Consider the following 177913-nt stretch of genomic DNA (forward strand, 5'->3'; position numbering starts at 1 on the left):
TCCGGCCCCTGGAAGGACAGGATAAACACGGCCGATAGGGGTCCGTAGAGAAACAGCACAAAGAGCGTGAAGAACGCGGCGAGCACGTAGAATTCGAAGGTGCGTCTCTCGTGGCTCATCTCAAAGCTCCTTGCGGATATCGACGACGCGCAGGATGGCAGCGACCATAGACAGCACGACGATCAGAAGCACGACCGCATTGGCGGCTGCGGCAGGATATTGCAGCAGCGACATCTGGTTCTTCATCATCAGCGCTACCGAGGCGCTCTGCCCACCGGACATGACCTGAACGGTGGAAAAATCCGCCATGACCAGCGTGACAACGAAGATGGAGCCGATAGCTATGCCCGGTTTTGCCAGCGGAATGATGACGTTCCAGAGGATCTGCCAGCCATTGGCACCGGCATCGCGGGCCGCTTCGATCAGCGAGCGGTCAATGCGCATCAATGTGTTGAAGATCGGCGTCACCATGAACAGAGTGTTCAAATGGACCATGGCCAGCACAACAGCGAAATCGGAATAGAGCAGCCATTCGATCGGCTTGGGAATGACGCCCATTTCGATCAGCGTCGTGTTGACGAGGCCATTGCGCCCGAGCACCGGGATCCACGAGATCATCCGGATGATGTTGGAGGTCAGGAAGGGCACAGTGCAGACGAGAAACAGCACCATCTGCATGGTAGTCGTGCGGATATGGAAGGCGAGGAAATAGGCGACCCAGAAGCCGATCAGCAAGGTCAGGGCCCAGACCATCGCCGTGTATTTCAGCGTGTTCAGATAGGTTTTCCAGGTCACCCACGAGCCAAGCGTGTCGGTGTAATTCATGGCCAAGAAGTCAGGATAGAGACCGGCGAAATCATAATCCCAGAAACTGACGACGGCGATCATCAGGATCGGCAGCAGGAAGAAAAACCCAAGGATCAGCGCCAGCGGCACCGCCTGCAGATAGGAGGCGAGATGAGCTGAGGTCCTGCCGATGCGCGCAGCCAGCCCAGTCTTTCCCGCCGTTTCAATTTGCGTCTCGTCTTGCGTGATGACTGCTGTCACGTCCTGGGTCTCCGGTTTGTCTTCTGTACCTCCCCCTCGAGGGGGGGAGGTCGCAGAGAAGCTGCGGGTGGGGGTTAACCATCGGATGTCAAGACAGTCACCCCGCCCCGGCACTGCGTGCCAACCCTCTCCCTCAAGGGGAGGGTGGAGATCATCAAGCAGCGATGAACTCGTTCCAGCGCTTGACCATGTAGCGGTCCTCGTCCATCACCGAGTTCCAGCAGGCGACCTTACCCATGCGTTCCTCGAAGGAGCCGCCGTCGCGCACGGCGCCGGCCTTCTCCATGACTTTGCCTTCAGGGGACATGATGTCGCCTGTCGCAGCCTTGCCTTCGATCCAGTAACCCCATTCGTCGGCGGTCATGAATTCCTTGGCGGTGTCCATGGCGGCGGAATAGTAGCCCTGGCGGTTGAGGTAGCCGCCGACCCAGCCGGATGTATACCAGTTGATATATTCATAGGCCGCGTCGAGCTGAGCGCCTTCCAGATGCGAGGCAAGGCCGAGACCGCCGCCCCATGAGCGGTAGCCTTCCTTGAGCGGCTGATACTTGCAGGCAATGCCTTTCGAGCGGACGGCGGCAACGGCCGGCGACCACATGGACTGGATGACGACTTCGCCCGAAGCCATCAGGTTGACCGATTCATCGAAGGACTTCCAGAAGGCGCGGAACTGGCCGTCCTGCTTGGCCTTGATCAGGAAGTCGATCGTTGCGTCGATTTCTTCCTTGGTCATGTTGCCTTTGTCGGCATATTTGATATTGCCGAGCGCCTCCATGATCATAGCCGCGTCCATGATGCCGATCGACGGTATGTTCAGGATGGACGTCTTACCCTTGAAGGCCGGGTCCATGATATCGGCCCAGGACGTGATGTCGCGGCCGACGAGGTCCGGGCGGATGCCGAGCGTATCGGCGTTGTAGATGGTCGGGACCATGGTGAAGAACTGGGTTTCGCCCTTGGCAAACGTCTTGTCGCCGATGGCTTCCACATAACCAACGGTATGCGGTGCGGTGCCCTGCGCAATAACGCTGTCCGGCTTCAGCTTTCCGGTTTTGAACAGCGGCACGATCTTGTCGTAGTATTTCAGCTTCTTGATATCCATCGGCTGGATGACGCCGGCCGGAAAGACCTTCTTCAGGATCCAGTATTCGATATCGGCGATGTCGTAGCTATCCGGCTGGGTTACGGCGCGCTGGGCAGCGGCATCACTGTCGGTTGCCGTCATCTCGAGTGTGATGCCGAGATCGGCCTTGCACTTCTCGGCGATGGCATTGATGTTCGACACGCCGGTGCCAAACTGGCGAAGCGTGATCGGGTTCTGTGCCCAGATGGTCGGGAAGCCGGTAATAAGGCCGGAACCGATCACCGCGCCGGTTGCCGCAGCACCGGTCTTCAGCAGGCCACGCCTTGAAATGCCCTTGGGAGTCTTTGTTTCAGTGGTCATATCATTTCCCTCTTTTTTGATTGTGAGTTGGACTAGGCGGCAATGCGGCCCAATAGGACGGCATCCTCAAGGCCCCAGCTGAGCGGTACGGCATCGCCAACCGACACGGGTTTCTCGAAATAATCGGCATCGGTGGCGATGACGGTGAAATCGTCGCTGCCGGCACCGATGACGGTGATCTTCACGGAGGCGCCGCGGTATTCGACATTGGATACGATGCCATGAAATCCGAGCGTCTTTTCCGAAGGCGTCGCAAGCCGCACACGGTCGGTGCGCACGCCGATATCGATGGGTGCGCCCGGCTCTTGTGCCGGTCCCGCGACAGTGAATGTCTGGCCTTCGGAGACTTCCAGCGTCACCTTCCCCTCGCCGCTATCGACGACACGGCCGGTCAGAACATTGTGATCGCCCATGAACCGTGCGACAAAGGCCGTGGCCGGACGCTCGAAGACTTCGCGCGGGTGCGCCGCCTGCTCGATGCGGCCATCGTTCATGATGACGATGATATCGGCAAGCGCCATCGCCTCTTCCTGGCTATGGGTCACATGCACGAAGGTGATGCCGAGGCTCTTCTGCAGTTTCTTCAACTCAGCCCGCATACGGATTTTCAGGAATGGATCGAGCGCCGACAGCGGCTCGTCGAGCAGCAGCGCTTCCGGATCGGTGATCAGCGCCCGTGCCAGCGCCACGCGCTGCTGCTGGCCGCCGGAAAGCTGGGCCGGGCGCCGGTTGGCATAGGGCTCCATCTGCATGAGCCTGAGCATGTCCAGAGCTTTTGCCCGGCGCTCCTGCCTCTCGACGCCCTTCATCTTCAGGCTGAAGGCAACGTTGTCCACAAGGTCAAGATGGGGAAACAGCGCATAGGACTGGAACATCATCGCCGTGCCGCGTTTGGCAGGGGGGAAATCGGTGACGACAATATTGCCGAGCCGGATATCGCCCGACGAAATGCTCTCGTGCCCGGCAATCATCCTGAGCGTCGAGGTCTTGCCGCAGCCGGACGGGCCAAGGAAGCAGCAATAGCTGCCGGAGGGTATTTTCAAGCTGATGGAATGGACGGCAGTGGTGCTGCCATAAATCTTGGAAACGGATATGATATCGATTTCAGCCGCTTTGGACATCATGCTTCCCCTGTGACGGGAAGAGCAATGCATCAAGCGTGCCAGACTCGGTGTCCGGGGACAACCAACTGAAAAGCCAGCGTTAATCGTGGTCCTTGGTTCTTGCTGCAAATTTAATCAACATAAGGAACGCCTAAAATTTAGACGTTCGTTGGCAATATCAGCAAGAGATCGTATACAATTTCACCAGTCACATGCAGACAGATTCCGGTTAACTTTGCTCAGAAAGAACGCTAGGATCAGCGCCTCAACCCGGAAACCACATTTCATGAAGATCGTAGCAGCGCCTGCCGAAGAGCAGATCGATATCAGCACACATCATATCCGCGATACCATCCGCGATGCGATCGTTGACCGCAGGCTTGCGCCCGGCACGAAGCTTTCGGAAGCTGATGTCGGCGCCCTGTTCAATGTCAGCCGCACGCTGGTACGTGGCGCTCTTCAGGCCCTTTCCTACGAAGGGCTCGTCAATGTCGAAAAAAACCGCGGCGCCTTCGTCGCCTACCCATCGCCCGAGGAAGCCCGCCAGATATTTGCTACCCGCCGGATGATTGAACCGGGTATTCTGCGGGAAGCCGCAAAACATATGGGGCCCACGCATTTCCAGCACCTTCGCCAATTGCTGATGGAAGAAGGCCGCTTGATGAACGAGCGCGGCCAGACGGCGCGTCGCGCCGAGATCAAGGCGTCAGGCGATTTCCACCTGTTGCTCGCCTCGATGACCGGCAACGCCGTCATGCAACGCTTCATGGATGAACTTGTCGCCCGCTCTTCGCTGGTCATCGCGCTCTATGGTCAATCGGCCATTTCAAGTTGTGGCCACCAGGAACACCAGGACATTGTCACTGCCATCGAACGCGGCGATCTCGACCGTGGCTGCCACTTGATGGTCCATCACATCGATCACATCGAAGCCGACCTCGACATGCGTGCGACCAGGGGGAGCGACCTGCACGAGGCGTTCCGGGTATAGCGCTGGGAAACGCCTCCTGTTGTGAACGTGTTTGTTTTTCGACCGACGAAAAGTGTGCGACGGTTTTTCGAGAGGCGAAGAAATTAGCCGTGATCCGTATAATTCTACAAACGATTTGACCGGCGGATAAAATCGTTCGGCAGAGGCCAGGGACGCAGGAAACCAGTTCCCGCGTCCCAATGGTGCTTTCGGATCGCAACAATCAGATGTTGGCAAGCAGATCGTTGATGCGGCTCTCAGCACTGCCAAGGGCTTCATCGATGGTCTTGTCGCCGTTAACGGCAGCGCCGACTTCTTCGCCGATAATATCCTGGATGGCGAACTGGCGCTGCACGGCGCCCGGCAAGGAACGGCCGGTCTCGGCGATCTTGGCAATGTTTTCACGATGCGGCAGCGACTTGAAGTCCTGCATGTCGAAGACTGCCTTGACCGCCGGTAGGTGACCCGTGCGGGCCCACTGGAAGTCGTTCTCGGCCAAAAACTTGAAGAGTTTGCCGATCGCTTCAGTCTGTTCTGGCGTGCGATCCTTGTGCGGCAGGACCCAGCTGTGGCCGTCAGCATAGGTGCTGTCACGACCCGGGTAGAGTTGAGGAACCGGATAAACGGTGTAGCCACCTTCAAGCGCCGTTCCTTCCTTTTCCGACTGGGCGACGAAATCGCCGATCAGCCAGGTGCCGTTGACCGCGATGCCCCCGTCGCCATTGGTAAAAGAGGTGACTGCAGCCGCATAGTCGAGGCCTGTTGTCGTCAGTCCCTCGTCCTTGATCTTCTTCATCAGCTCGACGACGGACTTTGCTTCCGGCGTGTTCAGCGTGATCTTTGTCGGGTCGGCGAAGAAGTCGGCGTTCTGCTGTTGCAGCAACGTGTAGAGAACACGGGCGTAAGCTGCCGTCTCATTGGCGAGGATCTGCACAAGATAGGGCTTGCCGGTCTTTTCCTTGAACTGCTTGCCTTGTGCGATCAGTTCGTCAACGGAGGTCGGCAGGATCGGCGTTCCGTCCGCGTTGACGAGGCCAGCCTGTTTCATCAGGTTCAGGTTGACGTGGAACAGCATCGTCCAGTTATCGAAGGGGAGGCCGAACATCTGGCCTTCCTTGGTGACGCCGCCGCGCGCCGCATCGGTAAAGCTGTCGGGCGAGATCCCCTGCGCCGACAGGACTTCATCGACCGGGTCGATCAAGCCACGCGACTGGTAGTCGGAGATTGCCGAGTAGTGCATCGACACAACATCAGGAGCAGCACCTGACGCGAGCTGTGCATTGAGCTGATCGTAGCCGGGCCATTCGACGGTAGTGACGTTGACATCGACATCCGGGTTATCTGCTTCGAATTTGTTGATCAACGATGTGATGATGCCGCATTCGCCGACCGCCTTCGACACCTCGGTGACCTTGCCATAGTCGGCGTCGCAGGCACCGAAGAACCGTTGGAGCTCGATTTTTGTCTGGGCCTGTGCAGACGTGCCGCATGTCAGCGCGATCACTGCAGCGGTGCTCAATAGAAAACGTCTCATGGTCTATCTCTCCCTTTGTGAGGGGCTCCCTGCCCCGTTGAAACCACTGCGGCCATTCCCTCCCGGCCGCAGCAACAGTCACTTCACAGCGCCGCCCGAAACCGCGGTGACGATATGGCGCTGGAAAATCACGTAGACGATCAGCACTGGCAGGCTGGCAAAGACCGCCTGGGCGCTGAGGAAACCAAGCCCTTCACTCTGGGCGAAATTGGTCTGGGACGAAGCGATGCCGATGGTAAGCGTGAACATCTCTTTGCGCGTCGCAGAGATCAGCGGCCACCAGTAGTCGTTCCAGGCATGCAGGAAGGTGAAGATGCCGAGTGTCGCCTGGGCCGGCAGTGTCAGCGGCAAGAGCACTTTCCAGAAGATCCGCAAGGGGGAGGCATTGTCGAGAAGGGCCGCCTCGTCGATCTCCTTGGGGATCGCCTTGAAGAACTGGGTCATCAAAAACACCCCGAAGGCCGACGACATCCCCGGCAGCATCAGCCCGATATAGGAGTTATGCAGGCCAAACCAGTTGAACATCTGGTGGCGGGCGATGATGACGGCCTGCTCCGGCACGGCAAGGCCAAAGAGCACGATGACGAAGATCGTCCGCCGGAACGGAAATTCGAGGCGGGCAAAGGCGTATCCGGCAAGCGATGCCAGGACGAGTACGCCAGCCGTTTGTCCGATCGCCACCACGAGGCTGTTGAAGAACCACCCGAAAGCTTGCGATGAGTGGATGATATTGATGTAGTTGACGACCGTGTAGGGCAACTCGAAAACGGATTCCGTTCCGAGCATCAGTTCCTTATTGTCCTTGATCGAGAGACCGACGAGCCAGGCAACGGGCGCCATCATGGCAACGGAGAGTGCAATAGCGATTGCCAGCAGGGTTCGATTGCCGGTCAAGGCTTCGGGACGATAGGTTGATGGATCCGCGCTCATTCGGAGGCCTCCGACTTGCGGGTGGAGACGACGTACTGCGCCATCGCTGCCACGAGGATGATCAGGAACAGAAATTCGGAAGCCGCTGCCGCCTTGCCGACATCCCAGCGCACGAAGCCGACCTCATAGATGTACATGACAAGCGGGCGGGATGTCCCGTTCGGGCCGCCATTGGTCATGATTTGCGCCTGTCCGAACAGCTGGAACTGCATGACGATCTGGATGATCGTCACCAGCATGATGGTGCGGGCGATCGACGGCAAGGTGACGCGAATGAGCACTCGCCAGGGGCTGGCATTGTCGAGAGCTGCTGCTTCATAGAGGTCGTTGGGAATCTGCTGCAGGGCAGCGAGAAACAGCATCATCGGAAGACCGAGGCACCACCAGACGGTGGCGACGCCGACGGAAAATAGCGACCAGCCGCTCGTCGACAGAAAATTGACCGGCTCGATCCCGAATTGCTCGGAGACGACCGCCAGAAGACCGTCGCCCGGAATGAAAACGAAACGCCAGATCAACGTTACAATCGTCACCGACAGTACGGACGAGGAGAAGAACAGGCCGCGCAGGAACGAGGTTGTCCGCGTTGTCTTGTTGAGCGCAAGGGCCAGAAACAGGCCGAGCGCCACCAGCGTGGGAACGCTCACCAGCACGAAGATGATGCTATTGCGCAGGGCCTGCATGAAGACGGGGTCGGCCAGCACGCGCGCATAGTTTCCAAAACCGACGAAACGGCCCGGGCCGAAGAGATCAACTTTGTGCAGGCTCAGCCACGCGCCCCAGAAGAGCGGAAAGATCAGCAGAACCGCAAAGACGGACAGATAGGGAAGGATGAAGAGACCATTGCTCCACTGGCTGCGGCGATAACTCTCGGCCATTCATTCGCCCCCCGAGTGATGAGCGATGCCAGCCGCGTCGAAAAGATGAATGGCCGTTGTATCAAGCGCTATCTGCAGCGTATCGCCACCGCGCGCTTCGCTGCGGCCATCTGCTTCTGCGGTCAGTTTTGTGCCATCGGCCAAATGGCCATAGATGAGCGTGCGATCACCCAGCCGTTCGATGACCTCGGCTGTGAGCGCGATGCCGGTCTGCCCTGCAGTCAGAACAGTAACGTCCTCGGCGCGAATGCCGAGGCTTGCACCATCCGGCGAAAAACCTGCGGGCAACCGGAAGGCTGCATTGACATTGCCAAGGCCGCTGGTGGCGATCGTCAAGCTAACGCCATTGTCGATCACGCTTTTCAAAGGCACGAAATTCATCGCCGGCGAGCCGACGAACCCTGCGACGAAGCGGCTTGCCGGATGGCGATAGATTTCCATCGGCGTGCCGATCTGCTCGATCTTGCGGTTGTGCATGATGACGATGCGATCAGCCAAGGTCATGGCTTCCACCTGGTCATGCGTGACGAAGATCATCGTGCTTCCAAGCCGGGCGTGGAGCTGGGCGAGTTCCAGCCGGGTGCGGCCACGCAGGGCCGCATCGAGGTTCGACAGAGGTTCGTCGAACAGGAAGGCTTTCGGTTCCTTGACGATGGCGCGGCCGATCGCCACCCGCTGGCGCTGGCCGCCCGACAGCTTTGCCGGCCTGCGCTCGAGAAGGTGCGCGATTTCGAGCGTCGCTGCGGCCTGCTGGACGCGCCGCTCGATCTCGTCCTTTGGCAGGCCGATGTTTTCGAGGCCAAAGGACATGTTCTGCGCAACCGTCATATGCGGATAGAGCGCGTAGGACTGGAAGACCATGGCGACGCCGCGCTTGCCCGGCGGCAACGTATCGACCCGTTGGTCGCCGACCGAAATCGTCCCATCCGTTACATCCTCAAGCCCTGCGATCATCCGCAGAAGCGTGGATTTTCCGCAGCCCGAGGGACCGAGGAAGACGACGAATTCGCCCGCCTCGATGGAAAGCGAAATGTCGTCGAGCACGCTTAGCGCGCCGTAGCGTTTGGAAACGTTGGTAATTTCGATCGATGCCGACATGGTTCCTCCTCCCGTCGTGATGCCGTCTTACGCGCCGAGCCGGATCATCCGGTAGCTCAACGGCGCGATGGCGGCGACGAGACGGCGGCCGGTGGCGGATGTGCCCGAGCCCTCGCGTGGCTCGATAGCTTCATCTCCCGGACCGTTGACGGCGCGAAGGTCGTGCCCCTCCATGACTTTGTCCATGATTACCTTGCGGTCGCCAAAGCCCTCCAGCGAAAGATCAAGTTCGATCATTTCCGTCTGATGGCGGTTTACGATGAAAAAGGTGAGCGCGCTATCGGTCTCCGTCTCGACAGCGGAAATGTCGAGATATGCGACCTTGTCGGCGAAGTCCGTGGAATAGCTTGGGCAATCCAGCGAGAGCTGCAGCGCCTTGCCGCGGCCGTAGCGCGAGGCGTAGGCGTAGGGAAAGAACGTCGTCTGGCGCCAGGCCGGCCCGCCGGGAACAGTCATGATCGGCGCAATGACGTTTACGAGCTGGGCAAGGCAGCCGACCTTCACTACGTCCGAGCGGCGGATGAATGTATTCAGGATGCAGCCAACCTGCAGCACATCCTCGAAATTATAGATGTCTTCGAGAAGCGCCGGCGCATGCGGCCAACCCTCATTGCCCTCAAGAACCTTCCGGTCGGCTTCGCGGGAATGGTACCACACGTTCCACTCGTCGAAGCTGATATAGACATCCTTCTTCGAGCGCTTCTTGGCCTTGGTATAGGTAATCACGCCAGCGATCGTGGCGATGTAATCATCAAGGCGGGCGTTCTGCGCCAAGTAGTCTGCGGTGTTGCCGGCATGGTTGTCGAAATACATGTGCAGGCTGATATAATCGATAGAATCGTAGGTATAATCGAGAACTGTTGCTTCCCAGGCCGGATAAGTCGTCATTTTCGGCGACGACGAACCACAGACAACAAGCTCGATAGACTTGTCAAAGGCGCGCATTGCCTTGGCGGTCTCGAATGCGATGCGGCCATATTCCTCAGCGGTTTTCTGGCCGATCTGCCAAGGGCCGTCCATCTCGTTGCCAAGGCACCACATCTTGACGTTCCAGGGCTGTTCGCGGCCATTCTTGCGGCGAAGGTCAGACCAGTAGCTGCCGCCCGGATGATTAACGTATTCGAGGAAGGCACGAGCCGAATCCAGACCGCGCGAACCGAGGTTGACTGCCAGCATCATGTCGGTATTGGCAGCTTCCGCCCAATCGGCGAATTCGTGGATGCCGACCTGGTTGCTCTCCGAGCTGTGCCAGGCGAGATCAAGGCGCACAGGACGCTCCTCGCGCGGTCCGATGCCATCTTCCCAATCATAGGCCGAAACGAAATTACCGCCGGGATAGCGGACGATCGGAACATCGGCTTCCCGCACAAGGTCGATAACGTCTTGACGCATGCCGTTCTTGTCAGCGGTCGGATGATCCGGTTCATAAATACCCGAATAGACGGCCCGGCCCAGATGCTCAACGAAGGAGCCGTAGAGACGTGGGTCAATCGTACCGATGACGTAACCGCTGTGAACGGTGCCGGCTGCGCGCATGTAGTCCTCCCTTTATATCTGAATATCAGATATATATCCTTTTGTCTGATACAATACACGTGATTGCCCAGGCGTCAACCCGCCTGCAGTGGATCGAGGGGAAAGTCGGATGCGTCAGGTTTTAAGGCGCAGGACAATATCCTGGTCGTAATTGCCAAAACCCCGGCCGAAGATATTGATGCCGCCGGGATGCTCTGCAGTCTCTGGCACCTCGATGCGCAGCCGGATCGAGCGGTGCTCGAGCAGGTTGAGGTCAGCCAGGCTTGCATCGGAAATCCGGATGCCGTCGACGAAGGTACCGTTGTCGGTCACGCGAAAATACTTGAGAACGCCGTACTGGCTGCCTCTCAGCTTCCACCAGTCCGGCGTGTATTTCCCGCGCCTGTCGCCGAAGTCACCGGGTGAGGTCCAGGCGCCGATGCCGGTGCCGTTGATGGAGAGCGTAATGTCGGACGGCCAGTTGTCGGAGGTACCGGGCACCTCTGATGAAAGCTCCAGCACGACCTCCAGTTCCTTGACCTCGGCGCCCTTGATGCGAGCATTGTTTGGGAACTGGTATTCGACATACCCTCTTGTAAACCATAGAAGCCCTGCCTTCATCCGATCGGGGGCAAGGAACGTGTCAGGGCTGTCGAGATAACCGATAATTCCCTCACGCGAGCACATGCCGCAGGGGGCCGCGACCTCGTAGCCGCTGTAGAGGCCAACCGGCATGGCGACCTCGATCACCTCCTGACCGGTCTTGGCCGGGCTTGCAAAGGAAAGAACGATTTCCTCGTGGACGGCATGACAGACCTTCTGACTGCCCTTGCGCGCTTTGGAAACCTCGGTGCGTATGAGACCTGCCTCCTCCAAAAGGTTCAGGTGGGTCGATGTGGTCGATTGCGGCAGATCGAGTGCCTCGGCAATTTCGTTGACGTTAAGCGGTCCCCGGGCATGCAGAAGTTCCAGCATGGAGAGCCGCGCTGGTGCCGCCAGACATTTGAGCACTTCCTTCCCGTCCTCTGGACCGATCATCAGAAATCGCGTGGTCATATACCCTCCCCAACTGCGAACCTGATTTGTATCAGATAAATAGATATGATCAATGGTTGGAGAGGTTCTCATCATAGTGCACGCCCGGAGAGGCGGAGATGACCGTGAACCGTTTCCCCTCGACGAAGATTAGGGAAGCGAGCGGTCATCAAGGCAAACTCTAATTCAATTCCGCATGATGCGGCATTTCGGACCAATTTCGGCGTGTAAACGCCACTGGTTAGAACACCCGAGTTGATTGTTTGAAAGTTGATCGACTATTGACCGCACTCCGATGGAACAAAAATTCGTGAATATTAGTTTTGTGCCATTAACGTCTTTGGGAGGACTGATATGCACCCGAATGAAATCTGTAACCCAACCGAAATTCAGTGGCAGCCGGTGACCATCAGGCTCCGTGGCGGCATCGAAAGAAAAGTCTGCGGTCCGCTGCAAGGCTTCGAAATATTGAACAGGCATATTGTCGGTCCCCACAGCAACATTACTGCGAATGCTGCCCGTTGCTGTCGTTTGGCGCTCGAACGCAAGATGACGCCGGAACAGGCTCGTCAAGCATTCGTCGCAGCAACGATGGACCAAGAGCTTCGCGCAAATTGAGCAGGCAGAGGATTTGACTATGACACTTCCTGTAAATCCCGGTCCCGACCTCCCTGGTCCAACTCCACCGGTCCAGCCAGTCGATGTACCGGACCTGCCGCCGGTTAACCCGGGTCTGGATCCAGAGCCTGACCCGGGTCGGCTTCCCGATGATCTGCCGGAACCCGGTCCGGACGATCCGAGTATCGGTGATGTATTGCAGGACATCAGCTAAACGGATTTTTGGCGAGCATTCCTGCGACAACTGCGCGGATGATAAAGCCCTGCGCGAGGAGAACGTCGGCCGCAAGAACGATGGAGCGATCACAATGCTGACCCATCGCCGCCGACGTCATTGTGTTCGGCAATGGCATTGGGAGCTAAAGCACCTCAAGACGAATGGGCAAGCTCAACTTCGCTCAATGTCTGCGATGACTTGCTTATGCGTCGGATCCGATGCCGGTTGCTGACCGTTGTGCGGTGATACAGCCACACGCGGACGTCTGATTAACTAATTAAGGCAAGGCTTGGATCAGCGTATGGTCCCCTGGCATGATATCGGCCCAGGTTCAGGCCGTCGACCGCGAGGCGCATCCGCTTGATCTTAACGTCGGAAGGATGATTTGATCATACCTCCCGACATAAGGTTCGTGGTTGACAGAATGCTCCATCAACCTCGGTCGCCTGTCCTATTGGGGCCTGCCGCTATGCTGCCAGTTGCGGTTTGAAGGCCACATCCACATAATAGTTTGTGCTGTTGAAGCTGCTGGTCGGAAACACCCCAGCCGCCCCATAGTCATACACCCCGTTGCCGCCGCTGAGCGCCGACGACAGCGCGTGCAGATTGTTGTTTGAGACCTCGGAACCAAAGAAGTTGCTCGTCGCCGAATAAAAACCATTGGTACTGTAGGAGACGACATAGGTTGTGTTGGCTTGAATCTCGACCTGCTGAGCCAGATTGGTCGACTGCCAGCCGCTCGTGCTCTCGTTGGAAAAGGTCGCGCTTGCGAGAAGGTTGCCCGTTGATGTCCAGAGATAGCCGGTATGTGGACCCGTGTTGCTCGCACCCTTGTAGAAGCGGATTCCGGTGATCCAGCCGGCCACATCCGCCTGGAACTTCATGCCGAGATTGACATCGCCGGGGTCATTGACGGTCGTAGTCGCCGGCGTGCTGGCCGATGAAAACAGGGTCTGCTCGCCTTGGGGAACGACGGCGAGCGATACTTGGCCGGTGTCGGATCCGCCCTGCCCGTCGGAAATCGAGTATGTAAAGCTTGCAGGGCCGGAGTAGCCGCTCGTCGGCGTGAAGGTGACGGCACTCGACTGTGTGTCGAAGGCAACGGTGCCGTTCACCGCATTTCCGGCCCCGGTAATGACCATCGGATCGCCATTAGGGTCGCTGTCATTGGCGAGCAGTGTGCTCGCCTGTACGGAAAACGCGGTGTTAAATGGTGTGGAGAACCCTGAATCGTCGAGGGCCACAGGACTCAGGTTCCCCGTCGCCTGCTCGTAGAGGACATCAACCCAGTAGTTTGTTGCATTGTAGGTGGCTGTCGGGAAAAGGCTGTTTGTACCATAGGCAAAGACACCATTTCCGCCGCTCCCCCCGCTGGATGGTGCAGTCAACGGACCGTTCGTATAGCTGGTTGCGAAAAAGTTGGGCGTCACGCCATAATAGCCGTTTGAATGATAGCTGGCGATGTAGGTCGCCCCTGAAGAAACCGCGACTGGCTGAGTAAAGGTTACAGTCTGCCAGCCGCTGGCACTCTCATTGCTAAAGGTCGCAGAGGCAAGCAGGCTTCCACCGTTTGTCCACAACGAGCCAGTATGCGTGCCCGTGTCCAAGGCGCTCTTGTAGTAACGCAGTCCGGTTATCAAACCGGCAGAGGAGGCGGTAAATTTCACACCCAGCTCCACGGAGCCGGGATCGTTGGAAGCCGTGCTCGGTGCGTTGGAGGAAGAAAACAGGTTGAGCGTTGTTGCCGATTGGCCCACGGTCAGGCTTACGACGGAAGACGCCGTTCCACCCCGGCCATCCGATATGGTGTAGGAAAAGCTTGCCGGGCCGATATAGCCCGATGTCGGGGTAAACGTCGCCGTGTTGGTCTGGCTGTTGAAGGCCACAGTGCCATTTGTGGCGCCGCCCACAGCGGTGATCGTCAGCGGATCCCCGTCAGGGTCGCTGTCGTTGGCAAGCAGAGTAGCGGCGGCAATCGAAATCGAGTTGCTGTTGGACACCGTAAAGCCATTGTCATTGCCCGCAATCGGCACCGTGTTGACGGTCGAGCGGTTGTAGACAACGTCCACCCAATAGTTAGTGGACTGGTAGCTCGCCGTCGGAAACGCTGTGCCCGAGGAGGAAACATAGAGGCCGTTGCCACCGCTTGTCGCCGATGAGGGGGCAGTCAGCGACCCATTGGCCTTTGCGGTTGTGAAATAATTTGCAGTGGCCGCATAGACCCCTGAGGTGTGGTAGGAGGCGACATAGGTCGTGCCCGCCGTAATCGCTACAGGATTGGAAAATGTCGCGGCCTGCCAGCCGCTGGTCGATTCGTTGGTGAAGTTAACGGTTGCCAGCAGTGTCCCCGTCGATGACCATAACGAACCGGTGTGAATTCCGGTGGCGCTTGCCGGCTTGTAGAAGCGTATGCCAGTGATCGTTCCAACCACGGAGGCAGTGAACTTCATCCCAAGCTCCAGCGGCTGGGTGTCACTGACCGCCGGCCCCGTTGGCCCTTCGGTCCATTGGAACAGCGACGCCCCGGCGGGGTCGGGTCCAATTGTCAGAGAGACGTTAGCGGTCGCCGTGCCGCCACGTCCGTCCGAAGCGGTGTAGGAAAAGCTTGCCGGACCGCTATAGTCGGCATTCGGCGTGTAGATGACATTGCCTGTCTGGGTGTCGAGCGCCACGGTCCCGTGGGTGGCGTTGCCGACTGCACTGACAGTGAGCGGGTCGTTATTCGGATCGCTATCGTTGGCTACCAGCGCGGTGAAGGAGATTGGCAGTGTACCGTTCTTCCCGACCGAGAACCCCGAATCATTCGCCGCCGTCGGAGCAAGGTTTGGATCCGGCGCGAAAACAACATCGACCCAATAGTTTGCATTGGAACTGTTTCCTGGAAACAATCCGTTGCTGTTGCTGGTATAGGCATAGACACCGCCACCCGCCTCCACCGTGAGCAGGTTGTTCGTGTAGCTTGACGCGAAATAGTTGTCATTCGACGAATAGTATCCGCCTGTGTGATAGGACGCGACATATGTCGTTCCGGGAGTGATCCGCACCGGATTGGCGAACGACACCGTCTGCCAGCCGCTTATGGGTTCGATGGAGGACGTGCCGGTGGCGATGAGGGTACCGGTGGACGTCCACAGATTAACCACGTGCTGACCGACATTGTAGAACCCCTTATAGAAACGTATGCCGTTTATGACACCGTCCGTCGCCGCCTTAAAGCGGACGCCAAGTTCGACACCATCCCGGTCAAGATTGGTTTCGACTTGTGGTTTGCTGGCAAGGGTCCAAATGCTCGATGTTGAAGGCAGGTTGACAGTCACCTGAGTGCTTGCCGACGGATTGCCAAGGTTGAGGCTGTCGTCCACCGCCCGCGACATGATGCTGTAGGACCCGGATGCCTGCACGACCCAGCTGTAGCTCCAGGCCTCACGGCCCGTGGCTTTCCACCAGCTCTGGCCTCCGTCAAGAGACACCTCCACACCTGCGACAATGCCGCCGCCAAGATCCTGAGCGCTACCGGTGACCGTGACTTTCTGTCCCTCAACGAAGCTCGCGCCGAAAATCGGAGAGGTAATGGTCGAGGTCGGCTTGATCGTATCGGTTGATTGCGACGCCATGATCAGGCTTGCATCGAGCGTCCCGGGCTGAATCCCCATGTCGGCAAACATGTTGACCATCGCCTGCTGCACATTCGGATCTGTTGGCGTGGTTGCACCCTCGTGGTTGGCATCAAGTCCCCAGGACCAGAAAACAGTACCCGCTCCGAAAACAAGCGCGCCACTCTCCGCCCGATACATCGTCAGGCTGTGCGTCACATCGGCGGGGCCGATCGACGTGCCGTAATCGCGCAGATAAGTTTCGACTGATACCGTCGACAACGACATGTTGATCAGCCCGGCGGGCCGGAAGCCGTTTTCGACGTCGGAGTCCCACTCGTAGCCGAGCAGATTCTGGACCAAAGAGTAAGTCTGCCCTGGCTGCAGCTCGGCAACGTCGGTGTTGCGCCAAAACCGCAAGTTGGAATAGTCGTAGGGTATGGTGATCGTGTCCAGCCGATAGCTGTCCACCGTAAACATGGTGCCGGTCAGCGAGTTTTCGGGCTCCTGTCCAGGATCGGCAAACCGAGGATCCCGCCAGGTGCCGGTACCGGTTGAGCTCGGATCGGGGGTCCCACCCCAGGTTTCCTTGTAGGTGACCATGGTCCGATAGGGCGTGCCGCTACCGTCGATACTGGTTTCCCATCGCACCTTCCAATAGACTTCGTTGCCGCTCCAAAAGGCAAGATTGACGCCTGCGTCACGCGCCGCCTCGACATTGGTTCGCTGCTCAGCCGACCAGTATTCGTCATGGCCGACCGAAAGAAAAGCATCGTGGTTCAGGAGCAGGCTACCGCTTCGAGTCGAGTCGAGACCTGAAATGTAGGAAACGTCGTAGCCGTTTTGCTCGAGCCATCGGATCGCCGAATGCTCTACCCCGAAAATGAAGTCGTGCGTGCCGCCCTTAACGCTCGTGTTGGTCACGAACGGCCGATTGTAGCTCACCGCGGTGGACCGGCCGATAGAGTTTACCCCGCAACCGCAATTGGGCGGCAGGTAACCGATCATATCGGCGGGATCGACCGGCACGTCGCCGAAATAGAGGCTGCCCCCACCCCATTCATTGTAAGCTTGCCAAGTGGTGTCCGACGTCTGGAAAACGATGTCGCTGGTCGAGCTGTCGTCGCGGACGATGAAGGGGATTTGGCTGGCGCCTTCCGTGCCGTCCTCACGGACGAGCTTAGCGATATAGAGGCCCGATACCATGTCCTGCGGGATCGCCCAACTTGCCGAGACGGCCCAATTGCCTGCGTCGATCAAGCCGCGCGCCATATCGACGATTGGGTGGGGCTGGATTTGTGCGGTTGCAAGATTTACATCGACCGTTGTGACCTTGCGGGCACCGTCGCCGCCATAATAGCCCAGTCTGTAGATGTCGATCCGATAGTTGGTTGAGTCGGTCGCGATCTTGAAACTGACGGTTTGACCGATATTGGTGCTGATCTCGGTTGCAAATCCCTGGATGTTGGCGCTACCGTCTCCATCGATACCCCATTCGCTGATCGGATTGCCCTGTTTCTGGTTTTCTAGGACGATCTTGTTTTGGGTGGATGGTGGCGGATTGAGTTGGCTTGCGGTGCGTGTTCCGTCGGAAAACTGGAAATTCTCGACACCGGTGACGGTATCGGCGCCATCCGGGGAGCCGCTGCGGTTGTCGGCAATCGTGTAGGTGGCCCCTGAAAGAGCGATCGTATAGTTTGCGAACGCCCCGCTGAAGACCACGGTGTCTCCAGTTCCACCGCCGCCATCGATCGTATCGTTGCCGGCGCCGCCGTTCAGCGTGTCATTTGCGGCTCCGCCAGTGAGCACGTTCACGCCATTGTTGCCGATCAGACTGACGGTCGCAATCGACCCGCTCGCATTCACATTTTCGAAACCGGACGTGTTCGCCGTGTCCCCGGAACTCTGGTCAGTAGACGACAGGTTTATCGTCGCTGCACCATTGACCAGCAGCGTGTCGAGATCCGCTCCCCCGGCGATCGATACATCGGAGCTGTCATAGGTGAGCATGTCGTTGCCCGCTCCACCGCTCAGCGTGTCGGCACCGGCGCCACCGACAATTGTGTCGGCGGCAGTTCCACCGGTAAGCACATTGGCATTACCATCGCCGGTGAGGCTGACGACCGCGCTTGATCCGCCGGCATTGACATTCTCGAACCCGGTCAGAACTGCAGTGTCGCCGAAGCTCTGGTCCGCTGCCGACAAGTTGATCGTCGCGGCACCATTGACCAGCAGCGTATCGGTGTTGGTTCCACCGGCGATCGAGACGTCCGAGCCATCATAGGTGATCGTGTCGTTGCCCGCTCCGCCATTGAGCGTGTCGGCGCCCGCGCCACCAACAATCGTGTCGGCCGCCGATCCACCGGTCAGTTCGTTGGCATTGCCGTCGCCGCTGAGGCTTACGCCCGCGCTCGAACTGCCAGCATTCACATTTTCGAACCCGGTGACAACGGCGGTATCGCCGGAACTCTGGTCGGCGGACGACAGGTTGATCGTTGCCGCGCCGTTGACGATCAGCGTGTCGGTGTTGGTTCCGCCACCGATCGACACATCGGAGGCGTCATAGGTGATAGTATCGTTGCCCGCTCCGCCATTGAGCGTGTCGGCGCCCGCGCCACCAACAATCGTGTCGGCCGCCAATCCACCCGTAAGCACGTTGGCATTGCCGTCGCCGCTGAGGCTTACGCCCGCGCTCGAACCGCCAGCATTCACATTTTCGAAACCGGTGACAACGGCGGTATCGCCGGAACTCTGGTCGGCGGACGAAAGGTTGATCGTTGCCGCGCCGTTGACGATCAGCGTGTCGGTGTTGGTTCCGCCAGCGATCGAGACATCCGAGCCGTCATAGGTGATGGTGTCATTGCCTGCCCCGCCGTTAAGCGTGTCGGCACCGGCGCCACCAACAATCGTGTCGGCGGCCGATCCGCCGGTCAGCACGTTGGCATTGCCATCGCCGGTGACGCTGACGGCCGCGCTCGAACCGCCGGCATTCACATTTTCGAAACCGGTGACAACGGCGGTATCGCCGGAGGTTTGATCGGCGGACGATAGGTTGATCGTCGCCGCGCCGTTGACGATCAACGTGTCGGTGTTGGCTCCGCCAGCGATCGAGACATCCGAGCCGTCGTAGGTGATCGTGTCATTGCCTGCCCCGCCGTTCAGCGTGTCCGCCCCCGTACCGCCGACAATCGTGTCAGCGGCCGATCCGCCGGTCAGCACGTTAGCATTGCCATCCCCGGTGAGGCTGACGGCCGCGCTCGAACCGCCGGCATTCACATTTTCGAACCCCGTGACAACGGCGGTATCGCCGGAGGTTTGATCGGCGGACGATAGGTTGATCGTCGCTGCACCATTGACAATCAGCGTGTCGGTGTTGGTTCCACCAGCGATCGAGACATCCGAGCCGTCATAGGTGATCGCGTCATTGCCTGCCCCGCCGTTTAGCGTGTCGGCGCCGCCACCGCCAACTAATGTGTCGGCACCGGCCCCACCGGTGATTGTATCCGCCTGGTTGCTGCCGGTAACAGCGAACGCTTCGGTTTGGCCAGTCAGCGCGATGGTCACGCCTGCCGCTGCGCCCGAAGCCGAGATTGCTTCGACACCTTGAATGGATGCGTTCGTCGCTCCGAGGTTGTTGAGGTCGGACGAGGTCGAGGTAAGATTGATCGTGTCGCCAATACCGGCGCCGAGATTGATTGTCCCCGTACCGATGAGGATTGCATCGAGCTGAGCACCGCTGAGTGTCACCGTGTCGGTGCCTGCCGTGCCGATGAGATTGCCGGTTTCGACATTGCTGACCGTCGGTATGGTGAGTGCCGAGATGTTGCCGCTCGCCAGAACATTCAGCACATCGGTGGTCAGCAAGCCGCTGCCAAAATCCATTGCGATGAACCCGGTCCATTGCGCTGCAGTCATCGTCACATTATCGCTGCCGCTGCTTCCGGTAAGCGTCTCGATGCCCGAAACCAAGCCAAGCGAAAAATTGAAGGTACCGCCGGCTGTCAGTACCAGCTGGTCGCGCGTGCCGCTGGCGCTATTGGCGCCGCCTTGGATCGACTCGCCAGCAACGAACTGACCACTGCCCAGGTTGATTGTGTCGTCGCCACTGCCAGCGACAATTGTGTCGGCACCGTTGCCCCCATTGAAAGTATCACCGATGGCGTCCTGAAGCTGAGCCACAGTACCGCCTGAGAACCCGGTAAGGGTGCCCGTCGTTGCATTCGCGGTGTCGTTGCCGGTGGTCCCGGTGAACGTCGCCATGATCCCCGCATAGGTCATCATTGCCTCTGGTGTCAGTGGCGCAAGACCGGGTCCGGCCCCGCGATCTAGTGACCACGTTCCACCGAGGAATTCCGCGCCGACAAAGCCACTGGCGGCGGCGACACGCACGCCTGTCCTTGCAGCAAGAGCATCGACGAATGCTGCACCGCGTTCACCAGCGCCGGTCTCGCATGCCCAGATCAGCATGGCACTTTGCGTTCCCAGCGCTGTGCTGAAGTCAGGAAGCTCGGTCGTTTCATCCTTGATCGCCTCGTACGAGACCGCGCCCGCCGTAAAGGTTACTTCGCCGGGCCGACCGTGCACGATCACGTGGATTGCGTCGAGATTGCTGCGACCGTCCAGTTTCCGCGCCATCTGGGTCAGAGCCGGCTCATCGGATGAGAGCATGACTGACTCGACATCCGAACGGAGACCGGCAAGCAGCGTTTCGGAATCCGCAACTGCGGGGTCGATGAAAGCGATCTCGCGAAAACTGGTCATGCTGATTCCCCGACAGTTGGATCAATGTTGGGACGTCCGGCCTAGCCTTACGACCCTTGGATTTTTCACGCCACCCCGGTCGCGGCCGGCGATTTCGCCCAAAAAAAGGCCGGCCGGACCCCGATTTTACAAACATTGATCCTGCCAGCTTTTACCTGCCCGCAAACCTTAGCAATCGGTCTGCAAGGCGCTTCCAAAGTTGGTAAGTGTTGCACGGGCCCGTACTCCAATGTGATGACGGATCGCGGGGGATTTCCGGCAGGGCTAAGGATAATCGGTGCTAAGGCCTGAGCTCACAGGCAAACGCGTTCTGTGTTCGCGCTGAAAAACGGCGCGATCATCATTGCCGCAGTCGCGGTCGATGTTGACAAGGCCTGGATCGAGGTCAACTGAGGGTGTAATCAACTTTGAGAGCCGAGGCGTTGCGACAACCTGTTTGTACGCGCGGCTGAACGCAGTAACCATCGAGCTTGGTCGCTGAGCGGGGCACTGCGGTGAAACGCACCCTTGAGGATCACCGACCGGACAGCCGGGAGCAGCCTGATGCAACGGTTTGACGCGATTTTCATCGGCGCTGGCCAGGCCGGCCCCTCCCTTGCCGCCCGGATGGCCGAGCGCGGCATGAAGGTTGCGCTTATTGAACGAAAGTTCCTCGGCGGAACCTGCGTCAATGCGGGCTGCATGCCTACCAAGGCGCTGGTTGCCAGTGCCCGCGCGGCTTATGTCAGCAGGGGCAGCGCCGAGTTGGGCGTTAAAATCGCGGGCGCTGTATCCGTCGACATGCAGGTCGTTCAGCGCCGCGCACACCGGATAACCATGGACGCCCGCGATGGACTGGGGACTTGGCTCGGCACCATGGATGGCGTCACTATGATCTTTGGCCACGCTCGGTTCGAAGCCGCAGACAGGGTCAGTGTCAATGGCGAGACCCTCACTGCCCCGCAGATCTTCGTCAATGTCGGAGCGCGCCCGGTTATTCCTGACCTAGCGGGAATCCACAGCATCGATTATTTGACCAGCACCTCAATCCTCAAGCTCGACACCCTGCCCCGCCACCTCGCTGTCATTGGCGGAAGCTATATTGGCCTGGAGTTCGCGCAGATATATCGCCGATTCGGCTCGCAGGTCACGGTGATCGAGCGCGGAGCCCAGATCGCATCTCGCGAGGACAGCGACGTTTCCCAGGCCATTCAGGAAATCCTAGAAATCGAGGGCATTGACGTTCGCACAGGCGCGGAAAGCATCGCATTTGCCAGAAACGGCGACGGGGCAAGGATATCCCTGAATAGCGCCGCGATCGATGCCAGTCATGTCCTTGTGGCGACCGGGCGCGCGCCGAATACGGACGATCTTGGCCTCGATCTCGCGGGGGTCGCGATAAATGCACGCGGCTACATCGTCGTCGATGAAAAGCTGGCGACCAACGTCCCAGGCATTTGGGCGCTCGGCGATTGCAACGGGCACGGTGCCTTTACACACACTTCCTACAATGATTTCGAGATTGTTGCCGCCAACCTTATCGATGGTGAAGACCGCAAACTGTCGAGCCGGATTCCAGCATATGCCCTCTATATTGATCCACCGCTGGGCCGGGTCGGAATGACGGAGAGGGAAGCAGCCTCCTCAGGCCGCAATATCCATGTCTCCAAACGTGCCATGGCCCGGGTCGGGCGGGCGAAAGAGCGCGACGAGACCCTCGGCTTCATGAAAGTGATAGCCGACGCCGACACCGGACAAATCCTTGGAGCGGCGATACTCGGCATAGAAGGCGACGAAGCAATCCACGGTATTATCAATGCCATGAGTGCAGGGACCCGCTACACCGATCTCCAGTGGTCGGTTCCAATCCATCCGACGGTGTCGGAGCTCATACCGACGCTTCTAAGAGGCTTGGGCTAACAAATGACGGCACAAGCCGGACCGCCGTCTTTCCCAGTGGCTGCGACGATGGACGTCTAGCCCAGGTATTCGCCAACGGACAACGCCGAGAGGTCATAAGGCGTGAACGACCCCGTACCACCTCAGCTGTACGATCAACAACATCCTGGTCCACTCCGTAGTGAAGGCCTTGATTGAGATTCGCGCACTTCGCCGAATGACGGTCAATGCATAGCCTCCAGCATTGCGGCCGCCTTAGTGTACCCGCCACCCATTCCGTCCAGGAAATGAAGGTGCGAATTTTTACTGCCGGAGGGCACCAGGCAGGTCATCAAGGCGTGTGACTGCCGATGCAGGCCAAAACTGACCTGCCCTCGAAGTTTGGCGGCGCGGAGAAGTGCCTCGACCATGTCGATCTGTTCCGCCGTGCAGTCCAGTGTGAGACGCAGGACATCGTCGTACCTGCGATAATCCGAATTCGAGACAACATCGGACCACGCCCTGCCCCCGAGGTCGTCTGCTATATCTTTCGTGACGACTAAATCATTGGGCACAGGGTGTGACTGCCGTTCTCCCGCATCAAAAACCGAGAGAACCTGCTTTCCCAGCATCGCGAAATCGTCCGACTTCGCATGATCGCAAGGTTCTATCAGAAGAGAGAGTATTTCGCCGTGCTGGCTCGGGATCGGTGCCCATTCACAGGTCAATCCAGTCAGGTCCGGCGTCGCATGCTGGGGACCCGGAGCGATCGCATACTTTCCGGTTTTGATCTGCCGATCAGCCCAATTCAGCCCACCGCCGGCGAACATCGCATATGAAGCGGCCGTGGAGGCGGCATAGCGCGCTATTTTCACATCGCGTCCGCCTGCGCGGATTTCTTTCACCGAGACCAAGCCGGCGCGCAGATCAAACTGGAGCCTTTCGCGGGCGTATGCTGCAGTCTGCCGAAGCGCCAAGGTCGCGACTTCACGTCTTTCGGGGGGTATGGCGAATGCCGCACCATCGCCGCGGAACACGAATGGAAAGTCGAAACTGTTCCACGCGTTTCCCAGCGCTGCGATTATCGACGCGCCCGCGTAATTGACATCTCTGTGGCGGCCAGACGCGATCGATAAGCTGGAATCGGTAACGTCCGTTACTCCGACAAGCCAGTCTTCCGGCAACGGTTGATAGATTGAGGTGTCGAGCAGTTCGGCGAAGTCATGGTACGCCTCGCGCTGCATGCGGAACTTCAACATGGATAGCCTCCAGACCTTTTCGCGCCTTGGGATGATGGATGACACGATGAGCTCGGTAATTGCCGGGTCTGCCGGCTTGTCGCTGACAGACCCGAGAGACCGTGTTCAGACGAGGTTGGTGACCACGTTGATATTGCCGTGTGTCGCCTTCGAATACGGGCAAATGCTGTGCGCAGCTTCAAGCAGTTCGCGAGCGATTGCAGGATCGACTTCCGGTACGGTGACGTTGAGGCGAGCGCTTAGGAAATAGTTGCCATCATCAGCGTTGAGATCGATTTCGGCATCGACGGCGATCCCAGCCGGGAGCTTGATCTGCCTTTGCGAGGCGGCGACCTCGATGGCCCCCATGTAGCAGGCCGACCAGGCGGCACCGAAGAGGTTTTCGGCGGCAGGATGCGGCTGTTTCATCTTGATGTCCAGATAACCGTCGCTGCTGCGGGCTCCACCATCGCGGCCGTTAGTGTTGTGCGTCTTGCCAGTAAAGAGAACCTTGTTGGTCATAACGAATATCCTGTTCTTGGTTTTGATGATTGATCGTCTGCACAACTGTGCTGCCCAAGAGGTACCCCTCCATGACAGGAACCGCACGTTATGCGTTGTTAGTCGTCATTAGCCGCCATGAGTGGCCTCCAGTAACAGCGCCCCCGATGTAACGTTGAAACGCTTTGTGGGCCGGCTTTGGCAGGGGGAGAGCGACGCTCCTTTCGGCGGGCATAGGCCGCTATGAACATCTAACAACGCCTAACGTGTGCCTCTACTCTCGTCGGCGTACCCCTTGGAGCAGCACAGTCGTGCAGTCTCAATCCAATGTTTCCGAGGAGAATGATCATGACCGCAATCAAGACTGACGTTATCAACGAGGGCCGTCGTCGCCTGTTGGGTGCCGCGGCGTCTGGGATCGCCACGCTGGGTATTGCAAGTCTGCTTCCCGCAAATTCGACGGCAGCGGCGCAATCCGATGCCATCCGCCCGTTCCAGGTCAATGTTCCCGAAGCGGATCTTGTCGATCTTCGTTACCGCCTCGCCCACACACGGTTGCCTGAGAAAGAAACGGTCAGCGACTTTTCCCAGGGGGTTCCACTGAAAACGGCCCGGCAATTGTTGGATCACTGGCAGAACAAATACGACTGGCGCAAGGTGGAGGCTCGGATCAACGCGGTGCCGAATTTCATCACCGAGATCGATGACCTGGATATCCATTTCATCCATGTCCGCTCCAAGCATGAAAATGCGCTTCCGCTCATCGTCACGCATGGTTGGCCCGGTTCGATCATCGAGCAGTTGAAGATCATCGGACCTCTCACTGACCCGACGGCCCATGGCGGCAGTGCTTCGGATGCATTCCATATCGTCATCCCGTCGTTGCCGGGGTACGGCTTCTCGGAAAAGCCGGAAGCGACCGGCTGGGGGCCGGAACGCATCGCAACAGCCTGGATCACCTTGATGCGGCGTCTGGGCTACAAGCAGTTTGTGGCGCAGGGCGGCGATTGGGGTGCTGTCGTTACCGATATGATCGGCGTACAAGCTCCCCCGGAACTGCTCGGCATTCATACCAACATGCCGGGCGCAATTCCCGACGAAATAAACAACGCATCTTTTGCCGGCGCGCCGGCTCCCCTCGGGCTTTCGGATGAAGAAACGCGCTCGTACGACGAGCTCGTGTTCTTCTACAAGAATGTCTACTACGCATTTTTGATGGGAACACGTCCGCAAACTCTGACCGGGTTGACGGACTCTCCAATCGCTCTTGCAACCTATATGCTCGATCACGACAGGGCGAGCTTGGAAATGATCGCACGATCATTCGATGGCCAGGATGAAGGCCTCAGCCCTGACGATGTCCTCGACAACGTGACGCTGTTCTGGCTGACGAATACGGGCGTGTCGGCCGCACGGCTTTACTGGGAAAACAAGCTCCCATTCTTTGCCCCGAAGGGGGTGAAAGTGCCGGTCGCCGTCAGCGTCTTTCCCGACGAACTGTACCAGACACCGCGTGCCTGGGCCGAAAAGGCATATCCGAATCTCGTGCACTACAACAAGCTTCCCAAGGGCGGGCATTTTGCGGCTTGGGAGCAACCACAATTGTTCACCGATGAAGTCCGGGCTGGCTTTCGCAGCCTTCGGAAATCTGGCTGAGAATATGCAGAAGCCTCGGCGCGTGCACTCTGCGCGCCGATTTCTCTAACGGGCGCTGCGGCCCAAGAGATGTGTCCCATGAAGAAGACCATGCATCTGATTTACACGGCCACCACCGAAACCACGGGCGGGCGCGAAAACGGCGTTGCCCGCAGCATGGACGGCGTCCTCGACATCAGGCTCTCGGACCCCGCTTCGAGCGGCATCGGGACCAATCCCGAACAGCTCATGGCGGCCGGTTGGTCGGCAAGCTTCGCAAGCTCCTTGTTACAGGTGGCTCGAGAGGCCGGACTGAACCTTTCCGCTAATGTGAGGATCCACGCGGAAGTGGATCTGTCGTCGAACGATGGTGCATTTGTCATCGGCGTTCGACTGGTCGTCCAACTTCCGGGACTGGAACGCGCCGTCGCGTCGATTTTGATAGAGGAGGCTCGGCGCATCTGCCCGTTTTCACGGGCCACGCGGGGCAATGTCGAGGTTTCGTTTAAGATCATGTGAGCCGCCCGCCGGGTCCGGAGAGCCGACGTCCTTAATGGCGCCAACGAGGCCGTTCAAGTATAAGGAGATTGAGCAGCGGCTGGAGCAAGAGCCATGAACAATGCCAGCGACATTCCCGCCGACGAGTTATCATTCGGTCCGTTTCGCTTGAGTGTCAGCCAACGGCTCCTTGCGAAGGATGGTGTTGCGATCGACCTCGGTGCGCGTGCCCTGGACTTGCTTGTTGCTCTTACTCTTGCGCCTAACGTCGTCGTCGGCAAGAAGGACCTGATATCTCGCGTATGGCCCGATGTCATTGTCGATGAGGGCAGCCTTCGTTTCCACATGACAGGGTTGAGGAAGGCGCTTGGCGATGGCCAGGACGGCGCGCGCTATATCACCACTGTCGCCGGAAGGGGGTATTGCTTCGTAGCGCCGATTTCACGTTCCGGCCGGAAGCAACAGGGGTCTGTAGCGTCCGATTTCCGTCACGCCTTACTGCCTGGCCGGCTTGATCGCATGGTTGGTCGTGAACAGGACATCCTTCGACTGGCGGAAAAGCTGATGACGGCACGCATGGTCACCATCGTTGGCGTCGGTGGCGTCGGAAAGACCACTGTGGCGACGGCGGTCGCCCATCATCTCGCGCCGACATTCAATGGGGCTGTTCTGTTTGCCGATTACGGCATGTTGAGCGATCCTGGTCTGGTCGCGGCTGGGATCGCCTCAATGCTCGGCCTGCCGGTCGGATCCGACGACGTGCGTCCCAACCTGATTGCCTATCTGCGCGACAAGCAGATCATGCTGATACTTGATACGTGCGAGCATTTGATCGACGCCATTGCCGACCTCGTGGCAGCTATTGTCGAGGCAGCACCGCAAGTATTTCTCCTTGCAACCAGCCGCGAAGCTTTAAGGATCGAAGCCGAGAGCGTTTACAGGCTCGACACCCTCGCCTGCCCACCGGATGACCCGGAACTTTCGACCGAGGCGGTTCTGTCCTTTCCGGCAACGCGGCTGTTCTTGGAACGGGCAGCAGCGAGCGGCGCATTTCTCGATCTCAGCGACGAGGATGTTCGCGTCGTTGCGAGCATCTGCCGAAAACTCGATGGTATGGCGCTTGCCTTGGAACTCGCCGCCCGTCGCGTTGAAAGCTATGGTCTCGTTCAAACCGCCATGCTGCTCGATCGGCATTTGACATTGGGATGGGCTGGATCGCGAACGGCACCGCCGCGACAAAAGACGCTACAGGCAACGCTCGACTGGAGCTTTGGGCTTCTCACGGATACAGAGCGTATCGTGCTTCGGCGGCTGGCCGTTTTCGTCGGAGACTTTACGCTCGACGCCGCACTGGAGGTTATTGCCACATCGGACATGGATCCCCCCGCCGTCTTCGAAGCCATCGACAATCTTGTCGCCAAGTCATTGCTCACCACCTATCCCGTAGGCGCGATGATGCGCTACCGCCTGCTCGACACGACACGGGCCTATGCGCTGCAATGTCAGACCAGCGAGGACCGCGAGGGATTGGCTGCACGCCATGCCACGTATTATCGACGTTGGCTGGAGCAGTTCGGGCCGGATTGGCCGACTTTATCGACCGGTCCGGAGCGGCTACCTTATTTCGTGAGCATCAACAATGTACGAGCGGCATTGGAATGGTCGTTCGGGGAACATGGCGATATCGGCGTCGGCATCAGGCTTGCAGCTGCCGCCGCGCCGGTTTTCCAGGTGATGGCCCTCTTCCCCGAATGCCAGCGATGGTCGGAACGCGCCCTCCTTGCGCTGGATGATGCATCCAAGGGAAGTATCGAGGAAATGCACCTGCAGGCCGGTCTTGGCATTTCACGGATGTATCTGCAAGGCGGCCGCGAAACGTCGCAAGCCGCCCTCACTCGCGGGCTTCATATTGCGCAAGAACGGGGTAATGCGCTGGACCGGTTACGTGTTTTGGGCCCGCTAAGCATGTTCAACCTTCGCATCGGCGATTTCAATGCTGCCCTTCACTATGCGCGTGAGTGTTCCGAAATCGCAGCAACGGTTGACGATTCTGCCACGGTTGAACTGGGGCATTTCTTTCTTGGAAACTCGCTGCATTTCACGGGCGATCTCGTCAATGCCCGGACTGAACTTGAAGCCGCAGCACGGAGCGAACCACGACCACAACGAACTCCCGCCAGCTACGTCGGCTTCGAAGGCAAGCATCTCGCCGGCGGCATCCTTGCCCGGAACCTGTGGCTGCAAGGCTATCCGGAGCAAGCCAACATTCAGGCGCGCAAGGCTATCAGCGATGCGGCGAAGCTGGATCATTCGCTCACGCTTTGCATTGCCCTTCTGGGTGGTATCGCTGTCTTCTTGTGGCGAGACGATCTGCCGAGTGCCGAGGAGCATATAGAATGGCTGATCTCGCGCGCGGGGCTGCACTTCCTGTCACCATATGTATCCGTAGCCCGAGGTTTTCAGGGGGAATTGGCCATCCGCCGAGGGGACGTGACGTTCGGGGTCGAGACGGTGCGGCGATGTATCGACAAGCTCCATTCGGCGACTTACGAGGTTTTCACGACCATGCTCGAGATTTCGCTTGTTAAGGGATTGGCGGCGATCGGCGAGTTCGATGAAGGCCTGGTCAGGATCAACCGAACGATTGAACTCGTCGACAGAAACGGGGACCTCTGCTACCTGCCGGAGTTGCTGCGTATCAGAGCTAACCTACTTCTGTCGATGTCGCCTTCTCTGACGGAAGATGCGGAAGCATTCTTCATGCATTCACTGGAAAGAAGCCGGACAATGGGCGCACTTGCCTGGGAGTTAAGAACCGCGACTGATCTTGCCGCACGCTGGGCGCGCGGCAGCCGGTCTAGGGATGCGCGGGCACTTTTACAGCCGGTCTTCGAAGCGTTCGACGAAGGCTTGGATACAGCAGATCTGGTTGCCGCCAAACGTTTATTGGCAACACTGTCTTGACCCATCGCTCATCCCGCCAGGTCTGCTCTGGCGTTCGTGGGAAATCATTGATGCTCTGAAAAAACTTCTTCTTCCAGCAAACAGCCGTCATTTGCACCCGACCGTCTAAAAGCCCGGACTGCCCCAGCGGAACTCGACTAACGTCATGAACCGCACGATGGTTTGAGAGTTGCAGGTTACCTCTAAAGCCGTAGTGCGACGCAACAGTTCATCAACCGTACTGGAACCGTTCCATCCTCGTTCCTAATTTTTTTAGTGATATTGAATTTACGCATTATCAAGAACATCATCGCGTGGGGGCGGGTGAAATGAGGTAAACGATTGAGGGGAATCCTGAGATGAAAACTGGAGTTTTCGTGGCGTTGGCGCTTGCCTTTGCCGCCTGCACAACAGTGGCGCTCGAACCCATTCCCGGGAGCATAACCTATGGTGGGCAGCCTCGAACCAAACTGACCAAGTCGCCAGCCGGCAGTACGTTTACTCATACGTTCCACGACCAGCGCGGAAACTATTGGAGCGAGACCTATCGAATACAGCCGGATCGCTCGCTTGAGATCATTTCCAGACGCAGGGCCGAAGACTTCCGGCTCAACGCAAACGGGGGCTTGTAGGACCTCATGATCGGCAAGGCGTTTACCCTGTCCGGTCTATCGGCACATCTGATCAGGGTTTCGTACGGTCGCTTGCTTGATCAAATAGATGAGCAAGCTTTGCCAGACTGATGATGATGTTGTGTCCTTGCAAGTCTTATTTGCCTTCCGGCACCGCCACGAGCGGCAACACTTCTTGCCAGACAGGGTTGTAATAAAGGCCAATCAAGGGCATTTTCGGCCAATATGCCAGCGCCGATCATTGTTCCCATGACGTATTCGTGATAGCTTATATTAAGCTCAGCTCGCGACAAACAGTAGCAAGATCGGGTGGTGTGTGATGAAATTTCTTTACACTTCCGTGCTCGGCTTCGCGTTCTGGGTGTCGGCCGCGACGGCGGGGCCATTGCACGAGGCGTCCTCGAGCGGGGATGTCGAGAACGTTAAACATCTGCTGGATCAGGGTATCGACGTGGCGGAACCCGACAGCGCGGGCGATCCACCCCTGATCCTCGCTGCGCTCGCCGGCCATACGGAGCTCGTCGCTGTTTTGCTTGAGCGCGGCGCTAATATTGAAGTTCGCAACAAGTCCGGGCTGACTGCCCTTCATGCTGCGGCGTATGGCGGAAGTCTCGACGTCGTGAAGCTGCTCGTCGCCGAGGGAGCGACAGTCAACGATAACCGGAATTTTTTCCATATGACGCCGCTTCATGCGGCGGCCGAAGAAGGCCATGCAAACGTGGTGGAATTTCTCCTGGCCAACAATGCGACTGTGGATGCCAAGGAGCGAAACGGCGTCACGCCGTTGACCCAGGCGGGCTGGCGCGAGCATTGGGATGCAGCAGACCTACTCCTGAAAGCGGGAGCCGTTTGTCAACAGGCGAGTGTCGTCGGAGAGTGGCTCTACACCGAGTGCAGGAAACGTAAATAAAGCTAGCTTGAGTGCCGGGGCCGGGCACACGGAGTGTATCATGACCTACGAAAAGCGAATACGACGGATTGCCTCAGCGGCGCTATGGGCAGGGCTGGGCATTGCAATATTTTTCGTGCCGATCGCTGCGGCGGAAGATCCGCTCGTCAACACAGGCTACTTCGGTGACGTGGCCATCAAGGGGTATGATCCGGTCGCCTATTTCACGCAGAACGAGGCAGTACAGGGATCGGCGAAGTTTTCACATCATTGGCTCGGTGCAACCTGGCATTTTGCGAGCGCCAGAAACCGTGAGATGTTCATGCACGACCCTGCTAAATACGCACCGCAGTACGGCGGATATTGCGCTGATGGGGTATCCCTTGGAACAGTAACCACGAACATCGACCCGAAGGCCTGGCGTATCATCGATGGTAAGCTGTACATCAGCTACGACCCCGGCGCCGCCGAGGGTTTCGAAAAGAACACGTCGAAAGTCATCAACTCGCAAAAGCATTGGGCCGAGGTGCAACATACGCTTGTGACGGAAAAGCTGCAGAAGGATTGGCGCCAAAATAGTGCGAACTGAGGATGGGTGGGCTTCCTCGCCTGTCATTGGGCGAGGGAAAAGTACTTCAGTGCCTGCGGGGTCACGTGAACATATCGTGCCGCAGGATTCGACTGCGTCGTGTTGCGATAGACATATCCGCAAACCATTCGATCCATAAAATATCCGGCGAACGTCTCGCACAGGCGATCGTCGCGGATTTCAACGACCCCGGTTATGCTTGTATTTGCGGTACGGTACGCAGTGTTTCCCGCAGTGTCGAAGTATTGGATGAAACCTGTTCCGTTCCTGTGTTTTCCCACCCAAGTCTTTTCCTTGACGATGGAGCGTAGGTCCACTCCGACAACCTTATCTGCCTCCGCTCCCTCAAAGCCGAACGGCCACTGAGGGATGCCGGCAGCGCGAAGGCTGCCGAGATGACGCTGAAGATCGTCGTCATGCCAATAGTCATAGAGATAGCCATAGTAGGTCAGATTGCTGTCTGGGAAGAGTTTGAGCAGTCTTGCCGCTTCATCTGCACCATTCACCCGATCGCCCCTGATAGTATAAGCGGCGGTCAGATATTCATGCACGGGTTCTGCATCCGGGAGGGCGCCGCGCGCGGCTTCCATCAAGGGGATCGCCCGCTCAATGTCGCCTGCCGTATAGAAAACAATGCCGGCCAAGAGCTGAAAACTCGGCGGCGGCGACGGGTCGAGACGAAGGGCTTTCTCCATCTCGACGATTGCCTGCTCGTGTTTACCGGTATGAGCCAGAATAAGTGCGAGGTTTCCAAATGCCTCTGCGTCGCTTGGCTGTGCCTCGACCGCCTTGTTGGCGGAATTCAGCGCCTCGGCATCACGGCCGTCTACCAGTTGCAACAAAGCCAGCACAGCCAGTGCCCGCGCATTGTTCCCCTCCAGTTTCAGCGCTTCCCCCGCCGCGTCATAGGCAATCTTGCGTGCCACGGCCGCCGACCAGAGATAGGTGTAGTCGTTGCGCCAGACATCGACGGCGACGCGCGCAATGCCTGCATGCGCATTGGCAAATTTCGGATCGAGATCGATTGCCTTTTGGTAATAGGACAAGGTCCGGCGATATGTTTCGACATCGCTGTAGGTGATACCTTCCTGCTCGGCCCTGAGATAATAGTCATAGGCCTCAAGATTGTTGGTCGGTATCCGCGCCAACTGGTCCCTCTCACCCTCGCTCAACTTGACTGCCAAGGCGGAAATGATTTTACCGATGACGTCATCCTGAACGACGAAAAGATCTTCATATTGCCGATCGTACCGCTCTGCCCAAAGGGAAAGCCCCGTGACAGCATCGATGAGCTTGACGTTGATCCTGAGCCGTGCGCCCGCACGCTGCAGGGTCCCTTCCAAAACAAAATGGACACCAAGTTCCGCTGCGACATCCTGAATACTTCCTGACTTCTCCGACAGGGCAAAAACTGAATGTCGCGCAATGACGAACAGGCCCGAAACCTTGGACAGTTCGGTGATGAGATCGTCTGTTAATCCTTCAGCTAGGTGATCGTGATCCTTATCCCCGCTCACATTGATGAAAGGCAAAACGGCAACGGAAGGCTTGTCTGGCAATGGATACGCCAACCGGTTCGTCGCCACTGGAGTCTGGAGCAATTCGGGCCTCCACCAGACTGCGGCGCCAGCCATGACCACCACCAGTAAGGCCGCTGCGGTAAGGATCCACAGAGAACGCCGCGCCTTTGCTGCGCCAACCGTCTTGCCGGCCGCCGCCGGATCCAGCAGGACACGATATACCCTGATCGGCTCGCGAATGCTTTTGACCCTCTGCTCGCCAAGCGATATGAAGCCGACAGCAAGCTTCGTTTTCACCTGATCATAGGCAGGCCCGGAAATAGCGATGCCGCCCGGCTCCGCAAGCGTCTGTATCCGGGCGGCAATATTGACGCTATCACCGTGAATATCCTCGCCCTCGACGATGATGTCGCCGAGATTGATACCGATCCGGAAGTCCAGGCGCTGTTCGGGCAGCGCAGAGGCAGCCTGCTCGGACTTTTGCTGCTGCACTTCCACCGCACAGCGCAATGCATCAACAACGCTTTGAAACTCAAGAAGCAAGCCATCGCCCATGGTCTTGACCAAACGGCCGCCATTGTCACTTATTCTCGGCTCGAAGATATCCTTCATGTCGGCTTGGAACCGGAGGCGCGTCCCCTCCTCATCGATCTGGCTCAAGCGACCGTAACCAACGACATCGGCGATCAGGATTGCTGCGAGATGACGCTTCATGTTCCGGACCCACAGGAAAGCTACCCCTAATATACTACCGTAGGTCTCCAGCGGTTACCATTGAGACCGCGCATTTTCGGAGTGAATTGCAAAGTCGAAACAGCCGAGCGCATATAGACCTCATGATCTACTCGGCGCCTGTTTCTGTATGGACAGCCCCAAGATTTTCGCGGCACACTCGGTCCGGATTTCAACGTCTTGCGGACTTCCGGCTAACATCCTACTTGGGGAAGCCGAATTTCTCAGTGATCCGCCAAAAACATTGGTTGATGTCGATCAGGGACTTTACGCTTTCCTTGATCCGGTTGATCTCCTGATCATCAAGCTGTTCTATCTTTCCGTACTTAATGTCCTCCTTGCCCTCGAAAATCCGCATTGACTGCGTGAGCCCCCGACCGCTGTCCGGATCAAACGAATAGATGCAGTGGTTATATTTGTTTCGGAGTTTGGCCTCTTCGGACAGGCGCCTTGTCGCTTCCAGAATCTCTTTTCGGCAGCCGGCGGGAGTTTTTTGCATCTTTGCCAGACGCTCCACGAGATCAATGCGCGCGCGCGGGGTGTTCAGCGTCAGAAAGATGACGATTGCCGTTTCCTTGTCCGACACGGCGAGCCCGGCTATCATGTGAATGAGAAGGCTTTCAGTGTTCGTCCAAGTATAGTTCAACTGCCCCAAAAGCAGCAGGATGTCCTGAAATCTACGCATCGCCGCCCGGCACCGCATCGCCGCTTGGACGGAGGGGTCCGTCTGCCGATACGTCGCGGGCATCCTTTTCCTTTTGCTCAAAATAAAGCGCGACAGCTTCCGTTCGATTGTGGACGCCGAGCTTTGTGATGATGTTGTGGATATGAATTTTCACCGTATGTTCGGACAACCCCAAACCCGCCGCGATGATCTTGTTCGGATTACCCAGTGCTGTCCTGGCCAAGATTTCATTCTCGCGTTTGGTCAATTGATCCATTTTTTTGCCCTGAATTTCTCGCTCAACGTGCAATCTCATCCCATCGAACGGACGTGTACTGTCTCCCTCCCAGGACGCGTTATATTGATCGTTATTGGCAGTTGATGGAAAATAGGTCCCGCCCCTGAGGATGATCCTCAACATGGAAAGCAGGACGTCGAGGCTAACGTTCAACGGCAGGAGACCCCGAACCAGGCGGGTATCTACGGCAGGAAGCCATCCGGTCGTTCCTCGAAGATCGCCATCAGTCACTATGGCAAACGATGCAGAGGGGTGTCGCTTGAGCACGTCCGCAGCGCAGCGGCTCAGTTCATAGGCAAGGCTCATATCTACCAATAGCAGTCGAACAGGCACTTCAAATTCACCTAAGGCGAATTTCAGGTTGGCTGCATGCTTCACACTCAAACACGGGAATTCCCGCTCGATTGCCGCAGTCATTGCTCCAGATATGATATCAGGAGGACCGACAAACAGAAGTGTGCGCAGATAGGGGATAGCCTCCAACGACGCCACTCCATCCGCGCTGCCATTTCGTACGCCAGGCGCTGTGTGCGTCATTTAGAGTGCCTCCCCCCGGATATGGTATCGCAGAGCCGTCTCGCCCTCTTCATTAGAAAAACCTAACCTAAAGAGCTTCGGTTTGGAATAGACCGAATGAGCTACGCGAACGCCATTGGGCCTCAAAAATGCGAACAAAAGAGGCAGAAAACGTGAGCAAACAGCGTTGATGCACTAATGTTGGGCACTGAGGAGCGTCCAGGCTACACACAATGAGGTAACCGCGATATCGCGACCTCATTTTTACAGCTTTTCTTGACCACCCGGCAATAGATTAGCAGTTCTCCAACCGCATCCATGACGCGAATGCGGCCGAACCGAACGCACGCGCGTCATGTGCCGCAGCAGTGAAGTGTCCTGTGGTTTTACCACAAATTGCAAATCGCATCTGAGCTCTTAGTTTTGCCCGTAATTCCCTTGAGCTAAATCCAGCCGCGATAATCAACTTGCCCCGTGCATTTAGCGTCAAGAGCATTCCGAACGCGTCTAGCTCTAACTAGCAGCTTACCTTCTCAAGGCAATGAGCACAGTCTACGCGGCGCGGCTTGAGTTATCGGGCCGCTTATGGGGCGCGATCATGCCTTAAGCGACGAGCCCCCTCACCGATGGGGAGGATCAAAAATCACAGATCACGACAATGAAAGCAGCATTGAGCGGTCATGCGGTGCACGTCCGTCTTCGACCAATAGATCACTTTCAACATCTGCGAGGCCAAGACCGTATACAAGATGAATAACGGTCAAACTGTCGCGGATCCAGAGACAAAGGACACGACAATGTCGGACAAGTTCAGAAATAACTACGATCTGAAATACTACGACGACGACCAGGAGCAAGAACAGAAGCAGAAACAGGATCAGGATCAGGATCAGGATCAGGATCAAAGCAGCGAGCAAGATCAAAGTCAGAGCAGCGAGTCCGCGAACTACAATCTCAACGGAAACGGCAACGGGAATCTCAACCTTAACGGTAACGGAAACCTGAATGGCAACGCCAATTTCAACGACAGCGAGAATGTCAACGATAACGTCAATACGACGACCGTTGACGTGGGCGTAACTGTCGATGTTGGACTGGAGGGCTACCTGCCGTCTGATGATGACTTTGCCGACATTGATGTAAGCGGCGGAAGCTCCATCGATGGCGTGTTCAATATCCAGTTTGACGACATTCTCAACGACGCCATGGGTGGCGACGGCAACGTCGCAAACGTCATCAACCAGGTTGCCAACCTTCAGGACAACGACAGTCTGGCCAACGCTCAGGTCAGCAACGATGGCTCGTTCACGTTGAACAACAATGCGAATGGCGGAACGGCGTCGGCCGAAGAAGGCATCAATGGCGGCGGTTCTGGCGGCAGTGGCGGTAGTCATGCGGATGCCGATGGCGGCGATGGCGCAAGCGGCGGTGGCTCTATAGGCGGCTTCGGGTTCGCCGGCGCGGGTACTGGCGGTCTTGCTGCCAGCCTGGCAGCGGGCGGCATCAGTGAAGGCGGTCAGGCCAGCGGTGGTTCGGGCGCCAGTGGAGCGGCTGCAAGCGGCAGCGCCGATGGCGGTAACGGTGACGGCGGCCGTGGCGGCAATGGAGCAGACGGTCTTGGCGTCGGCCTGGGACTCGGCCTCGGGCTTGGTGCAGGTCTTGCCTTTGCCGGTGACGGCAGCAACGGTGGCGACAACACGGCCGGCGACGGAGCTGACGGCGGTGACAGCGGCAATGCAAACGGTGGCGAAGCATCGGATGCCGGCGACGGCGGTAACGCTACCGGCGGTGCGGCCAACACCGGAATCGGCGCTGTTCTCGGCTTGATCAACCCCGTTATCGTCGATAGCGACGGCGGCGGCGACAACACCGGCGGTGCCGGTGCCGGCAACACGGGAGGCGCCGGCGGCGATCCAGGTGCAGGCGGAGAAGGTGGTGCAGGCGGCGGTGCTACGGACGCCGGTGACGGTGGCCGCGGTGGTGATGCGCTTGGGACAGGAACCGGCACTGGAACCGGCAGCGGCGGCGGCACGGGTACCGGCGGCGACGGCGGCAATGGTGCAGCTGGAACCGGCGGTGACGCAACCAGCGGCAGCGCCACGAGCGGCGACGCTTATGGCGGCTGGGCTGAAGCTGGTGGTGGCGACGGTGGCTCTGCTCTGAGCGGCGCTTGGGCCGACGGCATAGGCGGTGACGGCTATGGTGGCTGGTCATATGGCGGTGCTGGCGGGGCCGGCGGTGATGGCGGCACGGCCACCACGGGCTATGGCGGCGCTGGCGATGGTGGTTCGTGGGGCTCAGACAATGGTGATGACGGTTTCGTCACCGGTACGAGTTCAGCCCATGCCGATGCTGTCATCGACACAAGTGCCTTCAACCAGGAAATCGTGATGGGGGCAAACCTTCAACAAAACGCGGTCGACATGACCGTGGTCGGTGGTGACCTGACGAGTTCCGTTGTCGGAGAAGATACGCACGACGGTTCATAAGGGAGAGCCTGCTCTCGACAGATGTGAACACGCGATCAAGGCTGCGCAGGTCCCCTGCGCAGCCTCTTATTCCGCCAGGCGATCGTTGAAACTGGCAGGGGGGTTGGGCTATGTCGATGTTTGACAAGATCACCGAAGAGATTGCCCATTTCATTGGCGTGTTTCATGTCAGCGTGGAGGAAGCTCGCTTTAGAGAAGCCTATCACGAATTCTCCTTTCATCCTGTTCCGTCCGAACTGGAGCCGCTTCCGGCTATCGTTCCCGATTTCGCCGCACCGTATCAGTTGCTGGGTTACGAGCCGGGATTCGACTACCGTTCCCCCAGGTCTGAGCCTTGGCACGCCTATGCGCGACCGGCAAGATTCCAGGACACGCACCGTCCAAACAACGTAGATGGAAATGACCCTGGCAGCACATGGTACGACTGGCCAAAATATGAAGCCGCCCGCGCACATTGGACGACGAAATTCACGTCCCCGGACCCAGAACCTCCCGGATCAGTCGCCAATTTCATCAACCAGATCGTCATCCTTTCCGACGACGACTATTTCAGTGTTGGGGGCCACAACCTCGACTTTTCGCCAGCCGCCATAGACAATGACCGGCTGCTTGCCAGCGCGGAGTCCGCCCTATCACTATCGCCACTCGGCGACCTGGAGCGCCCTGGGTCCAGCGATGACATTATCACGCTGATCAAGACAAGCGTTCTTGAGATCGAAACTTCAGAATCGGCTTCGGGTGAAGCCGTGCAGATTTTCACCAATCAGGAGACGATAGAAGGCGTCTATGTCAACGGCGAATTGGTCGCACAGGCACCCAAGCTTGAAGACTACCATTCATTCGTTGATGACGAAACCGAGGATGATACCGGTTCCAATGCCTGGACGATGGAGAATGGAACAGTCGCGATCAAGGCCTCGGTCGAACTGCAAAGCGGTGGAAACACGCTGGTCAACGAAGCGCTTCTGAAGAATTTCTGGACGGGCGGGACTGTAACCGCCATCGTTGGAGATCATGTAGAGCTAAACGTAATTGTCCAGACCAATGCCTTGTGGGACACCGACGCAATCACATCTTCAATCGGCATCCCAACGAATGCCGAAGCCAACGAACTGTTCAACATCGCGACGTTCGAGCGGTTAGATGTCTCCAAGAACCCCGGCGCCGATCCCGTTGATTTGGACCACTATCCAACATACTGGTCAATCACGGAGATCAAAGGTGACCTGTTGATCGTGAACTGGCTTGAACAGTTCACCTTCATGAGTGACAACGATGTCGGCGTTCTCTCATCGTCCGGAGTAACGACGAGCGTTGTGAGTGGAAACAACATCGGCGTGAACCACGTATCGGTCTTCGAGTTAGGCTTCTCGTACGACCTGATAATCGTTGGTGGCTCGGTTTACGATGCCAACTTCATTCAGCAGACAAACGTGCTGTTCGACAACGATGTGGTTGGCGCAGGCGCTGGTTTCCACACGACCGGAACGGGTGAAGTCTCAACCTCGGCAAACCTGCTCTGGAACCAGGCCCATATTACCAACATTGGAAATCCAGACCGCTTCGAAGACATGCCGCAACATTATCTGGATGCTGCAGCGGGACTTGCGGACGGCGGGAGGGATATTCCAGATGACGTGCGTTCCGATGACGCTTTCGCGGGCCTGAACGGGCTGAGTGTTTTGTACATCCGTGGTGACCTTCTCAACCTTCAATATATTAAGCAGACAAACATTCTTGGCGACAGTGATCAGATTGCCCTCGCAAAGGATGCCGTCGCCCCCAATCTTACTGCGGAATGGTCGATCTCGACGGGCTCCAACGCGCTCGTCAACAGCGCCGCCATCGCAGATCTTGATTCTTTCGGAAAGACATATGTCGGCGGCGACCAATATTCTCTCGAGACACTTTATCATGCCGAACTGATATCGGGGCACGCTGAGTCTGGCAGTCCTCATCCGGATGCGCTGGTTAACGAGGCAGTGCTTTTCCTCGACGATTCCATGCTGGACGCTACCGATACCGCCCACACGCCATACACAGCAGAGCACGATATACACCCGGACGACGGGGTTAACGGCGTGCTCGGACATTAGGGGGATGCATGTTCGATATTCGCAGTCGCCTGACCGTTCCGGTTGGACCGAGGGAGGCGAAGATAGAAAATAAAAGACCGCCCCGGGACGCATACGAAGATATCGAGGCGGCATGTGCGAAACTTGAGCAGGCGGTGGAGGAATGCCTGAAGGCTAGCCTGGGAGACGCCCCAGCCCCCACGGACAGATCAAGCCGCCAAGGCGAAATGAATGGTCAGCAAGTACAACGCCCACACACTATCACCAAAACCTTCACCCCACGTCCGGGCACTATCCGCGCCACGTTGAAAACCGTTGACACCGCGCCGGCTGAGCCGTCGGCACGCGACGTACCGCAAGCCAAGGCGGGCGATGGCATGAAAATCTTGGAGGGTGACCGTGGACCGGTTTTGATCGATCCTCAGTCTTCCGAAAAACCAAATGCGGGTGGAAGCGGGAAGGGATCGGGCAGTGGACGCGGTACGTTCCACAAGCGTCTCGGCCCCATCGATTTCAACGCCAGTCTCAAGGCAGGCGTTAATGCCGTTCGCCACAACCTCATGATTGTCATGTTATTTACGATCGCCAGCAACTTGCTTGTCTTGGCAATCCCTATCTACCTGTTCCAGATTTCAGATCGGGTCCTGACGAGCCGCTCGATTGACACCTTGATCATGCTGACGATCGTCATCGTCAGTGCGATCATACTTCAGTCCATGTTCGACGCCTTGCGGCGTTTCGTACTGATGCGCACTGCCGTAGAGGTTGCCGCTCAACTTGGGGCGCCTATCCTGAGCGCGGCATCGCGCGCTTCGCTACAGGGCAACGGCCGGGAATACCAAGTTCTCGGGGACCTGCAGCAGGTTCGATCGTTCCTCGTTTCCAGAACCCTCCTGTCATTTCTTGATGCTCCCATCGCCCCTGTGTTTCTCCTCGCCGTGTTCCTCATTCATCCGCATCTCGGATTTATCGTCGTGACATCGGCAATCCTGCTTTTGATTCTCACCCAAATAAACCAGCGCATGACAGCAACTCCCTTCGCGGATGCCAACACAGCCCAAGTGAAAGCCAATCTTCACCTGGACTCGATGACACGCAACTCGCAGATCATCAATGCATTGGCGATGATACCGGAAGCTGTGCAGATTTGGGGAAAGGACACTGCCGCCTCCCTGAAAGCGCAGGTTATTGCGCAAGATAGGAATATCGCGATATCGGCGATTTCAAGGGGCACACGACTCTTAACCCAGGTGACGATGCTGGGCTGGGGGGCGTATCTGTCCGTAGAGGGCGAACTGACCGGCGGCATGGTGATCGCCTCATCGATAATCGCCGGCCGTGCACTTGCGCCGATTGAAGGGGCAATAGAGGGATGGAACCAATTCAGCCAGTCGCGTTCGGCCTATGGTCGGATAGCCGCGCTGCTGACGACTTCGCCTTTGAACTTTGAACGCCTCTATCTACCAAAGCCCGAAGGACGCCTTGACGTCGAACGGCTGCTTTACGTGCCGCACGGCACCAAGCGTGTCGTCCTCAACGGCATCTCGTTCGCCCTGCAACCGGGAGATTCCCTCGCCGTCATCGGCAATTCCGGCGCCGGCAAGACAACGCTGGGCAAAATGCTGGTGGGCTCGATATTGCCGACCTCTGGCAATGTGAGGCTGGACCTGATGGATCTGCGCAATTGGGATCAGCGCCAATTCGGTGAGAATATCGGGTACCTGCCGCAGGACGTGCAACTTTTCCCCGGCACGATCAAGGCCAATATCGCCCGGATGAGAACGGACGCCGAGGATGAGCAGGTCTATCGAGCAGCCATGCTGGCTGATGTCCACGAGATGATCGCCAGCCTGCCGCACGGGTATGAAACGGTCGTCGCAGCTGATGGTTCGCCCCTTTCCGGCGGCCAGAAGCAACGTATCGTGCTTGCGCGCGCGTTTTTTGGAGACCCCCATTTCGTGGTGCTGGATGAGCCCAACTCGAATCTGGACAATGCGGGTGACGCGGCACTCGCGCGAGCCCTGGAGCATGCCAAGGAACAGAAGATTACCGTGATCACCATCACGCAACGCCCCTCGCTTCTGAAAAGCGTCGACAAGATATTGTTGTTGGTGAACGGAACGGTGGCGCTGTTTGGAATGCGTATGGACGTTTTGAAAGCCTTGGAGAACCGGGGAATAAATATCGAGACCGGCGTCTTCGGTCATCAATTACAATAGAGGCCGCCCACTATGTCTGACATCGCCAAGGTCCACGATATACAATGGTATTCCGACGTTCCAAGATCGATCTGGAAGCAGACGACGGTCGGGTTGATCCTCTTAGGCGTGTGTTTCGGGGGTTTCGGCGTCTGGGCGTCCACAGCTCCGCTCGCGGCAGCGATCATTGCCCAGGGCAGTTTCGTAGCCACAGGCCAGAACAAGATCCTGCAGCATCTTGAGGGGGGCGTCATCAAGGAGATTCTCGTCAGCGAAGGCGATCAAGTGATCGAAAACCAACCACTTGTCCGGCTTGATGAGACTGCAGCACAGGCAAGAAAGCGGGAGCTGTTTTTGCGGCGCATACGATTGGACGTTACTGCGGCGCGTCTGACGGCACAATTCGAGAACGCCGAAGTTCTAGATATAACCAGCTTGCTGAACGAACATCGCGCCGACCAGGACGTCTGGTCGATCCTCGTCAGCCAGCAACTCAATTTCAAGGCACAGCAGCACAAGCTGTCCAGTGAACTTTCCCTTCTGGAGCAGAACACGAAAGCTCTGCAATTTCGTGAGATAGGATACACAAGGCAGCGTAGCGCGACGATGCGCCAGTTGGACCTGCTCAAGGATGAGCTTGAAAGCAAGAAGGGCCTGATGGCCAAGGGGCTCGTACGTGCAAACGAGGTAAAGGCCATACAAAGGGCAATTGCCGAGGCTGAGGGACAGATCGGCCGCCTTGAGGCGGAGGTAGCGGAAACACAAGCGCAGATGGTTAAGGGCCAACAAGAAGTCCTGCGGGCCGAAGGTGTTTACCAGGAAGAGGCTCTCGAACAACTGCAGTCGATACAAAGTGAACGCGATACTGTACGCGAACAATTGCGTGAGGCTGAAAATGTCCTCAAGCGGGCGACCATTAATGCGCCAGTTTCCGGAACCGTTGTCCGTATCCACTACCACACCACGGGCGGTGTCATCGAAAGTGGCAAGGCAATTCTTGAAATTCTCCCTGCGGGGGTGCCGTTGATCATTGAAGCGCAGATCCCTCGCAATGACATTGACAGCGTGAAGCTGGGTCAGGCCGCCACCTTACGTTTGATCGCACTCAACCAGCGGACAACACCGGTCCTTCAAGGCAAGGTATTCTACATTTCGGCAGACGCCCTGCAAGACAGCAAGGCCGGCATGGCGGTTCACGATGTGTATCTTGCGCGCATCAACATCACGACTAGCGAGATGGCACGGGTCCATGGTTTCTCTCCAACGCCCGGCATGCCCGTGGAAGTGATGATTCAGACGGCTGAGAGAACATTCTTCAGTTACCTCGCAAAGCCGGTAACAGACAGCATGTCCAGGGCCTTCTCCGAACAATGATCGATCTAAGATGCCGGTTGGGCAGATGCGTGGAAACTGTTGGTCACGCGACCGGTTGATCTGAACACGCTAGCGAGCGTATTGAAGCACGCCACGCCCGGCGCGAATGGGAAATTCAAAAAATATAATACGTAACCTCCACTAGATACTCGCATCGTCAGAATTTTTCCGCATACTGACACGGCGCAGAAAAACTTGTGCTGCGCTTTCGGGGAAGATGCCTCCGGCTTTGCACGGGGATGAGAGCGCGGGAACATTGGGATGAATTTCACCGTCATCGATGCTGGATTAATCGCGAAGCTTCTCCTTTTGCTTCTCGTGGGAATGGGGCCAAAGATCGCCCTCGTGCCTTTTCTTGAGATGACCAAGAGTTTCGACGCACCCTCCAAAGCCAAGATTGGCCGCCAGATGGTCCTGACTGCAACCGTTACCGCTCTGATCATCTTCGCGACTGGCGCATTGCTAATGCGGCTGCTCCACATAACGGGCGGAGCGGTCGCAATTGCCGGTGGTATTGTTCTCGGCCTCCTTGCACTGAAAATGGCAGCTGGTCCGGCGGAGAAACATGACGAACTTGGGTTGCCTATCGATCCGGAGAAGATTGCTGTCTTTCCGCTTGCCGTTCCCTACCTTCTCAACCCCGTCGGCATCACGGTGTTGATCATTGCCTCCGGCGAGGTCATTTCCGTCGCCAGCGCAGCAATTGTTCTGGTCTTGATCCTGTTGGTCGCGGCACTGGACTACTTGATCTTCACCAATATCGAGGTGCTCGCAAAACGGATGAAGCCCGCAAGCCTCATCATCTCGGAGGTGGTCTTCGGCCTACTTCTCACGGCCGTTGCGGTCCAGCTCTTCGTGAGCGGGCTTGGTCAGCTCGGGATCATCTCGGCGACCGCTCCGCATTAATCCGGTCGGCAGAGAAACGGCACTTCTCAGTGGCACACGGCCGTTCCCATAGGCCAGCCACTATTGCCGTAGGACGGAGGGTCGAACACGGAAACGGATGTGATCGTTCCTGGCGGCGCACCCGCCTCCTCTAGCAGCTCGCAGACGAAACGAGAGAAGCTTTCGGCACGGTATTTGTTGGCCCCCATGCTGACCCAAAGAGCGTTTTTTGCTGTCGAGCGCCAGCGGGCGTCGATAACGCCGTCATAGTGCTTGACGTGTTGAAGCGCCTTGCTCTGCCACACCGCGAGTTCGGCTGGATGGCAAACCGCTACGGATAGCACTAAGAATACGGCAGCTACCGTCATATTTCCTTTCATATTCTCTCCTCTTCAGGATGCTAATTTCGCTGCAGTGGCCACTTCGTTGGTATTGCAAATGCCGGTTGGGCAGCGACAACGACGCCCTTACTGCGATCGCTGCGAAGGTCCCAGTGCTTCAAGCTGGCTCGAATAATTGTCGCGGGTGTCAGCGTCCACAACGGCGACCGGTGCAGCAAGGATCAGTCCGGCAGCGTTGCCGGCCGCGGCTGCTGTGCTCGTTGTTGCGGCGAGGATCTGGTCGCCGAGACCAACTCGGCTGTCCGTCAACGTCTGACCGTCGGAGATGCGCGCCCCGATGAGGCGGACGATCTCCGGTGATTCCGCGAACTTTCCATGATTGAGCCTGTCGCCCGCCTTGACTTTAGTAAGGTCGATGACGGTGATCTTGTTGTCTGCGAGTTCCTGCTTGTAAGGCTCTGCTTCTGGATCGATGGAACCAAGTCGGGCGACATCGCCCCAGACCCGGCGCGAGACGGCCAGCGCCTTGTCGTCTCGCGAGACGAACAGGGTGAATTGCGGATGCGGATCACCCATGTCGACGATCTGAGACCGAAAAACGTCAACGTCGACATCCGGCGCGGCAAGCATCACGTTCTTGAATTTCGTCGGGAGACCACCATTTCGGATTGCCATCTGCCGAAGCGCTTCGAGCGTCAGCCAGTTACCCATGGAATGGGCCAAAATCGATACTTCTTTCACCTCTCGGTCCCTGGCCAAATACTGGAATAGGTTTTCGAGCGCGTTGCGCGTATAGTTGGTGCTCTCGCGATCGTAGCCGTAGGCAAGCAGGCTGCCCCGCGACGGCCACGTCACAAGGATTGGCGCGCTTTGTACGCCGGAGTCGCGGACGATTTGGGCAAAACGGTAGACGCTGTCTTCAAACTTTGTGTTGAAGCCATGGATAAAGACGAGGGCGCTGCCGTCCGGCGTCTTTTTGACTGACGTACTGAGCCAGGCCTTGGCGGCATCGATATCAATCATGTCGGCCTTTAGGGTCGCAAAATCGGTGGCGGGGTTGGAAGGAAGCTTCTTTGGCCAGGAAACTTCGCCGACCTTTCGCGCCCCTTCGGGGGGAACCGAGACCGTGATGTTTGCAAAGTTCGCCGCACGCGCACGTTCACCCGTAAACATCTCTCCGGGAACGATCGACTGGCTCCGGGTGGTCGCGATCAGCATGTCTACCTTGTGCGACTGCGGCGCCGTGTCGGCCACGGGTGTAAGCACATCCTTCGGGTGGCCACCGCACCCGGAAACGACGAGGAACGCACAGAGCAGAAGGCGACGCAGCATCGGGGGGGCTTTTTCATAGTCACTGTGCTGATATCTACTAAACACTAGCCCACGCTCCCAATTAACCCAATGCGGCAGCTCGATGCTGGGGTCGGTATGCCAACAGTCGGTTCATTCCGAAAGGAGTTGGTCGCGTATCGCTTGTAGGCGCTCCCTTTGTTTGTCGTCCACCACGGGCATTTTCAGATCAAGGCGCTCGAGTGAAGAGGAAACGACCTCGGAGACAGCTAGCCGGGCAAACCACTTGTTGTCGGCCGGAATGACAAACCAGGGTGCCCATTCCGTGCTAGTGTTCTCCAGCATGTCCTCGAAGGCTTTCTGGTAGTCGGCCCAGTATTTCCGTTCTTCGTAATCTGCGGCGGAAAATTTCCAATTCTTGTCGGGTTCATCGATGCGGGACAGAAACCGCTTCTTTTGCTCGTCTTTGGAAATGTTGAGAAAGAATTTCAGGACGATCGTTCCGTTCTGACGCAGATACTTTTCGAAGTTGTTGATTTCTTTGAACCGGTTTTCCCAGATGTCCCCTTTCATCGCCTCCGGGGGGAGCTTCTGTTTCGCAAGAAATTCCGGATGAACCCTGACGGCGAGCACCTCCTCGTAATATGAGCGGTTAAATATACCGATCATTCCCCGGCCGGGAAGCGCTTTTGATGCCCTCCACAGATACCCCTGATCCAGTTCCTCTGCAGACGGAGACTTGAAGCTTGTGACGTGGCAGCCTTGCGGATTGATCCCCGACATGACGTGTCGTATCGCACCGTCTTTGCCTGCGGCGTCCATCGCTTGGAAGATGATCAAGAGGGCATATGTGTCCTGCGCGTAGAGCACCTGCTGCATTTCGGAGAGGCGCTGGACGTTAGAGGCGACCTTTTGCAGTGCTCCAGCCTTGTCGTCGTATCCCCCAGTGAAATCGGGGTCGAAGTCTTTCTTCAGCGATACGGGCTTGCCTGGCTCCACCGCGATGTCGCGAAACCGAAATTTTACATGCCCGGTTTCCCCTACTGGTATCTTCCGCTTCTTGTCAAAGTCCACGTCAAGTTTCATTGCGCACTCTCCCTCACAAACGGGCCGGCAACAGCCAAGGATTTGGCAAGCGGCCTTCTTTCCTTGTTACTAATTTATGCTATCATCAATTACGACAAAATCCAGACTATCCTTTAATTCAACTAGATAGATAGATTTGTATCTGACTGGATAGTGTAGCAGCGCGGCTCCGACCAAAGCGCTCGAAACAAAAAGGGGGGTAAAATGACAAGTTCGGACAAACCAAATCACGACGTTTCAAACAAGAACCTGTTCATGACGGCTGACGAACTGCGGGACTATGCTGACACAATCGACACCGCGCGTGTGTCCAAGGCCTTCGATGGCATGAAGAATGCGGAAGAAGCGCGAAAGATTGTCATGGAGAGAATGTCCAAGCCAATTGAGGTCACCGACCAGATGCGGGCGAACATTGTTTCCCGCGTCAAGGCGGCAGCCGCTGAAGGCAAGAACGAACTGATGGTGCTTCAGTTCCCGGTCGAGATTTGCACCGATGATGGCCGCGCGATTAACAACAACGAGCCCGAATGGCCCGACACGCTGACAGGTGTTCCACGGCAGGCCTATGAGGCATGGCGGGACCGATTGAAGCCCGCAGGCTACCGCCTGACCGCCTCAATCGTCGAATGGCCCCATGGAATGCCGGGGGACGTAGGTATGTTCCTCGGATGGAGCAAACCGAAGGAGCTGTGATCGCAGGCAATCTACTCCCGCCCGTGCTGTAGAGGGAAATCGATATCTTACATGGCCGTCAGTCGGTTTGCGTGGACGACATTCTGTCAGCATACTCTTTAAACAGATGAACCGGCGCTGGCATTCGGTGGTTGGGTGATCGGAAATCGCTTAACCGAAAGCATCAGAGTATCTCGGAGTCGACCCGCCATGCCGACCCTTCCATTGATAGCCAGCCTAAGGGAATATCGGGCCGCTTGGCTCCGGCATGATTTGCTGTCAGGACTTGCCATCGCAGCGGTGGGCTTACCAAGTGCGATCGCTTACCCGGCGCTAGCGGGCCTTCCGCCGGAAGTCGGCATATATGCCAGCATCATGGCGGTGCTCGGCTATGCTCTTCTCGGATCGTCGCGCCAGCTTGTCGTTGGGCCGGACGCAGCCACGGTAACAGTACTGGCGGCGGTACTGGTTTCCTTTGGCTTGTCAACCGTTGGAGAGAATGTCGCGGCGTCAGCTGCGGTTGCGGCAATCGTCGGCCTCCTCTGCTTTCTGGCAAGCTTCCTAAGGCTTGGCTTCATCGCCAACCTTCTCTCACGTCCGATCCTGGTCGGCTTCATGACAGGTATCTCGCTGTCAATTCTGGTTGGGCAAATAGGACGTCTCACCGGAGTGAGGATCGAAAGTGACGGGCTGTTCCCTCCCCTATTTGAGATCATTGCGAAGTCGGATTTAATCCATTGGCCGACTCTTGTTCTGGGATTGGGGCTGTTCGTTTTGCTCCGCGTGCTGGGTGCGGTTGCTCCATCAATTCCAAGCCCCCTTCTCGTCGTGGCGCTTGCAACCGTCTTGTCCTCAGCTTTTGATTTTGCCGCTCTCGGTATCAGTGTTGTCGGCATCGTGCCCTCGCATCTTCCACGGCCATCGATTCCAGCTCCGCAGGGCGTCGCTATTGGCGACCTCGTGCTGGGTGCCGGGGCAGTGCTGATCGTCAGTTTTGGCTCAGGTATTTTGACGGCCCGCAGTTTTGGCACGAAGAACAAGTATCCCGTGGATGCAAATCATGAACTCCTGGGGTTCGGGGCTGCCAACCTTGCCTCAGGACTGTTCGGCGGCTTTCCCGTCACCGCGTCGGATTCTCGTACTGCAATCAACGATATGATGGGTGGCAGGACGCAGTTGGCCGCTCTGTTCTCCGCCGCCGCCCTGGCGCTCACGGTTCTGTTCCTGACCGACGCGCTGTCTGTACTCCCCACTGCCGCCCTTGGTGCCGTTCTGGCGTCCGCAGCCATCGGCCTGATCGATCTTGCAGCGCTCAGGGAATTGTGGCGGGTCAGCCGTACCGAGTTTTTCTTTGCGCTGATCAGCATCGGGGGCGTCCTGGCTCTTGGCGTTTTAAAAGGTGTGATCGTCGCGGTGGTTGCCACGCTTCTTTACCTTGTCATGCAGGGAATGACGCCGCGTGATGCTCTGCTGGGGCGCATTCCAGGACGTGATGGATTTTACAAGCTCCATCGACATTCGCAGGCAAAGCCGGTTCCCGGTCTGACGATCTACTTAGTCCAAGGCAGTCTGCTCTTCCTCAATTCTGATTATGTCAAGCGGCGAATTGAGGAGATTTTTGCTAAACTGGAACCTTATACGATAGGCTTTATTTTCGACGCAGGAGCGTGTCCCCACATCGACAGCACTGCGGCGGTAATGCTGGACGATATAAGGGAAATGGCAAGGGGAAAGGGTATTAAAATCGCATTCGTGGACCTCCACAGTGCGCCCCTTAAGATTTTGGAACGTTCCGGTGTCGTAGCAAGAACGGGTTCCGAGTGGATTTTCGATGATCTCGAAGATGCCGTGACCGCGCTAACGGAAACACCACGCGGGTGAGCGGCAGGGATAGGCGCTCCAGTAATGCTCCAAAGCCACTATGAGCGACCAACAAAGTGCTTTTTCCCTAAGCCGAACTCAAACGCCAGAGACTAACGCCCTGTCTTTTCTATCAAGTGTTGGGCTTTTTTTCAGCAGGTCACGTGAATGCATGTCGATACAGTAAGCGCAGCCATTGATCTGCGAGATGCGCAGGTAGACGAGCTCAACAAGCGACTTTGGAAGCCCGGAGCGAGCAATATGGGCGTAAACGCCAGCGAGCGCCTTCACTCCTGCTGGCGAGACGGCGTTGTAGTCCAAACGTTGGGTCATTGGATGTTCTCCTTGATGGCACCGGGTTCATCACCCTGCGGTGCCTCGATGTCATAAGAAATGCGGCCGGAGGGCCGTCGCGCAGATAAATCCGGTCGTAATCGACATCTGCACTTGGATATCTCGCAGCTAATTGTTTGGCATTCTGCCAGTGCGTCGTGACTTTCCGGCCATCTAGAAGCCCAGCCGCGCCTAGCAAGAAAGCGCCGGTACATACAGAGCCATAAATACCGCTGAGCGGTGCAAGACGCTGGATGCAATCGACAATTTCAGCCGGTGCCTCGGAGGTCGGCAAGGTTGGGCCACCGGCTACGAGGAATTAATCAAGCGGACCAAATGCTTCCGTATCCAAGGTTCGACGCCAGCATCATGCCATTCGACGCCGTGACATGACGATCAGACGGCCCGATCGTTTTGATCTCATAGTGTCGATCAGGACCGATAAAAGCATTGGCCTCGGCAAATACATCCAGTGGCCCGGAAACATCGAGCGACTGGACACCTTCAAAGACCAGCATTCCAATTGTCTTCACCGGCGTCCTCTCCTCCAACGTACACCAACCAATACAGCCTGCTGCCCTGACACCAAACCCTTGAACCCTTAGCGGCCAGTTTTCAACGGACGGTGGGAGTGACTTGAGTTTGCAACGAGGTTGGCGCTAAATGAAGAAGGCCTAAAAAGGGCAAATTTTCAGTTGTTTTCTGGAATTGCTGTATTGGTGGGTCTACGATGAAACATTCATTTGTAACGTAGCCCGGTTCTTCCCGAAAAGACCAACGGCGTCTTACCGGTTCTAAACCTTCATTGGCGCATGAGTTTGGTGCGCCTTGGCTCAAAAAGGATTCACAGTGCCAGCCGCAACGGCGTTTCAAAGAAGCCTTGCTGTCTCACATATGTCGCGAGATTGGCTTCCGGCCTCGCGCCGATATGAGTAATAACCTCGGAGGCGGACGAGCAGCCGAGCCTGAGTGCCTTGGCGGGGGTGAGACCATTACTGATTCCGAGGAGAAAGCCGGAGGCGAAGAGGTCGCCGGCTCCCGTAACATCGACGACTTTATCGACCGGGTAGGCAGACATGCTGATTTCCTCGTTGCGGCAGACGGCCATGGCGCCGTCCTCCCCCATGGTAACTGCCGCCAGCGAAACGTCGTTCTTCAAGAGCCGAACAGCCTCCCTCAGGTCGCCTGTTTGATAGAGCGACAATAACTCGTGGATGTTCGCTATAAGAATATCCACGGTACCGGACCGGATCAACTCCAGGAATTCCCTGCGATAACGGGAGACGCAAAAGGGATCTGAGAGGGTGAAGGCGACGGTTTTGCCGTGTTTATGGGCGGCACGCGCCGCGGTAAGAAAGGCTTGTTTCGCCTTCGGCGGATCCCAGAGAAAGCCCTCCATAAAGGTGATAGAAGCTGCCGCGATATCCTGTTCATCAATATCGGCCTCGGTCAGCTGATGGCACGCGCCGAGATAGGTATTCATGGTGCGTTCGCCATCCGGCGTCACCAGGATCATAGAGCGGGCGGTCGCCTCGCCGTTCGCAAGCCGTTTAGTGTTGTAATAAACGCCAGCGGCGGTCAGGTCATCCGCAAAGAAATCGCCGAGTGCGTCATCATTAACCTTGCCAATGAAGCAGGCATTCCCACCTAGCGATGCGATACCGGCTGCAGTGTTGGCGGCACTGCCGCCTGAAATTTGTCTCTTCTGGATCGGCATTTTCCGGTAGAGGCTTTCTGCCCGAGCCTCGTCTATCAAGTGCATCACGCCTTTTTGTATTACTTCCTGATCGAGGAAGCCGGGCAGGACGGGTGCAATAATATCGACGATGGCATTACCGATCGTGAGCACGTCATAACGAGTTACAGTCATTGTGGCTCCTTTGGCATCGATAAGAACGGCTCCTGAATAAGCCTTTATGTCACTCCCGGACATACGCCAGGCAGGACCGGTTCGAGACGACCTTCCTTCCAAGTCTTATGCTCGCAGAGGACTGGCAGAACGACTTCGGGTGCCAGCGCTTTCATGATATCCATGCCGCTAGGATGTGTTTCGGTCCCGTAAACGATGAAGCCAGCATCCGGATGAGGGGAATCGAAGCTGTACCCGCGTGCGGAACGGGCCCCCCATCGCCAGGAGCGCGTCGGCCCATGCAGACCGAAAACCCGGGCATCGACCGCACCTGCGAGATGAAGCACGCTCGTATCGACACTGACGACGGCATAAGCCCTGCGCAGGAGATCCCCCAGTTCGCTCAAGGGGATCTTGCCGCAAAGCGAGATGGTCGATGCGGCATAAAGGCCGAGTTGCGCCGACAGTTCGTCGACGGTCCTTTGATCCGCATCGACACCAGTAAAGGCCGGCGTATATCCGAGATCGATCAGTTTGCGACATAGAGCCGCCCAGTAGTCCAGTGGCCAAGCCTTTTCCGCTGCCCTTGTGCCACCGGCAGAGAGTTGGCAGACCACGAGCCGCTCAAGCGGCAGTTCACGAGCCAGCGCACACTCCGTGCTGCGAAGCTCCATCCGATACTTGCCTATCGCGCCAAAGACGCGTGCCATGGCGGCAAGATTTTCCAGCTCATGCCGTTCGCCCCGGTGGGGCACCGCGACGTCGAAGAGCCCGCCCCGCACAGAGCCTTCCGGCGCGAACCCAACTGTGCAGGTCGCACTCAGCCGGGCGAGAATAGCCGTCAGATTTGGCCAAGGGGTCAGATCGATCACGAGATCGAGGCGGGCCGTTCGCAACATACGCAGGGCGCGGTGCGGGCGCGAGAAATCGCAACGGATAGCGGTCAGCGGCGCCGCAATCATACCCACCGCGGGCGCGTTGTTTTCGCCATGGAAGATAAAAAGGGTTGCTTGCGGATAGCGGTCCGCGATTGCTGTGACCGCACCGGAGGCAATCAGCGTGTCACCAATCGCAGATGGCTGGATGATGCCGATGCGGCTGGGTGACACCGGCAGTGATCGATGCCGGTTTGCCGTTGCCAACACCCTGGCTGCGGCTGCAAGCAGCGACCGATCGAGCCATCGCATCCAACCGTTAGAGCGGGCCATGGTCAGTGCACCGCTTCGTTATGCGGCATGCGTGCGGCCTGAGCCCGCGCGATGACGCCCGTGGTGGATTGATCCGCCTCAAGATCCACAAGCACCACTTTCCCACCATAGGCGCGGACGAATGCGCCACCAACAACGCTGTCTACGGTATAGTCGGCCCCTTTCAAGATGACGTCCGGACGCAAGACCTGGATGAGTTCCATGGGCGTGTCGTCGTCGAAGAGCATGACCATATCGACGGTATCGAGCGCCGCGATCACGACGGCCCGCGATCCTTCAGCCTGTATCGGCCGCTCTGGCCCTTTCAGGCGACGAACCGAAGCGTCCGTATTGAGCCCAACCACAAGCCGGTCGCACTGCGACTTGGCGGCTTTCAGGAGCTTCACATGGCCTGGGTGCAGAATATCGAAGCACCCGTTCGTGAAGCCGACGGTGAGCCCCTCCCGCCGCCACGCCTCGCGGCGAGCATAGGCCAGTGCGAGCGTCCCAAGCTTCTCGTCTCGCCTCGAGGGTTCAGCTTCGATAAGGAGCGCTCCTGCCAGTTCCTCCGCCGTCACCATCGCCGTTCCGCTCTTGGTAACAGCAACCGAGGCCGCGATATTGGCAATAGTCATCGCCTTCGGCATACTTTCACCTGCCGCGAGTGCGAGCGAGAATGCCGCCACGACCGTGTCGCCTGCACCGGATACATCTCGCACGAGTTGCGCGCGCGCCGGCTCATGAACGGGTGACTTGCCCGGCCTGAAAAGCGAGATACCCTGCTCGGAACGCGTCAGCAGGATCGGCGCGACGAACTGTTCCAGCGCGGTGGCGATGCCTGCAGCAATGCCTTCCTCGCTGTCTGCCTCTCTACCGCTTGCAGCGGCAAGCTCCTTACGGTTCGGCGTCAACACCGAGCAGCCTTTGTAATATGAGAAATCGGGCTGCTTCGGATCGGCAATGACGGGAATGCCCCATTGCTCGGCCACTTCGATCACAGTCTTGACGACCTTTGGGGTTATAACGCCTTTCGCATAATCGGAAATAACCATGGCGGAGCACTCTGCAGCAGCCTTTCGTATTTCTGTAATAATGCCCTCTTCCGCCTCATCGCTGATAATCAGGCTCTCACGATCGGCGCGCAACAAGTGCCTGTCCTGCGCGAGGAACCGTGTTTTCTCGATCGTGTTGAAGCCCGGTTGGCAGTAGAGCCGCGCATCGACCCGCGGGTTTCGGTTGAGATTCATCTCCTTCAGCATTGCGCCCGCCGGATCGCAGCCAACCAGGCCCAGTAGGATGGCGGCCCCCCCGAGCGAGGCGATGTTAGCGGCGACGTTGCCGGCGCCGCCAATTGCCCAATGCTCGTCTTGAATTTGCAATACCAAAGCAGGGGCTTCCGGCGAGACACGCTGGACCGATCCACGAACATAGTGGTCGAGCATGATGTCTCCAACGACAAGAATGCGGCAGCTGAGAAAATTGTCTACAATCATTGCAGCGCTCCATGACTTGTTCTGTCCCCAGCCCAGAGTCGCTCAAGGCGAATGAGCTCGGCGGTTGCTAAGAAAATATGGTAAAGGGTGCTTGCAGGAATAGCCGAAACACACGGCCGGCCAGCTCCATCGAGGTGGTCGATCCAGCATCCGCGCGGCGCAATACCGAGATACTTCTCCAAGAGTACGCTCAGCACTGTCGTGACACAGTCTCGGTCGAAGTCACCGTCGAATTCCGCGCGGGCCAGAAGCGCTTTCAGCCTCTCCGTCTGCGGCCACGACCGGTGGCGGCTTGACTGCACTGTACCGTCGCTCAACAGCTCGTCATGAATGAGACCGGTCTTTGTATCGACCCCATGGCATTGAGCAAAGGCAAACAGCCTCTCAGCGGCTTCACGGCCGGGATAACCCGTCCATTGCTCGGCATGGCGAAGAAGCCAATACCATTCAAAATGGTGTCCCGGCTCGACGATATGGCCATAATCGCCACCGATGCGGCGCCATTGGTCGTCGTAATACTCGGCTATCGTTCCAGTCGTGTAATCAAACAGCCGATCTTCAAAAAGGCTGAAGATTTGCTTCAAACGCCGCGTGACGCCGGCGGTTGGATGAACGGTCTGCAGCGCCAAGAGCGCTTCAAGCATGTGCATGTGCGGATTCTGCAAAAGCCTGCCTTCACCTGCTGGCCCGCTGCTCCATCCCTGTCCGTCAACGCGGCCGAAATGGTCGTCAATTGCTTCCAGGGTCAGGTCAATCCAGGGAATAAGATCATTCCTACCCGTTGCCCTCGTCCACCAGGCGAAAGCCAGAAGAACGAAGGCCTGATCGTAGAGATCGAGATCCGCGTTGACGATCCCGCCTCCCTCCCCCATCGACGTGACCCAACCTCCGCCGGGCCGCCAAGCATTCGCGCGCAGGAAATCGAGCCCGTTATTGGCAGTTCGAAGGCCCGGCTCGAAGCCGAGCGTGTAGGCGTGGCTGAAAACATAGATTTGACGGGCGTGAACGCGGGTGCGCTTGAAGCCGACGGATTTGGGCTTGCCGTCCAGATCCAGGGCCTCAACGAAGCCCCGATTGCCATCGACCCCCGTCGTGCTCCAAAAAGGCAAAGCATCCCGGAAGACCCACTCTCTCATACGGTTACAAAGTCCGGCAAGATTGGGGCGTCGTTCCAGTGCCACAACGTTCATGATGCGGCCTCCAATACTTCAAGGAGTTGCGTCACGCCTTGCCACGCTTCCGAGAGCGCCTGCTTGTGTTCAACACGCGAAATGGGCGTTAAATGTGCGCGACAGGCGAGTTCAACGGCTGCGGCGGCTTTTGTCCGGGCGACCTCGCAGAGAAACTCGTCGCGGTTCACGGATGTCATGAACGACCGCAATTTGCGGTCCCAGGCAAGGCCTACGGCCGGAACGCCGAACGAATAGGCCGCGATGACCGCATGCATGCGATAGGCGACCAGCACATCAAGGCTCGAAATAATCGCGCAGAGTTCGCTCGGCGTGTCCTGGACTGGGAACGAAATCGCGTCTCCTGCAATGGCCTGCAACCGAGGTCGGAGTTTGGCGAGATAAACAACGTCTTCGGGGCTTCCATTGGTGAAGGCAACAGCGTGGTAGCCCTTCTCGACCAAGCCGCCTACCAAATCCACGTACCAATTCTCAAGATAAGCGGGGTCCGGCGCATTGTCGGCATGATATCGGATCGCTATGTGGCTCATAACTCCCACACCGGCAACCGGACGTTCGCTGGCGAATAGGCGGGATGGCGAGATGAAGTCGGATGCAAGCAGACCCGGATCGCGCACCACGATGGCCTTGAACCCACTTGCCTCGCCCAGCTTCTCATCCCAAAGGATCTTGGAATCGTGATCGCGAACAAAGACGCCGCGCAGGAATGGGCTCGCAAAGGCCTTTTTCATCATTCCGGTTCCCCTTGCGGTCCAGTCCGGGGTTACTCCGGATGCATAAACGACGAACGGCAATTGCAGCCGCTCCGCTTCCCGGATTGCCAGCGTTAGCTTGGTGGGGAAATTTAGATCGATGTCAGAAATGAGATTGCCGCCGCCGATCGCGATTGCATTGGCGCCCTCGACGCAGGTTGCATAATGGGGATGCCATTTGCGATATGCTTGGATCGCCAAAGGGATGCGGATGACATGGCGTCTTAACCATTTCGGCATTCTGTCAAGCGCAGACATGATCTGAAGGCGCCCTGTCAGGCCATCGCCATAGGCCTGCCTGCCCGCGAGGTCGATTGACCAGGTATCCTCGCTTGCTCCGAGCGCAATCAGAGCCTTTTCCAAGCACTCCGACAGCAGGCCATCGCCGAGATTGGGACTGAATTTGACATTGAAAAGCCGGATGCGAAGCGGTGCGGGTTCCAAAGTGCCGGTTCCGGTCCATTCCACAGGCAATGCCATCGCCGGACGAGCCAATACCATTGGCGCGCTGCCATCCGGCAGTGAGGCGGGGCGCACAGGTATGGCGCTGCTATTGGTCTGGATGCTTTGAAAGCCAGTCGACATAACGTGTCACTCCCTCTTCCAGGGTCTGAAAATTGGGGGCTAGGCCATTGGCCACGAGTCTCGTCGTGTCCGCCTGGGTGAAGTATTGATAGCGACCGCGCAACCGCTCCGGCATGTCCATATATTCGATCCGCGGAGACGCGCCGACGGCATCGAAGACCGCGATCGCGAGGTCGCGAAATGAGCGTGCCTGACCGGTTCCGACATTGAAAATGCCGCCGACGGCTTGCGCCTCGAGGACACGGAGCACCACATGCACACAGTCATCCACGGATACGAAGTCACGCATCTGTCCACCGTCGGGATAGTGTTCATCTTGCGATTTGAAGAGATAGACGGGGGAACCCGCCGCCACCCTCGGCCAGATCTGGTGAACCACTGACCGCATATCGAGCTTATGGCTCTCGCGTGGTCCGTAGACGTTAAAGAACTTCAGACCAGCCCAACGTTGCGGAGCCGCATCACCACGGTAGACATCCGCAGAGATACGCCGGTCGACAAAATGCTTGCTCCAGCCGTAGGGATTGAGAGGCGCCAGCCTCGCCAGCCCGCCCTCCGTATCGTCGTCGCTGAACCCGTGCGACCCATCGCCATATGTCGCGGCCGAGGAGGCATAAACGAAAGCGACGTCGCTGTGCCGGCAATGATCCCACAGATCGAGCGACAGACGAACATTGTTGCTGATAATGCGATCAACGTCGCGCTCAGTGGTCGCGGAAATCGCTCCCATGTGGACGATGGCATCCAGCGGTCGGCAGTTGTTGCGAAGCCAGGTCATCAAATCTTCCGGCCGGATGATGTCATCCAGCCGGAGGTCAGCAACATTGAGCCAGCGGTTGTCACTGCCAAACCAGTCGCACGCAATGACAGAGGCGCCTTTGCGGATGAGCGCATGCGCGATATTGGAGCCGATGAACCCAGCAGCCCCCGTCACCACGATCAACTTGCCGGTCAATCCCCCTGACATTGTTACGCCCCCGCGATCAAATGGGTGTAATGCTCTACGAGTGCGTCGCGCCACTCTTCCGGAGAGGTCGATAGCTTCGCCGCTCGATGAAAGGCCCTCTCGCTCATAGCTTGGATGTCATCCCTGGACATCTCAGCAAGATGCTGCAACGTTTCGGCAAAAACAGATGCGTTGGACGTGTCGCAAGCCAGGGCAATTCCGGTCGAGACCATCTCATCGGCAAGATAGGCTTTGTTGGAGAGCAAAACGGGAATACCGCTTTGCGAGGCTTCGACCGCAACCAGCCCGAAAGGCTCGGGATATCGTGTCGGCATAAGCAAGGCTCTGGCGCTGCGAACGCGTTCGGCAATTTGAGCGTGGCTTTGCCAGCCCAGCAGCCGAACACCCTTGGAATGCCGGGAAAGTCTCTCTTTGAGGGGACCGTCCCCGATGATCGTCAACGGCACGCCCGCGGCGGCGGCGGCATCGACGGCTTCCTCAACGCCTTTCTCAGGCTCCAATCGACCAACAAAGAAGAAGTCCGAGTTATCCTCGGCGCGAACACGCTCGCTGCGATAGGGAACGACCGGATTGCGCAGCGTATGCAGCCTGTCAGGCGCATAGCCGGACCGCTCGAAGGCGGACGCCATCTTTTCGTGCAGTAGAAGCACACGCCTTGCGGATGTCCCTTTTCGAAGTAGGAGCGAACGCAGCCTGGCCGAACGGGCAGAGCGCCAGATTTTCTGCGCGTAACTCCGCTTGTCGCAGTTACAGGCCGCGCAAGTGAAACTGAGTGGTGTGCGCGCACAGGCCGTTTGACGCTGATAGTCATAAAATGCGCCATTTGGGCACGCCAGAAAGAAATCATGGGCGTGGAGAATGCTCCGGTGCGAAACGGGCGCGAGCGCAGCGAAAATCGCTGGCGACAGGATTTTTGACCAGCCATGAACGTGATAGACCGTACCTGCCGTATCATTGGCGGCGATCCACCCTTTGAGCATCTTCTTGGCGCTGCAGTTGTGGATGCCCCTCGCCATCGTGCGGCCTGGGGAGCCAGTCAAAATATGCTCGCCGCAGAGCGGTACGATCTCGACGCCGAGCGCAGCAAGTTCCGGATTTACTCCGTCGTCTCCGCAAATATAAGTTACCGGGATACTTAGCTGGCGGAACAGCTTCACCGACAATAGTGCAAGCCCCGTCCCGCCACCTCTCGCGACCGCGAGATCGTTTATAACCACCAAACGATCGATGGCGTGGAAACCTTCGTGCTTGCGGAAAATGTCTCCTTCGATGCTTCGCCCGCTCACCCCGCCGGATTTTTGAAGCGCCGGGATGGTGGAAGTAGCTCCTGCACTGCGGGCTTGGCGTAAAAACGGAGCATCAGTCACCCCGTGCGCAGGGTTTGTATCTGAAGATGCAAGACTGGTGGCAGGAATATCCCGCAAGCGCGTGATCATGGCAGCCTCGCAAATGATTGAGCGCGATGCTCGCTAGCAAAGCCTGCAATTGCTGCCAGACCCATATTATCCAGTAATTTGAGAGCGAGCAGCGCCCCAAAAATTCCTATTACCGTTCCCGACAGGAGGTGGAGTGCTGCTCCCTCCACGCCCAAGTGGCTGAGCGCCATCCGTGTACCGCTGACGAAAGGTACATGCATGCAGAAAATCGCGAGAGTCTCCTTCGATATAGAGAGGACCGAAGCCGGCGCGGAGAATTCCCAGATGCTCAAAGCGAGGTAGCAGGTAGCGAGAATCACCCCGCTAGCGCTCAAGGCAGCAATCGTCCCAATCGGAGAATGATAGGAAAGCTGAAATCTGATCAGAGCTGTGGCAGCAGCGAAGAAACATGCAGCCATGAAAACGATGGCAGTGGCAATGTACTTTCCGGAAATTGCTTTTTTGGCAACCTTTCGGCTTCCGTCTTCCGGTACGGCTCGGGCAAGGTAAATCCCGAGTGCAAAGTAAAATTGATGTTCCGCAAACCGGATAAAATGCAGCCCCATCCCGGCCTGTCGGTCGCTCAGGAACAGCAGATAGGCCAAATGAAGCGCTATCGACCAAAATAGCAGCTGACGATCCGTGAAGAGGCGGTTTTCAATGGCAAGGCCTGAGACCGCCATGCATAAAAGCAACGTATACAAAAACCAGAAGATACTGACTGGTTGCAACGGCAGTAACAAAAGGCTGGAGAAAGCGTCGGCTGGGCTGACCGGAGCGTTGGCGAGATTGGCCGCGAGAACGATAAGGACAAGCAACACAACGGACCATATCAGACATGGACGCAGAAGCCGCATTGTGCGGGCTTTCCAAGTCTGGACAAACGGCCGCCGCCTAGTCGACTGCGCAAAGAGCAATCCCGAGATCAAGAAAAATAGCGGAATGTGGAAACTGTAAACCACCAGATCGAAATCTTGCGCTGCGTCACTTGTCATGATGCCCGCAGCGACCAGGCCACGCTCGGTGTGGCCGGTCACAACCAGCACCAGGGCAACGGCGCGTGCGACGTCGATCCAGGCCTGCCGCGGTGCGCGTGCGAATGCGGCGCTTGCGCCGTCGATTTCCGTCCGGTCAGCAGATCGCGTATTCATAGAGAGCTCGCGGGTTTGTGATGGTGATCGCACCTGGCGAAAGATCGACTATCCGGCTGCGCTCCCACTCCCTCAGGCACCTGTTGACCTTTTCGCGTGATGCCGGGAGCATTGACGCCAATTCGTGCTGCGAGATATTGATTGTCGCAGCCATATGGCCGCATGGGCTTTCGGCTGAATAGAGCCTGAGCAAGGCGTTTGCCAGACGAGATGGGATGCTGACCGACGCCAAGCAGACCAGGCGATCTTCGAGGTCCTTCACCCGCTCCACCACGTAGTAGAGGACGTTCGCGCTGACTTGCGGATCCGATGCGATCGCCTCTCTGAGAATCTTTGCGTCAAGCGCCCAAATTTCGCAGGCCGTAAGCGCGTGAGCTTCAAAGGAAGGCTTGGTGCGTCGCAACACGTCGATCTCACCAAACACGCTGCCCGGGGCTGGGGTATCAACCACGAATTCCCGGCCATCCATGAGGTATGTTAGAATTTTAACGACACCACTATGTATTACTAATATATAATTTGCTGACTTCTCGCCTTGCGAGATGATGTCGCCTTTATCATAAAATTTAACGGTCTTTGTTTTCAGAAGCCTTCCGGCAAGATCTTTACCGAGAATGGAAAGATATTCGCCCCTTTTACTTCTATAGTATCCATCGATACTTCGGTCTGCATTTAACATAGCAAACTCCCAAAATATATTCAGCTGAATCGGGGTGCTGCCGCCCGGTATCTCCTCCATTTTTTATTTTTTGCATTGCAGTAATTTTTTCCACTATGCCGAAAAAATGCGGACCTGCCTATGACCATGGTCACAGACAGTTTCCCCAAAATATCGTTTCCTAGATTTAAACGTGATCAGTTATTTTTTAAAATAGGGGGTTTCGAGTGAATAAATATCTCCGGAAAATTCCCACGCTTGAACCAAGAACAAGTGTTTTTAATGTTAGAAAATCAAGGATATCTGCGGCTGATAGTTTATCATCGTCCTTTGCGCCGAATGGAGTATACAAGCGGACTCTCGATGTCACGGCGTCGCTCATCGCGATTGTTCTGTTGTCGCCAGTACTCGCTTCGGTTGCCATAATGGTAAAAATTTGTGATGGCGGTCCGATACTCTTTCGGCACCGGCGCATCGGATACGGCGGAAAAACGTTCGAGTGTCTGAAATTCAGGACGATGAAAACCGATGCCGAGCTGCGTCTACAGGAGTGGCTTCTCAATAATCCCGTTGCGGCAGAAGAATGGAGCGCAACGCAAAAATTGAAGTATGACCCAAGGCTCACACCGATCGGTAAATCTCTGCGTCGGTCCAGCCTCGATGAACTACCTCAGCTTTTCAATATTTTTCGCGGCGATATGAGTCTAGTCGGCCCCCGGCCTGTCGTGGCCGAAGAGGTGCCCCGCTACGGCCGGGATATTGCCCACTATTACTCCGTGAGGCCTGGGTTAACCGGCGCTTGGCAAGTCAATGGCAGAAACGATGTGTCCTATGCGGAGCGTGTGCGGCTGGATACCGAGTACTGCACGACGTGGTCGTTTACAAAAGACCTGACAATCATGCTGAAAACAGTTCCGGTCTTGTTTTCCGGACGGGGTTCTTACTGAGCGTTCATTTTCATTGAGCGCCGGAGCCCCATGGGCATCCGGCCAAACGACAGGCCAAACAATGATCGTAGAGCCCATTGGTATACTTCTCGCTATCGCCGGCATCTACACGATGGCGGCTGGCCTGACGGCTGGAATGTACTTTCTCTGCATCTGCACGCTCCTTGGGGCAGCAGCGGCCTTGATCCTTCCTGCTCTGGGCGGCGCCAACATCCAGCCCTCGCACTTTGCCCTGCTCTTTCTGACCGCCGCTGTCGCCTTGCGTGCAAAGACGCTTTCGGCAGCACTGTCTTCTTTAAGCTATCCAGGCCCCGGGTTCTGGTTCACGCTTTTCGTACTCTACAGCGTTTTGACGGCGCTGTTTCTGCCCCGGATTTTTGCAGGTGCAACGATTGTCTATTCTCTTGCCCGCACCAACGAAATGCACCGGATTCTGAGCACACCGCTCTCGCCAACCACGACTAATCTGACGCAGTCCATCTATATGATCGGAAGCTTCTGCTGCTTTGCGATCGTGGCTGGATTCGGCCGCCTCGGTGGAATGGCGATCGTCGCGCAAGCCTTGATCGTCACCAGTGCCATCTGCGTTTTCTTCGCCATCGCCGACCTTGTGACATATGCCACAAATACGGCAGACCTGCTCACTATCATTCGCAATGCCAACTACCGAATGCTCAACGACGGCGATATCGAGGGCTTCAAACGTATCGTCGGCTCATTTCCCGAGGCAGGGGCCTTTGGTTATGCGGCACTGGCCCTGTTTGCTTTCGTACTGATGCTTGCCATAGAGGGTTTCCCCGCCCGGTTTCTGGGAACGATAACGGCCGCGCTTGGGACTGCGCTGCTCCTGTGCACCTCAACCACCGCCTACGCCGCAAGCGCAGTTACAGGTATCCTCGTCCTTTTTTTCTGCATAGCCCGCATTCTAAGAAACAACGCAACACCCCGCCATCTGACTTATGTCGTTGCGTGCCTGTTCGCACTGCCGCTTCTTGTCATGGCAATCATGCTGATCCCCTCCGTATCGGAAAGCATCAGCAATCTCATACACGCGACAGTTACAACGAAACTGGAGTCATCATCCGGCGAGGAACGGATGCGCTGGAACGCACAAGCCCTGAGCTCTTTTCTCGATACGAGCGGGATGGGAGCCGGCGTTGGCAGTATAAGGGCATCCAGCCTCGTCGTTGCGCTCCTTGCCAATGTCGGCATTCCCGGCACGCTGATCTTCTTCATCTTCCTGGCAAGCCTCATTCGATCTGTGCTTCGGCGCGATACGGACGGCGGCGTCGAACAGAAAGTCGGGCTCGCGGCGATGTTTTCTTGTATCGCGCAGGTTACGGCCGCGTCCATTTCCGCTGGCGCAATCGATCTCGGTCCCCTGTTCGCAATTACAGCAGGGCTGTGCGTCGCCTATGCGCTTGGGCCGCTGCGGGCGCCCGCGGTTGCGGCGATTGCACCGGTGCTCGTATCGCCACCGCGCCTCAATGCGCTTGTCAAAGGGTTTACTTCTACTGACACACAGCGGGCCTCGGGCCGGGGAGCTTTCATGCCAGGCGACAGGGGTTATCGCCATGTATAACCCGCCGGTCTCGCTTGCCTATCCTGCCTCATCAGGCCCTCCGGTTCGCGAAAAGCCGCTGGATATCCGCCAGCTTTTTCGCTTCCTTATATCGAACTCTCTGCTGATCTTTTCCATCACCGCGCTTTTCGTTGCGCTTGCCGTCGTCTACGTCACCGTCACCTCGCCAACCTATGTCTCCAGTGCCCAACTTATGTTGGAAACACAGAAGGCAACAGGGGCGGATGCGCAACGGACACTTGCCGAAGAATCCCTGGTTGAAGGGCAGATGGAAATCATGAAGTCCGGAGGCGTTCTGACGGCTGTAGTCGAAAACATGAATCTTTCCTCGGATGCCGAGTTCCAGCTAGACCACTTGCCGATTGCCGACACTGTTCGCTCCATGCTTTCCGATCCAGCAAAGAGGAGTGAAACCCCAGGAACAACGGAAACCTCACCGGAAGACGCGCAGGCAAATTACACGATAGCAACCCTCCGGAGCCGCTTGTGGATCCGTCGGGTGGGCCAGTCCACAGTGATAGAGATTTCTGCAGCGTCCAGCGATCCGCGCAAGGCAGCCCTCATCGCGAATGCCGTGTCAGAACAGTATATTGCGCAGAATGTGAAAATGAAATCTCAGGCAGCTTTTCAGTCGAGCGAATGGCTTGCCCAGCGGGTAGCCGACTTGCAGGAAGCAGTCTTTTCTGCCGACCGCGCGGTCATGAAGTTTCAATCCTCGGGCGATCCGGGAAGCCAATTCAAACTCACCGAGCTCAAGAGCGTGGCAGAGACCCAGCACCGCCTCTATGAGACTTATCTGCAAAGCTGGTCAGAGGCCAAGCAACGCATTTCCTACCCCGTTTCCGATGCGACCTTTGTGTCGCGAGCAACCATACCCGTTGCGAAAAGCCAGCCGAAAAGCATGCTTCTGGTCGCATTCGCCCTGATACTCGGTCTGGGTGCCGGCGTTGTGGTCGCAATCGCGCGCCATTTCGGCAACCGTCTCATTACTTCGGCCCACCGCATAACAACCGAAATCGGAGTTCCCTGTATCGGTGAGGTGGCGCAGGCCAATCGGGGCAGGGCAAAGCGGATGGCGTCTCCGGCCGAGTTGCTACAAACCGGGGAAGCGGGAAAACCCGGCACACGCGAATGGTTCGATCGTGACATGCGCGACCTTAGGGCAACTTTGGGCGGACTGCGACGCAGCCGGAAAGCCAATCTGATCGGCTTGGTTGGGACAGAAGCCAAGGCCGGCGCAACCACGGTCGCCTACAATCTCGCGCGCCTTGCGGCTGCCTCTGGCTCAAAGACATTGTTGATCGATGCAAGCGCAACCAACCCAACTCTCAGCCAGACTTTCGGCGAAGGACGGGCTGTGGGTCTGATGGACGTGTTGAATGATTCACGCACGTACACTGATTTCGTCAGCCGGATCGACAGGCGTTTCACCATCCTGCCGATCGGTACCTTTCGAGAGGTGACGCCGGGCGAGCGCATCGGATCGGAACGCATCGCGTTCAGCTTTGCGGATCTAAAAGAGCGCTTCGATCTCATTCTGATCGACCTCCCCTCCATGCCCGGATCCTCCGATGCAAAGTCCATCGCACCCTATCTCGATGGATCGCTTATCGTCGCCCTATACGGCCGGTCTTCCTTCGACACCCTCGCCCAGATCGTCGATGCATTGCGTGATGTCGGCGCCGACATCCTGGGGGTTGTTCTCAACGGAAGCCCACAACGGAAAAACTGAAGGAGAAGCAGTCATCATGAACCTTGTCCAATTGCGCAACCATCCGGAACTGAAAGACCGTCTGAGAAAAACGCTGCAGTCCGTCGGATATGAGACGGATGACTGGGTCCGCGTCATGATGTACCGCGATGCGTTCGCCTTCATCCATGACCTGGGCCCGGAGGAACTTGATACGCTGGAGATCTCCGGCGGTGTTCAATGGCGGCGTGAGTTCAAATTCAGGTCTTACCGCACGACGGAATATCCAGGTTTTGACATCTGCAGTGAAGCGTTGCCCCAGCAGTTCGATCTGATCATTGCCGACCAGATTTTCGAACATCTGAAATGGCCAATGCGCGCAGCGCGCAACGTCTACAATATGCTGCGGCCGGGTGGCTACTTCGTCATCGCCACCCCATTCCTATTGCGCGTGCACGCTTCCCCGATCGATTGCAACCGGTGGACGGAAACGGGGCTTTCCTGCCTGTTGCAGGAGGCGGGGTTTTCCGAGAAGGACATCACTACAAACTCCTGGGGTAATCGCAGCTGCGTGCAGGCGAACTTCAAACGCTGGCAAAAGGCCGGCTTCATGGGATCGTTGAAGAACGAACCGAATTTCCCGGTGATGGTCTGGGCATTCGCCCGCAAACCACTTCAGAGCGCGGAGCAGTAGCATGGCGCTGGCGCAAAGATCAGGAGAGCGGGGACCAACCGAGGGTGGCCTGCGGATCGGCATCGCGATTGCGACTGCCAACCGTCCGCAGGTCGTGCACGAAACCGTCGGCCTTCTTGCACGACAGACCCGTAAGGCCGACGGTGTTCTCGTTTGTTCGCCGGAGGAAGGGGACGTTGCGCCGTTGATAGAGACTTACGCGGATGTGACCCACATTATCGGTCCCCGCGGGCTGCCACATCAGCGCAACCGGCTTATCGAAGCCGCCAAGGATTTCGATATTCTTTTGTTTCTCGACGATGATTTCATCATCGCAGACGACTACCTTGCAGAGATTGCAGCCGTGTTTTTTGACTATCCCGATATCGTGATGACCACGGGCCGCGTCGTCGCAGACGGCATAATCGGACCCGGCTTGTCCTTTGAGGAGGCTTTACGGCGGCTGTCGCTTCCATCAGAGCCGCAAGACGTCCGTCTTCGTGAAATCTATAACGGCTACGGCTGCAATATGGCGGTTCGACTCGAAACCGTCCGAGCGAATACTTTGAGATTTGACGAGGAGTTGCCGCTGTATGCCTGGTTGGAGGACGTCGACTTCAGCCGCAGCCTTGCGCCCTTTGGCCGCATCGTACGCGCGGAACGCGCCTGTGGTGTTCACCTTGGGGTGAAATCGGGCCGGCAAACCGGCGTGCGGCTGGGCTATTCGCAAATCGCCAATCCCTGCTACCTCATCGCCAAGGGAACCTGTTCCTGGAAAAAGGGACTCAACCACATTGGCCGAAACCTCGCCGCCAATCTTTACGGGACATGCCGCGGCGAACGGTCAATCGATAGGCCTGGCAGGCTTCTCGGCAATCTCAAGGCCATTATGGACCTGTTCACACAACGCCTCGCGCCATCCCGCGCCCTCAGGTTTTAGGAGTACGGTGATGAAACCGGCCGGAGCGTGCGAGCGGATCGTTTCCATTTCCAAGGCAATAGAACTCTCTGGCAATGAACGCGCCTGCGCTCCACGCTTGGGACGACAAGGGGGCCTTGATGCGTAAGCTTGATTCTCTTCAAGTTCTACGGGGTATCGCCGCAAGCCTGGTGGTGGTCGATCACAGCATCCTGCGTAACGCAGAATGGGCCAACTATCCGGCCATCGTCAGGGTCGCCGCTCCCTATAGCGGCACCCTCGGTGTTGCAATTTTCTTCGTGATCAGTGGCTTTATCATGATGCACACTGCGGGCGATCAATTCGGAAAAATGGGCGCTCCACTGACTTTCCTGCGCAAGCGCATCGTACGGATCGTACCATTGTACTGGGCTGCCACCGCCCTGGAGGCGGCGTTACGGCTGCATAAGGGCGGCGAAATTGAGCTAAGGACACTTCTTACATCTTTGTTCTTCATTCCAGTACCCGTTGCGCCGGGCGAATACATGCGCCCGCTTCTAGGCGTCGGCTGGACGCTCAACTACGAAATGTTCTTCTACTGCATTTTTGCAGTCTGCCTGCTGTTCAAGCGGCAAGTCGGTCTGCTTCTGCTTTTTTCAACTCTTGCCGGGCTGGTGGCGATCGGCGCGATATACAAACCGCTTAGCGACACGTCTGCTCCGCACGGCGTCATTACCTTTTGGACCGACCCTATCATCCTGCTGTTTGCTGCCGGCGCTGCAGTCAGTCTCGCCGCAGAGGCGCTGCGAGGAGCCGTAAGCAGTTTCCATTCCATCCCGATTGCCGCCGTGATTTTGTCAATTTGGGCTGCGGTGTTTCTCTGGATAGTGGGCTCCTACCCCATACCCATGGCATGGCAGCTAGGCGGCTGGGCCGTGTGTATCCTTTCGGTGGGGCTATGTGTGCTTGAAGAGCCCGTCCCGAGAAATCTCGCTCGGGGCCTCGGAACACAGCTCGGAGATATCTCCTACACGCTGTATTTGTTTCATTTCTTTGCAATCGTCGCGGCGGAAAAAATCTGGTGGCTGCTTTTTGGAAAGGGTCCGTCGATCCTGTTTGTCGCCGCCGCCTATTTTGCCTCTGTGGCTGCAGCATATGCCATTCATCACCTGTTCGAGGTGAATGTGACCCGCCTTTTTTCCTCGCGTTCCGGCCGCTCGGAAACAGCACTGCTGATACCGGACATAGAAGCCGAGGCAACTCCACCGCAACCTGCGCAGACGCTTCAAAAGCCAGCGCATCTCTACGGGAGAAAGTAACATGCGCCACGCAACCTGGAACGCAATCCAAGGGAACGCCGCCGCCATGCGGCTTTATCGATCCTATCGTAATCTACCAGAGCCTTTGCGTGCACCCGCTCGCTGGGCAGTTGCGCCGGTCTGGCAAACCGCCTGCGCGCTTGTGAGGTACAAGACCGGCGATGTGGTGCTGACAGGCCCGTTCGAGGGCATGAAACTTCACTTGAGCCCCATCTCGAGCCGACACCTTCTGGGCTATCTACTCGGCACACAGGAATTGGAGCTGCATCCCATCATCGAAACCGTCATCCGCAACGCTTATCGCACCGTAATCAATGTCGGCGTTGCTGATGGATACTATGCAATCGGCTTTGCGCGCCGCATGCCGGCGACACACATCATAGGTTTTGAGGGTCTGCCTGAGCATCACGAGCCGTTTTGGCATACCGCGCGCACCAATGGCGTCTCCGACCGGATCACAATGCACGGGTTCTGCGACATTGCGGATCTTCAGAAAGTTCTTGCCGAAACCAACTCGCGTTCACTTGTACTTTGCGACATCGAGGGCGGCGAAAAGGTCCTGCTCGACAACGACAAAATTCCCGAGCTCAACCGCGCAGACATCCTGGTCGAAACACATGACGGTCTTGTCGCCGGATGTAGCAAAGCTCTGCTTCAACGCTTCAGCGAAACCCATGACATCACGTCGATTTACGCCCGTCCCCGCACGGCCCGCGATTTCCCGGCGAGAAAATTGCCGTTGATTGCCAAATGGCTGCCTCGTACTGCGGTTGAATTGATGAATGAACGGCGGACCGGGGTCCAAGAGTGGCTTTTCATGACGTCGCGCCAGCGGGCAGACAAGGAGCCCTCGTCATGAGCTTGCTGCTCGCCAGCGGAACACCGCATCTGCCGCAATTGTTTGGCGGATTGGAAATCAACACGCACCAGATTGCGTTGGAATTGAATCGACGCGGACACAGGACGGCCGTTCTTTCCAAGCTATCCCTCCGGGACCTCTTCGGTGCGGCGCTTTTTCTGGCAAGTCGGGCGCGTTTAAGCAAAATTTCGATGGATCGAACACTTGGATATGAGGTCTATCGCTCGTTAAAGCCTTGGAAAGATCTGCGCGGCCTCGCGCTTCCCAAGGTCGTGGTCGTTCAAAACGGCAATATGGTGCAGATGGGGCGAACATTCGCCAACCGGGGCATATCGAGCGTAGCCTATCTTCACGGCCTTGAATTCGATACCGGCCCCCGTTCGTGGCTTGAAAACGAAGAGGAACTCCCATTTTCCGCCTATATCGCCAATTCGGGCTATACCGCCACACGCTTCAAGTCGAAATACGGCATAGAGCCAGCTGTTATCCCGCCGATATTTCATCCCGAGCAATATCGGACGCCTGGAAAAGGCAAATACGTAACGTTCATCAATCCCGTGCCGGTCAAGGGCTTGGAGCTGGCGCTTGCGATCGCAGCATTAAGCCCGGACATCCCGTTCCTGTTCGTTCGTGGCTGGCCGCTCTCCTCGAAGGCCGACGAACTATTGAAACGTTGTCTTGTGCGACTCCCCAATGTCCGTCTCGTATCGCGCAGCGATGACATGAAACGTATCTATGCCGAAACTCGGGTTCTTCTTGTCCCAAGCCAATGGGACGAAACCTGGGGCAGGGTCGTCAGCGAAGCACATTTCAGCGGAATACCAGTTCTTTCGAGCGACAGCGGGGGCCTTCCGGAATCGGTCGGCCCTGGCGGTATCCTTCTGCGCCGTAACGACCCGGTGGAATTGTGGGCGGACCAGTTGCGCAGCCTGTGGAGCGATCCGGCTCTTTACCGCTTGAAACGTGAGGCGACGCTTTCGCATGCAGGCCGTGCTGCGCTTAATATCGGCTACCAGATGGACCAGCTGGTCGAAATTACACAGAGGGCAGCAGCATGACGCGCCCCTCCCCCATCCAGGACTTCTTGACCTTGCCTCCAACCGTCCACTCAATCCGGTGGCAAAGACCAAACGCGAACATAATCGACATCCATCACCGACGGATTCGGCGTCTTGTCGATCGGCCAGCCAGCGCCGAGTCCGAGGTCGATCAGGATCGTGAAAGGATGCTCCAGTTCGCGCGGCGTCTCGATGGACCACACTTCCTTCCTGTCCAGGAAATATTTTATCCGATCTTCCTGCACGGCAACGCCGTAAGTATGAAAATCCGCCGAGAGAGCTCCAGCGACTACCGGCACGCTCTGGTGGAAACTCTTGCTGAGAGCCGGTGTCTTGCGGTCCCAGATATGAAGAGAGGCGGTGTATTGGCTGGGAGCATGGCCGTAATGCTCGACCACATCGACCTCGATAGCTTTCTCCACCCCGCGGCTGGCGAGCCAGAACGCAGGCCAAACGCCTTCGCCGGCCGGAAAACGGGCCCGCATTTCGAAATAGCCATAGCGCTGCTTGAACCCATCGCCATTTGCATCCGTCGAAGCGAGCAGGCCGGATTTCCATTTTCCGTCGGCAGACTTACGAGCCTCGATCCTCAGCACCCCGTTTTTGACGGTAAAAGGAAAGTCGGGAACTGGGTCGGTGAACTGGGCATCGCCAAAGTCTCCGTTCCACGGCGTGTGCGCCGTCCAGCGGGTACCCGGGCCACGCGCGGAAACATCGAGCCCGTCAAAATTTTCGTCGAGTTTCAAAGCGAAAGAGTCGGGATCTATCACTTCGGCCTGGCAGGGCGAAGTGGAATGAAAGACAGCCGACGCGGAAAACACGGCCGCACAGCAATACATCGTCCTAGATACTTTGAAGAAGAAATCCACAGCGACAATCCTTGTAATCGAACAGGAAAGGTAAATCACCATTATGATTTAATCAACTATAATTACGATAAAATTACATCATTCAAAGACGAAGTCAAAATATAATGGGCCAATTTGCAAGACAATCTCTGTATTCTGCCGCATCTGGTCTTGCAACTGTATTTGCGAGCTTCACTAGTGGTGTAATTATTGCCAATCTTCTCGGCGTTCACGGGGCCGGTATGGTTGCTTTTGCTGTATGGATCGCGGCGATGCTCGCTCCGATTATTGACGGCGGAACAGCCTTGAGCGTTGGACGGTTTCCTGCCGAGTTGCGGGGACAGGACAATAATGCCGCTGCACATGCGTTGCCCGCCGTGTTGGCAAGGCGACTTTTGCTCTACCACCTCTTCGGCGTCACGGCGCTGGCAGCATTCTGTTCGATTGGGACGGATGTCACTCTCGTTTCTGAAGCCGTCTCAGGGGATGATATCGGCTCACGTATCCCCCTGACCGTTGTCCTCGTCGTCGCCGCTTTGACATCGCTTCAATCCTTCGCCCTGTTCGGCACTTCACACCTTCGCAGCGCCCAGAGTTTCCGCACGCTTGCGACGCTCGCCTGTGTTTCGATGTTCCTACAGATCGGCGCCGTTTACATCGGCGCTCATTTCAACGGTGTGGTGGGCGCGCTTGCCGGTTACGCGGTCGGACAAGTCTGCTTCGCAGCAGCAGCCCTGTCCCTCATCTTCCGCTCCGGAAAAGTATCCCCTGCCCTCACCAGCGAGGTTTGGCGATACGGACGCTTTTCCTGGGCCGCCAATGTCTGCAATACCTTCGTTTGGTCCCGCATCGAAATTCTGTTCCTTCAGGTCTTCTGGAGCTATCGGGAAGTCGGCTGGTTTAGTGTTGCACTGGCTCTTTCCGGCCTTGCTTCGCAAGGACCACTTCTTCTGACCGGCGCGTTCCTGCCCATGCTGGCGCGAAAACATGGCCAGGATGACAAAGCCGGATTGCAATCTGCGTTTACAAAGGGAACACGCCTGCTAGCAACGATTGCCCTTCCAACTTGCCTGGGAATGGCCGCAGTCGTGCCAGGTCTTGTAACGCTCCTCTATGGCCCAGAATTCGAACCGGCCGTCCCAGCGGCGATGATTATTGTGACTGCGGCTGCCTTTACGATTACCACGGTCATCGGTTCGCATCTCGTCAACGCACTCGGGCGCAGCGACTTCATTTTCTTTTCGTCGCTCTCCGGCGCCTTGCTGTCAACGATCTTCGGCTTCCTGCTGATCCCGGATTTTGGACTGGTCGGGGCAGCAATCTCGCGCGCCATCGTTCAACTTGCCATGGTGGCGATCGGCCTTTGGTTCATTACCGCGCAGCTCGGTTTCAGCTTCCCCTTTGGTGCGTTTCTACGCATTCTACTCGCGTCGCTTGCAGCTGCGGGTGCCGCGTTTGTGACCATCGGAGCCATAGGTCATCCGGCAGGACTGTTTGCAGCCATTGCCGTTGCTGCTTTCACCTACGTCCTGTGCCTCCGGCTGTTTGGCGCTACAAATGCAGACGATATCGCGCTGGTCCGCCGCTTGAGCGCACCCTTGCCCCAACCGTTTGCGCGGATGGTCGGCATTATTCTGTCCTTCATCCACCCGGGATCCCTAAGCCCGACAATCATCACGACCACGAGGTGAAACCATGCGAAGCGGAAATCTCAGAGCCGGCTGGTTCATCCATTTTCTGACTTTCACAGCGGCGAACCTTGCTGTGTTGCTACCGGCGGCAGCTGACCCCTACCGGCTTGCCACGCAAGACAGGATAGCCCTGAGAGTGGTCGAATGGCGTCCGGGCGAGGCGGAGGTCAAGGACTGGATCGCTTTGAATGGCACCTTCGTGATCAATGACGATGGCGCCATCTCGGTCCCACTCGTTGGCGAGGTTACGGCAATGGGCTTGACGACAAAGGAATTATCGGCCCGCATTGCACTCCTTTTGCAGCAAAGTGCCGGCCTCGCCAAGACGCCATCAGCGGCCGTGGAGATTGTCCAATACGGACCGATCTTCATTACCGGCGCCGTCGATAAGCCCGGACAGTATGCTTTCAGCCCGGATTTGACTGTGATGAAAGCAATAAGCCTCGCGGGCGGTTTCGAGCGAGAATCTGATGCCGCAGGCTCGCGGCTTGAGCGCGACAGGATTCAGGCGGCGGGCGTGCTCGGGGGCGCGGAACTTGATTACAACGGCCTGTTGATGCGCCGCACACGCCTGAGGGCTGAAAAAGATGGAAAACCGGATTTCGAGACACCCGAGGAATTACGCGGCGTGGACGGCGTCGAAGCCATCCACGCAGAGGAGCTCGATCTCATGAAGTTGCGCCGCGTCGAACTTGAAAGCAAGATTGCAGCCGCCAAGGGTATCGGCGATCTCTATGCGCACGAGATCGAGACGCTGCAAAACAAGATCAGTGCCCAACAACGGCAGGTCGAATTGGTGAAGAAGGAGCTTTCCAGCATCAATACCCTGGTCGACAAAGGCCTTATCCAAAGCTCGCGGCGCCTTTCACTCGACAGGGACGAAGCCGATGCGGAAACCAAGCTTTTGGATCTCGATTTTCAGTTGATCCGCGCCCGGCAACTTCTTGAAGAAAACAGGCGAGACGGCGAGGAGCTCATTAATTCAATGAATTCGCAAATCCAGACGGAAATGAACGAAGTTGTCAGGGACATCGCCAAGGCCGATCTCCAAACAAAGGTCGCTCGCCTGTTGATCGAGGAAACAGCCTACGAGAAGCAGCGTCAGATGATTGACGAAAAAAACGCCGACGACGCCATCCGATTTGAAATTGCGCGCCGCGGCGAAAACGGGGAAACTGTGCGGATCGACGTCTCGGCCGATTCAAAAATCGAGCCACGCGACCTGGTGGAAGTCATTGCTGGCCCCTCGAACGGCCTGAAGCTAAGGGCCGCCGTGCCAAGTCTAACGCGGTCCGATTTTGCTCTTTCCAAGGATCCGGAACACTAGGGAGACTTCCTCAATCAGTCGCCTGTTTTTCGCAAGCAATCAATACGATGACGCAGCTTTGGACAAGGGAGGAGCACACCGACCACATAAGCGACCTGCATCACCACGAATAGTCCAAGCACGGGCGCGAGTGATGCGAATGGGGAACCGGATTTATAGGTCAGCGCGAGATAGATCAGGCTGACAAGCACTGCAAATAGGAAAAAAGCGCCGATGCGCAAGAAAAACGCAGCAGCAAAGGACACAAGCCCCGCCGAAACAAATGCAACAGTCATCCTTTCACAACCTCGTTGGGCATGCCGGATGTCAGCAGAAGCCGTTCCAAAGCAGACATACCATAAAACTGTAATTTACAGAGAGAGCCCAAAGGACCGCGTTATGCCTGAATTTTTGTGAGCGTCCCATTTCGCACTGTTTGTGCTGAAGTTCCACGTCTTCGAGCACTTGTTTTTTTGGCCAAAGGGAGGCGCATTGATGCAACATGCCGGAAATGAACCGCGGGTGTATGATTACATCATCCTGGGCTGTGGGATTTCTGCCTTGACCGCAGCAAAACACCTGCTCGATAACAACGCGGTGCTGATCCTTGAAAGCTACAGGGTGCCGGGAGGCAATCACCAGTCCTATGTGATCGATGGGATGGAGTTCGACATCGGTGCCATCTGCTTCAATACAACCGACGAACAGTTCAAGCATTTTCCCGAACTGCTTGGCTCTTGCATACCCAAGGCCGTCGAGGTCAAGAAGATCTGCACAAACGGCTCGGTTGGCCGATACCCCTTCGACTGGCACGCGGAGGCCTCGTCGATGAGCTTGGCCGAACGCATATCTTGCCTTGTCAGCTTGGTGACATGCCGTCTTCGCAAGGGCGGGCAGGATGATGCACGCAGCTACGCCCAGTCACGGATCGGCGATTTACTGTATCAGCGGGTGGGCCTCGACCTCTATATAAAGCGTCTATTCGGGATCGATGCTGCACATATCGACTATGATTTCGCTTTAAAGCGGATGCAATGGCTTTCCCGCGAGACGTCACTCAGATTTCGCGTTCGCCGGCTCATCCGGAGAAAGATGAAACACATCCCGGTGTGGGGCGAAACGGTGGTGAGACCGCCCGGGGGATTTGGGTGCTACTACGAAAAAGCTCTCAGCAGGTTGAGAGATGAAGGCGTCGAATTTGTTCTCGACGAAAAAGCGCTCAAGATCGAAACTGCAGCCGGCATCACTGCGGTGACCACTTCGAACCGGACGTATCTTGCCAAAAAACTGATCTCGACGATCCCTTTGGATGATGCGTCGAAACTATGTGGGCTGCCGGAGACAACGTTGCCGACCGTCACACTTCTCAGCCTGTTCGTCGCGCTGCGCGGGTCTTGGTTGCCGGGCTGTTCCATCCTTTATAATTTTCATAAATTCGGAAACTGGAAACGCATCACCGTACATTCCGACTTTTACCCCGGCCCAGGTTCCTACGACAAACACTGCACTGTGGAAATCACCGTCCCGCCCGAGATGATGTCGCCGGCGCCGGCAGACGCTTTCGCGGATGTGGAAGCGCACCTGCGTGACATGAATATCATCGAGGGTGAGCTCGTCCTGATCGGCAGTTCCGAACTTAGGAACGCGTACCCAATTCCCCAAAAGGGGTTCAAGGCGCGCCGCGATGCGGCGATCGTCCGGCTTGCGTCCAAGGAAGTGATCTGCCTGGGACGACAAGGCAAGTTTGAGTACATCCCACATTCGAACGTCGCCGCCAAGGAAACGATCAACACATTGGAAAAGGCGCTCGAACCCGTGGAGCTGCCACAGCAACGAGAGCCTTCACTTGTTAAATTGCGCACCGAGTTGCCTGCGCTACCTGTTACAACGTGAGATCGTGACGCTGCAAGGTGCCGTCAAGTCAGTCGTGCGTTCCGGTGTTTGTAAAGCGCGTTGCCGCAATGCATAAAATTTTTGGTTTGGCGGTGCGATCCCCGGAACCTGAAGCGTCTTTGAGCGCGCTCAATCGTCTTTCATGATCTGTTTTATTGCGAGGGAACCATGCCCGTACCAGACCGCTATTCCATAGTCTTCGCTGACGAATTCGATCGTTTAAGCCTTGCCAACACGGCTACCGCAACGGCCAACTGGTACACCGCACAGGCGTGGGGTGGCGGCTTTGGCAGCGCCCAGTTCCTGCCGGCGGGCGCAAGCAATTCGCCGTTTTCGATCGTGCAGCAGGGAGGTCAAACTGCGCTCCAGATCGAACTGACGCGGAACGCCTCGGGACAGCTCCAGAGTGGGCTGATCTCAAATACCTTCCCAGACGGAACGAGCGCCACGCCCCAGGACGGTGATCCATATGGATATTATGAAATGCGCGCCTGGCTGCCTGCGGGAAAAGGCGTTTGGCCCAGTTTCTGGGCCAGCGAGAAGGAACGGCTCTCAGCAGCGAGAGATCATGTTTTTGAAGTTGATGTGCTGGAACAGCACGGTAGTGCGGTACCGGATCGATATGCCAGCATTCTGCACGACTGGAATTGGAATGGGACGGTGCTGGAAGGCCACACCAGCCAGTATCATCACAACGTCGTCGGCACCGGCGTCATGACGGCCGGGTGGCATACTTACGGCGTCGAAATCAGGCCCGATATGACGATATTCTACTTTGACGGCCGTGCCCACTTTTCCATTGCGACGCCGAAAGGCCTCGATACCGATCTGATGTTCATGATCGATCTGGCCGCGGGTGGCGGCTGGCCGATCGACCCAGCACTCGATCATCAAAAGATGTACATCGATTATTTCCGTGCCTATGAATTGAACGAGGCAGTCCCCCCACCATCCGGCGTGCTTGTGGGCACGAGCGGCAACGACACTTTCCTCGTTTCGGCGCCTACAACCCAAATTAAGGAACAAAGCGGAGGCGGCTTCGACACTGTATACGCGACTGTGTCCTACACTCTGCCCGATAATGTCGAAAAATTGCGTTTCTCGGGTCCGGGTGCCCTCAGCGCGACCGGAAACGGCGGAAACAACCAGCTGTATGGCAATGGCGATGCCAATGGCTTGGCGGGTTTGACAGGCGACGATTACCTTTATGGGGACGCTGGCAATGACACGCTCTTGGGCGGTGCAGGAAACGACAAGCTCTTTGGTGGAAACCAGAACGACGTGCTAACCGGCGGTCTTGGGATCGATCGACTGGACGGCGAAGGAGGATCAGACACTTTCCATTTTGATAGCGTAGCGGAAAGCCCATATTCCGCGCGGGACACGATCATCGGCTTTTCAGGCGCGAAAGGAGATCGCGTTGATCTGAGTGCACTTGATGCCAACACACTTGTCGGTGGCAATCAAGCTTTCAATTTCATCGGGTCGAGCGCCTTCACCGAGGCAGGTCAGGTTCGTTTCAGCGACGGGGTGCTTTCGGCCGACGTTAACGGCGACAGGATAGCCGATTTCGCCGTCAACATCGGCACGTCTTCGCTATTGTCCGGCTTTGTAATTCTTTGAAGGTCTTGGCCGAGCGCCTGCAGAGGGAGCGCGGCATCTCAAACTGAGCTAGGTCCCTTGTGTTCACAACCCGGCATGATCTGTCGAAGGGGTGATCACAGTCGCCGGAGAAGTCCTTCGTTGGAACGATCACGTCCGCAAAAAATCTCCGGCCGTTGGATGTAATGCTTGGGCAAGCAGTCTGCATGTCTGCGGCAATTCCGGATTGGAAACTACGGAACGAATGCACTCGGTCTGAGTTGAGTATTACTATCAACCCAACAAGGACACCACCATGGCTGAGAAAACACTGGACGATTTGTTTCTTGATACGCTCAAGGATATCTACTTCGCAGAAAAACAGATCCTGAAAGCGCTGCCGAAAATGGCTCGTGCCGCGCAGTCACCGGACGGCAAAGCCGCGTTCCTAAAGCACAAGGACGAGACGGAAGGCCAGATTGAACGCCTGCAGCAGGTGTTCGAGATTATTGGCAAACCCGCTCGCGGAAAAACGTGCGAGGCCATTCAGGGCATCATTGCCGAAGGCGAGGAAATCATTGAGGAGTTCAAGGGTTCCGTAGCACTCGACGCTGGCCTCATCTCTTCGGCTCAGGCAGTCGAGCACTATGAAATTGCCCGCTACGGCACATTGAAGTCGTGGGCGGCGCAGCTTGGTTACACCGATGCCGTCGCACTGTTCGACGCCAATCTGCAGGAAGAGTTGGCCACTGATCAGAAGCTGACCCAGCTCGGCGAAGCTTCGGCGAACCCGAAGGGCGCTAAAGTGAAAGCCGCCTGATTTCGTCGCAGTCACCAAACCCAGGGCCGTCTCTACGAGGCGGCCCTTATTCTTTCCATTCACCTACCTTATTATCCACCAGGTTGGGAATGGGGTGCATCGACAGGCGTCGATCCCCGAGGACCGGGGACGAAGGACTGATTGTTCCCAAGAGGAGAAACCGAACCATGCCCTTTACAGCCAGCGCGAAATCAGACGCGCATATCCTCTTCAATGACCAGCGGCCATCACCGCAAGACCTGACAGAGGAAAGCGTTGTCGGGTTTGTCAGCGCGCTATGTTTTCGCCCCATCGGTGATGGCGAAATGGTCATGCGGCTGGCGGGAGAAGACGGCGGACATATTGATCTCCGCACGAATCCAGTATGTGCCGGGAGGCTCGCAATCGCGCTGCTTGATCTCATCAACCAGAATGGCTGGTTTGACGTCGATCTGCGCGTGACCGAAGGTGGATCGGAGATCGCGCGGATCAAACCCCTGGCAAGCAAGACATTTGTCTGCGAAGCTTGAAATTACTGATCCGGTACACCATCGATGGTTTCCAACCAAAAGCCTTGAAAAGGGCCGGTTGACGAACTGATAGAAAGTGTTCGGTCACCACGCTCTTTCCGCACCGCCATGAAAGATCGGATGTTCAGTCTGTCCCCGCTGAAAATGCGCAAATGCCTGTTCGGTCGCAGCTTCGAGTTCTGCCTCGCCAATCTGCGCCGAGGTGATGATCTGATGCGCAAATTCCTCATCAGTTGTCGCCGACCTCGCATTCCCGTGTGCCAGCAATTCAGCCATCGACATTTTGTCGGTGTGAATAATCAGCTTCCTAGCAGCCACGGCGTCCTGCACGATACCTGATCCTTGCAAACCATACACCGACACATCATAGGGCAGCAGCACCGCATCGACCGACTGGAAGAGAGCCAAAAATTCGTCCGGGGGCATTCTGGCTGAATGCATTTCGACCTGAACCTTGCCGTCACCGGGATCAAAACCAGTCAAACCCTTGTACGCGCCTCTTTCGAAATCGTTTTCTGAACCTTGGACGACGAATTCGATTTCGGCGAAGTTGCCTCGATTTGCTTTTGCTGTGGCTTCAACGATCCCAGCAAGCCTGTGGCTTCCCTTATCCGACCGCGGCGCCCCGAACACTCCAACCCGGAATGCGCCCCTCCCGCCTATTCCCCGGGATCGAATTGCAGTGAGTTCGACGCTGCAAGGGAGATAGAAATAGGGCTGTATCGCGAGACCAAACCGTTCCCGTACATATCCGGCAAGTTCCTCTGTCTCCGAGTACAGAGCCAGTCTATCTGTCCTCACCCTAGACGCGACATCCAGCCGCCGCTTGCGGATACCGTCGTCGGGTTCGCCAAAGTCAGGGCTTAAAAAGCGCAAGCAGAATTTTGGAGCGGTGTCTTTCTTGTTGTCGATAAGCGCCAGCGCCGCCTCAAGCATGTTCAGGTCGGCGGTCGGAATAATCACCAGATCATCCCGGTTGAGGCCCAACCGTTCGCACGTCTCCCCAAGCGTATCAGCCAAGGGTGATGCTCGATGTTTGAAGAAAGTGCCATTCGCAGCCATCGTCAGGCACGCGGCAAGCTTTTGGAGGGTATTTCCATACTTGGCGCGCGTGGCAAGTTTTGTCAGCCTGACAGCGTTATCGCTGAATTTACCCGCCGCAGGCCCGAGAAAATCGTCGTAGGTTTCGCCCGCAAGCAGATGCAGCGAATAGTTCGGCAACAGGCGTTGCAACGCCCATATCTGTGTCTGGAAATGTCCGTGGTTGCGAACAAGCTTCCTTTCCACAACGAGCATTCTGCGAGATTGAAGTAAAGCCGGCGCTTCAGGTTGTTCGAGCAATTGAGATTCTTTCGTTATCAAGGGCTTCAGGTGAAACCTGTGAGATTGACCCGTGTGGATCTCATGATGGGATCTCATGTGCAAGCTTCTTGCATTTGGCGTAGACTTCAAGTAGCCGCTAATTGAAAGATTTAATTGAGCGCCAATCAAAGCAGGTTAATGACATGGGCATTAGAACTTGGCTGGGACTAAAGAAGAAACGCGCTTCACTGGAGCACCCGCCCTTTTGGAATGAGCATAGCTTTTCCCAGTTGCAACAGGACCGATGGGTTTTGTCGGAACTTGGCGGAAAGCGGGGTGGCTTCTTTGTCGAGATCGGCGCCTTCGATGGCAAAGAGCTCAGCAACACTTATCTTCTTGAAACCGAATTCGATTGGAAGGGCATTTTGGCAGAGCCAAATCCCTTGCTTGCCGATGGCATTCGCAAAATCAGGAAAGCCTCGCTTTACACCCAGCCCGTTGATGCGGTTACGGGCAAATCGGTGACGATGCGCTTTGTCGCCGATCAGCCTGAGTTTTCATCCATGGCCGATCACGCGTTCAAGGATCGCCATGCCGATACGAGGAGGAAGGAGAGCGTTGAGATCGTGCAGACCACGATCAGCCTCAACGAACTGCTCCAAGCCCACGGCGCACCCTCCGATATTGATTTCATCAGCATCGATACCGAGGGCAATGAGCCGGATATCCTGTCCACGTTCGATTTCGACAGGTTTAAGGTCCGCCTTTTCTGCATCGAACACAACAACACGGACGCAAACGAAAACCTGGACAAGATCCTTCTGACAAAAGGGTACGAGCGCGTTTACCGTGAATGGTCCAGATGGGACGCATGGTACCGGAAACTCTAAATTGCGCCGAGACGCTGACAGGAGCGTGCTCAACAGCTGCCGTCAGCCTTCGCTAAGGACTGTTGACGAACGGCCTAGCAACGACGCGACGTCTTCGGCCTGATTGGCAGAGAATCCAATATTTCCAGGACTCTTAAAGTCCTTTGCCGGGTGCCCGGTCTGACTATTAAAAGGCGTAGAGAATGCGGATACTGAAAAAACTGCTGAAAAAGAGCCTGGCGTCCTATTCTCCGAGAGTTTACTGCAGTCCGGCGACACTTGATAAGGCAAGTATCGTCATAGAAAGATACAGGGAGATCATTTCCGACCCTCTCAACCTGTTGATCAGCAAGGTTCCGCAAGCCGGGTACGTGGACGGCGACAGATGTGTGATCCTCCACAACGGTCACCGCGTCGCTGTCGAGGGCGATCTCGCGTACTATAAGGATTTTAGCGATATTCTCATTTTGAACAGGGGCGTTCATGAGCCGCTGGAGGAATATTGTTTTCAAGAAACATTGAAGAAGATCAAATCCGGCTCGCCGAAAATGATAGAGCTCGGCGCCTACTGGGCTCACTATTCAATGTGGTTTCTGCAACATTTTCCAAATGCACACTGTGTCATGGTCGAACCGGATGAAATCAACCTGCGGTGTGGTCAAAACAATTTCAAGATAAACAACTATTCTGGTGAATTCGTTCAGTCCTTCGTGGGGTCGAACGCTTTTGAGCTTGATGCATTCACCACGGAACGCAAAGTGGACCGGCTCGATATCCTGCATTCCGATATCCAAGGATATGAGGTGGAGATGCTGCGGGGAGCCTCGAATTTTCTAAGAGAAAAACGGATAGACTACGTTTTCATTTCGACTCACAGCCAGAAACTGCATACGCAGGTGGCCGATATTCTTGCCGATCATGGATATCGAATTGAAATCTCTGCAGACTTCGACAATCAGTCAACTAGCCTTGACGGGTTTATTCTCGCATCTTCCCCCACCGTGCCCCCCGTCTTTGCTGGGTTTGTTCCATTAGGTCGCCTTGACATCGCAATGGCGGGCCCAGAACAGCTTGTCGCCTATCTCGCCTCGGTCAGAGGACACTAGGCAGGAGCCATTCCGATATCACTCGCTAACCCAGATCGAGGTTGCGTCCTGGACAACTTTCTTGATCCTACAATTGTCCCGCCATTCCCGGCCGATGTCGCGGATCACCGGTTTCTGCTGGGGCGAGAAAATAAAGTTCTTGTTCGGCTTTGCGAGCCGTTCCAGCGGAGCGTTGACGCCGGAATAAAATTGCTTCTCCGGATCACGGGTTTCGTCCATGAGGCCCGCCGCTTGGCGCGCAAAATCACCGCGCAGCACTGAGGGCGATGTGGTGAATTTGGGAAACTTCCGAAACAGAGGGATATTCACGCCAAACACCCGCGCATATTCATTTCTTTGGTGGAGGTGCCCTTTCCTGGCGATGTCCCAATGTTGGTCCGCCGTGTGAAACGATACCTGCATGACATGCGGGTCGTGGAAGGGCTCCATGAGCTGCTTGTCAAGACGGTCTAGAGCAACCCAGTCATCCTCAAGGTGGAACACGTAATCCGAGAGCGTATGGCTCCAGAGCCTTTTTACGGCCGCGCAAAACCCTGGTTTCTCCGGCCGGAAGAAATGGGCCGAAGGAAAGCAGAGTTTGACAAGATGCATGCAATCACGCTCGTCCTGTTCTGTTCCAAAGATCGGATCAATATTGACGAATACGTTTTGAAATACGAAGTTGGGGAAGACGTCTCTTTCGAAACTCTCCAGCGTTCTTTGCAGAAGATCTGGCCTTCTGCCCAAGACAATGCATAAATCAATCGTCAGGCTGTGGGATTTCTCATGCATTTCGCAGCTCTATCTCGTCTATCGGGACGATACCTCGATCGCCCAGGATCGGAATGCAATTATCAATGTTCGACCGCTGTGTACAGGATTGCGTAATTCGACCGGGCATATGCTTTGAAGGTGGCCGCTCAACCCCAGGGCTGATGACGAAATGAGGAAAAACGCTGATTTAGCCGGAAAGAGCCCCAAGCTTGGCTAAGTCTAAAGCTTGCCTGAAACCCAAGACAAGTTATAGAACGCCACGACAACGGGCCAGACATCTATTCCTGTTGGAGAGTGAGGATGAGTTGACAAAGACAGCATTGATTACGGGCGTAACCGGTCAGGACGGAGCCTATCTGGCACGGCTTCTGCTTGATAAGGGGTACACGGTTCATGGCGTCAAACGGCGGTCCTCCTCGTTCAATACTGGCCGCATAGAGGGAATATATCAGGATCCGCACGAAACGGATCCACGCTTTATCCTCCACTACGGGGACATGACGGATGCGACCAATCTGATCAGGATCGTGCAGGAGACCCAGCCCGACGAGATCTACAATCTTGCTGCGCAGAGCCATGTCCAGGTTTCGTTCGAGACACCGGAATATACCGCCAATGCTGATGGCACCGGAACGCTTCGACTTCTCGAAGCGATCCGCATTCTGGGACTGGAAAAGAAAACCCGCTTCTATCAAGCCTCCACATCCGAACTGTATGGGCTCGTCCAGGAAGTGCCCCAAAGTGAAAAAACGCCATTTTATCCACGTTCACCCTATGCGGTTGCAAAACTTTATGCCTATTGGATCGCCGTGAACTACCGCGAAGCCTACGGAATACATGCGTCCAACGGCATCCTGTTCAATCATGAAAGCCCCCTGCGAGGCGAAACGTTCGTGACGCGCAAGATTACCCGCGCCGTCGCAGCCATCTCGCTGGGCAAGCAGCAAAAGCTCTATCTTGGAAATCTCAATGCCCAGCGCGATTGGGGTCACGCGAAGGAATATGTCCGCGGCATGTGGTTGATGCTGCAGCAGGACGAGCCCGATGACTATGTGCTCGCCACCGGCAAGACCACCATGGTGCGGCAGTTTGTCGAATGGGCATTTAATGACGTCGGTATCGATATCAAATGGGAGGGAACTGGGGTCGACGAAATTGGCTGTAATGCAGCCACCGGCGACATTCTGGTCGAGGTAGATCCGCGCTATTTTCGTCCGACGGAGGTCGAACTACTCCTTGGCGACCCAGGCAAGGCTAAGGAAAAGCTCGGGTGGGTTCACGAGACCAGCGTACGTGAATTGGTGACGGAAATGGTCCGGGAAGATTACAAGCTCATGCAGGCTTCTGCAGTTTTAAAGGGCGCCTGATGTTTGAACTTGCCGGGAAGCGCGTGTGGGTTGCAGGTCATGGCGGAATGGTTGGCGCAGCGGTTGTCCGGCGTCTTGCCACTGAAAACTGTGAGGTGGTGACCGCCGGGCGCAGCGCGGTTGATCTCAAACGCCAGACCCAAGTGGAAGCGTATTTGAAGGATGTCAGACCCGATGCGATCGTCTTGGCGGCAGCACGAGTTGGCGGTATACTTGCCAACAGCACCTACCCTGCCGACTTCCTTTATGACAACCTGATGATAGAAGCGAACATCATGCAGGCGGCGCATGAAAACGATGTCGGACGCCTCCTGTTTCTCGGCTCAAGTTGCATCTACCCAAAGCTAAGCACCCAGCCGATTACCGAAGACTCCCTGCTGACCGGCCCCCTTGAACCCACGAATGAGGCCTATGCAATCGCCAAGATTGCAGGAATAAAGCTGGCGCAAGCCTACCGCCGGCAGCACGGCCGTGACTACATTTCAGCAATGCCGACAAATCTCTACGGGCCGGGCGATAATTTCGATCTGACGACCAGCCACGTGATACCCGCTCTTATCCGGAAAGCGCATGAAGCCAAGCGAACCGGTGACAAGCAGGTTACCGTCTGGGGCACCGGCGCGCCGCGCCGGGAGTTCCTTCACGCAGACGATTGTGCTGATGCGCTCGTGTTTCTTTTGAAGACATACTCGGGCGACCAGCACGTCAACGTTGGATACGGGGATGATGTGACGATTCTGGAGCTCACCAAGCTGGTATGCGACATTGTCGGTTTTACTGGTGCGATCGTTCAGGATCTCTCCAAACCTGATGGTACACCCCGCAAGCTCATGAATGCGGACAAGCTGAAAGACATGGGCTGGTCTCCGTCCATCCCGTTGCGGAAGGGACTTGAAGACACGTATCAGTGGTTCCTGGGGTCTTCTTCGAAAAGAACCTAATGTACCTCACCATAATTATCCACGTGCTTTGATGGAGCGCGGCGCGGCTCAAGGTACCCATACACGAGGTTGCTGCTCCGCCGGCGACGCACGCCACCGCTTCGAGACGCTCGGCCGGACGCGGTTCATCACCGATCCAGCCGACCTAGCTGCAACGCTAACGCGCCATGCGCTTCCCAAGGCCTGGGCGCCTGCGCCATACTGCAGTCCGAGTTCCAAGAGTTCGCCAACGCCTGCCACCTTGGACCGCGACCACGATGCCGACGCGAGGCGCCAACCGCGACGCGGCGGGCTCGAACTCTAGACCCAGGGTCCCTTGGCGGGTCGGCTCGATAACCTTGGGGCCGTTAGTTTCAGTCCAATGCAGCGAGAACATTGGCGGGGAATGTTCTGAGATCGTCCAGACAACATTGACGCTGCCATCTTTTTCACGAAGCGCACCGTACTTGATGGCATTCGTGATCAGTTCATGGATACAAAGAGCAATCGTCGTCGCGGCGCGTCACAAAGGGCCGGAGAGCTGCTGGAACCGGATGCACTGCGGAAGGTTTACTGTAACCAACTTTAAGGATAGCGCCATGAACAAACTTGCCCTTGCTATTGTAATCGCAGCCTCCGCCGCCTCACCTTCACTCGCCATCTCGCGCCTTAATCCCCTGTCTATGAGCTGCGAGCGCGCGCGGGCGGCTGTCCACAATCAGGGCGCGGTGATCTTCCGGTGGGCGTCGCCGCGTGGTCTTCCCCTATATGACCGATTCGTTCGCGACAGCGGCTACTGCGACGGCAACCAGTATGCGGAGTGGAAGAACATTCCGACTCGCGATGACAAGACGTGTCCGGTCTTAAACTGCCAGAGCATCGACAACCTTGATGGGACCTTCATTATCCCTAATCATAGGCTCTGACCTCATCAAGCTGAGACGAAAATGCCGGTCGCACCGCTTGCATCACCTGTCTCGGCCTGATCTGAAGCGCATCGCCGCGCTGCTTTCCCTGCCGCTCCGTCAGGTCGAAAGCTGCCACGAAAGATCGTCATCTGGGCGATGAACTATTGGGCGCCGACCGACGGCACGATATTGGAATTCGAAAGCGCACCTTCAATCGCCGAGATTGTCCAGAACCAACTGGCCGGCACGCGTCTTTTCCGCACCTTCAATGACCCCGCTATTATGAGACTCAGCAGGGCGCACGCCCGCATGGCGATCCGAACGGCAGGCCCTTGCGCTGGCGGGCAACGATGCCTGAGCCCGCGCGGTTGTCGCCGGGTTCATCGACCGGATGGGCTATGATCCGGTCGACGCCATACCGCTCCCGGCAGCCGCCGCTTCGGGATCGGACGCCCATGTTCGGAAGCGAATTCCGCCGCCGTGTGGCACTGGACTAATCCGCAAAAGGGACAAGGGCGGCATCCGCAATGAAAACTTGACTGCTCATCTTAGTTAGGTGTTTCACGATCCACCCGCTTTTCGGGCTAAATGCCGATGGGAGGCCACCCGATGGGGATATCCACTAGCAATCTGATACCGCCGGGCGGAATGACGGCCGATGATCTCGTGCGCCTCGGCGCCGAGTTCGCGCTCGGGGCCGAGCCGGTCGATATGGCACCGGAGGAAAAGAGAACGCCCATCTACACCGGGCGTCTGGTGGCCTCGGAGGTGCAGCCCGGCCTGCGGATGAGCGCGGCCGACGTAACCTATGTCTGCGATCAGATCTTTACGGTCGAGATGGAGCCGGCGCTCGTTTGCGGCATCATGCTGTCGGGGGCGCCGGTGGAGACGCAGGTCGAAGGTTACGGCTCCTTCACGCGCTACCCTCATCAGGTTTCATTGATGGGGATCAACAACCCGATCCGCTACAGCACGCCGCTGACGCGCGGCCAGCGCGTGCGCTCCGTCGGGTTTGTGCTGCAGCCCTCGTTTTTCGACCGGTTCAGCCAGGACGTGGAGGATGACGGCCTTTTTGCCCTGCGCGATCTGATGTCGGGTGGCTTCCGCACCGCCGCCATCACTCATTCGCCGCGCATCACGGAGATAGCCAAGCGCTGCATCGATCATCCCTATGGCGGGCACCTCGGCAAGCTCTTCCTGGAAAGCAGCGCGCTTGCCTATGTCATTGAGGCCGCGCAGGCCCTTAAGTACGGGCGTCGGCTGGTGGCCCTTCTGGGACGGCGGGAATACGACCGCGTCATCCATGCCCGCGGAATACTCGACAGCGATCTGGTCGATACGCCGACGACGCTTGAGCTTGCACGTCGCGTCGGCATCAACGTGACGACGCTGCAGACCAATTTCAAGACCGCCTTCGGCAGGACCATTTTCGCGCATGTGCGCGAACAGCGGCTGATGATGGCAAGGGTTCTCCTGCAGGAGTACCGGCTCTCCGTCGCCGAGGCGGGCCGTAAGGTCGGATTTTCCCGCGCTTCCGCCTTCAGCGCCGCCTACAGCAAGCATTTTGGCCATCCGCCCCGTGCGGAATTCGTCTAGATACCGATTGTCGAGATGTCGAGCCCCAACATAATCGCAAGCAGTGCTTTCACCGGCTGGTCTGTCAGGAGCCCGGTCAGACATGCGAACGCGAAAATTATCAGCGCGACATATTCGACGGGCCAAACGCCAAGGCCCAACTCGCCAGAACCGGCGCTGCCAGCACTATTCCGGTGGTCGCGATCGCAGACCCGACGAAGGACGTCCAGGCAGAGAGAGAAAGAGCAATGCCCGCCTAGCCCTGACGGGCGAGCGGATATCCCTCTAGCGCGGTCATGACCGGGACCAGCATCGCGACCGCGTTGATCGGCCCCAGTCGTCCTGGCAGGACCCCGACCATCGCGCCCTTCCCAAGTAACCGAACATCAAGAAACATCTTCCTGCGCGAAAGAACCATCGAGCATGGCCTGAAGCTCGCTTTTCCCTACACCCGAGAGGTATGGTTTAAACAGGCTTGCAACCTGCTTTAGTCCCCAGTCGAGATGCTCTGGTGTCAGCTCCTCAATACCTTCTTGCAAGCTGAGGTATACGGCCCAGTAGGTCGATACGATCCAGACATTGGCCAGCAGCTGTGGCGCATCGTCGACTGGGACATCTATCAAGGCCGCGGCTGCCATTTGATGGAGCATCCCTTCCACGACAACGCGCATATCCATGCTCAGCGCACGCGTTGGCTCACGCAGCGACGGAGCAATAGCGATCACGCCGGGCGGATTCCGGAAAATGTAACGGTGGGCCCAGACGATCGAAAACCAGCGCTGCATGAATTTCGAGTAAGTACCGGGCTCGGTGGTGGAATTCGACGCGGCTTGGTTCATGAACCGGGAGGCGTCCCCCTCCAGTTTTTTAAACAGAGCCTCTAGAAGAGCTTCTTTTGTTTTAAAGTAGTAATAGAGGTTGCCCTCATTGATCCCGACGGTGCGCGCTATTTCCGCGGTCGTGACCCGGTCCGGTCCCCTGTCGTTGAAAAGAACCAGGGTGGCTTCCAGGACCCGATCACGCGTACTGACACGTCTCATTTTCCCTCCATCGTCGCCCCCGGCCATGTCTCACCCCTTGCAAACCTAAGGTACACACCTTATTTCAGTTAAGGCGGCTACCTAAACGGGTACTTCATCGTCGAAACGCGATCAAGGATTAGAGGCATGGCCACGGCGATTGAGAATGACAGCGAGTTGAAGACGAACTTTCCCCTGACGCCACAGTCGACGCTTGGCGCGCTGGTGGCAATCGTCCGCAACCCTCTTGACGCTCTGCCCCCTTCGATCTTCAAAGAGCCGCTTGTTTTCTCGAAAACTGCTGGCGAAGTGAAGGTCTATCTCGCAGACCCCGTTTTGATTCATGAAGCGCTGGTGAAAAACGCAGACTCGTTGGGCAAGGGCGACCAGGTTCGCCGCGCTCTCGGACCAGCCCTCGGTGAGGGTCTACTGACTGCGGACGGCGCGCATTGGAAGTGGCAACGTCAGTCGGTTGCAGGCGCCTTTCGGCACGACAATCTCCTTGAGCTGCAACCAACGATGATTGACGCCGCAGAGCGTACGCGCAACCGATGGCTTGAGAAGGGTCACGGAACCATCGATGTCGGCCACGAGATGATGCGCACCACGTTCGACATTATCGTCGAGACGATGATGTCCGGCGGCGATGGTATCGATGTGGAAAAGGTCGAGACAGGTATTTCCGACTTCCTCACGCCGACCGGCTGGGCTTTCGCGCTCGGCCTTATGCACGCTCCCGAGTGGATACCCTATCCTGGTCGCGGCAAGGCGAAGGCAGCCGTCGCGTTCCTGCGGTCCAGCCTTTCGAGCGTGATCGAGGAGAGGCGGAGAAGCCCGGATGACCGCCATGACCTGGTGAACATGCTTCTCGCGGCCTCGGACCCTGAAACAGGAAGAACAATGAGTGACGCGGAGATCGTCGACAACCTCATGACATTCGTCACGGCAGGCCACGAGACGACGGCACTTGGCCTTGCCTGGACGTTCGATCTCCTCTCCCGTCATCCCGACGTCGAGGGCAAGGTACTGGCCGAAATCGACGCTTTGACTGAGGGGCGGCCTGTAGCTGCGGATGACGTTTCGAAGCTGATCTATACCCGGCAGGTGTTTTCCGAGGCGATGCGCCTCTATCCACCCGCCCCGATGATCACGAGAACAGCGCTCAAGAACTTCCAGCTGGGCAAGTACCTGATTCCGGCGGGCACAGTGCTTATTGTGCCGATTTACGCTATTCATCACCACGCGTCACTCTGGACGGATCCAGAGGTGTTCGATCCCGGGCGGTTCAGCCCGGAGGCTGCAAGGGCACGACACCGTTATGCTTACATGCCGTTTGGCGCCGGGCCTCGCGTCTGCATTGGCAGTGCTTTCGCGGTGATGGAGGCCGTCGCCATTCTTGCGGTGCTGCTTCAAAAGGTTCGGCTTACTGCAATCGAGCCCCAAGCACCAAAGCCTATTATGAAGGTGACTTTGCGCCCGATCCGGCGGCTCAACATGCACCTCGTCGTGCGCTAGGGTCGAATGCGCTGAGCGGGCAGGAGCTCGCTTGACCGATGCGTATATCTGCGATTAAAGCCTGACATACACACTGCGGCCAGCCTTTTATCTTTCCGGGCAAAAGAAGGGGTCTCCTCAATGTCAGTCATCCACCGCAACAACGTAAAAATCACCGGCAACGGTACGAAGACGATGCTGTTCGCCCATGGGTTCGGGTGCGATCAGAACATGTGGCGATATGTGGCGCCGCAATTCCAAAACGACTTCCGCGTCGTGACCTTCGACCATGTCGGCGCCGGCGGCTCTGATCTTTCCGCCTACGATTTTCAAAAATACGCCACGCTAGAGGGCTACGCCTCCGACATCCTCGAGATCGGGCAGGAGCTTGGGATCGAGGACGGCATTTTCATCGGCCACTCCGTGAGTTCCATGATGGGCGTGCTCGCCTCGTTGAAGGCGCCGGGCATGTTTTCCAAGCTGGTGCTTGTTGGCCCATCGCCCCGATATGTCAACGACGGCGACTATCACGGCGGCTTTACCCAGGAGCAGGTCGATGAACTGCTGGAATTTTTGGACAGCAATCATATGGGCTGGTCGCAGGCCATGGCGCCCGTGATCATGGGCAATCCCGAACAGCCCGAGCTCTCCGAGGAGCTGACCAACAGTTTCTGCAAGACCGATCCCGAAATTGCGAAGCATTTTGCCCGCGCGACGTTCACGGCAGATAACCGCGCCGATCTCGACAACGTCACGATTCCTTGCCTGATCCTGCAATGTGCGGAGGATGTGATCGCCCCTGTATCCGTCGGCCACTATCTGCATGCCAAACTGCCGGACAGCAAGCTGGTCTTGATGAAAGCCACCGGCCACTGCCCGAACCTCAGCCATCCCAAAGAGACGACTGGGGCAATCCGGTCGTTTGTAGGCGTCGAATGAACCCGATCACTGGCAGTGATGTCGATGATCTCGTCGACCTCTTCGAGAATGCGCCCTGCGGCTACATCTCGGCGGCTCCCGAGGGGCACATCATGCTTGCCAATAAAACACTCGCCTCATGGCTTGGCATGTCCAGCGAAAAGATCGTCGGCCGCAAGTTAATCGATTTCCTGACCATGCCCGGGAAGATCTACTTCGAGACGCATTTTGCGCCGCTGGTGGCGATGCAGGGCGCCTTCAACGAAGTCGCGCTCGACATGGTGAAGGCGGACGGCACCCGCCTGCCTGTGCTGGTCAACGCTGTTGCACGGATCGCGGAAGGCGGAGGCGTCAGGTTCATCCGGATCACCATTTTCAACGCTACCGATCGGCGTCGATACGAGAAGGAACTGCTTGAAGCACGCGCAGTGGCGGAACGCTCTGCGACCGCTCTGAGAGACCTGAACGCGAGCCTCGAAGAGCGTGTCGCTGCGGCCGTGCAGGAGAAGCTTGCCGCGGAAGGCGCGTTACATCAGGCTCAAAAGATCGAGGCTCTGGGTCACCTCACCGGTGGTGTTGCCCACGACTTCAACAACATGCTCGCCGTCGTGATCGGCGGCCTAAACATGGCGCAGCGCCGAATCGAGCGAGGCGCTCTGGACGACATCCCGAAACTACTCGCGGCTGCCCTCGATGGCGCCAACCGCGCCGCCACGCTGACCCAACGGCTTTTAGCCTTCTCCCGGCAGCAGCCGTTGTCTCCCGAAGCGCTGGACGCCAATAAGCTGGTGGCGAACATGGCGGAAATCCTTGCCTCGACTCTCGGCGAGATCATTCAAAAGGAAACGGTCCTGGCGGCGGGACTTTGGCGCACGAAGGCAGACGCGAACCAGCTGGAAAACGCCGTCCTCAATCTAGCCGTCAACGCCCGTGACGCCATGCCTGATGGCGGCAAGCTCACGATCGAGACAGCAAATGCCCATATCGATGAAACTTACGCTGCGGAGCATGACTTAACGCCCGGCCAGTATGTAATGATCGCCGTGACCGATACGGGCTGTGGAATGCCGCCGGGGGTCATCAAGAAGGCGATCGACCCATTTTTTACGACCAAGCCGGTGGGCAAGGGAACCGGCCTCGGCCTCAGCCAGGTCTTCGGTTTTGCCAAACAATCCGGCGGGAATATGAAGATTTACTCCGAGGTCGGAATCGGCACGACGATGAAGATCTACCTGCCGCGAGAGTATGGAGCAGAAGACACCGCGCAGCATGTGAGGAACGACAGCGTGCCCGGCGGGTCTGCAAGCGACGTCGTTCTTTTGGTTGAGGACGACGCCAGCGTCCGGGAGGTCCACAGCCGAATGCTGGAAGAGCTCGGTTATACGGTTATCGCCGTCGACAGGCCCTCCGCGGCTCTCGCCGTCATCGACGAGCGTCCCGATGTCAAGCTACTGTTTACCGACATTGTAATGCCGCAGATGAATGGCCGGGAGCTTGCGGATAGGGCGAGGGTCAAGCGACCCGGATTATCGGTGGTATTTACAACGGGATATAGTCGCAACGCGGTTGTCCATAACGGAATCCTAGATCCAGGCGTCATCTTTCTCCAAAAGCCTGCCACGCTTGGTGACCTCGCCCGAAAATTACGCACTGCTCTTGATGCATGACAGGCCTCGGAGTCCCTGTGCTGCTGCGAATCGAGCTCTTCGCAACGTGGCGACAGCATTTGACACGCGGGGGTTATAGCTGACGACCCCACACAGGTGTGGGTCGACATCATGATTACAAGATAAATCGGTAACAGCACGGATCGAGACGGCACAGCTCGGATATCAATCTCGGCATGGAACCGTGTGACGCCCTTCACACTACAGAAAATCGTCTCGCCTTGGCGTGAACGTGTCGATTAACAATCCCTCCTCGAGTGCCACAACGCCGTGGACGAGATTTGGAGCGACGATGAAGCTGCTTCCGGTGGGCAGCGTGCTGGTAGCGCCGTCGACGGTTACCTCGAAAGAACCCTTAGCAACGTAGCTGACCTGCGTATGGGGATGGGAATGAAGCGCGCCGATCGCGCCCTTGTCGAAGCTGAAGGCAACAAGCATCATTTCCGGGCGGTGCGAAAGAACGGCGCGGCGGTTGCCGGGCGATGTTTCCGTCCAGGTAAGGTCGTGAGGCAATGTGGTGTGATCGGACATCCGTACTCCCATTATCGTGCCAGCCATCCGCCATCAACAGGAAGGACAGTGCCATGCACATAGTCCGACGCGCGGGATGCGAGGAAGATGGCCGCTCCCGCCATATCATCCGCCCGCGCCCAGCGTCCGGCCGGAATGCGTTTGAGGATATCGGCATTACGTTCGGCATCCGCTCGCAACGCCGTCGTGTTGTTGGTCTCGACATAACCAGGGGCTATGGCATTGACGTTGATGCCTTGCGCCGCCCATTCATTGGCCATCAACCGCGTAAGCCCCGCAAGACCGCTCTTTGAAGCGGTGTAGGATGCAACCCGAATGCCGCCCTGGAACGACAGGAGGGACGCAATGTTGATGATCTTCGCAGAGACCTTTTCGGCCATCGCCATTCTTGCAAAGGCCTGGCAGAGAAAGAATGCCGATTTAAGATTGGTATCCATGACGGCGTCCCAATCTTCCTCGGTAAAGTCGATCGTATCGGCCCGGCGGATAATCCCGGCATTGTTGACTAGAATATCGGGACGTTGCCGGATGGAGCAGGCACCCGCGATGACGGCGCGCACTTCATCCATTGCGGAGAGATCGGCCAAAAGCGGGTAAAACACGCGGCCCGTGGCGGTCACAAGGCGCGCGGTGTCCTCCATCGGCGAGCGCCCGACGCCGATGATGTCGGCGCCCGCTCCAGCAAGACCGGCGGCGATCGCCTGGCCGATACCGGTATTGGCGCCGGTGACGATGGCGCACCGGCCGGAAAGATCGAACGGGTTCATCGCAGACTTTCCATGGGGATCTTGTCCATATCGGTGAAGCTCATGTTATCGCCGGCCATCGCCCAGATGAAGGAATACCGGCCGGTGCCGGCGCCGGAGTGGATGGACCACCCCGGCGACAGCACCGCATCATGGCTCTTCAGCACGAGATGCCGCGTTTCGTGCGGCTCCCCCATGAAATGGAAGACGCGGGTCGCCTCTTCCATGCCGAAATAGAGATAGACCTCCATACGCCGGTCATGCACATGCGCGGGCATGGTGTTCCAGACCGATCCCGGCTCGAATATGGTGAGACCGACCAGGAGCTGGCAGCTGTTGCAGACATCCGGATGCACATACTGGTTGATCGTTCGGGCGTTGGCCTCTTCGGCCGAGCCCGTGCGCACCTTTTTTGCCATGTCGAGCGTGATCAGCACCGTCGGGCAGACACGATGCGCGGGCGCGCTGAGCAGATAGAACTCGGCGGGCTTGGAGGGATCGTCGCTGCGAAATTTGAGTGTGCCCTGTCCCATGCCGACATAGAGCGCATCCTGAAAGCCGAGCGCATAGTCGACACCGCTGACAATCACCGTGCCCTTGCCGCCGATGTTGAGAATGGCGGCTTCGCGGCGCTCGAGAAACTGGCTGGTGCCAGTTTCCTTGACCTGATCAATCATTAGATCCTGTCCCACCGGCACGATCCCGCCGACAACCATCCGGTCGAGATGGCTGTAGGTGAGGTTGATCTCACCCTTGGAAAAAAGTCCCTCGATTAGAAACCCGTCGCGCAGGCCTCGCGTATTTCGCCGGGCGGTGTCTTCTGGACCTACGACCTGGCGCACATTCACGGAAAGTGTCACGGCATTTGCCTCTTGGCGTTTGATGGAAGGATCAGGTGAGGACGACATATTCGGTGAGCTGGCTGATGCTGGTATCGGCCTTGTTCACATCGAACACCTTGGTCCCGTGGCTCATGATCACGAACCGGTCGCAGACCTGGTAGGCGTGGTAGAGATTGTGCGTCACCAGCACGCTAGACACGCCTTCCGTTTTGAGCTTCAGCACCTGCGCCAGAAGAGCTTCGGTTTCGCGCACGGATAGAGCTGAGGTCGGCTCGTCGAGCAGCAGCACTCGCCGCTTGAAGAAGACAGCGCGCGCGATGGCAACGGCCTGCTTCTGGCCGCCGGAGAGGTCCCCTACCAGCTTGTCGGGTGAATCGATGCCAGAAATGTGGACGGCTTTCTCCAAGACTTCCATGGCGATGTCGCGCATTTCACCTTGCTTCAGAAATCCGAACGCATCGGTGCGTTCTCGCCCCATAAAGATGTTGCGGGTGATCGACAGCGAATCCACGAGCGCGGTATTCTGGTAGATGGTTTCGATGCCCGCATCGGCGGAATCCGACCGGCAGGTGAACACTGTTTTCTGACCGTCGACGCTCAAATGGCCGGAAGTCGGCTTGTGGATGCCCGAAATCAGGTTGACCGTGGTCGATTTGCCGGCGCCGTTGTCGCCGAGAAGGCCGACGACTTCGCTGGGACCGACGTGAAAGCTCAGGTCTCGCAGCGCCGTCAGCGCACCAAAGCTCTTGGAGATATTGTGCAGTTCGAGAAGATTGGGTGCGGACATCATGCAGCCCCCCGGCGTTCAATGAGATGATTGAAGGCGGCAGCGACGACGATCAGCGTGGCGATGAACATATCGAGGTAGAACCCCGGGGCTCGAAGCAGCAGCAGCACGTCAGTGATGGTGTGGATCAGCATGACTCCGAGGAAGATGCCAATGATCGCGCCGCGACCGCCACGTAGGGAAAGCCCGCCGATTACGCAGGCGGCAATCGCCTGCAGTTCGAGACCGGCACCCTGCCCCGGCTGAACGCTGCCCACACGGGCCGTGGCGATGATGCCGGCAACCGCCGCCATGCCGCCGGCGATGGCGAAGGCGACCATCTTGACGCGGTCGGTGTTGATGCCGATCGCCGTTGCCGCGGCAGGGTTGCCGCCGGTGGCGAACACATGGTTGCCGAACTTGTGACGGTGCAGCAGAAGATAAAAGCCGACGACGAACAGGACGATCCAGATGAAGGCGGCGTTGATGCCGAACAGCGTTCCGGCAAACAGGCTGGAAAAGGCTGGTTCCGGATCGAACCGCACCTGGACGGCGCCGTTATAGAGCAGAACCGCACCGCGCCAGAACAACAGGCCGCCGAGCGTGACGATGAAAGACGGCAGGCCGAAGCGCAGCGTAATCGTGCCGTTGAGCAGGCCGATCATCACACCCAGCAGGATACCGAGCGGTGCGGCGATGAAGGCGCTCATGCCGCCATCGACGAGGCTCGCCATCAGGACGGCCGTCAACGTATAGACCGAGCCGATCGACAGGTCGAACTCGCCGGCGATCATCAGGATACCCGCACCAAGCGCTAGGCATCCGAGCACCGGAATGGCCTTCATCAGGATCGTCAGGTTCTGCGGCGACAAATATCGGAAGTCGTCGGGATAGGCGAGCGCGCCGGCGATGCAGACGATCTGCAGGGTCGCGAAAACCAGGAGAATAGCTCCGGCCGGCATGGTCATAATGTACTTCAGCAGCGATTGTTTTTTCGTGCGCGATTTTGGCACGGTACTGTCCGTCATGGCATAGGTCACTGTCATCACTCTGTTCCAGGGATCGCGATTGACCTTCCGGCTGATGGCCGGAAGGTCTTCAGGCGTGCCGCTTATCGGTAGCTGCCGATCAGCGGCTTGACCGAGCTGATGCGCGACTTGTCGAGGAAGGCGCCCTGGCCGGTGTCGATGTCCGTCGGCGTCAGGCCGTATTTTTTCGCCAGTGCGATCTGGGCGATCGGATAGTAGCCCTGCAGGTAAGGCTGCTGGTCCATCGTAGCGAACATTGTGCCGGATTCCACCGCATTGACGATCTCGACCGCGAGATCGAAGCCACCGAACGGAATGTTGATGCCAGCATCCTTGATAGCGCCCGCGCCGACCGTCGAGGTGACCGAGCCCGTGCCGAACAAAGCCTTGGTGGTGGGGTTGGCGATGAGGAACTGAGCGAGAATGTTCTGCGCTTCGGCCGGATCGAGGCCGGACTTGACGGTCTCCACCTTGATGCCATGTTCTTTCATCGACTTTTCGATGCCGCCGCCACGCGCCACGGCGAAGCTGGCCTCGGGAATTTCGCGCGGGTTGAAGACCATGTCGCCTTCCTTCAGGCCGAACTGCTCGATCATGCGATTGCCGAGTTCATATCCCGAAGCGAATTCGTCCATGCCGACATAGGCCTGGCGGCAATTGCCCTTGGCGCCGTCGAGATCGTCATTGTTGAAGCCGATGACGATAATGCCCGCCTTGACGGCAGCGCAGATACTGGCATCGAACGCATCCGACGAGGAGATTGCAACGGCGATGCCATCGACACCGCTGACCGTGGCGCTCTCGATCAGGTCGTTCTGGCGCACCGGATCGTTATTGGCATATTGTACGTCGAGATCGACGCCGAACTGCGCCGCAGCGTCTTGTGCGCCTTTGACGACGGGGTTAAAGAACTGGACACTCGGATCAAGGTAGATGATCATCGTCGCCTTGACATTTGCCGCCACTGCGGTCGATGTGAAAGCCATAGCTGCGCACGCCGCAAGCATTGCGGTTTTCAGTCTGGTCAATTTCATTTGCGTATCCTCCCTTTGGATGTGCAATCGGGGTCGAAAGACCCATGTCTCGGCTGGCGAGCTCCGACCAAAGATCGCGCCGGCCGAGATTTTCCTCCTCTGCCTCAGTGTCCGGTGAGCAACGTCACCCGAACCAAGGATCCGGCCGGCCCAAGGTCACGTGAATGCCCTTGAACTGCGAATACTCGTCAAAACCGTAGCGGCCGAGTTCCCTCCCGAGGCCACTCTTCTTGTAGCCGCCGATCGGCAGCTCCGGCGCACCGTCGATGACGCTGTTGATCCAGCACCGTCCGGCCCGGATACGCCGGATGCTCTGCAACGCGTTTTCCAGATTGGTGGACCAGACGCTGGCCGACAGGCCGAATTCCGACGCGTTGGCCAAGGCGACCGCCTCATCGGCCGTCTTGAACGTCAGCGTCGATAGAACCGGCCCGAAAATCTCCTCCCGGGCGATCGACATGTCGGCGGTGACCCCGGAAAAAACAGTCGGCGCGTAATAGAGGCCGGAACCCTGCCCGACCCGCACGCCGCCGAGCAACAGTTCGGCTCCTTCGGCCTGTCCTGCCTCGACATAGGAATGCACCTTGGCGGCATGCGCTTCCGAAATCATGGCGCCGATCTTCGTCCGCTCGTTCAGCGGATCACCGAATGTGACCTTGCGGGAAATATCGAGTAGACGCTCCAGTAGTTCGTCCCTGATGCCCTCCTGCACAAGCAGACGGCTTCCCGAAATGCAGCACTGTCCGGCATTGTGGAAGACACCGTAAGCGATACCATCGGCGGCGGCTTCGATGTCCGCATCGGCAAAGACGATCTGCGGCCCCTTGCCGCCCAACTCCAGGCCAACACGCTTGACGCTGCGGGCGGCGATCTCGCCAAGCTTTGTGCCGACCCGAACCGAGCCGGTAAACGCGATCATGTCGGTGCCGGGATCTTCCGCCAAGACTTGGCCTGCGGGGTCGCCGTATCCGGTGACGACATTGAAGACCCCGTCGGGAACGCCGGCCTCACGCGCCAACTCCGCCATGCGGATTGAGGTACCGGACGTGAATTCGGAGGGTTTTAGCACGACGGTGCAGCCGCCGCCGATCGCCCACGGGACACGCTCTGAGGCGATGATGAAGGGGAAGTTCCAAGGGGTGATGATGCCAACGACGCCGACAGGTTCCCTCAGTACGAGGCCGAGGCGATTGTCGCCGATATTGTTGTGGGTCTGACCCTCCAGCGCTCGTGCCTGACCTGCCGCATAGGACCAGAGATCTGCACAGAAGGCGATTTCGCCGCGTGCCTGTGCGATTGGCTTGCCAACCTCAAGGCTCTCGATCAGAGCGATCTCTTCCACATTAGCCAGGATGAGCTCTGCTGTCTTGAACATCAGGCGTGACCGTTCAGCCCCCGACATGCGTGGCCACGGCCCCGTATCGAAGGCCCGACGGGCCGCTGCAATGGCTGCGCGAACATCATCGGCTGACGCATCGGGCCACGTGCCGACCACGATGTCAGCATGACCTGGGCTGAGGCGATCGATGGTTTTGCCAGACGTCGCATCCACCGACTTGCCATCGACAAGCATCTTGTAGCGGGATTTACTCTGCAAGCGCGGATCAGTAGAATCCGGAGTTATGAAATTGCTCTGTATTGTCATTGACCAACCGGGATTTCTGCCCCGGCTCCTTCATGCCCGCCCGGTGTATCGAGCGCCGCGCTTGTGTTACCGCTAATGTGTATGGTACTGTATGGTGGTTATAAGCGGATGTCAACGAGACGGCGGCGGCGAAAAGCATGAACCTTGAAACATTGAAAATTGAAACTGGGGAAACGACGGCAGCGCAGGTCGAACGCGACCTGCGCGAGGCGATCATCCGTCTCGACCTTGCGCCCGGATCTCGGTTGTCTGAGCAGGAGATCGCCTCCCGTCTTGGCGTTTCGAGGCAACCGGTTCGCGAGGCACTGATTGCCCTTGCCAAGTCCAAACTTGTTGAAATCCGCCCCAATCGCGGAACTGTGGTGGTTCGTATCTCAGCCCGTCAAATGATGGAGGCCCGGTTTGTTCGTGAGGCGATCGAAGTTGCCGTCGCCCGGCGTGCCAGCGAAAGCTTCGACACCTGGACGCGCAAAAAGATCGACAGCATCTTGCAGCGGCAAAGAGTGGCGATGGGCGAGCACGACCACAATGCCTTCCGACGAGAGGATGAGCAGTTTCACATCGCGATTGCCGAAGGCGCCGGCTGTGGTCTCGCATGGAACGCCATTTCAGATATCAAGGCCCATATGGACAGGGTCTGCAATTTGCAGCTCCGTAATCCCACTTCCATGAACAACCTCATCGTGCAGCATGAAAAAATCGTGACCGCAATCGACACCAGGGACGCTGACGCGGCTGCGGACGCTATGAGGGCACATCTGAACGGTATTCTGAATGACCTGCCGCAGATTGAATCTGATAACCGCGACCTATTCGAGTAGTGATACAACTGCTTAAATTTCATCTCATGCCAAACCGCATTTTCACCGAAAGGTTGCACTAAAACGCTGCGGTAAAGCGGGAAGTCATGCGAGGTGTCGAGCATCTATCTCATAAGGGGCTCAGCAACCGGGCGGAAAATTCTCACATCCATTGCGAAAATGAGAACGGATGATGCAGAGATTCGGTCAGTCGGCGGCTTGCAATTGCCCGACGCGAGGACTTTTTACGCCCGGGCCGCCGCCGGCGCGATGCCCCTTGTGTCTGTAGGCCGCGGCGGGCGGACCACCCCCACGGCATCGCTGGTGTATAGACCACCTCATCCTGGGTCATACTCTCCTTCACGTACGCAGAAGACCGCCTCACTGATCCCCTTTGTTCGGCAACCCTCCACGAAAGCCTGCATCCGCCAGTTTACAGATTAAGGGAGGCCTCTGATGGGGTGATTTTCGTGTAAGGGGGGCTAGGTGGGTCGCAGCCTTTTCGCCCAATCACCCTAGCTTGATCCGGTGACAAAATACACCCGCTTGCCCCGTTTGCCTCGACCACCGCCATACCAGGGCCGTTACCCATCCGCGCGGATGGAATGAGAGAAAGTCATCGTCTGTCATTACTCAAAGTAGCATCCAACAGAGATACTGGCCCATTAAAATCGATTTCAATTTCTTCTAAAGGCTAGTCTCGGTTAAAGCCCAGACTTCAATTGAGGAAAGTGCGATCTGGTTATTCGCGCGTACGTGATCAATGGTCGTTATGTAGGTGGTGCTCATGAAGCATTTGGTCATCGCGATTATTCATTACTTTTACAGTTCAGTAGAGTTGACAGGCGCCATTTTCACACCAATTATGTTGTCAGACATCTTACAAAATGTCGCTACAAATCCCTGGGAGGGTATCATGAAAATTTTCGCAAAGCTGATTACCAGTGTCGCAATGCTTGTTGCCGCCAACTCTGCGTTTGCAGGCGAGACGCTTGATCGTGTCATGGCAAACAAGGCGCTAGTGATCGCGACCAATAGCGGCTGGCCACCTCAGAGCTATCTTGACGACAGCAATGAAATGGTGGGCTTCGACATCGACGTATCCCGCGAGGTCGCCAAGCGCCTCGGCGTCGAGGTGAGCTTCCAGACCCCGGACTGGGCAACGTTGACCGGGGGCCGATGGCAGGGTCGCTACGATCTTGGTGTCGGCTCCGTTACGCCGACCAAGGCGCGGGCTCATGTAATCGACTTCGTTGGCATCTACTACTACAGCCCCTATGTCTATGTCGTTCATAAGGACAGCGATGCAAAGTCTGCCACCGACCTCAAAGGAAAGGTCATAGGCGTGGAAACAGCGACGACCTCGGAAGACTTTGTCAACCGAAAGCTTGAAATCGACGCACCGGGCCTGCCACCGGTCGAATACAAGCTGGAGCAGGGCGAAGTTCGCACCTTCGCCGATTCCATGTTGCCTTTTGACGACCTGCGCCTGGGTCCTGGGGTGCGCCTAGATGCTGTCATCGCACCCGAGCAGACCGCGATGAACGCCATCAAGAACGGTTATCCACTGCGAATTCTTGAAGGCGGGTACGCCTTCCGCGAGCCGCTCGTCGTCATCGCTGAAAAAGTCGATCCGGAATGGACTGCTAAGGTCGGCGGCCTCATCGAGGAGATGAAAAAGGATGGCACACTCGCCACCCTCACCACCAAGTGGTACGGCAAGGACTACAGCGCCGACTAAAACGTCGAGCAAGCCGGGCCCGGCGCCCGGCATTACCTTTCCATGCCGAAATGAGCCAAACATGACCTATCCAGATACCTACTACCGCCGCACCATGGCCAATGGCTCCGAGCACTCGACCCTCTCCGGCACCTTCGATTGCGACACTGTTATCATCGGCGGCGGTCTTGCCGGCCTGACGACGGCCCTGCAACTTGCCCGCGCCGGCGTCTCCGTCGTCGTGCTCGAGGCCGAAAACGTCGGTTTTGGCGCTTCAGGCCGCAATGGCGGTTTTGTCAGCCCCGGTTTTGCGACGGGCAGCGATGCGATCGTCCGTGCCACCGGCAAGGAAGCTGCGCAAAAAATTCATCGGCTCTCGATCGAAGGTGTCGATTTCGTCCGCGACGCGATCCGCGATCTCGGCATTGTGGATGCAAAGCCGCGGCCTGGCATTATGAGCGTGCTGCGCTACGATGGTGGCAACAGCCTGAAGCAATACGCCGACCAGCTGCGCCGTGACTATGGTTACGAACTCGAATATTTCGGCACCGATGCCGTTCGCAGCCGATTGAAATCGGTACGTTACTTCCAAGCGCTGCGGGATCCCAACGCGTTCCACATTCACCCTCTCAACTATCTGCGGGCGCTTGCCGCAGAAATTGAGCGGTTGGGCGGACGCATCCACGAAAATTCCGCTGTCATACGCTGCAAACTCGGCGGCGCTGAAAAGAGCGCCACGACGGCTGGTGGTGAGATAAAGGCGCGGCGTATCGTCTTCACGACCGGCGGCTACACCGGGCCGCTGGTTAGCAAACTTAGCCGCTCCTATCTGCCCATCGCCACCTACGTCATGCTGACTGAGGAAGCGCCGGGCCTTATCCGTGAGGCGATCGCAACCCGGGACGCTATCGGCGACAACCGTCGCGCTGGTGATTATTACCGCGTGGTAGAAGACGGCAAACGCATTCTCTGGGGCGGTCGCATTACCACGCGCGCCGCGTCGCCTGCGGTACTTGCCGGCGAACTGCGCCGAGAGATGACCGGGACCTATCCCCAGCTCAAGGAATTGAAGACCGAACTCGCCTGGTCCGGTCTCATGTCCTATGCCCGCCATCTCATGCCCCAGATCGGCGAGATGCAGCCCGGCGTCTGGCATTGCACCGCTTTCGGCGGCCACGGGCTGAATACCACGGCCATCGGCGGCAAGCTGGTTGCAGAGGGCATCCTCGGCCAGTCGGATCGCTACAAGCTGTTCAAACCCTTCGGCCTCGTCTGGGCCGGCGGCGTCGCCGGGCTTGCCACAGCACAACTTACCTATTGGAAATTGCAGGCGCAGGACTGGTGGCGCGAACGCGTCGCCTGATCCCGCGGGGGGAACATCCATGCTCGGAAGACTGATACTCACCTATCCCACGACGGCGCGTCGAATCGGCATCGGGCTGGTCTTCGCCCTCGTCGCGGCCGCACTTTATGCGCTTGGCATCAGCTCGGCCTGGATTGGCAAGCTCTTTCCCTCCGCCATCGACTGGCTGAAGGCGAACAACCAACTCAGCCGGGTCGTGTCATCCATCACTATCGCCCTCATCATCGCACTCAATTGGAGATTGCTTCAGCTTCTGCCGCGGAGGCAACAAATTGTGGCAGTCTGGATCGAGCTTTTCGCACTGCTGATGCTATTCTTTTATTCGTTCGACCTGTCGCTCACATTTATCGCCCGAAAGATCGGCTTCATGATCTCGCAGGGCGTGGTAACGACGCTCTATATTTCCGCGATCTCGATTGCCGTCGCGACCGTCATCGCGCTGGCTGGCGCCATTGCCAAACTTTCGAAGAATGGCGTGATCTATGGCCTCGCCACCTTCTACACCTCGCTGTTTCGCGGCCTGCCACTGCTCATGCAGATCTACATTATCTATCTCGGCCTGCCCCAGGTCGGTTATGTCATCGGCGCAATACCGGCCGGCATCCTTGCACTTTCGCTCTGCTACGGTGCCTATATGACGGAAATCTTCCGGGCCGGTATCGAAAGCATCCACCGCGGGCAGACCGAGGGCGCAACGGCCCTTGGCCTTAGCTCCAACCAGACGATGTTCCTTGTTATTCTGCCGCAGGCGATGCGGGTCATTGTACCGCCGACCGGCAACCAGTTTATCGCCATGCTGAAAGACTCGTCACTCGTCTCGGTGGTTGGCGTGTGGGAGATCATGTATCTTGCCCGTACCCAGGGGCAGACGGAGTTCCGTCATATCGAAATGCTGATTACCGCTTCGATGATTTACTGGGTGCTGTCGATCGGGCTCGAATTCCTTCAGTCGCGAATCGAAGCCCATTTCGGGCGGTTCAATGTCCGCTGAAGCGATCACTTTGCAGATCGAGGCTTCCTCGCCCCGCTCCAACCTGCGCGCCGCCATGATCGTACTTTACGCATTCGCCGCGTTCTCAGGCACAGATGCGTTGGTCAAGCTACTGGCTCAGAATTTTCCAGTGCCGCAGGTGACCTTCATGGTCGCGATGGCCTCCCTGGTGTTCGTTGTGGGGTCTGCTGTTATCTCCGGGAGTGGTCGTTCGCTTTGGCCGCGTCATCCCGGCCTTGCCTTCTTCCGTGCCGCCTTGCTCGCCGGCGACACACTACTGATCTACTATGCTTTTGCGGCCCTGCCGCTTGCCGAGGCCTATGTACTGGCATTCCTCTCTCCTGTGCTTGTTGCCGTGCTTGCCTTTGCCTTTCTCGGTGAGCGGATGTCGCGGTTAAGCTGGATCGGCGTGCTTCTCGGCTTTGCAGGCGTCATCGTTGCGCTGCAGCCTGGCGTTACCCCAATGAACTCCGGGCATGCGGCGGCGATAGGTTCTGCCCTGCTGTTCGCCTTCTCGCTTGTTCTCCTGCGCCGGGCAAAAGCGACGGAATCCGATGGGGCGCTAGTAGCGAGCCTGCTCTTGGTCCTGAGCGTGCTTTCCCTTACCATCGCGGTGGCCGGTGAGGGCTTCACGCCCGTTGTCTCGAAAGACATCACGATCGTTGCCGCAGCCGGGCTGCTGCTTTTCGGCGGTCACGCGCTTCTCGTGCGCGCCTTCCGTCTCGGCGATGCTTCGGTCGTCGCCCCCTTCCAGTATAGCCAGATCGTCTGGGGTTGCCTTTATGGCGCCCTGCTATTTGGCGCTCCCATAGAAACTCACACCCTTGTCGGCGCTTTGATCATCATCGTCTCCGGCTGGCTGGTCCTGAAGTAACCGGAGGAGAATTCATGCCGCACGATACCGAAATCAAGCTTGCCGGCGTGCACAAGTGGTACGGGCAATATCATGCCCTCGACGACATCAACCTGGACGTCGCCAAGAGGGAACGCATCGTCATCTGCGGCCCGTCTGGTTCAGGCAAATCCACGCTGATCCGCTGCATCAACCGGCTAGAAACACACCAGCAAGGTAAGATCGTTGTAGGTGGCATTGAGCTGACCGAAAACGAGAGGAACATCGATGAGGTGCGGCGTGAAGTCGGAATGGTGTTCCAGCACTTCAATCTCTTCCCGCATCTTACGATCCTTGATAACTGCATCCTGGCGCCGGTTTGGGTGCGCAAACTAAGCAAGGCCAAGGCGACAGAGATTGCCATGCATTTCCTGGAGCGTGTCAAAATCCCCGAACAGGCCAACAAGTATCCAGGTCAGCTTTCCGGCGGCCAGCAACAACGCGTGGCGATCGCCCGTGCACTTTGCATGAACCCCAAGGTCATGCTTTTCGACGAACCGACTTCGGCGCTCGATCCCGAAATGGTTAAGGAGGTGCTGGATACGATGGTCTCGCTAGCGCAGGAAGGCATGACCATGATTTGCGTGACCCACGAGATGGGCTTTGCCCGTCAGGTGGCCGATCGGGTGATCTTCATGGATCAGGGGCGCGTGGTAGAAGAGGCCGCACCGGCGGATTTCTTTGACAATCCGCAAAATGAACGCAGCAGGCTGTTTTTGAGTCAGATTTTGCGTTGAAGAATCTGTTCTCCTTCAAGGACAGCCCAGTAGCCTACGAGACCCTCCCCGACCAGCCCCGCAAAGCGGAGGGGTTGGATAGTCACACCTCACTTGCCAGCAAGGCCTCCTTAATGCGCGACAACAACGTTTTGGGGTGGCGAGCTTGTGCCCCTCTTGTGGGGAGGGGGGAGGCTTATTATCCCGCTTTACTAAGGTGAAAGTGGGGTAAAAAGGCCATCACGATATACTGCACGCGCTGCTAGACCGTCAAAGCGGCTGCGGCTCTTGTGGAAAGCCGCCAACATGGCAACACGTGCGCGTAGCGCAGTCCCTCCCTGAGACCAGACTTGTTTCAAGACTTTCACCAGAAAGATAGGCGTGCAGGAACCCGGCGATAAAGCTGTCCCCCGCTCCCGTCGTATCGATCACCTCGATAGACGTGATGCTGGTTTCGGCACGTTCATTGCCGTCCGTTGCTGCCGATCCGTCGCCACCGCGTGTCACGACGGCGAGCTGGGCGCCGCCGCTAAGAAACTCCTGCATCATCGTTTCGGCTTTCTGTGGATCTTCACCTGCCGAACCGAAAGCAATGCGCAGTGTGTCGACCCCAAGGTGGGCGGGGTCGTTATTAACCGAGACGTCCTGCGAGACGCTGACACCTGCTTCCGCCAACCGGCGGCGCACAATGCCCCCGTCCGTAATCCAGCCTATGTGGACATGATCCATGCGGCAAAGTGCTGCAAAATCCTCTTCGGCCGGAATGTAATCCTGGCAAACACCAAAATTCTCATGGGTAAAGATGCGGTCGCCCGTCTCTGTAATGTCTATATTCGTATAGGCGGTGTCGCCTGGTAGCATCTGCAAGTAAACGACTTGCACACCGTTCTCCACAAGAAGGTCGCGGGTGCGAGCGCCATCGGCATCATCCCCGACAGCTCCAAAATAGCACACCTCGTGACCCAGTAACGCGAGGTGGACGGCGACGTTGATGGCATTGCCGCCAATCAGCGACTGACCGACGGGAGGCTGGAAGCGATCGACGCAATTGTCGCCGACAACGGCAAAGCGGTAACGGGACATGGGAACCTCAAGTGAATTGTATTTAACAGCAAGGCCGCGACCATCATTGCGACGATCACGGCCCGTATCTGATGGCCCCCACAACCTGGAGGCTAGCGATGGCTCATCATGCCGATGTCGGCCTAGTAAGCAACCTTCTTGTAGTAGCGGCGCGTCGTCAGTGGGTGATTGCGCATGACTTCGAGATGAGCGCTGATCCGCTCCAGAACGGTTGCCAGCAGGATCGGCGAAATCAGCCCGCGCACTTCCGCCGAGATGCCCGGCAGTTCGAAGCCGGCGGTGTCGAGCACGGCGAGCTTGTCGGTATAGTTCGGTGCAAAATTCCCGACCCGGTCGGCAACCGGACGGCACTCGTCCTCGCCCTTGAACAGGATGACGCTGACATTCTTGTCAACCAGTTCTAGCGTGCCGTGGAAGAAGTCCGACGCATGGACTGGACGGGTACGGATCCACTGCATCTCTTCCAGGATGCACATGCCGTAATAGAAAGCTTCCGGCCAAACGTTTCCGGCGCCCGTGATGATGTGGTAGTCGGAACCCGCGAGGATCTTGGCAAAATCCTCTGCCTTGCTCTCGTAATTGCGCTTGACCTCAAGCAGGAGCTTGGGAAGGCTCTGGATTTCGGCAATCAGTTGGTCGTAGTTGGCAATTTCACCCCGGTGCTTCATGATCGAAAGTGCTACGAACAGCGACTGCAGATAGAAGGATTCACAGGATGTGTCGTCTTCCGCAAAGTTGACGAAGACATGATCGCCGCCCTTCCCAAGTGGCGTTTCCTCATGGCCGACGAGGGTCAGAACGGTTGCCCCGATCTCCTTAATTTTCGTAAGCAGAGCAACGCTCTCCTTGGTCGTGCCCGAAAGCGACGGCATCACGACGATCGAATTTTTAGTTAGGTTTGTTGAGCCGGTGATGATGAGTTCGGCCGTCAAATCGATGAAGGCAGGGAAGCGGGACTTGCGCTGCAGCAACTGGTAGGCCGGCTGCATAAGGATCGCGGCGCCTCCGGTTCCCAAGAAAAACACGTTCTCTGCGCCCGCGGCATTGCAGTCCGCGATCACGTCGTCGAAGCGCTTAGCCAGGGCGGCAGCTCCGGATTGGATGCGCAGGAATCTCTGTTCGTCAAAGTTCAGCATGGAAAACTCTCTTCTGTCATGATCCTGGCTGCCCAGGAGCCTCTCGACCTTGTCGCTCTCGACATGTTGTAAGACAACTGACATCTTCGCCTCAGACTGTCAAGATGAAGTTAAAAGGACTATCCCGAGACCGCGCCTAAGTACCGTTTTCTTACAGCCAGTGCCTGTCGAAGCGCCGTCGCTTGACCTTTGCAGATTTGTCGCACAAGAAAATGAGGTTTGAAACCATATGAGGATTGCCTTGGACGAGCCCCTTCGCGACAACCGCACCCTGGTGATCCAGCTTCGTGATCGCATTGCCGATCTAATCCGGGACGAAGGTCTCCTGCCCGGTGGCAAGCTGCCGACAGAGGCTCAGCTGACGGCGCGGTTCAAGATTTCGCGCCCGGCCCTTCGCGAGGCGCTGAAACTGCTTGAGCAAGACGACATCATCTATGTCGAGCACGGTCGGGGCCGGTTCATTTCGGCGATGTCTGCGGTGCATGTGGATCGGCCGATTACCGTTTTCGAAAGCGTGACCGACATGGCGCGCCAGTATGGTTACAAGCCGCATAACAAGGTATTGTCGATCTCCGAAGAAATGGCGGACGGCACGATTTCGAGGCAGTTGCGCCTAGAGCCCGGCGGGCGAGTGATCCGTATCGAGCGACTCCGACTCGAAGGCGATACACCGATCATGTATTGTCTCGACTATGTTCCACGCAGCATCATTTCGGCTCGGCTTTACGATATCGACTGGGGTGGATCGCTGCTTTCATTGCTTGAGCAGCACAAGCAGCGACCGCGCATGTCGGCCGCGTCCGTAACGGCGGTAATGCTACCTGATGACGTCGTCGCGGGTAACGATCTTCGCGATTTCGGCCCTGCCCTCCTAATCACTGAAACCTGCTTCAACACAATGGGCGTTCCAGTAGTCTACGCGATTGATTATCATCGCGGCAGCCATTTCACCTTCAGCCTTGTACGCAAATAGACAGCTTCTATTATGTTCGGGCCCAAAACTTATCGCCTCTCCTGGACTGATCCCCGAACGTTGGACATCAACCTTCGGGGGTTTTTTTGGTGTGTAAATATAGTTTGGATTTCAAGCGGAGCGTTGTCGCCACTTATGCGAGCGGAAGGCGCGCACACGGTTGCGGCTCGGTTCGGCATTGATCATTCGACGGTGCGTGTATGGGCGGCGGCCCATTCGGCGCACGGGCTGGCTGGGTTAGCCCGCAGGTTCAGCCATTACGATGCGGCCTTCAAGCGGTTTTGCAGCGGATGTGGGACGATGGACTGTCCTATCGCCAGGTGGCTGCGGTCTTTGACATCCGCAACAACGGCTGCTTTGCCGACTGGGAGAGACGTTACGAGCGCGGCGGGCTGGAGGCGTTGGCCGCGCGCCGCAGAGGAGGACCACGATCGATGTCCAAACCACCCGCCGCCGTTGAATCGGACTGCTTTCGGACCTTGCTTATCTGCGCATGGAGAACGCCTACCTAAAAAAATTGGAGGCCATAGCGCAGGAACGGCAGCCGCTGAAAAAGCGCAGGCCGTTCAGGCGTTAAGGCCGCTCCATTCGTTTGCCGGTCTGCTTGCAATTGGCAGACCTTTCGCGCAGCACGTTCTACTATCGGCAAAAGGTTGCCGGCTCGGATTCTTGATGAGAAAGGTACAGCGGCTTTTGCGCTCCACGAGAGTGGTGACATTGGTGTGCCGAGTGGGCGTTCAAAGATTTCGGTGTTCCGGGTAGCGAAGAAGGATGCCAAGGCTGGCCAGGGCATGACCCAGTTCGGGCGTGCACTGTGTGAGCTAAACATCGAGATTCTTTGCGCGAATTCGAGCCAGGCCAAAGGCCGTGTCGAGCGGATGAACCGGGCGCTGCAGGATCGGTTGGTCAAGGAATTGCGGCTGGCCAGGATAGCCGACATGGCGGCAGGCAATACGTTTTTGCCTGGCTTCATGGAAGACTACAACGCACGCTTTGCGATTGCCCCTGCCCGGCCGGAAGACCTGCATCGGCCGATGAACCTGGCGCCGGATCGACTACACGAGATCCTGTGCAAGCGCGAGCACGGGGCGCAGTGGACGTTCTCGTTCGAGCGCCAGCGGATCATGCTGGAAGAGAGTGATGTGACGCGCGGTCTGGTCGGTCGCTATGTCGAGACTTATGCCTATGCCGACGGTCGCTTGGATGTGCGTTGGAAGGGGCATTCCCTGCCCTACACGGTGTTCGACAAGGACCAGCGGGTGACGCATGCGGCGATCACCGAGAACAAGCGGCTTGGCCCGGCCCCACCGAACAGAGTTTTTACTTCAGCCCACAAACTGGAACCACCTTTCCATATTTCCGCGTGTTCAGCATCAAGCCTCAGAAGAACCAGTTTTGGGTCGTCCTTTCCGCCTTCGTACCAAGCTGCAACGTAATTGTTCCAAAGACGATCGATGAGTGCGCGGTCGTTATCGATACCGAGGTTACCATGGATAGCCGCAAAAATATCGTGGCCCTCGGAGACGAAGGTTGCCACCGCTCGGCCCTCGCCAGTGGCCTGTTGAACGAGTTACGAGTCGGCCGATGAAAAGAACCAAATGGGACCGCGGTCCACGTCAAGTTGGGCTGTCATTGGCCGGGTATGGCTTTCTTCAACGCCGGACAGACCAAGCATCACGGTCATGTCTGATTTCAACCCCTTCCAGAATTTGTCCCGTAATTCCTGTTCGTCGGCAATGCTCGTCTCCCGTGAAAACTGCCTGCTATTCCCCAGGCCGAAAGGGGAAGTGCCTTTACTGCCGATGAATTCAAGGGGCAGTGGTGGCCGGTAGCGGTTATCAATTAAGGAAGCTCGTCAGGCGGCGTCGCTTGGGGAAAATCTGCCTTCATCATGCTTGCAGCGAGAGCATACCCGCCACCCGCTCCATCTACGAAATGGATATGATCTCGTGCGTCTAGTGACGGCACGAAGCAGGTCATAAGGGCTTCGAGTTGGCGATGGATACCGAAGCGACAAACACCTGACGCCGCAGCTTTCACGAGTAAGTCCTCGATCTGATTTGACTGCACCGCGCTGAGATCAACGGTCATTTTTAGGCCGTCGTCGAATTTGCGGAAATCACTGTTTTCGGCGACCTCCACCTTATAACCTTTCGGATCAAACGAACCGATTGGGAGGCCTAGAAAATCGATGCCTACCGCCAGCATAGTTTCCGCGAATATACCTAGTTTACGAGCCAGTAAGCGCCCCTCAGAGGCAGTTGCACGTGCCTCGGTATCAATACCCTTGGTTGTGAGCGTAAGCGGTGGGCCGTTGGGAGGCAAGGGATGCCCATCCCTCGCCTGCTGAGAAACAATTTGAAGGATATCCGTAAGAAGAGATTTAAATCGGGGCCCGAGTCCATCGCCGCCTGGGGCGATTATTAACGAAAGGATTTCGCCATGGCTGGCCGGGATTGGATCCCAGCGACAGGATAGGCCAGTTAAGTCAGGCCTGGAACCTGACTTAGCCGCTGGCACCGAGTACCGACCGCGTTTCATTTGATCTTCGGCCCAGCTGGAACCTCCTCCGACGAACATGGAGTAGACGGCGTTCACGCTTGCACGATACCGTAATACCTGGACATCGTAGCCAGCGTTTCTGACATCTGCCATCGGAACGATAGCAGCGCGCATCTCCAAATTAAGCGCTTCCCCGACCCACACGACAAGTGCGGAAAGGTTGGCGACCGCTTCCTCCTGCCGACTGCCAGGCAATGCCATCATTGCCCCGTCACCGCCGAAAACAAACGGGTGCTTATAGCTCCCAAGACCGTTCAAAAGTGCGGTTATGACACTTGCACCTGCAGTATTTACGGCCTTATACCGTCCTTTGGTAATGGCTTTCGTCGAATCCACCACGTCAGCGACAGCGAGCACCCAATCCAGTGGAAGCGGTCTATAGCTGTTAAAGTCTGTCACGCCAGCGAACTCGTCCAAAACGGTCAGTTCGTCGAAAAATTTCGAGTCACCATTACCCGACATTGCACCACCTTCGACCTGTTCGAACGTTGGATTGTAGCGCGAACTGTGTTCAATGGCACGCACGGTATCGATTAAACGTCCGCCTGCGGCGACCGCACGCACTACTGCTCCCAGTCAGATTTGTTAGCACCAGGGAACCTGCTGTTACCCAAGGTTTCGAAAAGATCAAACAGTAACTTGGAAATGGGGCGCGTATACTACGGAGGGCAAAATTCAAGAAAGTTTTACCGAAGACGTAGAGCGCACCATCAAAGGCGAAACAGTAAAGCGCAGGGCCTCCGCCGAGAAATTAGCCTACCTGATCGAGCAGGAAGACGGAGGTCTGGTACGAAAGAGCCAATCAGAACCTTTGAGTCGATCGTGAACTAAATGGTTCGAATCCGAAGGGCTGCTTGAGCCACTTCTCGACAGGGAAAACGCGCTATTATTACCCTCGGTTCGACACTGTGCGTGGTTCGGATGAAGCGAGAGCAGAAATCGTCTGGCGGATTTTTTACGCTCGATAGTCAAAATCATGCATTCCGCTGGCTCAAAACTATTGCTGAGCAGCCGTGGGTGGAGGCGGAGACCTGCATTGCCGCTCGGAGGAATAAGCATGGCATACGAATGGGACGATGCTCGCGCACGAAAAATGCGCTTGATTGAACTGATTCCGTGTGGGCATTGACTGCGTCAGCGCTCAGCATGCCTGTTGCCTTGCTTCTCACCGCATCCCTTCATAGCACACCTCGCAATCAAAATAGTTGCAACGACCACTGCCTGCGGCCTTTCGCACCGGTTCGCAACTGTCGGCTGGAAAGCTATGCGCTTTGTCGAAACCCTGGGCAGCCGGAAGTGGCGCGCTCGACGGTCTTGTCAAACTACGCTTCCTGTTTAACATTAGTCGCGTGACGCAATGCGCCCTCAAGTGGTCAAATATCGCCACTGGTTCAACGTTCGAACCGCTCCAACATTTTTTTCAATTGGTCGTTCTGCAGCCTTAGCCTGCTTGTCAGTTGAATTCGAAGCATCCTGAGTTCATGATCCAGTATGATCTCGTCCGAAATTTTGGGAACGACTTCAGCTGGTTGCGAGACACCCTCATCCGTAGCGATCTTCTCAGCACGCCCTCTTCTCTTCCCCATAGCTTTAGCACCTGATCTCTCCCTTGAAGGGGCAGATGCGATGGTGGCGCCTATACCTTGTGTCGCGGGGTTAGAGGTTCCTGCACCCCCGTCACTATCGCTTTGCGGCGTGTCCTGGCCGTCGCGGCCGGTCTGTATCGGCGGTTTGGGCTCTGCCGAAAATGGTTCTATTTGAATGAAGGGCGCTGGAGTCTCGCGTGTTGGCTGGTCGACGTTCTCCCCGACTGGGGTGTCCGTCTGCTCCGAGATCGCCGCGACATCCGGCTCGATACCAATTGCAGTATCATCCTGCTTTCGCTGTCGTCGCGGTGAGATAAGCCGGCTAAAAAACTTCCAGGGTGACGCCATCACTTCGACCTCGCGTTACTATCCGCATACAGGTTGAGCGGTTGCCATCTGGCGGCAGTCATGGCCGCCGCCGAACACCGTCTCCCTTAACACAGAAATGCGGTCGGCGATTGGCCGACTACATCTTTCAGTCGAGGTTCAGCCGCTTACGCAGATCAGCGTTTTCGGTCCGAAGTTTTTCTGCCAGCCGCTTGCGGAGCCTTTGGTTTTCTTCTTCCAGCTGCAAGATGTCCGTCATCTCATCGCCCGCAGCCTCGGCAGGCGTCAGCACGGCAGGCATTGTTTGCACGGCCTTTGGAGAGCGTTTCACAGGTGCACGTTTTACAGCGCCGGCGTTGTCAACGGGCTTCCCTTTTCGTCCACGCTTTTGCTTGCCAGAGACAATGGAGGGTTCCGCTGCAACTTCAACCGAGACTGCTTCCAGGGTCGCCTTTGTCGCTCGAGGTTTGCGCTGCTTTTTTGGTACGACAGGCGTTTCCGCAACGGCCGGCGCTTCAGTGGTGATTGTATCGATTTCGTCAGCCATTGTTGTCTCCTCTATCACTGCAACAGTTTTGTTCTGCCCAATCGGCGGTGTCAACGAGAACACTGCTGGCTTAGCGTTTGAAGGAGAAATTTCGCCGTCGGATGTTCTGGCAAGTTGGGCATCCGGCAAGAGCATCGTCTCTTCCTCCATCGCGAGCGCCACAGATTTGAGATCCATGTTCCCCCAGATAGAGTTCGACCTGGCATCTGGTTTTCGCCGACCGTTTTTATATTCAACAGCAAAACTGCGTTGGATTTTTTTCAATTTGAAGACCTTGGGTGGCGATGGGATCATTCATCGACAGTTCACCGTTGAAAGAAAGCTCGGGGATATTCGATGCCCGTGTTTTAGTCCAGCCCTTGTGAGACAAGGCACATTGCGATTTTTGCGTTGTCTGACGCAATTCTAGACGTTAAGCGCAAACCGGCCGGTCGGGGAGACGGAACTTACCTGGACGCTCTTAACCCCAGCCGATTATAAACGTCTGCGCGGTTACGCCGGTAAAGAGGTTCGCGCGGATACAACGCCTTGAGGACAATCGAACCGCAGTGTTTTTCACACGCGACACTCTGTTTGGCATGATGATCAAGTTTTGTGTAGCCGATTGCTAAAATGCAGTCAGATTTATTCACCCGATATTTCCACCGAATCCCCTAAAGATAGCATCCCCTGCAAAAGCTCCATTAACCGATGACCCTGCAATTTCGTTCTCGCCAAGCCGCAATAGTCCCGCATATCAAGATGGCAACGCTCGGCACCCTTGGCTGTGCCGTTGGGGCGATCGCACTCGTTTATGTATTAAGCCTGCTTGTTCCCGACCGTCAGTTTTGGGTAGAGTTGACCATCGTGGCGTCACTAACGGTAGCTGTTATATTTCCGCTTCAATTGGCTCTTCGCCTACGAAACGAAGCGCTTCGTGATATGCAAAAAGAGCTTCAGCACGCCCTGCATCATAATCCTGTCACGGGTACATTGCGCGCCAACGCATTTGCGGCCTCGGTCGAGCACGCGATTGATCGCAGGCGCTTGAGCACTGCGGAAAACCCGGATGGCGTCATGCTCGTTCTCCGTATCAGCAATTTCGATGAGATCGGTCGTCGTTATGGTCCTCAATGGGCAGATACACTGCTTCAATCGATTGTTCAGATCGTCCATTCTTGTGTACGCTACGGTGATCTTGTTGCCCGCCTCTCTTCCGACGAACTCGGGATCTATCTGCCTGGCACAGCAACAGAAAACGCAAGAGACTTCTGCGAGCGCATCCGCGCGCGCATAGACGAGACCACTTTCACAGCCGGACAGGAGCACCATCTCTCGGTGACGGTCCGGCTTGGCGGTACTAGGGTCGGAGACCAGTCCGACTTTCAGGCCCTCCGCGAGGCTGCTAACCACGACGCCCTTGCAGAGGAAGAGGCTGGCCCCCTGCTATTCCGGGAGCTGTTTTCGTGACAGGGAGGCGCTGGAGCCTGCTCGCGATGGATGATTGATACTTCGCGACGGGTCGCCGTCTCTGCGACGGCCACATAGGCGGCGGTTGAAACGACACGTTGGGTGCGCAAGGACGCCGAAACTGGCCAGATAATCTAAGACCGGGAAATACAGGAAGGGAACAGATCACATTGGTCATTTCACCGATCCTCACCGATCCTCGCCGGCATCCGTTTCGATGGCCGCAACGCCGGCCGGGCTCAAGGTACCGCAACGCCAGACGCTGTAGACCGGCTGGGTATCCCAATCATAGTAGAAGACCGCTTCCAGTGTTCGCTTCGCCATCAGTTGCCGAAAGACGCGGCGCATGGCGCGAATCGCCCCTTCTCGCTTCCGGTCGTCGATCGGACAAGAAAGCGTGGTGTTGGCAATGCCCCATTCGGTAACCCAGCACGGCTTGCCCTCCCCTTCAGGTTGGCAAAAGTCCAGAAGCGCGGTCACATACTGTGCAAGCGCCGCGCCACCTCTGCGCCCCGGATAGACATGAATGCCATAGCCGTCGATCAACGCGTCGATCCCCCGTTCCCGCAGGAGCGAGACGAACGCACCAGGGTCGAGCCGCTCCCTCCCGCGATAGTCGGCCTCGTCTGCGCTGACATCGGAAAGTCCTGCGGAAATCAGCAGCGCACCGCGGCTATGGACCGTTGCCTGCAATTCCTCCCGGGTGATCCGAACGGCGCCGACATATGCGTCGAGCCCGCGCTCGAAGGCCGGGCGATCGGCGAGTTCCGAAACGTTGCGCGGTGTCTGCCGCCCCGGTTTTTCGTAGACGACGAGGTCGCCATTGTAGGCACTGTAGTTTATTTCGTTTCCGGGCTCGACGGCATCGATGCGGATGCCCATGTCATCAATGCGGCGAAGCGCCGAGCGCAGCTGCGCTCGGTAAAGATCGAGGTCAAGATCCGAAAGCCGCAGAACATCCCAGATGCGCCCGAAACCGGTGCGAGGGCGCACCCCCACCGCATAGTAATCCTTGTTGCCGAGCTGGATCTCGATAAGGATTTTCAGCCCCAGCCGATCCGCGATTTCGACCGCTTCGATGCTCTTGTCCATCGGTCTCGACAGCGAAAGCCGGACGTGGGTGATGCCGCTTGCCGCAATTTCCTGCAGCACGCGGTTCTGATCGGCGCGGGAAAGCCAAGCGAGGTTTACCCGGTTCATGCCGATGCGATCGGGGAACACATCGTCTGCGTCCACCGGCGGCGCGGGTGCAAAGGCCCAGAACACTGCCAGCGCGCAAGCGAGGCGCGCGCCCATGCGCGCTGCCGCTTTCATCCTCTCAAAGTCCAATCTGCCCCAAAGCATTTCGGAAATTCGCCTCGCAAGCGGAATAGCGGTCGATCACGGCTTGCGTGTCGATCTTGGCGAGGAAATTCGACAGGTATGCGCGCTTGTCCGCCTCCCGGTTCCAGGTGGACGCCTCGATATAGGGGAAGCCGATGAATTCCAGCATTTCCCGCATGCGGTCGTCGACGGCGATCATCAGGGCGGGTGTGCCGGCCTGCATACCGATGATGCAACCGTGGAAACGGCGGCCGAAGCAGAGATCGCGCGAGGACATCGCGCCCCGCCACTGGTTCGTGTCGAAATAAACCAGCAGCTCGGATTTCCGCTGCCATTTTTCCGCATGCTTGTATTCGGTCGCGCCAGTGATGCGCCCGCTCGCCCGATCATAGACATTGTCAGTGTCGTCGCCGGTCAGCGAGAGGTTATAGGCAACCAGCTCGTCCTGGACGACATAGCTTGCGACGCTCTCAGGATTAAGCAAGGCATGCGCATCGACGATCGTATCGGCAACACTGCCGAGATAGCCGCCGAAGACTATCTTCTGGGCTTCTGCCAGTCCAGGATTGGCAAGCGCCGAAAGCGATCGTTTCATGTCGTCCGGTGAGAAGTAGAGCGACGGGCAACCCGTAGGCTTGACGAATTTCATCCCCTGTTCCCTGAGGAATTCGGCGGTGAAGTAGCCGCGTGTGAGGAAGAAACTTTCCTTGTTGCGCAGCACTTCCAGGAACTTGAGTGTGCCGGCCGGCAGCTGTTCTTTGAGGCCTTCTTTCCGCTGGATGCCGATGCCCATTACCACAATCGGCATGTTCAGTTTCGCGAAGATTTCCGCTTCCAGGTCGGCGGAGTAGCCCGGACGTAGCAGATTTGCGGCAGCAAAGACGCACAAATCAAATTCGCGATTCACTTGCTTGTAGAGCTCGTTCGAGTCCCGATTGTTGGCGAGATGCCAGAACGGCAGATAGGTGACGTCGTGACCGCGCAAGCTCGCAGCCGCCCCTTCTCCGATGAGATAGTTACCAGTATTGGCAATCTTCCTGACCTGCGAAAGCAGATCCTTTTTGGTCCTGGTTTCGTCGAAATAGGGTCGATGAATAACGGTCGTGCCGGAGACGTCCGCAATCGTTCGCTGCAAGTAGGATGGAATTCCTGTGAGCAAGATACGCATAACTGTCCTTTGATCCGAAGGTGATGGCCGTTCGGCCGCTAAAGACCGATGCCGATTTCACGAAGTGTGGTGCGGAAGGCGCGCTCACGGTCGGAATACCGGTCGACGAGTTCGGTGGTGTTGAGCTTTGCCAAATGATCGGCCACGAACTCGGCGCGGTTCTCCGCTTTATCGACATCCGTGATATCGACAGCCGGCAGGCCGGTGAAACCCAGCATTTCGCGCATGCGGTCGTCCACCGCCACCATCAGACTTGGCACGGCCGCCTGCATGGCAATGATCGAGCCATGGAAACGACGGCCAAAATTGAAGTCCATCGACGAGGCCCAGGCGCGCCACTGGTTGTTGTCAAAGAAGGTGCGCACCTCGAACCGCTGCTTCTCCCGCTCCGTGCCGGGATAGGCGACATTGCCGATCATCAGGCCTGATGAGGAATCATAGGCACGTCCCTCGTCGTTAGGCTCCACCTTCATGTCGAAGTGGAGGAACTCGTCCTGCACAACGTATTGCGGCACTGTGCCCCGCGGGGCCAGCGCATTCGCATCGAGGATCGCATCCTGATTGCCGCCTAGATAGCCCGAAAAGATGGTCCGCGCCTTGCCGATTTCCACACCCGGCAGTTTCTTCATAGACCGGCGCATGTTGTCCGGCATGAAATAGACGGAAGGGCACCCGGTCGGGCGCACGAAGGAGAAGCCCTGATCCTTCAGGAAGCCTGCCGACTCGTAGCCGCGTGTCAGGAAGTAGTGTTCACGCTCCTTCAGGACGGCCAGAAGCCGCTTCGTTCCCTCTGGAAGATTGTTCTCAAGGTCCTTGCGGTTCTGTAGGCCGATGCCCAGCATGACGATCGGCATGTTGAGCCGGCTGAGGACATCCGCCTCGGCATCCGCGGAGAGCCCCTTGCGCAAGAGGTTCGCGCAGGTGAAGACGCAGATATCGAAGTTTGCGTTGAACTCGTCGAACCCGCTGCCGCTCTTGCTTAAATTGTAGAGGTGCCAGAAGGGAATGTGCTTGGCATGCGGCGCGAGAGCGCGCAGGGCACCCTCACCGATGAGATAATTCCCGGTATTGCTGATGTTGCGCATCTCCAGCAGAAACTCGTCTTTCGTTTCCGGCTGCGGCTGCCGCTCGGCATAGGAGACGGACAAGCCTTGAGCGCCATTGACAAGACGTGTGTAGTGACCAGGGATACCCGTCACGAGAATTCGCGGACGCATTCGACTAGACCTTTCTGTTTCAGAGGAGCGGCCCGGCAATCAGCCAATTGCCGCGACCACGGGATTTGCCACCGCTTGCTCGCGAAAGACCGCGGCGCGGGACAGGGAAGAATTTTTCACGGACCGATCGCTCCACGAGAGGAAATCCGAGAAGGATGAAGCCCATGACCGGTGGGCAGCAGTCCTGATGCAGCCCTCCATGAGCGGAGCAAGCATCTCGCGACTGCGCGCGACCTCTTCGATGATCCGCGCCATCTCCCGCACCACCTGAGGATCGGAAGCCGCATTGATGAGTATGCCGTCCTCGCCGTCGGAAATAAGCTCATCCACGGCTCCGACGGCTGTCGCGATGGGCACGCAGCCGAGCTGCTGCGCCTCGGCGATCATCAGCGGTGCGCCTTCCCACCGCGAGGGCATGACGAGAACGTCGGCCCAGCCCAGCGCCTTGATCAGTTCCTTGCTTGCAAAGACGGGCGGCCGCACGTCGACACCCAAGTCCTTGAGCCGTTCGCTCCAGGAACCTTTTGAATCGGCAAGGATTTCTCCTCCGATGGCGCGGGCGTCAAAATCAACATTGGAAGCCCGCAATATGGCGAGCGCTGCCGCCAGCCGGTCGATACCCTTCTGCTGATCGAGCCGGCCCATGTAAAGAAGCCGCAACCGGTCATCCTTGCGATCGATGCGCCGGACGGCGAGAACCTCTGCCAGGGCCTTGGGCGGCACCGAGAAGCTCGCACCGTTGGGAACGGCGAAGACTTTTTCGTGCGGGACGCCATAGCTGTGCAGATAGATCTTCAGTTGTTCGGAGCAGGTCAGGAAGGCATCGTAGCAGTGCTCGTGGGCGATCGCTGCGAAGGGCTGGCCAGCAGGCCGCTTGAAGATCGTATTGTCCACGACGTGAAGATAGCAAGCAGTACGCGTGCCTTCGGAGCGCAGCCGCGCGATGAGCGGATGCACGGCCATCACGTGGTTGTTGATGACGAGATCGAAACCGGAAAGCTGTCCCTTTAACGCCTCCCAGTCGACCGAATGCCCCTCGGCGATAAAATCCTGCCCGAGGAAAGAACCCGATCCTCCCCAGGCTGGAATTCCCGCCTCCCAGAAGTGAATGTAGTCGAAGCAGGAATCGAATTCATCGATCACGTCCATCCGGGACGTGCCGAGCACGAAGAGATGAGTCTCGTAACCCGCTGCCTTCAATTCCCGGGCGGCGGCATACACGACCTTTTCGGCTCCGCCGAACGAGGCGTTCGGTACAAGCAGCGCCACCGTCCGCTTGCCTTCGCTATGCCCGAGCGGCAGGACCGGCGATCCTCCGACTTCCTTGCGCAGCGCCTTGTGCAACTCCGTGTAGGGTACGAGCCGTGCGGGACGCCAGGTCCACCGCCTGCCCGCCGTCTCGCGAAGGGGGCTTGTGGCAATCGCGTTGAGACAATTGATCATCACCTGCTGGGGCGTGCTCAACGCGCGGCGCGGCAGGCTTCTTGGAAAAGGAAAGCGCACTTTCAAAACGGCCGATGTCGGCCATACCTGCTGGCTTGCGATCGAGGCGAACCAGTCCACGGCATTGTTCTGGACCACCTCCTGGACGAGCCGGGTCGACAGGAAAACGAGATCGGCGGGACCGATTTTTTGTGCACCCGGCCCATGAACGATCGGCTCGATCTTCCGCTGGGCGGCATCGTTGGCAAGCTGGACGAAGACGACATTGCTGGTCTCGCTCAGGCGCTCAAGATGGGCAAGCACGTTCGGCAGCATGCGTGAACGCCGCAGAAGGTCGAGCGCAGCGCCGCTTCCAGCAACCATGAAAGGCGGGAAATGTTCATTATCGGGTTCGCCAATATTACCCCAGAACGCTGGAATAATATCGTCGAGGCGAAGCATCGCAGGTGGCTTGGTGGGATCGGTAAAGAAGGAGATCGCCGTATCTTCCGTTCGCGCAAACAGGTAACGCGGGCAATCCTCGTGTTCGAAATCCACCAGCATCGGGCGTTGGAACAACGGCATGTGGCGCTTGCGCAGGAAACTAACCGACGTGGCGCGATCACGGTTGGCTTCCTTGAAGCGGCTCTCCGCCCGCAACCTGTATTCGAAGACAGTATCGTGGCAAGGCGTGCCGACGAAACCGTGCTCGATGCAGGACAGCCAGAATTCCCAATCCTCGAAACCGTTCTGCCTGTCGTCGTTGAAGCGAACGCCGCTCTGAAAAACGTCAATCGAGATCATCGATCCCGTATCGCAGATATTGTCGGTGATGCAGTGGACCAGTCGCGAATATTGGTTGCCGTAATGGGCGCGCCAGCTGACCGAAAACGTGTCGATATTCGTATAGACCCACCCGCAACCGCTAGAGACGAGTTGCCGGTAAAGCGTCTCGATGGTGCCGGGAAGAATGCGATTGTCGGCGTCGAGAAAATAAACGGCCTTCGCCTCGGCGAAGTGTTCGAGGACGAAGTCGATGGCGCGATTGCGCGCGCCGCCGGGACCTGCGTTTTGACCGAACAGCACGTGGATGAACGGGTGGGTCGCAGCGTAGAGCAACAGTTGATCGAACGTCTCATGCCGTGGATCGCCGTCGACCGAAACGACGATGGCAAGCCTGCCGGCGCTCAGGTTTGATGCAAGCACCGACTCAATCGCCTCCAGAGCGAGTGCCGCGTGACCGTAGAGCGGCATCGCCACGGCGATCAGGTCCAATGATTCCCTGCTACCCGACATCGATGGCCTCCGTCGATTGCTTGACCAGCCTGAAGCCGGACACCTTGAGCCAGGAAAAATCGACCGAATCCGTGACTGCACGACTGAGGATGATCAGATCCATTGGGCCGAGCGCCGGCTCGTTCAGCTGAATGCTGATGTTGACGACGTGACTGGAGGTGACCTCACGCCATCCGCTGAAGAATGCCGACGGTTTGGCCGTACCCTTTCGCGCAAGCTCAGCCACTTCGGAGCGCGCATTCGAATTCGCCGGCGCAAGCAGGAAGCTGACCGCCGCAGGCCGGCCCTCAGGATGATCGATAGCGGCATTCGCCGAAAAAGAGATCGTTCCTGGCGCGACGGCACGACTGACTGCACCCGCCGTTATACCGCTCTGCAGCGGGTGACAGGCGATAGCATGCTCATGTTCAAGAAAACGTACTGTCTGGAATTCCGGAACCATAGGCGTAACCGAAACGTCGACGATCTGGCTCAACAGGTCCACTGCTAGTCGGTAGTCGACGATGTACTGACCTTCGAGCAGGCCGGTCGGCGCAATCATGTTGTGCGTTATGGCGGGCTTCACTCCCGGCAGTCCCGTGAACACCTTGAACGCCAACGGACGCAGGTCGAGATCCGGATGCGGAAGCTCCGAACGCGCTGAATAGCGCTCACCGGCGATCGGGTATCCGAGCGAAAGGCCGACAGTTTCTGGCCCAGCCGATGAAATCCGCAGCCGAAGCGTGCGCGCCCCTCCTCCGCAAGCCCGGGGCAGCGAGAAGAAATTCCAAGTCGCCACGAGTTGCGCGTAGGGCACGATCCACTCGGCGACCCCTTCGCCGCTCTCGAGATAGCTCAACGCGACGACAAGCTCGCCGCTGATCCTCGGCACCGAGTGCAGGTGAAGCGCAAATCCTGCCACACCAAGACTGGATACCGGCAGCAATTGCTCGACAAAGGCAGTAGCAAGCAGCTGTCCGATCCCCTCGTCCTTAGGATCGGCATAGGGATCGTGGGAGAAAATCTCGGAAACCGGCTCCCAGTTTCGCGCCTGGAACGCATCTTCGAGTGCCCGGTAGTTTTCCAGCAGCGTCTCGCGTTCACGTCGCAAAAGGGCAAGCTCCGAGGTGATTGAAGCGCTGTATCGGGCGATCCGGCCGACGCCGCCCTCGGTCAATGACCGCAGAAGCGGGAAACTGTCGGTCGTGTTGGCTGGATCAAGCCGCTGAACGGCCATCGGAGGAACCGTCCCCAGCGACCCAAGAGCCGTCAGACGTTCTTTCAGATCCGCCTCGCCCTCGTCGGAAAAAGCGACGGCGATCAACGGAAAAGCATTCTGCAATGTCGCCGGAGAATGACCATTCACCTCGGGGTACAGGACCAGATGCTCGATATCGCTCCCCTCGAAGCATGATCGATCCCGGTCCGATGCCGCTATCAGCTTTCTCGTTACCAGTCGTTTCCCAATGGCGGAAGACATCAACCCTTGCACGCAAGACCCCTGAAGAATTATGTCAAAACAAAAACAAATACGCCGGTTAGACAATTGCTTAAGCGAAGCATCCGGCGCGACCCACAATAACGCTAACAACTAACATTGCGGTGCACAATGGAGAAATTCAACAAAATCGAATAATTATATTTCATATATACTTTAAAAATCGAATTAATGTTCACATTTCCACAGCATAACTGCGGGAAAATGACTTTCCAGCCAGTTTTTCAAGAAGGCCCTGCTGATAATCAAGACAATCCGTCAAGCGGAAGCGCCTCTCGACCGTCCGGCGCGCCGCGGCACGCATCCCCAAGTGGCCCTCCGGATTTTTCAGGGCACCGAGGACCGCCTCAGCGAGTGCATCCGTGTCGAAGAACGGCACCAACAGGCCGTTCCGGCCGGAGCGTATGACCTCCCGGACAGGCGCAGTATCCGATCCGATGATCAGGGCTCCGCATGCCATCGCCTCTAACATCGACCATGACAAAACAAACGGATAGGTGAAGTATAGGTGCGCGGCCGAGATCTGGAAAATCTGCCGCAAAACAGAATGCGGCACCACGCCGGGAAAGAGGATATTTTCCGGCGGTATATCCAGCGATTTGAGAAGATGATCCTTCCAAGCCCCGCCACCGGGCGGCGGCACACCATAGCTGACGCCATTTCCGCCAACGAAAACGAACAACGCATCAGGGCGCTGGCGCACAACCTTGGCGGCGGCATGCAAAACCTGCGGAAACCCGCGGTACGGCTCCAGGTCGCGCGCGACAAAGGTAACGATGGGAGGGCCACCGGAATTGAGCACACGTCCGTCCGGAAGCGTGGCGGAAGTCGTCGAGTTCGGCCGAAACCGCGCCGTATCGACACCATCATGACACACCGAAATGCGCCCCTGGGTGTCGGCAGGGTAAAGACTTCTCTGCCAGTGGGTGGGGCTGATGCCAGCCTCAATCGCCTCAAGGGACAAGACCTGCGCGATGTTACGCAGCCGTAGTCTCTTTCGTGTCTCCAAATCAGGTTGGTCGTCGGGGGCGAACCCAATGTCCGCCCCTTCAGATCGGTAAAAGAACTCGCAATATCCCAGTGCGGGCACCTGCGGCAGCACATCCTTCAAGAACATCATGCTGCCCCAACCGATATGGCCAACGACCATGTCGGGCACCAGCCCCTGCCGCCCCATGGCGTCGAACGTATCGGCGACGCGATGGCCGATCCGCGCGTGATGATCGGGAGTACCCATGTGCCGGGCCATGTCTGGATTTGCGCGCGGACCTGATTCTGCGCGATGCCGAATGACGCGAACGGATGGAATCTTTTGATCTATGGTTTCGGTGATGAGGCTTACCTCATTGCCCGCCTGCACGAGATGGGTGGCCAAGGCAGCGAACTGGCCGAAACCCCGCCGATGAACAAACGCCACGTGCATCGCGCCTAGTCCACCATTGCCAGGTCCACGGAATCACTCACCACTTAGACGCCAAACCGTGAACTGGTACCCCAGGCCAGTTCTAGCTGGTGCAGCGTCTGGAAGGCCGTCTCAAGCATCCGCTGGTCCTGGTCGCCACGATTCACCGCGCGCTCATAGGTCATTGCCGCGTCGCGGAGATTTGCCCTCAATAGCCGCCCCTTCTCCGTCAGCTTGATGCGTGCGGACCGCTTGTCGCGCTGGGAAGCAACGCGATCAATATAGTCGCCGTCGGCAAGCTGCTTCAGATAGTAGGAAACGTTGGAACCAACATAGTGCCCACGATCCAGAAGCTCGGCGACCGACAGCTCCGAGTCGCCGATCGCCAGAAGAATCATCGCCTGTGCCGGCCCGATGTCATCGACGCGAAGCTTGGTCAGCTCCGCTCGAATAAGGCCTGCAAACCGTCGACTTGCCCGCTCCATCAGGCGAGCCAGCTCGAAATATGTAACCTGCCGGAGGTCACCAAACTCCGCATCCCGAGACTGCCCGATGTCCGATTGTGCTGCCTGACCGTTATTTCGAATTCCTAGATCATTATCAAGTACGGACAGATTGAGCACACTATTTTCCTTCATTTCACGCTCCTATTTAGAAAATTACTTCAAAATTAGAAGTAGTTTCCTAATATGCTCATTACCCCTGAATAACCCAAGCTTGCACAAGCCCTCCCTTCTGTGCCAGATTGGCAGGGGCATTACTACACTTCGGCACAGTTATAACCAATTCTGCCCTTCAGAAGATGGCTACAACGTTAACTCAAGGCAAATCGCCATGCGTGATACTGTTCAAAATGAGACAATAAGCAAGAGTCAAATTTGGGGAGGCAAAGACAAAAACAACCCGGGATTGCTAATGTCGCAAGCAAAGCGTGTCTTCTTGTCCGGGTTGCTCTATGCGGCAGCGCTTAGCGTATGTCTCAATTTGCTACAACTGACGATGCCGCTATTCATGCTGCAAGTTCATGACAGGGTGCTCAACAGCCAGAGCATGGACACACTCGTCATGCTCACCATTTTGGCGATCGGCGCCCTCGTGGTGCTTGGGGTTCTGGAATTCATCCGCGCCCTGTCTTTCCAAGCCATCGGGGGCGCACTCGTGCGCCGTTTAAACACGCCGGTCCTTACCGCCGCCGTTCAGGCCTCGGTCGACCAGGGCCTGTCGCGCGCGACCCAGTCGCTTCGCGATATCTCAGAATTGCGAAGTTTCCTGACCTCGTCAGCGGTCACCGCGCCCCTCGACGCGGCCTGGTCACCGATCTTCCTCGGCGCCCTTTTTATTCTGCATCCGCTTTTCGGGCTGATCGGGGCTGTCTCCGCGGCGCTCCTCCTTTGTGGCGGTGTGGTCACGGACATGTTGACACGCCAGCTCACCAAGGAAGCGAACCAGACAAATATCGAGGCCGTATCCAAGATTGGCGCATCGCTGCGGCATGCCGAGGCTATCGAGGCGATGGGCATGCTGCCGGCGCTGGCGAATCGTTGGCGCGCACTGCAAATGCAGGCCCTCAGCGCCTTTGAAGCGAGCGGGACCAGGAGCAAGGCGATGTCGTCCATCACCCGCAGCCTGCGCTATTCCATCCAGATCGTAACCCTGGCAGCCGGAGCGTTTCTGGTGCTGGAGCAGGCAATCACGCCCGGCGCGATGATGGCATCGAGCATTCTTGTCGGCCGCCTCCTCATCCCCTTTGATTCGATCATCGACAATTGGCGCCAGTGGGTTCTGGCGATCGCGGGCTGGCGCCGCCTTGAGGCCGCCCTCACGGCGGACCTTGCGATCCGCCAAACGATGCCCACGCCGCATTCGTCAGGCGACATCGTGGTCGATAAATTGGTCTACGCAGCCCCTGGACTGGATGTGCCGATCATCAAGGGCATTTCTTTTTCCCTTTCTCCGGGCGAGGTTCTGGGCGTGGTCGGTCCCTCAGCGGCAGGCAAATCGACCCTCGCGCGCCTGCTGGTCGGAATCTTGCGGCCCACGTCCGGCGGTGTCTTTCTCGACGGCAACAACACCTATCTCTGGGAGCGCAGTTCGTTCGGCCAAGTGGTTGGATATTTGCCGCAATCCGTATCGCTTTTGGAAGGCACGATTCGAGAAAACATTGGGCGGATGGCCGAAAGCGACCCGTACAAAGTGCTGGAAGCGGCGCGACTGGCTGACATCCATGACATGATCGGACGCCTGCAACTTGGCTATGACACGCCCGTCGGCGACGGACATCTGACCCTTTCCGGAGGGCAGCGGCAGCGCATAGCGTTGGCGCGCTGCCTCTACAACAGACCTCGCCTCATCGTGCTCGACGAGCCGAACGCGAACCTGGACGCGATTGGAGAGCAGGCCCTTATCCGGGCAATCCAGCACGCGCGCGGTGACGGCGCCATCGTCGTTTTAATCGCTCACAGGCCAGCCATCATGCAAGTCGCCGACAAGCTGCTCGTGCTCGAAAACGGCCGCATCACACAGTTCGGGCCTCGAACGGATGTGATCCCGGCCACAATGCCGGGCGAAGCACGCCGCGAGGTGGCCGCGATATGACGGAGAAGATGCCTCTTGCGGTGCGCCCGGCCCCTTCCGAGCGTCACTTACCATTGTATCAGCCGGTGTCGCGGAATGTCAGCTCCTTGGACTTGGAATTCGAACAGCTTGATAACGGCTCGCCACTCCGCCGCCTTGTCATCGCGGGGATCGCCACGATCCTCGTGTCCTTCGGTGGATTTTTTGCCTGGGCGTTTTCCACCGAACTCAGCAGCGCGACGGTCGCCAACGGCACGGTCATCGTTGATTCGAAGAGAAAGACCATCAGCCACTTTGAAGGCGGGGTGATGAGCCGTCTGCTTGTTCAGGAGGGCGACAAGGTTTCCGCCGGGCAGCCATTGATCGAGCTCGAGGATACGCGAGCCCGCTCCAGCCTGCACTCGCTCCAAATCCGGCGCATTGGCCTGATCGCTAAACTGGCTCGGCTGAAGGCCGAGCAGGCCGACCTGCTGCACATCCGCTTTCCGAGCGATTTCGGCAACGCACAGACCGTTGCAGTCGATGAGGCCGTCACGGCCGAGACGGTCTTTTTCGAAAAGCGGCGCGAGACCAAAAACGGGCGCGTCGAGGTCCAGAAAAAAACCATCGAAGAGTACCTGGAACAGACAACATCACTCCGCATTCAGACCCAGGCGGTCGACCAGCAGATCGGCCTCATCAACGACCAGCGGACGGCGATAGCAACCCTGGTGCAAAAAGGCGCAGCATCGCGCACGCGGCTCATCGAGATAGACTCCAAGCTAAGCGAGCTTGCAAGGGAAAGGGGTGAACTCGCCGGCGGCAGGGCCCAGGCCGAAAAAGCAAGGGCGGGCGCGCAGCTTGGGCTGACCGGGATCGAAAGTGAGTTTCAGTCGACCATCGCCGGGGAAATCACAACGGCACGCGTCGACCTCGCGGATGTCGAAGAGCAGATCACCGCTTCGCGGGACGTGCTACGCCGCCTTGAGATCCGCTCTCCGCAGGCGGGTATCATCAGTAATATTTTGGTGCGCACCCCCGGCAGCGCGGTCACGCCCGGCCAGCCACTGCTCGAGATCGTTCCGGAAAATGAGCCGCTTCTGATCGAGATGCGCGTCAATCCTCGCGACATTGACAGCATCGCCGTGGGCTCGCACACGCAAGTCCGGTTGACGGCTTATAATCAGCGCTCCCGCCTGCCAATGGAAGGTACCATCACATATGTCGCTGCGGATCAGTCTGTCGATGAAAAATCAAACAGCGCGTTTTTCGTCGCACGTGCCAAACTCGACGCGGCGTCGCTAAAGGCAAACCCCGACGTCCGCCTATCTCCCGGCATGCCAGCCGAGGTGCTAATCATCCATGAGTCACGCCGCGCGATCGATTACCTCACCTCACCGGTCCTCGAGAGCTTCAATCGAGCATTCAGGGAGGATTAAATGCTGCAGTGCGGCCAGCAAAGGTAAAATACTTTTACTTTTGAAGTTATTTCAAAGTAAATATGGCGGAATTTACTTCATAAACTCCTAGATTTTCGAATTGGAACACTCGCAAGACTCATTTCGAGAAAAATATTTCTCAAAATCTGACATATCTTTCCAAGATATGCTTGCGTTGCTTTTTTTTGCAGTGCACATTTCAAACGCGAGATCGTCGCACCCTGCGCCGACAACGCGTGCATATCAATCTGAAGAGGAGAGGCAGATGGCCACATTGGAAGGCGGAGCGTACGACGACGCATTGTTCGGCTCCCGTTTCAACGACTTCATTCGCGCCCATGGGGGCGATGATTTCGTGAACGGCGGGAACGGGCACGATATTGTGTTCGGCGGTGACGGTGACGACCTGCTGTTCGGCGGAAAGGGAAACGATACCCTGTTCGGCGGCGAAGGCAGCGACTTGCTGAACGGTGAAAACGGTGACGACACCCTCGTCGGCGGCTGGGGCGATGACCTCTTGTACGGCGACAAGGGCAACGACATTCTGTTCGGCGGACACGGAAGCGATCTTTTGTCCGGCGGCAAGGGCAACGACATACTTTATGGCGGCGATGGCAACGACATCCTCGACGGCGGTGCCGGCAATGACATTCTTGCAGGCGGTGCTGGCCATGACGTCTTTGTCTTCGACGGCGGCGGCGGGAATGACGTCATTCTCGACTTTACGGCGGGCGAGGATCTGTTGCAGATTTCCAGGGGCATCAATGGTCTTGATGTGACTTCGCCCGAAGACCTAGCCTCGCGTGTCACGCAGGTCGGCGGCAACGTCATCGTGGATCTCGGCCATGGCGACACACTCACATTAGTCAATGTCGACGCCAACGACATCCATGCCAATCCCGAGAACTACTTCACCGTTCATTGAACCTGAATCCTGCGCGCCCTGCTTCCTCCCGTAGGGCGCGCTATTCCGATCCAGAGGGGCCGCCTGTGACGTTCGACGAATCGATAGACGCCACTGGCGCTTTCAGGAACGCAAAGATCTTTCGGCTCGGTATCGAGCTTGCCGTACTCATATGGGACCTTCCCCCAGTCCTTCCCGCCAATACGAGGTGCCTGTTGTCCATGGAGCAGTCGCCAGTGCCGCTCGTCAGCATGACGCTGCCGCTTTGCAACGGAAAGCAACGCATGTTCTGGGCGATGAGACCAGAACAGCGACCGGTGACTGTGGACATTTGCACGGAGCACGGCGCGACGGTCGATACTATCGTTATGCAACCTGCACGCGCGCTCGCGCCTCTCGATGTGGAGGCCCTGTTCGCCGATCTCGCGCCGGATGGCCGCATCAAGTTCGTCAACAACCTGCTGACTGTCTGGCGAAGCGCTTTCCGCATCGCCGGCGACCCTTTTTTCAACATGGTGGTCGAAGACGCCATTCACACGCTTGCGCCCGAACGGCAGACCGCCAGTGTCGTCTGCCAGATTGCGCAGGGGCGCCATCTGATCGAGACCGCGATCAATCCGGATCTGGGCGAGATCACAGCGATCTATGCGATCGGTGCCACGTCGATCAAGCGCATGGCCGACAGGCTCGTGCTCGGGCGCGATGGGAAAAACGGCCTGCAATCGTGCCATTTCATGGCACACGTGCCCTCCCCTCCGTTTCTTTTCGTTCTCCTGAGCAAGAATGGCCTCGCCATTCGCCAGCTGCCTGACGCTAAGCCGCGCCATGCCAGCCTTCCGGGTTGGTGGAGCAAAAACCGCGAGGCGGTGGAATTGCGCGAAATGATCATCCGTCAACTCGCCCTGTTGCCGGAGGGCGGCGCCGCCACTGCCATCGACCTTCAAACGCGCACCCCGCTGGCGGAGAGCCGGATTGCCAAGTCGTCGATGCACCCGTCCGGTGAAGTCGATCTCGCTCTGGCGCTCGACGGCGGCCTTCTGGCCGGCGGTTGGTTTCATGCACCATCATCGGCCTTCTCCGGCATCGACTATGTCAAGGAAGACGGCACCCCTGTGCCGCTCGACGGAAACAACTACAAATTCCCTGCATGGGCGCAAGGCAAGGATGAAAAGGGCAAGACGGATGTAACGGGTTTCGTTGCCTGGATTCCACTGACGGAGTCCCCAGGACCGCTGCTGCAACCGCGATTTCAGATGCGTCTCGCTTCCGGAGCGGTCAGACCGCTCATACCCAAGCCACAGCCTTTCGAGCCCGCGATCCAGCGAAACCATGTCCTGCGCGCCGTTCCGCCGCAACATGCAGTCGACGATGCTTTCCGCACAATTCTGGCCCCCGCCCTTCAGGACATTGAACGACGATTGGGCAGGACCATCGAGGTCGACGACACAAAGGACTACAGCCTTCAGAAAGACGCGCCGCTCGTTTCCATTGTCGTGCCCCTCTACAAGGTTCTTGATTTCCTGCGTTTTCAATTATCGGGGTTGGCCACGGACCCTTGGCTCGCCGCTAACGCGGAGGTCATCTACGTACTCGATTCACCGGAAATCCAGGATGAGACGGAGCATCTGCTGGGCGGACTGCACCTTCTGCACGGGTTGCCGATGAAACTGGTGGTTATGAACCGCAACAGCGGTTACGCGCGCGCCTGCAATGCCGGCGCACGTTTCGCACGCGGCTCCATCCTGGTGATGCTCAATTCTGATGTCGTGCCTTGCAAGCCCGGTTGGCTTCAGATCCTTTCGCGGGCGCTGCTGGAAGACAAGACACTGGGTGCCATCGGTCCGAAACTGATCTTCGAAGATGGATCGCTGCAGCATGCGGGGCTTTATTTCGGCCGCGACCAGCGCGGGATCTGGCTAAACCACCATTTCCACAAGGGCATGCCTGGTGACTACCGGCCGGCGCAGCAGACCCGTGATGTCCCTGGCGTCACCGGCGCCTGCCTCGTGGCCCGCAGGGAGACTTACGAGCGCGTTGGCGGTTACACCGACGACTACGTGATCGGCGATTACGAAGACAGCGACCTCTGCCTCAAGATCCGCCGTCTCGGGTTGCAGATAGTCTATGAGCCGGCGGCATGCCTCTATCATTTCGAACGCCGCTCGATCCGCCGCAGCCAGGACTACATGCGAGGCGTTGCCAGCCAGTACAATTCATGGCTGCACACCCAGCGCTGGGAGGAGGACATCAGCGCGCTGATGGCGAACCAACGCGATAGGGACCCACATCACCCCGCCGCTACGGGTGAGAAAATACAGGAAAGGAGCGCAGCATGACGAAAGCGGCACTCCTGCAACCGCCCGCGCCGGCCAGACTGATCGATGAAGACCGTATTCGCTGGCTCAACGAATCCGTACGGGCAAACCGTTTCCTGCCGCAACCGGATACCACCAACGTCTTCGTGGGAGATGGAGATTTTCGCGCGATCGGAGCCGAATTTCTCGGTTATTTCATTCGCATCGGCGGCCTGCGCGAAGACAGCCGTGTGCTCGACATTGGCTGTGGTATCGGCCGGATGGCGGTGCCGCTCACCCAGTATCTCGATCCGCAAACAAGTCGCTACGATGGCATTGATCCCGTCGAAGACGGTATTGGCTGGTGCCAGCGTACGATCACGCCCGCCTACCCCAATTTCTCCTTCCAGCGGCTGGACATAGCACACGAGCTTTATAATCCAGACGGCAAGATCAGCGGAAAGGCCTTGGCGCTGCCTTTTCCGGACCGTCATTTCGACTTCGTGATCATGACCTCCGTGGTCACGCATCTGCCGCCCGCAGAAGTCCTCGTCTACCTTTCAGAAGTCCGCAGGGTTCTGTCACCCGGAGGACGCCTGTTTATGACAGCGTTCGTGATCGACCAGATCGCTGCGGCAAACGAACACGGGCGGCGCGACCCGCGTCTTGCTTTCCAACGCTATCGCGAAAGCCCATGCTGGTTCGTCCCAAACCAGCCGCGCCTTGCCGCAATCGGCTTCGAGGACGGTTTTCTGGACAAGGCGCTCGAACGCGCCGGCCTCTCCGTCGCCCTAAAATCGCTGGGCCATTGGCGCGGCACCAAAGCGAGCCACCATCAGGACTTCATCGTGTCGAAGCGGCGGGGAAGCGGCCGATGAGCAAGCGCATCCTGGTGGCCGCTCACAACCATCCGTCTCTTCATCCAGGCGGGACGGAGATATTCGCGCACGACCTGTTTCGCGCCTACCAGCGCGAGGGTCACGAAGCGCTGTTTCTCGGCGCCACGAACCAGATTCATCGCGAAGCAAGGCCCGGCACGAGTTTTCAGAGCATCGGTCAAGCGGGAGACGAAATCCTGTTGTGGTCCGGACATTTCGACCGCTTCTTCATGAGCCAGATCGACCTCTATGGCATCGTGCCAGACCTAACCGAGCTGCTGCGCGATTTCCGGCCGGACGTGGTTCACCTCCACCACCTGCTGCTGCTTGGCGCCGAGTTTCCGCACATTGTCCGCCGCACCCTGCCCCAATGCCAGATCGTGATGACACTGCATGACTATTACCCCATTTGCCATCATGACGGCCTGATGGTGCGCACCGGCAGCAAAGAGCTGTGTCACCAGTCCAGCCCCGACCGCTGCCACAGCTGTTTCAAGGACATTCCGCTCGACCGCTTTACCTTGCGCGAAAGCCACTTGAAGGCCCTGCTGAGCACGGTCAACCACTTCGTCTCGCCCAGCGCCTTTTTAAGGGAGCGCTTCGTGCAATGGGGATTGGATGCGGATAAGATCAGCGTCATTCCCAATGGTATCCCCAGCCGAGATGCCGGCGTTGGAAGAAAGCTGCTTGAGGGTGGAAAGCCGGTCTTCGGATATTTCGGAAATCTCAACCCCTGGAAGGGGATAACGGTGTTGCTCGACGCCGCGCACCAGCTTCTGGTCGATGGCCTCGATTTCGAGCTTCGAGTCCATGGCGGCGCGCCCTTCCAGAGCCAGGCCTTTGTCGACGAGGTCGATCGGCGCTTTGCCGAAACATCGGCTTCGGTACAGCGCCGAGGCCCCTATCGCCGTGAAGATATCGGCGATCTGGTGGCCGCCGTCGATTGTACCATCGTTCCCTCGGTCTGGTGGGAGAATGCACCGTTGGTCATTCAGGAAGCCCAGGCTCAGGGGCGCCCGGTCATCGCCAGCAATATTGGCGGAATGGCTGAAATGGTCGAGCACGGCGTCAACGGCATGACCGTTCCGCCCAACGATGCCCGCGCGCTCGCCGCAGCGATGCGCAGCATATTGGAAGAACCGAATCTGCTGCGCCGGTTCGCCGCAAACGCACGCAAGCCCGACGACATCGATACAACCGCCCGCCGCTACCTGAAGCGAATCGATACGACACAAGTTCAGTCATAGGAGAACTCATGGCCATTCCCGCTGAACGACTGGATGCCGCGTCCGAACAGGACAATGCCAAGCCGATGAGCGGCCGGGTGGACGCCATCGACATGGGCAGGATCTTCGGCTGGGCATTCGACCCGATGGCGCCGGATCAACGTCTGATCATCCGTGTCCTGCTCGATGGCAAGGTGATTGCAGAGGCCGTTGCCGATCGCAATCGCCCGGACTTGCGGCGCAACGGCATTGGCGATGGCAATCATGCATTTGAAATCGCGCTGCCCGATCAAGTTCAGTCGCGCGCGAGCGATATCGTCGTCATGGCGAGAAATGAAAGTGGTTCCGAGCAGGCCTTGCGCGTTCCACAACCAAACGAGCAGGCGGCCGAGGCTCTTATCGCCGCGCCGCTTGCGAAGGTGCTCGACAAGCTCGACGTGCTGATGGCGTCCCAACGGCAGCTGCAGGTCTCCCAGCGCTCGTTGCAGCGCGCACCGGACCTTGACGCCGACAAGGCAGAATCCACCGGCCTCAGCGAGGTCGGCCACGCCGTCGAGAGCCTCAGGGTGGATATCGGCCAAAGGCTGAATGATCTCGACGTCCATCTCATGCGGCTGGATGGGGTCGTGGGTGGAATGGAAAAGAACTTGAACACTCTGCGCAAGCGTGGGAACGGCGAATTGAAGCCGCTGCTGCTGTTGCTGTTTGTTCTCGTGGGATTTGCCGCGGGCGCGAGCCTTGCGCTGATTGTCAGGATATGATGCGCAGCGAGGACGGCGTGCTGGCTACAGAACAATCCCGGGCTGTTACGAGCCCCGCAACAGGCAGGCATGCGGCGAACAGGGCAATGCGCCCTGGGCGGGTTATCGGCTACCGCATCGACGAGACAACCTTGCTGATCATCGGCCTTGGCCGTGTCGCCGCCGGCAGCGCGATGGTCGTCATTGGCGACGACCTCGCAGACACGCGAAGCGCGTTTGTTTCGGAATGGCGATTGTCCGCGCCCTCACCTCGGGCCAGGCATGGGTTTGCAGCACTCCTGCCAATAGGGGACGCACACCCGGACATAAGCACGATACGGTTCGGAGAGGAGGAGACGGGCGCGCAGTTCATCTTCGCACCCCGGCTCGCCGCCGCAGAGGAAGCAGCCACGCTTATTCTCGAGTCCGCGGGATCCCAGTCAGCCGCGGTCATCGATGGGCTCGTGGACGAGCTGATGGCCGGCGATGTTACCCGCCACAGGCTTCTGACAATCACCGCGCTCTTGCAAGCGGCTCACGCAAGTGATGGTTTCGTCGAGCTGATCGGTGAAAGCCATGATGGTGTGACGTTCCTGCAAGGCTGGAGCCGCGGCATGGCGCCCGGATCTTGCCGGATGTTCGTGGTAGGCAATGCGACACCGGTGATCGCTGAGTTCGGCATCGCGGTCTTTCCCCGGCCCGACGCCCCCGATGGCGCCTCCGGTTTTGTCGGCCTTCTCGATGCCAACAAAGCGACCGGCGCTCTGGACATCGAAGGTCTGGTCTTTCGGGCGCGCGCCGGTTGGCGGCACATTGCACTCCACCCCAAAAAACGCATCACCGGCCCAATGGAAACGCCCGAACATATCCGGTCGATCCTGCTGCGGACCCATGGCTCTCCCGACGTGCTGCTTTCCCTTCGAGCCGCTGCCAACAGCTTTGCGGGCAAGGAAACCGTCTCCAGCCTGCCCTATCCCGTCCGGATGGGCATAGACAACGTATTCGAGGCAGATGGAGGCAATCTCCTCGTCTCCGGCTGGCTTTATGACCCGGACGGCCACATCACAACGGTGGGGTTGTGCCGAAACAATGCCGCGGCTCGCCTCGACGAATGTTGGACGCGCTACGATCGCCCTGACGTCTCGGAAAGTTTCAACGAGCAGCAGCACTTCGCTCCGAGCCTTCGCGGCGAACAGCATACGCATGGCTTCATCGCCCAGGCACAATTACCGAGTGACGATCCTGACGCATCTCTCTACTTCGAATTAACGCTACGCGATTTACGCCGCGCTTTTTTACCGGCGAAACCGGTGCGGGTTTCGGCGCGTTCCGCGACATTGCGCCAGATCGGCGCCATCGATCCCGCGAACTGCGCGCTGCCGGCGATCATCGATGCGCAAATTGTCCCTTTCCTCAGACAGTCTGGAAGGTCGGTCCCTGTCATCGACACCATCTTGAATACTGGCCGCTTCGATGAGGAAAGCAGCCCGCCGATCGTCATCGGTGCCGGCGAAAGCGAGGAGGACATTGCCCCACTATTGGCCTTGCTCGCGCTCGATCCGGAAACCCGAGCCGCGCCGATCGTCATCGCCATGCCTGAAGTGCGCTTTCGCAGGCAAACAGCCCGTATCAGGGAACTCGCGCGGTTCTACGGCCTTTCGGTTCGGCTGGTATCGGTGAACGGAAGCGGCGATGACTGCGACATGCTTGAAGCGGGCATACAAGCACTCACCTGCGAAACGGTCGTCTCGCTCTCCGCCTCGCTGATCCCGCGCGCGGCAGGCTGGTACGGCAAATTGGTGGCAACCAGCGCGACCCTGAAAGGAAGCGTCGTCTCGCCCGTTCTGGCATATGAGGACCATTCCATTCGCTGGGCGGGGAGCTGGATCGAGGAAGACAACGACGACCAGCCTGTCGTAGGTCGCTATACCGGCTATCCGCTCAAGGCGGTCACCGACATGACACTGACCCGTATCGCAGCTGCATCGCTCGCGTGCTGCATCATGCCTCGCAACGCTGTGGCGCGTGCGGGTGGCTTTTCCGCCGGCTATCTTGGGGCGCATGAAAAGGGTCTGGATCTCGGCCTTCGCCTCAACCTGTCGGGCATCGAATCCTATGTGCTTCCATCGGTGCAGATGTGGGGCTGCGACGACGTACGCGGCGGAGGTAGCCCGGCTTTGACCGCGCTGGTGGAAGAGATCGACCGCAAGATCTTCAAGAGCCAATGGTCGCCGGTTCTCGGCATAAAAAAGCACCTGGAAAAGAGGCCTACATGAACGAAAAGCTTCGCATCCTTGTCGTCTCGCACGCGCACCCAACACTCTCGCTCGGCGGAGCGGAAATCGCATCTCACAACCTGCATCGCGGCCTGAACGCACTGCCAAACGTAGAATCGGTTTACCTGGCCCGGGTCGGCAATCCTGTCCCACGCCACGCCGCGTCCGCGCTGATGAGCCTTCGCCTTGCCGAGGACGAGTTGGTGTTCCACGCTGACGACTATGACCATTTCTTTCTGTCCAACGGTGATACCAAGACGATCAGCCGGGACCTTTTGCGTTTCGCACGTGATCTGAGGCCCCATGTCATACATTTCCACCACGTTCTCGGCATCGGCCTTGAAGCGCTCTATGCACTCAGAGAAGCATTCCCGCACGCCGCCATCCTCGTTACGTTCCACGAATACCTGTCGATCTGCCACAACCACGGGCAAATGGTGAAGCGACACTCAGGACAGCTGTGCGAAACAGCCTCTCCCGTCGCCTGCCACGGTTGCTTTCCCGATATCCCCGTCTCACGCTTCCTCAAGCGTGAGCAGTTTACTCGCGGGATGCTTGGCCTTGCCGATGCTTTCGTCTCGCCCAGCCGTTTTCTGGCGGATCGCTACACCGCGTGGGGCATTGAAAAGGACAAGCTCTTCGTGATCGAAAACGGGATCGCTGTGGAAGCGGCTGCGCCCGCCCGTGTGTTGCAGGGAGCCAACCCTCGCCGCAACCGCTTTGCCTATTTCGGACAGATGACGCCGTTCAAGGGGGTCGATGTCCTAATTGACGCTGTTTCGCGCATTCCGAAGGAACTGTGGGGCGAAGACTCCTGCCTGATGATCTTCGGCGGCAATCTTGAACGCCAGCCAATCGAATTCCAGGAGCGGATGAGGAAGCTCATTGCGGACGCCGGACCCCGCGTCCGCTTCTATGGCGCGTACCAGAACGCGGAGGTACCGCGCCTTATGCGTTCGGTCGACTGGGTGGTTTTGCCGTCCGTCTGGTGGGAAAACTCGCCCGTCGTGATCCAGGAGGCCCTGCTCCATTGCCGACCGATGATCAGCTCCGATATCGGCGGGATGGTCGAGAAAGTGCGTGACGGCAAGGACGGCCTTCACTTCCGCGCAGGCAGCAGTCAGGATCTCGCGGACCGTATCGCGGAGACATTGGGCAATAACCAGATCTGGGAACAGCTGCGTAGCTCGATGCGACAACCGGCTGATCACCTGGGTTGCGCACGCGAACATCTCAAACTGTATCGGGCGTTGCTGCGCAGGAAACTCGATGCGGTAACGACCGAGGCCCCGGCGCTTCTCCCGCACGCACTTTAACATGACCGCCACGGTGGCAACATCGTCGCGGTGGAACGATGCGCCCCCGAAGAGGCCCACAAATTCGGCATCGTGTCCCTGAAGGCAAGCGGCGATGGTCCCCTTGTCACCGATCTCGTGGAAAAGCCAGTGCCCGACACGTTGCCGAGCAACCTGTTCATTTCCGGGCGCTACATCATTCGACCCGAGATATTCGACCTGCTGGAAAACCCGTCCCCCGGCGCCGGCGGCGAGATCCAGTTGACGGATGCCATGATCGCCCTGATGACCAGGCAGACGATCAGGCCGTTCGAATCCGCGGCCACACCTTCGATTGCGGCTCACCCGCAGCTTCGTGAGTTCCAACCTGCACATGGCACTTTCCCGCGCCGACCTGGCTGCCTTCGTCACCATGGAAATCAAAGCCCCGACCACGGCACGAAGCGCGGTCGCTTGCAGGTAATTGAAGTAGATTGCGGGTGAAAACCCGCGATCTACTTCGGCCTTCGTACTCAACCGCCTGTTCTTCCCCGAAAACCAGTGCATTTCAGGTGAACTTATGGCCGCGCGCACGGCCTGTGGGTGTGCCGTCATGTTCGGAAAGGCCGTCCTCCAGGCCAGGCGCGGCAACTTTCAGATCATGAACGCGAGGTGCCATCCTTACCGCAGCTACGCGCGATACGGCCGTCCAGTTCCGCCAGGCGGCCGGCGAAGCCAGGATTTTCCGACTGATACGTCATAGCGTCCACAAGCAAGGTCCGCGCCGCAGCAAGCTCTCCATCGCGAATGTGGCGATTGGCCCGATGGTAGAGAAAATTTGCCCGCTCGACAGGAGAGAAAGTCACTCCGAAGTGCGCATGAAACCGATCTGCCCAGGCCCGATGGCGAGCGATCGCCGCCACGGCGATCTGATAGGGTCTCATTGGCGCCGTCAGTCGGGCTGCGCGAACCAGAGGGCGTAGAGCCGGAAGATCGTCTGCGCGGCAGGCCTCTATCAGCGATAGCGCGCGCGCCGTCCCGGTAAATGCCCGAACGGTGCCATGGCCGGTCATGTGAACCGGAATGAGATGCGTCTTCTCCTGCCGCATACCTATCCGAACGGCGTGCTGGCGATCGACGGCGTGGAACGGATCGAAGAAGAGATAGGCCCGCCCGGCTGCGTGATCGGGCGCTATCGCCATATTGGTGTGGAGTTCGGGCGAGAAATGGCGTGCAAACCTGCCGTCAAAAGGAACCGCCTTCGGATCGATCGAGACTTGAGGGCAAAAGGCGATGGCAACGTCAGCGTTGAAGCGCCTGCGGTAGCGTAACGCCGCGTAGCCGCCCTGTGAGTGTCCGTAAAGGACCCGCTCCCGTGCTGTATTAAGAATGGGCGCAGCGGCCTCGACAGCCTTAACGACGCTCGCTGCCGGAAACCAGTTCGGCCGTCGACTGATGAAGCCAAGCGCAGAAATGCCGGCTTTCTCACAGAACCGCTGCCCCCAGAAGCGACTGCCGTTCGCCGTCATTTCCATCTCGTTAAAGGTGATGAGAAGATAGGGAGATGACCCCGCGCGATATATCACTTCCAGGTTCTCATCCGAAAATATGCGCATGCGGCTCACCCACAAAATAACAAATCAGATAAATATACTTCAAAATTTTATGTAAATTCCCCCAGTGTGGATAGACATAACATGTAGTTCGAAATCAACCCGTGGTCTACACTCTCTCTTTCCGGATATGTTGCTTAATCACACCACCATGGAAGCCAGGGCGATCCCCGACGCGCGTTTCAAACTTCTGAGGCCTCACGACTATTGGTTTGAGTTAGCCACCAGATTGACTTACTGGCTGACATTTGTGTCCGCAGATATGCGTCCGCGCGGCATTCTTCTGAAAAAGGACGCTGCTGTTTGATCGCGGCTGTTCCCTTTATGCACGCCTTGATGTTGGAGTGGACGGCCCCTGAACGGCATCGAGGTGCCAGAATGAGCCGTTAGGATCTCAATCGAAGGGGCCGCCCATGGAAAGTGCTGCACTCGTTAGTGCTGTGCGCTAGCGAGGCTTCGATCCTGCGACAATCGTCGTTGGCCCAAGGTCAGATGAGAACCACCATGTTCGGGCCGCGATCAGCTTGTTTCAATATGGTGCGTGCCAGCGCCTGACTAACCTTAATCGGGAGTAGTTTCACACGCTTCGTCTTCACCTCTGCCACCAGCCTTCCATGCAGGCAGCGCATCAAAACAGTGGCGGGAGCAATGTCGGGCCCGGACCATCGCCTTTTTTTGGAAATCGACCTTAGACACGAAGCGCTTCAACAACGACCTTAAACGCTGGAGAGTTTTGTCGTCTGCTGGGATAGTAGAGGTAGTACCCCGAAAACAGGGGCGTCCAGTCATCCAGGACCTGCACCAATTCTCCAGACACAATCTGACGTTCCACTAGGTTTTCTGGCACGTAGGCGATGCCATAGCCCTTCACGGCCGCATCGATCATCGCGTAAGACGTGTTGAAGGTCAGTTGACCCTCGACACGGACACGTAACTCCCTGCCGTCCTTTTCGAATTCCCAACTGTACAGCCCACCCAGATGCGACTGCCGGTGGTTGATACAATCATGACCGACAAGATCCTGCGGTGTTTCAGGAACTGCCCGGTTAGCGAAATACTCCGGAGACCCGACGGCGATTAGACGCCAGTCGGGACCGATGCGGACGGCGATCATGTCCTTGTCCACGCTCTCGCCAAGTCGCACGCCGGCGTCGAACTTTTCTTCCACAATGTTCCGAAAGCCATTGTCGCTGTTCAGCTCGACCTTGATGTCAGGGTAGTCCCGTAGCACTAACCGTAATTTCGGCCAGACGACGCTTTCCAACGCGTGGTCGGAAAGCGTGATCCGCACTGAGCCGGACGGCTTGTCCCGGATTGCCATCAATTCGTCGATTTCGGTTTCGAGCTCTTCGATGCGAGGTGCAAGAGAGCGGATCAGCCTCTCGCCTGCCTCGGTCGGTGAAACACTACGGGTGGTGCGGGTCAGAAGGCGCAATCCCATCCGGGCTTCGAGCTTCTTGATCGTATGACTGATCGTCGATTGCGACGTGCCAAGTTTCGCAGCCGCCTTGGTGAAGCTCCGCTCCTCCGCCACGGCCAGGAACCAGAGCATGTCGTTTAGATCTTCCCGCTTCATGGTTCCCTCCAAGCGTTATCGATTGATGTCATCAATCGATAAGTCCAAGCGAATTGCAATGGCTAATCTTCAAGCTGACCCCGGCATATATTGCCGCCATGACACAGCACGCTCTCACACGATCCGACTTCGACAACGACGACATCGACCCTGCGTTCGGGATACCCGCCGATTCGGCTTTACCAATTGCAGCCTGGGGCGCGGTCATCTCAATGGCGCTGTGTGTCGCGGTTCTGATCGCCTCGGAGTTCATGCCCGTCAGCCTTCTATCGCCAATTGCTACGGAGTTGGGCGTCACGGAGGGTCGCGCTGGCCAGGCGATCTCGATCTCCGGCATCTTTGCGGTCCTCACCAGCATCTTGGTGGCCGGGCTAACGCGGCGATTGGACAGGCGGCTGGTCCTTGCGTCATTTTCACTGATCCTGGTAACCTCCGGAACGATCGTCACTTTCGCCCCCAACTATCTCATGCTGATGATTGGGCGCGCCTTGTTGGGTATCGCCATTGGCGGCTTCTGGTCGATGTCGACTTCGATCGTCATGCGGCTGGTGCCTGAGGATTCCGTGCCGAAGGGCCTTGCGATGCTGAATGCAGGCAATGCCATCGCGGCAACGATCGCGGCCCCTTTAGGAAGTCTGCTTGGCAGCTACATAGGCTGGAGAGGCGCATTCTTTGCCGTCGTTCCAGTGGCCCTGCTGGCTCTCGTCTGGCAGTGGATCAGCCTGCCATCACTGCCTCCTCGCAACGAGGGCTCGTCGAATGTTTTTCGATTGCTTATCCGCCCCCCGGTGGCCATCGGCATGGTCTCGATCATGCTGCTCTTCATGGGCCAGTTCGCTTTGTTCACATACCTCCGCCCCTTCCTGGAAACGGTGACGTCTGTCTCGATCTCGACCCTGTCTCTCCTGCTCCTGCTAATGGGGCTGGCGGGTGTCGCAGGGAGCACGATCGTCACTCATCTCCTTCCGAAGCGATTGTTCGTCATTCTCGCTGCAATCCCGCTGATCATGGCCTTCATCGCATTGGGGCTGATTGCATTCGGATCGTCCTCGACGATCACCGCGATGCTTCTGATCGGCTGGGGTGTGTTCAGCACGGCAGCTCCCGTCGGCTGGGGGACATGGCTCAGCCGCAACATGGCCGACGACGCGGAGGCAGGCGGCGGGCTGCAAGTCGCAACGATCCAGCTCGCAATCACCCTTGGCGCCTCTATCGGCGGAGTCCTGTTCGACGGCTACGGCTGGTGGACCACCTTCCTGTTCGCTGCGGTGCTGCTGGTCGGCTCATTTCTGTTCGCCATCGCCGCCTGGCGTTCCACACGCCGATGAAACACGGCGGTCACTCCCTCCAGCTCAATTTCCATCTCATCACCACTCAAGGAGACATGCAGATGACCAACCACAATCAAGACGACCCACAGACCTCGACGACCGGTATCGATCGGCGCCGCCTACTAAAGATGACGGGTGTCAGCGTCGCAGCCCTCGGTGCGATGTCCATTTTCAACATGACAGATGCAAAGGCTCAAGACATGTCCAACGGCGCGTCCAATTTCTACACCAGCGACCGCGTGACCCTGCAGAAGGTCACGTTCAAAACCCAGTACCAGACGAATGTCGCCGGTAATCTCTTCCTACCCAAAGACCTTGACCGTGCGTCGAAAAACCCGGCCATCATCGTCGGTCACCCGATGGGTGCCGTGAAAGAGCAGAGCGCCAATCTCTATGCCACCAAGATGGCCGAACAGGGTTTTGTCGCTATGTCCATCGACCTGCCCTTCTGGGGCGAGAGCGAAGGTCAGTCGCGTAACATGGTTTCCCCGGAAGTCTATTCGGAAGCGTTCAGCGCGGGTGTCGATTTCCTCGGCTCCCATTCCTTCGTTGACCGCGGCAACATCGGCGCTATTGGGGTCTGTGGCAGTGGCAGCTTTGTCATCAGTGCGGCCAAGATCGATCCGCGCATCAAGGCGGTCGCCACCGTCAGCATGTACGATATGGGCTCGGCCTTCCGTGACGCGCTCAACCACTCCCAGAGCGTCGAGCAGCGCAAGGCGTTCATCGCGGAAGCTGCCGAGCAGCGCTGGGCCGAAGCAGATGGCGCCCCTATCCAATACGTCGGGGGCACCACTCTGGAACTGACAGCCGACACCGATCCTGTCCAGCGCGAGTTCTTCGACTTCTACCGGACGCCGCGCGGCGAGTTCACGCCGGCAGGTGCAACGAAGCAGACGACCACCAAGCCAACGATGAGCAGCATGGTCAAGTTCGCGAACTTCTACCCGTTCAACGACATCGAGACGATTTCGCCGCGGCCGATGCTGTTCATCTCAGGCGACCAGGCCCATTCGAAGGAGTTCAGCGAGGACGCCTACAAGCGTGCCTCTGAGCCGAAGGAACTGGTTTGGGTCAAGGGCGCGGGTCACGTCGATCTCTACGACCGTGTCGATCTGATCCCGTTCGACAAGCTGAAAGGCTTCTTCGATCAACACCTCGCTTGACCGGTAAACCGGAATGGGGCCGCGGGAGTTGCTCGTGACCTCAGTCCTTCCATCGGTCTCCGCCAACTCGAGAATATGCGTACGCATGGCGAGGCAGAGAGTGCGGCAGCGGTTGATCGCTCGGCATAAGGGATGAACACTATGAACATTTTTCACTGGTCCGGCTTGATGGCCCTACCCTTCGTGATCGTTCTGGCAGGCTATTTTCCGGTCGAAACCGAGCTATCGCCGACGACAGCACTTGCGGCGTCGAACTCGGTGACATTCCCGCCTCTCAATCAGCTCGAACATTACACGACGGTTCGGCGGGGGATCACCCGTGAGCACATGCTGACAAGCCCTGAAGCACTCGCGGCGATCAAGGCCGGGCAGCCTGTTCCCACCGGAACGCATATGGTTCTTGTCGACTATCAGAGCGATGTTCTCACGCGCTATCTCGTCGGACAGAAAATCGGTAATGGCGCCGATCAGTGGGAATACCAGTGGTTCTGGCCGGACAGAACCATCAAGGCGAACGAGAATGTCGCTCGCTGTTATTCCTGCCACCGGTCACAGCAATCCGAACAATTCATGTTTACGTTCGATGGAGCGATCTCCGATGACGATGCGCTTTGATGTCAGCGGGGTGCTGGCATGCTCCGGCTAGCGACCGACCGCCTTCTTCTTCCGGCCAGTATGGCCGCGCTCTTGTTGCTGTCGCTCGCCTACTGGTGGCTCGACAACGGCCCGCATGAGATTTTTGGAACGGCCATGTTCGGACTTTTGGCATGGCACCTCTACACCAACAGGCGCTGGTTCTTGAAACTTCTCATCGGCCGTTATGATGCCCGTCGCTGGGCGATCATGGTGATTCATACCTGGCTCGCGATCAATATGGCGGTGCTGTTGGCGACGAGCGTGCTGATCTCCCGCTCGGTGCTGAGCTTCATCCAATTCACGGACAATGTGAGCATCGTCGAACTCCACTGGTTCTCCGCCTATTGGGTTGCGATGATCATCGCCGTTCATGTCGGCAGCCATTGGACACGTGTGATGGCGACGACCGGCACAGTATTCGATTTCTCTCCGTCGAGAATCAGGACCGGCGTGTTCAGAATTGTTGCGGTGATCTTCGTAGCTCTTGGTGCCTGGAGTTTCGCTGTCCTCGGCGTCTCGACCAAGCTGATGTTTGGCTACAGCATTGAGTTCTGGGATTTTCCGGCCTCGGTAACGCCGTTTTTTGCACATTGGACAGCGGTCGTCGCAGGTGTCGCGATACTTTCGCACTACTCGTTGGCTGGTTTGCGGTCATCGGGAAAGCTTCATTTTCAGTCACAGAATGGTGGAGTATGAAACGTCTCCCAGAAACATCGATGATAGCCGCTTTGCTCACACTAACGCTTGGAGGAGCCTCCTTGGCGCAGGACCGCATTTCAATTTCATCCGACTGGGGCAATGTCACGGCCAAACTGGCTGACAACGCGGCTGCTCGCGCCCTTGCCGTAATGCTGCCGTTGACGATCAAGATGGACGATCATCTGCGCCAGGAGAAGACGGGCAACCTGCCGGCTGCACTGCCGTCAGCCCCTCGCCAGCGGGAATTTTCCGCGGGGACGCTTGGCCTTTGGAGTTCGGGGGATTTCGTCATCTACTACCGTGATGGACGCGTACCGTCGCCCGGCATCGTCACTCTGGGTCAGGTCCAGGGCGATGTCTCGATCTTTGACCGATCCGGAAGCGTCACTGTCAGCATAGATAAGGTTCCCTGAACCCGTTGCAGGGTGGCGATACTCTCAAGCGCACTTGCTGCGCCCGATTGATGGGATGGGCGCATAAGTACTATCGGAAAGCGACGTCTAATCCCGCTGGACTCGCCTTGCTATATCCATGTGACGGTCGCGGTTGCGTCCGTTCATGTCACCAAACGGAAGGACTTGACCCATGAAGCAGCACCTTGCAGCTACGGCGCTTTCTGTCTCACTGGCCACGGCGCCAGCCTTTGCCGACGATAGAAAATACCCGCTTGCCAATCCTCCAGTTACCGCGCAGGACATGATGTCGGTCTCGCCGGCGTTGGCGAAATACACAAACACCGCTCTTATCGGCGACTTGTGGGAACGGCCGGGTCTCACGCCACGTGATCGCAGTGTCATCACCGTCGCCGCCCTGATCGCCAGGAACCAGACCGTGGAGTTCGCCCACCACTTCAACCTGGCACTCGATAACGGCGTAAAACCGTCGGAGCTCTCGGAGATCATCACCCATCTCGCTTTCTACTCCGGTTGGGCAAATGCAACCGCTGCAGTCGCCGTCGCCAAGGATGTTTTTGCAGCACGCGGCGTCGGTCCGGACAAGCTGCCTGAAGCGTCGCCATCGCTCCTGCCGCTGGATGGTGAGAAAGATGCTTCGCGGCAGTCCACCGTAGAACAGACCGTCACGCCCACGTCTCCCGGCGTAGCGCACTTCACAAACGGCCTCTTGTTCAAAGACGTGTGGCTTCGCCCAGGGTTGGCTCCACGGGACAGGAGCCTGATTACGGTGACGTCGTTGATCGCCAACGGACAGGTCGCGCAGGTGACCTATCACCTCAACCGGGCAATGGATAACGGCATCAAACCGGAAGAAGCATCAGAAATGCTGACGCAGCTCGCATTCTATGCGGGTTGGCCAAATGTCTTTTCCGCTTTGCCGGTGGTGAAAGACGTTATCGATAAGCGTCCCTCTTGAGGGCTGAACGCGATCCCAGAAGGTCCGCCTCAGGGATCCGCCGACGAGCTTAATTGCTGATGAGAGGCTGTCGACAGCTGTCATCGCAAAGGATTTGAGATTCCCCTCGCCAACGGACAACGATGACGCTGCGATGGTCGCCGCTCACACATCCGGACAAAACTCGCTACGACGCCACAGAAGGACGAAATGATGAAACTGCTCGCCACGACTGCCATACTCTTTGGCATCTTCGCAACAACACAAGCATTCGCCGAATCTACCGAGATCTTTCCAGCGGGCTCAAGGCCGACTGCCAAGGGACCGGAAGCCAACTTCACAGGCTCGGTCATGATCGACATGCTCTACATGAACAACGAGCATACCACCAATTCCGGAGGCCTTGTGACCTTCGAACCGGGCGCGCGTTCGGCCTGGCATACCCATCCTGCGGGACAGGTCCTGATCGTTACCTCGGGATCCGGCTGGGTTCAGGAGGAAGGCGGTCAGAAGCGCCAAATCCTATCCGGCGACGTGGTGTGGACACCGCCTGGCGTCAAGCACTGGCACGGCGCGACCGATAAAAATGGCGTGAGCCATATCGCCGTGTCCAACGTCAAGGACGATAAGGCCGTCGACTGGATGGAAAAAGTCACCGACGAACAGTACCTCGACTGACAGAGCATGCCGGGCGGTGACACCTAATCGCCGGGCATTCCCTAATTGGGATCGTCGCCAGCTCGGGTGCGTGGCGTAGGGAGTTTGAGGATCGCATCCTGTTGCCCGTTCCAAAAACCGCTCGCGGGAAAATCTATCAACCGACGGACGGCAGCAACGATCCGTTCGTCGACCAGAATGGCCGCTAACGGATTTTCTGCTTCTATGTATGTGAAGATGGCGTCGCGATCCGATAACGCGAACGCAGACCAGGTAAGCTTCACGATTTGCGCGCACCCGCGTTTAGTCGAGCTGCCGCTCGACGTTCAGCAAAATGTGCCTCGACTTCGTCATCCGAGACGTCCGGTCGAGTATCGTCCAGCGCTTCAAGTACCTTGGTGCGAAACCAAGCGTCATGGGCTTGATTACCTGAAAGAAGCTCCAGCGGCAGCGCACCTTCGTTGGCCGTCCGGGTTAGTAAGATACGAACCGCGTCCGATACCGTAAGCCCCATATTTCCAAGCACTGCGGAGGCACGATCCCGAACCTCGGCATCAATACGAGTTTGTACCAGTGCATTTGCAGCCATATCGATCTCCACCGGCTGCTGCCGTGCCTACGTCCCACAATCAAATTTTCTCACTTCGCCGGACAACTAAAAACCGGACATTGCAGATATGCTAGCAGCACAAGGGAGTGCACAAAATCCGTTGCCAAAGGCCTCAGACAATTCGGCGGTCTCTTAAGGGTCCAAAGTCCATCGTGAAAGTTGGTGGAAATACGTCGTTACTGACGTTTGAATTCGGACGCCGTTCCAAGTTCGCGCACATCCATGCATAAATAGTAACTAATTAACCCCCATCAATTGTAGTCAATGCTAATATTCGCTTTTAGCTGCGACCTGTAGTAGTAGGCATTCATTGGCTGAAAAAACGGAGGGTGTTGCTAATGGCAATCGTTTTTCAATCGCATGGTGGTTCCGAAAAAGAAAAGTTAGTTTCGGGTTCCAAACTCCGAGCGGGGCAGCCAGCGACAGGTGATGTTGCTGTCGATGAGGAAGCGGATTTCGGATATTTCGTTCCGCCGCTAGACGCACCGGAAAACTACTTGCCGGAAGCGCCGGTAACCGTAGATGAGCTCGACCAACTCGGCGACCTTATGATCGATGTTGTGGCTGACGAGAACACCCAGGAAGATGCCAGCAAAGACTCTACCTTGCCCCCGGTTTTGACCTACTGGGGTCAATTCCTGGATCACGAGCTTACCGCGCGAACCGACCGCGAGGGTGCAATTACCAGTATCGCGAATGCTCACCCACCTGTGGCATCGTCGGACGTCGAGCGAGACTTTCGAAATGCACGATCGCCTCGTTTCGATCTGGACAGCGTCTACGGAGGTTCACCGGTCGGGGCTGATATCGGTCCCGAAGTCGTCACCGTGATTTCGGGCTTGAGGCATCCGACCCTGAAAAACAAGATGCGGGTCGGCACAGCCATCGGAGATGGTCCTCTGCCAGACGACAGCTTGGACGAACATCGCGACCTACCTCGTTACGGCCAGGTCCAGCAGGCCGTTCGCAACGCGGCTCTTGCGATTGCGCAATCCGCGATGCCCCCAGACGCGTTTCAGAAATTTTCCGATACGCTCTCCCAGCGCGCGATCATCGGGGATAACCGTAATGACGAAAACTTGGTCGTGGCCCAGTTTCACTTGAGCTTTCTGCGATTTCACAACAAGGTCGTGGACTATCTAGCGACCCATAACACAGGATGGCTCCCCGATTTCAACGCCGCCCAGTCTCTAACGAGACTCCACTATCAATGGCTTATTGTGGAAGGCTATTTAAAAGGAGTCTGCGACCCCGCGGTAGTACAGCGAGTACTCGATGACAGGGCTTCCCACTTCTTTAAATTCCGCGCAGAATACGACTCGAGAAAGCAGAATTCCAGATTGGGTAACGCCCTGCCGCTGGAGTTTTCGGTCGCCGCGTATCGCTTCGGCCACACGATGGTGCGGGCGTTGTACGATTACAACAGGAACTTCGGCCGACCGGGTCCACCTATTCTTCCCCATGCCACCCTTAATCTACTTTTTGGCTTCACCGGCGGCGGCGGCAACATCGACCAGGGTAAAAAGCTACCCAAAAATTGGGTGATAGACTGGACGCGTTTCACAGGCGTGTCACCGCACGATGCCGCAGATGGAGAAGCGGCAAGGTTCGCAAGAAAACTCGACACCGAGCTCGCGCCGCCTTTGCGAGTTATGGTGAAAGAGGGCGTCAACGAGCCCGACGTCGAGCTCCAGAAGCTGTTCAAGAGCCTCGCGCGGCGCAACCTGCGGCGTGGATATAACCTCCGCCTCCCGACAGGACAGGCGCTTCACAAACATCTCAAACAGATTGGTGCGGTTCAATCAGGTCCGATCGTAGATGTTTCCACCCTTTTTGCCGCGAAACCACAGCTTCGCGATTTTCTTTCGGGATCACAGTCTGGTTTTCACACTCGGACGCCGCTGTGGTTTTATGTTCTCGCCGAGGCAGAGGCGGCCGGAGGCAACCATTTGGGCGAATTGGGAAGCTGTCTTGTGGCGCTGACCTTTGTTGGCGTTCTGCTCTCTGACCCGGATTCCGCATTGTCACGGGGATTTCATCCAGATCAAAGTCCGCTGAAGATGCCGGACAATTCGCCGATCGACTCCATTGTGAAATGGATGCGATTCGCAGCTGTCATGGAATGAGATCAATACTTGATGCCCTACATTTTTCAGGGGCCCCCTGCGGCACAAGTGACCTGACGTCCGAGGCGCTCTGCGGCGCCTCGGTGATCGTTTCTTTAATGTGCCGGCCCAGAAATACATGCGAGACTGTCTGATAGCTCCTGTTACCATTCTTGCATGAACGGGTGTATCCGGTGGAGAACGGGTCGATAGCTTATGATAGGCGCACCCTAGGCGTAGATGAGCGTCTCACGAAGGAGATGATTACTCCGTGGACGCCTTCAATGCCGCGACAACTTTTCGAGGGATGCTCGCATGGTAGGAATATTTGGCGAAAAGGTTTCACTGGGGCAAGCCAATGGCCCCGACGTCGAACTGATTGTTCGCGGCACCGAATTCTATGCCACTTATGAAACACCCGATGGCTTTCCCGCCATATATGACGACGAGCTCGGCTTGTTTTGCTACGCCCGGATCGTGGAAGGCAGTTTTACCACGACAGGCGTTCCCGTGACGTCTCCCCCAACTGACGAGGTGAAACGTCATTCTACTGAAACTGACGAAGTAAGAATGAGAAAAATCGAGGAGCGTACGCAGAAAATGGGCCGGCGGTCGCGTCTGCCGCCAACAGAGGAGTAGTCCATTGACCGCGATATTCGGTGAAGTCCTGACATTCGGCCAATCAAACGGAACCGATATTAGCTTGAGGGTATTTGGTGACGAGCACTACGCCCGCTATGAAGACAAAAACGGGTATTCGACCGTCTATGACGACGGGCTTGGCCTATTCTGCTACGCACGACTTTCCGCAGGGAGCTTTCGGTCGACCGGTATACCGCTGTCCGACCCCGCCCCTGCCGGACTGGTCCGTTACTTGCAGGAATCACAGGGCACGATCGTCGCGCGGGCCGCAGCCCGAAAACATCGTCGATCGGCGATGTCCGGTGGGCACCGTGAAGAAAGGGTTATTCGCACTTCAGGACCGAACCAAGGCCTCCTAGAAGGTCGAGTTCTCTCGATAGGCACAATAAAAGGTCTGACGATCCTGGTAAATTTCGACGACCTCGCAAGTACGGTCACGCGTGCGGATGTCGATGATATGCTGAATGGCGCGAACTATACCCGTAATGGCAACGTATGTTCTGCCAATGAGTATTTCAACCGCGTGTCGTCCGGAAAACTTGACTACACCAATATCGTAGTTGGTCCTTACACACTCAGTAGGAACCGAGAGTTCTACGTTAACAATCTATTGGTCGAGGAGGCACTTCAGCTCGCCGTCGCGGACGGCGTCGATCTTAAACAATTCGATTCCCGCAACGAAAATGTCGTTGATGCCCTCAACATCATGTACGCCGGGCAAACGCAATATCGAGGGGAACTCTGGCCGCATAACTGGAATATCGATTTGCGATTTGGCACGATGCGGACGGATCTTTACCTCCTAACCAGCCTCGGTCGTACGCCAACTGATCTGACGATCGGCACATTTTGCCATGAAAACGGGCACCTGCTGTGCCGCTTCCCGGACATGTATGACTACGGGGAACGCGACAACGACAGTGTCAAAAGCGCCGGGATCGGCAGCTATTGTCTCATGGGAGCTGGAAATCACAATGACAATGGCCGCAGCCCATCACCTGTCTGCGCCTATCTGCGCGACTTAGCTGGGTGGTGCGACGAAGAAATCGACTTGAACAGAGCCGCTGCTTACGAAGCCCGTCACGGCGACTACAAGACCGTAATGAAATATCAGACTTCCAAAACCAACGAATACTTTCTAATCGAAAATAGGTCCAGGATCGGGCTCGACAGAGGTCTGCCGGCGAGCGGGCTTGCGGTCTATCATTGCGATATTCTGGGTTCTAATGAGTTGCAGCAGGGCACGGCTACAAAACACTACCAGTGTGCGTTGCTTCAGGCAGACGGACGCCGAGATCTCGAGCTCGATGCGAACCGCGGTGATGGCGAGGACCTTTACGGCGCTATCGAGGGCATCGTTCTCTCTGCCGCGTCTTCGCCAAATTCGAGGGAATGGGACGGGCGAGATTCTGGGCTGGTGATATCGGATATTTCCGCTCCGGCCGAAATCACCACGTTCAAGGTCGGCACACCGACGGCAAATTTGGTCGCTTCTGGGCGGGCAGAACCAATGGCGTCTATTCCCGACAGCGAAACCGCGGGTATTTCGAGCACTATCTCCATAACAGAGTCAGGTATCGTGGCCGAAATCAAGGTGACGGTCGACATAGAACATTCATACATCGGCGATCTCAGAGTGGTTTTGATGTCGCCTGCGGGCCGGAGTACCGTCCTTCATCCTCAACTTGGCGGATCCACCGACAATCTGGTCGCAATTTATGATTCGACTTTGCCTGGCGAGCTGGGTGCCATAGTGGGCCAACCCATGATGGGAAACTGGACGTTGAACGTCTCGGACAGATCCAAACGCGATACGGGTAAATTGCGGATCTGGAGCGTGGAGCTCAGAACGAATGGCGCTCTCTCTGAACTAGTCGCGAGCGTTCCGCCTCCGCAGTGACAAGCGTGCCATTGATGGACTTCCTGCACCAGCGACGCGCGAGGGAGAGACCGATGCCATTCCAGGCGTTCCACACACGGACCCAAAGCGCGACAATGCTCAATAAATATCGAGACGTCTGGCTGCGTCAGTAAAATTAGAAGATGTGAACGATGTTTCCTTCAACGGCCGATCTTACCGCGGCCGTCGTCAGAGCAATACTCGCGAGGTTGTCACGCGCGTTGTGTAGCGGTGCCCGGTCATCCTCGATCGCACACATCAGCTCCCCCATCGCTCCACGGAAACCGTCATTGAACCAAGTGCCCACGAGTTCAGGCCGCGCCACGCCGCGCTCTGTCCAGAGTTCAACCGACTGTGTGCCCAAGCTTGGACCGGTGCTGACGAGACTGCCTTTCGTTCCGCAGATGTAGGTGCAGTCCAGCGGCCCATACTTGGTAGCCCCGTTGAACACGAACGACGCCTGGCCCCCCTCAAATTGGACCAGCGCTTGGGCCAGAAGCGGCGGGGCGACGTCCTGATCGACAGCGCGTGCGTTGGTCGCCACCACCGAGGATGCTCGATCGCCGATGAGGCTGACCAGGAAGTCGAACCAATGGATCGCGAAATCCTGAAACACCAGGTGATGGTTAGTTTCAAACGTCGTGCCCTTAATCCACCCGTGGTTCCAGTGGATGCCAACATGGCACGATACAATTTGACCAATGAGGCCGCTTTTAACCGCTTCACGCATGTAGCTAAGATGCGGTGCCCAGCGGCCGTTCTGGTTCACAGCAAGCTTGAGGCTGCGTTTTTCGGCAAGCTCGACGAGCCTTAGTCCTGAGTCAAGCTTAAGGACGAAAGGCTTTTGCGATAAGACGTGCTTTCCTGACTGGAGTGCACGTTCGATCATCGCATAGCGCGCTTCGGGATGCGTTGTGATGTCCACGATTTCGATATCGTCACGATTGAGGACAGCCTCGAAGTCAGAAGAAGTTTCTGCTTGGGGAAAAAATGCGTTTCTGCGTTCCTCGGCTTTTGCAAGGGTGCGATTGCAGATTACCCTCACATCGTAACCGGCGGCCCGGTATGCATCTAGGTGTGCAGACGAAATTCCGCCCGCTCCGATCACGGCAATGCCAGGAGAATAGGATCTGCTGCGCGGCGGAAGATAATTGAGGACCGGCGCATCAACCAAACGCGCGTTCGCAGACTTTAGGGCGTAGTCGCTGTCGGTCGGCCCGCTCATGACAGTAGTCCTACTGTTCGCTTTTCTCTCGCCGATAATACGGCGCTGTCAATGATCTGCTGTCCGATGCGTGAGATTGCCGGATCAAGCGGTCCCACTATCGGGTTTCCGGTTTCCATACACCTGATGACATACTCAACAGCAGATCGGTGTCCATCCTGAAGGACGTCAGCCTCGACGCGCGTTGGCGTAAGTAGTTGTCGGGTCTGGACAGTCACATGCTGTTCGTAGTCAAAACTGGAGATGGTGCCTTCGGAACCGACGATGACGAAACCGCATTTCGGTTGAGGCTGCTGGGTCCAAGGATCTGTAAACGTTCCCCACCGGGTCTCGAACTTCGAAAGACCACTTTGGTAACGGCAGATCGTGATGGAATGCTCATCGACTTCTAAGCCCGCCGGCTGGTCCACGACACATGTCACCTCCACAGGCTTCTCGCCGTTCATGAACCATGTGCCAAGAGTGGTGCCATAACCCAGATAGTCACGAAGACTGCCGCCGCCCGATTCGTGCTTATACCACCATGAGCTCGGCTTTGCAGCTTCGACCTCCTTTTGACTAACTTCCGCCTTATCAGCCAAGTGATATAAAGGACCACGGTTCCCGTCGTAAAAATGGACCTCAATGACCTCGCCGATCGCACCGTCGTCGATCAACCGCTTTGCAGTGACATGGCATGGATACCAGGCGAGAGGCCAGTTTACCGCGAGAAGTTTCCCGCTGTCTTCCACGGCCCTAGTCATCCGGTCTGAGTCAGCGATTGAGGCGGCGAATGGCTTCTCGACGAGCACATGCACCCGGTACTTCGCCAGTTGCTCGACATAGTCGGCGTGATCCGCCGTCGCCGCGCAGAGGATGACCAGGTCAGGTTTTGTCTGTTCCACACACCTATCGACATCATGAAAGACTTTGTTCGTGCCGAGATTAAAGGACGCGATGGCCGACTGCATGCGTTCTGGCGATTTATCGCAAACCCCGACGATTTCGGCTTCGGGATGTTGGTAAACCTCGCGCAGCAAATCCCCCATATGCATGTGATCGAAATTGATACCTGCAACGCGCCAGTTTCTCATCCTGCGACACCCTCAAGCTCGGTCAGAAAAAGCCTAAGTTCTTCCGGTTCTATTACAACGAGGTGGTTGTCAGCGGGGAAAGCACCACTTGCGACATCCGCTGCATATTCGCAAAATGCGGATACACGTTCGGCTTGTAGGCGGCGGTACTCCGTTGAAAAGTTCCGATACACTTTTGAGTGCCGTGGATAGTGACCGTCGTGGCAGCCAAGAACGTCCGTGGCAAACAGGTACTGGGCATCGCAGCCCGCCCCGGCACCCATTGAAATCATGAGCAACCTTGTCTTCTCTGAAATAGCGGCGGCGACCTGAGGAGGAACGACTTCGATCTCGGCGGCGAATGCCCCCGCGTCTTCCAACGCCTTGGTCATTCGCCAGATATCCAACGCCGAATACGCAGTCTTGCCAACTGCCTTGAACCCGCCGGTCCAGGTCCGGCGGGACGGAATAAGGCCGACGTGGCCGACAACGGGTATGCCCTCGTCGCGCAGACGCCGGACGATACCAAGGCTGGCTCCGCAGTAGACGGCGTTCGCACCCGCCTTGAGCAGCCGGAACGCCACTCGGAGGTAATCCTCCTCAGTAATGTAAGCGCCGGGTTCCAGGCCCCCGACGACGAACGGTCGCGGACAGGCATCCCGAAACCCCGGATGCTGCAAAAGTTCAGGCGGCACGGAAAGCATGTCGATGTCGGCAACGCCGGCGGCCGCGGCCTCCTCAAGCGTCTCAACGCGAAGCTTCGTGAGTTGCCGTTTGCCCTTCAGAGAGAGCAAGTCGGCGACAGTGGGCTGGGTCGATTTCATCCTATAATCCTAAGCAGCGAGTAGAGTTTTCAGGCGGTAGCCTGGTTCGGCCAACAACCGCGGGTCAGGCCGAGCGCTTTGAACGATAAGCATTTCCGCGACGCGAATATCTTTCGCGATTAAATTTAACTGTCCAACCGCGCTTGCCGCCACCAGTCTACCTTCTCCATCGAGATGAAAATTAAGCAAAGAGTCCGGGCTGAGCCAGCGCTCGATAGTGGTGGCTGCTGTTTGCGGGAGGCCCACCACCTGTAGGCAAAGTTCGAACTGATCCGACCAGAACCATGGCAACGTCTCCTGCCTTACGTCTTCGCCTAGTATGTTACGTGCAGCCCTTTCGCCTTGATCAAGAGCGCTGCGCCAGGATTCGAGGCGCAAACGAACCCCGTCAAGCAGGGGATGAATCGTCGACGCGCAGTCTCCGGCGGCATAGATGTCAGGATCTGACGTCTGTAAAAACTCATTTGTCGAAATGCCGTTGTCAACTACGAGTCCGGCAGCCTTCGCTAGCGCAACGTTTGGGAGCGCGCCAATTCCTGCGATGACGACGTCGGCATCCAGTGTCAAATCGGCGGTGGTTGAGACGAAAAGCCCGTCAGTTCGATCTTCAATCGACTTTACTCCGGTCCCGAAGATAAACCTCACCCCCTCAGCTCGGTGTCTTGCCTCGACGATGCCTGCGATTGATATAGGTGCACACCGGGACAGAACCTTGTCATTGCGCTCGATGAGGGTGACAGAACATCCCAATATCGTCGCGCTTGCGGCAAGCTCAAGTCCAATCAGCCCCCCGCCGATGATGACAACCTTTTTCCCAGGATGCAGCCGGGTTCTGATATTCTCGGCGTCCGCGCTTGTGCGGAGGCACAACGCCAATTCACCACCAGGTACAGACGGACGCCGCGCCGAGGCGCCCGTCGCGAGCAGCAGGCGATCGTAGAAAATATGTCGGCCATCTGCCAAAGACAGACTGTGGGCCGCCCTGTCGAGCGACTCGACCTTTACGCTGACGAGATGCTCTATTTTCAGCGGCCCGAATTTCGTTGAGTCCGCATTGCCAAAAGTCGAGGTCTCGTCCTTCTTTGTTAGGAATCCTTTGGAAAGCTGGGGCCGCTCGTAAGGGGGCAACGTTTCCTCTCCGACGACGGTAATCTTTCCTTTCCATCCGCGTTCACGAAGCGCCACGGCGGCTCGTCCGCCACACTCGCCCGCACCAACAATGATGATTTGTCCCGTTGCAGTTTCGTTTGTCATGCGTCGATCTGCACATAAACGCGGTCATCTTCGACCTTCACCGGAAACGTGCGCAGATCGACACACACGGGCGCGCCCTTGGCCTTGCCGGACGTAAAGTCGAAACGCCCATTGTGTTTCGGGCATTCGATGATTGTACCCATCACGAGGCCACCCGATAGGTGCACGGCTTCATGGGTGCAGAGCCCGGCAGTGGCGAAGTATCGGTCGTCCTCGGTCCGATAGATCGCAAACGTTAGGCCTTCATGATCGAACCGAATAACATCTTCGTATTCAATATCGCCTGCAGCACAGGCATCGATCCAGTTTCCGATCATGACGCCCTCCCCGTGTTCCGTTCTGCGATCTTGATAATTGAGCCGTGGTTGTAAGGCGCGGCTGTTGTGCCGCCAGGGAGCCTGCGCACCACGAAATAGGACGGGTCTCGCATCTGCTTCAACACAGTCGGAATGATCTCGCGATAGGCCGCCAGTGTGCTCGGATAGGGCGGCGGGCAGTCGTCCTTTATGAGAGCATGAAGACGGGGCAACGCATGGTATGGCACCATCGGGAACATGTGGTGCTCGATATGATAATTCATGTTCCAGTAGAGAAAGCGAAAGATCGGGTTCATGTAGACGGTACGGGTGTTCAAGCGGTGATCGAGCACATCTTCTGCAAGCCCCGTATGCTGGGTTAGTCCGAAGAAGATCGCCATGAATCCTCCGTAGAGGGTCGGCAGCCCAATCAGCATCGCCGGCAGGATGGTCTGCAGCTGAAAACACGCTACCGCGACGATCGCAAAGATGAGCAGGTAAATCCGCGCAACGAGGTACACCTTACGACCCTCCATCTCCGGAATAAAAGTCTCCTCTTCCTTTGTCAGCCGCCCACTTGCGTGTCGAACAAGGCCCTTCAGAGTGTGACAAGTGCTCTTCAACGCGAAGATGTTAAGGATGAGCCCTATTCCATCGGGCGGACGGGGCACCGCAATCTCCGGATCCCGCCCCACAATAATTGTGTCTGTGTGGTGCCGCGTATGGCTCCAGCGCCATACCGTCGGTTCCCGCAGAATCATGAAACTGGCGACGTGATAAAGGATATCGTTCATCCACCGCGTCTTGAACGCGGTACCATGGCCTGTCTCGTGCCATCGGCTGTCGCTTGATGAGCCGTAGAGAACGCCGTAGACGACGAAAAACGGCACGGCCCACCACGTAGCCCAAAAAAACACGCCGCCTGCCGCTGACAAAACAAGACATGAGACCCAGAGGGCGGTATCTCGCAACGCCGGGCCGTCGCTTCTTTTCATCAGTTCCTTCAGTTCCTTTCGAGGGATGGAACATGAATACCATTCTGCAGCCGCGAAACCGTTTACTTCGGCCAATTGCGCGTCTCGTCCGATCAGGCTGTAGTCTCGTGCAGTTGCTGGCATATCGAATCCTATAGTGATCTCTTACCCGATCGTCGCTTGGAAATTGAGAAAAATACATCATTTTGATGCTTCAATTTGAGGGTAATAGGATTATTACGACAATGTCAACCGAATTTCGGGCAGGTGACTTACCGGTGCACCTCATCAGGCTCAAAAACTCATCGATAGAACTCAAATTGAGGTTTCATCGTTGACCCAGAGGTTAGTGGCGCCTAAGTTGCCTGGTGAAAAAAGCGCAGACGAGGGATGAAAGTGATGAAGGCAAGACCGAAGGTGGACGAAATTGCGCGGCTCGCCGGCGTCTCGAAGGCGACGGTGGACCGCGTCCTCAACAACAGGCCTGGCGTCCAGGAGCACACGCGTGCGCATGTCGCATCCATCGTCGCTTCGCTGGCAGACGACCAGGTCGAAGCGTCAGACTCCGGCAAAATCCCCCTGGATTTCATTCTTCCGGGTGGCACAAACCCTTTCATCGCAGATCTTGTGCGACACCTTGAACGCCAGGCTGCCATGCGTTCGGACGTCGACGTTGCGATCCATAGATTGAACGGGATCGAGCCGGAGGAGGTCGCGGAAAAACTGGGAAGTTTGAGGCGGTCCTGTCAGGGTGTTGGTCTCATCGGCCTGGACAGTCCGGCCGTACGCGAAGCCGTGCGCCAGTGTATTGGCGCAGGGATATCAGTTCTAACTCTGGTCTCCGATATCAGCCATGTTGGTCGCGTCAGCTATGTCGGAATCGACAACCGGGCCGCCGGACGTCTTGCAGGTTACCTCATCGGCCGCTTCATGCCGGGGTCAAAGGGAAAAATTGCGCTGATCGCGGGAGCGCTGGCCTATCGCGGCCACGAGGAACGGGAGATGGGGTTCAGGCACGTACTGGATGAGCGGTTCCCCTTGCTCGAGATTATTGCGGTCCGCGAAGTTCGGGAGAATGCGGATAAAGCCTACACAGAAGTCCAGATGCTCTTGAAGGAACAGCCTGAGCTCGTTGGTGTGTACTGTATCGGTGCTGGCCACGAAGGTATCGTGCGCGCCCTCAAGGAAGCGGGTCGGGAAAAGTCTGTCGTGTTCATTGGGCACGATCTTACCGACGATACCCGCCAGTATCTCCTTAGTGGCGTCATGGACGCTGTTATCGATCAAAACGCTGGGGTCGAAGCCCGTGAGGCGATCGACCGCCTCGTGCGTTCCACGCGAGGGGAAACGCCGGTCTCCGCGGCGACGATCCGCATCCAGTCCGTTTTCAGCGAGAACATTCCAGCCGACGCGTGAAATCCTTGAGAGGCAGAGTATGGATATCATAGAAACCGACGTCGTCCGTGTCGTTTTCGATCGGGAAGGCGGCGTCATCGACGAAGTCATTTTCAAACATGGCGGCAGACAGATCAGCCCCCTTCACAAGGCACCTTGGGTCCGAGATAACGAACAGTTGGATACTGGCATCCCGCTCATCGAGCGCAAGCTCGCTGGCGACTTCTTCTGCGCGCCCTTTGCATTGCCCTCGTCGGAAGTTCCGCTTCACGGCTGGACCGCAAACGGGGACTGGGTTGCGTCGCCTGGTGCTCAGCAAGCTGGCGTGGGTCTCTACAGTTTGCGCCAAAACGTTCAAGGAGGGCTAGCCACGAAAGAGATAAGGCTGCACCCCGGTCACCCCGTCGTATACCAGACACACACGATCACGGGAGGAACGGGGAACATCCCGATTGCCCATCACGCGATGCTCCATGTTCCTGGCGGTGCAAACCTTAGCTTCTCGGACAAGACGTTCGGCAGTACGGGCCCTTCGCCCCCTGAACCGGATCCCTTCCGAGGCCGTTCAGTTTTGGCGTATCCGCAAACGTTCGACTCTTTGTCGTCGATAGCAAAGTCAGATGGAAGTGTGGCAAACGCATCCCATTATCCCTTCGAAACAGGGCATGAAGACGTCGTCGTGCTGACGGAAAAGCAAGGCGCATCATTCGGATGGTCGGCGGCACTTGCCGCCAAGGACGGTTTCATTTTCTTCTCGGTCAAGGACGCCCTTGTCCTTCCGCATACCGTATTATGGATGAGCAATGGTGGCCGTGCCTATCCACCGTGGTCCGGACGGCATAAGGCTGTGCTTGGAATCGAAGAAGCAGCGATCAGTTTCCATCTTCCAGACGCGCGCACGAGTGACGTAAACGTGGCGCTGGGCCTTGATCTCGCCCCCGGCCGCACCACGAAGATCCGCTACGCTTTTGGAGCAATCGAAGTACCGAGTGGATGGACACGCGTGTCAGAAATCTCACTTGCCGATGGCGTATTGATCATAAGCGACGAGGCCGGGGGAAGATGCACGATACCGTTTGATTGTCGATTCCTCGGCTAAGATCGAAACAGCACCTCATTTTGAGGAGTAGCTCCTCAGGTGCCCCTTCCGCGGTTGAGGAATACGGCACCGTTACGGAAATCCACTTGACACCGGCGCAAACCTGTCGTTAGCTGCAAAACATCAAAATGATGTTTAAAAGAAATCATTTTGATGTTGGCTCAGGAGGCCAACTCAAGAGGGTGCCCGTTGTACCAGCGGGCCATGGGAGGAGAATTTCACATGTTCAAGAAAGCAATTGCGTTGCTGTCAGCTGCGGTCCTCGCGGCTAGTGCAGGTTTCGTCTCGACCGCCCACGCTGAAGGCAAAACCTATTATTGGGTATCTCACGGCTCACCGGCGGATCCAGTCTGGACCTACTTCCTTGCAGGCGCAAAACAATGGGCTGCGGATACGGGCAATACCGTCAACACATCTTTTCAGAACGGCGACGTGCCCGCCCATCAGGAAGCGATCCGGGCAGCCATTTCGGCAGGTGCGGCTGGCATTGCGACGACCAGCCCTGATCCAGGATCCCTGGTCGAAGTGGTCAAGGAAGCCAATGCCAAGGGTATTCCGATCATCAACTTCAACACACCTGACCCGCAGGCAAATTTCGATGCCTACGTTGGCGGCGACAACAAGACGTTCGGGAAAAACTGGGCGCAGTATCTGGTCGACAAAAAGCTGGTAAAATCAGGCGACTTCGTCTGGATGCCGGTGGAAGTTCCCGGTGCAACGTATGGCGTGCAAGAAGAAGAAGGCATCGCGAGCGTCTTCAAGCCCCTGAACATTACGTGGGAAGTGACCGACGCTACTTTGGACCAGGCTGAAATCATCACACGCATGTCCGACTACCTCACGGCCAACCGTTCCAAGATCAAGGCGATCATTGGCTTGGGTGACCTCGTGAACGGCAGCATCAAGCGCGTGTTCGACCAGGTCGGCGTAAAAGCGGGCGAAATCCCCGTGATTGGTTGGGGCAATTCCACCGACACGACTCAGGAAGTTCTGAACGGCTACGTCAATGCCGCGCAATGGCAGGATCCGCAGGCGACCAGCTACATGGCTCTTTCCATGGCCGCTATGGCCGCCAGCAAGATCCCCCCAGGCTTCAACATCATCACCGGGGCTCTCTACGAAAAGGACACAGCCGAATTCTACGACAAGATTCTCTCGGCCAAGTAACCTTTTCCAACTCAGACTGGCTGCGTCACCCGGTTTATTCCGGGTGACCCACCCCAACCGGTGAACATCATGCAACAACGTACTTTTTTGCAAAGCTTCGTCTCGAAGCCGGAATTCGGTCCGCTCGTCCTGTTGGCTCTCGAGCTTGTGATCTTTTGGTCCTTCAACTCAGATTTTCTTTCGCTTCCGAATATCAGCAATACCCTCTCCTTCACGGTCGAGCTCGGCTTGATTGCGCTAGCAATGACCTTGCTGATGACTGCCGGGGAATTCGACCTGTCAGTTGGATCCGTATTCGGATTTTCAGCCGTCTTGATGTGGACCCTTTTCAACAGCGAAGTGATGCCGCTCGGCGTTGCCTTTCTGGTCGCGATCGCATTCAGCCTTTTCATTGGCTTCATCAACGGTTGGTTCGTCACCAAGCTCAATATCCCATCCTTTCTTGTCACACTCGGCATGCTCCTGGTCGTCCGGGGTACCGCCCTCTATGTCACCGATGGCTTTCCACAACGGACATGGACGGCCGAAGGCAACTGGTTTGCCGATGTGTTGGCAGGAAGCTTTTTCATTGGCAGCTTCCGGATGTATATGTCGGTTATCTGGTTCGCGCTGGCCGCATTTGTCGCGCACTACATTCTGACCAAATCGAAAGCTGGCAATTGGATACAGGCATCAGGCGGCAATCCGAGCGCAGCCCGCGCACGCGGCGTGAATGTGAGCCGGACAAAGATTTATCTGTTCATGGCGTCTTCGGCGATGGCGTCGCTGGCAGGAATTATAAGTTCCATTCGCACCTCGGCGGCGAATCCCAATAGCGGAACGGGTTACGAACTCGAGGTTATTGCGATGGTCGTGATCGGCGGAACAGTGCTGACAGGCGGCCGCGGCACAATCATCGGAACAGTTCTCGGTATATTCATCCTGCGTGTGATGCGAAACGGCATCGTCATGGTCGGTGTACCGGGCCTGGCCTACAATATCTTCATCGGGGCGATCATTCTGGGAATGATGGCGCTGCACTCGTGGCTCGAACGCCGACACAACGCAGGAGTATAGAGGATGGCCGAAGATCTCATCCGCATGGAGAAAATTAACAAGTTCTACGGTCGGATTCATGCCCTGCGGGACGTCAGTCTGACGGTTAAGACGCACGAAGTTGTTGGTCTGCTGGGCGACAACGGTGCAGGAAAATCCACCCTGATCAAAGTTCTTTCCGGAGCCGTACCGCTGACAAGCGGCGACATCCTGATCAAGGGCCGCAAGGTGGAGCTCAAAAGCACGGCTGATGCCATCGCGAACGGTATCGAGACGATTTTCCAGGACTCTGCTCTGGTGCCGCAGCTTTCCATCGCCCGTAATCTCTTCCTAGGACGTGAACCCGTCACGGGCAACGGGTTTCTAAACAGGCTCGATCAGGAAGCGATGAACGCCTCGGCACGCGAGCTATTAAAGCGGGTTGGCATCACGAAAGACATCCCGCCTGAGACGGCGATCTCGTCCCTGTCTGGCGGCGAGCGGCAGGCGGTCGCAATCGCACGCGCCATGCAATTTGACAGCGATCTCATCATCCTTGATGAGCCGACAAACAACCTTGGGGTCGCAGAAACACAAGGTGTACTGCGATTTGTGCGGGAAGCCCGGGATACAGGCCACTCTTGCATCTTCATCGCTCACAACATCCACCACGTGTTCCAGGTCGTCGACCGCATAATCGTTATGCGGGGGGGCAAGGTTGTGGCAGACGATATTGATCCGAAAAAGACCACGATTGATGAAGTGGAGCGGATCATCACGGGCGAAGAAATGCTCAATGCCATCACGGCATAACCGCCTGATTTTAAGCTAGCTGCGATCGTCCTTCAAGGATCAGTATGATACCGCGCAGTCCCTGCAGCGAATTGGCTGCGGGGACTGCGGTCCATTAAACCGTGTCAGACCCTGATACCTCCGAACCGAACCGCTCCTCTTCATTATGCGAATGTGAAATCACATGACCAACTTCGTACTCACCGTATCGTGCAAATCCACCCGTGGCATCGTCGCGGCGATCACCGGCTATCTGGCCGACGAGGGTTGTTACATCACCGACAGCTCGCAGTTCGACGATATGGAGACCGGCCTGTTCTTCATGCGCCTGACCTTCATCAGCCAGGAAGGTGCCACGCTCGACAAGGTGAAGGCCGGCTTCGAGGCGGTAAAGACCCGCTTTGGCATGGAGGCCGATATTCTCGACAGCGACCATCGAATGAAGGTGCTTTTGATGGTGTCGCGCTTCGGTCATTGCCTGAACGACCTGCTCTACCGCTGGAAGATCGGCGCCCTGCCGATCGAGATTGTCGGCGTCGTCTCCAACCATTTCGAATACCAGAAGGTGGTCGTCAACCACGACATCCCGTTCCACCATATCCCGGTGACCAAGGCCAACAAGCCGCAGGCCGAAGCCCGGATCATGGACGTGGTCGAGCAGACCGGCACCGAGCTGATCGTGCTCGCCCGCTACATGCAGATCCTGTCGGACCAGATGTGCCAGAAGATGTCGGGCAAGATCATCAACATCCACCACTCGTTCCTGCCGTCGTTCAAGGGTGCCAACCCGTACAAGCAGGCCTATGAGCGCGGTGTAAAGCTGATCGGCGCGACGGCGCATTATGTCACTGCCGATCTCGACGAAGGTCCGATCATCGAGCAAGATATCGCCCGCATTACCCATGCCCAGTCGGCCGAGGATTATGTCTCGATCGGCCGCGACGTGGAAAGTCAGGTGCTGGCGCGCGCCGTGCACGCCCATATCCACCACCGCACCTTCATCAACGGTAACCGCACCGTGGTCTTCCCGGCAAGCCCAGGAAGCTATGCGTCGGAACGCATGGGCTAAGTACAAGTTCACGTAACGAGTAGCAATGGTGACGCGAGTCCGGGATAACCGTCTGCAGAACTGATGATTCACTCGGTTCACGCTGTTGAAATTCGGCAAAGACCAACTTCCACGGCCACGCTTCCGATCATGGGTGCGGACGAGGTAAAGAACAGGAGTGCGTTTGTTGGAGCGTTCGCGGACTACCAACCTACGGTGAGTTTGAAGCCCTTGCGCAAGCTGACATCGTGTCTTGCGTAACCATGGCGACGGAACCCATCGTAGGGAGCCTTGCTCAAGTCCGGCGGCCATGTCGATCTGATCGGCGCTTACATGCCCAAGATGCGCGAAGCGGACGACGATGTCGCCAGGCGCGCGGGCCGTATTTTCGTTGATACTCGAAATGGCTACAAAGGATCAGGCGACGTTGCAGAACCGCTTTCCCGCGGGCTGATAACCCGCGAACAGATCGTCGCCGACCTGTTCGATCTTTGGCAAGGGAAACACTCTAGTCGCGCCAGTGACGGAGAAATCACGATGTTCAAGAACGTCGGTGGAGGTCATCTTGATCTCTTCACCGCGCGCCATTTGCTTACCGGTCGGGCGCCATTATTCGGTAACAATCTCGCACAAAAGAACGGTTCCCGGCGGTCAAATTGGTGGCAAATGTAGACCGGCTTGATAGGATCTGAACCGAAGGCTCCTTACTTCAACTTTGCAAGACTCTGATAAGTCTGATTTTAAGGCAGAACGAGGCTTTATGGAACTTGCCTACCGGTCCGGGCTTAACTACCGTCTTAAAACGCCTTTTCGCATCGCCATAGAATATGCGCGCCTCGTCCTTGTATCGCAGCGGATATTAGATGCCAGAATGGCCGGTGCCCCTGGCCGCGCTGTAGACGATAACCTTCATCGCTTTCCAAACGTCGAGCACCGGCATGCAGGATATCGACGAGTTCGGATCGTCCTGCGCCGCTGGATGAACGATGTCGTTGGCCGAAGCTTTCAGTATTCAATAGGAGCCCAACCCAAAATTCGCCGGGACTTCGCATTGGAGAAAAACGCAGCCCTTTCTTCAGGACCGTTCCTCCATGCCACGTCCGGATAATAGGCAGCGGCCGCTTCGGCAGTCGGGGAATCCAGGGTCGTATCGTCGGCAACGATGTAGAAGACTTCGTGCCCCGTGAACGATGTGGTCAGGGCCAGCAGGCAGGCACGCGCCGCGTCGGGGGCAAGAACATAGCCCCAAAGTTCGATCCGGCCCTTTTCGCTGGTCAGCGTCTGGGCGGCCATAGCCTCTGCCCGGTCCGCAACCACCCAGTGAAAGCGCAGACTGGCAATCTGGAGATCGGGGAAGCGGCGCGTCAGGCTTTCGGCCTGCTGCTCGCAGATCCATTTCGACAGGCTATAACCCTCGTCGAAATACGGCGGATGCAGTTCGTCAACCGGGAAATAATCGAAACGGCGCTCCTTTGCATAGGCAAGCCCGATCGCGTTGACGCTCGAACCCTGGCAGATCCGCGAAATCCCCGCATCCACGGCGGCGCGCATAGCATTGTAGCTGCCGACGACATTGTTGGCATGAACCTGGTGATCGAGAAGCCCCCTTGGACTCGGAATCGCCGCCATGTGGATCAGGGCGTCGCAGCCTGAAAAGGCGCTTACCAGCCCTTCATAGTCAGACATCTCGACGTTGTGACCGGCGACGCCCTCGGGCAGCTCAGGCAAACGGCGGTCAATGGCGACCACTTGGTGAGATTCGGCCAAAGCCATCGGCAGGATCGCCTGCCCCAGCTTCCCCCCTGCCCCGGTCAGTGCAATTTTCATTGTCTCGTTCCTTTGCTCGAACGCTCATGTCGCGGATGCCGTCGCCCGTTGTGGATGCACGAGATCGACCCGCGCCCGTCGCCGGTAGCGCATCGGGCTGGTGCCGTAGGTCTCTCGAAACAAACGGTAGAAATGGCTGAGGTCCTCGACGCCGCAGTCCAGCGCAACCTCCATGATCGGCGTGTCCGATCCGGCCAGCTGACGCGCGGCAAGGTTCATCCGCAGCGCGTTGACGTAAGCCGAGGGGGTCTGGCCAAACAGCTTGCGAAACGTCCGCGAGACATGCTCGTGGCTGCGCCCCGTCAGCTCCACCAGGGCGGAAACGCCGACCCGCAGCGCTGCCGGATCGGCAAAGGCCTCGAAGGCGCGCACCAGCCAGTCGGGCGCCTCGGTCCGCGCGTCCGACGCGCCAGCGAGGAAATCGGCCATTAGGGTCAACAGGAAGCTCTCGATACGAGCGAGCGAGCGCGTGCCGCGGTCGAGCCCCTGTTCCAGGACGGAGAGATCACGCATCTGCGCCGAATCCAGCACGAAGGTGGCGGGCCGCCGGTCAGTGGTCCAGAAGAAGCGCCCCTCGAGGTCGCTGGCATAGCGGGCGCGCAGATGCGCTGCGGTATCCGCACTGAAGGCGACGTTGATCATCTGGCAGGGCGGTCCATCGGCGTTCTGGAACGCGTGCCAGTCCGGTGGTCTGATGAACATCAGCGTACCGGTTTCCACGCGCTCGGTCACCCCATTGATGTAGTGAGTACACCAGCCTGAAACGATCCAGAAGCACTCGAAAAACTCGTGGTCGTGAAACGTCTTGGGTGGCGCCGCTTCAATGAATGGACGGGTGACGTGGAACGAATCGTTCGGCCCGATCTGAGCGCTGAGGCTAACCGTAAAACAATCGGTCGTATCAAATATTCCCATAAAATTATCAATCGCGACCAAGAAACATAGGTATATCTGACTTACGGTATCAATGGTTGTCAAGTCCAGCCAAGCGATCACCAGGGAGAGGTGGCTGCCCGGCATATGAGGACGCGGGACGATCGATAGGGAGGAGAGAGAATGTTTAAGCAAGGACTTTGGGCGTGCTGCGCTCTGACAGCGGTACTGGTCGGCCAGCAGGCCTGGGCCGACACGGTAAGGATCGCCGAACACAGGCAGGCCAGAATTGACGCGCTTCATGCAGTGATCCCGAAGATCAAGGAAGCTACGGGCGTCGACGTCGAAATCGTCGAATATCCCGGACCGGACCGGGAATATGTCTCCAAGCTCCTGACCGAGCTTGCCGCCGGCACCGGACCGGATATCTTTTCCCTGCCCGAAATCAGCCAGGTCGTCGATTTCTCGACCGCCGGCTACCTGCAGGACGTCACGGCCGAGGTACAGGGCTCCGAAGGTTATGGCCATTTCTATGACATAGCCAAGCAGCTCGCCACATCGGATGACGGCAAGATGTACGTCATGCCGACCATGTTGTCGGTGCAGCAACTTTATTTCCGGCGTGATGTGCTGGAGAAGGCAGGTATTTCCACCGAGCAGCCCAAGACCTGGGACGAGCTCATGCAGCGCGCGATCGACGCCAAGGCCAAGACCGGACAATATTCGCTGATGCTGCCGATGGGCGTGACCTGGGGCGGCGGACCATTCATCGAAGGTTTCCGCCACCTACTGGCCGGAAGCTCCAACCCGCAGATCGCCACCGATGACGGCAAGCTGAACCTGACCAGCAAAGGCATCGGCGAAGTCTTCGGCTTCTACGAGCAGATGGTGAAGAACAAGCTGCTGCCCGTCGATCCGTTGCTCGGACCAGAGCCGTGGGTAATCCCGAAGTACCAGATGTTCCCGGCCGGCGAACTTTTGATCACCAGTTGCGGTTCGTGGTGCCTGATCTTTGACTGGGGTCCGAAGAGCAAGAACCCGATTCCTGACGTCACCAAGGTCGTCGGTACCTGGGCGGTTCCCGGCAAGGACGGCGGCGAGCACGTGATGGTCAGCCTTAGCCACCCGTGGGCCGTCGGCGCTTCGGCAGCCAATCCCGATGCAGCCAAGAAGGTGCTGCAAGCAATGGGCTCGCTTGATCTGATGGTCAGCTACGCCGCCAATGAAGGCAACCTGCCGGCCCGAAAGGATGCGGTGGATAATGCCGAGTTCCAGAAGCTCGCTGCACTGGTGCCGATCATGAGCTATCTCGACAAGGGCGCCTACCTGAAGACGGCTCCCGGCTTCTCGACTGTCGTCGAGGGCGTGGCCCGCGCCACGGAAGCCCTGTTACTCGGCAATACCGACGCAGCCGGCGCGCAAAAAATCCTCGTTGACTACGCCAAGTCCACTCTCGGCGAAGACCAAGTCAAGTAAGCGCGACACTACTGCCGCCGGAGCGCACGATGCGCTCCGGCCCGCTTTTCCGATCGCTGAAGTACGCTTTTCCGAGCGCCTTCCGACAGAGACCCGGGTGATTATTGCCCGAAAATTCAAAGGAAGCGACAGAAATGTCAGCCAGCTTCACACGTCGCGAGGCATGGCGGAACAGGTTCCTGATCCTGCCCTCCGTGCTCTTGCTGGCAGCCTTCGTGGTCTATCCCGCCGGCTTTGCTGTATATACCAGCCTCACCAACGAGGCGCTGAGCGGGCCTGCCGCAATGAATCCACGGTTCGTCGGTTTCGCCAATTACGCCAAGCTGCTGACCGACCAGAATTTCTGGCGTTCGCTGGCGATCACCTTCTGGTTTGTGCTGTTCTCGGCAATCATCGGCCAGCTCATCCTCGGCCTTATGTCGGCCATGCTTCTGAACCGCCGCTTTGCGCTGCGCCCGCTCGTCAACGCGATCATCCTGATGCCGAACGCGGTGCCGGAGGTAGTGGCGGCACTGATGTGGGCCTCGATGCTGGCGGCCGGCGAATACGGCACACTCAACAATATCGTCGCCTGGTTCGGTGTCGATCCGCAGCGCTGGCTGACCAGCTTTCCGCTGACCATGATCATTATCGTCAATATCTGGCGCGGCATTGGCTTTGCGATGATCCTGATGACGTCCGGTCTTTCCTCGATCTCCGACGAACTCTACGAGGCAGCCCGGATGGACGGCGCGAACACCAGCCAGATCTTCCGCCGCATCACCCTGCCGCTGCTGATACCGACCATCTTCCTTTACCTGCTCGTCTCCACCGTATCAACGATCGCGATCTTCGGCCTCGTCTTTGCGCTGACCCGCGGCGGACCGGCCGGATCGACCGAGCTGATCGGCATCTACATCTATAACCAGTCGTTCAACTCCTATCAGCTTGGCTACGGTTCGGCGGTCGCGGTGGTGGTGCTGGTGTTCTCGCTCATCGTCGGAATGCTTTATGTCCGCGCACTCAAGGTGGATGTCTGATGGCCCGGAGCATGGAAACCAGGAAAGCCACAGCCGGCCGCTTTGGCCTGCTCATCGTCATCAGCCTCTATTGCATCATGCCGTTCGTCTGGCTCATCGCCGCCGCTTTCGATCCCGGCGCCGGGCTGTTCCTGAAAGTCCCCGACCAGGTCGATTTCAGCAATTTCTTCCGCGTCTTCTATGAAGAGGACGGCTTTCTGTGGCTTATGAACTCGCTGATCGTCTGTGGTGGCGCGACCCTTCTGGTGCTGGTCCTGTCCGGGTTCGGCGGTTATGCCCTGTCCCGAACCCAGGCGTGGTGGAAACGTCCGTTTCTCTACTCGATCATCCTCGTCCGGGTCATCCCGCCGACCGCGCTGATCGTTCCGCTCTACAAGGTCATGCTGACCTGCAATCTGTTCATCGCCAGCATCGTCCGCTCCGTCGTACCGCCGGATCATTTCCGGCAGGTCATGCGGTTCGTCGGCTTCATTGACGGTTATCTCGGCCTGATCCTGCTGCTCGCCACCATGCACCTGCCCCTTGCGCTGTGGATCATGAAGACGTTCTTCGATTCTGTGCCGCGCGAATATGAAGAGGCCGCCATCATGGACGGCGCCACCTTCGGCCAGCGATTGCGCCGCGTGCTTCTGCCGCTCGCCATGCCGGGGCTCGCAGCCTCGGGGCTCTTCGCCTTCATCGCAGCCTGGGGGGATTTCCTCTTCCCGCTGACATTCATCTCGTCGCCCGAGCTCAAGATGCTGCCGCTGGGCATCTACAGCGCCTTCCTGCGTGACAGCCAGATTGACTATGGCCTCTTGGCCGCCATCGCCGTCGTCTACACCGCCCCCGCTATCATCGCCTTTGCACTGGCGAGGCGGTTTCTGGTGCAGACCTTCGGCGGCGGATTGAAGGGATAAACAGACATGTCCTCCATTACCCTGACCAATATCCGCAAACGCTTCGGTGCGCTCGAAGTCATCAAGGGCGTCGATATATCCATCGCCGATGGCGAGTTCGCCGTCTTCGTCGGCCCGTCGGGCTGCGGCAAATCCACGCTGCTCCGCATGATCGCCGGGCTGGAATCGATCAGCGATGGCGAGTTCCGGCTGGATGGCGAACTGATGAACAATGTCTCGCCGGACAAGCGCGGCCTCGCCATGGTGTTCCAGTCCTACGCACTCTATCCGCACATGACCGTGGCCGAGAACATCGGCTTTTCACTCGACCTCAAGGGTACGGACCAGGCCGAGATCAAGCGGCGCGTTAGCGAAGTGTCCGACAAGCTGCAGCTTGAAAAGCTACTGGACCGAAAGCCGCAGGCCCTGTCCGGCGGTCAGAGGCAGCGCGTCGCCATCGGCCGCGCCATCATCAAGGAACCGAAGGTCATCCTGTTCGACGAGCCGCTGTCAAACCTCGACGCCGCCTTGCGCGTCCAGATGCGCGCCGAACTGCAGGAACTGCACCGCACCACCAAATCGACCATCGTCTACGTGACGCACGACCAAGTGGAGGCGATGACGCTGGCCGACCGGATCGTCGTGCTCAGCGAAGGCCAGGTCCAGCAGGCCGATCACCCGATCGCGCTCTACAAGGAGCCCGACAATCTCTTCGTCGGCCAGTTCATCGGCTCGCCGAAGATGAATGTGTTCCAGGCGCGCGTCGAGGCCGTCGACGGCACCTCGGCCCGGATCGTCACCGACGACGGCTGGAGCATTGTTCTGGATCGCGCACGGGACGTGACGGTGGGCACAAAGATCCAGCTCGGTATCCGGCCCGAGGATCTGTCGCTCGCCTATCCATCCGCGGCTGATATCACCGTGCGCGCCGTGCTGTCGGAACGGCTAGGCATGGAGACTTATGTCTCTTTCCAGACTACAGGCGAACCCGCCATCGCCCGCATCGCCGGCGACCACCGCATCGGCACCGGCGAAGAAGTGCCACTCAAGATCAACCGTAACGCCTGCCATCTTTTCGACGCTGCCGGGCAGGCAATCCGGCGCGCCTAGACATGACTGACAATGGAGACACCATGACACTGAAGATCGGCGTCATCGGCTGCGGCCTGAAAGCCGCCAGCTATGCGCGCGCATGGGTGAAAAGCCCGCTTAACCCTCAATTCCTCGCCTTAACCGATACCAGCCCGACGTCGCTCGAGCGATATGCGGAGATCGTCCGCAACGCTGGCGGCACGCCGCGCATCTACCCGACGGCCGAGGCCTTGCTTGAAGCCGAAGCCAAGGGTCTCGACGCCGTCTACATATCGACGCCCCACGCATTCCATGCCGGCTATGCCAAGGCAGCGCTGGAACACGGGCTGAACCTGTTGCTGGAAAAGCCGATGTCGCTCAATGCCGCCGAGGCACGCGAGATCATCGAAGCCCGCGACCGGGTGGGAAAACACGTCGTCATTGCCTATCAGGCCTCGCTCTCGCCACTCCTTGAGCGGATGCACAAACGCGCTGCGGCCGGCGAATTCGGCGAGCTTCTCGCCGTGCACGGAGAAGTCTGGGAAGACTGGCAGGACCGCTACGACACCAGCTGGAAGCAGGTGCCGGCCCTGTCGGGCGGCGGCTTCATTTTCGACACCGGGTCGCATCTGATGAACGCGGTCATGCAGGTCTCGGGCCTTGGATACGAGCGGGTCTCGGCATCGCTGCAGAACCGTGGCCGGGAATACGAACTGACCGGCGGCGTCTTCGCCCTTCTTCAGGGCGGAGTGCCCGTCAACCTGACCTTCTGCGGCGACACCATTCCCGGCTGCGAATCCTCACTGACCCTATTTTACGAGAACGCCATCCTGCGCGTCGATATCTGGGGCAAATGGGCCGAACACTGGCATGGGCCGACCGTGACGCGCGAAACCGCCGGCGAAGACCTGAACGCCGTGCTGCAGGTCTTTGCGGACACCTGCGCCGGCCGCTGCGCCAATCCGTCTACGGCCGAGCGCAGCCTGCATCTGGCCGAGCTGTGGGACCTGATCAAACAATCCTCGCAGGAAGGAGGCATGCCTCTCACCCTGCAAACCAAGCTTTGGGAGCTAGCATGACACATCCGATCCGCATCACCATCTGGAACGAATACTGGCACGAGACCAACCAGCCGAACATTCGTGCCGTCTATCCCGATGGCATCCACACAGCCATCGCCGACGGGATCGCCTCGGATGATTTCGAGATCCGCTCGGCGACATTCTACGACCCGGATTTCGGCCTGACAGACGAGGTTCTCGCCAGCACCGACGTGCTGTTCTGGTGGGGTCATGTCGTCCACAAGGAAATCCCCGACGAACTGGTGACCCGCATCCAGAAGCGCATCCTAGACGGCATGGGGCTGGTCGTCCTGCATTCTGGCCACCATTCCAAGCTGTTCGGGCGGATGATGGGCACGTCGTGCAATCTCAGCTGGCGCGAGCACGAAGGCGGTGAGCGCGAACGGGTCTGGATCGTCGATCCCGCTCATCCGATCGCCAAGGGCCTGCCGGAATCCATCGTCGTGCCGCAGTCGGAAATGTACGGCGAGCCCTTCGATATCCCGCAGCCCGACCATTTGGTCTTCGTCAGCTGGGTAGAAGGCGGCGAGGTCTTTCGCTCGGGTTGCTGCTACCGTCGCGGCCGCGGTCGGATCTTCTATTTCAGCCCGGGGCACGAAAGCTTCCCGATCTATTTCCAGCCGGAAATCCGCCAGGTCCTGGCCAATGCCGCCCGCTGGTGTGCCACCCCGCATGAGGACGGCACACGCATGGTCAACCGCCACCGCCCCGAACCGCTGGAGCCGATCGGCAAGCTGGAGTCAGCACAATGAGCATCCGGCTGGCCATCGGACAATTCAAGGAACTCACCGAAGAAAAGCTTCGCTTTGCTGCCCAGACCGGCGTCACCGGCGTGCAGATGAACAATCCCCATCTTCCGGGCGAGGTTCGCTGGGAGATGGAGGACATCCGGCCGCTGGTCGAGAAGGCCAAGGCCTATGGTCTCGTCTTCGAGGCGATCGAGAACGTGCCGGCGCAGTTCTACAACAAGGCCATGCTCGGACAGCCGGGTCGCGACGAGCAGATCGAAAACTACCAGTACACGATCCGCTCCGTCGCCCGCGCCGGCATCCCGATTCTGGGCTATCACTTCACGCCGAACGGCGTCTGGACCACCGACCGCAAGACCAAAACGCGGGGCGGCGCGATGGCACGGACCTTCGACATGACGCTGGTCGAGGCCGGCCGGGATGATGCGGACACGCTGCGCAGCTTCCTGCCCACGGGTCTCGGTAGGACGCAGGCACTGCCGCTCCATACCGGCGACACGGACGTGATCACCGCTAAGCAGATGTGGGAAAACTATGCCTATTTCATCAAGGCGGTCTTGCCGGTGGCGGAAGCGGAAGGCATTCGCCTGGCCTTGCACCCGGACGATCCGCCGGTCGAAAGCCTGGGCGGCGTGGCGCGCATCTTCAACCGGACGGACAATTTCAAGAAGGCGCATGCGATCGCAGGCAGCAGTGCAGCCTGGGCACTCGACCTTTGCCTCGGCTGCTGCTCGGAAATGCCGGGCGGCACCCGCAATGTCGCCGACATGATCGAGCATTTCGGACCGCTGGGGGTGATCGCCTATGTCCATTTCCGCGATGTGCAGGGAACGGTCCCGACCTTTACCGAATGTTTCATCGGCGACGGCAATTTCAATCCAGCCGAGGCAATGGCACTTCTCGCCCGCAATGGGTTCGATGGTTTCATCATCGATGACCACGTGCCTGCCATGGACGACGACACAGACTGGAACCATCGCGGACGCGCGCATGCGATCGGCTACATGCAGGGGCTGATCCGCATGGGCCAATATGCGGGCGCCTTCGCCTGAGATGACATCCCCGGCACTAGACTTGGAGTTCTACGTCGGAACCTACACCACGTCTTCCGGGGGCGGCATCCACCACGTCCGGCTTCCTGGCGCGTCGCCTGAGCGCGCCGAAACCCGTCTGGTCGCGGAAGTCCGGAGCCCGTCCTGGATCACGGGACTGCCCGCATCCCGGATGCTGCTGGCGGCCGAGGAAGTCGCGACATCCGACTGGCCGCGACTGCTAACATTCAGGATAGGCGAGGCTCATCTCGCGCCGCTCAATGCCTCCGACCTGCCCGGCAGCCATCCATGCCATATCGGTGTTCACCCGACACTCCCGATCGTGGCAACAGCGCATTACAGCGACGGATCGGCAGCACTCTGGCAGGTCACACCCGACACCGGAAAAGCATCGCTGCTCCAGCGCCTGCAATTGACGGGGCACGGACCGAACGCCCGGCGGCAGAACGGACCCCACGCCCATTTCGCCGCCTTCATCGAGGATGGCACCGCCCTCGCCCTTACAGACCTCGGCGGCGATGCCATCCACTTTTTCGACCTGGATATGACGGGCAACCCAAACCTCATCCCGCGCCAGCGCCTCGCCCTGCCGCCCGGCAGCGGTGCTCGCCATCTGGTTGAAGGCAGCGGCAGGCTCTATACCTGCTGCGAACTCAACGAAACGATCTACACAACCGAACGGGAGAATGGCCTTTACCGCATCGGCGAGCGGCTCGCGCCCTTCGGCGCGGACGAGGCCCGCGACGGCGCGCTCTCCGCCATCAAACTCTCCCCGGATGGACGATTCCTCTATGTGGCCGGTCGCAACCAGTCTGGGGTGGCCTGGATGGCTGTGACAGAGGACGGCAGTCTCCTGCTTCGAGGCCAGTTCGATTGCGGCGGTGTTCACCCACGTGACATTTCAATTGATCCGTCCGGGCAATGGCTGATCGTGGCGAACCAGAAATCCGACGGCCTCTGCCTGTTCCAGCTGGATCCAGTTAGCGGCACCCCGGAACGCATCCCTGGCACAATCGCCATCGCTGCCCCTACCTGCATAATGTTCACGACGGAAGCCCACATCAGCAGCCAAAGCACCGGATGATGAAGAATTTCGCGCTGTCCGCCGAAGGCATTGATGTATCGCTGGACTCGAGTTGGGCCATGTCTCGTCCTTCACCGTCAATCGACGCGGACGATCGTTTGCCCCGTTCCACAAGGCGCTTTGGCGACGTCCGGAACTCTTTAGTTCCCAACGTGGCGCAAACGCGATCGACCCTCGGAACTTGCTTCATCTCACTGCGTTGATAGCCGTCGCATTTGGAGAAGTCCCGTGAACACAAAAGGCTTGCACTACTACCTGACCCGTATTGAGAACGATCACGTCGCCATGAGATCACGCCGGCAGACACTAGACGATGTGAAAGCGCTACTCGATGACAACGATGTTGCCATCGACCGTGGCCTCGGGGTGCTTCATGCCAACGGCAGCCTAAAGCTGATTGAAACAACGGATCAGGGGTTTGTTGAGACGATCGTACAAGCCAGATGGTTAAATTAGGAAATCGAGGTGTAATATGTCAGATAACCCTAAAAAATCGCCTGCCGTGGAGTCGCTTCAGAAGGAACGGGTAGCACAACTCGGCCGAGATGCAACGACCGACCTCGACAGTGCCTTGGAAAACTCGTTTCCGGCTTCTGATCCGATCTCAATGAGTTCGACATCGATACCGTCAGGCAGAACCGACGCTGACAGCGCCGATAGAGTGAGAGTCGAACCCGACCCAACAGTCCCCGCGGCGGAAGTGCTTTCCGAGAATCGGTCATTATTCGGCGACGTTGGCGATTGGATAGCAGAAAAGCCGATAGCGGCCGCCGCCATGGTCGCAGCACTTTCATATTTGTTTGGCTCCACCCGTTAACCCCATACTTCAAGCTGCCCAGAGGAGCTAACAATGCCTCCAATGCAATCGATCCCCCGCCCCGATGGCGACGCGACCGTTGAGAACGCGGTTGAAGCCATGCGCCCGTCATTCGATGAACCCGCTCCGATGCTGCTCCTGACTTTCCTTCATGGAAGCCAGGACATCGCCGAAGACGGCAAGTCGGATGTGCACTATCGAAGGATGCTTACTCGAGATGTGTCCGCGTACCTAGTGTGAAGAACGCATGCCCTTCGACGCCGGTCCACGGACGCAGACTTTGAATTTTCCTTGAGCGAGGTGATGCTGGGTATTCCGACCACAAAGCCTTCATGTTCCTGTCAAACGCGAAATGCTGCGCGAAATACTCCTCGAAGGGAGGACGTAGGCGCGTTAAAAGATGAGGAACCTCTGGAGACCTCCAAGGAAGACATCTCTTGGTTTGAATGCGGCACTACGAAACAAGGCACCTCCGCGAGCTCCTTCAATGCATTTGACACGCTTTTTTCCATGATTGGGGAAGCGCTGCCCGTTAAGATCGCCATCCATCTTTTCAATCCAAAACGCTAACAAACCCTATGGCTGTCCCATTGCCGCTCGGCCCGCTCAACCGACTGTCCAAGTTGGCCAACTTGCCGAACGGCGTAGAGGGAGACCGAGAGGCTGATGCCGCACGGGTCGTGTGCCCCGGAACTAAAGGTTTTTTACTGGGCACGCCGAGACCCGGTTCTCTGGTCACCTCGGACGAGCCATGCATGTCATGATCCGTTCTCGATCGTCTTCAATGGGTGAAGAGCTGATTTCTAAACAGTCGCCCAATCTCGAACGGACAAGACTCATCTCCTAGCCAGATGGACTGTTGAGAAGCGACTCGTACCGCTGTCGATCGCAACAACGACCGCCGCTAGCTAGATCGGCAGGTTTGCTCTATGACTTCACGCGTTGCCGAACAAAATCAGTGCGGTTGCTGTAGCAATGATTCCTCCAAATGCGAGCTGACAGGTGTCTGAACCCCAAGGAATACAGGAAAAGCCTCCTGTTCCCGCCAACGAGGAGATCCCTTCCGAGGAACTGGCTTATCGTTTGCGTCAGCAGCGGCTCGCCGCAGACTTCGGCTACTACGCCCTAAAGTCTGTCGACCTACGGGAACTCCTGCAGGAGGCGACAAGGGCGACTGCCGACGGCTTGAACGTCAAATTTGCAAAGGTGCTTGAACACAGGGTTGACACTAAGGGGTTCCTCGCTGTGGCTGGGGTT

The 177913-nt window shown here is 57.6% G+C and carries 148 protein-coding genes and 11 pseudogenes (1 of these 159 running past the window's edge); 88 read left to right on the forward strand and 71 right to left on the reverse strand.

The features are described from left to right. From ACP7E6_RS15325 to ACP7E6_RS15340, 4 genes and pseudogenes are all read right to left on the reverse strand, one after another. A protein-coding gene (locus ACP7E6_RS15325; protein ID WP_426230598.1) for an ABC transporter permease crosses the window boundary here: on the reverse strand, positions 1-119 show its 5' portion. It extends 703 nt beyond the left edge of the window; the window shows 119 of its 822 coding nt (coding positions 1-119); the start codon lies at positions 117-119; its stop codon lies off the left edge, out of view. 1 nt (position 120) lies between these two features. Then, positions 121-957: pseudogene (locus ACP7E6_RS15330) on the reverse strand (ABC transporter permease); the annotation flags it as partial. Between the two features lie 244 nt (positions 958-1201). Beyond that, positions 1202-2491: an ABC transporter substrate-binding protein gene (locus ACP7E6_RS15335; RefSeq protein WP_426230600.1), complete on the reverse strand. Its 1290-nt coding sequence runs from the start codon at positions 2489-2491 to the stop codon at positions 1202-1204. A 32-nt stretch (positions 2492-2523) separates the two neighbouring features. Then, on the reverse strand, positions 2524-3612 hold the full coding sequence (locus ACP7E6_RS15340) for an ABC transporter ATP-binding protein (RefSeq protein ID WP_426230766.1): 1089 nt from the start codon (positions 3610-3612) through the stop codon (positions 2524-2526). A 268-nt stretch (positions 3613-3880) separates the two neighbouring features. On the opposite strand from ACP7E6_RS15340, the gene ACP7E6_RS15345 reads away from it, so the two are divergent. Beyond that, positions 3881-4585, forward strand: a complete 705-nt coding sequence (locus tag ACP7E6_RS15345; protein ID WP_426230601.1) for a GntR family transcriptional regulator — start codon at positions 3881-3883, stop codon at positions 4583-4585. Positions 4586-4787: 202 nt separating this feature from the next. Here the strand turns inward: ACP7E6_RS15345 and ACP7E6_RS15350 are convergent, their stop codons facing one another. From ACP7E6_RS15350 to ACP7E6_RS15375, 6 genes are all read right to left on the reverse strand, one after another. After that, entirely contained in the window at positions 4788-6098 is a 1311-nt protein-coding gene (locus ACP7E6_RS15350) for an extracellular solute-binding protein (RefSeq protein ID WP_426230603.1), read from the reverse strand. A gap of 78 nt (positions 6099-6176) precedes the next feature. Continuing rightward, positions 6177-7028, reverse strand: a complete 852-nt coding sequence (locus ACP7E6_RS15355; RefSeq protein ID WP_426230605.1) for a carbohydrate ABC transporter permease — start codon at positions 7026-7028, stop codon at positions 6177-6179. Beyond that, positions 7025-7906: a carbohydrate ABC transporter permease gene (locus ACP7E6_RS15360; RefSeq protein WP_426230607.1), complete on the reverse strand. Its 882-nt coding sequence runs from the start codon at positions 7904-7906 to the stop codon at positions 7025-7027. The genes ACP7E6_RS15355 and ACP7E6_RS15360 overlap by 4 nt, the downstream gene beginning before the upstream one ends. Further along, the gene (locus ACP7E6_RS15365) at positions 7907-9004 is read right to left on the reverse strand and encodes an ABC transporter ATP-binding protein (protein WP_426230609.1); all 1098 of its coding nucleotides are present in this window, start codon (positions 9002-9004) and stop codon (positions 7907-7909) included. A gap of 27 nt (positions 9005-9031) precedes the next feature. After that, entirely contained in the window at positions 9032-10540 is a 1509-nt protein-coding gene (locus tag ACP7E6_RS15370; protein WP_426230611.1) for an alpha-N-arabinofuranosidase, read from the reverse strand. A gap of 114 nt (positions 10541-10654) precedes the next feature. Next, entirely contained in the window at positions 10655-11575 is a 921-nt protein-coding gene (locus ACP7E6_RS15375; RefSeq protein ID WP_426230613.1) for an ArsR/SmtB family transcription factor, read from the reverse strand. Between the two features lie 333 nt (positions 11576-11908). Between ACP7E6_RS15375 and ACP7E6_RS15380 the strand changes: the two genes are divergently transcribed. Next, positions 11909-12172, forward strand: a complete 264-nt coding sequence (locus tag ACP7E6_RS15380) for a DUF982 domain-containing protein (RefSeq protein WP_426230615.1) — start codon at positions 11909-11911, stop codon at positions 12170-12172. Positions 12173-12856: 684 nt separating this feature from the next. Here ACP7E6_RS15380 and ACP7E6_RS15385 read toward each other — a convergent pair. Next, positions 12857-17791: pseudogene (locus tag ACP7E6_RS15385) on the reverse strand (DUF4082 domain-containing protein); the annotation flags it as partial. 207 nt (positions 17792-17998) lie between these two features. Beyond that, positions 17999-20743: pseudogene (locus tag ACP7E6_RS15390) on the reverse strand (DUF4347 domain-containing protein); the annotation flags it as partial. A gap of 543 nt (positions 20744-21286) precedes the next feature. Between ACP7E6_RS15390 and ACP7E6_RS15395 the strand changes: the two are divergent. Next, positions 21287-22642, forward strand: coding sequence for an FAD-containing oxidoreductase (locus ACP7E6_RS15395; RefSeq protein WP_426230617.1), 1356 nt, complete (start codon positions 21287-21289; stop codon positions 22640-22642). 203 nt (positions 22643-22845) lie between these two features. On the opposite strand, the gene ACP7E6_RS15400 is transcribed toward ACP7E6_RS15395, so the two are convergent. After that, positions 22846-23859 (reverse strand): DUF3095 family protein, encoded by a 1014-nt coding sequence (locus tag ACP7E6_RS15400; RefSeq protein ID WP_426230619.1) that lies wholly within the window; start codon positions 23857-23859, stop codon positions 22846-22848. A gap of 105 nt (positions 23860-23964) precedes the next feature. Further along, entirely contained in the window at positions 23965-24360 is a 396-nt protein-coding gene (locus tag ACP7E6_RS15405) for an Ohr family peroxiredoxin (protein WP_426230621.1), read from the reverse strand. A 327-nt stretch (positions 24361-24687) separates the two neighbouring features. On the opposite strand from ACP7E6_RS15405, the gene ACP7E6_RS15410 reads away from it, so the two are divergent. The 6 genes from ACP7E6_RS15410 to ACP7E6_RS15435 all read left to right on the forward strand — a co-directional run bounded on the left by ACP7E6_RS15410 (position 24688) and on the right by ACP7E6_RS15435 (position 31525). Then, complete coding sequence (locus ACP7E6_RS15410; protein WP_426230623.1) at positions 24688-25995, forward strand: epoxide hydrolase family protein; 1308 nt, start codon at positions 24688-24690, stop codon at positions 25993-25995. Between the two features lie 78 nt (positions 25996-26073). Beyond that, positions 26074-26493 (forward strand): Ohr family peroxiredoxin, encoded by a 420-nt coding sequence (locus ACP7E6_RS15415; protein ID WP_426230625.1) that lies wholly within the window; start codon positions 26074-26076, stop codon positions 26491-26493. Between the two features lie 93 nt (positions 26494-26586). Further along, the gene (locus ACP7E6_RS15420; RefSeq protein ID WP_426230627.1) at positions 26587-29436 is read left to right on the forward strand and encodes an ATP-binding protein; all 2850 of its coding nucleotides are present in this window, start codon (positions 26587-26589) and stop codon (positions 29434-29436) included. A 338-nt stretch (positions 29437-29774) separates the two neighbouring features. Continuing rightward, positions 29775-30047 carry a hypothetical protein gene (locus ACP7E6_RS15425; RefSeq protein WP_426230629.1) on the forward strand — a complete coding sequence of 91 codons (273 nt, stop codon included), beginning with the start codon at positions 29775-29777 and terminating at the stop codon, positions 30045-30047. A 319-nt stretch (positions 30048-30366) separates the two neighbouring features. Further along, positions 30367-30957, forward strand: a complete 591-nt coding sequence (locus tag ACP7E6_RS15430) for an ankyrin repeat domain-containing protein (protein ID WP_426230631.1) — start codon at positions 30367-30369, stop codon at positions 30955-30957. Positions 30958-30997: 40 nt separating this feature from the next. Then, positions 30998-31525, forward strand: a complete 528-nt coding sequence (locus ACP7E6_RS15435; protein WP_426230633.1) for a YHS domain-containing (seleno)protein — start codon at positions 30998-31000, stop codon at positions 31523-31525. A 23-nt stretch (positions 31526-31548) separates the two neighbouring features. On the opposite strand, the gene ACP7E6_RS15440 is transcribed toward ACP7E6_RS15435, so the two are convergent. From ACP7E6_RS15440 to ACP7E6_RS15450, 3 genes are all read right to left on the reverse strand, one after another. Further along, the gene (locus ACP7E6_RS15440) at positions 31549-33759 is read right to left on the reverse strand and encodes a tetratricopeptide repeat protein (protein ID WP_426230635.1); all 2211 of its coding nucleotides are present in this window, start codon (positions 33757-33759) and stop codon (positions 31549-31551) included. Between the two features lie 220 nt (positions 33760-33979). Then, the gene (locus ACP7E6_RS15445; protein WP_426230636.1) at positions 33980-34462 is read right to left on the reverse strand and encodes a hypothetical protein; all 483 of its coding nucleotides are present in this window, start codon (positions 34460-34462) and stop codon (positions 33980-33982) included. Then, positions 34455-35276 (reverse strand): LuxR C-terminal-related transcriptional regulator, encoded by an 822-nt coding sequence (locus tag ACP7E6_RS15450; RefSeq protein ID WP_426230637.1) that lies wholly within the window; start codon positions 35274-35276, stop codon positions 34455-34457. The genes ACP7E6_RS15445 and ACP7E6_RS15450 overlap by 8 nt, the downstream gene beginning before the upstream one ends. Positions 35277-36052: 776 nt before the next feature. Between ACP7E6_RS15450 and ACP7E6_RS15455 the strand changes: the two genes are divergently transcribed. From ACP7E6_RS15455 to ACP7E6_RS15475, 5 genes are all read left to right on the forward strand, one after another. After that, the gene (locus ACP7E6_RS15455; RefSeq protein WP_426230638.1) at positions 36053-37744 is read left to right on the forward strand and encodes a hypothetical protein; all 1692 of its coding nucleotides are present in this window, start codon (positions 36053-36055) and stop codon (positions 37742-37744) included. A gap of 116 nt (positions 37745-37860) precedes the next feature. Next, positions 37861-39840 (forward strand): hypothetical protein, encoded by a 1980-nt coding sequence (locus ACP7E6_RS15460; protein WP_426230639.1) that lies wholly within the window; start codon positions 37861-37863, stop codon positions 39838-39840. Between the two features lie 8 nt (positions 39841-39848). Next, entirely contained in the window at positions 39849-42038 is a 2190-nt protein-coding gene (locus ACP7E6_RS15465) for a type I secretion system permease/ATPase (RefSeq protein ID WP_426230640.1), read from the forward strand. Between the two features lie 12 nt (positions 42039-42050). Next, the gene (locus ACP7E6_RS15470; protein ID WP_426230641.1) at positions 42051-43391 is read left to right on the forward strand and encodes an HlyD family type I secretion periplasmic adaptor subunit; all 1341 of its coding nucleotides are present in this window, start codon (positions 42051-42053) and stop codon (positions 43389-43391) included. 261 nt (positions 43392-43652) lie between these two features. Further along, positions 43653-44297 (forward strand): MarC family protein, encoded by a 645-nt coding sequence (locus ACP7E6_RS15475; RefSeq protein ID WP_426230642.1) that lies wholly within the window; start codon positions 43653-43655, stop codon positions 44295-44297. A gap of 26 nt (positions 44298-44323) precedes the next feature. On the opposite strand, the gene ACP7E6_RS15480 is transcribed toward ACP7E6_RS15475, so the two are convergent. From ACP7E6_RS15480 to ACP7E6_RS15490, 3 genes are all read right to left on the reverse strand, one after another. Further along, entirely contained in the window at positions 44324-44656 is a 333-nt protein-coding gene (locus tag ACP7E6_RS15480; RefSeq protein ID WP_426230643.1) for a hypothetical protein, read from the reverse strand. A gap of 87 nt (positions 44657-44743) precedes the next feature. Then, the gene (locus ACP7E6_RS15485) at positions 44744-45949 is read right to left on the reverse strand and encodes an alpha/beta hydrolase (protein WP_426230644.1); all 1206 of its coding nucleotides are present in this window, start codon (positions 45947-45949) and stop codon (positions 44744-44746) included. A 111-nt stretch (positions 45950-46060) separates the two neighbouring features. Continuing rightward, positions 46061-46993, reverse strand: a complete 933-nt coding sequence (locus ACP7E6_RS15490) for a polyphosphate kinase 2 family protein (protein ID WP_426230645.1) — start codon at positions 46991-46993, stop codon at positions 46061-46063. 255 nt (positions 46994-47248) lie between these two features. Between ACP7E6_RS15490 and ACP7E6_RS15495 the strand changes: the two genes are divergently transcribed. Both ACP7E6_RS15495 and ACP7E6_RS15500 read left to right on the forward strand, forming a co-directional pair. Beyond that, on the forward strand, positions 47249-47686 hold the full coding sequence (locus tag ACP7E6_RS15495) for a hypothetical protein (RefSeq protein WP_426230646.1): 438 nt from the start codon (positions 47249-47251) through the stop codon (positions 47684-47686). A 189-nt stretch (positions 47687-47875) separates the two neighbouring features. Beyond that, a complete protein-coding gene (locus ACP7E6_RS15500) occupies positions 47876-49546 on the forward strand; it encodes a SulP family inorganic anion transporter (RefSeq protein WP_426230647.1) in 1671 nt (556 codons plus the stop codon). Positions 49547-49654: 108 nt separating this feature from the next. On the opposite strand, the pseudogene ACP7E6_RS15505 reads toward ACP7E6_RS15500, so the two are convergent. The 12 genes and pseudogenes from ACP7E6_RS15505 to ACP7E6_RS15560 all read right to left on the reverse strand — a co-directional run. Then, positions 49655-49816 (reverse strand): annotated as a pseudogene (locus tag ACP7E6_RS15505) (carboxymuconolactone decarboxylase family protein); the annotation flags it as partial. Then, positions 49752-50159: pseudogene (locus ACP7E6_RS15510) on the reverse strand (DJ-1/PfpI family protein); the annotation flags it as partial. The pseudogenes ACP7E6_RS15510 and ACP7E6_RS15505, both read right to left, overlap by 65 nt. Positions 50160-50181: 22 nt before the next feature. Beyond that, positions 50182-50391 (reverse strand): hypothetical protein, encoded by a 210-nt coding sequence (locus ACP7E6_RS15515; RefSeq protein WP_426230648.1) that lies wholly within the window; start codon positions 50389-50391, stop codon positions 50182-50184. Between the two features lie 311 nt (positions 50392-50702). Then, positions 50703-51728: an adenosine kinase gene (locus tag ACP7E6_RS15520; protein WP_426230649.1), complete on the reverse strand. Its 1026-nt coding sequence runs from the start codon at positions 51726-51728 to the stop codon at positions 50703-50705. A 44-nt stretch (positions 51729-51772) separates the two neighbouring features. Next, the gene (locus ACP7E6_RS15525; RefSeq protein ID WP_426230650.1) at positions 51773-52915 is read right to left on the reverse strand and encodes a glycosyltransferase family 9 protein; all 1143 of its coding nucleotides are present in this window, start codon (positions 52913-52915) and stop codon (positions 51773-51775) included. A 2-nt stretch (positions 52916-52917) separates the two neighbouring features. Continuing rightward, the gene (rfaE2, locus tag ACP7E6_RS15530) at positions 52918-54387 is read right to left on the reverse strand and encodes a D-glycero-beta-D-manno-heptose 1-phosphate adenylyltransferase (protein ID WP_426230651.1); all 1470 of its coding nucleotides are present in this window, start codon (positions 54385-54387) and stop codon (positions 52918-52920) included. Beyond that, positions 54384-55577, reverse strand: a complete 1194-nt coding sequence (locus ACP7E6_RS15535) for an AGE family epimerase/isomerase (RefSeq protein ID WP_426230652.1) — start codon at positions 55575-55577, stop codon at positions 54384-54386. The genes rfaE2 and ACP7E6_RS15535 overlap by 4 nt, the downstream gene beginning before the upstream one ends. Then, entirely contained in the window at positions 55574-56914 is a 1341-nt protein-coding gene (locus tag ACP7E6_RS15540) for a polysaccharide pyruvyl transferase family protein (protein ID WP_426230653.1), read from the reverse strand. Before ACP7E6_RS15540 ends, ACP7E6_RS15535 begins: the two co-directional genes overlap by 4 nt. Continuing rightward, positions 56880-57857 carry an ADP-glyceromanno-heptose 6-epimerase gene (rfaD, locus tag ACP7E6_RS15545; protein WP_426230767.1) on the reverse strand — a complete coding sequence of 326 codons (978 nt, stop codon included), beginning with the start codon at positions 57855-57857 and terminating at the stop codon, positions 56880-56882. Before rfaD ends, ACP7E6_RS15540 begins: the two co-directional genes overlap by 35 nt. 26 nt (positions 57858-57883) lie before the next feature. After that, on the reverse strand, positions 57884-59317 hold the full coding sequence (locus ACP7E6_RS15550; RefSeq protein ID WP_426230654.1) for a glycosyltransferase family 4 protein: 1434 nt from the start codon (positions 59315-59317) through the stop codon (positions 57884-57886). Then, positions 59314-60447 carry an acyltransferase family protein gene (locus ACP7E6_RS15555; protein ID WP_426230655.1) on the reverse strand — a complete coding sequence of 378 codons (1134 nt, stop codon included), beginning with the start codon at positions 60445-60447 and terminating at the stop codon, positions 59314-59316. The genes ACP7E6_RS15550 and ACP7E6_RS15555 overlap by 4 nt, the downstream gene beginning before the upstream one ends. Beyond that, a complete protein-coding gene (locus tag ACP7E6_RS15560) occupies positions 60428-61186 on the reverse strand; it encodes a Crp/Fnr family transcriptional regulator (RefSeq protein ID WP_426230656.1) in 759 nt (252 codons plus the stop codon). The genes ACP7E6_RS15555 and ACP7E6_RS15560 overlap by 20 nt, the downstream gene beginning before the upstream one ends. Positions 61187-61404: 218 nt before the next feature. Between ACP7E6_RS15560 and ACP7E6_RS15565 the strand changes: the two genes are divergently transcribed. The 8 genes from ACP7E6_RS15565 to ACP7E6_RS15600 all read left to right on the forward strand — a co-directional run bounded on the left by ACP7E6_RS15565 (position 61405) and on the right by ACP7E6_RS15600 (position 70131). Next, a complete protein-coding gene (locus tag ACP7E6_RS15565) occupies positions 61405-62052 on the forward strand; it encodes a sugar transferase (protein WP_426230768.1) in 648 nt (215 codons plus the stop codon). A 61-nt stretch (positions 62053-62113) separates the two neighbouring features. Continuing rightward, entirely contained in the window at positions 62114-63634 is a 1521-nt protein-coding gene (locus ACP7E6_RS15570; RefSeq protein ID WP_426230657.1) for a hypothetical protein, read from the forward strand. Continuing rightward, positions 63627-65366, forward strand: a complete 1740-nt coding sequence (locus ACP7E6_RS15575) for a GumC family protein (protein WP_426230658.1) — start codon at positions 63627-63629, stop codon at positions 65364-65366. The genes ACP7E6_RS15570 and ACP7E6_RS15575 overlap by 8 nt, the downstream gene beginning before the upstream one ends. A gap of 16 nt (positions 65367-65382) precedes the next feature. Next, positions 65383-66018 (forward strand): class I SAM-dependent methyltransferase, encoded by a 636-nt coding sequence (locus tag ACP7E6_RS15580; protein ID WP_426230659.1) that lies wholly within the window; start codon positions 65383-65385, stop codon positions 66016-66018. Between the two features lies 1 nt (position 66019). Beyond that, the gene (locus ACP7E6_RS15585; RefSeq protein ID WP_426230660.1) at positions 66020-66937 is read left to right on the forward strand and encodes a glycosyltransferase family 2 protein; all 918 of its coding nucleotides are present in this window, start codon (positions 66020-66022) and stop codon (positions 66935-66937) included. 119 nt (positions 66938-67056) lie between these two features. Beyond that, positions 67057-68214, forward strand: coding sequence for an acyltransferase family protein (locus ACP7E6_RS15590; protein WP_426230661.1), 1158 nt, complete (start codon positions 67057-67059; stop codon positions 68212-68214). 1 nt (position 68215) lies between these two features. Continuing rightward, complete coding sequence (locus ACP7E6_RS15595) at positions 68216-69073, forward strand: hypothetical protein (protein WP_426230662.1); 858 nt, start codon at positions 68216-68218, stop codon at positions 69071-69073. Continuing rightward, positions 69070-70131 (forward strand): glycosyltransferase, encoded by a 1062-nt coding sequence (locus tag ACP7E6_RS15600; protein ID WP_426230663.1) that lies wholly within the window; start codon positions 69070-69072, stop codon positions 70129-70131. Before ACP7E6_RS15595 ends, ACP7E6_RS15600 begins: the two co-directional genes overlap by 4 nt. A gap of 50 nt (positions 70132-70181) precedes the next feature. Here ACP7E6_RS15600 and ACP7E6_RS15605 read toward each other — a convergent pair whose 3' ends face one another. After that, on the reverse strand, positions 70182-71000 hold the full coding sequence (locus tag ACP7E6_RS15605; protein WP_426230664.1) for a family 16 glycosylhydrolase: 819 nt from the start codon (positions 70998-71000) through the stop codon (positions 70182-70184). Between the two features lie 104 nt (positions 71001-71104). On the opposite strand from ACP7E6_RS15605, the gene ACP7E6_RS15610 reads away from it, so the two are divergent. Together ACP7E6_RS15610 and ACP7E6_RS15615 are read left to right on the forward strand one after the other, a co-directional pair. Continuing rightward, complete coding sequence (locus ACP7E6_RS15610; protein WP_426230665.1) at positions 71105-72670, forward strand: polysaccharide biosynthesis C-terminal domain-containing protein; 1566 nt, start codon at positions 71105-71107, stop codon at positions 72668-72670. A gap of 4 nt (positions 72671-72674) precedes the next feature. Then, entirely contained in the window at positions 72675-73997 is a 1323-nt protein-coding gene (locus ACP7E6_RS15615; RefSeq protein ID WP_426230666.1) for a polysaccharide biosynthesis/export family protein, read from the forward strand. A gap of 14 nt (positions 73998-74011) precedes the next feature. Here ACP7E6_RS15615 and ACP7E6_RS15620 read toward each other — a convergent pair whose 3' ends face one another. Beyond that, the gene (locus tag ACP7E6_RS15620) at positions 74012-74272 is read right to left on the reverse strand and encodes a hypothetical protein (protein WP_426230667.1); all 261 of its coding nucleotides are present in this window, start codon (positions 74270-74272) and stop codon (positions 74012-74014) included. Between the two features lie 199 nt (positions 74273-74471). Between ACP7E6_RS15620 and ACP7E6_RS15625 the strand changes: the two genes are divergently transcribed. The 4 genes from ACP7E6_RS15625 (at position 74472) to ACP7E6_RS15640 (ending at position 78779) form a co-directional block, all read left to right on the forward strand. Then, a complete protein-coding gene (locus ACP7E6_RS15625; RefSeq protein ID WP_426230668.1) occupies positions 74472-75869 on the forward strand; it encodes an NAD(P)-binding protein in 1398 nt (465 codons plus the stop codon). A 168-nt stretch (positions 75870-76037) separates the two neighbouring features. Next, on the forward strand, positions 76038-77492 hold the full coding sequence (locus ACP7E6_RS15630; RefSeq protein WP_426230669.1) for a family 16 glycosylhydrolase: 1455 nt from the start codon (positions 76038-76040) through the stop codon (positions 77490-77492). 274 nt (positions 77493-77766) lie between these two features. Then, on the forward strand, positions 77767-78270 hold the full coding sequence (locus tag ACP7E6_RS15635) for a ferritin-like domain-containing protein (protein ID WP_426230670.1): 504 nt from the start codon (positions 77767-77769) through the stop codon (positions 78268-78270). A 167-nt stretch (positions 78271-78437) separates the two neighbouring features. Beyond that, complete coding sequence (locus ACP7E6_RS15640; RefSeq protein ID WP_426230671.1) at positions 78438-78779, forward strand: hypothetical protein; 342 nt, start codon at positions 78438-78440, stop codon at positions 78777-78779. Positions 78780-78863: 84 nt separating this feature from the next. Here ACP7E6_RS15640 and ACP7E6_RS15645 read toward each other — a convergent pair whose 3' ends face one another. Further along, positions 78864-80120 (reverse strand): hypothetical protein, encoded by a 1257-nt coding sequence (locus ACP7E6_RS15645; RefSeq protein WP_426230672.1) that lies wholly within the window; start codon positions 80118-80120, stop codon positions 78864-78866. 122 nt (positions 80121-80242) lie between these two features. Here ACP7E6_RS15645 and ACP7E6_RS15650 point away from each other — a divergent pair, with 122 nt between their 5' ends. Both ACP7E6_RS15650 and ACP7E6_RS15655 read left to right on the forward strand, forming a co-directional pair. Then, a complete protein-coding gene (locus ACP7E6_RS15650; protein ID WP_426230673.1) occupies positions 80243-80971 on the forward strand; it encodes an FkbM family methyltransferase in 729 nt (242 codons plus the stop codon). Between the two features lie 182 nt (positions 80972-81153). After that, positions 81154-82056, forward strand: coding sequence for an FkbM family methyltransferase (locus ACP7E6_RS15655; protein WP_426230674.1), 903 nt, complete (start codon positions 81154-81156; stop codon positions 82054-82056). An 18-nt stretch (positions 82057-82074) separates the two neighbouring features. On the opposite strand, the gene ACP7E6_RS15660 is transcribed toward ACP7E6_RS15655, so the two are convergent. Continuing rightward, positions 82075-82827 (reverse strand): glycosyltransferase family 2 protein, encoded by a 753-nt coding sequence (locus tag ACP7E6_RS15660; RefSeq protein ID WP_426230675.1) that lies wholly within the window; start codon positions 82825-82827, stop codon positions 82075-82077. A gap of 287 nt (positions 82828-83114) precedes the next feature. Here ACP7E6_RS15660 and gmd point away from each other — a divergent pair, with 287 nt between their 5' ends. The 3 genes from gmd (at position 83115) to ACP7E6_RS15675 (ending at position 86022) form a co-directional block, all read left to right on the forward strand. Further along, positions 83115-84176 carry a GDP-mannose 4,6-dehydratase gene (gene gmd, locus ACP7E6_RS15665; protein ID WP_426230769.1) on the forward strand — a complete coding sequence of 354 codons (1062 nt, stop codon included), beginning with the start codon at positions 83115-83117 and terminating at the stop codon, positions 84174-84176. Further along, on the forward strand, positions 84176-85117 hold the full coding sequence (fcl, locus tag ACP7E6_RS15670) for a GDP-L-fucose synthase (protein ID WP_426230676.1): 942 nt from the start codon (positions 84176-84178) through the stop codon (positions 85115-85117). Before gmd ends, fcl begins: the two co-directional genes overlap by 1 nt. Before the next feature lie 578 nt (positions 85118-85695). Continuing rightward, on the forward strand, positions 85696-86022 hold the full coding sequence (locus ACP7E6_RS15675) for a hypothetical protein (RefSeq protein WP_426230677.1): 327 nt from the start codon (positions 85696-85698) through the stop codon (positions 86020-86022). Between the two features lie 271 nt (positions 86023-86293). On the opposite strand, the gene ACP7E6_RS15680 is transcribed toward ACP7E6_RS15675, so the two are convergent. Beyond that, positions 86294-86461 carry a hypothetical protein gene (locus tag ACP7E6_RS15680; RefSeq protein WP_426230678.1) on the reverse strand — a complete coding sequence of 56 codons (168 nt, stop codon included), beginning with the start codon at positions 86459-86461 and terminating at the stop codon, positions 86294-86296. A 191-nt stretch (positions 86462-86652) separates the two neighbouring features. Here ACP7E6_RS15680 and ACP7E6_RS15685 point away from each other — a divergent pair, with 191 nt between their 5' ends. Continuing rightward, positions 86653-87600, forward strand: coding sequence for a helix-turn-helix transcriptional regulator (locus ACP7E6_RS15685; RefSeq protein WP_426230679.1), 948 nt, complete (start codon positions 86653-86655; stop codon positions 87598-87600). 365 nt (positions 87601-87965) lie between these two features. Here the strand turns inward: ACP7E6_RS15685 and ACP7E6_RS15690 are convergent, their stop codons facing one another. Next, positions 87966-88646: a TetR/AcrR family transcriptional regulator gene (locus ACP7E6_RS15690; protein ID WP_426230680.1), complete on the reverse strand. Its 681-nt coding sequence runs from the start codon at positions 88644-88646 to the stop codon at positions 87966-87968. A 99-nt stretch (positions 88647-88745) separates the two neighbouring features. Between ACP7E6_RS15690 and ACP7E6_RS15695 the strand changes: the two genes are divergently transcribed. The 3 genes from ACP7E6_RS15695 (at position 88746) to ACP7E6_RS15705 (ending at position 92677) form a co-directional block, all read left to right on the forward strand. Beyond that, a complete protein-coding gene (locus ACP7E6_RS15695; RefSeq protein ID WP_426230681.1) occupies positions 88746-90113 on the forward strand; it encodes a cytochrome P450 in 1368 nt (455 codons plus the stop codon). Positions 90114-90233: 120 nt separating this feature from the next. Then, complete coding sequence (locus tag ACP7E6_RS15700; RefSeq protein WP_426230682.1) at positions 90234-91031, forward strand: alpha/beta fold hydrolase; 798 nt, start codon at positions 90234-90236, stop codon at positions 91029-91031. After that, positions 91028-92677 (forward strand): ATP-binding protein, encoded by a 1650-nt coding sequence (locus ACP7E6_RS15705; protein WP_426230683.1) that lies wholly within the window; start codon positions 91028-91030, stop codon positions 92675-92677. The genes ACP7E6_RS15700 and ACP7E6_RS15705 overlap by 4 nt, the downstream gene beginning before the upstream one ends. Before the next feature lie 201 nt (positions 92678-92878). Here the strand turns inward: ACP7E6_RS15705 and ACP7E6_RS15710 are convergent, their stop codons facing one another. The 7 genes from ACP7E6_RS15710 to ACP7E6_RS15740 all read right to left on the reverse strand — a co-directional run bounded on the left by ACP7E6_RS15710 (position 92879) and on the right by ACP7E6_RS15740 (position 99263). Continuing rightward, on the reverse strand, positions 92879-93208 hold the full coding sequence (locus ACP7E6_RS15710; protein WP_426230684.1) for a cupin domain-containing protein: 330 nt from the start codon (positions 93206-93208) through the stop codon (positions 92879-92881). An 11-nt stretch (positions 93209-93219) separates the two neighbouring features. Next, positions 93220-93975 carry a 2-dehydro-3-deoxy-D-gluconate 5-dehydrogenase KduD gene (gene kduD, locus ACP7E6_RS15715; RefSeq protein ID WP_426230685.1) on the reverse strand — a complete coding sequence of 252 codons (756 nt, stop codon included), beginning with the start codon at positions 93973-93975 and terminating at the stop codon, positions 93220-93222. After that, positions 93972-94862: a 5-dehydro-4-deoxy-D-glucuronate isomerase gene (kduI, locus tag ACP7E6_RS15720; RefSeq protein ID WP_426230686.1), complete on the reverse strand. Its 891-nt coding sequence runs from the start codon at positions 94860-94862 to the stop codon at positions 93972-93974. The genes kduD and kduI overlap by 4 nt, the downstream gene beginning before the upstream one ends. Next, positions 94846-95583: an ATP-binding cassette domain-containing protein gene (locus tag ACP7E6_RS15725; protein WP_426230770.1), complete on the reverse strand. Its 738-nt coding sequence runs from the start codon at positions 95581-95583 to the stop codon at positions 94846-94848. Before ACP7E6_RS15725 ends, kduI begins: the two co-directional genes overlap by 17 nt. After that, positions 95583-96590, reverse strand: a complete 1008-nt coding sequence (locus ACP7E6_RS15730; RefSeq protein WP_426230771.1) for an ABC transporter permease — start codon at positions 96588-96590, stop codon at positions 95583-95585. The genes ACP7E6_RS15725 and ACP7E6_RS15730 overlap by 1 nt, the downstream gene beginning before the upstream one ends. 83 nt (positions 96591-96673) lie before the next feature. Then, the gene (locus ACP7E6_RS15735) at positions 96674-97624 is read right to left on the reverse strand and encodes a substrate-binding domain-containing protein (protein ID WP_426230687.1); all 951 of its coding nucleotides are present in this window, start codon (positions 97622-97624) and stop codon (positions 96674-96676) included. Between the two features lie 124 nt (positions 97625-97748). Continuing rightward, complete coding sequence (locus ACP7E6_RS15740; protein ID WP_426230772.1) at positions 97749-99263, reverse strand: aldehyde dehydrogenase family protein; 1515 nt, start codon at positions 99261-99263, stop codon at positions 97749-97751. Positions 99264-99406: 143 nt separating this feature from the next. Between ACP7E6_RS15740 and ACP7E6_RS15745 the strand changes: the two genes are divergently transcribed. From ACP7E6_RS15745 to ACP7E6_RS15775, 7 genes and pseudogenes are all read left to right on the forward strand, one after another. Next, positions 99407-100090, forward strand: a complete 684-nt coding sequence (locus ACP7E6_RS15745; protein WP_426230688.1) for a GntR family transcriptional regulator — start codon at positions 99407-99409, stop codon at positions 100088-100090. After that, positions 100084-100250: pseudogene (locus ACP7E6_RS15750) on the forward strand (IS6 family transposase); the annotation flags it as partial. The gene ACP7E6_RS15745 and the pseudogene ACP7E6_RS15750, both read left to right, overlap by 7 nt. A 735-nt stretch (positions 100251-100985) precedes the next feature. Next, positions 100986-101810 (forward strand): transporter substrate-binding domain-containing protein, encoded by an 825-nt coding sequence (locus ACP7E6_RS15755; RefSeq protein ID WP_426230773.1) that lies wholly within the window; start codon positions 100986-100988, stop codon positions 101808-101810. A gap of 61 nt (positions 101811-101871) precedes the next feature. After that, a complete protein-coding gene (locus tag ACP7E6_RS15760) occupies positions 101872-103152 on the forward strand; it encodes an NAD(P)/FAD-dependent oxidoreductase (protein ID WP_426230689.1) in 1281 nt (426 codons plus the stop codon). Between the two features lie 19 nt (positions 103153-103171). After that, a complete protein-coding gene (locus ACP7E6_RS15765) occupies positions 103172-104143 on the forward strand; it encodes an amino acid ABC transporter permease (protein WP_426230690.1) in 972 nt (323 codons plus the stop codon). Next, positions 104133-105017, forward strand: a complete 885-nt coding sequence (locus tag ACP7E6_RS15770; protein ID WP_426230691.1) for a DMT family transporter — start codon at positions 104133-104135, stop codon at positions 105015-105017. Before ACP7E6_RS15765 ends, ACP7E6_RS15770 begins: the two co-directional genes overlap by 11 nt. A 14-nt stretch (positions 105018-105031) precedes the next feature. Beyond that, entirely contained in the window at positions 105032-105772 is a 741-nt protein-coding gene (locus ACP7E6_RS15775) for an amino acid ABC transporter ATP-binding protein (protein ID WP_426230692.1), read from the forward strand. A 249-nt stretch (positions 105773-106021) separates the two neighbouring features. Here ACP7E6_RS15775 and ACP7E6_RS15780 read toward each other — a convergent pair whose 3' ends face one another. Together ACP7E6_RS15780 and ACP7E6_RS15785 are read right to left on the reverse strand one after the other, a co-directional pair. Further along, a complete protein-coding gene (locus tag ACP7E6_RS15780) occupies positions 106022-106834 on the reverse strand; it encodes a PfkB family carbohydrate kinase (protein ID WP_426230693.1) in 813 nt (270 codons plus the stop codon). A 122-nt stretch (positions 106835-106956) separates the two neighbouring features. Then, positions 106957-107970, reverse strand: coding sequence for an SIS domain-containing protein (locus ACP7E6_RS15785; protein ID WP_426230694.1), 1014 nt, complete (start codon positions 107968-107970; stop codon positions 106957-106959). Between the two features lie 241 nt (positions 107971-108211). Here ACP7E6_RS15785 and ACP7E6_RS15790 point away from each other — a divergent pair, with 241 nt between their 5' ends. The 3 genes and pseudogenes from ACP7E6_RS15790 to ACP7E6_RS15800 all read left to right on the forward strand — a co-directional run. After that, a complete protein-coding gene (locus tag ACP7E6_RS15790) occupies positions 108212-108943 on the forward strand; it encodes a GntR family transcriptional regulator (protein WP_426230695.1) in 732 nt (243 codons plus the stop codon). Positions 108944-109143: 200 nt separating this feature from the next. Next, positions 109144-109455 (forward strand): helix-turn-helix domain-containing protein, encoded by a 312-nt coding sequence (locus tag ACP7E6_RS15795; RefSeq protein ID WP_426230696.1) that lies wholly within the window; start codon positions 109144-109146, stop codon positions 109453-109455. 228 nt (positions 109456-109683) lie between these two features. Next, a pseudogene (locus tag ACP7E6_RS15800) lies at positions 109684-110241 on the forward strand (ISNCY family transposase); the annotation flags it as partial. Here the strand turns inward: ACP7E6_RS15800 and ACP7E6_RS15805 are convergent. Both ACP7E6_RS15805 and ACP7E6_RS15810 read right to left on the reverse strand, forming a co-directional pair. Then, the gene (locus tag ACP7E6_RS15805) at positions 110175-110480 is read right to left on the reverse strand and encodes a pyridoxamine 5'-phosphate oxidase family protein (protein ID WP_426230697.1); all 306 of its coding nucleotides are present in this window, start codon (positions 110478-110480) and stop codon (positions 110175-110177) included. The pseudogene ACP7E6_RS15800 and the gene ACP7E6_RS15805 sit on opposite strands and share 67 nt — an antisense overlap. A gap of 305 nt (positions 110481-110785) precedes the next feature. After that, positions 110786-112069 (reverse strand): DUF3095 domain-containing protein, encoded by a 1284-nt coding sequence (locus tag ACP7E6_RS15810; RefSeq protein ID WP_426230698.1) that lies wholly within the window; start codon positions 112067-112069, stop codon positions 110786-110788. A gap of 76 nt (positions 112070-112145) precedes the next feature. Between ACP7E6_RS15810 and ACP7E6_RS15815 the strand changes: the two are divergent. Continuing rightward, positions 112146-112331 (forward strand): annotated as a pseudogene (locus ACP7E6_RS15815) (DUF2945 domain-containing protein); the annotation flags it as partial. A 565-nt stretch (positions 112332-112896) separates the two neighbouring features. On the opposite strand, the gene ACP7E6_RS15820 reads toward ACP7E6_RS15815, so the two are convergent. Then, complete coding sequence (locus ACP7E6_RS15820; protein ID WP_426230699.1) at positions 112897-113439, reverse strand: hypothetical protein; 543 nt, start codon at positions 113437-113439, stop codon at positions 112897-112899. Positions 113440-113566: 127 nt separating this feature from the next. Beyond that, positions 113567-114229: a transcriptional regulator gene (locus tag ACP7E6_RS15825; RefSeq protein ID WP_426230774.1), complete on the reverse strand. Its 663-nt coding sequence runs from the start codon at positions 114227-114229 to the stop codon at positions 113567-113569. Between the two features lie 477 nt (positions 114230-114706). Here ACP7E6_RS15825 and ACP7E6_RS15830 point away from each other — a divergent pair, with 477 nt between their 5' ends. Then, positions 114707-115414, forward strand: coding sequence for a GGDEF domain-containing protein (locus tag ACP7E6_RS15830; RefSeq protein WP_426230700.1), 708 nt, complete (start codon positions 114707-114709; stop codon positions 115412-115414). 189 nt (positions 115415-115603) lie between these two features. Here the strand turns inward: ACP7E6_RS15830 and ACP7E6_RS15835 are convergent, their stop codons facing one another. The 7 genes from ACP7E6_RS15835 to ACP7E6_RS15865 all read right to left on the reverse strand — a co-directional run bounded on the left by ACP7E6_RS15835 (position 115604) and on the right by ACP7E6_RS15865 (position 125357). Then, on the reverse strand, positions 115604-116710 hold the full coding sequence (locus ACP7E6_RS15835) for a glycoside hydrolase (protein WP_426230775.1): 1107 nt from the start codon (positions 116708-116710) through the stop codon (positions 115604-115606). Positions 116711-116732: 22 nt separating this feature from the next. Next, the gene (locus ACP7E6_RS15840; RefSeq protein ID WP_426230701.1) at positions 116733-117905 is read right to left on the reverse strand and encodes a polysaccharide pyruvyl transferase family protein; all 1173 of its coding nucleotides are present in this window, start codon (positions 117903-117905) and stop codon (positions 116733-116735) included. Positions 117906-117943: 38 nt separating this feature from the next. Beyond that, positions 117944-119122 (reverse strand): polysaccharide pyruvyl transferase family protein, encoded by a 1179-nt coding sequence (locus tag ACP7E6_RS15845; protein WP_426230702.1) that lies wholly within the window; start codon positions 119120-119122, stop codon positions 117944-117946. A 39-nt stretch (positions 119123-119161) separates the two neighbouring features. After that, positions 119162-121840 carry a glycosyltransferase gene (locus ACP7E6_RS15850; protein ID WP_426230703.1) on the reverse strand — a complete coding sequence of 893 codons (2679 nt, stop codon included), beginning with the start codon at positions 121838-121840 and terminating at the stop codon, positions 119162-119164. Then, positions 121830-123299, reverse strand: a complete 1470-nt coding sequence (locus ACP7E6_RS15855) for a DUF6212 domain-containing protein (protein WP_426230776.1) — start codon at positions 123297-123299, stop codon at positions 121830-121832. The genes ACP7E6_RS15850 and ACP7E6_RS15855 overlap by 11 nt, the downstream gene beginning before the upstream one ends. Positions 123300-123492: 193 nt before the next feature. Then, on the reverse strand, positions 123493-124740 hold the full coding sequence (locus ACP7E6_RS15860; RefSeq protein ID WP_426230704.1) for a glycosyltransferase family 4 protein: 1248 nt from the start codon (positions 124738-124740) through the stop codon (positions 123493-123495). Between the two features lie 44 nt (positions 124741-124784). Then, complete coding sequence (locus tag ACP7E6_RS15865) at positions 124785-125357, reverse strand: MarR family transcriptional regulator (RefSeq protein WP_426230705.1); 573 nt, start codon at positions 125355-125357, stop codon at positions 124785-124787. 196 nt (positions 125358-125553) lie between these two features. On the opposite strand from ACP7E6_RS15865, the gene ACP7E6_RS15870 reads away from it, so the two are divergent. From ACP7E6_RS15870 to ACP7E6_RS15915, 10 genes are all read left to right on the forward strand, one after another. Continuing rightward, complete coding sequence (locus ACP7E6_RS15870; protein ID WP_426230706.1) at positions 125554-127314, forward strand: type I secretion system permease/ATPase; 1761 nt, start codon at positions 125554-125556, stop codon at positions 127312-127314. Next, positions 127311-128711, forward strand: a complete 1401-nt coding sequence (locus ACP7E6_RS15875) for an HlyD family type I secretion periplasmic adaptor subunit (RefSeq protein WP_426230707.1) — start codon at positions 127311-127313, stop codon at positions 128709-128711. The genes ACP7E6_RS15870 and ACP7E6_RS15875 overlap by 4 nt, the downstream gene beginning before the upstream one ends. 265 nt (positions 128712-128976) lie before the next feature. Next, positions 128977-129636, forward strand: coding sequence for a calcium-binding protein (locus ACP7E6_RS15880; protein WP_426230708.1), 660 nt, complete (start codon positions 128977-128979; stop codon positions 129634-129636). 65 nt (positions 129637-129701) lie between these two features. After that, entirely contained in the window at positions 129702-131951 is a 2250-nt protein-coding gene (locus tag ACP7E6_RS15885; RefSeq protein WP_426230709.1) for a glycosyltransferase family 2 protein, read from the forward strand. Continuing rightward, positions 131948-132787 (forward strand): class I SAM-dependent methyltransferase, encoded by an 840-nt coding sequence (locus ACP7E6_RS15890; protein WP_426230710.1) that lies wholly within the window; start codon positions 131948-131950, stop codon positions 132785-132787. The genes ACP7E6_RS15885 and ACP7E6_RS15890 overlap by 4 nt, the downstream gene beginning before the upstream one ends. After that, complete coding sequence (locus ACP7E6_RS15895) at positions 132784-134034, forward strand: glycosyltransferase family 4 protein (protein WP_426230711.1); 1251 nt, start codon at positions 132784-132786, stop codon at positions 134032-134034. The genes ACP7E6_RS15890 and ACP7E6_RS15895 overlap by 4 nt, the downstream gene beginning before the upstream one ends. Before the next feature lie 8 nt (positions 134035-134042). Continuing rightward, on the forward strand, positions 134043-134774 hold the full coding sequence (locus ACP7E6_RS15900; RefSeq protein ID WP_426230712.1) for a hypothetical protein: 732 nt from the start codon (positions 134043-134045) through the stop codon (positions 134772-134774). Further along, the gene (locus ACP7E6_RS15905) at positions 134774-137029 is read left to right on the forward strand and encodes a glycosyltransferase family 2 protein (RefSeq protein ID WP_426230713.1); all 2256 of its coding nucleotides are present in this window, start codon (positions 134774-134776) and stop codon (positions 137027-137029) included. The genes ACP7E6_RS15900 and ACP7E6_RS15905 overlap by 1 nt, the downstream gene beginning before the upstream one ends. After that, positions 137026-138345, forward strand: a complete 1320-nt coding sequence (locus ACP7E6_RS15910; RefSeq protein WP_426230714.1) for a glycosyltransferase family 4 protein — start codon at positions 137026-137028, stop codon at positions 138343-138345. Before ACP7E6_RS15905 ends, ACP7E6_RS15910 begins: the two co-directional genes overlap by 4 nt. Before the next feature lie 72 nt (positions 138346-138417). Then, positions 138418-138807: a hypothetical protein gene (locus ACP7E6_RS15915; protein ID WP_426230715.1), complete on the forward strand. Its 390-nt coding sequence runs from the start codon at positions 138418-138420 to the stop codon at positions 138805-138807. Between the two features lie 155 nt (positions 138808-138962). Here the strand turns inward: ACP7E6_RS15915 and ACP7E6_RS15920 are convergent, their stop codons facing one another. Further along, positions 138963-139919, reverse strand: coding sequence for a hypothetical protein (locus ACP7E6_RS15920; protein WP_426230716.1), 957 nt, complete (start codon positions 139917-139919; stop codon positions 138963-138965). A 685-nt stretch (positions 139920-140604) separates the two neighbouring features. Next, a complete protein-coding gene (locus ACP7E6_RS15925) occupies positions 140605-141492 on the reverse strand; it encodes a LysR family transcriptional regulator (RefSeq protein WP_426230717.1) in 888 nt (295 codons plus the stop codon). A gap of 98 nt (positions 141493-141590) precedes the next feature. Here ACP7E6_RS15925 and ACP7E6_RS15930 point away from each other — a divergent pair, with 98 nt between their 5' ends. From ACP7E6_RS15930 to ACP7E6_RS15960, 7 genes are all read left to right on the forward strand, one after another. Next, entirely contained in the window at positions 141591-142820 is a 1230-nt protein-coding gene (locus ACP7E6_RS15930) for an MFS transporter (protein WP_426230718.1), read from the forward strand. A gap of 62 nt (positions 142821-142882) precedes the next feature. After that, positions 142883-143989 carry an alpha/beta hydrolase gene (locus tag ACP7E6_RS15935; protein ID WP_426230719.1) on the forward strand — a complete coding sequence of 369 codons (1107 nt, stop codon included), beginning with the start codon at positions 142883-142885 and terminating at the stop codon, positions 143987-143989. A 141-nt stretch (positions 143990-144130) separates the two neighbouring features. After that, on the forward strand, positions 144131-144604 hold the full coding sequence (locus ACP7E6_RS15940; RefSeq protein ID WP_426230720.1) for a hypothetical protein: 474 nt from the start codon (positions 144131-144133) through the stop codon (positions 144602-144604). Positions 144605-144622: 18 nt separating this feature from the next. Next, positions 144623-145321 carry a DUF4405 domain-containing protein gene (locus tag ACP7E6_RS15945; RefSeq protein ID WP_426230721.1) on the forward strand — a complete coding sequence of 233 codons (699 nt, stop codon included), beginning with the start codon at positions 144623-144625 and terminating at the stop codon, positions 145319-145321. A 62-nt stretch (positions 145322-145383) separates the two neighbouring features. Beyond that, entirely contained in the window at positions 145384-145737 is a 354-nt protein-coding gene (locus ACP7E6_RS15950; RefSeq protein WP_426230722.1) for a cyclophilin-like fold protein, read from the forward strand. A gap of 172 nt (positions 145738-145909) precedes the next feature. Next, on the forward strand, positions 145910-146695 hold the full coding sequence (locus tag ACP7E6_RS15955; RefSeq protein WP_426230723.1) for a carboxymuconolactone decarboxylase family protein: 786 nt from the start codon (positions 145910-145912) through the stop codon (positions 146693-146695). Positions 146696-146884: 189 nt separating this feature from the next. Continuing rightward, on the forward strand, positions 146885-147352 hold the full coding sequence (locus tag ACP7E6_RS15960; RefSeq protein ID WP_426230724.1) for a (R)-mandelonitrile lyase: 468 nt from the start codon (positions 146885-146887) through the stop codon (positions 147350-147352). Between the two features lie 116 nt (positions 147353-147468). On the opposite strand, the pseudogene ACP7E6_RS15965 reads toward ACP7E6_RS15960, so the two are convergent. After that, positions 147469-147615, reverse strand: a pseudogene (locus ACP7E6_RS15965) (type II toxin-antitoxin system RelE/ParE family toxin); the annotation flags it as partial. Beyond that, positions 147612-147920 (reverse strand): type II toxin-antitoxin system RelB/DinJ family antitoxin, encoded by a 309-nt coding sequence (locus tag ACP7E6_RS15970; protein ID WP_426230725.1) that lies wholly within the window; start codon positions 147918-147920, stop codon positions 147612-147614. The gene ACP7E6_RS15970 and the pseudogene ACP7E6_RS15965, both read right to left, overlap by 4 nt. 359 nt (positions 147921-148279) lie before the next feature. Here ACP7E6_RS15970 and ACP7E6_RS15975 point away from each other — a divergent pair, with 359 nt between their 5' ends. The 3 genes from ACP7E6_RS15975 to ACP7E6_RS15985 all read left to right on the forward strand — a co-directional run bounded on the left by ACP7E6_RS15975 (position 148280) and on the right by ACP7E6_RS15985 (position 152588). Beyond that, entirely contained in the window at positions 148280-150067 is a 1788-nt protein-coding gene (locus ACP7E6_RS15975) for a peroxidase family protein (RefSeq protein ID WP_426230726.1), read from the forward strand. A gap of 294 nt (positions 150068-150361) precedes the next feature. Then, on the forward strand, positions 150362-150685 hold the full coding sequence (locus ACP7E6_RS15980; protein ID WP_426230727.1) for a hypothetical protein: 324 nt from the start codon (positions 150362-150364) through the stop codon (positions 150683-150685). 4 nt (positions 150686-150689) lie between these two features. Then, positions 150690-152588 carry a M6 family metalloprotease domain-containing protein gene (locus ACP7E6_RS15985; protein WP_426230728.1) on the forward strand — a complete coding sequence of 633 codons (1899 nt, stop codon included), beginning with the start codon at positions 150690-150692 and terminating at the stop codon, positions 152586-152588. A gap of 136 nt (positions 152589-152724) precedes the next feature. Here ACP7E6_RS15985 and ACP7E6_RS15990 read toward each other — a convergent pair whose 3' ends face one another. Genes ACP7E6_RS15990 through ACP7E6_RS16015 form a run of 6 tightly spaced genes read right to left on the reverse strand, consistent with a single transcriptional unit; the run spans position 152725 to position 158357 of the window. Then, a complete protein-coding gene (locus tag ACP7E6_RS15990) occupies positions 152725-153813 on the reverse strand; it encodes a Gfo/Idh/MocA family protein (protein WP_426230729.1) in 1089 nt (362 codons plus the stop codon). Continuing rightward, positions 153810-154886, reverse strand: coding sequence for a Gfo/Idh/MocA family protein (locus ACP7E6_RS15995; RefSeq protein WP_426230730.1), 1077 nt, complete (start codon positions 154884-154886; stop codon positions 153810-153812). Before ACP7E6_RS15995 ends, ACP7E6_RS15990 begins: the two co-directional genes overlap by 4 nt. Continuing rightward, positions 154883-155689 (reverse strand): 3-methyl-2-oxobutanoate hydroxymethyltransferase, encoded by an 807-nt coding sequence (locus tag ACP7E6_RS16000; RefSeq protein ID WP_426230731.1) that lies wholly within the window; start codon positions 155687-155689, stop codon positions 154883-154885. The genes ACP7E6_RS15995 and ACP7E6_RS16000 overlap by 4 nt, the downstream gene beginning before the upstream one ends. 9 nt (positions 155690-155698) lie before the next feature. After that, positions 155699-156943: an NAD(P)/FAD-dependent oxidoreductase gene (locus ACP7E6_RS16005; protein WP_426230732.1), complete on the reverse strand. Its 1245-nt coding sequence runs from the start codon at positions 156941-156943 to the stop codon at positions 155699-155701. Beyond that, on the reverse strand, positions 156940-157260 hold the full coding sequence (locus ACP7E6_RS16010; protein WP_426230733.1) for a MocE family 2Fe-2S type ferredoxin: 321 nt from the start codon (positions 157258-157260) through the stop codon (positions 156940-156942). Before ACP7E6_RS16010 ends, ACP7E6_RS16005 begins: the two co-directional genes overlap by 4 nt. After that, positions 157257-158357 (reverse strand): fatty acid desaturase family protein, encoded by a 1101-nt coding sequence (locus tag ACP7E6_RS16015; protein WP_426230734.1) that lies wholly within the window; start codon positions 158355-158357, stop codon positions 157257-157259. The genes ACP7E6_RS16010 and ACP7E6_RS16015 overlap by 4 nt, the downstream gene beginning before the upstream one ends. 246 nt (positions 158358-158603) lie before the next feature. Between ACP7E6_RS16015 and ACP7E6_RS16020 the strand changes: the two genes are divergently transcribed. From ACP7E6_RS16020 to ACP7E6_RS16050, 7 genes are all read left to right on the forward strand, one after another. Continuing rightward, positions 158604-159629 (forward strand): LacI family DNA-binding transcriptional regulator, encoded by a 1026-nt coding sequence (locus tag ACP7E6_RS16020; protein ID WP_426230735.1) that lies wholly within the window; start codon positions 158604-158606, stop codon positions 159627-159629. Positions 159630-159648: 19 nt separating this feature from the next. After that, positions 159649-160707, forward strand: coding sequence for a hypothetical protein (locus tag ACP7E6_RS16025; protein WP_426230736.1), 1059 nt, complete (start codon positions 159649-159651; stop codon positions 160705-160707). Positions 160708-160929: 222 nt separating this feature from the next. Next, positions 160930-161874 (forward strand): substrate-binding domain-containing protein, encoded by a 945-nt coding sequence (locus ACP7E6_RS16030; RefSeq protein WP_426230737.1) that lies wholly within the window; start codon positions 160930-160932, stop codon positions 161872-161874. Between the two features lie 69 nt (positions 161875-161943). Beyond that, a complete protein-coding gene (locus tag ACP7E6_RS16035) occupies positions 161944-162930 on the forward strand; it encodes an ABC transporter permease (RefSeq protein WP_426230738.1) in 987 nt (328 codons plus the stop codon). Positions 162931-162933: 3 nt separating this feature from the next. Beyond that, entirely contained in the window at positions 162934-163701 is a 768-nt protein-coding gene (locus ACP7E6_RS16040; RefSeq protein ID WP_426230739.1) for an ATP-binding cassette domain-containing protein, read from the forward strand. A gap of 163 nt (positions 163702-163864) precedes the next feature. After that, positions 163865-164749 (forward strand): formyltetrahydrofolate deformylase, encoded by an 885-nt coding sequence (purU, locus tag ACP7E6_RS16045; RefSeq protein ID WP_426230740.1) that lies wholly within the window; start codon positions 163865-163867, stop codon positions 164747-164749. A gap of 270 nt (positions 164750-165019) precedes the next feature. Then, complete coding sequence (locus ACP7E6_RS16050) at positions 165020-165400, forward strand: hypothetical protein (RefSeq protein WP_426230741.1); 381 nt, start codon at positions 165020-165022, stop codon at positions 165398-165400. A gap of 190 nt (positions 165401-165590) precedes the next feature. Here ACP7E6_RS16050 and ACP7E6_RS16055 read toward each other — a convergent pair. The 3 genes and pseudogenes from ACP7E6_RS16055 to ACP7E6_RS16065 all read right to left on the reverse strand — a co-directional run. Continuing rightward, positions 165591-165725, reverse strand: a pseudogene (locus ACP7E6_RS16055) (NAD(P)(+) transhydrogenase (Re/Si-specific) subunit beta); the annotation flags it as partial. An 8-nt stretch (positions 165726-165733) separates the two neighbouring features. Beyond that, complete coding sequence (locus ACP7E6_RS16060; protein WP_426230742.1) at positions 165734-166555, reverse strand: NAD-dependent epimerase/dehydratase family protein; 822 nt, start codon at positions 166553-166555, stop codon at positions 165734-165736. A gap of 24 nt (positions 166556-166579) precedes the next feature. Then, the gene (locus ACP7E6_RS16065; RefSeq protein WP_426230743.1) at positions 166580-167470 is read right to left on the reverse strand and encodes a helix-turn-helix domain-containing protein; all 891 of its coding nucleotides are present in this window, start codon (positions 167468-167470) and stop codon (positions 166580-166582) included. Between the two features lie 141 nt (positions 167471-167611). Here ACP7E6_RS16065 and ACP7E6_RS16070 point away from each other — a divergent pair, with 141 nt between their 5' ends. The 10 genes and pseudogenes from ACP7E6_RS16070 to ACP7E6_RS16115 all read left to right on the forward strand — a co-directional run. Further along, positions 167612-168904: an ABC transporter substrate-binding protein gene (locus ACP7E6_RS16070; protein ID WP_426230744.1), complete on the forward strand. Its 1293-nt coding sequence runs from the start codon at positions 167612-167614 to the stop codon at positions 168902-168904. Between the two features lie 134 nt (positions 168905-169038). Further along, the gene (locus ACP7E6_RS16075) at positions 169039-169923 is read left to right on the forward strand and encodes a carbohydrate ABC transporter permease (protein ID WP_426230745.1); all 885 of its coding nucleotides are present in this window, start codon (positions 169039-169041) and stop codon (positions 169921-169923) included. Continuing rightward, on the forward strand, positions 169923-170822 hold the full coding sequence (locus ACP7E6_RS16080) for a carbohydrate ABC transporter permease (protein ID WP_426230746.1): 900 nt from the start codon (positions 169923-169925) through the stop codon (positions 170820-170822). Before ACP7E6_RS16075 ends, ACP7E6_RS16080 begins: the two co-directional genes overlap by 1 nt. Before the next feature lie 6 nt (positions 170823-170828). After that, positions 170829-171911: an ABC transporter ATP-binding protein gene (locus ACP7E6_RS16085; RefSeq protein WP_426230747.1), complete on the forward strand. Its 1083-nt coding sequence runs from the start codon at positions 170829-170831 to the stop codon at positions 171909-171911. Between the two features lie 23 nt (positions 171912-171934). Beyond that, positions 171935-172951 (forward strand): Gfo/Idh/MocA family protein, encoded by a 1017-nt coding sequence (locus ACP7E6_RS16090; protein ID WP_426230748.1) that lies wholly within the window; start codon positions 171935-171937, stop codon positions 172949-172951. After that, positions 172948-173706: a ThuA domain-containing protein gene (locus ACP7E6_RS16095; protein ID WP_426230749.1), complete on the forward strand. Its 759-nt coding sequence runs from the start codon at positions 172948-172950 to the stop codon at positions 173704-173706. Before ACP7E6_RS16090 ends, ACP7E6_RS16095 begins: the two co-directional genes overlap by 4 nt. Further along, positions 173703-174755 carry a mannonate dehydratase gene (locus ACP7E6_RS16100; RefSeq protein WP_426230750.1) on the forward strand — a complete coding sequence of 351 codons (1053 nt, stop codon included), beginning with the start codon at positions 173703-173705 and terminating at the stop codon, positions 174753-174755. The genes ACP7E6_RS16095 and ACP7E6_RS16100 overlap by 4 nt, the downstream gene beginning before the upstream one ends. A 22-nt stretch (positions 174756-174777) precedes the next feature. After that, positions 174778-175839 carry a lactonase family protein gene (locus ACP7E6_RS16105; RefSeq protein ID WP_426230751.1) on the forward strand — a complete coding sequence of 354 codons (1062 nt, stop codon included), beginning with the start codon at positions 174778-174780 and terminating at the stop codon, positions 175837-175839. Between the two features lie 228 nt (positions 175840-176067). Beyond that, positions 176068-176295, forward strand: a complete 228-nt coding sequence (locus tag ACP7E6_RS16110) for a hypothetical protein (RefSeq protein ID WP_426230752.1) — start codon at positions 176068-176070, stop codon at positions 176293-176295. 1363 nt (positions 176296-177658) lie between these two features. Then, positions 177659-177913 (forward strand): annotated as a pseudogene (locus ACP7E6_RS16115) (histidine kinase); the annotation flags it as partial.

The organism is Pararhizobium sp. DWP3-4 (assembly GCF_049898205.1).
Taxonomy (GTDB): domain Bacteria; phylum Pseudomonadota; class Alphaproteobacteria; order Rhizobiales; family Rhizobiaceae; genus Pararhizobium.

Coding starts and splice junctions, on each gene's coding strand:
- ACP7E6_RS15780 (WP_426230693.1), bottom strand. CDS start 106,834: ATGTCCCGTTACCGCTTTGCCGTTGTCGGCGACAATTGCGTCGATCGC.
- ACP7E6_RS15830 (WP_426230700.1), top strand. CDS start 114,707: ATGGCAACGCTCGGCACCCTTGGCTGTGCCGTTGGGGCGATCGCACTC.
- ACP7E6_RS15925 (WP_426230717.1), bottom strand. CDS start 141,492: ATGAAGCGGGAAGATCTAAACGACATGCTCTGGTTCCTGGCCGTGGCG.
- ACP7E6_RS15735 (WP_426230687.1), bottom strand. CDS start 97,624: ATGAAATTGACCAGACTGAAAACCGCAATGCTTGCGGCGTGCGCAGCT.
- ACP7E6_RS15625 (WP_426230668.1), top strand. CDS start 74,472: ATGCAACATGCCGGAAATGAACCGCGGGTGTATGATTACATCATCCTG.
- ACP7E6_RS15455 (WP_426230638.1), top strand. CDS start 36,053: ATGTCGGACAAGTTCAGAAATAACTACGATCTGAAATACTACGACGAC.
- ACP7E6_RS15475 (WP_426230642.1), top strand. CDS start 43,653: ATGAATTTCACCGTCATCGATGCTGGATTAATCGCGAAGCTTCTCCTT.
- ACP7E6_RS15600 (WP_426230663.1), top strand. CDS start 69,070: ATGAGCTTGCTGCTCGCCAGCGGAACACCGCATCTGCCGCAATTGTTT.
- ACP7E6_RS15920 (WP_426230716.1), bottom strand. CDS start 139,919: ATGCGCATATTTTCGGATGAGAACCTGGAAGTGATATATCGCGCGGGG.
- ACP7E6_RS15840 (WP_426230701.1), bottom strand. CDS start 117,905: ATGCGTATCTTGCTCACAGGAATTCCATCCTACTTGCAGCGAACGATT.
- ACP7E6_RS15435 (WP_426230633.1), top strand. CDS start 30,998: ATGACCTACGAAAAGCGAATACGACGGATTGCCTCAGCGGCGCTATGG.
- ACP7E6_RS15540 (WP_426230653.1), bottom strand. CDS start 56,914: ATGTCGACTGGCTTTCAAAGCATCCAGACCAATAGCAGCGCCATACCT.
- ACP7E6_RS15855 (WP_426230776.1), bottom strand. CDS start 123,299: ATGTCTTCCGCCATTGGGAAACGACTGGTAACGAGAAAGCTGATAGCG.
- ACP7E6_RS15875 (WP_426230707.1), top strand. CDS start 127,311: ATGACGGAGAAGATGCCTCTTGCGGTGCGCCCGGCCCCTTCCGAGCGT.
- ACP7E6_RS15525 (WP_426230650.1), bottom strand. CDS start 52,915: ATGGCCCGCTCTAACGGTTGGATGCGATGGCTCGATCGGTCGCTGCTT.
- ACP7E6_RS16100 (WP_426230750.1), top strand. CDS start 173,703: ATGAGCATCCGGCTGGCCATCGGACAATTCAAGGAACTCACCGAAGAA.
- ACP7E6_RS15880 (WP_426230708.1), top strand. CDS start 128,977: ATGGCCACATTGGAAGGCGGAGCGTACGACGACGCATTGTTCGGCTCC.
- ACP7E6_RS15550 (WP_426230654.1), bottom strand. CDS start 59,317: ATGATCACGCGCTTGCGGGATATTCCTGCCACCAGTCTTGCATCTTCA.
- ACP7E6_RS15365 (WP_426230609.1), bottom strand. CDS start 9,004: ATGTCGGCATCGATCGAAATTACCAACGTTTCCAAACGCTACGGCGCG.
- rfaE2 (WP_426230651.1), bottom strand. CDS start 54,387: ATGATTGTAGACAATTTTCTCAGCTGCCGCATTCTTGTCGTTGGAGAC.
- ACP7E6_RS16080 (WP_426230746.1), top strand. CDS start 169,923: ATGGCCCGGAGCATGGAAACCAGGAAAGCCACAGCCGGCCGCTTTGGC.
- ACP7E6_RS15995 (WP_426230730.1), bottom strand. CDS start 154,886: ATGAGAAACTGGCGCGTTGCAGGTATCAATTTCGATCACATGCATATG.
- ACP7E6_RS15570 (WP_426230657.1), top strand. CDS start 62,114: ATGATCGTAGAGCCCATTGGTATACTTCTCGCTATCGCCGGCATCTAC.
- ACP7E6_RS15375 (WP_426230613.1), bottom strand. CDS start 11,575: ATGACCACGCGATTTCTGATGATCGGTCCAGAGGACGGGAAGGAAGTG.
- ACP7E6_RS15660 (WP_426230675.1), bottom strand. CDS start 82,827: ATGCATGAGAAATCCCACAGCCTGACGATTGATTTATGCATTGTCTTG.
- ACP7E6_RS15845 (WP_426230702.1), bottom strand. CDS start 119,122: ATGCGTCCGCGAATTCTCGTGACGGGTATCCCTGGTCACTACACACGT.
- ACP7E6_RS16060 (WP_426230742.1), bottom strand. CDS start 166,555: ATGAAAATTGCACTGACCGGGGCAGGGGGGAAGCTGGGGCAGGCGATC.
- ACP7E6_RS15350 (WP_426230603.1), bottom strand. CDS start 6,098: ATGAGACGTTTTCTATTGAGCACCGCTGCAGTGATCGCGCTGACATGC.
- ACP7E6_RS16095 (WP_426230749.1), top strand. CDS start 172,948: ATGACACATCCGATCCGCATCACCATCTGGAACGAATACTGGCACGAG.
- ACP7E6_RS15370 (WP_426230611.1), bottom strand. CDS start 10,540: ATGCGCGCAGCCGGCACCGTTCACAGCGGTTACGTCATCGGTACGATT.
- ACP7E6_RS16040 (WP_426230739.1), top strand. CDS start 162,934: ATGGCCGAAGATCTCATCCGCATGGAGAAAATTAACAAGTTCTACGGT.
- ACP7E6_RS15895 (WP_426230711.1), top strand. CDS start 132,784: ATGAGCAAGCGCATCCTGGTGGCCGCTCACAACCATCCGTCTCTTCAT.
- ACP7E6_RS15975 (WP_426230726.1), top strand. CDS start 148,280: ATGGCAATCGTTTTTCAATCGCATGGTGGTTCCGAAAAAGAAAAGTTA.
- ACP7E6_RS15945 (WP_426230721.1), top strand. CDS start 144,623: ATGCTCCGGCTAGCGACCGACCGCCTTCTTCTTCCGGCCAGTATGGCC.
- ACP7E6_RS15700 (WP_426230682.1), top strand. CDS start 90,234: ATGTCAGTCATCCACCGCAACAACGTAAAAATCACCGGCAACGGTACG.
- ACP7E6_RS15770 (WP_426230691.1), top strand. CDS start 104,133: ATGTCCGCTGAAGCGATCACTTTGCAGATCGAGGCTTCCTCGCCCCGC.
- ACP7E6_RS15760 (WP_426230689.1), top strand. CDS start 101,872: ATGACCTATCCAGATACCTACTACCGCCGCACCATGGCCAATGGCTCC.
- ACP7E6_RS15460 (WP_426230639.1), top strand. CDS start 37,861: ATGTTTGACAAGATCACCGAAGAGATTGCCCATTTCATTGGCGTGTTT.
- ACP7E6_RS15905 (WP_426230713.1), top strand. CDS start 134,774: ATGCGCAGCGAGGACGGCGTGCTGGCTACAGAACAATCCCGGGCTGTT.
- ACP7E6_RS15820 (WP_426230699.1), bottom strand. CDS start 113,439: ATGGCGTCACCCTGGAAGTTTTTTAGCCGGCTTATCTCACCGCGACGA.
- fcl (WP_426230676.1), top strand. CDS start 84,176: ATGTTTGAACTTGCCGGGAAGCGCGTGTGGGTTGCAGGTCATGGCGGA.
- ACP7E6_RS16025 (WP_426230736.1), top strand. CDS start 159,649: ATGGATATCATAGAAACCGACGTCGTCCGTGTCGTTTTCGATCGGGAA.
- ACP7E6_RS15640 (WP_426230671.1), top strand. CDS start 78,438: ATGCCCTTTACAGCCAGCGCGAAATCAGACGCGCATATCCTCTTCAAT.
- ACP7E6_RS15500 (WP_426230647.1), top strand. CDS start 47,876: ATGCCGACCCTTCCATTGATAGCCAGCCTAAGGGAATATCGGGCCGCT.
- ACP7E6_RS15775 (WP_426230692.1), top strand. CDS start 105,032: ATGCCGCACGATACCGAAATCAAGCTTGCCGGCGTGCACAAGTGGTAC.
- ACP7E6_RS16085 (WP_426230747.1), top strand. CDS start 170,829: ATGTCCTCCATTACCCTGACCAATATCCGCAAACGCTTCGGTGCGCTC.
- ACP7E6_RS15595 (WP_426230662.1), top strand. CDS start 68,216: ATGCGCCACGCAACCTGGAACGCAATCCAAGGGAACGCCGCCGCCATG.
- ACP7E6_RS15850 (WP_426230703.1), bottom strand. CDS start 121,840: ATGTCGGGTAGCAGGGAATCATTGGACCTGATCGCCGTGGCGATGCCG.
- ACP7E6_RS15485 (WP_426230644.1), bottom strand. CDS start 45,949: ATGCTGCGTCGCCTTCTGCTCTGTGCGTTCCTCGTCGTTTCCGGGTGC.
- ACP7E6_RS15615 (WP_426230666.1), top strand. CDS start 72,675: ATGCGAAGCGGAAATCTCAGAGCCGGCTGGTTCATCCATTTTCTGACT.
- ACP7E6_RS15415 (WP_426230625.1), top strand. CDS start 26,074: ATGAAGAAGACCATGCATCTGATTTACACGGCCACCACCGAAACCACG.
- ACP7E6_RS15930 (WP_426230718.1), top strand. CDS start 141,591: ATGACACAGCACGCTCTCACACGATCCGACTTCGACAACGACGACATC.
- ACP7E6_RS15690 (WP_426230680.1), bottom strand. CDS start 88,646: ATGGCCGGGGGCGACGATGGAGGGAAAATGAGACGTGTCAGTACGCGT.
- ACP7E6_RS15870 (WP_426230706.1), top strand. CDS start 125,554: ATGCGTGATACTGTTCAAAATGAGACAATAAGCAAGAGTCAAATTTGG.
- ACP7E6_RS15340 (WP_426230766.1), bottom strand. CDS start 3,612: ATGTCCAAAGCGGCTGAAATCGATATCATATCCGTTTCCAAGATTTAT.
- kduD (WP_426230685.1), bottom strand. CDS start 93,975: ATGAACCCGTTCGATCTTTCCGGCCGGTGCGCCATCGTCACCGGCGCC.
- ACP7E6_RS15490 (WP_426230645.1), bottom strand. CDS start 46,993: ATGAAACTTGACGTGGACTTTGACAAGAAGCGGAAGATACCAGTAGGG.
- ACP7E6_RS15685 (WP_426230679.1), top strand. CDS start 86,653: ATGACGGCCGATGATCTCGTGCGCCTCGGCGCCGAGTTCGCGCTCGGG.
- ACP7E6_RS15710 (WP_426230684.1), bottom strand. CDS start 93,208: ATGTCCGATCACACCACATTGCCTCACGACCTTACCTGGACGGAAACA.
- ACP7E6_RS16035 (WP_426230738.1), top strand. CDS start 161,944: ATGCAACAACGTACTTTTTTGCAAAGCTTCGTCTCGAAGCCGGAATTC.
- ACP7E6_RS15610 (WP_426230665.1), top strand. CDS start 71,105: ATGGGCCAATTTGCAAGACAATCTCTGTATTCTGCCGCATCTGGTCTT.
- ACP7E6_RS15450 (WP_426230637.1), bottom strand. CDS start 35,276: ATGACGCACACAGCGCCTGGCGTACGAAATGGCAGCGCGGATGGAGTG.
- ACP7E6_RS15940 (WP_426230720.1), top strand. CDS start 144,131: ATGAACATTTTTCACTGGTCCGGCTTGATGGCCCTACCCTTCGTGATC.
- ACP7E6_RS15990 (WP_426230729.1), bottom strand. CDS start 153,813: ATGAGCGGGCCGACCGACAGCGACTACGCCCTAAAGTCTGCGAACGCG.
- ACP7E6_RS15465 (WP_426230640.1), top strand. CDS start 39,849: ATGTTCGATATTCGCAGTCGCCTGACCGTTCCGGTTGGACCGAGGGAG.
- ACP7E6_RS15865 (WP_426230705.1), bottom strand. CDS start 125,357: ATGAAGGAAAATAGTGTGCTCAATCTGTCCGTACTTGATAATGATCTA.
- ACP7E6_RS16015 (WP_426230734.1), bottom strand. CDS start 158,357: ATGCCAGCAACTGCACGAGACTACAGCCTGATCGGACGAGACGCGCAA.
- ACP7E6_RS15520 (WP_426230649.1), bottom strand. CDS start 51,728: ATGACTGTAACTCGTTATGACGTGCTCACGATCGGTAATGCCATCGTC.
- ACP7E6_RS15725 (WP_426230770.1), bottom strand. CDS start 95,583: ATGTCCGCACCCAATCTTCTCGAACTGCACAATATCTCCAAGAGCTTT.
- ACP7E6_RS15705 (WP_426230683.1), top strand. CDS start 91,028: ATGAACCCGATCACTGGCAGTGATGTCGATGATCTCGTCGACCTCTTC.
- ACP7E6_RS15635 (WP_426230670.1), top strand. CDS start 77,767: ATGGCTGAGAAAACACTGGACGATTTGTTTCTTGATACGCTCAAGGAT.
- ACP7E6_RS15405 (WP_426230621.1), bottom strand. CDS start 24,360: ATGACCAACAAGGTTCTCTTTACTGGCAAGACGCACAACACTAACGGC.
- ACP7E6_RS15430 (WP_426230631.1), top strand. CDS start 30,367: ATGAAATTTCTTTACACTTCCGTGCTCGGCTTCGCGTTCTGGGTGTCG.
- ACP7E6_RS15630 (WP_426230669.1), top strand. CDS start 76,038: ATGCCCGTACCAGACCGCTATTCCATAGTCTTCGCTGACGAATTCGAT.
- ACP7E6_RS15585 (WP_426230660.1), top strand. CDS start 66,020: ATGGCGCTGGCGCAAAGATCAGGAGAGCGGGGACCAACCGAGGGTGGC.
- ACP7E6_RS15345 (WP_426230601.1), top strand. CDS start 3,881: ATGAAGATCGTAGCAGCGCCTGCCGAAGAGCAGATCGATATCAGCACA.
- ACP7E6_RS15795 (WP_426230696.1), top strand. CDS start 109,144: ATGGGCGGCGGCCCATTCGGCGCACGGGCTGGCTGGGTTAGCCCGCAG.
- ACP7E6_RS15980 (WP_426230727.1), top strand. CDS start 150,362: ATGGTAGGAATATTTGGCGAAAAGGTTTCACTGGGGCAAGCCAATGGC.
- ACP7E6_RS15355 (WP_426230605.1), bottom strand. CDS start 7,028: ATGAGCGCGGATCCATCAACCTATCGTCCCGAAGCCTTGACCGGCAAT.
- purU (WP_426230740.1), top strand. CDS start 163,865: ATGACCAACTTCGTACTCACCGTATCGTGCAAATCCACCCGTGGCATC.
- ACP7E6_RS15745 (WP_426230688.1), top strand. CDS start 99,407: ATGAACCTTGAAACATTGAAAATTGAAACTGGGGAAACGACGGCAGCG.
- ACP7E6_RS15440 (WP_426230635.1), bottom strand. CDS start 33,759: ATGAAGCGTCATCTCGCAGCAATCCTGATCGCCGATGTCGTTGGTTAC.
- ACP7E6_RS16075 (WP_426230745.1), top strand. CDS start 169,039: ATGTCAGCCAGCTTCACACGTCGCGAGGCATGGCGGAACAGGTTCCTG.
- ACP7E6_RS16030 (WP_426230737.1), top strand. CDS start 160,930: ATGTTCAAGAAAGCAATTGCGTTGCTGTCAGCTGCGGTCCTCGCGGCT.
- ACP7E6_RS15955 (WP_426230723.1), top strand. CDS start 145,910: ATGAAGCAGCACCTTGCAGCTACGGCGCTTTCTGTCTCACTGGCCACG.
- ACP7E6_RS15555 (WP_426230655.1), bottom strand. CDS start 60,447: ATGAATACGCGATCTGCTGACCGGACGGAAATCGACGGCGCAAGCGCC.
- ACP7E6_RS15835 (WP_426230775.1), bottom strand. CDS start 116,710: ATGGGCGCGCGCCTCGCTTGCGCGCTGGCAGTGTTCTGGGCCTTTGCA.
- ACP7E6_RS15560 (WP_426230656.1), bottom strand. CDS start 61,186: ATGGAGGAGATACCGGGCGGCAGCACCCCGATTCAGCTGAATATATTT.
- ACP7E6_RS16065 (WP_426230743.1), bottom strand. CDS start 167,470: ATGGGAATATTTGATACGACCGATTGTTTTACGGTTAGCCTCAGCGCT.
- ACP7E6_RS16000 (WP_426230731.1), bottom strand. CDS start 155,689: ATGAAATCGACCCAGCCCACTGTCGCCGACTTGCTCTCTCTGAAGGGC.
- ACP7E6_RS15380 (WP_426230615.1), top strand. CDS start 11,909: ATGCACCCGAATGAAATCTGTAACCCAACCGAAATTCAGTGGCAGCCG.
- ACP7E6_RS15755 (WP_426230773.1), top strand. CDS start 100,986: ATGAAAATTTTCGCAAAGCTGATTACCAGTGTCGCAATGCTTGTTGCC.
- ACP7E6_RS15675 (WP_426230677.1), top strand. CDS start 85,696: ATGAACAAACTTGCCCTTGCTATTGTAATCGCAGCCTCCGCCGCCTCA.
- ACP7E6_RS15425 (WP_426230629.1), top strand. CDS start 29,775: ATGAAAACTGGAGTTTTCGTGGCGTTGGCGCTTGCCTTTGCCGCCTGC.
- ACP7E6_RS15335 (WP_426230600.1), bottom strand. CDS start 2,491: ATGACCACTGAAACAAAGACTCCCAAGGGCATTTCAAGGCGTGGCCTG.
- ACP7E6_RS15960 (WP_426230724.1), top strand. CDS start 146,885: ATGATGAAACTGCTCGCCACGACTGCCATACTCTTTGGCATCTTCGCA.
- ACP7E6_RS15910 (WP_426230714.1), top strand. CDS start 137,026: ATGAACGAAAAGCTTCGCATCCTTGTCGTCTCGCACGCGCACCCAACA.
- ACP7E6_RS15410 (WP_426230623.1), top strand. CDS start 24,688: ATGACCGCAATCAAGACTGACGTTATCAACGAGGGCCGTCGTCGCCTG.
- ACP7E6_RS15480 (WP_426230643.1), bottom strand. CDS start 44,656: ATGAAAGGAAATATGACGGTAGCTGCCGTATTCTTAGTGCTATCCGTA.
- ACP7E6_RS15495 (WP_426230646.1), top strand. CDS start 47,249: ATGACGGCTGACGAACTGCGGGACTATGCTGACACAATCGACACCGCG.
- kduI (WP_426230686.1), bottom strand. CDS start 94,862: ATGTCGTCCTCACCTGATCCTTCCATCAAACGCCAAGAGGCAAATGCC.
- ACP7E6_RS16020 (WP_426230735.1), top strand. CDS start 158,604: ATGAAAGTGATGAAGGCAAGACCGAAGGTGGACGAAATTGCGCGGCTC.
- ACP7E6_RS15970 (WP_426230725.1), bottom strand. CDS start 147,920: ATGGCTGCAAATGCACTGGTACAAACTCGTATTGATGCCGAGGTTCGG.
- ACP7E6_RS15730 (WP_426230771.1), bottom strand. CDS start 96,590: ATGACGGACAGTACCGTGCCAAAATCGCGCACGAAAAAACAATCGCTG.
- ACP7E6_RS15785 (WP_426230694.1), bottom strand. CDS start 107,970: ATGCTGAACTTTGACGAACAGAGATTCCTGCGCATCCAATCCGGAGCT.
- ACP7E6_RS15695 (WP_426230681.1), top strand. CDS start 88,746: ATGGCCACGGCGATTGAGAATGACAGCGAGTTGAAGACGAACTTTCCC.
- ACP7E6_RS15680 (WP_426230678.1), bottom strand. CDS start 86,461: ATGGGCGTCCGATCCCGAAGCGGCGGCTGCCGGGAGCGGTATGGCGTC.
- ACP7E6_RS15400 (WP_426230619.1), bottom strand. CDS start 23,859: ATGTTGAAGTTCCGCATGCAGCGCGAGGCGTACCATGACTTCGCCGAA.
- ACP7E6_RS15535 (WP_426230652.1), bottom strand. CDS start 55,577: ATGAACGTTGTGGCACTGGAACGACGCCCCAATCTTGCCGGACTTTGT.
- ACP7E6_RS16070 (WP_426230744.1), top strand. CDS start 167,612: ATGTTTAAGCAAGGACTTTGGGCGTGCTGCGCTCTGACAGCGGTACTG.
- ACP7E6_RS15935 (WP_426230719.1), top strand. CDS start 142,883: ATGACCAACCACAATCAAGACGACCCACAGACCTCGACGACCGGTATC.
- ACP7E6_RS15470 (WP_426230641.1), top strand. CDS start 42,051: ATGTCTGACATCGCCAAGGTCCACGATATACAATGGTATTCCGACGTT.
- ACP7E6_RS15655 (WP_426230674.1), top strand. CDS start 81,154: ATGCGGATACTGAAAAAACTGCTGAAAAAGAGCCTGGCGTCCTATTCT.
- ACP7E6_RS16005 (WP_426230732.1), bottom strand. CDS start 156,943: ATGACAAACGAAACTGCAACGGGACAAATCATCATTGTTGGTGCGGGC.
- ACP7E6_RS15580 (WP_426230659.1), top strand. CDS start 65,383: ATGAACCTTGTCCAATTGCGCAACCATCCGGAACTGAAAGACCGTCTG.
- ACP7E6_RS15860 (WP_426230704.1), bottom strand. CDS start 124,740: ATGCACGTGGCGTTTGTTCATCGGCGGGGTTTCGGCCAGTTCGCTGCC.
- ACP7E6_RS16010 (WP_426230733.1), bottom strand. CDS start 157,260: ATGATCGGAAACTGGATCGATGCCTGTGCTGCAGGCGATATTGAATAC.
- ACP7E6_RS15620 (WP_426230667.1), bottom strand. CDS start 74,272: ATGACTGTTGCATTTGTTTCGGCGGGGCTTGTGTCCTTTGCTGCTGCG.
- ACP7E6_RS15890 (WP_426230710.1), top strand. CDS start 131,948: ATGACGAAAGCGGCACTCCTGCAACCGCCCGCGCCGGCCAGACTGATC.
- ACP7E6_RS15420 (WP_426230627.1), top strand. CDS start 26,587: ATGAACAATGCCAGCGACATTCCCGCCGACGAGTTATCATTCGGTCCG.
- ACP7E6_RS16090 (WP_426230748.1), top strand. CDS start 171,935: ATGACACTGAAGATCGGCGTCATCGGCTGCGGCCTGAAAGCCGCCAGC.
- ACP7E6_RS15360 (WP_426230607.1), bottom strand. CDS start 7,906: ATGGCCGAGAGTTATCGCCGCAGCCAGTGGAGCAATGGTCTCTTCATC.
- ACP7E6_RS15445 (WP_426230636.1), bottom strand. CDS start 34,462: ATGCGTAGATTTCAGGACATCCTGCTGCTTTTGGGGCAGTTGAACTAT.
- ACP7E6_RS15900 (WP_426230712.1), top strand. CDS start 134,043: ATGGCCATTCCCGCTGAACGACTGGATGCCGCGTCCGAACAGGACAAT.
- ACP7E6_RS15575 (WP_426230658.1), top strand. CDS start 63,627: ATGTATAACCCGCCGGTCTCGCTTGCCTATCCTGCCTCATCAGGCCCT.
- ACP7E6_RS15590 (WP_426230661.1), top strand. CDS start 67,057: ATGCGTAAGCTTGATTCTCTTCAAGTTCTACGGGGTATCGCCGCAAGC.
- ACP7E6_RS15395 (WP_426230617.1), top strand. CDS start 21,287: ATGCAACGGTTTGACGCGATTTTCATCGGCGCTGGCCAGGCCGGCCCC.
- ACP7E6_RS15765 (WP_426230690.1), top strand. CDS start 103,172: ATGCTCGGAAGACTGATACTCACCTATCCCACGACGGCGCGTCGAATC.